Origin of the sequence: Bartonella sp. 11B (assembly GCF_002022625.1) — a bacterium.
Classification (GTDB): domain Bacteria; phylum Pseudomonadota; class Alphaproteobacteria; order Rhizobiales; family Rhizobiaceae; genus Bartonella; species Bartonella rochalimae.
On the sequence record NZ_CP019783.1, the window covers coordinates 137844 to 368529 of the forward strand.

The 230686-nt window shown below is 35.9% G+C and carries 177 protein-coding genes, 1 tRNA gene and 4 pseudogenes (1 of these 182 running past the window's edge); 69 read left to right on the forward strand and 113 right to left on the reverse strand.

The features are described from left to right. Positions 1 to 209 precede the first annotated feature (209 nt). The 4 genes from acs to Bho11B_RS00685 all read left to right on the forward strand — a co-directional run bounded on the left by acs (position 210) and on the right by Bho11B_RS00685 (position 4593). A complete protein-coding gene (gene acs / locus Bho11B_RS00670; protein WP_035006505.1) occupies positions 210 to 2165 on the forward strand; it encodes an acetate--CoA ligase in 1956 nt (651 codons plus the stop codon). Positions 2166 to 2266: 101 nt separating this feature from the next. After that, positions 2267 to 2926, forward strand: coding sequence for a cell division ATP-binding protein FtsE (gene ftsE, locus Bho11B_RS00675; protein WP_035006504.1), 660 nt, complete (start codon positions 2267 to 2269; stop codon positions 2924 to 2926). Beyond that, complete coding sequence (locus tag Bho11B_RS00680; RefSeq protein ID WP_078674023.1) at positions 2919 to 3893, forward strand: ABC transporter permease; 975 nt, start codon at positions 2919 to 2921, stop codon at positions 3891 to 3893. Before ftsE ends, Bho11B_RS00680 begins: the two co-directional genes overlap by 8 nt. Before the next feature lie 4 nt (positions 3894 to 3897). Beyond that, on the forward strand, positions 3898 to 4593 hold the full coding sequence (locus tag Bho11B_RS00685; protein ID WP_078674024.1) for a YdcF family protein: 696 nt from the start codon (positions 3898 to 3900) through the stop codon (positions 4591 to 4593). A gap of 175 nt (positions 4594 to 4768) precedes the next feature. On the opposite strand, the gene Bho11B_RS00690 is transcribed toward Bho11B_RS00685, so the two are convergent. The 6 genes from Bho11B_RS00690 to Bho11B_RS00715 form a co-directional block, all read right to left on the reverse strand. Then, positions 4769 to 6751, reverse strand: coding sequence for a MacB family efflux pump subunit (locus tag Bho11B_RS00690; protein WP_078674025.1), 1983 nt, complete (start codon positions 6749 to 6751; stop codon positions 4769 to 4771). 3 nt (positions 6752 to 6754) lie between these two features. Then, positions 6755 to 7975, reverse strand: a complete 1221-nt coding sequence (locus Bho11B_RS00695; RefSeq protein WP_371441555.1) for an efflux RND transporter periplasmic adaptor subunit — start codon at positions 7973 to 7975, stop codon at positions 6755 to 6757. Then, the gene (locus Bho11B_RS00700; RefSeq protein WP_078674027.1) at positions 7975 to 9459 is read right to left on the reverse strand and encodes an efflux transporter outer membrane subunit; all 1485 of its coding nucleotides are present in this window, start codon (positions 9457 to 9459) and stop codon (positions 7975 to 7977) included. Before Bho11B_RS00700 ends, Bho11B_RS00695 begins: the two co-directional genes overlap by 1 nt. Positions 9460 to 9512: 53 nt before the next feature. Next, complete coding sequence (locus tag Bho11B_RS00705; protein ID WP_078674028.1) at positions 9513 to 10331, reverse strand: exodeoxyribonuclease III; 819 nt, start codon at positions 10329 to 10331, stop codon at positions 9513 to 9515. After that, entirely contained in the window at positions 10331 to 10963 is a 633-nt protein-coding gene (locus Bho11B_RS00710) for an outer-membrane lipoprotein carrier protein LolA (RefSeq protein ID WP_078674029.1), read from the reverse strand. The genes Bho11B_RS00705 and Bho11B_RS00710 overlap by 1 nt, the downstream gene beginning before the upstream one ends. A gap of 100 nt (positions 10964 to 11063) precedes the next feature. Further along, entirely contained in the window at positions 11064 to 13481 is a 2418-nt protein-coding gene (locus tag Bho11B_RS00715; protein WP_078674030.1) for a DNA translocase FtsK, read from the reverse strand. 188 nt (positions 13482 to 13669) lie between these two features. On the opposite strand from Bho11B_RS00715, the gene Bho11B_RS00720 reads away from it, so the two are divergent. Beyond that, positions 13670 to 14914, forward strand: a complete 1245-nt coding sequence (locus Bho11B_RS00720) for a ubiquinone biosynthesis hydroxylase (RefSeq protein ID WP_051668857.1) — start codon at positions 13670 to 13672, stop codon at positions 14912 to 14914. Positions 14915 to 15130: 216 nt separating this feature from the next. Here the strand turns inward: Bho11B_RS00720 and Bho11B_RS00725 are convergent, their stop codons facing one another. From Bho11B_RS00725 to rimM, 7 genes are all read right to left on the reverse strand, one after another. Continuing rightward, positions 15131 to 15910, reverse strand: coding sequence for a succinate dehydrogenase iron-sulfur subunit (locus tag Bho11B_RS00725; RefSeq protein WP_035006496.1), 780 nt, complete (start codon positions 15908 to 15910; stop codon positions 15131 to 15133). 14 nt (positions 15911 to 15924) lie between these two features. Then, on the reverse strand, positions 15925 to 17769 hold the full coding sequence (sdhA, locus tag Bho11B_RS00730; RefSeq protein WP_078674031.1) for a succinate dehydrogenase flavoprotein subunit: 1845 nt from the start codon (positions 17767 to 17769) through the stop codon (positions 15925 to 15927). 4 nt (positions 17770 to 17773) lie between these two features. Next, positions 17774 to 18160 (reverse strand): succinate dehydrogenase, hydrophobic membrane anchor protein, encoded by a 387-nt coding sequence (gene sdhD, locus Bho11B_RS00735; protein WP_035006494.1) that lies wholly within the window; start codon positions 18158 to 18160, stop codon positions 17774 to 17776. A gap of 15 nt (positions 18161 to 18175) precedes the next feature. Then, on the reverse strand, positions 18176 to 18577 hold the full coding sequence (gene sdhC / locus Bho11B_RS00740) for a succinate dehydrogenase, cytochrome b556 subunit (RefSeq protein WP_035006763.1): 402 nt from the start codon (positions 18575 to 18577) through the stop codon (positions 18176 to 18178). 764 nt (positions 18578 to 19341) lie between these two features. After that, the gene (gene rplS, locus Bho11B_RS00745; protein ID WP_035006493.1) at positions 19342 to 19779 is read right to left on the reverse strand and encodes a 50S ribosomal protein L19; all 438 of its coding nucleotides are present in this window, start codon (positions 19777 to 19779) and stop codon (positions 19342 to 19344) included. A gap of 203 nt (positions 19780 to 19982) precedes the next feature. Beyond that, positions 19983 to 20681 carry a tRNA (guanosine(37)-N1)-methyltransferase TrmD gene (gene trmD / locus Bho11B_RS00750; protein ID WP_078674032.1) on the reverse strand — a complete coding sequence of 233 codons (699 nt, stop codon included), beginning with the start codon at positions 20679 to 20681 and terminating at the stop codon, positions 19983 to 19985. A 51-nt stretch (positions 20682 to 20732) separates the two neighbouring features. Beyond that, positions 20733 to 21248: a ribosome maturation factor RimM gene (gene rimM / locus Bho11B_RS00755; protein WP_035006490.1), complete on the reverse strand. Its 516-nt coding sequence runs from the start codon at positions 21246 to 21248 to the stop codon at positions 20733 to 20735. A gap of 178 nt (positions 21249 to 21426) precedes the next feature. On the opposite strand from rimM, the gene Bho11B_RS00760 reads away from it, so the two are divergent. Both Bho11B_RS00760 and Bho11B_RS00765 read left to right on the forward strand, forming a co-directional pair. Next, positions 21427 to 22245: a SapC family protein gene (locus Bho11B_RS00760; RefSeq protein WP_035006489.1), complete on the forward strand. Its 819-nt coding sequence runs from the start codon at positions 21427 to 21429 to the stop codon at positions 22243 to 22245. A gap of 2 nt (positions 22246 to 22247) precedes the next feature. Further along, complete coding sequence (locus tag Bho11B_RS00765; protein ID WP_035006488.1) at positions 22248 to 23213, forward strand: tyrosine recombinase XerC; 966 nt, start codon at positions 22248 to 22250, stop codon at positions 23211 to 23213. Between the two features lie 25 nt (positions 23214 to 23238). On the opposite strand, the gene Bho11B_RS00770 is transcribed toward Bho11B_RS00765, so the two are convergent. Continuing rightward, complete coding sequence (locus Bho11B_RS00770) at positions 23239 to 23517, reverse strand: BolA family transcriptional regulator (RefSeq protein ID WP_035006487.1); 279 nt, start codon at positions 23515 to 23517, stop codon at positions 23239 to 23241. 130 nt (positions 23518 to 23647) lie between these two features. On the opposite strand from Bho11B_RS00770, the gene Bho11B_RS00775 reads away from it, so the two are divergent. From Bho11B_RS00775 to cobT, 3 genes are all read left to right on the forward strand, one after another. Then, entirely contained in the window at positions 23648 to 24265 is a 618-nt protein-coding gene (locus tag Bho11B_RS00775; RefSeq protein ID WP_035006486.1) for a J domain-containing protein, read from the forward strand. Between the two features lie 189 nt (positions 24266 to 24454). Beyond that, positions 24455 to 25441, forward strand: coding sequence for a cobaltochelatase subunit CobS (gene cobS / locus Bho11B_RS00780; protein WP_035006761.1), 987 nt, complete (start codon positions 24455 to 24457; stop codon positions 25439 to 25441). Positions 25442 to 25455: 14 nt separating this feature from the next. Beyond that, positions 25456 to 27339 (forward strand): cobaltochelatase subunit CobT, encoded by a 1884-nt coding sequence (gene cobT / locus Bho11B_RS00785; RefSeq protein ID WP_078674033.1) that lies wholly within the window; start codon positions 25456 to 25458, stop codon positions 27337 to 27339. A 140-nt stretch (positions 27340 to 27479) separates the two neighbouring features. Here cobT and Bho11B_RS00790 read toward each other — a convergent pair whose 3' ends face one another. Continuing rightward, positions 27480 to 28133, reverse strand: a complete 654-nt coding sequence (locus tag Bho11B_RS00790; RefSeq protein ID WP_035006483.1) for a queuosine precursor transporter — start codon at positions 28131 to 28133, stop codon at positions 27480 to 27482. Positions 28134 to 28235: 102 nt separating this feature from the next. Continuing rightward, positions 28236 to 28529 (reverse strand): 50S ribosomal protein L28, encoded by a 294-nt coding sequence (gene rpmB / locus Bho11B_RS00795; RefSeq protein ID WP_078674120.1) that lies wholly within the window; start codon positions 28527 to 28529, stop codon positions 28236 to 28238. Between the two features lie 251 nt (positions 28530 to 28780). On the opposite strand from rpmB, the gene Bho11B_RS00800 reads away from it, so the two are divergent. Then, the gene (locus Bho11B_RS00800; protein WP_035006481.1) at positions 28781 to 29557 is read left to right on the forward strand and encodes an SURF1 family protein; all 777 of its coding nucleotides are present in this window, start codon (positions 28781 to 28783) and stop codon (positions 29555 to 29557) included. Between the two features lie 271 nt (positions 29558 to 29828). Here the strand turns inward: Bho11B_RS00800 and Bho11B_RS00805 are convergent, their stop codons facing one another. The 5 genes from Bho11B_RS00805 to htpX all read right to left on the reverse strand — a co-directional run bounded on the left by Bho11B_RS00805 (position 29829) and on the right by htpX (position 36137). Continuing rightward, positions 29829 to 29981 (reverse strand): DUF1127 domain-containing protein, encoded by a 153-nt coding sequence (locus Bho11B_RS00805; protein ID WP_078674034.1) that lies wholly within the window; start codon positions 29979 to 29981, stop codon positions 29829 to 29831. A gap of 158 nt (positions 29982 to 30139) precedes the next feature. Then, positions 30140 to 31756 (reverse strand): bifunctional phosphoribosylaminoimidazolecarboxamide formyltransferase/IMP cyclohydrolase, encoded by a 1617-nt coding sequence (gene purH, locus Bho11B_RS00810; RefSeq protein ID WP_035006480.1) that lies wholly within the window; start codon positions 31754 to 31756, stop codon positions 30140 to 30142. Positions 31757 to 31907: 151 nt separating this feature from the next. Beyond that, entirely contained in the window at positions 31908 to 33620 is a 1713-nt protein-coding gene (locus Bho11B_RS00815; protein ID WP_078674035.1) for a heparinase II/III family protein, read from the reverse strand. 57 nt (positions 33621 to 33677) lie between these two features. Further along, a complete protein-coding gene (locus Bho11B_RS00820) occupies positions 33678 to 35045 on the reverse strand; it encodes an RsmB/NOP family class I SAM-dependent RNA methyltransferase (protein ID WP_035006760.1) in 1368 nt (455 codons plus the stop codon). Between the two features lie 42 nt (positions 35046 to 35087). Continuing rightward, a complete protein-coding gene (gene htpX, locus Bho11B_RS00825; RefSeq protein ID WP_078674036.1) occupies positions 35088 to 36137 on the reverse strand; it encodes a zinc metalloprotease HtpX in 1050 nt (349 codons plus the stop codon). 75 nt (positions 36138 to 36212) lie between these two features. On the opposite strand from htpX, the gene Bho11B_RS00830 reads away from it, so the two are divergent. Further along, a complete protein-coding gene (locus tag Bho11B_RS00830) occupies positions 36213 to 36428 on the forward strand; it encodes a DUF1674 domain-containing protein (protein WP_035006759.1) in 216 nt (71 codons plus the stop codon). Between the two features lie 128 nt (positions 36429 to 36556). Here the strand turns inward: Bho11B_RS00830 and rpsP are convergent, their stop codons facing one another. The 4 genes from rpsP to Bho11B_RS00850 all read right to left on the reverse strand — a co-directional run bounded on the left by rpsP (position 36557) and on the right by Bho11B_RS00850 (position 39737). Further along, entirely contained in the window at positions 36557 to 36925 is a 369-nt protein-coding gene (gene rpsP / locus Bho11B_RS00835) for a 30S ribosomal protein S16 (protein WP_035006476.1), read from the reverse strand. Between the two features lie 79 nt (positions 36926 to 37004). Continuing rightward, positions 37005 to 37265 carry a hypothetical protein gene (locus tag Bho11B_RS00840; RefSeq protein WP_078674037.1) on the reverse strand — a complete coding sequence of 87 codons (261 nt, stop codon included), beginning with the start codon at positions 37263 to 37265 and terminating at the stop codon, positions 37005 to 37007. A gap of 25 nt (positions 37266 to 37290) precedes the next feature. Further along, entirely contained in the window at positions 37291 to 38838 is a 1548-nt protein-coding gene (gene ffh, locus Bho11B_RS00845; protein ID WP_035006474.1) for a signal recognition particle protein, read from the reverse strand. A gap of 227 nt (positions 38839 to 39065) precedes the next feature. After that, entirely contained in the window at positions 39066 to 39737 is a 672-nt protein-coding gene (locus tag Bho11B_RS00850) for a carbonic anhydrase (protein ID WP_078674038.1), read from the reverse strand. Between the two features lie 253 nt (positions 39738 to 39990). Between Bho11B_RS00850 and Bho11B_RS00855 the strand changes: the two genes are divergently transcribed. Further along, complete coding sequence (locus tag Bho11B_RS00855; RefSeq protein WP_078674039.1) at positions 39991 to 44706, forward strand: NAD-glutamate dehydrogenase; 4716 nt, start codon at positions 39991 to 39993, stop codon at positions 44704 to 44706. Between the two features lie 345 nt (positions 44707 to 45051). Here Bho11B_RS00855 and Bho11B_RS00860 read toward each other — a convergent pair whose 3' ends face one another. The 3 genes from Bho11B_RS00860 to Bho11B_RS00870 form a co-directional block, all read right to left on the reverse strand. Further along, positions 45052 to 45807, reverse strand: coding sequence for a glutamine amidotransferase (locus Bho11B_RS00860; RefSeq protein ID WP_035006470.1), 756 nt, complete (start codon positions 45805 to 45807; stop codon positions 45052 to 45054). 87 nt (positions 45808 to 45894) lie between these two features. Continuing rightward, on the reverse strand, positions 45895 to 47439 hold the full coding sequence (locus Bho11B_RS00865) for a heme biosynthesis protein HemY (protein ID WP_078674040.1): 1545 nt from the start codon (positions 47437 to 47439) through the stop codon (positions 45895 to 45897). A 12-nt stretch (positions 47440 to 47451) separates the two neighbouring features. Beyond that, positions 47452 to 48627, reverse strand: coding sequence for a COG4223 family protein (locus Bho11B_RS00870; RefSeq protein WP_078674041.1), 1176 nt, complete (start codon positions 48625 to 48627; stop codon positions 47452 to 47454). A gap of 670 nt (positions 48628 to 49297) precedes the next feature. Between Bho11B_RS00870 and Bho11B_RS00875 the strand changes: the two genes are divergently transcribed. Continuing rightward, positions 49298 to 50173, forward strand: coding sequence for a YihY/virulence factor BrkB family protein (locus tag Bho11B_RS00875; protein ID WP_078674042.1), 876 nt, complete (start codon positions 49298 to 49300; stop codon positions 50171 to 50173). Positions 50174 to 50642: 469 nt separating this feature from the next. On the opposite strand, the gene Bho11B_RS00880 is transcribed toward Bho11B_RS00875, so the two are convergent. Next, on the reverse strand, positions 50643 to 51341 hold the full coding sequence (locus Bho11B_RS00880) for a TlpA disulfide reductase family protein (protein ID WP_078674043.1): 699 nt from the start codon (positions 51339 to 51341) through the stop codon (positions 50643 to 50645). Between the two features lie 33 nt (positions 51342 to 51374). Here Bho11B_RS00880 and argH point away from each other — a divergent pair, with 33 nt between their 5' ends. The 5 genes from argH (at position 51375) to Bho11B_RS00905 (ending at position 57836) form a co-directional block, all read left to right on the forward strand. Then, the gene (argH, locus tag Bho11B_RS00885) at positions 51375 to 52775 is read left to right on the forward strand and encodes an argininosuccinate lyase (protein WP_078674044.1); all 1401 of its coding nucleotides are present in this window, start codon (positions 51375 to 51377) and stop codon (positions 52773 to 52775) included. A gap of 64 nt (positions 52776 to 52839) precedes the next feature. After that, positions 52840 to 53019, forward strand: coding sequence for a hypothetical protein (locus Bho11B_RS00890; protein ID WP_035006462.1), 180 nt, complete (start codon positions 52840 to 52842; stop codon positions 53017 to 53019). Between the two features lie 7 nt (positions 53020 to 53026). Then, entirely contained in the window at positions 53027 to 54301 is a 1275-nt protein-coding gene (lysA, locus tag Bho11B_RS00895) for a diaminopimelate decarboxylase (RefSeq protein WP_078674045.1), read from the forward strand. Positions 54302 to 54416: 115 nt separating this feature from the next. Further along, on the forward strand, positions 54417 to 56834 hold the full coding sequence (locus Bho11B_RS00900) for a TIGR02302 family protein (protein WP_078674046.1): 2418 nt from the start codon (positions 54417 to 54419) through the stop codon (positions 56832 to 56834). Positions 56835 to 57065: 231 nt separating this feature from the next. Continuing rightward, positions 57066 to 57836 carry a class I SAM-dependent methyltransferase gene (locus Bho11B_RS00905; RefSeq protein WP_235692220.1) on the forward strand — a complete coding sequence of 257 codons (771 nt, stop codon included), beginning with the start codon at positions 57066 to 57068 and terminating at the stop codon, positions 57834 to 57836. A gap of 60 nt (positions 57837 to 57896) precedes the next feature. Here Bho11B_RS00905 and Bho11B_RS00910 read toward each other — a convergent pair whose 3' ends face one another. Then, positions 57897 to 58577 (reverse strand): response regulator transcription factor, encoded by a 681-nt coding sequence (locus Bho11B_RS00910; RefSeq protein WP_035006457.1) that lies wholly within the window; start codon positions 58575 to 58577, stop codon positions 57897 to 57899. A 67-nt stretch (positions 58578 to 58644) separates the two neighbouring features. Here Bho11B_RS00910 and Bho11B_RS00915 point away from each other — a divergent pair, with 67 nt between their 5' ends. Further along, positions 58645 to 59208: a L,D-transpeptidase gene (locus Bho11B_RS00915; RefSeq protein WP_035006456.1), complete on the forward strand. Its 564-nt coding sequence runs from the start codon at positions 58645 to 58647 to the stop codon at positions 59206 to 59208. A gap of 2 nt (positions 59209 to 59210) precedes the next feature. Here the strand turns inward: Bho11B_RS00915 and Bho11B_RS00920 are convergent, their stop codons facing one another. Both Bho11B_RS00920 and tsaD read right to left on the reverse strand, forming a co-directional pair. Then, a complete protein-coding gene (locus tag Bho11B_RS00920) occupies positions 59211 to 59633 on the reverse strand; it encodes an EVE domain-containing protein (protein ID WP_078674047.1) in 423 nt (140 codons plus the stop codon). 36 nt (positions 59634 to 59669) lie between these two features. Beyond that, entirely contained in the window at positions 59670 to 60764 is a 1095-nt protein-coding gene (gene tsaD / locus Bho11B_RS00925) for a tRNA (adenosine(37)-N6)-threonylcarbamoyltransferase complex transferase subunit TsaD (protein WP_035006453.1), read from the reverse strand. Between the two features lie 1443 nt (positions 60765 to 62207). Here tsaD and Bho11B_RS00930 point away from each other — a divergent pair. Then, the gene (locus Bho11B_RS00930) at positions 62208 to 64235 is read left to right on the forward strand and encodes a hypothetical protein (RefSeq protein WP_078674126.1); all 2028 of its coding nucleotides are present in this window, start codon (positions 62208 to 62210) and stop codon (positions 64233 to 64235) included. Between the two features lie 1015 nt (positions 64236 to 65250). Here the strand turns inward: Bho11B_RS00930 and holA are convergent. Further along, positions 65251 to 66294, reverse strand: a complete 1044-nt coding sequence (holA, locus tag Bho11B_RS00935; RefSeq protein WP_035006452.1) for a DNA polymerase III subunit delta — start codon at positions 66292 to 66294, stop codon at positions 65251 to 65253. 1209 nt (positions 66295 to 67503) lie between these two features. On the opposite strand from holA, the gene Bho11B_RS06835 reads away from it, so the two are divergent. Together Bho11B_RS06835 and Bho11B_RS00940 are read left to right on the forward strand one after the other, a co-directional pair. Then, entirely contained in the window at positions 67504 to 67662 is a 159-nt protein-coding gene (locus Bho11B_RS06835) for a hypothetical protein (RefSeq protein ID WP_153300834.1), read from the forward strand. A 427-nt stretch (positions 67663 to 68089) separates the two neighbouring features. Next, a tRNA-Gly gene (locus Bho11B_RS00940) sits at positions 68090 to 68164 on the forward strand. Between the two features lie 51 nt (positions 68165 to 68215). On the opposite strand, the gene thiD is transcribed toward Bho11B_RS00940, so the two are convergent. Then, positions 68216 to 69076 (reverse strand): bifunctional hydroxymethylpyrimidine kinase/phosphomethylpyrimidine kinase, encoded by an 861-nt coding sequence (gene thiD, locus Bho11B_RS00945; RefSeq protein WP_078674049.1) that lies wholly within the window; start codon positions 69074 to 69076, stop codon positions 68216 to 68218. 115 nt (positions 69077 to 69191) lie between these two features. Here thiD and Bho11B_RS00950 point away from each other — a divergent pair, with 115 nt between their 5' ends. From Bho11B_RS00950 to Bho11B_RS00960, 3 genes are all read left to right on the forward strand, one after another. Beyond that, positions 69192 to 70007: a 1-acyl-sn-glycerol-3-phosphate acyltransferase gene (locus Bho11B_RS00950; protein ID WP_078674050.1), complete on the forward strand. Its 816-nt coding sequence runs from the start codon at positions 69192 to 69194 to the stop codon at positions 70005 to 70007. 97 nt (positions 70008 to 70104) lie between these two features. Beyond that, entirely contained in the window at positions 70105 to 71211 is a 1107-nt protein-coding gene (locus Bho11B_RS00955; RefSeq protein WP_035006448.1) for a D-alanyl-D-alanine carboxypeptidase family protein, read from the forward strand. 8 nt (positions 71212 to 71219) lie between these two features. Then, entirely contained in the window at positions 71220 to 72281 is a 1062-nt protein-coding gene (locus Bho11B_RS00960; RefSeq protein ID WP_078674051.1) for a GTP-binding protein, read from the forward strand. A 96-nt stretch (positions 72282 to 72377) separates the two neighbouring features. On the opposite strand, the gene Bho11B_RS00965 is transcribed toward Bho11B_RS00960, so the two are convergent. From Bho11B_RS00965 to Bho11B_RS00975, 3 genes are all read right to left on the reverse strand, one after another. Further along, positions 72378 to 73127: a murein L,D-transpeptidase family protein gene (locus tag Bho11B_RS00965; protein WP_078674052.1), complete on the reverse strand. Its 750-nt coding sequence runs from the start codon at positions 73125 to 73127 to the stop codon at positions 72378 to 72380. 28 nt (positions 73128 to 73155) lie between these two features. Beyond that, the gene (locus Bho11B_RS00970) at positions 73156 to 74112 is read right to left on the reverse strand and encodes an acetyl-CoA carboxylase carboxyltransferase subunit alpha (RefSeq protein ID WP_035006447.1); all 957 of its coding nucleotides are present in this window, start codon (positions 74110 to 74112) and stop codon (positions 73156 to 73158) included. Between the two features lie 92 nt (positions 74113 to 74204). After that, on the reverse strand, positions 74205 to 75128 hold the full coding sequence (locus Bho11B_RS00975; RefSeq protein WP_078674053.1) for a site-specific tyrosine recombinase XerD: 924 nt from the start codon (positions 75126 to 75128) through the stop codon (positions 74205 to 74207). A gap of 805 nt (positions 75129 to 75933) precedes the next feature. Here Bho11B_RS00975 and Bho11B_RS00980 point away from each other — a divergent pair. Both Bho11B_RS00980 and Bho11B_RS00985 read left to right on the forward strand, forming a co-directional pair. Further along, positions 75934 to 76187 (forward strand): annotated as a pseudogene (locus Bho11B_RS00980) (3-dehydroquinate synthase); the annotation flags it as partial. 550 nt (positions 76188 to 76737) lie between these two features. After that, entirely contained in the window at positions 76738 to 77103 is a 366-nt protein-coding gene (locus Bho11B_RS00985; RefSeq protein ID WP_035006445.1) for an MliC family protein, read from the forward strand. A gap of 37 nt (positions 77104 to 77140) precedes the next feature. On the opposite strand, the gene mnhG is transcribed toward Bho11B_RS00985, so the two are convergent. The 7 genes from mnhG to Bho11B_RS01020 all read right to left on the reverse strand — a co-directional run bounded on the left by mnhG (position 77141) and on the right by Bho11B_RS01020 (position 83828). Then, the gene (mnhG, locus tag Bho11B_RS00990; RefSeq protein ID WP_078674054.1) at positions 77141 to 77509 is read right to left on the reverse strand and encodes a monovalent cation/H(+) antiporter subunit G; all 369 of its coding nucleotides are present in this window, start codon (positions 77507 to 77509) and stop codon (positions 77141 to 77143) included. Then, a complete protein-coding gene (locus tag Bho11B_RS00995; protein WP_078674055.1) occupies positions 77506 to 77787 on the reverse strand; it encodes a K+/H+ antiporter subunit F in 282 nt (93 codons plus the stop codon). Before Bho11B_RS00995 ends, mnhG begins: the two co-directional genes overlap by 4 nt. Next, positions 77784 to 78269: a Na+/H+ antiporter subunit E gene (locus Bho11B_RS01000; RefSeq protein ID WP_078674056.1), complete on the reverse strand. Its 486-nt coding sequence runs from the start codon at positions 78267 to 78269 to the stop codon at positions 77784 to 77786. The genes Bho11B_RS00995 and Bho11B_RS01000 overlap by 4 nt, the downstream gene beginning before the upstream one ends. Then, the gene (locus Bho11B_RS01005) at positions 78269 to 79888 is read right to left on the reverse strand and encodes a monovalent cation/H+ antiporter subunit D (protein ID WP_078674127.1); all 1620 of its coding nucleotides are present in this window, start codon (positions 79886 to 79888) and stop codon (positions 78269 to 78271) included. Before Bho11B_RS01005 ends, Bho11B_RS01000 begins: the two co-directional genes overlap by 1 nt. Continuing rightward, positions 79888 to 80229 carry a Na+/H+ antiporter subunit C gene (locus Bho11B_RS01010; protein WP_035006440.1) on the reverse strand — a complete coding sequence of 114 codons (342 nt, stop codon included), beginning with the start codon at positions 80227 to 80229 and terminating at the stop codon, positions 79888 to 79890. Before Bho11B_RS01010 ends, Bho11B_RS01005 begins: the two co-directional genes overlap by 1 nt. Then, complete coding sequence (locus Bho11B_RS01015) at positions 80229 to 83150, reverse strand: monovalent cation/H+ antiporter subunit A (protein WP_035006439.1); 2922 nt, start codon at positions 83148 to 83150, stop codon at positions 80229 to 80231. The genes Bho11B_RS01010 and Bho11B_RS01015 overlap by 1 nt, the downstream gene beginning before the upstream one ends. Before the next feature lie 189 nt (positions 83151 to 83339). Next, entirely contained in the window at positions 83340 to 83828 is a 489-nt protein-coding gene (locus Bho11B_RS01020; protein ID WP_078674121.1) for a BA14K family protein, read from the reverse strand. A 171-nt stretch (positions 83829 to 83999) separates the two neighbouring features. On the opposite strand from Bho11B_RS01020, the gene Bho11B_RS01025 reads away from it, so the two are divergent. Next, complete coding sequence (locus tag Bho11B_RS01025; RefSeq protein WP_078674058.1) at positions 84000 to 85097, forward strand: carboxynorspermidine decarboxylase; 1098 nt, start codon at positions 84000 to 84002, stop codon at positions 85095 to 85097. Between the two features lie 56 nt (positions 85098 to 85153). Then, complete coding sequence (locus Bho11B_RS01030) at positions 85154 to 86392, forward strand: saccharopine dehydrogenase family protein (protein WP_078674059.1); 1239 nt, start codon at positions 85154 to 85156, stop codon at positions 86390 to 86392. 133 nt (positions 86393 to 86525) lie between these two features. On the opposite strand, the gene lpdA is transcribed toward Bho11B_RS01030, so the two are convergent. From lpdA to Bho11B_RS01070, 8 genes are all read right to left on the reverse strand, one after another. Beyond that, complete coding sequence (gene lpdA, locus Bho11B_RS01035; RefSeq protein WP_078674060.1) at positions 86526 to 87932, reverse strand: dihydrolipoyl dehydrogenase; 1407 nt, start codon at positions 87930 to 87932, stop codon at positions 86526 to 86528. 33 nt (positions 87933 to 87965) lie between these two features. Beyond that, complete coding sequence (gene odhB / locus Bho11B_RS01040) at positions 87966 to 89183, reverse strand: 2-oxoglutarate dehydrogenase complex dihydrolipoyllysine-residue succinyltransferase (protein ID WP_035006435.1); 1218 nt, start codon at positions 89181 to 89183, stop codon at positions 87966 to 87968. A gap of 32 nt (positions 89184 to 89215) precedes the next feature. After that, on the reverse strand, positions 89216 to 92215 hold the full coding sequence (locus Bho11B_RS01045; RefSeq protein WP_078674061.1) for a 2-oxoglutarate dehydrogenase E1 component: 3000 nt from the start codon (positions 92213 to 92215) through the stop codon (positions 89216 to 89218). A gap of 144 nt (positions 92216 to 92359) precedes the next feature. Then, a complete protein-coding gene (gene sucD, locus Bho11B_RS01050; protein ID WP_078674062.1) occupies positions 92360 to 93262 on the reverse strand; it encodes a succinate--CoA ligase subunit alpha in 903 nt (300 codons plus the stop codon). A gap of 3 nt (positions 93263 to 93265) precedes the next feature. Then, on the reverse strand, positions 93266 to 94462 hold the full coding sequence (sucC, locus tag Bho11B_RS01055) for an ADP-forming succinate--CoA ligase subunit beta (RefSeq protein ID WP_078674063.1): 1197 nt from the start codon (positions 94460 to 94462) through the stop codon (positions 93266 to 93268). An 86-nt stretch (positions 94463 to 94548) separates the two neighbouring features. Then, entirely contained in the window at positions 94549 to 95511 is a 963-nt protein-coding gene (mdh, locus tag Bho11B_RS01060) for a malate dehydrogenase (RefSeq protein WP_078674064.1), read from the reverse strand. A 283-nt stretch (positions 95512 to 95794) separates the two neighbouring features. Next, positions 95795 to 96961, reverse strand: coding sequence for a cell division protein ZapE (zapE, locus tag Bho11B_RS01065; RefSeq protein ID WP_078674065.1), 1167 nt, complete (start codon positions 96959 to 96961; stop codon positions 95795 to 95797). A gap of 137 nt (positions 96962 to 97098) precedes the next feature. After that, positions 97099 to 97629, reverse strand: a complete 531-nt coding sequence (locus Bho11B_RS01070) for an AprI/Inh family metalloprotease inhibitor (RefSeq protein ID WP_078674066.1) — start codon at positions 97627 to 97629, stop codon at positions 97099 to 97101. Positions 97630 to 97892: 263 nt separating this feature from the next. Here Bho11B_RS01070 and dapF point away from each other — a divergent pair, with 263 nt between their 5' ends. The 5 genes from dapF to gloB all read left to right on the forward strand — a co-directional run bounded on the left by dapF (position 97893) and on the right by gloB (position 102799). Next, the gene (dapF, locus tag Bho11B_RS01075) at positions 97893 to 98744 is read left to right on the forward strand and encodes a diaminopimelate epimerase (protein ID WP_078674067.1); all 852 of its coding nucleotides are present in this window, start codon (positions 97893 to 97895) and stop codon (positions 98742 to 98744) included. After that, the gene (gene mtaB / locus Bho11B_RS01080) at positions 98744 to 100027 is read left to right on the forward strand and encodes a tRNA (N(6)-L-threonylcarbamoyladenosine(37)-C(2))-methylthiotransferase MtaB (protein WP_078674068.1); all 1284 of its coding nucleotides are present in this window, start codon (positions 98744 to 98746) and stop codon (positions 100025 to 100027) included. Before dapF ends, mtaB begins: the two co-directional genes overlap by 1 nt. Positions 100028 to 100041: 14 nt before the next feature. After that, positions 100042 to 101283, forward strand: a complete 1242-nt coding sequence (gene ftsY / locus Bho11B_RS01085) for a signal recognition particle-docking protein FtsY (protein ID WP_051668852.1) — start codon at positions 100042 to 100044, stop codon at positions 101281 to 101283. Next, positions 101280 to 101954, forward strand: coding sequence for a septation protein A (locus Bho11B_RS01090; protein WP_035006422.1), 675 nt, complete (start codon positions 101280 to 101282; stop codon positions 101952 to 101954). Before ftsY ends, Bho11B_RS01090 begins: the two co-directional genes overlap by 4 nt. 83 nt (positions 101955 to 102037) lie before the next feature. Then, positions 102038 to 102799 carry a hydroxyacylglutathione hydrolase gene (gene gloB / locus Bho11B_RS01095; protein WP_078674069.1) on the forward strand — a complete coding sequence of 254 codons (762 nt, stop codon included), beginning with the start codon at positions 102038 to 102040 and terminating at the stop codon, positions 102797 to 102799. An 84-nt stretch (positions 102800 to 102883) separates the two neighbouring features. Here the strand turns inward: gloB and Bho11B_RS01100 are convergent, their stop codons facing one another. From Bho11B_RS01100 to rho, 6 genes are all read right to left on the reverse strand, one after another. Then, the gene (locus Bho11B_RS01100; RefSeq protein ID WP_078674128.1) at positions 102884 to 103792 is read right to left on the reverse strand and encodes a ParB/RepB/Spo0J family partition protein; all 909 of its coding nucleotides are present in this window, start codon (positions 103790 to 103792) and stop codon (positions 102884 to 102886) included. A 43-nt stretch (positions 103793 to 103835) separates the two neighbouring features. Further along, positions 103836 to 104633 (reverse strand): ParA family protein, encoded by a 798-nt coding sequence (locus Bho11B_RS01105; RefSeq protein ID WP_035006416.1) that lies wholly within the window; start codon positions 104631 to 104633, stop codon positions 103836 to 103838. Further along, on the reverse strand, positions 104630 to 105289 hold the full coding sequence (gene rsmG / locus Bho11B_RS01110; protein WP_078674071.1) for a 16S rRNA (guanine(527)-N(7))-methyltransferase RsmG: 660 nt from the start codon (positions 105287 to 105289) through the stop codon (positions 104630 to 104632). The genes Bho11B_RS01105 and rsmG overlap by 4 nt, the downstream gene beginning before the upstream one ends. Then, positions 105289 to 107157: a tRNA uridine-5-carboxymethylaminomethyl(34) synthesis enzyme MnmG gene (gene mnmG / locus Bho11B_RS01115; protein WP_078674072.1), complete on the reverse strand. Its 1869-nt coding sequence runs from the start codon at positions 107155 to 107157 to the stop codon at positions 105289 to 105291. Before mnmG ends, rsmG begins: the two co-directional genes overlap by 1 nt. A 121-nt stretch (positions 107158 to 107278) precedes the next feature. Next, positions 107279 to 108586: a tRNA uridine-5-carboxymethylaminomethyl(34) synthesis GTPase MnmE gene (mnmE, locus tag Bho11B_RS01120; RefSeq protein WP_035006412.1), complete on the reverse strand. Its 1308-nt coding sequence runs from the start codon at positions 108584 to 108586 to the stop codon at positions 107279 to 107281. A 25-nt stretch (positions 108587 to 108611) separates the two neighbouring features. Continuing rightward, complete coding sequence (gene rho / locus Bho11B_RS01125) at positions 108612 to 109877, reverse strand: transcription termination factor Rho (protein WP_078674073.1); 1266 nt, start codon at positions 109875 to 109877, stop codon at positions 108612 to 108614. Positions 109878 to 110475: 598 nt separating this feature from the next. Here rho and Bho11B_RS01130 point away from each other — a divergent pair. The 5 genes and pseudogenes from Bho11B_RS01130 to polA all read left to right on the forward strand — a co-directional run bounded on the left by Bho11B_RS01130 (position 110476) and on the right by polA (position 117205). Further along, positions 110476 to 111306: a pyruvate, water dikinase regulatory protein gene (locus Bho11B_RS01130; protein WP_078673435.1), complete on the forward strand. Its 831-nt coding sequence runs from the start codon at positions 110476 to 110478 to the stop codon at positions 111304 to 111306. Continuing rightward, positions 111303 to 111898: pseudogene (locus Bho11B_RS01135) on the forward strand (Maf family nucleotide pyrophosphatase). The gene Bho11B_RS01130 and the pseudogene Bho11B_RS01135 overlap by 4 nt, the downstream one beginning before the upstream one ends. 781 nt (positions 111899 to 112679) lie before the next feature. Next, positions 112680 to 113273 carry a dephospho-CoA kinase gene (gene coaE, locus Bho11B_RS01140; RefSeq protein ID WP_078673436.1) on the forward strand — a complete coding sequence of 198 codons (594 nt, stop codon included), beginning with the start codon at positions 112680 to 112682 and terminating at the stop codon, positions 113271 to 113273. A 13-nt stretch (positions 113274 to 113286) separates the two neighbouring features. After that, entirely contained in the window at positions 113287 to 113994 is a 708-nt protein-coding gene (dnaQ, locus tag Bho11B_RS01145; protein ID WP_035006406.1) for a DNA polymerase III subunit epsilon, read from the forward strand. A gap of 304 nt (positions 113995 to 114298) precedes the next feature. Further along, the gene (polA, locus tag Bho11B_RS01150; protein ID WP_078673437.1) at positions 114299 to 117205 is read left to right on the forward strand and encodes a DNA polymerase I; all 2907 of its coding nucleotides are present in this window, start codon (positions 114299 to 114301) and stop codon (positions 117203 to 117205) included. Here the strand turns inward: polA and Bho11B_RS01155 are convergent. The 7 genes from Bho11B_RS01155 to Bho11B_RS01185 all read right to left on the reverse strand — a co-directional run bounded on the left by Bho11B_RS01155 (position 117202) and on the right by Bho11B_RS01185 (position 122703). Then, positions 117202 to 118035 carry an endonuclease/exonuclease/phosphatase family protein gene (locus Bho11B_RS01155; RefSeq protein WP_371441540.1) on the reverse strand — a complete coding sequence of 278 codons (834 nt, stop codon included), beginning with the start codon at positions 118033 to 118035 and terminating at the stop codon, positions 117202 to 117204. The two genes, polA and Bho11B_RS01155, sit on opposite strands and share 4 nt — an antisense overlap. Positions 118036 to 118177: 142 nt before the next feature. Then, the gene (locus Bho11B_RS01160; RefSeq protein ID WP_035006403.1) at positions 118178 to 118951 is read right to left on the reverse strand and encodes a Bax inhibitor-1/YccA family protein; all 774 of its coding nucleotides are present in this window, start codon (positions 118949 to 118951) and stop codon (positions 118178 to 118180) included. 709 nt (positions 118952 to 119660) lie between these two features. After that, positions 119661 to 120164, reverse strand: a complete 504-nt coding sequence (lspA, locus tag Bho11B_RS01165; RefSeq protein ID WP_078673439.1) for a signal peptidase II — start codon at positions 120162 to 120164, stop codon at positions 119661 to 119663. 3 nt (positions 120165 to 120167) lie between these two features. After that, entirely contained in the window at positions 120168 to 121010 is an 843-nt protein-coding gene (locus Bho11B_RS01170) for an RNA methyltransferase (RefSeq protein WP_078673440.1), read from the reverse strand. 2 nt (positions 121011 to 121012) lie between these two features. Continuing rightward, a complete protein-coding gene (locus Bho11B_RS01175) occupies positions 121013 to 121945 on the reverse strand; it encodes a class I SAM-dependent methyltransferase (protein WP_078673441.1) in 933 nt (310 codons plus the stop codon). A gap of 159 nt (positions 121946 to 122104) precedes the next feature. After that, a complete protein-coding gene (locus Bho11B_RS01180; RefSeq protein ID WP_035006399.1) occupies positions 122105 to 122416 on the reverse strand; it encodes a LapA family protein in 312 nt (103 codons plus the stop codon). A gap of 8 nt (positions 122417 to 122424) precedes the next feature. Beyond that, on the reverse strand, positions 122425 to 122703 hold the full coding sequence (locus tag Bho11B_RS01185) for an integration host factor subunit beta (RefSeq protein ID WP_078673442.1): 279 nt from the start codon (positions 122701 to 122703) through the stop codon (positions 122425 to 122427). A 212-nt stretch (positions 122704 to 122915) separates the two neighbouring features. Here Bho11B_RS01185 and lptC point away from each other — a divergent pair, with 212 nt between their 5' ends. The 3 genes from lptC (at position 122916) to lptB (ending at position 125033) form a co-directional block, all read left to right on the forward strand. After that, positions 122916 to 123566 (forward strand): LPS export ABC transporter periplasmic protein LptC, encoded by a 651-nt coding sequence (lptC, locus tag Bho11B_RS01190; protein ID WP_078673443.1) that lies wholly within the window; start codon positions 122916 to 122918, stop codon positions 123564 to 123566. Between the two features lie 66 nt (positions 123567 to 123632). Further along, entirely contained in the window at positions 123633 to 124232 is a 600-nt protein-coding gene (locus tag Bho11B_RS01195) for an LptA/OstA family protein (protein ID WP_078673444.1), read from the forward strand. Between the two features lie 6 nt (positions 124233 to 124238). After that, positions 124239 to 125033, forward strand: coding sequence for an LPS export ABC transporter ATP-binding protein (gene lptB / locus Bho11B_RS01200; protein WP_035006396.1), 795 nt, complete (start codon positions 124239 to 124241; stop codon positions 125031 to 125033). Positions 125034 to 125220: 187 nt separating this feature from the next. Here the strand turns inward: lptB and Bho11B_RS01205 are convergent, their stop codons facing one another. From Bho11B_RS01205 to gyrB, 19 genes are all read right to left on the reverse strand, one after another. Then, the gene (locus tag Bho11B_RS01205) at positions 125221 to 126798 is read right to left on the reverse strand and encodes a peptide chain release factor 3 (RefSeq protein WP_078673445.1); all 1578 of its coding nucleotides are present in this window, start codon (positions 126796 to 126798) and stop codon (positions 125221 to 125223) included. Continuing rightward, positions 126798 to 128456 (reverse strand): lysine--tRNA ligase, encoded by a 1659-nt coding sequence (locus Bho11B_RS01210; RefSeq protein ID WP_371441554.1) that lies wholly within the window; start codon positions 128454 to 128456, stop codon positions 126798 to 126800. Before Bho11B_RS01210 ends, Bho11B_RS01205 begins: the two co-directional genes overlap by 1 nt. Positions 128457 to 128838: 382 nt before the next feature. Then, positions 128839 to 130062, reverse strand: coding sequence for an argininosuccinate synthase (locus Bho11B_RS01215; protein WP_078673446.1), 1224 nt, complete (start codon positions 130060 to 130062; stop codon positions 128839 to 128841). Between the two features lie 739 nt (positions 130063 to 130801). Further along, the gene (gene rlmN, locus Bho11B_RS01220; protein ID WP_078673447.1) at positions 130802 to 132031 is read right to left on the reverse strand and encodes a 23S rRNA (adenine(2503)-C(2))-methyltransferase RlmN; all 1230 of its coding nucleotides are present in this window, start codon (positions 132029 to 132031) and stop codon (positions 130802 to 130804) included. A gap of 39 nt (positions 132032 to 132070) precedes the next feature. Further along, positions 132071 to 132574, reverse strand: coding sequence for an invasion associated locus B family protein (locus Bho11B_RS01225; RefSeq protein WP_078673448.1), 504 nt, complete (start codon positions 132572 to 132574; stop codon positions 132071 to 132073). A gap of 1006 nt (positions 132575 to 133580) precedes the next feature. Further along, the gene (gene trxA, locus Bho11B_RS01230) at positions 133581 to 133904 is read right to left on the reverse strand and encodes a thioredoxin (protein ID WP_078673449.1); all 324 of its coding nucleotides are present in this window, start codon (positions 133902 to 133904) and stop codon (positions 133581 to 133583) included. 106 nt (positions 133905 to 134010) lie between these two features. Continuing rightward, positions 134011 to 137469, reverse strand: coding sequence for a double-strand break repair helicase AddA (gene addA, locus Bho11B_RS01235; RefSeq protein ID WP_078673450.1), 3459 nt, complete (start codon positions 137467 to 137469; stop codon positions 134011 to 134013). Beyond that, positions 137466 to 140588: a double-strand break repair protein AddB gene (gene addB, locus Bho11B_RS01240; protein ID WP_078673451.1), complete on the reverse strand. Its 3123-nt coding sequence runs from the start codon at positions 140586 to 140588 to the stop codon at positions 137466 to 137468. Before addB ends, addA begins: the two co-directional genes overlap by 4 nt. A gap of 192 nt (positions 140589 to 140780) precedes the next feature. Then, positions 140781 to 142301, reverse strand: coding sequence for a tRNA (adenosine(37)-N6)-threonylcarbamoyltransferase complex ATPase subunit type 1 TsaE (tsaE, locus tag Bho11B_RS01245; protein WP_078673452.1), 1521 nt, complete (start codon positions 142299 to 142301; stop codon positions 140781 to 140783). Between the two features lie 55 nt (positions 142302 to 142356). Beyond that, a complete protein-coding gene (locus tag Bho11B_RS01250; RefSeq protein ID WP_078673453.1) occupies positions 142357 to 144819 on the reverse strand; it encodes a PAS-domain containing protein in 2463 nt (820 codons plus the stop codon). 34 nt (positions 144820 to 144853) lie between these two features. Continuing rightward, on the reverse strand, positions 144854 to 146251 hold the full coding sequence (ahcY, locus tag Bho11B_RS01255) for an adenosylhomocysteinase (protein WP_035006382.1): 1398 nt from the start codon (positions 146249 to 146251) through the stop codon (positions 144854 to 144856). Between the two features lie 306 nt (positions 146252 to 146557). Then, positions 146558 to 147556 (reverse strand): complex I NDUFA9 subunit family protein, encoded by a 999-nt coding sequence (locus Bho11B_RS01260; RefSeq protein WP_078674074.1) that lies wholly within the window; start codon positions 147554 to 147556, stop codon positions 146558 to 146560. 45 nt (positions 147557 to 147601) lie between these two features. Next, complete coding sequence (locus Bho11B_RS01265; RefSeq protein WP_078673454.1) at positions 147602 to 148921, reverse strand: folylpolyglutamate synthase/dihydrofolate synthase family protein; 1320 nt, start codon at positions 148919 to 148921, stop codon at positions 147602 to 147604. 18 nt (positions 148922 to 148939) lie between these two features. Continuing rightward, positions 148940 to 149845, reverse strand: a complete 906-nt coding sequence (gene accD / locus Bho11B_RS01270; RefSeq protein WP_035006380.1) for an acetyl-CoA carboxylase, carboxyltransferase subunit beta — start codon at positions 149843 to 149845, stop codon at positions 148940 to 148942. 420 nt (positions 149846 to 150265) lie between these two features. Beyond that, the gene (locus tag Bho11B_RS01275) at positions 150266 to 150988 is read right to left on the reverse strand and encodes a sulfate transporter family protein (protein ID WP_035006378.1); all 723 of its coding nucleotides are present in this window, start codon (positions 150986 to 150988) and stop codon (positions 150266 to 150268) included. A gap of 128 nt (positions 150989 to 151116) precedes the next feature. Beyond that, the gene (coaBC, locus tag Bho11B_RS01280) at positions 151117 to 152517 is read right to left on the reverse strand and encodes a bifunctional phosphopantothenoylcysteine decarboxylase/phosphopantothenate--cysteine ligase CoaBC (RefSeq protein ID WP_035006377.1); all 1401 of its coding nucleotides are present in this window, start codon (positions 152515 to 152517) and stop codon (positions 151117 to 151119) included. Between the two features lie 80 nt (positions 152518 to 152597). Then, positions 152598 to 154184: a 2-polyprenylphenol 6-hydroxylase gene (gene ubiB / locus Bho11B_RS01285; protein ID WP_078674129.1), complete on the reverse strand. Its 1587-nt coding sequence runs from the start codon at positions 154182 to 154184 to the stop codon at positions 152598 to 152600. 3 nt (positions 154185 to 154187) lie between these two features. Beyond that, complete coding sequence (gene ubiE / locus Bho11B_RS01290) at positions 154188 to 154970, reverse strand: bifunctional demethylmenaquinone methyltransferase/2-methoxy-6-polyprenyl-1,4-benzoquinol methylase UbiE (protein WP_078673456.1); 783 nt, start codon at positions 154968 to 154970, stop codon at positions 154188 to 154190. Between the two features lie 121 nt (positions 154971 to 155091). Then, a complete protein-coding gene (gyrB, locus tag Bho11B_RS01295) occupies positions 155092 to 157521 on the reverse strand; it encodes a DNA topoisomerase (ATP-hydrolyzing) subunit B (RefSeq protein WP_078673457.1) in 2430 nt (809 codons plus the stop codon). A 692-nt stretch (positions 157522 to 158213) separates the two neighbouring features. Here gyrB and Bho11B_RS01300 point away from each other — a divergent pair. Then, complete coding sequence (locus Bho11B_RS01300; protein ID WP_078673458.1) at positions 158214 to 159077, forward strand: transporter substrate-binding domain-containing protein; 864 nt, start codon at positions 158214 to 158216, stop codon at positions 159075 to 159077. Positions 159078 to 159088: 11 nt separating this feature from the next. Here the strand turns inward: Bho11B_RS01300 and Bho11B_RS01305 are convergent, their stop codons facing one another. After that, a complete protein-coding gene (locus tag Bho11B_RS01305) occupies positions 159089 to 160621 on the reverse strand; it encodes a YifB family Mg chelatase-like AAA ATPase (protein WP_078673459.1) in 1533 nt (510 codons plus the stop codon). Between the two features lie 432 nt (positions 160622 to 161053). Between Bho11B_RS01305 and Bho11B_RS01310 the strand changes: the two genes are divergently transcribed. Further along, the gene (locus tag Bho11B_RS01310; protein ID WP_078674075.1) at positions 161054 to 163015 is read left to right on the forward strand and encodes an autotransporter assembly complex family protein; all 1962 of its coding nucleotides are present in this window, start codon (positions 161054 to 161056) and stop codon (positions 163013 to 163015) included. Then, the gene (locus Bho11B_RS01315; protein ID WP_078673460.1) at positions 163015 to 167667 is read left to right on the forward strand and encodes a translocation/assembly module TamB domain-containing protein; all 4653 of its coding nucleotides are present in this window, start codon (positions 163015 to 163017) and stop codon (positions 167665 to 167667) included. The genes Bho11B_RS01310 and Bho11B_RS01315 overlap by 1 nt, the downstream gene beginning before the upstream one ends. 28 nt (positions 167668 to 167695) lie before the next feature. Here Bho11B_RS01315 and Bho11B_RS01320 read toward each other — a convergent pair whose 3' ends face one another. After that, on the reverse strand, positions 167696 to 169462 hold the full coding sequence (locus Bho11B_RS01320) for an ABC transporter ATP-binding protein (RefSeq protein ID WP_078673461.1): 1767 nt from the start codon (positions 169460 to 169462) through the stop codon (positions 167696 to 167698). Positions 169463 to 169660: 198 nt separating this feature from the next. Then, positions 169661 to 170179 carry a translation initiation factor IF-3 gene (infC, locus tag Bho11B_RS01325; protein WP_078674130.1) on the reverse strand — a complete coding sequence of 173 codons (519 nt, stop codon included), beginning with the start codon at positions 170177 to 170179 and terminating at the stop codon, positions 169661 to 169663. Between the two features lie 194 nt (positions 170180 to 170373). Between infC and Bho11B_RS01330 the strand changes: the two genes are divergently transcribed. The 3 genes from Bho11B_RS01330 (at position 170374) to dapE (ending at position 173288) form a co-directional block, all read left to right on the forward strand. Beyond that, on the forward strand, positions 170374 to 171153 hold the full coding sequence (locus tag Bho11B_RS01330; protein WP_078673463.1) for a carboxylesterase: 780 nt from the start codon (positions 170374 to 170376) through the stop codon (positions 171151 to 171153). A gap of 34 nt (positions 171154 to 171187) precedes the next feature. Continuing rightward, on the forward strand, positions 171188 to 171919 hold the full coding sequence (locus Bho11B_RS01335; protein ID WP_078673464.1) for a M48 family metallopeptidase: 732 nt from the start codon (positions 171188 to 171190) through the stop codon (positions 171917 to 171919). Positions 171920 to 172121: 202 nt separating this feature from the next. Continuing rightward, positions 172122 to 173288 carry a succinyl-diaminopimelate desuccinylase gene (gene dapE / locus Bho11B_RS01340; RefSeq protein ID WP_078673465.1) on the forward strand — a complete coding sequence of 389 codons (1167 nt, stop codon included), beginning with the start codon at positions 172122 to 172124 and terminating at the stop codon, positions 173286 to 173288. A gap of 50 nt (positions 173289 to 173338) precedes the next feature. Here the strand turns inward: dapE and hemW are convergent, their stop codons facing one another. Together hemW and rdgB are read right to left on the reverse strand one after the other, a co-directional pair. After that, positions 173339 to 174538 (reverse strand): radical SAM family heme chaperone HemW, encoded by a 1200-nt coding sequence (gene hemW / locus Bho11B_RS01345; RefSeq protein WP_078673466.1) that lies wholly within the window; start codon positions 174536 to 174538, stop codon positions 173339 to 173341. Further along, a complete protein-coding gene (gene rdgB / locus Bho11B_RS01350; RefSeq protein ID WP_035006363.1) occupies positions 174535 to 175182 on the reverse strand; it encodes an RdgB/HAM1 family non-canonical purine NTP pyrophosphatase in 648 nt (215 codons plus the stop codon). The genes hemW and rdgB overlap by 4 nt, the downstream gene beginning before the upstream one ends. Before the next feature lie 527 nt (positions 175183 to 175709). On the opposite strand from rdgB, the gene hrcA reads away from it, so the two are divergent. Together hrcA and grpE are read left to right on the forward strand one after the other, a co-directional pair. After that, positions 175710 to 176780 carry a heat-inducible transcriptional repressor HrcA gene (hrcA, locus tag Bho11B_RS01355; RefSeq protein WP_035006361.1) on the forward strand — a complete coding sequence of 357 codons (1071 nt, stop codon included), beginning with the start codon at positions 175710 to 175712 and terminating at the stop codon, positions 176778 to 176780. Positions 176781 to 176900: 120 nt separating this feature from the next. Beyond that, positions 176901 to 177563, forward strand: a complete 663-nt coding sequence (gene grpE / locus Bho11B_RS01360; RefSeq protein ID WP_035006359.1) for a nucleotide exchange factor GrpE — start codon at positions 176901 to 176903, stop codon at positions 177561 to 177563. A 395-nt stretch (positions 177564 to 177958) separates the two neighbouring features. Here the strand turns inward: grpE and Bho11B_RS01365 are convergent, their stop codons facing one another. From Bho11B_RS01365 to Bho11B_RS01375, 3 genes are all read right to left on the reverse strand, one after another. Then, positions 177959 to 179731: a sensor histidine kinase gene (locus Bho11B_RS01365; RefSeq protein WP_035006358.1), complete on the reverse strand. Its 1773-nt coding sequence runs from the start codon at positions 179729 to 179731 to the stop codon at positions 177959 to 177961. 39 nt (positions 179732 to 179770) lie between these two features. Further along, positions 179771 to 180493, reverse strand: coding sequence for a response regulator transcription factor (locus tag Bho11B_RS01370; RefSeq protein WP_035006357.1), 723 nt, complete (start codon positions 180491 to 180493; stop codon positions 179771 to 179773). Positions 180494 to 181043: 550 nt separating this feature from the next. Then, the gene (locus tag Bho11B_RS01375; protein ID WP_035006355.1) at positions 181044 to 181580 is read right to left on the reverse strand and encodes a copper chaperone PCu(A)C; all 537 of its coding nucleotides are present in this window, start codon (positions 181578 to 181580) and stop codon (positions 181044 to 181046) included. Between the two features lie 768 nt (positions 181581 to 182348). Between Bho11B_RS01375 and dnaK the strand changes: the two are divergent. The 4 genes and pseudogenes from dnaK (at position 182349) to Bho11B_RS01400 (ending at position 187554) form a co-directional block, all read left to right on the forward strand. Next, positions 182349 to 184183, forward strand: a pseudogene (dnaK, locus tag Bho11B_RS01385) (molecular chaperone DnaK). Between the two features lie 155 nt (positions 184184 to 184338). Next, on the forward strand, positions 184339 to 185466 hold the full coding sequence (dnaJ, locus tag Bho11B_RS01390) for a molecular chaperone DnaJ (RefSeq protein WP_035006747.1): 1128 nt from the start codon (positions 184339 to 184341) through the stop codon (positions 185464 to 185466). 235 nt (positions 185467 to 185701) lie between these two features. Next, positions 185702 to 186607, forward strand: a complete 906-nt coding sequence (argB, locus tag Bho11B_RS01395; RefSeq protein ID WP_035006352.1) for an acetylglutamate kinase — start codon at positions 185702 to 185704, stop codon at positions 186605 to 186607. Positions 186608 to 186651: 44 nt separating this feature from the next. Beyond that, positions 186652 to 187554: a DMT family transporter gene (locus Bho11B_RS01400; RefSeq protein ID WP_035006745.1), complete on the forward strand. Its 903-nt coding sequence runs from the start codon at positions 186652 to 186654 to the stop codon at positions 187552 to 187554. Between the two features lie 186 nt (positions 187555 to 187740). On the opposite strand, the gene Bho11B_RS01405 is transcribed toward Bho11B_RS01400, so the two are convergent. The 11 genes and pseudogenes from Bho11B_RS01405 to Bho11B_RS01460 form a co-directional block, all read right to left on the reverse strand. Beyond that, positions 187741 to 189402 carry a BID domain-containing T4SS effector gene (locus Bho11B_RS01405; RefSeq protein WP_078673468.1) on the reverse strand — a complete coding sequence of 554 codons (1662 nt, stop codon included), beginning with the start codon at positions 189400 to 189402 and terminating at the stop codon, positions 187741 to 187743. Between the two features lie 48 nt (positions 189403 to 189450). Then, positions 189451 to 189768, reverse strand: a pseudogene (locus Bho11B_RS01410) (ATPase, T2SS/T4P/T4SS family); the annotation flags it as partial. Next, complete coding sequence (gene virB10 / locus Bho11B_RS01415; protein ID WP_078673469.1) at positions 189765 to 190964, reverse strand: type IV secretion system protein VirB10; 1200 nt, start codon at positions 190962 to 190964, stop codon at positions 189765 to 189767. The pseudogene Bho11B_RS01410 and the gene virB10, both read right to left, overlap by 4 nt. A gap of 2 nt (positions 190965 to 190966) precedes the next feature. Further along, positions 190967 to 191824 (reverse strand): P-type conjugative transfer protein VirB9, encoded by an 858-nt coding sequence (virB9, locus tag Bho11B_RS01420; RefSeq protein ID WP_035006348.1) that lies wholly within the window; start codon positions 191822 to 191824, stop codon positions 190967 to 190969. Then, the gene (locus tag Bho11B_RS01425; protein ID WP_078673470.1) at positions 191821 to 192489 is read right to left on the reverse strand and encodes a virB8 family protein; all 669 of its coding nucleotides are present in this window, start codon (positions 192487 to 192489) and stop codon (positions 191821 to 191823) included. Before Bho11B_RS01425 ends, virB9 begins: the two co-directional genes overlap by 4 nt. Beyond that, positions 192479 to 192796, reverse strand: a complete 318-nt coding sequence (locus Bho11B_RS01430) for a conjugal transfer protein TraJ (protein WP_235692210.1) — start codon at positions 192794 to 192796, stop codon at positions 192479 to 192481. Before Bho11B_RS01430 ends, Bho11B_RS01425 begins: the two co-directional genes overlap by 11 nt. A 177-nt stretch (positions 192797 to 192973) precedes the next feature. After that, positions 192974 to 193993, reverse strand: coding sequence for a type IV secretion system protein (locus Bho11B_RS01440; protein ID WP_305764384.1), 1020 nt, complete (start codon positions 193991 to 193993; stop codon positions 192974 to 192976). A 203-nt stretch (positions 193994 to 194196) separates the two neighbouring features. Continuing rightward, complete coding sequence (locus tag Bho11B_RS01445) at positions 194197 to 194646, reverse strand: type IV secretion system protein VirB5 (RefSeq protein WP_172802076.1); 450 nt, start codon at positions 194644 to 194646, stop codon at positions 194197 to 194199. Further along, on the reverse strand, positions 194643 to 196997 hold the full coding sequence (locus Bho11B_RS01450) for a VirB4 family type IV secretion/conjugal transfer ATPase (RefSeq protein ID WP_172802090.1): 2355 nt from the start codon (positions 196995 to 196997) through the stop codon (positions 194643 to 194645). Before Bho11B_RS01450 ends, Bho11B_RS01445 begins: the two co-directional genes overlap by 4 nt. A 9-nt stretch (positions 196998 to 197006) precedes the next feature. Beyond that, the gene (locus tag Bho11B_RS01455; RefSeq protein WP_035006340.1) at positions 197007 to 197315 is read right to left on the reverse strand and encodes a type IV secretion system protein VirB3; all 309 of its coding nucleotides are present in this window, start codon (positions 197313 to 197315) and stop codon (positions 197007 to 197009) included. Then, positions 197316 to 197633, reverse strand: coding sequence for a TrbC/VirB2 family protein (locus Bho11B_RS01460; RefSeq protein ID WP_078673474.1), 318 nt, complete (start codon positions 197631 to 197633; stop codon positions 197316 to 197318). Positions 197634 to 198486: 853 nt separating this feature from the next. Here Bho11B_RS01460 and dapD point away from each other — a divergent pair. Continuing rightward, positions 198487 to 199335, forward strand: a complete 849-nt coding sequence (gene dapD, locus Bho11B_RS01465; RefSeq protein WP_035005468.1) for a 2,3,4,5-tetrahydropyridine-2,6-dicarboxylate N-succinyltransferase — start codon at positions 198487 to 198489, stop codon at positions 199333 to 199335. Positions 199336 to 199392: 57 nt separating this feature from the next. On the opposite strand, the gene lepA is transcribed toward dapD, so the two are convergent. The 4 genes from lepA to def all read right to left on the reverse strand — a co-directional run bounded on the left by lepA (position 199393) and on the right by def (position 203653). After that, positions 199393 to 201198 carry a translation elongation factor 4 gene (gene lepA / locus Bho11B_RS01470; protein WP_035006626.1) on the reverse strand — a complete coding sequence of 602 codons (1806 nt, stop codon included), beginning with the start codon at positions 201196 to 201198 and terminating at the stop codon, positions 199393 to 199395. Positions 201199 to 201448: 250 nt separating this feature from the next. Next, positions 201449 to 202192, reverse strand: a complete 744-nt coding sequence (truA, locus tag Bho11B_RS01475) for a tRNA pseudouridine(38-40) synthase TruA (RefSeq protein WP_035005470.1) — start codon at positions 202190 to 202192, stop codon at positions 201449 to 201451. Between the two features lies 1 nt (position 202193). Further along, positions 202194 to 203123: a methionyl-tRNA formyltransferase gene (gene fmt / locus Bho11B_RS01480; protein WP_078673475.1), complete on the reverse strand. Its 930-nt coding sequence runs from the start codon at positions 203121 to 203123 to the stop codon at positions 202194 to 202196. Next, positions 203123 to 203653 carry a peptide deformylase gene (def, locus tag Bho11B_RS01485; protein WP_078673476.1) on the reverse strand — a complete coding sequence of 177 codons (531 nt, stop codon included), beginning with the start codon at positions 203651 to 203653 and terminating at the stop codon, positions 203123 to 203125. Before def ends, fmt begins: the two co-directional genes overlap by 1 nt. A gap of 101 nt (positions 203654 to 203754) precedes the next feature. On the opposite strand from def, the gene Bho11B_RS01490 reads away from it, so the two are divergent. Continuing rightward, complete coding sequence (locus tag Bho11B_RS01490; protein WP_035005474.1) at positions 203755 to 204933, forward strand: DNA recombination protein RmuC; 1179 nt, start codon at positions 203755 to 203757, stop codon at positions 204931 to 204933. A 102-nt stretch (positions 204934 to 205035) separates the two neighbouring features. Beyond that, complete coding sequence (locus Bho11B_RS01495; protein WP_035006628.1) at positions 205036 to 205623, forward strand: membrane protein; 588 nt, start codon at positions 205036 to 205038, stop codon at positions 205621 to 205623. Between the two features lie 188 nt (positions 205624 to 205811). On the opposite strand, the gene Bho11B_RS01500 is transcribed toward Bho11B_RS01495, so the two are convergent. Beyond that, positions 205812 to 206063 (reverse strand): DUF1150 family protein, encoded by a 252-nt coding sequence (locus Bho11B_RS01500; protein ID WP_035005475.1) that lies wholly within the window; start codon positions 206061 to 206063, stop codon positions 205812 to 205814. Positions 206064 to 206521: 458 nt separating this feature from the next. Here Bho11B_RS01500 and nth point away from each other — a divergent pair, with 458 nt between their 5' ends. The 10 genes from nth (at position 206522) to Bho11B_RS01550 (ending at position 216117) form a co-directional block, all read left to right on the forward strand. After that, the gene (gene nth, locus Bho11B_RS01505) at positions 206522 to 207262 is read left to right on the forward strand and encodes an endonuclease III (protein WP_078673478.1); all 741 of its coding nucleotides are present in this window, start codon (positions 206522 to 206524) and stop codon (positions 207260 to 207262) included. A 142-nt stretch (positions 207263 to 207404) separates the two neighbouring features. Further along, positions 207405 to 207608, forward strand: coding sequence for a 50S ribosomal protein L35 (gene rpmI, locus Bho11B_RS01510; protein ID WP_035005477.1), 204 nt, complete (start codon positions 207405 to 207407; stop codon positions 207606 to 207608). Positions 207609 to 207638: 30 nt separating this feature from the next. Then, complete coding sequence (gene rplT, locus Bho11B_RS01515) at positions 207639 to 208040, forward strand: 50S ribosomal protein L20 (RefSeq protein WP_035005479.1); 402 nt, start codon at positions 207639 to 207641, stop codon at positions 208038 to 208040. 92 nt (positions 208041 to 208132) lie between these two features. After that, entirely contained in the window at positions 208133 to 209224 is a 1092-nt protein-coding gene (gene pheS / locus Bho11B_RS01520) for a phenylalanine--tRNA ligase subunit alpha (protein WP_078673479.1), read from the forward strand. A gap of 31 nt (positions 209225 to 209255) precedes the next feature. Beyond that, the gene (pheT, locus tag Bho11B_RS01525) at positions 209256 to 211670 is read left to right on the forward strand and encodes a phenylalanine--tRNA ligase subunit beta (protein WP_078673480.1); all 2415 of its coding nucleotides are present in this window, start codon (positions 209256 to 209258) and stop codon (positions 211668 to 211670) included. Between the two features lie 172 nt (positions 211671 to 211842). After that, complete coding sequence (locus tag Bho11B_RS01530; RefSeq protein ID WP_078673481.1) at positions 211843 to 212751, forward strand: metal ABC transporter substrate-binding protein; 909 nt, start codon at positions 211843 to 211845, stop codon at positions 212749 to 212751. Next, entirely contained in the window at positions 212748 to 213575 is an 828-nt protein-coding gene (locus tag Bho11B_RS01535; RefSeq protein ID WP_035005486.1) for a manganese/iron ABC transporter ATP-binding protein, read from the forward strand. The genes Bho11B_RS01530 and Bho11B_RS01535 overlap by 4 nt, the downstream gene beginning before the upstream one ends. After that, positions 213572 to 214435 (forward strand): metal ABC transporter permease, encoded by an 864-nt coding sequence (locus Bho11B_RS01540; protein ID WP_035005488.1) that lies wholly within the window; start codon positions 213572 to 213574, stop codon positions 214433 to 214435. The genes Bho11B_RS01535 and Bho11B_RS01540 overlap by 4 nt, the downstream gene beginning before the upstream one ends. Further along, complete coding sequence (locus Bho11B_RS01545) at positions 214432 to 215337, forward strand: metal ABC transporter permease (protein ID WP_035005494.1); 906 nt, start codon at positions 214432 to 214434, stop codon at positions 215335 to 215337. The genes Bho11B_RS01540 and Bho11B_RS01545 overlap by 4 nt, the downstream gene beginning before the upstream one ends. A 393-nt stretch (positions 215338 to 215730) precedes the next feature. Beyond that, positions 215731 to 216117: a YbaN family protein gene (locus tag Bho11B_RS01550; protein WP_078673482.1), complete on the forward strand. Its 387-nt coding sequence runs from the start codon at positions 215731 to 215733 to the stop codon at positions 216115 to 216117. Positions 216118 to 216401: 284 nt separating this feature from the next. Here Bho11B_RS01550 and pncB read toward each other — a convergent pair whose 3' ends face one another. The 5 genes from pncB to aroA form a co-directional block, all read right to left on the reverse strand. Then, the gene (pncB, locus tag Bho11B_RS01555) at positions 216402 to 217706 is read right to left on the reverse strand and encodes a nicotinate phosphoribosyltransferase (protein ID WP_078673483.1); all 1305 of its coding nucleotides are present in this window, start codon (positions 217704 to 217706) and stop codon (positions 216402 to 216404) included. 118 nt (positions 217707 to 217824) lie between these two features. After that, complete coding sequence (locus Bho11B_RS01560) at positions 217825 to 226398, reverse strand: GH36-type glycosyl hydrolase domain-containing protein (RefSeq protein ID WP_078673484.1); 8574 nt, start codon at positions 226396 to 226398, stop codon at positions 217825 to 217827. 182 nt (positions 226399 to 226580) lie between these two features. After that, positions 226581 to 228281, reverse strand: coding sequence for a 30S ribosomal protein S1 (gene rpsA / locus Bho11B_RS01565; protein ID WP_078673485.1), 1701 nt, complete (start codon positions 228279 to 228281; stop codon positions 226581 to 226583). Between the two features lie 133 nt (positions 228282 to 228414). Then, complete coding sequence (gene cmk / locus Bho11B_RS01570) at positions 228415 to 229062, reverse strand: (d)CMP kinase (RefSeq protein ID WP_078673486.1); 648 nt, start codon at positions 229060 to 229062, stop codon at positions 228415 to 228417. Next, positions 229059 to 230387 carry a 3-phosphoshikimate 1-carboxyvinyltransferase gene (aroA, locus tag Bho11B_RS01575; protein ID WP_078673487.1) on the reverse strand — a complete coding sequence of 443 codons (1329 nt, stop codon included), beginning with the start codon at positions 230385 to 230387 and terminating at the stop codon, positions 229059 to 229061. The genes cmk and aroA overlap by 4 nt, the downstream gene beginning before the upstream one ends. Positions 230388 to 230571: 184 nt before the next feature. Between aroA and Bho11B_RS01580 the strand changes: the two genes are divergently transcribed. Next, positions 230572 to 230686: the 5' portion of a TIGR02300 family protein gene (locus Bho11B_RS01580; RefSeq protein WP_035005508.1), read on the forward strand. The gene runs 263 nt beyond the window's last position; only the first 115 of its 378 coding nucleotides appear in the window; its start codon is at positions 230572 to 230574; its stop codon lies beyond the right edge, outside the window.

Below are 230686 nucleotides of genomic sequence, written 5' to 3' on the forward strand. Positions count from 1 at the left end.
ATAAAATTTTCATTCTTATCAAAGTACTCATGAAAAAGTTGTCCCCAAAATAGAATAACAAGATAGCCATAGAGCAATCTTTTTGATATCAATAAAATAGGAGGGAAACAATGTCTGAAAAAACTTACCAGATCCAATGTATCTCAAAAATAGCATAACAAGAGAGCAACAGAGCAATCTTTTTGACATCAATAAAATAGGGGGAAACAATGTCTGAAAAAACTTATCCAGTACCAATGCATCTCAAAAAAAATGCTTTCATTCACTACGAAACCTACCAACAACAGTATCAAGAAAGCATTAACAATCCAGAAGCTTTCTGGGCAAAACATGGTCGCCGTATTGAATGGTTTAAACCCTACACAAAGGCAAAAAACGCTTCATTTAATGACTCTGTATCGATTAAATGGTATGAAGACGGAATTACTAATGTAGCTTATAATTGCATTGATCGTCATTTAAAAAATCACGGTGATCAAATCGCACTTATTTGGGAAAGTGATGATCCCAATATTGATCAAAAAATAACTTATAATTCTCTGTATGAAAAAGTCTGTCGTTTTGCAAACATCTTAAAAAAATACGGTATTAAAAAAGGAGACAGAGTCACCATCTATCTACCAATGATTCCTGAAGCAGCTTACGCTATGCTCGCATGTGCCCGTATTGGAGCTATTCATTCAGTTATCTTTGCTGGTTTTTCTGCTGAAGCGATTGCAGGGCGTCTCATTGATTGTGAATCAACTTTTATCATTACTGCTGATCAAGGTTTACGTGGAGGAAAAACAATTAATTTAAAAGAGAATATTGATCAAGCTATTCATATAGCAGCACGCCACAATGTGCATGTCAACCACGTCATGGTCATACAACGCACAAATGAAAAAATTAACTGGGTTGCAGAACGTGACTTCTGGTACCATGAAGAAGCACTTCAAGCTCCAACTGATTGTCCCCCTGAAAAAATGAATGCAGAAGATCCTCTTTTTATACTCTATACCTCAGGATCAACAGGCAAACCAAAAGGTGTTCTGCATACAACAGGTGGATATCTTGTCTATGTATCGATGACACATCAATATGTTTTTGATTACCATCCCCATGAAATTTATTGGTGTACAGCTGACATTGGCTGGATCACTGGCCACTCTTATTTGGTCTATGGACCTTTATGTAATGGTGCGACTACCTTAATGTTCGAAGGCACACCAACTTTCCCTGATAAAGGGAGATTCTGGGATATTGTCGATAAACATAAAGTCAATACACTCTACACCGCACCAACGGCTATTCGTGCTTTAATGGGCGCAGGAGACTCATATGTCACCCGCTCTCAAAGAACCTCTCTTCGCCTCTTAGGAACAGTAGGCGAACCGATCAATCCAGAAGCATGGGAATGGTTTTATCATACCATTGGAGACAGCCGTTGTCCCATTCTTGACACATGGTGGCAAACAGAAACAGGAGGACATATCATCACTCCTCTCCCCGGAGTAACAACACTCAAACCGGGATCAGCTACACATCCATTCTTTGGCATCCGTTTACAAATCATTGATGCGCAAGGAAATGTTTTGGAAGGAGAAGCAGAAGGAAGCCTTTGTATCGCTGATTCATGGCCTGGTCAAATGCGCACCCTTTATAATAACCATGAGCGCTTTATCCAAACATATTTTTCCACATATAAAGGAAAATATTTTACAGGCGATGGATGTAAACGGGATAGCGATGGCTATTATTGGATTACAGGACGAATTGATGATATACTTAATGTTTCTGGTCACAGACTAGGAACTGCTGAACTTGAATCAGCCCTTGTTTCACACCCTTCTGTTTCAGAAGCAGCTATTGTAGGATATCCTCACTCTATTAAAGGACAAGGAATTTATAGTTTTGTAACCTTAATGGAAGGGATAACATCAAGTGAGGAGTTACACCAAAATCTTATTCAACATGTAAAAAAAGAAATTGGGGCTATTGCAATAATAGATAAACTTCAATTTACTGCTCAATTGCCCAAAACACGATCAGGAAAAATCATGAGACGTATTTTGCGAAAAATTGCTGAAAATGATCTTGATACCCTAGGAGATATTTCAACCCTTGCCGAACCACAAGTCATCGATGATCTTATTGCAAACCGGCAAAATATAGAAAATAATTGAGGTTACCAATAGAACAATAACATTGGAAAAAGAAAGTAAATTAAGTACTTAAGAGAGCATTGTCATCATATTCACTCCAAAAACAGAAGTGGTATTTAAAAGTGATTCGTTTTGAAAATGTTGGTTTGCGCTATGGAATGGGACCCGAAATCCTCCGGGATATTAGCTTTCACATTCCCGAAGGGTCGTTTCAATTTATAACCGGAGCTTCTGGATCAGGAAAAACATCGTTGATGCGTCTTATGTTTCTTGCAATCAAACCAAATCGTGGTCACATTGATTTATTTGGCAATGATACAGCATTACTTAAACGACGAGAGCTTCCTGCTCTACGACGACGTATTGGGGTTGTTTTTCAAGATTTTCGATTGCTTGATCATATGACAACTTATGAAAATGTTGCTCTGCCTTTACGCATCAAAGGACAAGAAGAAGCAACCTATCGCAGTGAAGTGGAAGATCTTTTGCGATGGGTTGGTCTTGGAAATTATATTCATGTTTTACCACCCGTCCTTTCAGGTGGAGAAAAACAAAGAGTAGCGATTGCACGTGCTCTTATTGATCAACCCGAAATTCTTCTCGCAGATGAGCCCACAGGAAACGTTGATCCATCTTTAGCATCGCGCTTACTTCGCTTATTTATTGAATTAAATCGTTTTGGCACAGCTGTCGTCATTGCTACCCACGATATCTCATTGATGGAGCAAGTTTCAGCGCGGCGTTTAATTCTTCACCAGGGACGGATGACAATTTATGAATAAATCTTCCTCCATTTTCTACATTCTAAAACGCATCTTTACAGCTGATAAAGGAAAAAGAACACCTCTTATTCCTAGTAATAATATCTCTGGGCAAGCATTAGTTGCAGTCATTGCTATTATGACATTTCTTTCAAGCTTAACATTAATCAGCGTTGATTTAATACAACGCGCTGCCAATAACTGGAGCAGTCAAATAAGCTATGAAGCAACGATTCAAATCCGTCCAATTGAAAATATTGATATTGAAAAATCTCTCCATGATGCTGTTAAATTAGTGAAAACATTTCAAGGTGTACAAAACGCCAAAATTATTGATCAAAGAGCCACTGAACAATTACTCGAACCATGGCTTGGAACAGGTATATCCCTCAAAGAATTTCCCATTCCCCGACTTATCATTGTCACTTTGAAAGAAAATGAAAAAATTGATTTTCAAGCAATCAGTCACGCTATTAAAACACAAATTCCAGGTGGTCAATTCGATGATCACCGCTTTTGGATGAATCGATTTAGCACTATGACACAAACAACTGTTTTTATTGGTTTTGCAATTCTAGCTCTCATTCTTGGCTCATTAATCCTTACAATTATTTTCGCTACATGTAACGCGCTAGCAGAAAATGCACATATCATTAATGTCTTATATTTTCTGGGTACTGAAACCGTCTTCATTGCCCAACAGTTTGATTGGCATTTTTTTAAAACTGCATTCCGCGGTGCATTATATGGCGGTGTGATCAGTATACTACTCTTTAATGTTTTTCTTTTTTGGACAAATTACAATTTAGGTTTAGAAAAAACGCGTCAAATTATCGCTTTATTTGGGCACTTTTCCATTAGTTTGACCACCTATGGAAAAATTTTCATTCTTATTCTTTGTATTGCTATCATCACAGCGCTTACCAATCGAATTACGATTCTCGCACAACTTAAAAAAATCGATCAATGCGACAACGGCTTATTTTAATTTTATGACCCACAATACTCCTGATCCCAATTTTTCGCATAACAATTTTGCCCATGATAGACCGCAAAATTCTCTTCTTAAATACAGAATAGATGTTACGAGAAAACGTAAACGATTTTTTTACTATTTGCCACCAACAGCATTCTTTATTTTGATCATCATTCTCATTTTTTGTTTTACTTTTGTTGCCTTTACTGAAAAAGTTGGGCAGCTTACTCCTCCACAGCCTTTACCGAAAGCTGATGCTATTATTGTCCTTACAGGAGGAAAAAACAGAATAGAAACAGGATTAAAGCTTTTACAAAAAAAGCTTGGTTCGCGACTCTTAATCAGCGGAGTGAACACAACAACACATCCCAACAGACTAATCCGTATCATGAACATCAATCCTCGACTCTTTTCCTGTTGTGTTGACATTGATCATCAAGCAGTCAACACTCAAGGAAACGCTAAAGAAAGTGCTCATTGGATCAAAAAGCATCGCTATAAAACACTTTATATCGTTACTCACGATTATCATATGATCCGTTCTTTACTTGAGTTTAAATATTTAATGCCTGACGTCAATTTTATTGCCTATCCGATAAAACAAAATGTTGCGGATAACTGGATAAAACAAGCCAATCAAATACGTCTTCTTGCCCTTGAATATATCAAAAGCATCAGTGTAAAAATAAGAATCATATTGTCTTCTTTGTAAAAAAATTTTCAACTGTCTTTTCACTTTAGACAATCAATCCTTTTTTCATATTTCCCTGCATCATAGATATTTTTAACTCTTAACATTCCAAAAACAACTCAACAATCTTATAAACAAGACCATCCTTTGCTCTTACAATTACGAAAAGAGTCATCATCCTCTTGAATGAAGTTTCTCAATCCCGTGCAAGAGCAACGACAGGATCAAGCCGTGAAGCTTTTCGTGCAGGAAAAAAACCAAAGCCTACCCCAATAAAGGCTGCAAAGAGAACAGCTATTATGATTGAACGAACAGTATAAATCAATTGTATAGGAGAATTTCCCAACATAAATATCCCCCCAATAGCAAGTCCAAAGAGAACCCCTAAACTTCCACCAATCAGACAAACCAAAATTGATTCAATTAAAAATTGTTGCAAAATATCACTCTGACGTGCACCAATCGCCATACGTACCCCAATTTCATTAATCCGCTCAGAAACAGTAACAAGCATAATATTCATGACTCCAATTCCGCCCACAATGAGTGAAATTGCTGCAATTGAAGTCACTAAAAGCGTTAAAATATCTGTACTATTCACAATTTTTTTGCGAAACTCTTCCGAATTTTTAATAAAAAAATCTTCTTGCCCATGCCGCATAATTAACAAACGCCGAATCATAGTTTCTGCTAAATGTGAATCAACGTTATCAGCAATTTTAAGAATAATAGCACGAACATCTGTTCTACCAAGAAAGCGCATTTGTACTGCCGTATAAGGCAAATAAATCTGTATTGTATCTGAAACACCGCTATTGTTTTGTGAATCCACAACACCAATGATACGAGCTGGCACATTCCCCACACGTATAATTTTTCCAATAGGATTTTCTTGACTATGGGGAAAAAGAACAGAAAGCGCCTCTTTTTCTATGATCAAATCAACAGCCCGATCACGCACACTTGATTGATCAAATAACCTTCCTTGAATGACTTTCAGCCCCTGTATTTCAAAAAATTGTTCTCCTACACCAACAACAATAGCCTTTGTTTCAATTGCATTATAATACACCATCGAGCTTACCGAAATCTGAGACGTAACACCAGCAACATAAGGCAATTCAGACAGTGCTTCTGCATCTGCCTCTACTAAACTGGTTATTTTTCCCGATTGTGGATCAGAAAAGCTTTTACCTGGCATAATTGTCAAAGTATTGGTCCCGAAACTCTTTAAATTTTCAAGAATCTTTTTCTGGGTACCATTTCCCAAAGCAATCATCGCAACAACTGAAGAAATACCGATAATCATCCCAAGCATTGTTAAAAAAGTCCGCATTCGATGGGCATTCATGGCCAATAAAGCCATAACAAACGCTTCACCAAAACGTCCCATAAAAGCGCGGAAAATTCCCAACTGTTGAGTACTTTTGAAATCACCTTCTTTTTGAAAAGAGTGTTCCTTATTAGGTGTTTTGTTAATTTTTGAAACAGTATCAGAAATAATCTCCCCATCACTGATCTCAATAATACGATCTGCCCTTTCGGCGACCTGCATATCATGCGTTACAATGATAATAGTCCGTCCCTCTTGATGAAGCTCATCTAAAATATGCAAAACTTCTTGACCACTTTTTTTGTCTAAAGCACCGGTTGGTTCATCTGCAAGAATAATATCAGCATCATTCATTAAAGCACGAGCAATTGAAACACGTTGCTGCTGCCCTCCTGAGAGCTGATTGGGATAATGGCCCATCCGATCACGCATTCCTAAACGTGTTAAAAGGCTCTGTGCACGTTGTTTTCTTATTTCTGCTGAACATCCTGCATAAATAGCCGGAATTTCAACATTTCCAAGAGCCGTTAATTCTTTGAGCAAATGATAACGCTGGAAAATAAAACCAAAATGATTGCGTCGCAAAGCTGATAAATCATCTGCTGAAAGCAAAGCCGTATCTTTACCAGCAATCCAATAGCGCCCTGAACTTTGTCGATCCAGACAGCCTAAGATATTCATGAGCGTAGATTTTCCTGAACCTGATGCTCCTACAATTGCAACCATCTCGCCACGCTTAATGGTTAAATTAATGTTTTTTAAAACACGGATCAATGTCTCACCTGCACGAAATTCGCGGACGACATCTTCCAAGACAAGAACAGTATCCTTCGATTCTGTTATCATGTTTTAAGCCCTATTTTCACTCTGTAAATTAGAAGATACGAGCAACCCATCTCGTGCACCAACCACCACCACATCCCCCTCATTAAGCCCAGAAACAATCTCAGCCATCACTTTATTATTGAGTCCGACTGTTACTTGTTTTGTAATCACTTTATCGCGACCAACCAAAAGCTGCACCCATGCTTTACGCTCTTTTGTCTCATTGCGCAAAGCATCACTTGGAACCAACAAGACATTTCGAGCACGCCCTAATATAATATGCACTTGAGCGGTCATATAAGTGCGCAAAAAACGATCTTTATTGTTAACATGCACAAGCCCATTATAATAGATAGCTGATGACGCTAAAGAGCTCGATCCCGACATGTTAGGATTAATACTAATATCGCTACGAATATCTTCAGGAGCAGGTTCTATTGTCTCTAATGATCCCTCATAACGACGTTTTGCGTCTCCTAAAATGGTGAAATAAAGATCTTGTCCTGCATGAACTTTTAAAATATCCGCTTCTGAAATTTGCGCCTTAATTGTCATTTTCGTCAAATCTCCTAAAATAACAATTGTCGGTGCTGACTGAGTTGCATTAATATTTTGTCCTTCTTCGACAACGGTTGCTAAAACTGTTCCTGAAGAAGGCGCTGTTATCTTCGTATAGCTTAAATTCACTTCTGCACTTCTCACATCAATTTGTGCTTGCACAATCTGTTCCTGAAGTTGAGCAATTTGAGCTTCACGTATTTTGACTTGCGTGACTGCATCATCAAAATTAGCACGTGAAACTGCTCGTGCTTCAATCAGTTTATTTTGACGCTCTAAATTTTGTTTTGCCAAAGTGAGATAAGCTTCATGCTCTTTTAAACTCGCATAATAATAGGACAAGACTGCTTTTTTTCTTTTCAGATCATTTTCCTGATCCGTAGGGTCAATCTCTGCTATAAGATCTCCTTCTTCTACAAAATCTCCTGATGAAACACGGACAGAAACCACACGCCCTGTTGCACGCGCACCAATAGCCACCAATCGATAAGGACGCACAATTCCAGAAGCTAAAACCGTTTCTTCAATATCACCACGCGTAACCACTGCTGTCATATAATTTGGTGTATTTTTACTCCCAAATAAAACAAAGAGCATCTTAAAGGCAAAGATGATAATAACCACACTGCAAAATAAAAAAAGCTTTTTGCGTTTTATGGTTGCATATTTTTCCATAAGATATTTCATCATTGTTTCGCCCTCACATGTGAACTGGTAATCTTATCAACGACCTCTGGACGAGATACATCAACGACACCATTCCATCCTCCTCCTAATGCCTTCATCAATACGATATAATGCTTTGCCAAAGTGATAGAGCTATCACTCAATGACATTTGCGAAGAATAGTAGGAACGATAAGCATTGAGTAACTCGAGAAAGCTGGTATTACCACTTTCAAAAAGGTCTTGCGAAAGCTTCAATGAATGTGAATAAGCTGCATTTGCAGCCAATAACTTTTTTAAACGCTGTTGTTCTTTGTACAATCGCACCAATGCATTCTCTACTTCTTCTAAAGCTCCTAACACTGCCGCTCGATAAGCAATAAAAGCTTGATCACGCTGAGCACGCGCTACAGCAATCGAGGCAACCACTTGTCCTCCATTAAAAAAAGGAAAGCGAATATTTGGTCCAAAGGACCAACCAATCGTCGAACCTTTTGCTAATTGACCCACGGATTCTGCTGTTGTAGAAATATTACCTGTTAAGCTTAATGAAGGGTAACGTTCTGCTTCGCGTTGACCAATTCGCGCTGTCGCTTGAGCATATTGACGCTCAGCACGTCGTAAATCTGGACGTGTCAACAAAATATCAGCAGGAATTCCCACAGAGATTGGCCATTTTGGTTTTGGAATCTGTTTCTTTTTAGCGCTTTTTTGCAAAAAATCCTGTAATGCTATAGGCACACGCCCAGTTAAAACAGAAAGACGATGAATACTCATCGATAAATTCACTTCCATCTGTAAAATATCGGCCTCTGTATTGATCATTTGTGCTCGTGCATTTGAATTATCCAGCTCTGAGATGTCCCCAGCTTTCAATTTAGCCTCTATTAATTGCGCTGTTTTTCGCTGCAACGCAGCAATAGAGCGCGCAATCGACAGTTTTTGTTGCCAACCACGCATTTCAACATAATTCGTTGCGATATCTCCTAAAAGAGTAACCATTGTAGCCCGCAGATCCTCTACCGCCGCATCAAGGCCATAACGTGCTGCTTCAACTGCTCTTTTATGTCCCCCAAACAGATCAAGCTCCCAACTTGCATCAAAACCACCACGATATTGACTCAAAGAAGTATCAGACTGACTAGAACCATGAGTGCCGACAATGGAACTTGAAATACTTGGCGAAAGATGTCCAATCGATTGCCCTAAACTAGCCCGCGCTTCACGAACCCGCGCTTTCGCAACCGCAATACTATTATTTGCAGCGATTGCATCATGAATCAACGCATCTAAAATCGGATCATTAAAATTTCGCCACCAACCCGCAAGTGTAGCGGAATGTTCAAGAGTTTGTACAGAAGAATGTTGCCCCCAAATTGCTGGAACAGAAAAAGATGTTTTACGATAATCGGGGCCAACAACACACCCTGGCAGAACAAAAAAAAACAGACAAAAAGGATGCAAAAACCCTTTTGATAGAATCTGTTTTAAATGACTGATCCTCATCCATTCCTCTGCATTCTTCGAGAATTAATCCATTCCTTTTCTTCATTCAATGCTTATTTTAAATTGCCTGAAAAATCAAATAAAGTTTGTACTGGGACATGATCTGAAGGCTGAGGCCATCCCCGTGTATCACGAAAAATTGCAAGTTCTTTAACGAAAGGCACTAAATTTGGTGAAGACCAAATATGGTCAAGCCGTCGACCGCGATCAGAAAGTGCCCAATCACGTGCACGATAACTCCACCAGGTATAAAGTTTAGTAGGAATTGGAAATTTCATCCGCATCAAATCAACCCATCCACCTTCACAACATAAAGCTTGTAAACGCTCTGTCTCAATCGGCGTATGGCTAACAACCTTCAATAATTGCTTATGAGACCAAACATCCTCTGGCAAAGGAGCAATATTAAGATCACCTAACAAAAGAGACTCTAAACCATCTCCCTGATCCGCACGGATAGAAGACATTTCTTCTAAAAAATCGAGTTTATGACGAAATTTTTCATTTTTGTTTACATCAGGTTCATCACCACCAGCAGGAACATAAAAATTATGAATCCGAATTTTTCTCCCATGAAGTTCAATAACAACTGAAAGGTGACGACGATCTTCTTTTTGACAAAAGAAACGCCTTTCAACACTAATAAAAGGCAAACGAGAAATAATCGCCACGCCATGATAAGATTTTTGACCACTCAATGCGATATGCTGATAACCTGCTGCTTCAAAAAATTGACGTGGAAATAAATCATCTGGACATTTTATTTCTTGTAAGCATAACATATCTACAGAAAAAATATCTAAATACTGAAGAACCTGGGAAAGGCGCAAACGAATAGAATTAATATTCCAAGTAGCAATATGAAAAAGCATTAATTGTTATTCCGACTTTGTAGCGTCACAGTATTTTTATGGGGAATGACGAACATATCATCAGAAAATCTAACGTTTGTACGCACATTCATGATTTTAACAGTTGTTTCTAAATTTTGTTGATCAAGAATTGCCCATTGTCGCAACGCATAACTTTGAGAATCAAAGATCATCTTTATTTGCCCTTTTCCAATTGTTTTATCCCGTAAAACAATCATGATTGTTGTCGGATCCTCTCGAAATGCTAACAAATTTTCTGACGATAAATGAATCACATTCCCTAATAAAAATTTCATTGGTGTTTGAGACAACTGGTAAAAGCTCCATGTATTTAAAGCCCGATTGTTAACCCCTACAGATTTACCATCTGAAATAACCTGCAATGGCACGCCTTTGTAACTAAAACGAATTTTCCCTGGACGCTCTAAATAAAATGTTCCTTTTGTCATTTTTCCCTTTGGATTAAATTGAATAAAATCCCCTGTCATCACTTTGATCGCCGCAAAATGATTAATAATATTCTGAGCCCGAGCAAACTGCTTTGCTGACTGCGAAAAAGCAGGACTACTCAACAGAAAAAATAACAAAATAAGACTAAACGTTCTTCTTAACGTAAAAAAATACACCCTCATACATCATGCTCCTCATGTGCTCACCATACATACTCTATTGATTTTTATATAAGCAATAGATGATAAGAACTTTCTAAAAATATGTTTTAAAAAACTTTATTTAAAAGGGTTCTTCTGAAGCAGGCACCAAAATTTCTCGTTTTCCTGCATGGTTAGCTGGGCTAATAATTCCTTCTTCTTCCATCCTCTCAATTAATGAAGCAGCACGATTATAGCCAATACCCAAACGGCGCTGAATATAAGAAGTTGAAGCTTTACGATCACGCAGAACCACCATCACAGCCTTTCTATAAGGCTCATCTTCTAAGGAAGAAACAGATGAAACACCACTTTCACGATCTGCAACTTCTTGTGTAATAGTCTCCAAATAATCAGGCATTGCTTGGTCTTTCAGGTGCGCAACAACCTGTTCAACTTCATCATCTGCAACAAAAGCTCCATGAATACGTTGAATACGTCCTCCTCCCATCATGAACAGCATATCCCCTTGCCCTAATAATTGTTCAGCTCCTTGTTCCCCCAAAATTGTCCGACTATCAATTTTTGAACTTACAGCAAAAGAAATGCGTGTAGGAAAATTTGCTTTAATTGTTCCTGTAATAACATCGACTGAAGGACGTTGTGTTGCCATAATAACATGAATACCAGCAGCACGTGCCATTTGCGCTAAACGTTGAACAGCGCCTTCAATCTCCTTACCAGCAACCATCATGAGATCTGCCATTTCATCAATAATAACAACAATATAAGGTAAAGGATTTAAATCGAGGGTCTCTGTTTCATATAAGGGCTCACCGGTCTTATGATCAAATCCAACTTGAACCGTCCGTGTTAATACTTCACCCTGTTTTTTTGCTTCTTTTAAGCGAGCATTAAATCCATCAATATTGCGAACATTGACTTTTGACATTTTGCTGTAGCGCTCTTCCATTTCACGAACAGCCCATTTAAGAGCAATGACTGCTTTTTTAGGATCTGTCACCACGGGCGTCAATAAATGAGGAATGCCGTCATAAATCGAAAGCTCGAGCATTTTAGGATCAACCATGATTAAGCGACATTGTTCAGGTGTTAAACGATAAAGAAGAGACAAAATCATTGTATTAATAGCAACAGATTTACCTGATCCTGTCGTGCCTGCCACTAAAAGATGAGGCATCTTCGTTAAATCTGCAACAATTGTTTCACCGCCTATGGTTTTACCCAAAGCAAGCCCTAATTTTGCTTCAGTCCCAAAAAATTCCCGCGCCTGTAAAATTTCTCGCAAATAGACTATTTCACGAGATGCATTGGGTAATTCTATTCCAATAACATTCCGTCCTGGAACAACAGCAACACGCGCTGAAATAGAACGCATAGAGCGAGCAATATCATCTGCTAGCCCAATAATACGAGAAGATTTAATACCAGCAGCCGGCTCAAATTCATACAAGGTTACAACTGGACCAGGACGTGCATCAATAATTTCTCCCTTAACCCCAAAATCTAATAAAATATTTTTCAGTTCCTGAGAATTGGCTCTTAAAGTAGCAGGGGAAAGACGCATATTTTTTACTGCTGATGAAGGAATAGCAAGATAATCTAGCCGTGGAAGAGTAAAACGATATTTTGAACGCGCTTTTGAAGTCTTTACCACGAAGTTATCAGAAGCAGAAAGAGCTGTATTTTGGAAATCCTGAAATTCTGTTTTTTCATCAAAAAAAACCGGCTCAATTCGATCAAATGAATTTTCTATTTTTCTAAACCACCTCATAAACGAAAAAAAACGCTCAAAACGGGCTTGTAAAAAATAAAGAAAATGCAAAACTGCTCCAAAAGCTGTAGAGAAGAAACCACTATGGAGTTCATTATGAGAATATTCTTCATTTTCTAATGTCTCAAAAACTGGATCCACACGAACTGATTCGCTTTCACTTGTATCGGTCTGACGTCGCCACACTACATTGCCAGCAAAAGTAGCCACTACAAAACTGGCAAATGCCAAAGCAATACCCCACAACACACTCTCTATAGATGAAGAAAAAGAAAATAAAAAAGAAATAACATTTAAAATCTTATCTCCCCAAACTCCTCCAAAACCAATCGGCAATGGCCAATTTGTAAAAGATGCAAAAGGGGTCATTAAAGCAAATGCAGTTGTAAACGAAATTATTGAAACCAACCATAAAAAAAGACGAAACAGAAAATTATGAATTCTTTTTTGTGCAAGTAACAAAAGTGACCAAAAGAATGGAGGCAACAAAATACCAAGACTTGCCAAACCAAAAAGTTGCATAGCAAGATCTGAAAAAACTGCACCAGGCCATCCCATAAGATTTGTGATCTCATTAGAACTAGCATAAGTCAATGATGGATCTACAAAATTCCATGTTGCTAAAGCTAAGATACAAAAAATCAAAAGCCCTAGAAGACCAAACCCAATCAAAACCCCTATTTGTTGCAAAAACATTTCAATAAAATGCGAATTTTGATATTCTGGTTTTTTTGGCAAATCATAAAGAGAGGAACCCCGATGCATTCATCAATCCCGAACGTAAGATTCTTAAAGCAAGAATTATATCTAAAATTTGTAACATAAAAAATATTAATACAGTTTTAACCAATATAATAACAACAATTTCTCTTTAAGACTGCACAAAAAATGATAATAAGATCAATATCCATATCATTTAAGATGAAATAACTGCCAAAAGTGAAAGAAACAACGTGACTTCTTACACCGATCAAACAATAAAACAATGTGACCTTCTTATTGCAGGCGGTGGAGTTGTTGGCTTGACTCTTGCTGTAGCTCTCAAACAGGCTGCCCCTGAACTGAAAATAAATGTTGTGGATGCCACTTCCCAAAGCAGCACATCTCCCAAAAATACACAAGCATTTGCTCTTTCTGCCGCTTCTATTCGTATGCTTGAACAACTACAGTGCTGGAAACATATCAAACCTTACGCTCAACCTATCCATTCAATAACCATCACTGACGCACGTCTCAATGATCCAATCAAACCAATTTTTTTAACCTTTGAAAGAGATATAACACCCAAAGAACCCTTTGCAAGTATGGTTGAAAATAAAAGGCTCATCAGTGCATTAAAAAAACGTGCAAAAGATTTGCATATCTCTTTTATCGAAAAAACCACTGTCGTTCATTTTCATCAAGAGAAGCAACATACAACCGTTACCTTAAGTAATAAAGAAACTTGGCAAACAAAATTGCTGGTTGCAGCGAATGGAGCACACTCTATATTACGAGAAAAAGCCGATCTTAAAAGCTTTGCTCATTTTTATCCACAAACAGCAATCACATGCATTATCGAACATGAAAAAGCCCATCATGGCCGAGCAATTCAACATTTCTTCCCTGCTGGACCTTTTGCTCTCCTGCCTCTCAAAGGCAACCGATTAGCTATCGTATGGAATGAAAAACATCACACCGCCCAATCTTATCTTAAAGCAGACGCTTTAATTTTTGAAGCAGAGATAGAAAAACGTATTGGTCATCAATTTGGAAAACTTTCTTGGAATGGTGAACGCCAAGCATTTCCCCTCGTTCTTTCCTTAACAAATCAATGCATCAAACCTCGTTTTGCTCTCATAGGAGATGCCGCCCACACAGTCCACCCTATTGCAGGACAAGGCCTTAATCTAGGACTCCGTGATAGTGCCGCTTTAGCTGAAGTCATCATCGAAACAGCACGATTGGGCCTCGATATCGGATCAATGACAGCTCTCGAACGCTATCAAAGTTGGCGACGTTTTGAAACTGTACGAATGTCTCTTAGTAATGACTGGCTCAACAGACTTTTTTCGAATGATATCTTACTCCTACGCCTCTTTCGCGATGTTGGCCTTGGACTTATTAATCAAATGCCAAAAATAAAAAAATATCTTATGCAAGAAGCTTCTGGACTCACCTCCAACGCACCACGCCTTCTCCGTGGACTTCCACTCTAACAACGAAAATAAACGCCTTCAATCTCCTGTATATCAACAACAAATAAGGAGTGATATAATAACACTCTCCTGCAAGCAACTATAACCACTCTGCAAAAAGTAAACATACAGAAAAGACTTTATACTTAAGCCGCGTCTACTTCATTTACCTTCAAAATACACATATACGAACCGGCAATGAGTCTGTACTTATTTTCTATTTTAGCTGGTAAATTTTCAAAGACGTCGTTCAACCATAAGCTTTTTAATTTCAGCAATCGCCTTAGCTGGATTTAAACCTTTCGGACAAGTTTGCGCACAATTCATAATCGTGTGGCACCGATAAAGCCGAAAAGGATCTTCTAAATTATCAAGGCGCTCACCGCTCATTTCATCACGAGAATCAACAATCCAGCGATAAGCCTGGAGTAAAACAGCAGGCCCCAAATAACGATCACCATTCCACCAATAACTTGGGCACGACGTTTGACAGCATGCACAAAGGATACACTCATAAAGACCATCAATTTTCTGACGATCAGAATAGCTTTGTAACCATTCTTTTGCAGGCTTAGGAGAAACAGTTTTCAGCCAAGGCTCAATAGCGCGATGTTGCGCATAAAAACGCTTTAAATCAGGAACCAAATCTTTTACAATAGGCATAGAAGGAAGTGGATACACTTTAATTGGATGTTTTACATCATCCATTCCTTTAGTACAAGCCAATGTATTGGTGCCATCAATATTCATCGCACATGAACCACAAATGCCCTCACGGCATGACCGACGAAGTGTTAAAGTTGGATCAATATGATTTTTAATAAATAAAAGCCCATCAAGAATCATCGGGCCACACAGTGAACGATCCACGTAATAAGTATCAAGATGCGGATTCTTCTCATCATCAGGTGACCAACGATAAATATGAAATTCTGTTAAATGCGTAGCACCTTCAGGTTTAGGCCAAACTTTTCCAGCTTTAACTTGAGAATTTTTGGGAAGCCTAATTTGTACCATAACTCACTTTCCCCTTAATAAACACGCTTTTTAGGCATAATACGCTTTAAATCTATACCACCATCCTCTTCAAACGTTAATGGATCAACATGAACAGGACGATACGATAATGTCACCTTTCCATCTTGAGACAGATGCGAAAGTGTATGACGACGCCAATTTTTATCATCACGCTCTGGATAATCTTCTCGTGCATGAGCACCACGACTTTCCAAACGAGCAGCTGCAGAATAAACAGTCGTAATTGCATTCGCCATCAAATTTTCAAGCTCTAATGTTTCTACCAAATCAGAATTCCAAATAAGTGAGCGATCTGTTACTTTAAGGTCAGAAAGTTCATCCCAAATTTTACTGATCCGTTGACATCCTTGTTCTAAAGAATCTGCTGTACGGAATACCGCAGCATCCTCTTGCATCGCACGCTGCATTTTTTCACGCAGCATAGCTGTTGGAACCTGCCCTTGAGCAAAACGTAAACGGTCAAAACGTGCCATAATTGCATCAACTGCGGCTTCATTAAGCGCTGGGATTTCTGCATCGCGATCTATGACTTCTCCTGCACGAATTGCAGCAGCACGTCCAAAAACGACTAAATCAATCAATGAATTTGATCCCAAACGATTAGCCCCATGAACAGATGCACATCCTGCCTCACCCACAGCCATCAAACCTGGTTGAACACGATCAGGAGAATCAAGGGTTGGATTTAAAACTTCTCCATAATAATTGGTAGGAATACCACCCATATTATAATGAACTGTTGGCAAAACAGGAATTGGCTCTTTGGTCAAATCAACCCCTGCAAAAATTCGAGCTGATTCAGAAATCCCGGGTAAACGCTCATGCAATATAGCTGGATCGATATGATTAAGGACTAAATGAATATGATCTTTTTTCGCACCAACACCACGCCCTTCCCGAATTTCAAGTGTGATACAACGTGAAACCAAATCGCGCGACGCCAAATCCTTAAAAGATGGTGCATAACGTTCCATAAAGCGCTCACCTTCAGAATTCACTAAATAGCCACCTTCACCACGTGCACCTTCTGTAATTAAGCAACCAGAACCATAAATCCCCGTAGGATGAAATTGAACAAATTCCATATCCTGAAGCGGTAACCCAGCCCGAGCAATCATCCCGCCACCATCACCTGTACATGTATGCGCTGATGTTGCTGAAAAATAAGCCCGCCCATAACCGCCAGTGGCAAGAACAACCATCTTCGCAGAAAAACGATGAATTGTACCATCATCAAGATTCCAAGCGACAACACCTGTACACACACCATCTGTCATGATCAAATCAAGGGCAAAATATTCAACAAAAAACTGTGCATTATGCTTAAGGCTTTGCCCATAAAGCGTATGCAAAATTGCATGTCCAGTACGATCAGCTGCAGCACAAGTACGTTGAACTGGTGGGCCTTCACCAAACTCTGTGGTATGACCACCAAAAGGACGTTGATAAATTTTCCCTTCTTGTGTACGCGAAAAAGGAACCCCATAATGTTCTAATTCATAAACAGCTGCCGGTGCATTTCGCACTAAATATTCCATAGCATCGGTATCGCCAAGCCAATCAGATCCTTTCACCGTATCATATAAATGCCATTGCCAATTATCAGGCCCCATATTCGACAAGGATGCCGCAATGCCGCCTTGCGCTGCAACTGTATGTGATCGCGTTGGAAAAACTTTTGTAATACATGCTGTTCTTAATCCTTGCTCAGCCATACCAAGGGTCGCACGTAAACCAGCTCCCCCAGCACCAACAACCACAACATCAAATTTATGATCGACATAGTTATAGGCAGCACGCCCCACTCTAGCACCTAGAGATGATATTGCTCTCACCATATTTTCAAGCCCCTAATGCGATTTTCAAAAGAGCAAACATCATTATACTGCCCAGAATAAAACAAAATAAAATATTCAATACAAAAAAGAATATTCGCATACCTTCATGTGGAATATAATCTTCAATAACGACCTGCATCCCCAATTTCATGTAATAAAGACTTGAAAAAATCATCAACCCCATCCAAACTGTAACCATAGGATGGGAAAGTCTCGCATGAACAACACTGTAATCTTTTCCCACGCATGACATAACGAGAATAATAAAAAGTGTCCAAAGAAGCACATTAGCAAAACTGACCAGATTCTCTAACCAAAAATGCTCTGTTCCTGTATGCGCACTGCCGAAGCCACGTACTTTTCCAAGTTCTGTTCGCAAATCTTTTTTCATTTTTTCTACCCCTGACTAAACAACGCCGTACCCAATGACCCAAAGTGCAATCGTGACAATAAGAGAAATAAAAACTGTAGCCCAAGCAGTTGAGGTCGCTTTTTCTTTTGCTAAATAACGAGGATTCAGATTCCAAACAATATGGCGAACACATCCAACGATATGATGAACTCCAGCTAATGTATAAAAAAACAAAAAACAAAGCCCAGGAAAAGATCCATAAATCTTGTTAACCATTTTAAATGTATCAGCACCACAAGCAATTGAAACTAACCAAAGAGCCAAAAAACACATTCCAAAATAAAGCACTATACCAGTAATACGATGTGCTATCGAAATTGCCATAGTAATTGACCAGCGATAAACGCTTAAGTGAGGAGAACGAGGGCGATCTTTTGTTGTGGTTGTCTCTATCATAAAACATCCTGACCTGGCTTTCACTGCAACCTTATCATTACGAGAAAATCCACGCAAAGTGATTCAGTGCACAATCATTTCAACTTGTTCAGTCCTAAGGGACTAACATTACAGGCCGGTTATTAAAATGACGGATTAAAGGTCGCGCATAAAAAAACCGATTTGTTATATAGCCATAGACCATAAAACTTCCTCTGTTTAGTACAATTTTATCTTCACGTCAAAGGTTTAACATTATTTCTTAAATATAAACATATTTTTTACATATCTTTCACTCTACTTTTCCTTAAGATCAGCGGATCTATTCTATAATGATTATGATTGTGACTCTTTATAAAAAAGATAGTGTTAATTTTTTAAGTTTTATGACAAATCAGCCGTTCTTTATAATTCAATCTTGAACATTTACACCTCTACCAACTTCATTGCGTGAAAACTTATAAGATCCTTCACTTACTATATGCATCATACACTCTTCTAAAGAGCTTAAGTTTAAATAACCGTCGCCGAAAATATCAAAATTTTTCCTATCCTAAGATACTCTCTCATCAAAAATTCTATTCTCACAAAATATATTCTTCTGTAAATGTTCTTTATTTATGAGAAAAATTAATAATAAAAAACAAAAGAGACATTAAAAATTTTATTATAATTCTTTTAAAAATGGATATTTTATTCCTTTTTTGTTTTAATTATTACAATAAAAAAGCAGCCTTAAAGCTGCATTTTTTAATAAATCTCATTCATATAATTTATTGAGTAATTCATTCTGAGACATTTGTAACATTGTCTACAACAGCGCTCTCTTCTGTTTCTTTTGCACTTTTTGCATCTTTTTTATGGTACTCTCTCTTTTCAGCAATACGTGCTGCTTTTCCTCTGAGACCACGTAGGTAGTAAAGCTTCGCACGACGAACTTTACCCCGACGAACAAGCTCAACCCCTTCAATTAGAGGGGAATAAACTGGAAACACACGCTCAACCCCTTCGCCATAAGAAATTTTACGGACTGTAAAAGTTTCATTTACACCACCCCCTGAACGAGCGATACAAATCCCTTCATAGGCCTGAATACGCGTTCGTGTACCTTCTGTCACACGAACCATCACACGCACTGTATCACCAACCTGAAATACAGGCAGTTGACGTTTTGCTTCAATTTTTGCGCACTGTTCAGCCTCAAGCTGTGCTATAATGTTCATCTTTTTATCCTTCGCGTTCTTTTCGAACAGTTAGAGCGCTTAAAACTCTCACCAAAAAAATTTTAAATACTCTTTAGGCTACGTTGAATATAGAAAGCGAATAAACCATCTTTTAATTTTGGGATACACACTTAAAATTTAGAATATACAGAAAATTTCTTTGAAGAAAACTACGCTAACAGTATATTATTTTTTGAGATGAATCAAGCTTTCTGATGTTTTTTCTTATAAAGAGCATAAAGATCAGGTCGACGTTGATGCGTGAGCAATTCAGCTTGTTCTCGCCGCCAATTAGCAATAGCTTTATGATGACCCGATGTTAAAACCGATGGAATGCTTCGTCCTTCAAAAACAAGAGGGCGTGTATATTGTGGATATTCAAGTAAACCATTTTCAAAACTTTCACACTCTACAGAAATCTTATTCCCTATCACACCGGGTAAAAGCCGTATAATTGCATCCAACACAACAAGGGAAGCAACTTCTCCTCCTGAAAGAATATAATCACCAATAGAAATTTCTTTTAATTGCCGTGCTTCAATGATACGCTCATCCACCCCCTCAAAACGCCCACAAATCAGTGTCACCCCTGACCCAACTGCTAAAGAACGTGCATAAGCTTGATCAAAAGATTGCCCACGTGGACTGAGTAATAATCTTGGTGTATCCAATGGACAACTATCAATTGCCGCTGCTAATACATCAGCACGCATGACCATACCTGCACCACCACCAGCTGGTGTATCATCAACACTATGGTGTTTATCTAAAGTAAAATCTCGAATTTGCACTGTTTCCAGCGACCATATTCCTTGCTTTAAAGCCCGTCCTGCTAAAGAATATCCTAAAATTCCTGGAAACATTTCAGGATAAAGTGTTAAAATACGCGCATGAAATCCCATATTGATAACTCTTCATCCCTTCATTTAATTTACGCACATTACTTATGCATATTACTCTTGATCATGAAACAAACCAGCAGCTATTGGATCCACAATAAGAAAACCAGAAGCAACACAAATTTCGGGGACAGCAGCTTTGCTAAAGGAAATAAGAACCTTTTTACCAGAAACCAACTGTATTTCAATTAAATCACCAGCGCCAAAATTAAAGAAACCACTTACCTTACCTAGAAATTGTTTGGCACAATTATAAACACAAAGGCCAATCAAATCTATTTGATAAAATTCATCTTCATCCAAATCATCAGCCAATTGATTTCTTTCAACATAAAGTTTGATTCCCCTTAAAGATTCTGCAGCACTCCGTTCTTCTATTCCTTTAAAATGTATAATTGCATTATTCTTTTGCATACGAAAGCTAACAACTTCATAAGAACGTTCTGTTTCATCATAAAAAACACTATAGCTCTTTAAACTCTCAGGGTTAGAACTCAATACTTTAACAACAACATCCCCCTTAATTCCATGCGCCGCACCAATAATGGCAAGATATACTTTCTTTTTCATACTTTTTCCATTACACTTCCTATAATTAAATTTTTTTATTTAAAAAAGAAAGAATCATTATAAACTTAAAGTACTTAATTCATCCTGTAACTCGCATTCGATATTGTTGCCACATAAAATCTTCTAAAAAGGCTCATTTTGGTAACAAAATAGAAATTAATCATAAGGAGAAAATATTATGGCAAATGTCATGCTCTTTTACAAAAATGTGACTCCACTGAACAAAATCACTCATAAAAATCTTAAATTCAGCCCATTAAACGATATGTCTTTTGCACAGGATACCCATTGGATTCCTTTAGCCAGTGCTGAATATTTTCAAGCCGCTATAGATTATCCCATCCTATTTATGAGTGCGGAAGATGAGCAGAAAAAACGCCATTATACGTCCGTTGCACTCGTAGGCCTTTCTAATAACGATAATGATTACATTACTTCTGATAAACAGTGGAAAAAAGATACTTATATTCCTGCTTTTGTCCGTCGCTATCCTTTTGTTCTTGCAAAAATGCAAAATGAAAAAGAATTTTCTGTTTGCTTTGATCAACAATCAGGTATGTTTAATGAAGTTTCAGGGAAAGATCTTTTCAATTCAGATGGATCTATTTCGCCCTTTATGGAAGAATGTATTAATTTTCTTGAAAGTTTTAAAATCAGTATGGAAAAAACCGCTGAATTTATCGAGACCCTTGTAGAAATGGACCTTTTATGTCAAAAATCAATCAATGTGAAAAATGACAGAGGTGTATCAGCGCAATTAGAAGATTTCTGGATGGTTGATGAAGAAAAATTCAATAAATTATTTGCTCATCAACTTGCTAAATTGCATAAAAATGGTTTTCTTGGATGGATTTTTGCGCATCTTATGTCAATGAATAACCTTTTAAAGATTCTTTCTGTAAAAAGTGAAAATCAACTCACTCATGAAGAGTTAAAAAAACAAAACAGTCAAGAAAATGAAACAAAAACTAAGAAAAAGAAAAGCGCTCTTAACTAAAAATGCTCTTCGAATATGACAGTATAAATGAAAAAATTCCTCTAGTTCCAGCTGATCATACCCTCCTCATTGCGAGAAAGAATTGGCTGGATCATCTCACACAAACACGTCGAATGGCTCTTCATACGGCCGTTGCTTATGAGCGTGATACAAGGCAGTTTTTATTTTTTCTTTGTCAACATTTAGGATATCAACCAACTCTCGACGATCTTGCTGATTTGCGTGTAGCTGATTTGCGTGCTTATTTAGCTTATCGTCGAACACAAAACATAAGTGCTCGCTCCTTAAGCCGAAACATGGCAAGTTTACGCTCTTTTTTTAACTATTTATCCCGGGAAAAACTTGTTAATGTTCCTGCCGCAAAACTTGTACGAACACCAAAACATCCAAAATCATTACCAAAACCTTTGACCATAGAATCAGCACTCCGTATAGTCAAAGAAGAAAATCAACAAGAAACTGAACCCTGGATTATTGCTCGTAATACCGCTATTTTGATTCTTCTTTATGGTTGTGGAATGCGGATATCAGAAGCCTTAGCACTCACTCCAGAGCAATTTGCTGATCCCAGTATAAAAAGCTTATCTGTCAATGGAAAAGGAGGAAAAACACGTCTTATCCCACTGATTCCAATTGTCCATAAAGCGATAGAGAATTACCTAAAATGCTGTCCTTATCCTTTAGTAAACACTCAGCCAATATTCCTTGGTGTCCGGGGAAAACCTTTACAACCCGCTATTATTCAACGAACTGTCCAAAACCTACGAGCGCGTCTTGGCTTACCAGAAACAACCACACCACACGCATTACGCCATTCTTTTGCTACCCATCTTTTATCACGGGGAGGAGATTTGCGCACTATCCAAGAACTTCTCGGCCATGCCTGCCTATCCACAACACAAATCTATACCCATATTGATACAAATCATTTATTAGAAATCTATCAAAAAGCACATCCCCGTGCCTAAAAACTTTTGAATTGAGAAAAACATGTTAAACACTTTCAATCTCAAGCGCTAAAGCATGAATGTTTGTTGCCAACTCTTGCTCCAAAACTTTATAAATAGCCCGATGTATTTCTACCCGTTTCATACCAGAAAAAGAAGAAGAAAGCATTTTCACACGGAAATGTGTTTCCCCCTTACCATCAAAAGCATGTTCTTCGTGAGGATGACCTACATGAAGATGGCTTTCATTAATTATTTCAAGCTTTTGCGGCAAAAAAGCATCACGCAGTTTTGTTTCAATTGTTGTATAAACCGTACAAGACATTTTTTTTCCTTCACAAAAACGGATATTGTAACTAATTTTTTAAGACAATATTTAATAAAATTAAATGTGGAAAGAAATTTTTTACAAGTCAATTCTTATCAAAAAGATCGATCTTGCATAAGGCAAAAATATGACAACAACATCTAAATTATTCGACTCAATTCGTATTAGCTCAAACAAAAAAAAACAGAGTCAATTACAAATACAACAATGCCAATGGGAAGGGTGCGAAAAAGCAGGATCGCACAAAGCACCAGCAGGACGCAATCACGAAGGTCAATATCTCTATTTTTGTATTGAACACATCCGTGCTTATAATAAAAATTTTAATTATTTCTCAGGTCTCAGCGATGAAGACATTGCGAAGTTTCAAAAAGATGCTCTTACAGGGCATCGTCCAACATGGTCTGCAGGTAATAATAGCACGGTTAAAAAAACAGCTTCCGATTACGCAAAAATTCGATCTGGAACCGCTGCTTACCAAAATCGTGTGCGTAATCCATTTAAACTTTTTACCCAACGACACTCAAAGACTACGGATACACGAAAACTAAAACCTTTGGAAGCTAAAGCTTTTGATACTTTGGGCTTACAAGAAAATGCTTCAGCCGAAGATATCAAAACAAAATATAAGGAGCTTGTTAAAAAACATCACCCTGATGCTAATGGTGGGAATCGTTCTTCAGAAGAACGCTTTCGTAACGTGCTCCATGCCTATAATTTACTGAAAAAATCTGGTAGATGTTAAAATCTATATTCAAATACTCCATTCTATTGTTCAATGATTAAACATTTAAGATTTTTGAAAAACGATCATGCAACACAGCATCTCCTTCACAGCCAATCTCTTTTGCCATTAGAGCATTTGCATAAGTGGTCCATGTTCTATAGTGTTTGACAACAAAATAATAAACAGCGGATATCTTCCTCAAAAATGATGACAAAAACAAATCTTACAGTCTCAAATATGCCTGACACAACAGTCTGGGCAAAGGATGTATTCAATATTGATACTGAAATGAAAGTGCCTGCTTTTAGCACAAAAAGCTCTCATGTTCCTGATTTAGATCCCGATTATCTTTTTGATCAACAAACAACTTTAGCACTTTTAGCAGGTTTTGCTTTTAACCGACGTGTTATGATATCTGGCTATCATGGTACAGGAAAATCAACGCATATTGAACAAGTTGCTGCACGTCTTAATTGGCCTTGTATTCGAATTAATCTTGATGGACATATTAGTCGCATTGACTTAATCGGAAAAGATGCCATTGTCTTGAAAGATGGCTTGCAAATCACCGAATTTAAAGATGGTATTCTGCCATGGGCTTATCAAAATAATATTGCCCTTATTTTCGATGAATATGACGCAGGACGGCCAGATGTTATGTTTGTCATCCAGCGAGTACTTGAATCCTCTGGGCGCCTCAGTTTGCTTGATCAAAACCGTGTTATTACTCCTCATCCAGCATTTCGACTTTTTGCAACAGCAAATACTATTGGTCTTGGCGATACAACGGGACTGTATCATGGCACCCAACAAATCAATCAAGCGCAAATGGATCGTTGGTCAATTGTAACAATATTAAATTATTTACCCCACGATAAAGAAGTTGATATCATTTGTTCGAAAGTCAAACATTTCCAAACCACTGAGGGTAAAAAAACCATCTCACAAATGGTACATGTTGCTGATATGGTGCGCAAAGCTTTCATGAATGGAGATATTTCTACAGTTATGAGCCCGCGTACCGTTATAACTTGGGCAGAAAATACCACAATTTTTCAAAATATTGGTTTTGCTTTCCGTTTAACTTTTCTCAATAAATGTGATGAACTTGAACGAACAACTGTTGCAGAATTTTACCAACGTGCCTTTGGAAATGAGCTTCCTGAATCACTGATTCATCATGTCTTGCCTTAAGGAATGCGTCAATTATGGCTGCAAAAGAAGGTGATAATAGCAAAAATTCAGCAAAACATTCTTCTAAGAGCCACTTTGATATTGAAACTTTTAAAAGAGCTACATCTACTTGTATTCGCGCCATTGCTAACACACGCGAACTTAACGTTATGTTTAGTCATAACAAGCCATCCCTAAGCAAGAATTGTGCACGTTTACCAGAATTACCTCAACAAATAACCGATAAAGATATAGCTGTTACTCGTGGATTAAGCGATTCTATAGCACTCCGCAAAGCATGGCATGATAGCCATATTCACACCCAATTTGCCCCGATAGAACCAGAAGCACGAGCGATCTTTGATGCACTTGAACAAACACGTATTGAAGCAATTGGCACTTTAACAATGAAAGGAATCGCACAAAATCTTGATATAATGCTTGCTGATAAATATCAAAAAGCCTGTTATCAGAGGATAAGGAATCAAAATGAAGCTCCTTTTCAAGAAGCGATTGCGCTTTTATTGCGTGAAAAAATAACAAAACGCTCTCCCCCAAAAGAAGCCGGACTTGTCTTGGAACTATGGCGTCAATCCATAGAAAAAAAAGTCGCAACAGAATTACATGAGCTAACACTTCATGTTTATAACCAAAATGTTTTCGCACAAATAGCACGTCAAATGCTCGTAGCCCTTGAAATGGCGAATCCATTAAAAATAAACCCTAAGAATCGCACTTCTAAAAAACAGAGACAGAACCACGATACACAAAATCAAACAGAAGAAGAAACTATAAACGAAAAAAAATCTCAAAGTGAAAAACAAAAAACAACCGAACAAAGTAATGATGCACAAAATAAAGGCAAAGAAAAAACTATTCAGTCAAATGATAATGATACACCTCAAAATGAACAAGAAAATTCTCAACAAAATAAATTCAGCAAATCAAAATACTTTCTTCATGCTTCTCAGAAAATGGAAAATTTGGCTGATTATAAAATTTTTACCCATGAATTTGATGCTATTTTGGATGCGACTCATTTTTGTTCTGTAACAGAATTAGATCATTTACGTCATTATCTTGATCAACAATTAAATCATCTCCAAAACATTGTTGGACGCTTAGCAAACCGACTCCAACGCCGCCTCATGGCACAACAAAATCGTTTTTGGAACTTTGACCTAGAAGAAGGTTATCTTGATACAACACGCCTTCCACGCCTTATTATTGATCCAATGCAACCGCCTTCTTTTAAAATGGAATGTGAAACACAATTTCGTGATACTGTTGTTTCACTGCTTATTGATAATTCAGGTTCCATGCGAGAACGCCCCATTACTGTTGCAGCAACTTGTGCTGATATTTTAGCACAAACTCTTGAACGTTGTGGAGTTAAAGTAGAAATTCTAGGCTTTACCACAAAAGCATGGAAAGGAGGACAATCGCGCGAAAAATGGATTCATCAAAATAAACCCTCTCATCCAGGGCGTCTAAATGACTTGTGTCATATCATTTATAAAAGCGCTGATACACCATGGCGCCGTGCTCGACGCAATTTAGGATTAATGCTGCAAGAAGGATTACTGAAAGAAAATATTGATGGAGAAGCCCTTATTTGGGCGCATCAGCGCTTGATCTCACGCCATGAACATCGTCGAATATTGATCGTTATTTCTGATGGTGCTCCTGTTGACGATTCAACTCTTTCTGTTAACCCCAGTAATTATCTAGATAAACATTTGCGCGCTGTGATACAAGAAATCCAAGCAAATTCCCCTATAGAACTTATCGCTATCGGTATCGGCCATGATGTAACACGTTATTACCAACGCGCTGTAACAATCATCAACGCTGAAGAGTTAGCAAATGCCATAACAAAACAGCTTACAGCACTCTTTAAAGAAAATCTGAAGAGATAAAGACCCAATCAACCACCGATCTTATATAAATATTGTTACACATCATCTTGTGCCAAGAATAGAATAAAAATCTTTCTATTTCAGCAGTATAATATAATAAATATCGTTATTGTTGAATAAACAAAAGACATCGTCTCTTCTCAACGCCCTTGATAAAAAGGAGTCCGAAAACTCTTTAAAATTACCCCATAAGGGACAAGCATAAATAGGCTCATAATAATTTTTATTAAAAAATCACCAAAAGCAAGTGAAAACCAAACAGGAATTTCAATACTCATAACACTGATACTGTCAATAATAGAACCATCAGAATAATCAACCAATTGATCGATAAAAGAAAAACTGCTTGCAAAAGCAAGAGAAAAAAACAAAATTGTATCTAAAGCTGAACTCACTAATGCTGCTATTAAAGGAGCTTTCCACCATGTTTTACGCCGCAAAGGTGTGAAAACTATTATATCAAGTAATTGCCCAAATAAAAACGCTGTACTAGAAGCAATTGCGAGACGCGGTGTAGCTAATATCCAAGAAATAAAAGCAGCAGAAATAAAACCAACATACACAACACGCCTTGCTGCACCGGGACCATAAAAGCGGTTGGTCAAATCATTAATTAAAAAAGCAAAGGGATATGTGAAAGCTCCATAGGTTAATAGCTCATCCAAACTAAAGAAATTAACAGGATATTGAACCAAAATATTGGAAGCAACTACAGCAATACACATTGCAAAGCTTGCAAAAAAAAGACGACTTTTCTCTTTTTGCGCAGCTAAAGATTTATATGCTGAAGACATTCCTTTAACCTAGAGAATAGAATCAAAATAAAATATTGGGCCTAAATAATTAAACGCTTCCCTCAATGAAAAAACTTTTTATTCTGCAGGAAAATAAAAGAATTAAGCTACTCTTTCAGCTTTTTTTTTCATAATTTGGCGCTTCAATAAACGCCCACGCTGCGACAATTCCTTATCATCAGCTTTAATCAAAAAGTTATCAAGACCACCGCGGTGCTCAACCGAACGCAAAGCATTTGCAGAAATACGCAAACGATAACTCTGTTGAAGCAATTCCGAGATCAATGTCACATTGCAAAGATTTGGTAAAAAACGACGACGGGTTTTATTGTTTGCATGGCTGACATTATTGCCATACTGGACCGCTTTTCCTGTCAATTCGCAGGCACGAGACATAGATTTCACCTTTAAATTTAAGAAATTCCAAACTCCAACGCCAGAAAAATAAATGGATGCAAACAAAAAATCCACTCATAACCTTGAACGGGCATTATTGGAAAACTGAGTTTTTATAAGTCGTTGGCTATAAAAGGTCAAGTCTTTTAGAAACTTTTTCATTCCTCTATCGGTTATTTTATTATTTTTTTGGTAAAACCCTATAAAATACTTTCTTTTAGCTCTTTTCATATTAAAAGATATTCATTATCATGATGAAAATGGGCCATTCTAAAATAAATCTCCAACGCAAAAACATCCGTCTTTTTTCTGTTCTATTGAGTATTTTATGGGTATTTCTGTTTACTGTCTTTAGTGCATTAGGTGTATGGCAAATACAACGACTAAAATGGAAAACAAATCTTATTACCAGTGCTAATCAACGTGTCCATCTCACACCTATCCAAGCGCCACCTTACAAACAATGGCCAGATATTACTTTTAACAAAGATGAATATCGTCCTGTTACAATCACCGGAAAGCTTCTTACAAACAAAAATATTCTCGTAACCGCTGTTGCACAAAATACCACGGGTTATTGGGTTTTAACTCCTTTAAAAACAACCGATAACACAGTGACCTTTATCAACCGTGGTTTTATTCCTATGGAAGCACGTCATCAATTTGAACAAGAGGAAAAAAACGCTTCGTTTAATAATAATTCTGCACATACTCTAAATCAGATTACGATTACAGGCCTTTTAAGGATGAGTGAAAAAAATGGGGTGTTTCCACGCAAAAACAAACCTGATCAAAATGTATGGCATACGCGCGAACTCCCTGCTATGGCCCAAAAATTAGACCTTTCTCCTGTTGCTCCCTATTTTATTGATGCGCAATCAGAAACAGTGTCACAAGAAAATCTTCCCATTCCTGGCCTTACTGTTGTGCAATTTCACAATAACCACTTAATATATGCAATAACGTGGTTTATTTTAGCCGCTGGTGTTTTAGGGACATCTCTTCTTCTAATACGATATAAAAACTGAAAAAGACACAAAAACTATCCTCCCTTACACACTTAAATGTAAAGACTTCATTCTTATGCTCAAAACCATACCAACACTTCTCGAAAGCAGAACAAATGACAGCTTATTTTTCTGTTTTTCCGTTCTTTCTCCTTACTAAAGAAGAACATAGTACACCCTCTAAACCAGCAGACAATACCGTCTTTACTTTAAAATTGACTGACAACATTATAAATAAAAACAGCGCTCCTTAGAACGCTGAATAATTTCTAAATTTTTATCAAAAATAATATTACAATGATTTACGTGAAGAACGCCATGCAACCAAACTAATATCAGCACGATTAATGCCAAGATCACTAAGCTCATATGTTGAAAGACGACTTAACGCATTAACTGTCCGACGATAACGACGCCATTGGCTGTAAGAACGTAAAATATTCATATTTTTTACCAAACTATTATAGTTAAATTCCTAAACAAGGAAGATAAAACAAATTACAAAAATGAGGAGTGTTATAATTGCATAACTGATTTGCATTTATAACACAGAAGCCTACTCTTCTTATTTTTGAGAATAAAAAATGAAAAAAGACCATAAATTTAGTGGCGAAAATGTCTCACTCCTGTAAAAACCATTGCTAAACCATGCGCATTAGCTGCTGCAATAACTTCTTCATCACGGATCGATCCACCTGGTTGAATAACCGCTGTTGCACCAGCTTCAATCAAAGATAACAAGCCATCTGCAAAAGGGAAAAATGCATCTGATGCGACCACAGATCCCTTCGTTAAAGATTCCGTTAAGCCCATTTTTTGTGCGCTTTCCTCAGCCTTCCGTGCTGCGATTCTTGCTGAATCGATACGACTCATTTGGCCAGCCCCAATCCCAACCGTTGTATTATTTTTTGCATAAACAATAGCATTTGATTTGACGTGTTTAACAACACGACAAGCAAATTTAAGATCACGCATTTCGTCTTGGCTTGGTGCGCGTTTTGTGACTACTTGCAATTCAAAATCATCAACAACTGCATTATCACGTGTTTGCACTAAAAGCCCTCCTGAAAGTGTTTTAGCAACGAGCCCGTTATCACGCGGATCAGGCATTCCTCCTGTTATCAACAAACGAAGATTTTTTTTCTGAGCAATGATTTCGCGTGCAGACATTGTAGCATCAGGAGCAATAATCACTTCAGTGAAAATTTTAACAATCTCTTCTGCACAGGCTTCATCAAGAGGACGATTTAAAGCAATAATACCACCAAATGCTGAGGTATTATCACACGCCAAAGCTTTCAAATAAGCCTCTTTTAAATTCTGCCCTTCTGCAACACCGCAGGGATTAGCATGTTTAATAATAGCAACGGCCGCGCTTTTTTGAGAATCAAATTCTGAGACAAGTTCAAATGCTGCATCGGTATCATTCATATTATTATAAGAAAGTTTTTTGCCTTGCAAAAGTGTCGCAGTAGCAACGCCAAAGCGTTTATCACCAGAGAGATAAAATGCCGCTTGTTGATGTGGATTTTCTCCATAGCGCATCACATTTTCAAGATGACCAGAAAAACTCTGCCAAGACGGAGCTTGAATTTTTAAATCTTTCGCAAACCAAGCCGCTATCGCAGCATCGTAAGCAGCTGTACGCTCATAAGCACGTGTTGCTAATTGACGCCGCAATGAAAAACTTAAACACCCATCCTGTTGTTTTAATTCATCCACAATCAATGCATAATCACAAACTGCTGTTACAACACCAATATAAGCGTGATTTTTAGCAGCTGCACGAATCATCGCCGGTCCACCAATATCAATATTTTCAAGAATTATCTGCGCATCTCCCTCTAACCGAGCAGTTTCTTCAAAGGGATAAAGATTAACCACGAGAAGATCAATTCCGTTGATACCATGTTGTTCCATAGCCGCCTTATGGTCTGGATCGTCTCTTATTCCTAATAAAGCACCATGAACCAAAGGGTGAAGTGTCTTGACGCGTCCATCCATTATTTCTGGAAACCCTGTAATATCAGAAACATCAGTAACAGGTAAACCAGCAGCACTTAACGCTTTGGATGTCCCTCCCGTTGAAATTAATTCAATTCCATAAGCATGCAGCGTTTGCGCAAACTCAATCAAACCAGTTTTATCAGAAACAGAAAGAAGAGCACGACGAACGTGACGAAGATCCACCGTAGAAAATTGTTTTGCAATAACAACCATAATAGAAATCCTAAAATAAAATGGCTAAAATTCAAAAAAAGCCACTATGGACATAGCATAAGCTTTTGCCAAAACATACCCACAGGACATGCAGACAATGCTCCAATCCACAAATAATAGAATTATCTTGGTTGATCTTTCCAAGCGAAGATTATGCTAATCTATGACGTATAAAACGCCAATGAATTTTTCTCTGCAATGCAGTACGAAAATATAAAACAATCTGTTGTGTGCGTTGTGGACCTTTTAAATGAGCAAAATCAATTGAATCTTCGAGAAAAATGTCCGCATCGGGTGACATAAAATGCCACTCCTGCCCACTTTCTACAACTAAGGAAACGCGATTGCCATCATAATAAGCCTCAACCTGCGGATTAAGATGAAACCGAACAGCAACACTATCGTCTTCATTTTGATTGGCTTTATATTTATACCATTGATTTTTCTGCGGTGTAAAAAAATGATCGAAACCTTCAATCATTTCTCCATTTCTAGTTAAAATAAGGCCACGCTCATGCATAAGATTAAAAGGCTTCACATAGCCATCATGGCACGCAATAAAGCCAATTTTTTCTAAATCTTCTATGCGTTGTACTTGAATATTTGTCGGTCCTTTAAGTAAAAGAGAAGCATCATTGTTCCTTTTTTTACGAAAAGCACCCACTGAACAATCATTCACTGTTGCCGTTGAATGTGCTGCTGTCAAACGCCCAAAATGTCGATATTCTGCAGAACCATAAGGATTAACTCCTGTATTAATAATAAAGCGTTTTCCCTGCGAGGACATCTCAAATGACAAACAACCTGAACAGGCATATTCTGCAAAAGAAGCGGGTGGAAATTTTCCCGTATCTGCAAGAACTGTCGTTTGATTAGCCTGTAAACGCTGAAAACCAGAATAACGGGCATAACTAAAAGGGTGCCCAACGGTTTCATCACAATTTAAAATAGTCGATAAACACGCTGGTATAATAGGTCCAACGCCATTAAAACGAGCTACTGTTTGATCTTCATGAATAAAAAATCTCAAAGCAGGCAGCATACGCTCAATAGAATCAATTAAAATACGCGGAGCCGTTTCATTACTGTGCATATACAGATGGCGCAAAGATAATAAATCCGATAATAAATCGAGCAAAATAGCAGGGCTACGGGAAATATGTCCTCCATCAATAAGAACCTGATGCGAAAGTTCATAAACAAGATAAGTTTGTACTTTTTTCTTTGCTGCTGCAGAAACGGGCAAAGCTAAAGATGCAAGTGCTAAAGAAATTGCGGCTTGTAAACGCTGTTCATTTGCTTCCATACAACAAATCAAGATGCGCAAATAGCGAAACTGAAAACCAAGTGAACGTAAAAAACGCTTTTCAAAGCTTTTATTCGCCCCCTCTAATAACATTTGCGAATGGCAAATCCATGAAATGAGGCGCCTTGCCACAACGGCTCCACTCCAAGCAGGCCCTTTTATCTTCTTACTATGATGCTCCAACCAATCTTCTACCAAGGAACGCGCATAAGCTTTTGCCAACTCACTTTGTGCAGCAGTCATATGACGTAACCAATGAAAATCATGCAATGCTTTTTCCCATTGCAATATTGGCGGTACCAATGAAAAAGGAGAAAGAGCACCCGCTTGAACCGTACAACCAGAAAAAGCAAAACGACCATGGTAAAACTCACGCGCTATCATTGGATCAGCGAGATGCAAATCAATTGGATACGCTAAAATCTTTTGTGGACGAAAACCAGAAAATCGCCAACGAAAGAGTGGTCCTGCCCGTAAACGTCGTAGAAAGTGTTGTATGCCATATACAACGGTTGATGTTTTTATCTGAGGAGCAATCTCTGTAATTACCACAACCATATCTCCGTCTACATTTATCCAATACAGCTTCAACTATTTGAGTAAATGAAACGTTAATTAATGTACCTTTCGGAAACGTGCGGCAAAAAAACCATCCATTCCTAAGAATAATTTTTCTTCTGTATTAAAATTTTCATAACAACAATCAGAAGGGATTGTGCGCAAGAAACCCTCCATTGATATCAAATGTGCCATAGCACCCATTTCCTCGGCTAAAATAGGCTCTAAAACAATATCATGACGTATTGCTAAAATTTTCTTAACAAGATCTTCACCCTCTTCTCTTGCTAATGAACAATTAGAAAAAACAATGCATCCATTTTTTTTCACTAAATCAATCGCAGCTAAAAGCAAATCATATTGCACCTCTGCTAATTTGGTGACATCGTCCATTGTTTTTGTCCATAAAATATCTGGATGACGACGTATTGTCCCCGTAGAAGAACAAGGTGTATCAAGAAGAACAGCATCAAAAAGTTGATCAGGATGAAATTGTCTTAAATCACCAAGCCAATAGTGCACTGAAAAATTGAGTCGGTCCATATTTTCCCTTAAACGCTTTAATCGATTGGCTGAAATATCAAGAGCCGTTACATCTGCTCCCTGCAAAGCCAATTGCGCGGTTTTTCCTCCAGGACTCGCGCAAAGATCTGCTACCTTTTTGCCGCACACATTTCCCAACAAACGAGCAGGTAAAGCTGCTGCAACATCTTGAACCCACCAAGCTCCCTCTGCATAACCTGGTAAATCAGCAACAGAATAAGCCGAAGAAATAAGGCGAACTGAACCATTAGGCAAAACAATGCCTCCCAACCGCTTTGCCCAACCAGCACTATCAGATTTCACCGTCAAATCAAGAGGAGGTGTTATACTTTGAATGGCTAAAATTTGATCAGCTTTCTCTGCTCCATATGTCGATACTAAAAGTTGCCCGAACCACATTGGAATAGCTTTAATTGTAGGCGTTTGCATCCGCAAAATAGGCGCCTCACGTGCAAAATTACGTAAGATAGCATTCACTAATCCCGAGAAACGGGGCATCCGCGGATCAATCTTTGCCACACGTACCGCTAAATCAATCGCTGCATGATCGGGAATATCAAGATAAAGAATTTGCGTTATACTAATATGTAAAAGATGATGCAGGGAAAATGCTTGTGCTGGCAAAGGGCGCACTAAAAAGCGTGATAAAGCCACTGTAATCTGGCTTCGATGACGTAATGCCGCTCCCAAAATAGCGCGACACAATAAACGATCACGATATGAAAGCTTTAAATATTGTGGATGACCATACTCATTATCTGTCAAACCAGCAAGAGATGTACGCTTATCAAGTACTGCACCTAACAAACGAACGCACACTTGCCGAACAGCTAACCCAGGCACATCTCTCTCAAACATATGCCCCGCTTTTTTATCTTTCAACACAATGCCTTTATTCTACCTTGTTTCTTTTAATCTTTATGATTAAAACTTCTTCGGATTTTTACGACGAAGCCAAGCAGGACGAGTTTTCGCCTGTAGTAAAACATTTGTCTCTTCATCGCTTAACGGATTATTCTTATCCTTAAAATTGAGATTTTCATAGTCTAAGATATTATTTAACCCTTTCAGATTATTCTCCTCATAGTGCTTGATAATGCCTTGATCAATTGTTGATATATTCATTTCTATGGCTTGTTGTTGCAATGCTGCAATCCGATTTGCCGTCGCTGGGTGTGTAGAAAAAAGGCTATCCGCACCTTCACCACTCAAAGGATTAATAATAAACATATGAGCTGTCGCTGGATGATGTTCCGCCTTTTCATTATAAATCGTATATCCACCCCCTGCAATCTTTCTCAAAGCCGAAGCTAACCATAAAGGATTACCACATATTTCAGCACCTCTCCGATCAGCAGCATATTCACGCGTACGACTAATAGCCATTTGCACCAACATAGCCGCGAAAGGGGCTATCAACATAGCAATAATACCCACAAATGTCCCGGTACCTTGAGAAGACCTTGAAGAATTACGCTGTCCTCCCGTTAATAAAGCAAAATTACCAAGCATTGAAATAGCTCCTGCAATTGTTGCTGTAAGAGTCATCGTTAATGTATCACGATGTTCAATATGCGCGAGTTCATGAGCCATAACTCCAGAAATTTCTTCTGCACTTAACTTTTCCAACAACCCTGTACTAGCAGAAACAGCAGCATTTTGGGGATTACGCCCCGTAGCAAAAGCATTCGGTTGTGCACTATCAATGACATAGACCTTCGGTTGAGGGAGAGAAGCTTTCTGAGCTAATTCACGCACAATATTAAAATAAACTGGTGCAGAATACTGATCAACCTCACGCGCTCCATACATACGCAAAACTATTTTATCTGAATTCCAATAAGAAAAAAAGTTTAAGCCTCCTGCCATTAAAAGCGCAATAAGCATACCCTTACTTCCTCCAATGAGATAACCAAATCCCATAAAAAGGGCAGTCATAAAAGCTAAAAGCATTGCTGTACGCACTCTATTCATAATTAAAACTCCATGATAGAATATTATTATATGATGGGGCTCTCTTGTTATTTCTTCAATGAAATTGAGGTACAAATGAACAAAAAAGACAAAAAAATGAGAACACAAAATACCACTATTCCCCAACACACACCAATTCCCCCTGAAGCACAACGTGCCCTTCAAGAAGCTGAAGAAAGACGTAAATGTGCAACAAATGAAAATCAGCCATTAGAAAACGGCGGACGGGGTGGAAAAGATCCCGCACGTTATGGAGATTGGGAAATAAATGGGCGCGCCATTGACTTTTAAAGCCTTTATTGACTTTAAAAAAACCAAACCATCTTCTAAAGAAAACAAATCTTTTTAAAATAAAACTAACAGTGAAATTTTACATTGTATAAGCTTTTAAGGCTCACATTGTTGATTTACTTCATTCATTATGCTTCTTCTTTTGAAATTGTTTCTGACGCTTCTTCAGCAGCTTGTTTTGCTGCAGCTATACGTTCTTGTGCTTTTTTACCAGGTTCACCTTTATGAGGATTATTACGTGCCGGACGCTTTTTTAAACCAGCGGCATCTAAAAACCGTAGAACACGATCTGTCGGTTGAGCTCCTTGACCAAGCCAATATTGGATACGCTCTTCATTAAGTTTTACACGTTCTCCATCTTTAGGCAACATTGGATTCCAAGCACCAACACGTTCAAGAAAACGTCCATCACGCGGACTCCGTACATCCGCAACAACGATATGATAATAAGGACGCTTTTTTGAACCACCACGGGACAAACGAATTTTTAATGCCATATTTTTCTCCTGTTGTCATCTTGACTTGTCGTTTAAACTAATTTGTTTTCTGTGTTCTTTAAAAATTATTTTTTGATTATCAATCACTTCTTGAATAATGACCTGTAAATTTCTTAGCAAGATTCGGATTAAGATAACTGTCTCGCGTTAATCGCTGCAAATGCACCACCTGACACTGCTCATACGCACAATCAACTTCAAGCAAACCATGACGCACTTTATCCCCTTCTGTCCCTTGCATACAATAAAATCTTTTTGCTAAAAAATGACCCAGCGCTGCATTAAAATGATCAAACGATGTCCACAAATGCCCTAAATCATTGGGTGCTTTTCCCTGCATTACACTTCCTTCTCTTTTTGTCTTTTTACTTTTTCTTAGAAAAAGGAGAATTTTTCTCCGTCCCCTTTAAAAGACCAGGAAATGTTAATTCGCGCCCCAGAAGTCCAGGTAATCCACCCCCTAAATGACCCTTTCCAATCTGATTTTGCAGTTTTGAGAATTGAATTGAATCAAGTTCTGATAAATCGGGTATAGTATCAGGAGCTTTCATATCACCAAATCCCGTTTTGGAACCGAACTTCCCTAACATTTTCTCCATAAAACCGCCTGTATTTTTCCCTCTCATAGCTTTTACCATATCAGCCATTTGGCGGTGTATTTTTAAAAGCTTATTAATATCTGCTGCACTTGTCCCCGACCCCTTAGCAATTCTTTGTTTACGACTATGTTTTAAAATCTCAGGACTAGCGCGCTCTGCATGTGTCATAGATGAAATAATTGCTAATTGCCGATTAAAAAGACAATCATCAAAACCTGCCGCTGCAATTTGATTCTTCACCTTACTTAACCCTGGCATCATACCCATAATACCCCCCATTCCACCCAGTTTTTTCATTTTATGCAACTGTTCGGCAAAATCATTCAGGTCAAATTTTCCGGCTTGCATTTTTTTCGCAAAAGCCGCCACTTTTTCACGATCAATTGTTTCAGCAGCCTTTTCAACCAAAGAAACAATATCACCCATACCGAGGATACGATCTGCAATACGACCGGGATGAAACTCTTCTAGAGCATCCATCTTTTCACCAGTTCCGATTGCTTTAATCGGCTTGCCTGTCACTGCACGCATTGAAAGAGCAGCTCCACCACGCCCATCACTTTCCATACGTGTTAAAATAATTCCTGTAATTCCTATACGCTCATCAAAAGAACGGGCAAGATTAACCGCATCTTGACCAGTAAGACTATCGGCCACCAACATAATTTCATAAGGTTGCGAAGCTGCTTTAATTTCTTTTAATTCAAGCATAAGTGCTTCATCAATATGGTTACGTCCTGCTGCATCAAGAAGCACAACATCATATCCCCCTAATTTAGCAGCTTGCACTGCACGCGCAGAAATATCGACAGGAGATTGATCAGGAATAATCGGTAAACTCGGAACTTGCACTTGCTCTCCTAATTGACGGAGCTGCTCTTGCGCCGCAGGACGACGTGTGTCCAATGATGCTATTAAAACTTTTTTATTATGTTTGTCTCTTAAACGCTTTGCAAGTTTTGCTGTTGTTGTTGTTTTCCCTGATCCTTGTAGACCAACCAGCATAATAACAACGGGTGCCGGCGCATTGAGATCACTTAAAACACCTTCTCCCCCAAGCATATGAACCAGTTCATCATGAACAATTTTCACAACCATTTGACCGGGTTTAATGGACTTAACAATTGTAGTCCCAACGGCTTTCTCACGAACTCTATCGGTAAAAGAACGAACAACATCTAAAGCAACATCAGCCTCTAACAGAGCACGACGAATTTCGCGCAGCGCTGTTGTTATATCCTTATCTGATAAAACGCCACGTCCCGTTAAATTAGATAAAATGGAACCAAGACGTTCTTGCAAAGTTTCAAACATCATTTACCTCATTGCTTCATAACAAACAAATCAACATAGCACCCGAGGACGCAACGCGTTGTCGGATGTTGACCTCTGGGATCTTTTTATACCATAACAGGGTCCCAGGCGGTGGCTCCAAATTAATCTTGTCATTGAATGCTGTTTCTTTCAAACAACAAAAACCTTTCTTTGTCAAGATATATCACACAGCACCTTATTTATATGAAAACTAAAATAAAAATCACTTATATCTGCGCAGATATCTGCGCAGAAGTTCCACGCTCAACACGCACAAAATTACCCGTTTCTTGTTCCATACTCCATAATTCACCATTTGCAATGTCAAACCAAGCACCGTGTATTGTCAAAAGTCCTTGATCTTTACGAGCCTTTAACCATGGAAATGTTTCCAAATTCTGCAATGAATAATGAATAGAAAGTCGTTCTAATGCAGTCTGTCGCTCTAAAGGAGTGATCAATTTATTCTCGGTTACTTCTTCTGCAGCAGGAGCCAAAAGACTCATCCATCGACCAATAAAATCATTTGATGATAAAGATGTGCATTTTCCATTAAGGACATTATTAATTCCCCCGCAATGCGCATGCCCCAAAATAACAACATGCTTAACTTTCAGCACTTGCACTGCAAATTCAATAGCCGCTGATGTTGCATGATATTGATAATCAGGCGAAAAAGGAGGAACTAAATTGGCGACATTACGCACCACAAAAATTTCACCAGGATTCGCATCAAAAATAATTTCTGGTATCGCGCGCGAATCACAACACGCAATCAATAAAGTTTCAGGTTTCTGTCCTTCCACTGCTAATTGCCAATAACGTTCCACTTTATGCGTAAAATGATTCGTTATAAAAGATTGATAACCGCTTAAAAATTTTTCTGGTAAACATGTCATAATATATTTACTTTCATTATACACTTTTAAAATATGCTCTTACCCTGCAATAAAATTAATGAAAATATTCTTGTTACGCACAAGATGTACTTTCTTAAAACAACCAAACACTTCTTACGAAGTAGAAAATAATTTTATTCTAGCAACAACAAATAACTATTCACTTCAAAAAGAAGATGTTACAGTATAAAAATGGCATAAGGACCTGCTCTTAGGATTTAAAGAAAAGGTTGCCACAATAAATAAAGGGAGGATGATTGTGTCAACACAAACAGCACTAAATCTAAAGAGCACTGAAAATAAAATAGAACAAATTCTTTTTTCTCATACTGATAAAGAAGATATTGCTTTCTATAAGCAAGATGAACTTCACAAAGCTACAAATGTAGCCATCGAAGCATTTAAGTCCCACCAGCCTGGTAAAAGTACAATTTGTTTTGAGCACGCTTTAACGCGTCATGATAAATCTATAACTGTTATTACACTTGTTAATGATAACAAACCTTTTCTTCTTGATTCTATATTGCATGTTTTTAAACAGCAAATAAATCACATTTATTTAATCGCACATCCTGTTCTTGAATGTGACTCTGGACAACGTATCAGCTTGATGCAAATCCACATTGAATCATTAAACAAAGAAAAGACAAAAAAGCTTAAAGATGAAATCACTCTCGTTCTTGAACAAGCCAATGCGGCTGTACAAGACTGGAAACCGATGCTTGAAGAAGTCAAGAAGCATATTCATACCTATCAAACAAATCTTCCATCGAACTACCAAAATGAAGGGGTAAAAGCCATTGAATTTCTTGAATGGCTTATGGACAATAATTTCATCTTCCTTGGAATGCGGACCTATGACTTTACCAAAGGCCAAGAACCCAAAAAAGCCTTTAAAACCGGTAGTATTGAGCTAGGTATTCTCACTGATGCTTCTATTCGCATTATTGGTGATGCGAGCGTAGAAGAACGCCCCAAAGAAGTCTTATCTTTTATGGAAAGTGACAATTTGCTTATTGTTACAAAAGCCAACAGCCGCTCAAAAATCCACCGTCCTGTTTGGTTGGATTATATCGGTCTTAAGATTTTTGATAAAGAAGGGTATCTATGTGGAGAATTACGTATTGTTGGGTTGTTTACATCCTCAGCCTATACGCACTCTATTCTGCAAATTCCGTTTTTAAAAGAAAAAGCGAAGACAATTATTCAACGCCTTGGATATAATCAGACCGACTATTCTGGAAAAGCATTGATGAGTGTCTTAGAAACCTACCCAAGAGATGAAATGTTTCGCTCTGATGTCGATACATTGACAAAAAATGCAGAGCTTATCATGCAATTGGATGAACGTCCGCGCTTACGGGTCCTTGCTCACACTGATCCTTTTGGACGTTTTGTTTCGATTCTTGTCTATGTACCGCGTGATCAATATAGTAGTAATATCCGCGAAAAAATTGGACTATATCTTGTTGAAACCTATAAAGGTGATTTCTTTGAATCTTATCCACTTTTCTTAGAAAGTACGCTTATCCGCGTTCACTACATTATCCATCGTAAAGGAAGTCACAGTGCTCCTGTCATTGAGCGTACCACACTTGAACATCATATTCGCTCTATAACCCAAAATTGGGAAGATAGCATCCAAGCCATAGCTCTTATTCATAAAGCAACAGACCAACAAATATCTTTAGCCAGTGACTTTCCTAATAGCTATCGTGATTTATTTTCAGCTGAAGATGCTATTAAAGATGCTGACCATATCTTAAGCCTTAATAGCGAAAAACCTCTTTTCGTTACTTTTTACCGCGCCCACAATAAAGAGAAACACAATATTTCTCTGCGACTTTTTCATCGTAACGAAGCCCTTGCCCTTTCCAAACGTGTACCCCTTCTTGAAAATATGGGCTTTCGGGTTATTGCTGAACAGACGTTGGAGCTCCCAGACGGCTATGGGCATTCTGTATATCTTCATGATATGCAATTGGAAAGTGATTTCCAACTCGATATTGATCTCGATAAAAATGCACAAAAGCATGCTGAAACATTTGAAGCCGTTTGGGAACAAAATGCGGACAATGATGCTTTTAATGCCTTAACACAAACAGCTCAACTCGACTGGCGCGAAATTGTTATTTTGCGTCATTATGGACGCTATCTCCAACAAACTGGAATTCCTTATTCACAAAAACGCGTTGCTCAAACTTTAAACGCTTATCCTGAAATTACTAAAGATCTTTATGCTTTATTTCATTTGAAATTTCATCAAAGCCATAAAGAAAAAGAACGACTCAACAATGAAGAAATCATTCAGCAACGCATTGAAGAAAAATTGCAGAAAGTGCCAAGTTTGGATGATGATCTTATTTTGCGTCGTTATCGTAATCTCATTGTTGCAAGCTTACGAACGAATGCCTATTCTCCTCTTCCTGATGGAAGCCCACGACGTATCATAGCAACAAAATTAAATCCACGCCAAATTGAAGGCTTACCTGAACCACGTCCTTATCGAGAAATTTTTGTTTATGGACCTGAAGTTGAGGGTGTCCATTTACGCTTTGGTCCTATCGCCCGTGGTGGTATTCGTTGGTCTGACCGTGCATTAGACTATCGTACTGAAATATTAGATCTCGTTAAAGCTCAACAAATCAAAAACGCCGTTATTGTTCCTGTGGGTGCGAAAGGTGGATTTTTCCCTCATCGCCTTCCTCAAACCAATGATCGTGCCGTTATAACAGAAGCAGCACGGCAAGCTTACACAAACTACATTACAGCACTCCTTTCGATTACTGATAACCTGATCGATGGTAAGATACACCCGCCTCAAAATGTCATTTGTCACGATGGCGATGATCCTTATTTTGTCGTTGCTGCCGATAAAGGTACTGCAACCTTTTCTGATACCGCTAATGCTATTAGCCAAGCAAATAATTTTTGGCTTGACGATGCTTTTGCATCCGGAGGATCCGCAGGATATGATCATAAAGCAATTGGTATTACAGCTAAAGGTGCATGGGAAGCTGTAAAAAGACATTTTCGAGAATCATTTAATCACGATATTCAAACAACTCCCTTCACCTGTATTGGAGTTGGTGATATGTCGGGAGATGTTTTTGGGAATGGAATGTTACTGTCTCAACAAACAAAGCTTATTGCTGCCTTTGATCATCGCGATATTTTCATCGATCCCGAACCAGACATAGCAGCAAGTTATGCAGAGCGTATGCGCCTCTTCCAACTTCCTCGTTCAAGCTGGCAAGACTATAATCAAACAAAACTCTCAAAAGGGGGCGGTATTTTCTCACGAACTGCCAAAACAATCACTCTTTCTCCTGAAGCAGCACAAGCTATTGGTTTTGAAAAGCAAACAGGAACACCCTTTGAAATTATTTCAGCCATTTTAAAAGCCCCTGTAGATCTTTTATGGTTTGGTGGTATTGGAACCTATATTCGTGCAACAACCGAAACGGATACTCAAGTCGGCGATCGCACCAACGATTCCATTCGCATCACCGGTGAACAAGTGCGCGCAAAAGTTATCGGTGAAGGAGCAAACCTCGGTCTTACACAACGCGGTCGGATTGAATATGTTTTAAACGGCGGACGCTGTAATACCGACGCCATTGATAATTCTGCAGGTGTTAATTGTTCTGATCTTGAAGTTAATATTAAAATTGTTCTTGCCTCAGCTCTACGCACAAAAAAACTGACTCGTGAAGCCCGTAATGAGTTGTTGAAACAAATGACCCCACAAGTTGAGCAATTGGTTTTGCGTAATAATTATTTGCAACCGCTTTCGCTTTCCTTAGCTGAAAAACGAAGTGTTATTGATTTACCTTATCAAATACGTTTTATGCATGATTTAGAACAGAAAAAACTTCTAGATCGTAGAGTTGAAATTCTCCCCAATGAGCAAATTTTACGTCAAAGAATGAGCCAAAATCAAGGACTTATCCGCCAAGAGCTTGCAGTTATTTTAGCTTATGCTAAATTAACTCTACAAGAAGAAATTGCAAACAATCCAATTGTTGACAATTGTTATTTCGATACAACCTTGTTGAATTATTTTCCAACTCAACTTCAACAAAATTTTAAAAAGGAAATCATTGAACACCAATTACGTCGTGATATTATTGCAACTCTTATTGCTAATGATATTGTGAACCGCGGTGGACCTACTTTTGTTAATCACTTGCAAGATATAACAGGTCAAAAAACTGAAAACATTATTCGTGTGTTTATTATCATCCGAGATAGTTTTGAAATTCCTCAGCTTTCGAGCCAAATTGATAATCTTGATAATAAAATACCAGGATTGAATCAAAATAAATTCTATGCAGCAATCACTTCAATGCTTTTTGAAGCAACCAATTGGGGCTTGCGCAATATGGATCTCTCAGTGCCATTAGAAGAGCTTGTGCAAACAATTAAAACAGCGCGTAGCCTGATTGAAAAAAAGCTTCTGCACGCCAATGATCAAGATATCAGTCAAAAAATTGAAGAAAAAGCAACACAATACAATGAAGAAGGAGCTCCAAAAGCTTTAGCAAGACAATTAGCTCTTTTAGATGTTGCTCCAATGATCTGTGATATTTCTTTGATTGCAGAACAAAGCAAAAGTGATCTTATGAAAACTGCAGAAATCTATTTTTCACTTGCTCAGGTTATTCGTATAAATCGTATCAATGAAGCAAGCCAAACAATTCCTATTGTCGATTATTACGATGGTATGGCCTTAAGTGAAGCTAAAGAAAACATCGCTGATAGCTTGCGACAAATCGTTATAAAAATCTTAAAAAATTATAATGAAAAAAATGATTCTCTAGCAGCTTGGATAAAATCTGATGAAGATCAAATTCACAATATCATCAACCGCGTTCATGCACTCATTGAAGGTGATCTCAATGTTTCTCGCTTTACTTTTACAGCAAGTATGATTGCCCAACTTAAAAATACTGCTTTTCAAACTTAAAACATTCACGATCAACCTTAGAAAAGATTTTATTGATCTCCTTGTAGATTAAGTGCAAGGAGATATATGCGCTGTTGTTTGCTTTTGAAAAAAGAGAACAAAAATAAAATACGGAAATGATGAGCATTATCGTCACTCATCCTAAAAATATGACGCATATCAACAAGCCATACTCATAGTGATGAAGCAAGCAGAAAAAGGACTGTGCTCATCTCATTTCTTGATTGTTCCTTTTTTCCATAAAAATGATCATACTTTTTTGGATGTTTTGTTATCGTATTGTTTGATATAATTTCTTTAATTCAAATTTCTCTTTTTAAGAATGATTTTCAGAATCCATACAATTCACAATTTCGTATTGCAGGCAGTAGGAACACCAAAAATATGTTGTAACATATTGTCAAACCATTCGCACAAAACGTGACCATAAAGTGAATAACCTTCTAAATGTGCAAAAGCAGATTGGGCGCCTTTTTTAGTCAATTCTTGAGCTGAATGTTTCAACCAATGTTGTATCATTACACGCGTTAATTCAGGATGAAATTGTAAACCCCATGCATTTTTTCCATAATGAAAAGCTTGTGTCGGATAAGTTTGACCTGTTGCCAAAAGAACAGCTTCTTTAGGCAAATCATAGATGCCCTCATTATGTAAATGATAGACCATTTTTGGCCAATTCATAAGGGTCTTTCCCTGCAAAGTCCCCTCTAACGGATACCAACCAATTTCTACACTTTTATCACTTTTTGCAGCAACACGCCCGCCTAAATTTTTTGCGAGCATCTGTGCTCCAAGACAAATCCCTAAAAAAGGTTTATTGTCTTTCAAAGATAATGAAATCCAATCAATTTCCTCATGAATATATGCATCCTTATCATTCACACTCATCGGACCACCTAAAATGACAACACCAGCGTGATGTTTCAATGTTTTAGGAAGTTTCTGTCCTAAAATAGGATAATAAAAATCAAGAGCAAAACCATTTCTTTGTAAAAATTGCCCTAAAAAACCAGTCTGTGAAGATTGGCGATGCAAAACAACTGCAATTTTTAGTTTACCGTTTCTTTGTTTTCTATCAAGATATGTTTTCGCTAAAAACATATTTTAACCAATCATTTTTATAATCAGATTTCATTCATTTGAGAATAAATAAGAACCTTATTTTTATCAAAAATGTCTACAACACCTCTAAAATAATTGAAATTTCTCTCTTGGCAAAGAACTCTCTTCTTCTGCTTCTTTATTCTCTAAATCTTCAACATTTAAAGGTATCTGATCGACTTTTTTTCTATTCTGTTTTTTTGTGCGCGACTTTAATAAAAAATCAGGCCCTATCGATGATTTTTCTTCAAAGGATTTATTTTTAATAACTTCTTTTTCATCCACAACGCCTTTTTTGCATTCTCTTTTCAGCATCACGTTATCGACTTCTAATGTTATAGGAGAACAACGGGGAGGTACTTTCCATTCACAACGGCCTAATCGACCACTGATTGGAGAAACGATCAACCAAGAAGAAAAGAAAGAACCATCACACGCCCATGCTGGATCAGGTTCTGCTCGTAATGCTAAAGACAACCATTGACGACTCCCTTGACCATTACCTTTTGCTTCTTCAATATCTGCTAATAATAAATAAACGCTTTCACGCGGATGATAAGTGAGTGCTTTTTGTGCGTACTCTCTTGCTAATTCCAATTCGCCTGCATCCAAAGCAGCTTTTGCAACAATAAAAGCTGATTCAAATATTTCTTTATTATAAGAAGCAAGTGTTTTAGCTCTTTTCAAACGGCCAACTGCGCTTTCTTCTCTCCTAAGATAAAGTGCTCCCAAATCAGGATGAGGATTTTCCTGCCAAGCTTTAATAATTATTTTATCAGCTTTACGAACTTCTTTTAATTGATAAAGGATATCAACCATAAGCACCGTTATTGGTACAAAATCAGGCATCAACTTATGGGCCTTTAAAATAGCTTTACGTGCTCCTGCGAGCTGAGTCTCCGTAAGGTGAAGTGCTAACCCACTTAATAAAAGAGCATGGGTATACTTACGCTCTGAAGTACAATGCTCAGAACGTGGCAAAGCTCTTTGCGCTCGATAAAAAACATCAAGCGCTTTATTCCACTGACCCTCAGCACTTAATCGATCAAGGACAAATTGTTGAGCCCATAAAAGCGCTGGTGACAAATCGAGTGCCTCTTCTGCATAGTGCTGTGCGACATCATAAGCTTTTGTATTCATAGCTTCACGAAACAAACCATAAAGCCCAGCAAGCTTTGTCGATTCATCTTTTTGCATCTCTTCATAAAGCGCAATAGCCTTCATAGAGTTTTTTTGCAAAGATAAGATTTGAGCCCTTAAAAGCTTTATCAATGGTTCATAATCTTTTATAAGATATTTTAATGCACGTCTTTCCATTTTTTGTGCAGCCGCGTAATCACCTGCAAAAGCAGCAAGCAGACCTTGCGTAAGGGCTTTGCGACCACATTCTTGGTAACGTCCTGAAAAAAAGCTGTATAAAGTTCTAGGAATGGAAAAAATAATTCTAAAAAACTTCCATAAAAACACTAATACCATCAACAGGATAACAATCCCACTAATAATCGTAAGCAATGAGACAGTAAATCGCATCTGCAAAAATGTTATGACCAAGAAACTATTATTATTGGCACCCCAGCTAAAAACTGCACCGATCACACAAACGACAAAAATATAAATAAAAATACGTATCATTTTTGATCCTATTTACATTTTTGCAGCTTCGGAAGTTTCTTTTGGCATTCCAATCAACAACTGTTGAAGAACGTGCTGGACAGCAAGATGTCGTTTAAGTTGATCAATAAAATCTACCGAAATATGTTTAGCATTTTGAGGTAAAGTTTGCCATTCAGCTAAAGCTTTTTCATAATCCCCAGCCTGAATAGAAACTTCCATCCGTGCCACAATTGCAGGCACTGTTGTCCCTTCAACATATCCAATTGGACGCGAAACAATAAAACTTTTTATCCATATCTCAATCTTCTTTAAAAAATCAGCATCCGATGCAAGACTATTTTGCGTCCCAACAATTTTATCTGCAACATAAGCAAAATCAGCTGAAAGCTTTGCAGAGCTTGGAAGACCAGTATGCGCTGTTTTCTGTAACAAATCCAATCCTTCAACAGAAGATGAAAAATGTTGTACTGTTTCCAATTCACGCACATAAGATCCACCACGATCTATAGCGTTTTTTAATGCATTGACTGCAACAAACCGTGCAGTATTTATCCCATTTTTTTCGCTATTTTGAGTGAATATTTCTTTTTGGACAGTATCTAACTGTTGTTTTAAAGTAATAATATCGTTTTTATTACTTTCTCCAACAAATAAAGCTGTCTTTACATCTTCTGATATTCTCATTAAAGTCTGTATATTCTTTTCGAAAGCATCTACTTTTTTTTCTAAGAGTGCAAGAGATTTGCTTCTCTCTTTTTGAAAAGATTCATCTTCTTGAAAAGCTTCAACCTGTTGTGATGAAAAAGAAGAAAACTCTCTCTTCAATACATCAAACTGTTGAAGCATATGATTCAACTGTTTCTCTGTTTCTTCTGCTTTTTCTTTTGCATGCCTAGTAATCTGAAGATTTTTTTCTTCTTCCAAATGATCAACCACTAAAAAAGATGGAAGAAAACCTGCTCTTTGCAGACCTACCCAAAGACTGATAGTTATAAGACCACAAATAATCCCTGAAACCATTAAAGAAGTAAAAGCAACACCACTTACAGTCTTGCGCTCAACATCGCTTTTCTTTGTTATTATCGGCTCTTTTGAGTGTTGTGTTTCTTGTTCTGAGTCATGAGCTATAATTTCAGATTTAACAACAGATGCCTTAGATGCCTTAGAACTTTTTAATTTTTCTTTTGATCTTGAAGAATTTACCATAATGATCACTTTTTTTACCACATGCTTTTTTACAATACGATATCAAAATGAAAAAAACTTTAAAAATTAGATGTTTTTCGAATAACATCCTTTTTTGCAGAGGGCTTCTTATGAACAGTGTATGATAAGGACAAATAAAATCTTTTCAAATTTCTCTTACTCAAGATCCTTTTTTAAAATAAAAATAATGAATATGTTTAGTCTTATAATATTTTACAAACAATAATGAAATAATTGAGAATTGAGAATGGAAATTCTTAAAAGACACAAAAATATAAACACCCAAATTGAAAAAATGCTTCTCATAGTATATACGAGAAAATCCTCTAGAAGCATACTATATGATATTTTCATGAGTATAATCAAACGCTATGCACTCTTTAAAACGCCCTCCGTAACTTCATTATTTTTAAAATAATTCAGCTTCATTTACGAACGTTCCTTCCTATAAATTTATCCAGTACAATCTTAAAACGCTCTAAAATCGTTTTTCCCCTTTTATTTCCGATATATTCTTCACAATGTTAAAATATAAGGTAGACAATATTTACCTCTACCATAGATGAACATTCTGATAAACAGTTCCTATTGTGCAAATGTTTTTATTTTTATATATTCCCAATGAAAAAACTATGCTAAGCGTGAAGCTATTATCCAAAGGTATTTAAATGTGATAAAAAGGGCATTTTGGTATAGCTACCGTATTTTTTTTAACGCAGTGAGTCATTATTTTCGTGATAATGGGAATGCCTTTGCGAGTCATGTTGCACTTTCGGGACTTTTAGCGTTTTTTCCTTTTTTTATTTTCGGGACATCTCTTGCTAGTTTTCTTGGAGCATTTACATATACACCGCAAAAAATTGAAGCACTTGTACAATTGTTGCCGGATGCAATTGCAGAACCTCTTTCTAAAGAAATCATTACTGTCCTCACCACACAACGGGGAGATTTATTAACACTTTCAGTTATTGGAGCCGCTTATTTTGCTTCAAATGGTGTGGGTGCTTTGCGTACAGCATTAAATAAAGCTTACCGTGTTATTGATCGACGCAGCTTGTTTTTTTGTCGTTTTCAAAGTTTATTTTTCGTCATTATTGGGACAGTAGGTCTTGTTGTTATTAGCTTTTTATTGGTTTTAGCACCTTTACTGATTAAAATTATGCAAAACCACTCTTCTCAGATTACTGAATATATTGGCATAATTCGTTTATGGCGTTATATAATTGCGATAGTTGTTCTTTTTACGAGTCTTTTAATTGTTCACAAATGGTTGCCAGCGGGACAGCGAAAAGTAAGAGATATTTTACCAGGTATTTTAGTGACAATATTTGTTTGGTTTTTAACCTCTATTGCCTTTGCCCAATATTTAACAATGTTTAATTATGCTTCTACTTACGCAGGATTAACTTCTATTATGGTTGCAATTATTTTTCTGTATATCTTAAGTGCAATTTTTATTTTAGGAGGAGAAATAAATGCAGCAATTATATTTTATCGTGATCATGCACAACGCACAGATCCATTAAAGTCATTCTCTATTGATTGAATGCAAAAGACAAACACAAAAAACGCCTATCATTTTCGGAAATGGAATTGATACTCATTTTCTAAAATCCGGAATTGATCATAATATAAAACTTTTATCAGCTTGAAATATTGATTGTAACCAACTGTTTGTTTTCTCCTAAAAATCCCTTATCGTGAGAGCGATTTTCACTGTAAACCTCATTCTATAGATAACAAAATTTAAATGATAATCATAAACGAAGTTCATTTGTACAAATATAACTTCTTTGAGCGCGTGAAATACAAATTCTGCAGCCTAAATGAATGTGCTTCATCAATGAGGTATTTTCTTATCGAAAGTGTGATTGGTCAAACTGTTAAGAATAAACAATCTTTAGAAATAAAGCTATCTAACAGGTGAACCTTGCCTTTTTTATTGCAAAAATATACCTGCTTTATGCATGAGTTCTAGATTTAATCGCACTCCATTTAAAATTTAATTATGAAAGTTATAAATTCTCTTCAATAACGGCTTTTATAAGCGCTTTTGCATCATCATCAGCCCATGGAGCAGCGCCATTAAACGAAGCAATAAGATAACCATCTTTATTTATGAGAAATGTGATAGGCAAACCTAAAGCGAGTCCTTTTTTTCTAATATCCTGAAAAATATTCATTGTATTATCCCGATAATAAACTAAATTATCAGCATGAGCATCATTTAAAAACTTTTGAATTTTTTCAGCAGAAGTATTTTTATCAATATTAATAGCTATAACATCAAAATTATTTCCCCCCATATCACGTTTTAATCGTGCTAATTCTGGCATTTCTGCACGACAAGGTGCGCACCAAACAGCCCATAAATTGACGAGTATTGGTTTTCCCCTAAATTCGGACAAATTATGATCTTTTCCCTCAATATCTTTAAAAGACAATTGGTTCATATCATAAAGAGTATCGGCAAATCGTATATGTGTAAAAAAGCCCTTTGCTGCTTTTTTAATTGCTCCTATTTTTTCCGTCTGTTGCTTATTGATATCTGTTTCTTGAGCTCTTGCCTCTGAAATAAAATTTGGAAAGAATGCTCTTCTGTTGTTATTTTGATTAATTGTTGTGTATAAACTTAAAACAATCATAAAAAACATAAGAAAATATTGTGTTTTTTTATTCTTATTTTTTCGGCTGATAAAAATTTTATGAATCATAATTTTTGTCCTTTTCAATAGGTATTTTAAGATATGGCAGATGAAGAATTAAAAAACCAGATGTGGGGCGGTCGATTTAAAGCAGGACCTGCCGCAATTATGGAAGAAATTAACGCTTCAATTGATTTTGATCAAAAACTTTATAAACAAGATATTGAAGGTTCACTTTGTCATGTAGCCATGCTAGCGCAAACAAAAATCATTTCACAATCCGACTATGAAAAAATTACCCATGGCTTAAAGAAGATTCATCAAGAAATTGAAATGGGTACATTCACATTTTCACGAAAACTTGAAGATATTCATATGAATATTGAAGCACGGCTGAGTGAATTAATTGGCCCTGTTGCAGGACGTTTACATATAGCACGTTCACGAAATGATCAAATTGCTGTTGATTTTCGTTTGTGGGTACGAGAAGAAATGCAAAAAATGACACAAGCTTTAAAAGAGCTGATAAAACAACTCCTGATTCGAGCAGAACAGCATGTCGATACTTTTATGCCAGGTTTTACGCATTTACAAATCGCACAACCTGTTACATTTGGTCACTATATGATGGCCTACGTTGAAATGTTTAGTCGAGATTTATCGCGTATGCATGATGCCATTGAACGAATGAATGAATCCCCCTTAGGGGCTGCTGCTCTAGCAGGTACAAGTTTTCCGATTGATCGTTTTATGACAGCAGAAGCATTAGGTTTTCGTGAGCCAACGCGTAACTCGATTGATAGTGTTTCAGATCGTGATTTTGCATTAGAATTTTTAAGCGTTGGGACTCTTTGTGCTATGCATCTTTCCCGTTTAGCAGAAGAAATTGTTCTTTGGTCGAGTGCACAATTTCATTTTATTCGTTTATCAGATGCTTTTTCAACGGGTTCATCTATTATGCCACAAAAGAGAAATCCTGATGCTGCCGAGCTTATACGCGCTAAAGCAGGGCGATTAAATGCTGCTTTGATTGGACTCTTAACAGTGATGAAGGGTTTACCCCTTGCTTATTCAAAAGATATGCAGGAAGATAAAGAATATGTATTTGATGGAGCTTTGAGTTTGGAATTATCGCTAGCAGCTATGACAGGAATTATTGGTGATCTTGAAGTTAATAAAGAAGCCATGAAACAAGCAGCTCATTTTGGATATGCAACAGCAACTGATTTAGCTGATTGGCTTGTTCGTGAATTAGGGCTTCCTTTTCGTGAGGCGCACCATATTACTGGATCTATTGTAGCATTAGCAGAAAAAAAACAGTGCACTCTTAATGAGCTAACATTAGTTGAACTTCAAACGATACATCCCAATATCAATGCAACCATTTTTGATATTTTGACAGTTGAGAAATCCGTTAAAAGCCGGAAAAGTTTTGGTGGAACAGCACCTTCAGAAGTTCTGCGTCAAATTGCTTATTGGAAAAAGCGCCTTATAGCCGCTTAAGTGATTTTATTTTTTAATACAAAAAATAAGACAGAAACAATATCAACATAATAGGAAAAGATATATGATAACCATTGTGAAAAATTTAATAATTATTCTTTTCTGCAATGTTATCATATTTGGATGTGGACGGAGAGAAATATTAGATTTACCATCTTCAACAATCATGAATCCTTCACAAGAAGCATTTATTTCTGAAAGAAAAGCAGATAAACCTTTTTTTCTTGATCAGCTGATACAATAGGTTTTTTGTGCATTTCTTTTCTTATTATCAAGGCGAACTTCACGCTGAAGACCTTTCACTTTCTATTCTTGCGCAAAAGGTAGGGACTCCTTTTTATTGCTATTCAGCGCGTACACTTATTACAAATTTTGAAAACTATCAGCAAGCATTTCAAGATATGCCTTATCTGATTGCTTATGCAGTCAAAGCGAATTCTAATCAAGCAATTTTACGACTCTTAGCACGGAGTGGAGCAGGAGCTGATGTGGTATCAGAAGGTGAACTCCGACGTGCACTTGCTGCCGGTATTCCTGCTCATCGAATTGTTTATTCTGGTGTTGGTAAAACAATGAAAGAGATTGATTTTGCTCTTACGCAAAATATTCATTGTTTTAATGTTGAGTCAGAACCAGAACTTGAACAATTATCAGCACGTGCTGTTGCACTTTCGACAACAGCACGCATTTCACTGCGAATTAACCCAGATGTGGATGCAAAAACTCATAAAAAAATCACAACAGGGAAATCTGAAAATAAATTCGGTATTCCACTCTCATCAGCACGAGAAGTATATAAAAAAGCCGCTCAATTGCCTGGTTTATACATCTGTGGTGTAGATATACATATTGGCAGTCAGATTTGTAATTTAAAACCCTTTGAAGATGCTTTTCTTATTACGGCAGATTTTATCCGTCAGTTGTGGAATGATGGTTATACTATAACCCATGTTGATATTGGAGGAGGACTTGGAATTCCTTATGGTTCTGAACATCACTCCGTACCTTCTCCTTTTGAGTATGCGGCTCTTGTTAGAAAACATATTGCCCCTTTAGGGATCAATATTATCCTAGAGCCTGGACGTAGTATTGTTGGTGAAGCTGGCATACTCGTCACATCTGTAATACATTTAAAAAGGGGAAAAGAGCGAAATTTTGTTATTGTTGATGCAGCAATGAATGATTTCATTCGCCCAACGCTGTATGAAGCTTGGCAAAATGTGCTCCTGGTAAAAGAAAAACCAATAGATACTCCGCTGATCAATGCAGATATTGTTGGCCCTGTCTGTGAAACGGGTGATTATTTAGGTTTGAATCGTTCTTTAGCGCTCTTGTCGCAAGGAGATCTTTTGGTTGTTACAGGAGCAGGGGCTTACGGTGCGGTTATGTCAAATACTTATAATAGCCGACTTTTAATACCAGAGGTTTTAGTTCAAGATATGCGGTATGCAGTTATTCGTCCACGTCTTGATTATGAACAATTGATCGGACTCGATCAAATTCCAGATTGGATTGAAAATTTTTAAATATCTTAGTCTTATTTTCACTCAACTCTCATGAAACAATTTATTTTCTCATAATTATTTTGTATGAATCTTATGATTTCAATGCACCGCTATAAAAAAGGGTAACTATTTATCTATGAACAATAAAAACATCAAAAGTTTTTCAGAACTAAAGCTTTTGTTTGTGCGCATTCTTGTTTGGTGTATCCTATTTTGTGAGCGAATATGGCCACGATTATTACCCTTTTTTCTTGCTCTGAGCCTTTTATATTCGCTGAGTTGGTTTGGCATTTTCAATGCTCTTGGTTATTGGGCGCATTTATTTCTTCTATGGCTCGTGCTTTTTATAGCAACGGGGAGTCTTTTTCTGCTTTTCGGTTTCCGTTTGCCCACAATCAAAGATATTAATGACCATATCGAAAAAACAAATAATCTCAAACACCAACCTCTCAATGTTCAAAAAGATCGTTTACACTTTGAAGATGAAGAAGATACAACTACAAATATTTGGCGTGAACATCAGCGCCGTATGGCAGAACAATTGCATCATTTGCGAATTGGATTAATTTATCTCAGGAGTGCTTCCTACGATCCCATGGCTCTTAGAGCTTTATTTATTCTATTTTGTGTTTGTGCTTTTAGTTTTTCTTTTGGTTCATCAGGTGGACGTTTAGCAGATGCATTTGATTTTCGTCCTACCGTTGATGAAACATTAATGCGCGTTGATGCTTGGGTTACACCACCTGCTTATACAGGAGTTGCACCCATTTATTTAACGCAAAATGAAACAACACAATTTACAATTCCTGAAGGTAGTGAGGTTGTTGTACGTATTGTCAATGGTGCTGGTGTTACAGTAACAGCAATCTCTGAAGAAGATGGCCAGAAAATTTCACTTACTAAGAAGAACGAACAACCGGCTTTAAATAATTCAATTATTCGTTTTGAAACACACTTAGAGCGTTCAATTTATTTATCTTTAGCGTCGCGCCATAAGCAACAACAATGGCATTTACGCATGATTAAAGATCAATTACCAACGATTCATTGGTTAGAAAAACCAGGAAGAATTTTATCTGGATCATTAGAATTGCAGTATGAAATGGATGATGATTATGGAGCTACAAATGCTTTTGTTGAAATAGAACCTTTTTTTGATCAAGAAAAAAATAGTTCTCCCCTTTATAAAGCACCTGAAATAAAACTTCTTTTAGCACGTGGTGGAAAAGGTAAAATGCGGACAGTGCAAGATTTATCAAGCCATCCGTGGGCTGGTTCAGAAGTAAAAATTACTTTGATAGTACAAGATGGTGCTGACCAACAGGGACGCAGTAAAACTTTTATCATGACGTTACCAGAGCGCATTTTTGCAAATCCTGTTGCACGTGCAATCAATGAACAACGTCGTTTATTGGCTCTTAACGCATCTAAACGCGAGCATGTACTTGATATGATTTCTGCTTTGCTTTTACGTCCAGAAAATGGTCTTCAAAATACAACTCATTTTCTTCTTTTACAGAGTGCATGGACAAGGCTTTCTATGGCACAAACAGAGGATCAATTGCGAGATGTCGTTGATTATTTATGGACAATTGCTTTAGGTATTGAAGATAATCAGCTCGAGTCTGCTCAACAGAGATTAAAACAAGCACAAGCTGCTCTCCGTGATGCATTGCAGCATGGTGCTTCTGCTGCTGAAATCGAGCGACTTATGGCAGATTTACGACAAGCTGTAAATGATTATATCCATGCTTTAGCTGAAAAAGCACCAGAAGATAAAGATTCAAGAGAGGCTAATCTCTCTATAGATACATTACAAAATAAACTGAATTCAATGGAAGAAATGGCTAAAATGGGTTCTTCTTCTGCAGCGGAACAACTTTTAGCTGAAATTGAACAAACACTTGATCATTTGCAAATACGGAAAAGTCATCAAACAAACGGGCAAAACAAAAATCAAACGACACAAATGAAAGAAAAAATAGATCAACTTGGTGATTTAATGCGTCGTCAGCAAGAAATTCTTAATGATACACACAATTTAAAAACAGATCAGCAACATGGAAACAGTACGCCCAAAGTACAGAGTGAATCCTTAAAAGAACGCCAAAATGAGTTGCAATCTGAATTATCAATATTGAAAAAAGAATTGACAGCAGAAGGATTTGAATCAAGTGATGACCTGAAAGAAGCAGAAGAGAAAATGAATTCTGCAAGAGATGCTTTTGATAAGCAAGACTATGAATTGTCAATACAAAATCAATCAGATGCTTTAGAAGCTTTACGACAAGGCGCACAAAATGTATTAAAAAAGATGCGTAACATGCTCAATAAAGAAAAAAATAATCAGAATGCCATTCATAACCGTAAAGATCCATTAGGGCGTCCACTCTCCTCAGAAATTGACCAAAAACAAGAAGGTGTAATTGAACCAAAAGCAAATGATAGAATGCGCGCACGGCAAATTTTGGATGAAATTCGCAAACGCCTTAGCAATGAGTATATTTCAGAAGAAGAAAAGAATTATCTTGAAAGATTACTTCATTTTAATTGAAGAAAAAATTTTTGCGACTATTTTGAAAATATAGTGCAAATTATTATGCAATAAAAAAGCACTACAGATAATAATAAAGTTAATTACTTATAATAAAGGAGACGATAAAATAACTTTTTCCCCATGCTTTTAAAATCATTCGGATGAAGGAAATTAAAGATTAAGATTTTTCTTCTTGAGACAAAAAAGCAGAATTCCATATAAATTTAAGTGTGTGAAAACTTGCGATACTTGAAATTTGCTTCTAAACGGTATTTTAAATTGGATATAATTACATTAAAAGATTTTTATACTTCTACGCTTGGTATGCGTATGCAAATGACAGTTTATGATCAGTTAAATGTCTGTTGGCCTGATCTTATAGATAAACGAGTTATGGGCCTTGGCTATACACTTCCTTATCTTTCTGCATTGCGTAAACGTGCAAAGCAGTGTTGTGCTTTTATGCCTGCTAGTCAAGGAGCATCACCTTGGCCTTATCCCGATAAAGTTGCTACAGCACTTGTTTTTGAAGAAGATTTGCCTCTTCCGGATGCTTCGATTGATTGCATTTTATTAATACATGCACTTGAATATACAGAAAATTCATACGAAACACTAAACGAAATATGGCGTGTTTTGATTCCTAATGGTCGCCTTATTGTTATTGTTCCTAATCGTTATGGATTATGGGCACGTAATGATCGTACACCTTTTGGTTATGGCAAATCTTATAGCCGACAACAAATAGTTCGTTTATTGAAAGAAACCAATTTTATTACTGAATCAGTACAAGAAATTGTCCATTATATGCCCTCTTTAAACTGTATATCGCGGTTATGTTCATTTTTTTATGAATCATTAGCAAGTCATATTTTTCCTTATTTTGGTGGACTTTTAATGTGTTCAGCAGAAAAACATGTCTATCAAGGTTCTTTTGTGCAACGTCATCAGTCGCGACGCATTTTTATTCCTACACTAACACCACAAACATGTACAAAGAGACAGACCACTTTAATCTAAATTTTTATCTTAGAACAATGTTATCTGAATTGTATTTCAAACAGCGCGCCTCCAGCACAATTAAAGATTCAAACGATATCCATTATGATCGGTAACAAGAATTTTTGCTTTAGAAGGATCTTTTTCGATTTTTTTACGCAAACGATAAATATGGGTTTCCAATGTATGCGTGATAATATTTGCGTTGTAGCCCCAAACGTGTTCCAATAATGTTTCACGACTTACAATTTTATCTCTAGTCTCATAAAGATATTTAAGAATTGCTGTTTCTTTTTCTGTAAGGTTAATTATATTGTTCTGCTGATCAATAAGGAATTTTTCTCTAGGTTTAAAAATATAAGGACCAAGATCAAAAGAATCTTCATTGTGTTCATATTGGCGCAATTGGGCGCGAATACGAGCTAAAAGCACTGAAAAACGAAAAGGTTTTGTCACATAATCATTAACACCCATTTTAAAACCTAAAATAGTATCGCAATCTGTATCACAATGAGTCATCATAATAATGGGAGCACGAAATCCTTGGGAGCGTAATTTTTTTACAGCTTCACGACCATCGAGATCGGGAAGTTCTACATCAAAAATAGCGAGATCAACATTGTCTTTTTGAGCCACTATAATCCCTATTTCAGTAGTTTTTGCTTGAAGCACTTCAAACTCTTTATGAATTTGCAATTGTTCTACAAGAATAGAACGAAGATCGTTATCATCCACAACGATTAAAAGGGTATAGTCCTTCATTTTTTTTCCTATAAGATGTATTTTCACTAAGATTGAAGAAAGAATAATTTCATGAAAATAGGATTGCTTGCAAGTGACATTAAAAAAGAAAATATATAAAAAACAAGCTTTTGTTTCTTCTATTGTTATCCGTCGACAAACAGGTATGCAGACACGGGGTATTCTGTGTATTGGTCAGCATCGCTTTTTTTGTGCTTTAGGGCGAGCTGGTATCTCTGCTTTTAAACGTGAAGGTGATGGTGCTACTCCTTTAGCCAATATGCGTTGTTTAGGGGGATTTCGCAATAATTTTTACCGTTATTTCCCACGTTCAATTTTAGCAATCCGGCATATTCAAGCACACGACGGTTGGTGTGATGCAAGTGGAGATGCCAATTATAATCGTTTGGTACGTCTTCCTTATCCAAAAAGTGCTGAAAAGATGCAACGTGAAGATGGCCTCTATGATATGGGCCTTATTCTAGATTGGAATATTACAGAACGAAAGATGGCAAAAGGAAGTGCTATTTTCATACATTTAGCACAAAATAATTATACGCCAACAGAAGGATGTATCGCACTTTCATATCGTGATATGCAACGTATTTTACCTTATATTAATCGGCAAACAAAAATTATTATTTTAGGTTAAAGCTATGCTACTTTTAATCCTCCCATAGAACAGATTTCTTTCCATTCATCTTCTGTAACTGATTGTACCGATAAGCGCATAGCTTTAACCAGCATCATATTTTTTAATTTTGGATTAGATTTAATTTGTTTTAATGAAACGGGATTTGGTATATCACAAATAGCACGAATATCTACACACTCCCAGCGTGGATCTGAACTAGTAGAATCAGGATGTGCTTCAGCGCATACTTCCACAATACCAACTATTTCTAGTCCTTGATTTGAGTGATAAAAAAAACCCTTATCGCCATATTTCATAGCGCGCATATTATTGCGTGCTTGATAATTGCGCACACCATCCCATTGTTCACCATCAAACCCTTTTTGTTTTTGCATGTCCCACGACCACTTAGAAGGTTCAGATTTGAAAAGCCAATAAGCCATAAAATTTCCTTTATAAACTTTAATAAGTTTCCAGATTTATACTTTTACTCCACGACGCCCTGTCCCGACTAAAGGAAGAGATTTTTCATCTAATGGCCAGCGTGATCGAGGTCCGATATCAAGAGAACTTACTTGTCCCCGTGCTAAACGTTCAGCACCAGCAAAAGCAATCATTGCAGCATTATCCGTACATAAAGAAAGAGGTGGAGCAATAAATTCAAAACCGTGTTGATGAGCAAGCTTTTGCAAACTAGAACGAATAGCTTGATTAGCTGCGACTCCTCCAGCAACAACTAAAGCAGGGAGAGGAGATGCCTCATGACGAGAAAACGGATAATGGTTGATAAATTGTTGTAACGATAGACCAACGCGATCCTGCAATATATCGATAACAGCTGCTTGAAAACTTGCAGCAATATCGGAAACATCACTTTCTGTTAAAGGTGCCATAGCTGTTGCAACTTGCCGAACAGCCGTTTTAAGACCAGAGAAGGAGAAATCTAACCGCTTATCACCCTTCAAAGGTCGTGGAAGAGAAATACGATTTTTATCCCCCAATAAAGCAGCTTTTTCAAGTGCTGGACCACCAGGATAGGAAAGACCTAAGAGTTTTGCGGTTTTGTCAAAAGCTTCTCCTAATGCATCATCAATAGTGGTTCCTAAACGCTGGTAATTCCCCACCTCATGAACAAGGATTGTTTGAGTATGCCCCCCTGAAACTAAGAGCAATAAATAAGGAAAATTAACATTATGCGTTAAAACAGCTGTCAAAGCGTGTCCTTCTAGATGATTGACGCCAATAAAAGGCTTTCTGGTAGCAAAAGCTAGTGCTTTTGCACTCATGAGCCCAACTAAAAGTCCTCCTATCAAACCAGGACCACTTGTTGCTGCAATGGCATCAATATCTTTGAGTTTCAGATCAGCGTCTGTAAGCGCTTGAAGAATTAAACCATCAAGAATTTCAATGTGAGCGCGTGCAGCAATTTCAGGAACAACACCACCATAAGGCGCGTGGTGGTCAATTTGGCTCCAAACAATATTGGAAAGAATACGGCTTTTTCCCTTATTGTTGTGCTCAATAACAGCGACTGCTGTTTCATCACAACTTGTTTCTATTCCCAACAAACGCATTTTAGGTCAAATCTCATATTATGAAATATCTTTAAAGCATACACGTATCATGAATAAATAAAGATGCAAAGAATTTCACCTTTAAATTAATCGATCTGAAAATAAATAGATTTCACTCTATACCTTATAAGAACTATGGGAGCAATTTTTGCACTCATCAAAAAAATGATTAGACCTAATGCTTTTTGCATATATTTATAAAGTTTTGTACAATCTCTATACTCTTATAAAATACTTTATGACAATGATTCAGTCGCATAAAATGTGACGCTTTAATTTGATTTATTTCACCATCAAGTAAATCATTTATTTGATTTTCTGGAAAAGTAAAATATACACATTATACTGACTTAATAATATTTGTAGGATGGGCTATAAATGTTATATGTTTCCTAAATTGAACCAATTTCAAAAAATTCTGCCCTCAGATTACTAATTATTTGGTTACAATTGCTTCTTCATACTTAAAAATAATCATAAATCATCGTCATACTCATAGGAAAAGAATAATTGCATCAATTACGCCGTATATTACATACTTTTTAGAGAGTACAGATTTATGAAGAGCTCTTACATAATAGAATAATCAATACTTCTCACTTTATTTATATGAATATGAGAACGCTAATGTCTGAGTTAATACACATAAGAAACACCGTCATCTTCTTATAAATTCTACAAAGAAATGGCTCACGACAGCGTGATAATTACCAATGACAAATGAGCACATTTTAATTGCTTTTCCTGAGATAATAAGTCAAAAAATCATTCTAAACAGATCTATAAGCTTTTGCATTTAGAAAATTATATGTCCTTATTATGACGATCATACCAACAACTTTTCTTAAAGAATTATATCGTATCTCCTATATTAAATAAGGTATTGAAGATTTTTTAACATTTATTACAGTTAAACGAAAATAAGCAATTTACAAAAGAATTATGCAAATATAAACGATCGAGTAATCTTTGCAAAAGAAGATCCTAAATTTACAAATATTTCTAATCTGCAAGCATTTTACTGCATTACAGAAAGGAAACTCATTATAATTTAGAAATACAGAGAGCAGTCTGTTAACACTTATAATAAAAAATATTTTTCTTTAATCCTATAAGAATATTGCAAATAATCGGTCTCTCTTCAAATGAGTAATGCAGCGACAATTTTAAAACTTCACAAAACAAAAAAGATCACTAATAATGCTACTTATTATCCTGTTGAAGCAGTTAGCAATATAACTTACCCATTAAAACCACTTCAATGAATTATTTGTAATTTAGCAACAACCAAAAATAAATAATTGATAAAACATATTTTCAACTTGATTGTAAATTATCTTTAAGGTAACTTCTTATCTTAAATAAAATAATTTCTACTGAAAATTTATTATATTGTTATATTTAATTAATTGGGTGGGGATTAAGTATGTTAAAGGATTTAATATGCCCTCACAAAAGAAAATTGCTTCAGCAGAAAAACTGTTACAAAAATCAAAAGACAGCATTCCTTCACTCAAAGAGCTTTCATCAAAGTTAAAAGATAGCATTCCTTCACCCAAAGAGCTTTCATCAAAGTTAAAAGATAGCATTCCTTCACCCAAAGAGCTTTCATCAAAGTTAAAAGATAGCATTCCTGCACCCAAAGAGCTTTCATCAAAATTAAAAAAAGAGCTTGCAATAGAAATCGAAAAAACAAAATATCGCTGTATATTAACAGGAGAGAATCCTGCACCTTATCGTATTATAGCCGTTAGATCTTTTGGAAATGTAACAGAGGGCGATCTTGGCGGTTTTATTGAAAATGAATCAAATTTATCACAACAGGGTGATTGTTGGATTTACGGCAACGCTAAGGTTTTTGGAAACGCTAGAGTTTACGAAGATGCTAAAGTGTATGATAATGCCAAAGTTTATGGAAATGCCCAAATTCATAATAAAGCTCGTATTTCTCAATCTGCCAAAATTTACGGTAATGCTCGAATTTATGGCAACTCTAACATTATTGGCGATGCTAAAATTCATGGTCAGGCAAGCGTTTATGGACACGCTCAAGTTTGTGGATATACCGACGTTTATGATAATGCAAAAATTCACGGTAGAGCTAAGATTAATGACTATGTAAAGATTTTTGACCATGCCGAGATTTATGAGAATGCTCTTGTTACTGACAAAAGTAGAGTTCACGGCAAAGCTGAAGTTTATGGTAATGCTCAGATTAAGGAGCAAAGCGAAGTTTTTGGCAACAGTAAAGTTTATGGTAATACCATAATTTCTGGTAATTCCAGGATTTTTAAACATAGCAAGATTTATGGAAATGCTGCTATTTACCACAATGCTTTGGTTAGTGGTGGAAAGATTTACGACAATGCAATAATTGCGAATAATGCACAAGTTTCTGGTCACGCTAAGATTTATGGAAATACCAAAATTTATGAAAATGCCACAGTTAATGGCCATGCTAACATTTATGGTAATGCACAGATTTATGGAAGTGCTGTAGTTAATGAAAATGTAAAGATTTTTCACAATGCTCAGATTAAGAGCAATGCCGAAGTTCGGGGAAATGCCAAAGTTTATGGTAGTAGTATAATCTCAGATACTGCCAAGGTTTGTGGTAATGCTGAAGTTTATAACGAAGCTATGATTTATGAAAATGCTCAAGTTTTTGAGAAATCCATAATTGCGGGAAAAGCTAAGGTGTATGGTAATGCACAGATTTATGGAAATGCTGTGATTAGTGAAGCGGTCGAATGTTTCGAAAATGCTAAAATTTTTGGTCAAGTCAAAATTTCTGGTCAAGTCAAAATTTCTGGTCAAGCCAGAGTTTACGAATTTGCAGAAGTTTGGGAGTCTGCCAATATTTTTGGCAATGCTTGCGTTTTCGGAAAATCTCAGATTTTCGGTAATAGTAAAATATTTGATGAAGCAAAAATTTATGACTTTGCTGCAATTACCGAAAATGCTGAAGTTTATGGTTGTGCTAAAATTTATGGACATGCTAGAATTTTCGGTGAAGTAAAAATTTTAGGAGAAACCTTAATTGCAGGCCAAATGAAAGTTTTTGGTCAGGCTGAGATTGTTGATAAACGTTTTTTTAATAATGAAGCAATTGACGGCAGTCAATTTCTTCATGATGAGAACCAGATGAAAATTCTCCATGAAAAAGAAGAAAAAGTTTTTGATGCAAGCAAAATACAAGCTTTTAATGAGAACATAACTAACGTTCTTAATGAGAGAGAGATTATAAATCTTAGTGCTCAAAAAGCTTATATGATTAATGAAATTAATATAGTTCAAAAGGCTGAGGTTCAAAAGGTTGAGGTCCAAAAGGCTGAGGTCCAAAAGGCTGAGGTCCAAAAGGCTGAGGTCCAAAAGGCTGAGGTCCAAAAGGCTGAGAATATCATAATAAAGAACGGCTTTGCCAAAACTTCTAATGTTTTTATTAAAAATACACAAAATCTTACTGTGTAAATATATCAGTATGCAAATATGAAAGTGAATGTTATATAAAGCTTTTTATATTAAGAAATAAAATATATACTAGAAACTATAAAAGCTAAATTAAAAAAGAAAAAATTGTTAAGTCTAGTTACGGAACTATGAAAAAGTATAAAAAATAAGTATCAGAAAATACTCTATCTTTACGTCCGATAGGTTAATTTTTACAGTATTTTAGTTTTTATCCAATTACTGCTTAAAAGCAGTTAATAAATTAGACAATAAATAATACTGTTTTTGATAGGGGGTATATTATTATAACAATAATAAATACAAAGAGTCTCAAACAAGTGGTTTTAAGCTACAGTGCTATTTTGTACAAAATTAAATCAGAAGGAGCTCTTCAAATCAGTGATAGCTCATACAAGCGTAGTATTTGAACTGAGTGAAGTTTTAGCTGATATGTTTTTAAATTTTAGATATATCACAACAAATTATAGCTTGTTTATGAGAGAAATTCTTCTCCTAAAAACTCTGATAAAAATATGGACCTAGAAGATTTGATAACAAAAAATCTCTATTTTTGAAAATCTGATATGAGAAGGCAATTACATAAATATTCTTAACGATATTACCAACAAAGCGTTCGTATGATGTATAAAATAATTTATGCAATTATTTTTCGGATATTAGGGGAGTTAAGTAATTTATCATTAGTTCTTAATATAGACAAGCAAACGGTAGCTAATATTTTTTATATCATACTAATAAACAAGCAATAATTATCAATCTAAAGGCAGCATCAGCTAATGAACGTCATTAAGTAGCACATAATATCTGTCATTAACTTCCTAAATATCATATGATTGAACAGTATTCATAGCCTTCTAAAAATTAGCAAAGTGGTTTGTTGTATGATGGAATATAACAAACTAACGGCGCCGTATTATATATAATAATTGAGAAAGCAAAACTTCCCCTATAAAATTTCTACTATACATGCTCATATAAATACCACCAAAATCTGATGTAAATACAGTCAGATATCCTAAAAATTATTCTGATGCTTTGCAATAATCGTCAGTTTCAGTAAGGCTTGATGAATGATTACTTCACTTAAAAGTGGATTTTTACGACTTTCTAAAATAGCTGATTGTATTTTTTTCATTGCATACAAAATTTTCTCTAAGTTCCAATATTTTAAGGCTTGTTCAACTATTTTTTTCCTTTGAAAAAAAATCGGTGGTTGCGCCTGAGAAATGACTATAAAAGGAGTTTTACCTTCAATTTCTACTTGATAACGTAAAAGCTGTAATTGTTGAAAATGCCTTTGAGCCGTATTTAAAACAAAAAAAGATGTATTGTTTACAGCACAACAACGGCTAAAATAAATTTCAAAACTCGCTAAATCTCCTAGTAAAACAGCATCAATTACTTCATCTTGAGAAAGAGCACTCACATCGCTAACAATAGCTTTTACATCTTCAAAAGCAATATGAGCCTTCTTTAAGGTATAAAGACACAACTTTTCCAATTCACTCCGTGATGCAAGACGATCTTCTCCGATATTTTGGTGCAAATATTGACGCGCTTCCAAAGAAAGAGTTGCATTGAATTCATCTAAAATCTCATCAATCAAGATATCAAGAGAATGGGCATTATCTGCATAACAAGGCAAAGCAATTGCTGTTGATGCTGTTTCAATAATATTGCGTAATCCTACTCCTTTTTTTAAATCACCCGCTTCAATTAAAATAAAACTGGCTTCTGGTGGTTCTGTTATTAAAAGTTTAAGCGCCTTAAGAAAGCCTTTTTGGTTAGCACCATTAGATATCCATATCAAACGATCACCACCAAAGAGCGATAAAGTGCGTGCTTCATCGCCTAATCGCGCAGGATCTTTATCGATTTCAGCTGCATCTAAGCGAACAGTGGAAAAAGGATTTTCTATTGCCACCTGAGAGAGCTTGGCAAAACGTTGTGCACGCTCACAAACAAGACCACGATCCGGTCCATAAATTAAAACGATAGGAAAAGAACGCGAAAAATGTTTTAAAAACTGATCAACTTCATGTGCTTTTTTCTGAGCCAAAATATTAATCCATTAAAAATACATCATCAAAAACTTTATCACAAATCTTCTGAAATAGTCCAATTTCACTACCTCTATCTTACATTTTTTACACTCTTTCTTCACTAACTGTCCAAAATGACCTTACGCTAAGCAAAAGCAAAATCTGATTTCTATAATCAAAAATCTAATGTACGGAATTCACCACTCTAATAACAATTTCCTCTTAATATTTATTTAGTTAGTTAAAAATATCACAAAATCAGCTATTTCTGAACGAATACTCAAGAAATCACATAAAATAATAAAACCTTATCTAAAAAGGAGAAATCTACAATTTTCTTGATAGTGCCTCTTAAAGGCATTGTGTAGTGATTCTGAAGATATATTAGATTCCATTCAATACTTTTATAGCGCAAAATGACTGTTTCTAGTGATTTACAATCCTTTATCAGAGAACAACGCTCATTTGATTTTTTACTTTTATCAAATTTCCATGCCAAAAGGCAAAATCAATATCTTATTTAAAGGGAAAGGATTTTATAATTATTGATTTTATTATGTTTTTTATCCTACTTTTCACCTTTTAGATACTTTTCTACCGTTTTGATAGCAAGCCTTTTGCAATCAGTGCTTTTTATATAAAGAGCAATTATATTACCACCTATCCAGCAAAAAAATACTTTGAAGTGTAATAAAAACTGTCTTATCTAAGTTTGCAGCTCTTGCTACCACTAATTTTTTCAAACCACGAGCTGATTTTTTAATACTGGCTTCATTACAAAACTTTTTAAATAAATTACCAAAACTCTCTTTAATGAATTTTCCCCCTTTGCCACAAATAAATATTGCATCTCAAATAGAGCTAATTTTAAAAGTCTTTGCTCGTTTAGTTCAAATAGACAAAAAGGTACCTATTTGATGAATATTTTTACGGCAGAAAATGAGCTTTTGTCGATTTTAATCACTGAAACAGGAACAAGAAATAAAAACAAATATCACCCCATTAGGAAACAATCATGCTCAAACGTCGTGATAAAAAAATCACAGATTTAAAAAAGCGTTTAATGAATACGATTGTTATTGGGAAAATCAGTCATGCTGACCATAAAAATGCGTACTATCACAATCTAAAGTAGAAATTTAACCAACGACTGGATTGTTGATTGCCAAACACAGACAGATAGAGCACATATCTATGGAAGAGGTGGTATAGGAGAGCAAGTTATTATGAATTCTGTTCATACAGATGCTAATCAAACCGACGACTTACGAAATGTAGAAAAGAAGGAAAAGTATTTCTTGTATCAGTTGGTTTCCAATGTATTTGGATCAGAAAGATTTCAATATGGTCAGTATCAATTGAGCAAAACAAATCTTAAAATATAATAAATATGATAAACACTTCTATGATTTGATAACATATTTAATAAATCAAGTCATAAAGATTAAAGAGTTTATAAAAATGAAAAAAGAACTATTCATTCATGAGACGATGTAGAAGCACATTTAAGATCTTATTTCACATCTTAAAAAATAAATTGAAATCAACAAATTATGCAAAAGAAAAAGCACTGATATCCAAAATAATAATGACAACATCAGACTATCTCACCATTCTCAATACGATCATATTACTGTTGCGTATAAAATAATTGTAGAGCTTAATGAGCTTAAGCATTTTCAAAATCAATTTTTACTCTTATTTTTAAAAAACAAAAAAATAAATCTACTGAAACGTTATTTTTTTGTTGCAATTCGGAAAAGCCTACGCCATACAGAGACTGTTTAGGTAAAAAGTGGTTCAAATTTTTAAGCGGGTGTAGCTCAGGGGTAGAGCACAACCTTGCCAAGGTTGGGGTCGTGGGTTCGAATCCCATCGCCCGCTCCATTAGTGAATGTAAACTTATTTTTAAACTATAAACTTTTTGAAGAGTCTTTCTTATCTATGATCCCAAAGTTCACAAAAATGATGAAGTGGACCACGTCCTTTTCCTACGTTTAAAGTACTTGAAGCAAATAAAGCGCTATTTAAATAATTTTTAGCTCTTTTGATTGCATCAAATAAAGGTTCCTTAGGTAAGAGTGCTGCAATCGCAGCCGAAAGAGTACAACCTGTGCCGTGATTATTGGTTGTACCGAAACGGAAAGCCTCCAGCATTACAACACCCTTGGAATCACAATAAATATCAGGACTAGAAAGATCGTAATAATTTGTAGTCTTGCAAGCAAGAACATCTAAATGCCCTCCTTTCAATAAAACAGCACCACACCCCAATGCCAAAAGTTGTGGACTTTGCTGATACATAGCATCTAATGACCATTGCACTTCATGATTCAACAATATTGCTGCCTCAGGTAAATTTGGTGTAATCAACGTTGACATGGGAATAAGAACACTACGAATAACTTCAATCGCATCAGGCTTCAACAGAACATCTCCACTCTTTGCCACCATAACCGGATCAAAAACAATGAAACGAGCTTTATAATGAGCCAAACGTTCTGCAATAATCTGTGCAATCTGAGCATTCGCCACCATTCCAATTTTGACGGCGTCTACATGAATATCTTCAAAAACCGAATCAATTTGATCAGCAACAAAAGAAGCATCCAATGCCTGAAAAGCACGCACACCCTGTGTATTCTGTGCAACAACAGCTGTAACTACGCTCATACCATAAGCTTTCATTGCCGAAAAAACCTTTAAATCGGCTTGCATTCCAGCACCACCAGAAGGATCAGTACCCGCAATGGATAAAATCCGTGGAATAAACTTACTTTTATTACTCTGTAATGTCATATGGTTCTTTCCTTATAATTTTAAATATTTTAAAAGGAGTATTTGAAAAAGTTTTAATTAAAGATGTTTTCTCATATAAATTGCATTATAAATAGAATTTTTTGATGGACATGAAATGGGAAATGTAGTGCTTATCTTTCGCTCTCTTCTTTTTACATTTGTTTTTTACATAACAACTTTTGTACAGATGATTTTTTACGCGCCTTTCTATTTTTTAATGCCGCGTAAACAAGCATGGATTGTGCCTAAAATGTGGGCACGTATTACATTGTTTTTACAAAAACATATTGCTGGAACAGACTATGAAATTGAAGGTATAGAAAATCTTCCCAGTGGGTCTTACATCATTGCTCCAAAACATCAATCCGCATGGGAAACTTTTAGCCTTTTTCCCTATTTTGATGATCCCGCCCTTATTATCAAACGTGAATTAATGTGGATCCCTCTTTTCGGTTGGTACATGGCAAAAACACAAGTTATTCCGATTAACCGGACAAGTCCTATTAAAGCCCTCAAAATCATTTTACACAATGCAAAACAAAAAGCGAAGCAGGGGCGCGAAATTCTCATTTTTCCTGAAGGAACGCGTAAACAACCTGGTCAAGATCCAGATTATAAACCAGGAATTACTGCTCTTTACAATGAGCTTAAACTTCAAGTTGTTCCTATTGCCCACAATGCTGGCTTATATTGGCCACGTAATAATTTTCGTCGCTATCCAGGAACAATCCGTGTTCGTATTCTTCCTCCTATCAAAGCTGGTTTAAATAAACGTGATTTTCTAGATCAACTCATTCAAAAAACAGAAAAAGCTTGCGATGAATTACTCCTATTAGCTGCTCAAGACCCTAATCCTCCTCCTATGCCACCCTCTGCTGTTCAAAGACTTCAAATGCTTGGCCATCATTGGAAAGGACCTGTACGTAATTAAAGATTCATCCTCTTTATGAATAAACAAAAATCTTTACAATAAAACTCCAACAATGCCAAACCACTTATAATGTCAAAATAATGGGGGAATTTATTTTATGCATCAACTCTTCTACACACTTTTTTTCTTTTTTATTCTGAGTATAATGAGCTCTCTAAGTTTAGCCCATCCTTTCATCTCTGTTGATGCCACAACTGGACGCATATTAAAGCATAATCAAGCTTTTGAACGTTGGTATCCTGCTTCTTTAACAAAACTAATGATGACTTATATTATTTTCCGAGCCATGAGCACAGGAAAAATTTCACCCCACAAGCATATCACCATCAGCAAAAATGCAGCGCAAGCGCCTGCTATTAATTCAGGTTATAAAGCTGGTTCTGTTCTTACACTTGATACGGCCTTAAAAATTACTTTGGTTAAATCCACAAATGATTTAGCTATTGCTATAAGTGAAGCTATTTCGGGTTCACAAGAAGCTTTTGTAAAACAAATGAATGCAGAAGCTCGACGTCTAGGTATGTTTGGAACCAATTTTACAAATACAAGTGGATTACCAAATCCAAATAATTACTCCACAGCACGGGATATGGCTCTTTTAGCGGTTCAAATCCGCCGAGAATTTCCGCAATATACTCATTATTTCTCTATTCCAGCCATTGATTTTGGCAATGGAAAAAAAATTCAATCTAATTCAAATAATCTTATTGGTCGTTTTGATGGCATAGATGGCATGAAAACGGGATTTATTTGTGCTTCCGGTTTCAATCTTGTCGCTTCAGCAACCAGAAATAAGCGAACAATTATCGTTGTTATTTTAGGATCGGAGAGCATCAATAAAAGAGAAGAAAAAGCAGCACAATTGCTCAATGCAGGATTTTCGGACAAAGGATCTCCTCAATCAACATTAGCAACATTAGAACCTTATGGTACGAAAATATCACAAATAACCGATATGAGACAACAAATATGTACACCTGAAGCTATAAAAATGCGTCTAAATTCTTATGATGAAGAAGGAAATATTATTCTCACCTCGCCTTTCATTACCGCTTTACCTTCCTCCATTCTTCCTTTGCAAGTAAAGCTCATCAGCGCACCGAAGATATTGAAAATCAATGGAAAAATAGTACGAGAAATTCCCATCCCATATAAACGACCTCCCTATTCACCTCCTATGATAAAAGCAGTCAACCACATTTAATATTTCAAATGCAAACAACACGTATTCCTGTCACTCTCATCACCGGTTTTTTAGGTTCTGGTAAAACAACTTTGCTTAATTATTTGCTTCGAGATCCTCTCTTAGCTAACAGTGCTGTTATCGTTAACGAATTCGGTGAAATAAACATTGACCATCTTTTTGTTGAAAAAGCAACAGAAGGAATTATTGAATTAACAAACGGCTGTTTATGCTGTAATTTGCGCAGTGATTTAGTCGATACATTAGTTGATTTAATTGATCATACTCAAAAAAAATATCTCAAAAAATTCAATCGCATTATAATTGAAACAACAGGTTTAGCTGATCCTGCTTCTATTTTACAAGTTCTTTTAAACCATCCTATTTTAACTCAAGCATTAGAGATTGATGCTGTTATTACAACATTTGATGTATTAAACTCTCCTCCTATTCTTGAATCTCATCCTGAAATACAAAAACAACTCGCTTTTGCTGACAAAATTATCCTTACAAAAACTGATCTTATTGATCATATAATTCCCCTAGATTTTCTCACCAACAAACTCAAAGCTCTTAATCCCACGGCACAAATCATCATTTCCCATTCTGATCAATGCAACTCACATGAATTAATAAATAAAATAATTCGGAATAAAAAAGAAGGTAACATAGAGCTAAAAAAATGGCTTCCCACTGTTCCACATGATCATTCTCATTATCAAAATTTTCGCGCTTTTTCATTAGATTGTAATGAACCGATTCACTTTGCTACGTTAAAAGTTTTTCTCAACCTCTTAAAAGATCTTTATGGTGAAAAATTACTCCGTATAAAAGCCATTATCGCATTGCACGATAATCCACATAGTCCACTTATTCTTCATGGTGTACAAACATTTTTTCATCCACCAATAAGGCTTCCAAAGTGGCCAAAAGGCATTACAAAAACTCGCTTTGTCATCATTACTCATAGTGTTGAAAAAAAGGCAATACAAAAACTCTTTGATGCTTGTTTAAATAAACCAGCACTAGATACTCCAGACAAAACTGCTATTTTAGATAATCCTTTACTCATTCCAGGAGTAAAATTTTAATCTCCTTTGCACAGTAACAAATCAACTGCTTACATACAATTCACGTTATATTATTCTTATAACTGAAAAATTGTATATTCTTAATATAGCTCATCCTTAGAAAGCCATAGCAACTGAATCTTCATCAATAAAATGTTCAAAAACATAACGTTTATCATAAACAGTAATTTTGGGAGGTTTACGATTTGTTTCAAAAAAATCATAGCCTTCTTTGAGCATCATCCAAAATTCATAATGAGGGCTTGTATAATGACGTTGCATATTAGCATCAGTCATACGAAAAGGAAAAGCATGTAACTGAAACTCTTTTTGCCCGCCTTTAAAAGCATCCCGTGCAAAGGCATAGATTTGTGCCATATTCCTGTCATTCATTGAATAGCAGCCTACAGAAGAACAAGCTCCATGAACCATAAGATAGCTCCCTGTACGGCCATGAATCTGATCATAAAGATTAGGAAAACCTATATTAAAAGAAAGATAATATTTCGAATAAGGGTTCATTTGGTTTTCCTGAACGGTATAAAAACCTTCTGGAGCTTGAAAATCGCCTTCTCGATATTTAGGCCCAAGCTGACCTGACCATTTGCAAATGTCATAACTTACAACAAGAACAAATACTCCTGAACGATTTTGTTTCCAAATTTCAGCAATATTATCTTCCTTAAAAAATCGCATCATAATTGGTGCATACTGATCAATATCGTTCATAGCCATTTTATTGAGGATTTCTCGAGGCAATGATTGTTCAATTTTAGCTTTGAAAGAAGTAGGTAACCTCTCCTGACATGCCATTAACATTCCAGTTAGAATAAAAAGCACTGCTGAAAACAATCTCTTTAATTTCATTTAAAAAAGGTCCTTGACAGTAAATATATTAATTCAAAGAACGACCAATCTGAAGATATTTTTCCCAACGCTCTTGTTTAATAATTTCACCATCTTTACCAGCCATAGACTTTAAAGCGTCTGAAATAATATTACCTGTTGCTTCAATTACAATTTCTTTTCCTCTATGTGCTCCTCCCAAAGGCTCAGGAATAATACCATCAATAATCTGTAACTTATAAAGATCTTGAGCAGTAATGCGCATATTCGTCGCAGCATCCTTTGCACGAGTTGAATCGCGCCATAAAATAGAAGCTGCACCTTCTGGTGAAATAACCGAATAAATCGAGTGCTCCAACATATAAACTTTATTAGCTGCCGCAATTGCTATCGCTCCCCCAGAACCTCCTTCTCCAATAATAACGGAAACAACAGGGACCTTTAAGCGTAAAGTTGCAGCTGTTGATTGTGCAATTGCCTCTGCCTGCCCACGTTCTTCAGCACTCACACCAGGATAAGCGCCCGCCGTATCAACAAAAGTCAGTAATGGTAATTGAAAACGATCAGCCAATTCCATAATACGAACAGCTTTGCGATATCCTTCTGGACGTGCAGAACCAAAATTATGGTGCAAGCGGGTTTGGGTATCATGCCCTTTTTCTTGACCTATATAAGCAATTGCTTCACCTCTAAAGCGTGCAAAACCAGCTTGAATAGCTGCATCTTCAGCGAATTTACGATCACCTGCCAAAGGTGTAACATCAGTCAACAATTGCGCTGAATAATCCATAAAATGAGGTCTATCAGGATGACGAGCTACTTGTGTTTTTTGCCATGGTGATAATTTTTTATAGAGATCTCTCAAAGCTGTTTGAGAACGCGTTTCAAGACGTGCAATCTCATCACTCATATTAAGGCTATCCTTTTCCTGAGCGATTTTTTTTAATTCAAGAATTTGCAGATCAAGATCAGCAACTGGTTTTTCAAAATCAAGATAATTATACATTGCATCCAACTTGTTTTGTATAATTTATACACTTATAATTTATTTTATAAAGTATTTTTCAAAAGATCATCTTTTCTTTACCTGACCTTACACTAATCAACAAGCGGATGATGCTCATTAACCAAACGATGCAACCTAGCTTCCAATACATGTGTATAAATTTGAGTTGTAGAAATATCACGGTGACCTAACAAATGTTGAACCGCACGCAAATCAGCACCATTTTGCAACAGGTGGCTTGCAAAAGCATGGCGCAATACATGAGGAGAAAAGTTTTCACTTTGTATTCCTGCTCTTTTAGCGAGATCTTTTAATCCGCGAGCAACAAATTGGCGTGCAATATATCCAGTAGATGAACGAGCAGGAAAAAGGTAAATGCTTGTTGCATCTTTTCTCTGATCACGCACACTCAACCACTGCAACAGAATTTGACGTGCTTTCTCTGATAAAAGTACCACTCGCTCTTTTTCACCCTTCCCGCGAACCAAAATAAATTGCTCTTTTCCTTGCACAGCTTGAACTGGAAGACTAACTAACTCACTGATACGTAATCCCGTCGCATAAAGCATTTCAAGCAACACCTGAAAACGCAAAGCACGGTAATAATTCTGGGTTCCAGACTCTGCTTGCTCTGTTTCCAATTGCGCAAAATCTAATAATTTTGTTATCGCATCTTCACTGATAATTTTCGGCAAAGGACGTCCTTGACGTGGTGAATCAATATCACTAGAAGGGTCATCTTCTCTTAATCCTTCAGCATAAAGAAATTGAAAAAATTGACGTAAAGTTGATAACCGACGCGCTTGTGAAGTTGCTGCGCAACCAGCTTTCTGCATGAGAGATAAAAGATTGATTAAATCTTCTCTTTGCGCCGAAAAAAACGAAATAGAGTGCGAAGATAATTTATTTTGTGCCCATTGTAAATCATGTTGATAAGCTAAAAGTGTACAAACAGAAGCCCCTCGCTCCGCACTCATCATTTCAAGAAAACGATCTATGACAGCATCATTTTTCATGTATTTTCTTTCGAAGATTCCTTTAATAAATCTAAAGGCACATCAACATTTATATCCACGGTCACTGGTTCAACATAAACCACAAGTGCAACCATAATGCTAAAAAAAATAATAATTAAAATGAAAAATATTATTAAAAATCGAGTTAATGTTGGCATGAAAATAAACTATTCCAAAAAAATCTTAATTTTCTATCGTATCTGATAAAGATTAACAGGTCTTGACTTTAAGATAGATAAATATCGAAATAAAATCATGAATAATAATTATTTTAAAATATCCCCACAACATAAATAAAAAATCAACTGTTACTGTATCTTAATTGTTAAACACTCATACTGGCCGGTCTCATGAGTGCAGAAAAATCAATGATTAAAAAACATGTCGTTATTATGTATAATTTACTTTATTTATGATACTGATCAAGAAATCGAAAAAGCAGCACAAACAACAATTTCTGAATTCTTTTAAACTTATGAAAAATAAAGTTTCACACTTTTGAACAAAATATCATTTAAATATCCTTAAAAAATCTCCCTCATTTTAGCAACAAGCAAAGCAGCTTATATACTGAAAAACCATACCTCAAATTAAATATAGCACAAAATAGATCTTAATATTCTCATTGAACGTGTTTTAAAGTATCCTGGCTATTGCTTTAAAAAAGACTTAAAAATCACCAAAACTCATAGAATAATGCTACTCTAGCTATGCAAAAGCAAACTTAACGATTAGTAATCATAGCAAACATTAAGAAGCATAAAATATTACACGATCCACACAATGCTAATTGCACAACAAAATATATGAAACTGAAGCACACACATTCCTTAATCTTGGCCACACATTTGGACACATGCTTGAAAGAACAATTACCTACAATTCAAACTGCTTAATCCATGGTGAAAGTGTAGCGATTGAAATAATTTAGCTCACCAATTTTCTACTCAACTGAATTTAATAAGTCCCACACTAACACAACCTATTCAAATACATTTTAAAGCTGTTGGTTTACCTACAAAATTACAGGATATTCCAAAACTTGAAATGTTAATGACTTTAACAGTATAAGATTAAGAAAATAGTCTCACTCTCGCCCTAACATGTAAGCTCAGTTAATCATTCATTGCAAAACATCTTGATCGCATTGAATATCATTTTAAATTTTCTAAAATAAATTAATGAAAACGGGCTCATAAATATTTATAATGATTGATTAAACTCAACGTTTTCGCTATAAAATTAAATATGATTGGGTCTGCGTAGCTCAGTAGGATAGAGCACAGGATTCCTAAGAAATTGGGCACTTTCAGAAGAAATTCTAAAAGTGAATCTGCTCAAACTCGGGGAAAACTTCACAGGAATTTGTATGTCAATCCCGAGCCAAGTCTCTTTTTAAATTAAAGAGAAAGGTGTAGAGACTGAACGGGCAGCACCTAAAAAGCATAAGTTTTAAGGTGAAGAGACAGTCCAGACCACAAACAGTTTTGCTGATAAAGCTGGCGGTGAAAATCGAAGTGGTATGAATCCTGGGGTCGTAGGTTCGAATCCTACCGTAGACACCACTATATAAGTTACGATTGTTACTTTGAATCATTAAGGAAACGTTATGAAAAAACTCTACTTAAGTTTATTATCCTTCAATCCGATTACTGCCTTCGCTGGATCTTTGGTAATCAATGTACCAGATGTCCCGGAGCCTATGATAAAACAGGTTGTTTATCAATGTGATACTGGAACAAATAAAGAAAAAGTCGAAGCAACTTATCTCAATGCTGATAATATTTCGTTAATCGATTTTAAATGGAAAGGTGAACGCATTGTCGGTGCAAATGTCATCGCTGCGTCAGGATCAAAATACGCAGGAGCCCAGTATATTTGGTGGGAATCTAAAAACGAAGTTACACTTTTTGACCTTATTAATGATCCAGAAGAAAAGAAACCTATTTTTTGTAAAATAGAAGATAAGCAATAATAAGTTTTTATCCATTAGGTTTACATTCGTTTAAATTTCACGATTTCTTCTTTTTATGATTATGAAATAAAAGAGAAAATGGTTCTTTTAAAAAATCCTTTGATTGATCTCGATGAACTGCTGTTTGTGACAACAACATAGAGGTTATTGGTGTTGTCATAAACAAAAAAATCATCAACAATATCTCATGAATAACAAATACATGATCCACATGTATTGAATAAAAAAAGGAAGCAATAATAATACTGCTTCCTCCCCAACTTGTACTCAATGAAGATGTATGCAAACGTTCATAAAAATTAGAAAAACGTACAAGCCCTATTGTTCCAATGAGAGTAAGACTAGATCCCAGTATTAAAAAAAAGCTAATTATAAGAGCACTCCAAAGTGAAATATCATCTTTCATTCAATAATTTCTCCACGCATTAAAAATTTTGCCAAAGCAATACTCGATATAGGACCTAAAAGACTAATAATGAGAACAGCTTCAAAATAAATAGTTGTTCCTGAACGAATATCAAACGTCAGAAATAAAAGGATAGCAGTCATATAAAGAGCATCCAAACCAACAATGCGATCTTGTGCTCTTGGACCACGAACCAGTCGAAACAATGCTAGAATCATCGCCAAACTTAAAAAAAACTGTGAAAGATAAAGTCCCCAATAAAGAATAACCATACTCATGAAAAAATCTCCAAAAGCAATTGTTCATATCGCTGCTTGATCAACTGTTCATAATCATTTCCATCTATTAAATTTAAAACATGAATTAAAAGTTGATTATTTTTGCTATTATAAGCAACCCAAACAGTACCTGGAGTAACTGCCAAGATACATGCTAAAATAGCTAAGGCAACTTGACTTTCAAGCGCTAGAAAAATAACAACAAAACCAGATTTTTGTTTTTTACGCCTTTTTGTTAAAATAAACCAAGCTACTGAAATATTTGAAGAGATAGAATCTATAAATACCCGGAATAATAATAGAAAAACCGCTTTCCAACTCTTAATGGTGGCTGTTTTCATCTCAATAAGCTGCATCATTAAACTACTGAACAAAGCAATAACAATGCCTAAAAGAAATTGGCCTAAATTAAAACCGTTTAAAATCACCCACATTAAAACAATCGCACAACTAAAAAAAGGATATGCAAAGAAGTGATTCATCAATTTTTCTCCATCTTTTTTAGAGAAAAATCAGTTAAAATACTACTGATATAATTTTTAGGAGAGTGTAAAACTTTAGCAGTTTCATACATATAATGACTAACAGGTCCAGCCATCATTGTTGCAACAAAACACAAAACTAAAAGAGCAGCAATAGGTGTAAATTCGATTACTTGCGCACGTGGAATTTTACCTTCAAGAGAAAACCAAAAAATTCGAATACCGGCTCTTGTCATTGAAATTAAAGTTGCAAAACCGGAAATAATAATAAAAATTACAAAAAGCCAATCCTGTAAAACTGGCATATATGCGGCAGAATTCCCTTCTTTGGGATTTAAAATTGCCATAATTATCATAAATTTTGCAATAAAACCAGATAAAGGAGGTAATCCAATAATTAAAATAGCACAAATAGCAAAACAAGCACCAAGAATTGTCAAAGTTACCGGTAAATAAGTACCTACTTCATCTTCTTCTTCCTCTTCTTCATCATTATACACTTCCGTTGTAACATCTAAAACATCAGTGGTGACGTCCTGATCACGCTCAACTAATTCTACCAAAAGAAAAAAAGCTCCCAAGGCTAAAGTTGAAGAAACAATATAAAAAAGCGCACCCGCTGTTAACAGTATATTTCCAGTCCCAATTGCTGTTAACACTGTTCCAGAAGATACAAGAACACTATAAGCCGCTAAACGACCCAAAACTTGACTAGCCAACACTCCAATAAAACCAAAAGTTAAAGTCGCAAGCCCACCATAAAATAAAATCGTAGAACCAAAATGGGTAAAATATCCACTTTCAGGACCAAACCATAACAATGTTAAACGTAAAATAACATAAATACCCACCTTGCTCAAAATCGCAAAAGAAGCACTCACGGGAGCCGCTGCTGCACAATAAGTTGGTACCAACCAAAAATTAAGTGGCCACAGACCAACTTTAAGCAATAAAGCAACACTTAAAAGGGCTACACCTATTTCAAATAAAACAATATCCGCAGAAGCGATATATCTTATTTTAACCGCCAAATCAGCCATATTAAGCGTACCCACTATTCCATAAATTAGAGCCGTACCAGTTAAAAACAAAAATGAAGCAAAAAGATTAATCACTATATAATGCATACCAGCACGAACGCGTGATTGACCTGATCCATGTAAAGCAAGCCCATAAGAAGCAGTTAACATAACTTCAAAAAATACAAATAAATTGAATAAGTCACCTGTCAAAAAAGCACCATTAATGCCTACTATCAAAAATTGCATCAATGACTGAAAATGGGGACCTACCTTATACCAATAAGCTTGTGAGAAAATAAACGTAGCAGCAGTCAATACACTTGAAAGTAAAAGCATCAAAGCACTTAAGCGATCAAGAACCAAAATGATAGCGAAAGGAGAGGGCCAATTACCAAGTTGATAAACATCTGAAGCCGGCGCTATTTCAAGAGTACGTAGACACAATAAAATAGAAATAACAATCAATAAACCCGCAGAAGAGAGACTAATAAGTGACTTAAGCTGTGAATTACGTTCATCATAGAAAAGAAGAAGTGCTCCAGTACTTAATGGCAAAAGAATAGGCAAAATAAGTAGATGCTGTAACCAAATTTCCATCACTTTGCCTCATGTCCATCAACATGATCCGAACCTGTTAAGCCACGTGACACCAAGAGAATAACCAGAAATAAAGCTGTCGTTGCAAAACCAATTACAATCGCTGTCAAAACCAAAGATTGCGGAAGAGGGTCAGCATAGTTTTCTGGATTGATCGCACGAGATGGATCAACAATAGGGGCTGCATTGCTACGAGGCCTGCTCATTGAAAAAATAAAAAGATTTATGCCATAAGAAATTAACGACAAACCAAGAATAACCTGAAAAGTTCGTGGACGTAAAAGCAACCAAATACCGGATCCAACGAGAACACCAATACCTAAAGAAAGAACAACTTCCACTAACTTTCTCCTTTTTTCAAATTAGGTTTTTTACTAATTCGATAAACGCGAATGGATTGATGTGCAATTGCAATTAAAATAAGGATAGTTGCGCCCATCACGAGAGAAAACACCCCTAAATCAAATAAAAAAGCAGATGCAATAGGAATTTTTCCAACCCAAGGAAGATTCATATATTGAAAAAAAGATGTTAAAAAAGGATATTTAAAAAACCAAGAACCTACCCCCCCTGTTGCTACCGATAATAACAAACCGAAACCCATCCAACGCAAAGGCAAAACCCTTAAATGACTTTCCACCCAACGAATATTAGTAGCAAGATATTGTAAAATAAATCCTATTGCCAAAGTAATACCTCCAGCAAATCCACCTCCTGGAAGATTATGGCCACGTATAAATAGATAAATTGCAAAAGTAATAATAAGAGGAAAAAGCCAATGCATAATAACAGAAGGAATAAATAAATAATCTAATAAAGTATCCCTCTCTTGATAATTAATCCGTTCTTTATCAAAAACCGTCTGCATATGATGTTGAAAAGGAGCTATGCTTTCAGGTGCAGGACGAAAACGCCGTAAAAGAGCAAAAACAGTCAGTGCAACAACACCTAAAACCACTATTTCTCCCATTGTATCAAAACCACGGAAATCAACTAACAAAACATTCACAACATTGCGCCCACCAGTATCAAAATAAGCCCGTGTAAGAAAAAAGTCAGAAATTGTCATTCTTTGTGGACGCGTCATTACCGCAAATGATAGCCACGCTACACCTGCACCACTGACAAATGCTATGATAAAATCACGAACACGACGTAAATACACTAAAGATCCAACAGATACAGAGGAAGAAGAATGCAAACGCTTAGGTAACCAACGTAAACCAAGAAGTAACAATACTGTCGTCACCACTTCAACAACCAATTGTGTTACCGCTAAATCAGGAGCAGAAAGCCACAAAAAGGTCGCACAAGTCATTAAACCAGCGCCTCCCAACAGCATTAATGATACAAAACGATGAAACTTGGCCTGCCAAGCAACTAAAAATGCACAAAATCCGCCAATCAACCAAATAACAATAAAAGAAAAATCAAGAGGAAAAAGTGGCAATGGACCTGCTGAAATTAACCCATCACACCACAGTAAAAGACCAACAAATGCAAAACACACGAAAAGGACCCAACATAACTGAAATTGTAAACGACGTGTTGATAAAAAAGATTCTGCTACACATGGCCATTTCCAAAAAATAATCATAAAAATACGCTCAAAAATACGTAATCTTTTTAAAGAACGAAAAAGAGGCACTCCCTCATTACATGATAAAAAATAATGATGCCCTAAAATATAAAGCAATGCACCCCCTGATAAAGCAACAAAACTCATAATTAAGGGAGTATTAAAACCATGCCAAACAGCTAAATTATAAGAAAATGTTGTCGGTCCTAAAACAGCTACTATGGCATTATCTAAAATAGATCCGATTGTTAAATTAGGAAAAATACCCACTGCCAAACAGATAAAAACCAATAATTCTATTGGAAAACGCATAAAACGTGGTGGCTCATGTGGTTTTTTGAGTAAATGAACAGGTTCAGGTCCGAAAAAAACACTGTAAATAAAGCGTATAGAATAGGTTACGCTGAACAAACTGGCTAATGTTGCTATATAAGGTGTAATCCGATTCAACCAAGATTCCATATGGATTTCAACTGTTTCAGCAAAAAACATTTCTTTTGATAAAAAACCATTAAGCAAAGGCACACCAGCCATTGCAGCACTCGCAACTAAGGCAAGAGTTCCTGTAATAGGCATATAACGAAAAAGGCCTGTCAATTTACGCATATCACGCGTACCTGTCTCATGATCAATGATACCAGCTGCCATAAATAATGACGCTTTAAAAGTAGCATGATTAGCCATATGAAAGATCGCGGCAACACAGGCAAGGGAACTGTCAAGACTCAAAAGCGTAGTAATCAAACCAAGATGGCTAAGCGTCGAGTAAGCAAGCAGACCTTTCAAATCTTGCTGAAACATTGAAAAATAAGCACCAAGAAGTAATGTTATTAATCCTGAAATACCAATAAGCCAAAACCAAACGTCTGTTCCAGATAAAACAGGCCACAGTCGAACAAGCAAAAATAAACCTGCTTTTACCATTGTTGCCGAATGTAAATAAGACGATGCAGGTGTTGGAGCAGCCATTGCGTTGGGTAACCAAAAATGAAATGGAAACTGTGCACTTTTTGTTAATGCTCCTAATAAAATACAAATAAGAATCGGAATATAAAGAGAACTGGACCGAATGAGATTTCCAGATTCTAGGACCTTATCCAGATCAAAACTACCAACAATATGGCCAATCAATAAAACTCCGATCAGCAGTGCAAAACCGCCTAAACCAGTAACTGTTAAAGCTATACGCGCACCATCACGCGCACTGGTATTATGGTGCCAATAACCAATCAATAAAAAAGAAAAAATACTAGTAAGTTCCCAAAAAATCACCAAAAATACGAGATTTCCTGATAAAATTATTCCCGTCATTGACCCCATAAAGGCTAGAAAAAAGGAAAAAAATCGTGGAACTGGATCTGCTGGATTCATATAATAACGTGCATAAACAACAACAAGAAACCCTATCCCTGTAATTAAAAGGCAAAAAAGCCATGATAAACCATCTATGCGGAGGGTTAGATTAACCCCCCATTCTGGAAGCCAAGAAAGATCTAAACGTACGACACCGTTTCTACAAACCGCTGGATACAGCATAATTGTCAAAAGAAGGCTAAAAAGTGCAATAGCTCCAGCAAACCAAGCTTCATTATTTCTAGCAGTTGAACGAAAAAAACCAATGATAAAACTACCACTAAAAGGAAGCAAAACAAGCAATATTAACATTGCTTCCCGTGTTGTCATTAGCTGAACTCCATTTTATTTTTAATATTCTATCATTGGCAAAATAAAAAATGTAAAATCATTCTTCCTTTCACACTTATAACAATAGATTTAAATAAAACTTAAAAATGTAAAGAATTCTCACAAAATGATCACTTCATACACAAAATCTACATAAAATATTTCAAAGTTTTTTACCTCTTATATCCTTTACCCTTTGAAAAAACTGGAAAAACATTGCTTACGAGGTCCATGGAAAGGTTGATAACTATTATCACTTTGAGTATAAGAACGATAATGAGCTTTACAATACGCAATATGTTGCTTCATATTCCATAGCTTCTTTTCCTCTAGAACAAAAGAAGTCGTCGATTTGTCGTTTTGGGCTGGTATAATCTTTCGAGGCATATTTTTCACATCTGAAGATGTATACGCAACAAATGCTTTTTCAGGATACCACCAACCGTCATTATATTTACGATAACCATGCCGATAATGACGATAACCTTTAAAACCATTCAGTTCCTTACGCCCAGTAACTTTCAAAAAAGCTGAATCATTTTGAACAGAAAGCTGATCAACTGCTTTTGCCTTAACACCACTCTTATGCACCATATTAGAAATATTGGTTGTTATAATAAAAATACTGGCAATCGTTACAATAGACAAAATGGAATATAAGTTTTTAATAATGAACATAACATACATCTCAAAACAATTGAATAAAAACCAAATTACAGAAAGTCTTCTTACTGCCACCAAATGAAAATAGATTTTCTCACTGCTATTTTTTCCTTGAGACATTCTGTTGCTATATGTACTAAACGCTAATATGAACAATAAGATCCTTCAAACGAGAACGAATAGCCAATGATTGGGACTCCTTATTATCTTATCGATAAATCTAAACTCATAAAAAATATGAAGACTATTGCTCACTTACGAGCAATATCAAGAGTAAAAGTTTTACTTGCTTTAAAATGTTTTGCGACATGGAGTCTCTTTGATGTTATGTCCCAGTATATGGATGGCACCACATCATCATCCCTTTATGAACTCCGCTTAGGAAAAGAAAAATTTGGAAAAGAAACCCATGCTTATTCAGTTGCATGGGCCGATGATGAAATTGACGAAGCCTGTGGTTATGCAGATAAAATCATTTTTAACTCAATTCAACAATTGAAACGCTTTGCTAACACAACAAAAACAATTCAACGAGGCTTAAGATTAAACCCAGGCATCAGTGCATCAAATTTTGATCTTGCAAATCCCTCCCGTCCTTTTAGCCGTTTAGGAGAAACGAATCAGGATGCTATTAAAGAAGTCTTACCTCTCATTAACGGTTTAATGATCCATAACAATTGCGAAAATAGTGATTTTAATCTTTTTAATCGAATGCTTAACCACATTGAAGAAAAATTTAAAGAACTCTTTGTTGCAATTGATTGGATCAGTCTCGGTGGAGGAATTCACTTTACCGCTGAAAATTATCCTTTAGAAGATTTAGCAAAACGCTTAAAACATTTTTCTCAAACCTATGGTGTAACTGTTTTTCTGGAACCAGGAGAAGCCGCCATTACCAAAAGTACTACCTTAGAAGTTAGCGTTCTTGACACATTATATAATAAAAAAAATCTTGCCATTGTTGACAGTTCAATTGAAGCGCATATGCTTGATCTTTTAATCTACCGTGAAAATGCCAAATTAGAACCAAATCATGGTCCTTATGAGATTATGGTTTGCGGCAAATCTTGTCTTGCTGGAGATATTTTTGGAACATTTCAATTTCCTGAACCCCTGAAGATAGGTGACAAATTATCCTTTCAAGACGCTGCAGGATACACAATGGTTAAAAAAAATTGGTTTAATGGCGTTGCAATGCCGGCTATTGTCATTAAAGAATGTAATGGGACCTTAACACTTCAACGTCAATTTAGCTATAATGATTATAAAAATAGCCTTTCATAACAAACACAACAAATAAAAATCATCATGCAGCAGTATTAAAAGGAGATGAACCCACAATGAAAAAAAACGTTCTTATTATTGGTGCTGGCGGTGTTGCACAAGTTGTTGCTCATAAATGTGCCCAAAACAATGATCTTCTCGGTGAAATTCATATCGCTTCACGAACACAAAAAAAATGTGACGCAATCATTGCTTCCATTCAAGAAAAAAAAGCCACAAAAGTAGAAGACATTATCAAAAGTCATACACTCAACGCAATGGATGTTGAAGAAACTGTCAAACTTATTCAAAAGACAAAATGCGAAATCGTTATCAATGTTGGCTCCTCTTTTCTTAATATGTCTGTTCTTTCAGCTTGTATTGAAACAAAATGCGCTTATATCGATACAGCGATTCATGAAGATCCTTTAAAAATTTGTGAAACACCCCCTTGGTATGGCAATTATGAATGGCCCAGACGTCAAGAATGCGAAAAAGCAGGTATCACTGCTATTTTAGGCGCAGGTTTTGATCCTGGTGTTGTAAATGCTTATGCAGCATTAGCACGCGATAGCTATTTCGATACAATTACCGATATTGATATTATTGATATCAATGCCGGAAACCATGGACGTTGGTTTGCTACAAATTTTGACCCAGAAATTAACTTTCGGGAATTTACAGGACAAGTATGGTCATGGCAAAATAAAAAATGGACTTCTAATCAAATGTTTGAAATCCGTCATGAATGGGATTTACCCGTTGTTGGAAAACAAACGGCTTATATGACAGGACACGACGAAATCCATTCATTATCTAAAAATCTTGATGTTCCCAATATTCGTTTTTGGATGGGTTTCAGCGAACGTTATATTACTGTCTTTACCGTTCTTAAAAATCTTGGACTCTTATCCGAACAACCTATCAAAACAGCAGAAGGTCAAGAGGTTGTTCCTTTAAAAGTTGTGAAAGCTGTTTTACCTGATCCTGCCTCTTTAGCACCAAATTATACAGGAAAAACTTGTATTGGAGACCTTGTTAAAGGCACAAAAAATGGAAATCCAAGAGAAGTATTCATCTATAATATAGCTGATCACAAACAAGCTTTTAATGAAACTGGTGCACAAGGAATTTCTTATACAGCTGGAGTTCCTGCAGCAGCAACAGCTATGCTTATCGCTACCGGTGAATGGGATGTTAAAACTATGGTGAATATAGAAGAACTACCGCCACATCCTTTTCTAAAATATCTTGATCATATGGGACTGCCAACTTATGTAAGAGAACAACAAGACGATAAGAAATTACAATTTTAATTTATTTACGGAATGAAAATACAATAAAACCGCCTTTAAAAAAGCGGTTTTATCAAAACATAAAGATATTAAGGGAAAAAACTCTCCCATTCTGCTTTCAAAAAGAACTATGGAATCTTGTTAGAAAGTAACTTTAGGTATGAAGAGGTTTAGAAAATGTCGCTAAAGCTGCTTCTCGCACAGCTTCCGATAAAGTAGGATGTGCATGACAACAACGCCCTAAATCCTCTGATGAACCACCAAATTCCATCAGAACTGCAATTTCATGGATCATTTCACCTGCACCAAATCCAAGAATATGCCCACCCAAAACTTGATCTGTCTTTTTATCAGCAAGAATTTTAACAAATCCATCATTCTTTTGCATTGCACGTGCACGCCCATTTGCCATAAAAGGAAATTTTCCAATGTTATAACTAATACCTGCCGCTTTAAGCTCTTCTTCTGTTTTACCTACACTAGCGATTTCTGGTTGTGTGTAAACAACACTGGGAATAACATCAAAATTAACATGGCCTTTTTGACCAGCTAAAATTTCAGCCACGGCAACACCTTCTTCTTCAGCTTTATGGGCCAACATTGGACCTTTAACAACATCACCAATCGCATAAATTCCTGGAACATTAGTTTGCCACTGTGCATCTATCTTAATAAAACCGCGTTCATCCATCTGAACACCTGCTTCAGCCAAACCCAGCCCCTCTGTATAAGGAGAGCGTCCTGTAGCAATCAAAACAACATCAGCTTCTAAAGTCTCTTCAACACCACCTCGAACAGCTTCAAAAGTTACCTTAGCAACTGAATTAGATTGAGTCACAGCTGTTACCTTCGCACCAAGCTTATATTCAATCCCTTGTTTTTCCATTAACTTCTGAAATTGTCGTGAAACTTCACCGTCCATCGATCCTAAAACTTTATCAAGAAACTCTACAATAGTAACTTTAGCACCCAAACGACTCCACACGGAACCAAGCTCTGAGCCAATAACACCCGCACCAATAACTACCATGCGTGCAGGAACTTTTTCAAGTGCAAGTGCTCCTGTCGAAGACACAATCACTTTTTCATCGATTTCCACATTCACACCTGGAATACCTGATACATCTGAACCTGTAGCAATAATAATATTCTTTGTTTCAATCTTGTGTTGATTGCCATCTTTGGTAAGAACTTCAATCTGACCTGCACTTAAAATTTTTGCAGTGCCATGAAAAGTATCAATTTTATTTTTTTTCATCAAAAAAGAAATGCCACTTGTATTAGCTGTTACAACAGCCTTTTTATGCGCCATCATCTTATCAAGATCAAGCTTAGCCTGAGAAATAGAAATACCTAGCGTTTCAAAACCATGTTGCGCTTCAGCAAATAATTCCGAAGCATGTAACAATGCTTTAGAAGGTATACAGCCAATATTAAGACACGTACCACCTAATGTTGCACGTTTTTCGATAATCGCAGTTTTGAGACCCAATTGAGTAGCTTTTATTGATGCCACATAACCACCTGGACCAGCTCCAATTACAACAACATCATAAGACATCTGTCTCCCCTTTCATCCTCAAAAACTGTGTTTTTATAAATCAAGAACAAGACGTTCCGGATCTTCCAAACTTTCTTTAACACGCACAAGGAAAGTAACAGCTTCTTGCCCATCTACAATACGGTGATCATAAGAAAGCGCTAAGTACATCATTGGACGAATGACAATTTGTCCTCCGACCACCATTGCACGTTCTTTAATTGCATGCATTCCCAAAATACCAGATTGTGGTGCATTCAAAATCGGTGTTGACATTAATGACCCATAAACGCCGCCATTAGTAATAGTGAATGTTCCACCCAACATATCCGCGACCGCCAATTTTCCATCGCGAGCAAGGCGCCCTAAACGACCAATTTCTTTTTCAATTTCTGCAATTGACATTTGATCTGCATTGCGAACAACCGGAACCACAAGTCCTTTATCCGTTCCAACAGCAATCCCAGCATTAACATAGTTTTTATAAACAATATCTGTTCCATCAATTTCCGCATTAACAGCAGGAAGTTCTTTTAATGCATGACAAACAGCTTTGGTAAAAAAGCCCATAAAGCCAAGCTTAACACCATGCTTTTTTTCAAAAAGATCTTTGTAACGTTTACGCAAATCCATAACAGTAGACATATCAACTTCATTAAATGTGGTTAACATTGCTGCTGTATTTTGCGCATCTTTAAGACGGCGTGCAATTGTCTGACGCAACTTTGTCATACGAACACGCTCTTCGTGCACTGTATCCACAAATATAGCAGAAGAAACAGAAGCTGATGTTTTTGTCCCCTGCGCTAAAACATTAAGAACATCTCCCTTGAGAATCTGTCCACGCTTTCCAGAACCTGAAAGATCACTTTTCTCTATGTTATTTTCAGCCATTAATTTTGCTGCTGAAGGAGCAGGAGGCATCGTTCCTCCTAAAGAGGAAGTCGATACAGACGCTGCCATAGGAGAAGATGTCGGCGTAGATATCACAGAAGGTGATGCAGGTGGTGCGGATGATACAGAAACACCATCAGCTCCTGCTTCAACCATTCCTAAAAGAGCATTCACTTCAACTGTATCACCTTCTTTTGCAATGATTTCAGATAACTTTCCAGCAACAGGAGAAGGAACTTCAACAGTTACCTTATCAGTTTCTAACTCGACCAAAGGCTCATCCATAGCTACGGCTTCACCAATTTTTTTAAACCATTTGCCAATTGTTGCCTCAGTAACTGATTCGCCCAAAGTAGGAACACGGATTTCAGTAGCCATAATATTTTTCCATACGTCAGAGTAGTAATAAATTAAGAACCTAACGCGTCTTCAAGAAACGCGGCAAGCTGTTCAAGATGTTTCGACATTAAGCCAGTCGCAGGCGATGCACTTGCAGAACGCCCAGCATAACGTGCACGCGAATAACGTGCACGAATATGAGTCAGAACCCATTCTAAATAAGGCTCAATAAATGACCAAGCTCCCATATTTTTGGGTTCTTCTTGACACCAAACAATTTCTGCCTTTAGAAAGCGCGACAATACGTCCACCAGAGCCTTTGCCGGGAAAGGATAAAGCTGTTCAACACGTAACAAATAAACATTATCAATTCCCCTCTTTTCACGTTCTTCATAAAGGTCATAATAAGCTTTACCTGTACAAAGAACAACACGGCGAATCTTGCTGTCTTTTTGTAATTTAATCACAGAACTTTTAAGGCATTCTGCATCATCAAGTAACAAGCGATGAAAATTTGTTCCAGGCCCCATTTCACTTAAAAAAGAAACCGCTCGTTTATGACGCAGAAGTGATTTTGGTGTCATCAAAATCAATGGTTTACGAAAATCACGTCTAATTTGGCGACGCAAAATATGAAAATAATTTGCAGGAGTTGTACAATTTGCAACCTGCATATTATCCTCTGCACACAATTGCAGAAAACGCTCTAAACGGGCTGAAGAATGCTCTGGCCCTTGTCCTTCAAAACCATGAGGTAATAAACACACAAGACCAGACATACGAAGCCATTTACGCTCAGCGGATGAAATAAACTGATCGAAAATAACCTGAGCACCATTAGAAAAGTCACCAAATTGTGCTTCCCAAAGTGTTAAACCACGTGGCTCAGCAAGTGAATATCCATATTCAAAACCAAGAACAGCTTCTTCAGAAAGCATAGAATTTACAACCTCATAAATAGCTTGTCCCTGTTGTAAATTATTTAAAGGAATATAACGGGCTTCATTTTCTTGATCATAAAGAACTGCATGACGTTGCGAAAAAGTTCCACGTTCAACATCTTCACCAGAAAGGCGAACCGGTGATCCTTCTAAACACAAAGAACCAAAAGCTAAAGCTTCAGCTGTTGCCCAATCAATACCCTCACCAGATTCAAACATTTGAACACGATTATTTAAAAAACGCTGAATCGTTTTATGTATATGAAAATCTGATGGAACTTCGACAAGTTTTCGTCCAATCTCCTTTAAGGTTTTTAATTCAACACCTGTCATTCCATAGCGCTGTTCATCACTACTACTAGCAGCTTTAATACCTGTCCAACTCCCATCAAGCCAATCAGCCTTATCAGGTTTATAAGAAGCACTCGCTTCAAATTCACTTTCAAGCTTATCGCGCCACATTTGTTTCTTTTGTTCAACTTCTTGAGGATCAATGACTCCTTCAGCTATTAGTTGATTACTATAAAGTTGAACTGTCGTTTTATGATTACGAATCGCTTTATACATAAGGGGCTGTGTAAAGGAAGGTTCATCACCTTCATTGTGTCCGTAACGGCGATAACAAAACATATCGATGACCACCGGTTTATGGAAGATTTGACGGAATTCCGTTGCTACTTTTGCTACAAAAACAACAGCTTCTGGATCGTCTCCATTTACATGAAAAATTGGTGCATCGATCATTTTCGCAACATCTGATGGATAAGGTGACGAACGTGAAAAGCGTGGATTAGTTGTGAATCCAATTTGATTATTGATAATCACATGAATCGAACCAGCAACACGGTAACCCCTCAAATCTGAAAGACCAAACGTTTCCTGAATAACACCTTGCCCTGAAAAAGCTGCATCACCGTGAATAAGAAGCGGCAAAACTTTTGAGCGTTCACTTAACGGTACAACCTCCGTGCGATTATAACCAATAAGTTGATCTTGCTTAGCACGTGCCTTTCCAATCACAACTGGATCAACAATCTCAAGATGAGATGGATTAGGCAAAAGTGATAAATGAACTTTTTTACCATCAAATTCACGATCAGCAGAAGTCCCCAAATGATATTTTACATCACCTGATCCCTCAACATCATCAGGTTTATAAGAACCACCTTTAAACTCATGAAAAATAGCTCGATGCGGTTTTTCAAGAACTTGAGAAAGAACATTTAAACGACCCCGGTGAGCCATCCCAAAAACTATTTCTTGTACCCCCAAAGCACCACTGCGCTTAATAATCTGCTCAAGAGCTGGAATAAGCGCTTCACTCCCATCAAGACCAAAACGTTTTGTGCCCTTATATTTTACATCCAAAAACTGCTCAAAACCTTCAGCTTCTATAAGCTTATTAAGAATAGCTTTTTTACCCTTTTGTGTGAAGGCAATTTGTTTATCTGGCCCCTCAATACGTTCCTGAATCCAAGCTTTTTGAGCAGGATCTGAAATATGCATATATTCTACACCAATCGTCGAACAATACGTACGATTAAGAATTTCAAGCATCTGCGGGATGGTTGCGTACTCTAATCCCAAAACATTATCAATAAAAATCGGACGTTCGTAATCAGCAGGACTAAAACCATAAGCTTCTGGTGATAACTCTTTATAGTCTTCCCGATTTCCAGCCAGTTTAAGTGGATCAAGTTGTGCATGAAGATGCCCCCGAGCTCGGAAAGCACGAATCATCATAAGCGCATGAACAGAATCACGTGTTGCTTGAATAATATATTCTTCACGAGACATTTTTCCATTTTGTACAGGATTAACAGCTGCTTTCTCTTTTAATTTATCTCCAAAATGCTTCTCAAGTGCAGACCAATCACTATCCAAAGCAGAAACTAGCTCTCCACTTTCTTTTAATGGCCAATGATCCCGTTGCCATGTCGCTCCTTCAGCATTCTTGAGCACATCTTCTTTACTCTCTTGAAAAGTTTCAAAAAAATCACACCATTGTCGATCAACATTGGTAGGATTCTTTTTATATTCGGCATAAAGTTGATTTATATAATCGGCATTTCCACCATATAAAAATGATGTTTGTGTAAAAAGATCATTCTTCTCATCCTGCCTTGCCATATACTTTTCCGGAACACTCGTTCCGTCTCCTTAATGTACCCGCTTTTCTTTTTAAAATAAGAATCGGAAAATTGTAAAAAAGTTTTTATTTTTATATCCATATTTTATCTGAATGGATGACATCCACTCAGATAAATTCTTCTTTTAACCCTTCAACACTTCAACTAAAGTCTTGCCTATTTGTGATGGTGAAGGAGAAACTCGAATTCCAGCTGCTTCCATTGCCGCAATTTTATCTTCTGCCCCACCTTTACCACCAGAAATCACTGCACCAGCATGTCCCATTGTCCGTCCCGGAGGAGCTGTACGACCAGCAATAAAACCAACCATTGGTTTTTTACGACCTTTTTTTGCTTCATCCTTTAGAAATTGTGCTGCTTCTTCTTCAGCAGAACCACCAATTTCACCAATCATAACAATAGATTCGGTTTCATTATCAGCTAAAAACATTTCCAACACATCAATAAATTCAGTCCCCTTAACGGGATCTCCCCCAATACCAATAGCTGTTGTCTGCCCAAGTCCTTCATGACTCGTTTGAAAAACTGCTTCATACGTTAGAGTTCCCGATCTTGACACAACTCCAACAGAACCTTTTCTGAAAATAGAACCTGGCATAATACCAATTTTACATTCATCAGGAGTGAGAATACCCGGACAATTAGGACCAATTAAACGCGACTTTGATTGCTCTAATTTAGCCTTAACCTTGACCATATCCATAACCGGTATACCTTCTGTAATACAGATAATTAAACCGATTTCAGCTTCAATAGCTTCTATAATAGCATCAGCAGCCCCCGCAGGAGGAACATAAATAACAGAAGCATCAGCTCCAGTCTTTTCTTTACCTTCCACAACACTGGCAAAAATAGGAAGAGTTTCACCCTTTGATCCCTTCCATGTTTCTCCGCCTTTTTTGGGATTAATACCGCCAACCATTTGCGTACCATGGTAAGCAAGTGCTTGTTCTGTATGAAATGTCCCCGTTTTCCCCGTAAGCCCTTGAACAAGAACTTTTGTATCCTTATTAATAAGAATTGACATGGTTTAAGCTCCCTTCACTGCTGCAACAATTTTTTGAGCAGCATCATCTAAGTCATCAGCAGAAATAACATTTAAACCACTTTCACTGATAATTGCCTTACCCTGTTCAACATTAGTACCTTCAAGACGAACAACTAAAGGAACTTTTAAACCAACTTCCTTAACAGCAGCAATCACGCCTTCAGCGATAACATCGCAACGCATAATCCCACCAAAAATATTGACTAAAATGCCTTTGACATTCGGATCAGCTGTAATAATTTTAAAAGCAGCAGTTACTTTTTCTTTTGAAGCACCACCACCAACATCAAGAAAATTTGCTGGTTCAGCCCCATAGAGTTTGATGATATCCATTGTTGCCATAGCAAGACCAGCGCCATTCACCATACAACCAATCGTCCCATCAAGAGCAACATAAGCAAGATCATGCTTTGATGCTTCAATTTCTTTTGAATCTTCTTCTGAAAGATCGCGTAATTCCAAAATATCTGGATGACGATATAACGCATTATTATCGAAAGAAACTTTTGCATCAAGAACACGTAAACGGCCATTATCCATTACAATCAGCGGATTGATTTCAAGAAGGCTCATATCTTTTTCACAAAAAGCCTTATAGAGTATTGGAAACAACCTTTCACCATCTTCACGTGCACTATCGCATAATTTTAACGAGTCACAAAGTTTCATGCAATCAGAAGGAGTAACGCCCTTTGTAGGATCAATAGGAAGAGTAAATATTTTTTCCGGTGTCTCTTCAGCAACCATTTCAATGTCCATTCCTCCTTCCGTCGACACAACGAAAGAAACTTGACCAATTGTACGATCAACTAAAAGTGAAAGATACAGCTCCCGCTCAATATCAGCTCCATCTTCAATATAAAGACGATTAACCTGTTTACCTTCCGGACCCGTTTGCTTAGTTATCAAAGTTTTACCAAGCATTTCTTTTACATTCGTAATAACTTCTTCAACTGATTTTGCAAGTCGAACACCACCTTTTGAATCAGAGCTAAGTTCTTTAAACTTCCCTTTTCCACGTCCTCCAGCATGAATTTGACTTTTAACCACATAAAGCGGTCCTGGTAATTTTTTCACCCATTTTTCAGCTTGTTCTACAGAATAAATAGCAACACCATTCGCTATTGGCGCACCATATTCATGAAGCAGACGTTTGGCCTGATATTCATGGATATTCATATATTTGTCCTTTTCTTCTATGAAACACTAAATTGATTCTTAAAACACTTAAGGTACCTTACTTTACCTAACAAAACTATTTTGAATCATCCGAGATTAGGTGCGATAGCAGCACATGTTTTACAAAGCTCGTGCACTGCATTTACTGATTTTTCAAAAGCAGATTTTTCAGTGTCATTCAAATCAATTTCAATGACTCGTTCAACACCACCAGCACCAATAACAACAGGAACACCAACATACGTATCCCTAACTCCATATTCACCTGAAAGATAAGCAGCAACAGGAAGAACGCGCTTAGTATCTTTTAAATAAGTCTCGGCCATTGCAACAGCAGAAGAGGCCGGCGCATAAAAAGCAGAGCCTGTTTTTAACAAATTCACAACTTCTGCCCCTCCATTCCTTGTACGTTGGATAATTTGATCAAGTTTCTCCTGCGTTGTCCAGCCCATCTTCACAAGATCAGGCAAAGAAATACCAGCAACAGTGGAATAACGGATCAGGGGGACCATCGAATCACCATGACCTCCCAAAACAAATGCTGTTACATCTTTAACAGAAACTTTAAATTCCTCAGATAAGAAATAACGAAAACGTGCTGAATCAAGAACACCAGCCATACCAATGACTTTTTGCGTTGGAAGACCAGAAAACTTTTGCAATGCCCACACCATTACATCGAGAGGATTGGTAACACAAATTACAAATGCTGAAGGCGCATATTTCTTAATTCCCGTGCCAACTTGTTCCATAACTTTTAAATTAGTAGCTAAAAGATCATCACGACTCATACCAGGTTTACGTGCAATACCTGCCGTTACGATAACAACATCAGCATCTGCAATAGCTTCATAAGTATTCGTTCCTGCTAAATTGACATCAAAGTTTTCAACTGGTGATGATTCTGCAATATCCAAAGCCTTACCCTGCGGTATTCCCTCTGCAATATCAAACAAAACAACATTTCCAAGTTCCTTAAGTCCTATTAAATGCGCTAAAGTACCACCAATCATACCTGAACCGATTAAAGCTATCTTCTTTCGTGCCATTTTTATTTCCTTTTACTAAGCGCAAAATCCCCCACGCTAACAGATTAAATATTTTCCCTTAATCTAATCCTCTTTTTAACAAGACCACTTAGACATAAGATGATCAAAATTCATCAAACTTTCTTTTTACGACTAAAAACTGCTTCCTAAAATATTAAAGCAATCAATTACAATTGTATCGATAAAATGAATTTAAAAAAAATACAACAGAATTATTACAACATTTGTCAATTCAATAAGTTATTATTGAAGCAGTTTACGTAAAGGTAAAGTAAAGATTCGCTTATTTCTTTAACAATTGTTCTGCCCAAATATTGAGATAATCTTGGCTTTGCATTTCAAAAAGGCGCGACTGTGTTCTTTGAAACTCAAATGTTTCTATTGTCTGCGCCCGTCCTTTATATAATTGCCCAAGCTCTGCTTCTGCCGACATAAAGAGTCTTATGTTACGTTCATAAAGAACATCAATAAGCAAAATAAATCGTTTAGCTTCATTGCGATGTGCATCATCCATAACAGGAACATGATCAATAAAAATCGTATGAAAATGCTCTGCTAACGCCAAATAATCTGCTGCAGCTAAAGGCTTTATGCAAAGATCTCGATAATCAAAGCGTGCACATCCATCTCTAAAACGTGGAATATGAATAGAACGTCCCTTTACAGATAAATCATCTGATGTTTCCTTTTGACCTCGTAAAACGAATGTCCATGCTTGATCCATATTTTCATCTGCTGCTTGTCCCAATGGGGTGATATACACATGTTGTGGATTTGATTTTTCAAGACGATAATCCGTCTTTGCATCGAGATTAATAACACATACATGTTTTTTTAAAATTTGAATAAAAGGCATAAAAAGCTCTCGATTCAAACCATTGTAATAAAGATTATCAGGAGCGACATTTGACGTAGCAACAAAAATAACGCCTTGATTAAATAATGCAGTAATAAGACGACCAAGAACCATTGCATCCGCAATATCTGTCACCGTAAATTCATCAAAACAAAGCACATGTGCTTCTCGTGCCAAATCTTCTGCAACTGCTAAAATAGGATCATTTTGTTTGGATTTTGCATGTTTAAACGCTTGCCGATGTGCATCAATATGCTCATGTACATCAGCCATAAAATCGTTAAAATGAGCACGTTTTTTATTCCCTTCTGGCAAACAAGAGAAAAACAAATCCATGAGCATAGTCTTGCCACGCCCAACCTCGCCATAAATGTACAATCCCTGAACGAAATTATCAGTACCACATCGGTTTGAAGCATGAGAATGCGTTTGTTTCTTAAAAAAACGCCAAAACGTCCAAGGTCGAGAAATCTTTTGTGCTGAAATTTCTTGTAATAAATAATCAAAATGTTTTGTTAAATCCCGTTGAGCTGAATCGAAACTAATGTCTCCTTTGGAAACAAGCTCTTCATAGCGCGCTGAAACTAAAACCATCCCAAAATCCTTTTTTCAAATCATTCTGAACAAATGTAAATTTCATAGACATAAATGCTTTTTTGCATCATTTTGTGATTAAATAATGCAAATTCGTGCACGTAATATTTGCCTTTTTATAAGGAGTTTAAAATGATTTAACGGTCTAAAACAACGGGTTGATTATCCAACGTCCGTCCTTCCAAATAATCTTTCCCAAAAGAATAAAGAACCGCGACAACACTTCCAGATCGATCATAAAAATATAATTTCTTTTCTTTAACAGCCCACGAATTCACTTTAGCAAATATTCTTGGACAATTTAAAGGACCAGCTCGATATCCTGAACCAAACTTTGTTTGTGGAGTTGCAATTCGACAAGACTTATTACCAATAGAGAGATTCCATACGCCAACAATATTTGTAGGAAACAAATCAACTGCATTGTCTGGTACTTCAAAGCGAGTTAACTGTGTGTCATCTTGAGCATATTCCTTTTCATAATTTGAGGAAGTTAACACTTCAGAATTTAATGTATCAGATGTTTCAGGCTCTAACAGTTGCTGAACAGGATAAAAAACTTCTGCTATGTTGTTTCCATCACTGTTACCAAACTGCGAACTTGCACAACCACTTAAGATCGCTATAATAAATAGTACAATGAAAAATGAGATTTTTGGGAATGTCATATCTTCACTCTTTCTCATGACAATAATAAACTTACTTAAAAAACAAGCGAGCGTATTTTATGAAAATACGCTATTTTACAAAAATAAATTAATAAATAAGAAAAACCTAATAAAAAACATGTGATCATAACAAAAATTATTCATTTTGAAGAAAAACATTCACGTCCTTTCATTTTATTTCTGTCAATGCTGGTAATTTGTAAAATTTTCAGTCATTATATTCTTTGCTAGACTTACTATTGCACAAAAAATAGAGAAATCTTATGGAAACACCATTCAGCAAAATGAACGGTCTTGGAAACAAAATTATTGTTGCTGATATGCGTGAAAGCACACATAATATTACACAGCAAGCAATTCTTGCTCTAGCTAAAAATCCACAAACATATTTTGATCAACTTATGACGATTCACCCCTCAATTAAAAATGAAATTAATTTTCGCATTGAGATATGGAATTCGGATGGTTCAAAAGCACAAGCTTGTGGTAATGGTACGCGTTGCGTTATCGAATGGCTGACGAAACATAATCTTGGTGAAAGCTTTCAATTAGAAACACCTGCTGGTATTGTTGAAGGGAAACGTCAAGCTAATGGTCTAATCTCTGTTAATATGGGACGCCCAAATTTTGATGCAAAAAATATGCCTATTGCTCGTGAAGTCGCTGATACCAATCACGTAGAAATAACAGCCGGACCTTTAAAAGATGCTTCTCTTGTTTCTATTGGAAATCTTCATGCTATTTTTTTTGTTGAAAATAATATTGAGCATATTCCTTTAGAAAAATATGGACCAAAACTTGAAAATGACCCACTTTTTCCGGAACGGTGTAATATCTCCATTGCTTCTGTAACATCACGAAACAGTTTAATTTTACGAACATGGGAACGTGGAGCAGGTTTAACAAAAGCCTGTGGCAGTGCAGCTTGCGCCAGTGCAGTAACAGCTTACCGCCGCGGATTAACAGAACGTTGTATTGATGTTAATTTACTGGGAGGAAATCTTTCTATTCTTTACCAAGAAGATGATCACGTCATTATGACCGGTCCTGTAGAATATGAATTTAGCGGTCTTTTAAACCCTTTAACAGGAGACTACAAAAAGGATTCTTTTTAATGACAATAGAAATTGTGACTTTTGGTTGTCGACTCAATAGTTATGAATCAGAAATCATACGCAAAGAAAGTACTTCTGCTGGTCTTAATGAACTTAAAGGTGGTGCTATTATTTTTAATACCTGTGCCGTCACCGCTGAAGCTGTACGACAAGCAAAACAAGCAATTCGAAAAGCGAAGCGCAAAAATCCTCATGCGTGTATTATCGTCACGGGATGTGCAGCACAAACAGAAGCAAAAAATTTTTCTCTGATGAAAGAAGTCGACCTCATTTTAGGCAATGAAGAAAAACTCCATGCTCATTCCTACCGTCAACTTCCTGATTTCGGCATTAATCATGATGAAAAACTGCGTGTTAATGATATTATGGAAGTTCATAAAATTGCACCACATATGATTAATGCATTAGAAGGACGCACACGTGCTTTTGTCCAAGTACAAAATGGATGCGATCATCGTTGTACATTTTGCATCATTCCTTATAGCCGCGGACGATCACGTTCAGTCCCTATGGGCATCATTATTGAACAAATTAAACAACTTGTAGGCAATGGTATTCAAGAGATTGTTTTAACAGGTGTTGATCTCACAAGTTATGGTCCTGACTTACCTGGAAAAATCACTTTAGGAAAATTAGTTTCAACTATTTTACACCATGTTCCTGATTTGCCACGATTGCGTCTTTCATCCATTGATTCTATCGAAGCAGATCAAGAGTTGATTAATCTTTTAGCATATGAAAAAAGAATCATGCCACACTTGCATTTATCCTTACAAGCAGGTGATAATATGATTTTAAAAAGGATGAAACGACGACACTTGCGTGAAAATGCAATTCAGTTTTGCCAAGATTTACGAGCTAAACGCCCTACAATAGTTTATGGTGCTGATCTAATTGCTGGCTTTCCTACGGAAACAGAAGAAATGTTTCAAAATAGTCTGGCTTTAATTCATGAGTGTGGTTTGACACATCTCCATGTTTTTCCCTTCAGCCCAAGAGAAGGAACACCAGCTGCGCGTATGCCACAAATTAGTCGTGAAATAATTAAAATTCGCGCTGAAAAATTACGTAAAGAAGGGGAAAAAGCTTACCAAAAACATCTTATTTATTTAAAAAATAGCCAACAAACAATTCTTGTCGAAAGAGATGGAATTGGACGAACAGAAGATTATACACTTACACAAATTAAAGATGTTAAAGCTGGAGCAATCGTTAAAGCTCTCATTGTTGATCACGATGGAAATAAATTAATTGCCACACTTCCTGAATCGAATGCAGCCTAAGCAGGAAAGCCCTCATGAAAAAGTCTTTTATCAAAAAAATACTCTCTTTTAATACATCTAAAGAAAAAATAATAAAAAAAGAGCAGCCTCTTATCTCCCATGAAATCAGTGAAGAAGAGCAAAATGAATATAAAAGTGAAAAGATAAACAGCAAATATTCTTCCATAGATGCACAAAAAGAAGAATGCGAGCAAAAGAAAATACAAAAGACAACACTTATCGAATCTAGTGAAAAAATTGCTCTTCCTGAAAAATCTTCTCGTAAAGTGATTGTTACTGATACAATTATAGAAAAAAATGAAAAGCCTTTATCCGCCTTAACCGTTGAACAAAAAAAAGCAGCATGGTTTGAGCGCCTAAAAAAAGGATTATCTCGTTCTTCACAACAATTAAGTGATTCAATTGGTACGCTTTTTGTCAAGAAAAAACTCGATGAAAACACATTACAAGAATTAGAAGATATTCTCATTCAAGCAGATCTCGGTATAGAAACAACCACACGCATTATTGATATCTTATCAACGCGTTATTATGAAAAAAATTTGTCACCAAAAGATATTTATACTATTGTAACTAACGAAATTAAAAAGGTACTTGAGCCAATTGCATTTCCATTAGAAATTGATCTTAATCACAAACCCCATGTTATCTTACTCGTCGGTGTAAATGGAACCGGAAAAACCACAACCATTGGAAAATTAGCGGCTAAACTAACTATGGGAGGTCTAAAAGTTATGCTTGTTGCTGGAGACACGTTTCGCGCTGCAGCTGTTGAACAATTACATATTTGGGGGGAACGTGCTAAAGCTCCTGTTTTTTCAACAAAACTTGGTGCTGATGCTGCAAGCTTAGCTTTTGATGCTTATGAAAAAGCTAAAAAAGAAAACTATGATGTTTTGCTTATTGACACAGCGGGACGTTTACAAAATAAAATTGAATTAATGGATGAATTAGCAAAAATTATTCGTGTTTTGGGTAAACATAATCCTCAAGCACCTCATACTGTTCTTCAAACACTTGACGCGAGCACTGGGCAAAATGCTCTCAACCAAGTGAATGTTTTTCGTGATATAGCTGGTGTAAATGGTTTAGTTATGACAAAACTTGATGGTACTGCGCGCGGAGGAATTCTTGTTGCCATTGCATCTAAACATAAAATTCCCGTTCATTTTATTGGTGTAGGCGAAAATGTTGAAGATCTTGAACCTTTTTCTGCCTCTGATTTTGCTGAAGCTATTATAGGAAAATACACATGAAATTTTCTCTTTTCAAACCAAATGCAGATAATGACTCTAATTTGAAAAAAAACAATAATATGCAAAAAAAACCGTCTTTGCCAATTCTTAAATTTCTTTTAGAAATGGGTCCGTTAGTTGTTTTTTTCCTTGCTAATTATAAAGGTGAGTGGTTGATAAAGAATATCGCGCTTTTTAAAGACTTTGATAAACCTATCTTTCCCGCAACAGCTCTTTTTATGATAGCAATTACTCTTGCCTTAAGCTTATCGTGGTTTCTTACACGTGTAATTCCTGTAATCCCACTTATTTCAGGAATATTCATCCTTGTTTTTGGTTTTCTAACTCTTTGGCTTCACGATGACACTTTTATTAAGATGAAACCTACAATCATTAATGGCCTATTTTCTTTTATTTTATTTGGTGGTTTATTCTTTAAAAAACCCCTTTTGCGTTATGTTTTTGATTCTGGTCTGAAAATTGACGAGTCTGGATGGAACAAACTCACCTATAATTGGGCATATTTTTTTATTTTTCTTGCTGTTCTAAATGAAATCATCTGGCGAAATTTTAGCGATAATTTTTGGACCAATTTTAAAGTCTTTGGCGTTATGCCTCTAACATTTCTCTTTATGCTGACACAAATGCCTCTTATCATAAAACATTCAAAAAATTTAACAAAAGAAGATTAATAATCCTATTCTTACATCGCGCATCGAGAATTTATCACTATGAATTGCTTCATAAATTTAACATTATACCGTAGAGAAGATAGATGTTAATTGAACAATTTATCTGTCGAGAAGATAATTTTGGCATTCTCATTCACGATGAAAAAAGTGGGTGTACTGCTGCAATCGATGCGCCTGAAGGCAAAGCAATTTATAATATGTTGAAGAAGCGTAACTGGACACTTCAATTTATTTTTGTCACTCATCATCATTATGATCATGTAGAAGCACTGGCAGAATTAAAACAAGCTTATAATGCTATGATTATTGGACCAGCAGCAGAAAGCAAAAAAATTACTCCTCTTGATCATACACTACAACCTGATGAAACATTTTGTTTTGGTACACAAACTTTTATGGCCCCCTCAACACCTGGCCATACATTAGGAGCATTATCCTATTATTTTCCTCAAGCTAAATTACTCTTTGCTGGAGATACACTTTTTTCACTCGGTTGTGGACGTCTTTTTGAAGGAACTCCTTTAAAAATGTTAACATCTTTAAAAAAACTCCGTCAACTTCCTGATGAAACAATCCTTTATTGTGGACATGAATATACCGAAAAAAATGCTCTTTTTGCATTGACGATTGATCCACAAAATAGAAAACTTCATCAAAGAGCAGAAGAAGTTTTTTCGTTACGTGCCCAAAATGCTATGACCTTGCCAACAACTTTAGGAAAAGAAAAAGAAACAAATCCTTTTCTTCGTTGGGATGATCCTATTTTACGAAAAAACCTCGCAATGGAAAAAGCAACAGATGAAGAAGTTTTTGCTGAAATCCGTAAAAGAAAAGATCATTTTTAACTTTATTTACGATAATGTCCTTTTTTAAAATAGAAAAATTCGAGATTCAATTTTAAATATATCAATTGGATTTATATCTTTAAATTAGTTTTGTAAACGCCGACAAATATCATCTAATTGTTCTAATGATGAGTAATGAATCTTCAAATTACCACCTTTTTTACCATGTCTAATGATGACTTTCATTCCAATCACATCAGTAAGCAATTTTTCTAAAGATTGTGTTTCCATATCTTTTCTTACTAAAGTCTGTTTTTTAATCTTAGAATTTCCATATTCTTGTGCAAGTATTTCTGTTTGGCGTACAGAGAGTCCTTCATGGATAATCTTTTCTGCTAACTCTTGTGGATTTTCAACTGTAATAAGGCAACGTGCATGACCCGCTGAAATATGACCATCTATCAAAAATTGTTGCACTTTTTGTGGGAGTTTCAACAAGCGAAGAGTGTTTGTGACATGGCTACGACTTTTTCCAATGATTTCTGCTAAATCTGCTTGAGTATATCCGTGTTCATTTAATAAAAGCTCATATCCTATCCCTTCTTCAATAGGATTAAGGTCAGTTCGTTGAACATTTTCGATAATTGCTAATTCCAAAGCAGTCTTATCATCTACATCGCGAATAATAACTGGTACTTGATTTAAATTGGCTCGTTGTGCAGCTCGCCATCTCCGTTCACCAGCAATTAATTGAAATTGATTAGGATGAGTACGTGAAGGTCTAACAATAATAGGTTGAACAATACCATGTTGACGAATTGATTGTACTAAGTCATCAAGTTCCGAATCAGTAAACTGACGTCTTGGATTATTTGGATTACGGGAAATAAATTCAATAGGAACAAACTTTTCAGAAGCTATAGGAGCAACACTCGGTTTCGACGTGAACTTATCAAAACTCGCCGAATACGCAGGATTACCGTTTAAGTTGATCTCCCCAATCAATGCTGCTAGCCCGCGTCCCAGTCTTTTTTTTGATTGATCATCACTCATAATTTTTCTCTTTAAATTTTTTACAATTATTTCTTTACACTTTCTAAGCTGCAGCTTGCGCTTGTTTTTCACGTTGAATAACTTCCGACGCCAACCGCAGATAGGCTTGGCTACCAGCACATTTGAGGTCATAAAGCAGTACTGGTTTTCCAAAAGAAGGAGCTTCAGAAACACGTACATTACGAGGAATAACAGTACGATAAACTTTTTCTCCCATAAAAGAGCGAACATCCTCGACAACTTGATTTGAAAGATTATTTCGCCCATCATACATTGTTAAAACAATACCCTGAATTTCTAAAGATGTGTTTAAAATAGACCTTACTTGTTTCACAGTTTCAAGTAATTGGCTTAAGCCTTCAAGAGCTAAAAATTCACACTGCATTGGAACGAGAACAGAGTTTGCAGCCCCCATAGCATTTAATGTCAAAAGATTGAGAGAAGGAGGACAATCAATTAAAATATAATTAAATTTTTTGGCTATTTTGGAATCATGACAAAGAGCCTTACGCAATCTTTGAATACGATCTTGTGAAGAAGCAATTTCCATTTCAATGCCTAATAAATCAAGTGTAGATGGAACAATGTGGAGATTAGGCACCGCTGTTTCTAAAGCAGCATCTGCAACTGAGATTCCAGAAACCAAAACATCATAAGATGATAAAGGACGACTATTCCGATCAATTCCCAATCCTGTACTTGCATTTCCTTGTGGATCAATATCCATAATAAGAATGTTTTTACCAATAGCAGCCAAAGCTGTTGCAAGATTAATTGTCGTTGTTGTTTTACCTACCCCACCTTTTTGGTTTGCAATAGCGATAATTCGTGTTTCGCTCATTTTGCTTTACCCTTTTTACATGATCGAACATGAGAAATTTCTAAGATAACAGAATTTTTATCAATTTTACTTTCATGTTTTAGCAGATCAAAGCGCCAATTGGCAGTAGCATTTTTTATTTCTTTAACGTAATCCCTACCTTTTTGCAAAAGAGCAACTGTTTTTTGTGTTAACCAAGGTGACATAAAATGTAAAAGAGTGTCTAATGAAGCTAAACCTCTTGCTGTTAAAATATCTGGTGTTTTTATTTTTTTATAGACATCTTCGATTCTACAATGATGAACTGTTGCTGGAAGATTAAGTTTTGCTATAACATTTTGTAAAAAAGCTGCTTTTTTCCCATTGCTTTCTACTAAATCAATATGCCCACCTTTTTTCTCTTTGAGAAAAATAGCAAGAACAATGGCGGGAAAACCTCCTCCTGATCCAAGATCACACCAGTGTAGAAATTGACTTTTCAAAGGATAAATTTGTGCAGAATCTAAAATATGACGTTTCCATAAAACTGGTATTGTTGTGGCAGAAATCAAATTAATATGTATATTCCATTGAATTACGAGAGATTCAAATTCTATTAAATGCTTCATCGTTTCACGTGAAACAGAGGGTATTATTTCTAAAATATCTTGATATTTTTGTTCTGTAGAAATAACCATTAAGCTAATTTCGCTTTTTCACGTCGTTGACGTTGAATATATGTAAGGATTAGAGATAATGCTGCTGGTGTCATACCATCAATTTTTTGTGCATCAGCAATTGAACGCGGCGATATTTGTTGAATTTTTGTTTTTAACTCATTCGAAAGACCAGAAATTTCTTGAAAATTAAGAGAAGAAGGTATTTCTAAATGCTCATCGCGTTGAAGAGCTATAATATCTTGTGTTTGTCTTTTTAAATAGACCGCATACTGAGCTTCAATTTCCAAAGCTTCAACTATTTTGGCATCGATTGAATGCAATTGTGGCCAAAAATGTGCAAGACGTGCTACATTCATATGAGGGTAAGCTAAAAGATCATAAGCAGAACGTCTAACTCCATCACGATTTATTTGCAAGCCATGAACAAATGCTTCATTAGGCGTTAAAAAAAGTTTTTGACACATTAAACGTGCTTGATCAAGATGGTGTTGTTTTTGTTGATAGCAACTCCAACGAGTCTGACTCACAATACCCCATTCTTGTGCTAAAGGTGTTAAGCGGGTATCTGCATTATCAGCTCGAAGTGATAAGCGAAATTCAGCTCGCGATGTAAACATTCGATAAGGTTCACAAACCCCACGTAAAATTAAATCATCTACCATAACACCAATATAAGCTGTAGAACGACTTAAAATAATTTCTTCCAAACCACCAACCTTACGAGCGGCATTTAATCCAGCTAAAAGACCTTGAGCTGCAGCTTCTTCATAGCCTGTTGTACCATTTATCTGTCCTGCTAAGAATAAACCTGGCAAAGATCGTAATTCTAAAGTTTTGAACAGTTGTCTAGGATCAACAAAATCATATTCGATTGCGTAACCAGGTTGTAAAATCTCAACATTTTCCAAACCTTCAATTGTTCTCAAAAAAGAGAGTTGTATCTCTTCAGGAAGAGATGTGGAAAGACCATTTGGATAAATCGTATTATTCTCTAATCCTTCTGGCTCTAGAAAAATTTGATGTCCATCACGATCACCAAATTTGATAATTTTATCTTCAATTGAAGGACAATATCGCGGTCCTAATCCTTCAATGGCTCCAGAATATAAAGCTGATTTATGAATATTTTCACGAATAATTTGATGTGTTTTTTCATTTGTTCGTGTTATGGCGCATTCAATTTGAGGTTGTTCAATTTTTTCTGTCAAAAAAGAAAATGGAACAGGGTCTTCATCAGCCTGTTGTTTAGAAAGTTTATTCCAAAAAATTGTTTTTTTATTAAGCCGAGCAGGTGTTCCTGTTTTTAATCGTCCAAGATTTATACTATAATTCTTTAAGCGTTCGGCGAGTTGTATACTTGATTTTTCGCCCATACGACCAGCAGGCCATGTTTTATTGCCAATATGGACTAATCCACGCAAAAATGTACCTGTTGTTAAAACAACGGCATTCGAAAAAATACTTCCTTGTTTTTTTAAAACAACACCTGATACGCGATTATCTTTAACAATTAGATCAATAACTTCATCTTCAATAAGAATTAAATTATCTTGTTCCTGCAAAAGTTGTTGAATTTTATTTTTATATAATTGTCTATCTGCTTGTGTCCGTGGACCTCTTACTGCTGGTCCTTTTTTTCTATTAAGAAGTCTAAATTGAATTCCAGCAGCATCTGCTGCTTGCCCCATTAAACCGTCTAAAGCATCTATTTCACGAACCAAATGCCCTTTTCCAAGTCCGCCAATAGCGGGATTGCATGACATTGTTCCAATTGTTGATATTTGATATGTAATAAGTGCTGTTTGAGCTCCAACACGCGCTGAAGCCGAAGCTGCTTCACAACCAGCGTGTCCACCTCCTATAACAATGACATCATATGATTGCATTTAATTCATTCCATACAGAATTGATTTTAAATTTTATATAAACAAAACTTATAAAATACATAATCTTGTTAATCTGTCTATAAAATAATTACAGAAGAACTGGAATGTTTCACGTGAATCATCATTTACCAACACAAAATTCTGAAAAAATAACGTCAAGTAAATCTTCAACATCAATATCACCTACAATTCGCCCAAGTATATGACTTGCACGACGAAGATGTTCTGCACATAAACTTAAATCAAGAGAAGTAGAATTCATAGATGCATTAATTTCTTCAGCAGCTTCCTTCAATAATTGAAGCTGCCTTTTTCTTGCTGGAATAGCATCTCCAATTTCAGTAGCACGACGTAAACAAAATAATTCTATCTCTTTTATAAAATAATCAAAATTTAAACCACTTAATGTCGAAAATTGTATTGGCCAACGTGCTTTATTTCCTTCACAAAGATCAAGTTTATTACCTACATGCCAAATTTCAGCTGATGTTTTTGGTAAATTAATCTCTTGAGGATTATTCATATCATAAACAAAAATAACTAAGTCAGCTTCCACAATATGCTGTTTTGCTTTTTCAATTCCCAAAAGTTCAATCGTATTTTCTGTTTTCCTTAAACCAGCCGTATCTGTAAAAAGAACAAGTAAACCACTCAATACCAATCTAACTTCTAAAGCATCACGTGTTGTTCCTTCTTCTTCTGATACAATAGCAACAGATCTCCCAGAAAGACGATTAAGAATACTCGATTTTCCAGAATTTGGAGCACCTACTATAACAATTTTAATTCCATCACGCAAAATACTTGCACGTTCTCCTGCAGAAATATGTTCACACAACGAATGATAAAGTTTTTTTATGTCTTTCCAAACTTTATCAGATACTGAATTAGGAATATCATTCTCATCAGAAAAGTCGAGTTCTGCTTCTATTAAAGCACGTGCTGTTATAAGTATGTGGCGCCAATCACGATAAAGTTTTGTTAAAGTACCACTCGTACCCATAACAGCTAAACGTCGCTGACTTTCTGTTTCTGCTTGAATTAAATCAGCAAGGCTTTCTGCTTGAATTAAATCTAATTTACCCTCAATAAATGCTCGACGCGAAAATTCTCCTGCCTCTGCAAGACGACATTCTTCAAATGTAGTTAATTCATCAAGAAAGCGATTAACAACTGCTTTACTTCCATGTAAATGAAACTCGGCACAATCCTCTCCTGTAAAACTATGAGGAGCAGGAAAAAAAACAGTTAAGGCAGAATCTAAAAAACTTCCGTCACGAGCAGTAAGGTTACCATAATGCATTAAGCGCGCTTTAGGTAAACAACCACAAAGTGTTTTTACAATATATTTCACACGAGGGCCAGAAAGGCGAACAATTGCAACCCCTGAAGGCAACAATCCACTTGAAATAGCAAAGATTGTATCCACAGGATTAATCCTAATCCAAAAAAAATTACGTGTTCATTGAATCAAAAAATTCGCTATTATTTTTTGTTTGTTTTAATTTATCAATTAAAAATTCAAGAGCATCTGTTACACTCATAGGTGCTAATATACGACGAAGAACAAAAATCTTATGTAAATCTTGACGAGCTACTAAAAGATCTTCTTTACGTGTTCCTGATTTAATAATATCCATAGCTGGAAAAGTACGCTTATCAGCAACTTTACGGTCAAGAACAATTTCTGAGTTACCAGTCCCCTTAAACTCTTCAAAAATAACTTCATCCATGCGACTTCCCGTATCTATTAAAGCTGTTGCTATAATAGTTAAAGATCCTCCTTCTTCAATATTACGAGCTGCACCAAAAAAACGCTTAGGACGTTGTAAGGCATTTGCATCCACACCACCTGTTAAAACCTTTCCTGATGAAGGAACAACAGTATTATATGCGCGTCCAAGACGTGTAATTGAATCAAGAAGAATAACAACATCACGTCCATATTCAACTAATCTTTTAGCTTTCTCAATAACCATTTCAGCGACTTGTACGTGACGTATTGCTGGTTCATCAAAAGTAGAAGAAACAACTTCCCCTTTTACAGAACGTTGCATATCAGTAACTTCTTCTGGACGTTCATCTATTAATAAAACAATAAGATAACATTCAGGATGATTTGTTGTAATAGAATGAGCAATATTCTGTAATAAAACTGTTTTTCCTGTTCGTGGTGGTGCAACAATCAATCCCCTTTGCCCTTTTCCTAGAGGAGATATCAAATCAATTACTCGTGATGACATATCTTTATCCGTAGGATTTTGCACTTCCATTTGAAAACGCTCATTTGAATAAAGAGGAGTAAGATTATCAAAATGAATTTTGTAACGAATTTTTTCAGGATCTTCAAAATTAATTTTATTAACTTTAAGGAGGGCAAAATATCTTTCTCCTTCCTTTGGTCCTCGTATTGGTCCCTCGACGGTATCTCCTGTTTTTAATGAAAAATTTTGTATCTGTGTTGGTGAAAGGTAAATATCATCTGGTCCTGGAAGATAATTAGCATCAGCAGATCGAAGAAATCCAAATCCGTCTTGTAAAACTTCAACAACACCTTCGCCTATAATTTCTACATTTTGTAAAGTAAGTTTTTTTAAAATAGCAAACATTAATTCCTGTTTGCGCATTAAAGAAGCATTTTCAACTTCCAATGTTTCAGCAAAAGAAACAAGTTCAACTGGATTTTTACTTTTTAGCTCTTGTAATTTCATTTCCTGCATAAAATATGCTCTTTGATTAATGGGGGAACTGTTTCTAGAGTTTTTAAAAGGATAAAGAATATTCCTCTAGATAAGGACGTTATATACTCAACTCTTTTAAACTGCAAGCATTACTCAATCACGAATATTAAAGAAAAAACAAATTTGTTCTGTAAGAAGGTATTTTTTCATAAGCTATTTTAGGAAAATTATATTGTTTTATTTTTTTATAAAATGAATATGGAATTTTATTTAAGTTCGTTAGGGTTTAAGAGCTGATATATCTAATCACTTAGATATCACTTGGAATATATTAAATTTTTTTGAGATATAATTTAATAAAGTTAAAATTTTGAAGGGATTATTCTTATTAAAACCTGTGTTTAATGTGGATTATTATTTATCCTTCATTTATCCTCAATTTTATCAACAAGGAAAAAGAAAAAAAACAATAATAAATAACTGTTTAAAGATATTATCCTTGTTTTTTCCAATAAGATAAATTTATTTATTATTGTTTTTAAATTTGTGCATAATAATAATAATAAATTTCTAAATTTTAGCTTTTTAAAATTTATAAAATTTTATACACACTGATTAACAAAGGATTAAATTTTCTGTGGGTGAAAAAAAATTTCATTTGTATATGATTTCTGATGCGACGGGAGAAACATTAATTTCTGCTGGAAGAGCTGTAGCATCGCAGTATAAAATAAGAAAAGTTATAGAACATGTTTATCCAATGATTCGCAGTAAAATGCAGTTGCAGCGAGTCATTAATGAGATAGAAAAAGAACCAGGAATTGTTCTTTACACGATTATTGATAAAGAAATTAAACAATTGATTGATGAAGCCTGCGCAAAAATATCTGTCCCTTGTGTTGATATATTAGACCCTATTTTAAATGTCTTTCAATCTTATATTGGAAAACCTAAAAATTTACGTGTAAGTGCACAACATGAACTTAATGCAGATTATTTTCGTCGTATTAAAGCTTTAGATTTTACAATAGAACATGATGATGGGCAATCTCCAGATAGTTTATTAGATGCGGATGTAATTCTTATAGGTATTTCAAGGACCTCTAAAACACCAACCAGTATTTACTTAGCAAATCGTGGAATTAAAACTGCTAATGTTCCTCTTGTTCAGGGAATTAATTTACCTCAAACTATTTTTGAAGCAAAGAACGCCTTAATTGTTGGTTTTATTGCTTCAGCTGAAAGAATTTCACATATTCGTGAAAATAGAGATTTGGGAGATGGTTTTTCTTTTGAAAGCTACACTGATCGCATTAGCATAGCTGAAGAACTTATTTACACAAAACGTATTTGTGAACGTTTTGGTTGGCCTATTATTGATGTTACAAGACGTTCTATTGAAGAAACAGCTGCAGCAGTTTTTGAGCTTTTATCGCAATTTCGTGAAGGAAAGGAGAATAAAATATGATGAAAAAAATATTAATATTAGCATCTCTTAGTCCTTATCGCGCTCAGTTGTTAAAGAGAGCTGGTTTAAGTTTTTCTGTTGAAGGAGCTTCTTTTGATGAGAGAGAAATAGAAAAAACAGCAAAAATAAAAACTCCTCAAGAACTCTGTTGTTTTCTTGCTAATATGAAGGCAAAAAATGTTTCCGGTCGTTTTCCCGATGCATTCGTTATTGGTTGTGATCAAGTTTTCGATTTTGAAGGTCAAATTTTTCATAAGGTAAAAAATGATGAGGAAGCACGTCAACGTTTACATATGTTATCAGGAAAAAAACATTCTCTTCATAGTGCCATTGCTTTAGTTCAAAATGGTAAAAAAATTTGGTCTGAGGTTTTTAGCGCTCATATGACAGTGCGTCCTCTCTCACTAAAATTTATCGAAAATTATTTAAAGTGTGTAAAAAAGATGTTTTAAGAAGCGCAGGAATCTATCAGATTGAAGGAGAAGGAATCCATCTTTTTGAAAAAATCGAAGGGGATTTCTTTACTATTATTGGTTTACCTTTATTACCTTTATTAATCAAATTACGTCATTTAGGAATTATTGATAGCTAATTTGATAAAAAACGGTAAAAAGAAAATATGTTTGTGCATTTTTATTGTTAGTTGTTCGATTTATCATTCAAAATCGCCAAAAATCCACGATTTTTAGCTCAAACAATAAGCTTACTATAATTTTCTTGCAAAAAAAGTAACATTTGGAAAATTAAAAAATTTGCTTATATTTGCTATTTGCAAAAATGAGAAATTTTTGTGAAAGTAATGCTTTATTATATAAGAAAAATATTTTCCATTTAGTAATCTATAAAGATCAGATGATTACAATTGTTGGTATTGTTAATATACTATGATTTAAGAAAAAGATTACGTTATAAATCATGGTAATTATAGTTTTTATGCTAATTTGACGGCTTTTATCATAGACGACTTGCGGAAACAGTGTTCATTTTTACAGATAGTGATTGCAAATATTCTTTTGTATGCTTTCAAAAACATAAATTTGAATGAATTTTTTACTTAATAGTATAAAACAACATGCAGAAAATTTAGCTGAGTACTTCGGAAATTTTATAAATATGGCAAGCATCAGCATTTATGAAAATTAAAACAAAAATTTTTTGCGATTTTTATAAAATTAAGCGAATAACATTTGTGAAAAATACTCTTTATATTCTATTAATGACATTTCTATTACAGCAAGCAAATAAAAATAATCGATGGACAGGATGTCTTTATACTAAGTTGTTCCTAGTTTTGAACAATGATTTGCAGTGAAATCATTGGTAACAAAACAATTGCGAAAAGCAATCTTAGAAGGCACAGGTGAAGATAAATTATGAAGATTATAGGATTGACTGGATCAATAGCAATGGGAAAATCAACAACTGCTTATTTTTTTAAACAAGCCGGTATTCCTGTTTTTAGTGCAGATGAGGTTGTACACCAACTTTATAGCAGTGAACCAACAGTGTCTCTTATAGAACGTGCTTTTCCTGGTGTTACTGAAAATGGTCAAGTCAATCGTCTAAAACTTTCTGAAATTTTAGTCAATAACAGTAAAAAATTAAAGATTTTAGAAAAAATAATTCATCCTTTGGTACGAGAAAAAGAAAGGGAATTTATTAACATAGCACGTCAGCAGAAAAAAAAATTAGTTGTTCTTGATATTCCTCTTCTTTTTGAAACAAAAAGTGAGAGTCGTGTTAATAATATAGTTGTTGTGTCTTCTCCACCAGAAATACAAAAGGCACGTGCAATGAGTCGGCCGAATATGAGCGAAGAAAAATTTTCAATCATTAATGCTAAACAATTATCCGATAAACAAAAACGAAAATACGCTGATTTTGTTATTGATACGGGAAAAGATTTGGAAAATACACGTCAACAAGTTTTACGGGTGATAAAAAATCTATTAAAAGATGGTTCTTAAAAGAGTTAGGACAATGCGTGAAATTATTTTTGATACTGAAACAACGGGATTAAATAAAGAAAGTGACCGCATAATTGAGATCGGTTGTATAGAAATGATCAACCGTTATCTTACAGGACGTCGATTTCATGTTTATTTAAATCCACAAGATGTTATTATTCCTGATGAAGTTGTTGCTATTCATGGATTGACGAATGAACGCTTAAAAGATGAAAAAAAATTTGATGATATTGTCGATGCGCTTTTAGATTTTATTGATGACGCAACAATTGTTGCTCATAATGCAAATTTTGATATCGGTTTTCTTAATGCGGAATTAGAGCGAGTTAATAAGCCTCTTATTAATAGTGATAATGTCATCGATACATTATCTATAGCACGGCGCAGATTTCCTATGGGGCCTAACTCTCTTGATGTTTTATGTAAACGCTTTGGAATTGATAACAGTCATCGTGTTCTTCACGGGGCTCTACTTGATGCAGAGATTCTCGCTGATGTGTATATTGAGTTAATTGGTGGAAAACAGGGAATATTTAGTTTTGATAATTATGAAAGTTGTGATGTTATGAATGTTCAAGATAATAAAAATGCTTTCTATACGATAAAAACACGCTCCCAAGCTTTGCCTCAAAGATTAAGTAAACAGGAAAAAGATATGCATGCCGATTTAATCAAAAAGATAGGTGACAAAGCTTTATGGAATCACTTCAAGATTATTTAAAATAAAAATTGTTCTGGGTTTTTATCAACTCTTAAAAAAATACGGTCGTTGTGGGGAGGGGAACACCACAACGACCTTATCGCTACATTGCACCCCAGCTATCATAGGAGGAACAAAATAAAGCTATTATATCCCGTAACAGCAAAGAAAAGCTTTAGGTACTGAACACAAAATGCAACGATATTCCAAACCTATGACAATAAAAAATGGCTTTTTAGAGGCAAAACCAACAGATTTTAAAATAGGATCAATAAAAATATAAAAGTGTATTTTCTTTTTATGAAAAGGGAGAAATAAAATCGTTATGAAAGAAAATGATCATCTTTTTTTGGTTGATGGATCAGGCTATATTTTTCGTGCTTATCACGCTCTACCACCTTTAAAACGCAAAAAGGATGGACTTCCTGTAGGAGCCGTAGCTGGTTTTTGTAACATGCTATGGAAATTACTCTGTGACGCCCGTAATACCGCTATTGGTGTTGTTCCAACCCATATTGCTATTATTTTTGACTATTCATCTAATACTTTTCGCAAGGAGATTTATCCTCAATATAAAGCCAATCGAGCAGCTCCTCCAGAAGATCTTATTCCTCAGTTTGCACTCATACGACAAGCAACAAAAGCTTTTAATTTGCCTTGTATCGAAAAAGAAGGATTTGAAGCAGATGATTTAATTGCTACCTATGCGCAATTAGCGACACAGGTTGGAGCAAAAACAACGATTATTTCTTCTGATAAAGATTTGATGCAATTAGTAAACAAACATGTGTCTTTATATGATAGCATGAAAGATAAGCATATAGGTATCTCTGAGGTCATAGAAAAATGGGGTGTAACGCCTGAAAAAATGATTGATTTGCAGGCTTTAACTGGAGACCCAACAGATAATATACCAGGTATTCCAGGTATTGGCCCCAAAATTGCAGCACAATTATTAGATCAGTTTGGTTCTCTTGATCTTTTACTGCAACGCGTGACAGAAGTTAAGCAAATAAAGCGACGTGAAAATATTCAAACTTATAGTGAACAAGCAAAAATTTCTCGTGAACTCGTTAAACTTAAAACAGATGTTCCTGTAGATAAAAACTTAGATCATTTCATTTTGAAACCACAAGACGGTCCGCGTTTGATCGCTTTTTTGAAAGCTATGGAGTTTACAGCACTAACACGTCGTGTCGCAAAAGAGACGGCATGTGATGCTGCGGTTATTGATGCGTTAGAGCTAGATATTGAATGGAAAGAAACTACGTACAAGACTGATTTGAGTAGCAAAGAAAATAATACAGTTTTATTTCATGATTTTTTTGAGAATTCTCCACAAATTTTAGCACAAAAACGCAAGGATCAAGCTCTTATTCAAAAAATTGCAAGAGATGCCTATAAAACTATTCTTGATGAGGAAATTCTAAAAGAATGGCTGTTAGAAGCGCAAGAGCAAGGTTATTTTTCCTTTGATACAAAAACAACTTCTCTTGATCCTATGCAAGCAAAGCTTGTTGGTTTTTCATTGGCGTTACAACCTGGGAAAGCAGCCTATGTTCCACTTGAACATGTTGCAGAAGAAGAAAATCTTTTGGGAGGTGGGCGTATTGTTCCACAAATTGAAACACAAAAAGCTTTAGCACTTTTAAAACCTATATTGGAAAATCAAGCCGTATTAAAAATTGGCCAGAATATAAAATATGACTGGTTAGTCATGAAACAATACAATATTGTAATGTGCTCTTTTGACGATACAATGCTTTTATCTTATGCTTTAGAGGCTGGAATTTCGACACATGGTATGGATGTTTTATCTAAACGTTGGCTTGGGCATAAGCCAATTAGTTACAAAGATTTGACTCATAGTGGAAGAAAAATAGTCTCTTTTGCACAAGTAGATTTGAAACAAGCTACACTATATGCGGCAGAAGACGCTGATATAACACTTCGTCTATGGCAAGTATTAAAGCCACAGCTTGTTGCACAAAAGATGACAAAAATTTATGAACGTCTTGATCGTCCATTGATAGAAATTCTCGCAAGAATGGAAGAACGTGGAATTCTTGTCGATCGACAGATTTTATCACGCCTTTCAGGAGAATTGGCACAGGCTGCTTTAAATTTGGAAGAGGAAATTTATCAGCTTGTTGGTGAAAAATTTAATATTGCTTCACCCAAACAACTAGGGGATATCCTTTTTGGTAAAATGGGCTTACTTGGTGGTGCTAAGACGAAAAGTGGCCAATGGTCAACATCTGCACAAACTTTAGAAGAGTTAGCTGCTGAAGGCCATATTTTACCAAGAAAAATTATTGATTGGCGCCAACTTACAAAACTAAAGTCTACCTATACAGATGCTTTACCTTCTTATATCTTGCCTACAACTGGTCGTGTTCATACAAATTATTCCCTAGCAACAACATTAACGGGACGATTATCATCATCAGAACCTAATCTGCAGAATATTCCAGTACGAACTGCTGAGGGACGAAAAATCCGAAAAGCTTTTGTTGCTTCAAAAGGGTATTTATTATTATCAGCTGATTATAGTCAGATTGAATTACGTATTCTTGCTCATGTTGCTGATATAACGGCATTAAAAGAAGCATTTACAAAAGGTCAGGATATTCATGCTATGACTGCATCCCAAATGTTTGGAGTTGCAGTTGAAGGAATGACATCAGAAATACGTCGACGTGCAAAAGCTATTAATTTTGGTATTATTTATGGCATTTCGCCCTTTGGATTAGCGAGCCAATTGGGAATTTCACGTAAGGAAGCTAGCGATTATATTCAACTCTATTTTGAAAGATTTCCAGGAATAGAGGATTATATGGAAAGAACAAAAATATTTGCACGTCATCATGGTTATGTAGAGACCATTTTTGGACGTCGTATTCACTATCCTGAAATAAAAACCCCTAAACCACAAATTCGTGCTTTTAATGAACGAGCTGCTATCAATGCACCAATCCAGGGGTCAGCAGCAGACATTATTCGCCGTGCTATGATTCAAATGGAAAATGCTTTAGAAAAAGAACGATTGTCGGCTAAAATGTTATTGCAAGTCCATGATGAACTTATTTTCGAAGTCCCCAAATCTGAAAGTACAAAAACAGCGATTCTCATTAAAAAAGTTATGGAAAATGCTACAATGCCAGCATTATCTTTATCTGTACCGCTTGAAGTGAAAGTTATAGCTGCTCAAAATTGGGATGAGGCACATTAATTTGTTTTATTCATTTTATGTTTAAGAGTAGACATTGCTTTTGAAAGGTTAAGGTATGCTTTAATAGGCAAGTGATCAGAGGCAATACGTGCGAGTGGTGAATAATGGTTTTCAACATTTATCAATAATTGATGAGGAAAAGCAAAAATTCTATCAAGAGCTAAAAAAGGAAAACGAGAAGGAAAACTTGGTACGCTACCAAGTGTGATATCAAAGTAAGGGGAAAAAAAATTTAATGATGAGCCTTTACCTTTGCGCCATTCATTTAAGTCACCAATGAGAAGTGTAGGCATAACAGAATATTTTTTAAGAAGCGCAAGAAGCATTTTAACTTGCTGATTACGAGAATGACGTAACAAACCAAAGTGAGTTGCTATAACACGAATAAAACCTGACTTCATTTTTAATTCTACAATTATAGCGCCACGGGGTTCAAAACCAGGTAAAGTAATTTGTGAAATATTATGTACACATCCTTGACGCAAAAAAAGAGCATTGCCATGCCAGCCATGGCCATTCGGTGACATAGTTTTTAAAGGCACTGGAATTAATCCTGTTTCAGCTTTTAAGAGTTGAAGATCAATCAAACCCGTGCGTTCACCAAAACGCTTATCCGCTTCTTGAAGGGCGAGAATGTCTGTTTGTAATTCAGCGATAACACGTACAATACGAGAAGGATTAAAAGTTTTATCAACACCAACACATTTGTGGACATTATAAGAGGCTATAGTAAGATCATAGTTATCATTATAGTTGATTACATTTTTATGATAACCAGAGTGATTATAGATTGCTCTTAATAAAGAATTATGAATTTTTTTCTGGATCAATGTAATAAGCCAACAAAATTTTAGTTTTTTGTTATTTTTAGTGTTTAATCATGTCAATAGATTTAAAGACAGCACTTATATAAAAGATAAAAAAGCCTTGTTTTTAAGAAAACAAGGCTTTTAAATTAAATAATAATTTTTATTAATCGCGATTAGAACCAAGAAATTGCAATAAAAAAACAAACATATTAATGAAATCAAGATATAGATTCAATGCACCCATAATAATTTTACGGCTGCGAGTATCATATCCATCTCCTTCATAATACATCAACTTTATGTTTTGTGTATTGTAAGCTGTTAAACCAGCAAAAACGAGAACACCAATCACAGAGATTGCAAATTGTAAAGCACTTGACCCAAGAAAAATGTTCACAATTGTAGCAAGCATTAAACCAATTAAGCCCATAAACAAAAATGAACCTACAGCTGTAAGATCTCGTTTTGTAGTATAACCGTATAGTGATAAAGAACCAAAAGCAGCAGAAGTAATAACAAATGTTTGTACAATACTTTCTGGCGTATAACGTAGAATAATAGACGATAGCGAGAGCCCTACAAGAGTAGCGTAACCAAAAAAGAGGCTGCGCGCAACACTAGTACTGAGCGTATTAATTTTAAAACTGAGAAATAATACAGCTACAAGCGGTGCAAACATAATAACATAAGAAAACGGTGACATATAAAATGTCACACCAAATGATGTTAAATAAACACTTCCATTGATTTGGGCTACAGCTTGACTCATATCTGTTGTTGTAGCCAATGACGCGATTGCATAAGCGGCAGCAGCTGTAATAAGCAAACCAATGGCCATTGTGTTATAAACGCCCAGCATATAACTGCGCAACCCTTGATCAATTGATGCATCGGCATGAGAAATAGATGCCGAACGTAAATTTTTAAAATCAGCCATAATATAAGTCCTTTAGCATATGTTTCCTTAAGGTACTCGAGTTAAAAGAAGCTTATACTCCTTTATGCTCTTAAAATATAAGCCTTTTTTGTTAGGCGAATACAAAGGTTCTCAAAGCCTTAATGGAATTCTAGCACACTTCCCTCTATTATGGGGATTTATTTGGAAATTACAAGAGTTTTTTATTAAAAGAAAAGTTTAAAAATTAGTAATAAAGGGTTATTTTTCTCTAGAGTATTAAGAGAAGTGTAATGTGATTGATGTAAAAACAGTATTATGATGATAGTACAAATTTTGTTAATTTTAGTGGTTAAAGAAAAATAAAATGGATAAGCAAAAAAATTCAATATGATTAATGTTTTCTAAGTCGCTTGTAAAATAAAAAAGTGAATATACGATCCTTCAAAAGGAAAGAACGCTTCTAATATTCTCTTTCTTTTGAGTGAGCTCTATTGTTTTAATTAATTATAATAACGATTTCTGTGAGAATTAATCTTTAGTGTTTGTAAGAAGGTTTTAAAAATTTTTATCTATACCCTATAATCATGAGAACCTTAACAGATCTAAGAAAAAGTGTATTTTTTTATTTATATATTAATATATACTAACACAGAAAAGCGAGCTTTTCTATGCTAATGTAGCTCTATAGAGCCTTTGAAAGAGGTCAGAAACTGTTAATGTAAAATCTAAAAAAAATCACAGAATTTCTTTATTCAAGAGATGTGTTATTAGAATAACGTTTTTTTTTAGCGCATATACAAAATTCATCAATTAAAACAGCAACAGCACCGAGTGTGATAAAAGTATCAGCAAGGTTGAAAACGGCAAAAGAAAAAACATCACGAATATGAAATAACAGGTAATCTATGACATAATGAAAACGAACACGATCAATGAGATTACCAATTGCCCCGCCAATAATAAGGGTAATACCAAAATGCGATAAAAATTTGTCTTTTGCAGTATTTTTCAACAACCATAAAAGAAAAACAATGATAATGAGTGTAAGAGCAATAATTCCCCAATGAGGATAGGAAGAAAGGAATGAAAATGCAATGCCAGTATTGCGGACATGATAAAGAGAAATAAAAGAAAAAATCGGTATTTCTGCTCCTAATTGTAAGCTATGCATAATCCAATATTTGATTGCTTGATCAAGTCCCACTGTAAAGATTAAAGTGAAAAAAAGAAAGAGCAATGATTTCCTTGTCATTTTTTATCCCTGCATGACTTCAAGAGTTAAGTAAGAACGACGAATTTCATAGAGCATAATAGCTGTTGCTACTGCTAAATTAAGTGAATCGGCATGCCCACATTGTGGGATGCGCGCCAGCTTATGGCAGTGATTTACGAGAACATCTGATAAACCTTGTTGTTCATTTCCCATTAAAAGTATAATCGGACCATTTTTAAAATCAATTGTGCGGTAATCTACAGATCCTTTAAGGTGCGTACCAACGATCATCCCTTTAAAATGTGTAGACCAATTTAAAAAAGTACTTTCATTACAACGATAAAGTGGTACGGAAAATATAGATCCCATTGTTGCACGTACTGTTTCTGGTGAAAAGGGATCTGTTGTCTCTCCAATTAAAATAATTCCTTTGGCTCCTGCTGCATCAACAGTACGGATGATAGTTCCAAGATTTCCAGGATCACGCACACGATCAAGGGCGATATAGACATCACCGATTTGTCTTATTATTTTTTCAATAGAGTGCCATTGTTGCTTAAAAATACCAATAACCGTTTGTGGATTATCGCGGTGGGTAATGGATTCCAGAACCTTTTGTGAGGCTTTAATTACAAAACCACCATTAGCTATAGTATTTGCAGCGGTATTTTCAATGGTGGAATTACTTAGTGAATTTTTAGAAACGATAAGTGTGTGAATTGTCCAACCAAGATTTAAAGCATCAATGACTAATTTTAACCCTTCTGCCATGAAGATATTTTCTCGATTACGATTTTTCTTTTTGTCTAGTGCTTTAAAATATTTAATAATAGGATTGCTAAGGGATGTAATTTCTTTCACTTTGCCGGTTTTTTGTTTACACATGTTCAAGCAATCCAACGGCTAAAAAGTGAAGTAGAAAGAGCTCGTCCAGCGGATTCTTCACGCAAAATCAATTCTCCTGACTCTATCGTACCACCAAGATTTATAAATGCATCACGCATTAAAGTATGAAACGTATAAAAGGAAGCACGAATAGAATAAGCTGTGAGAACAACAGCAAGTGGTTTATTCGATAAGAGTTTGCGGCAGTTTTTAATCATGGCTGGTAAGTGATCAAACAATTGCCAAATTTCATTATGAGGTCCGCGTCCATAAGCAGGAGGATCAAGAAGAATCAAATCGTAGCTTTTTTGACGGCGTAATTCACGTTCAACAAATTTTATTGCATCGTCGCATATCCAGCGAATGGGACGATCTAATAATCCTGCTTTTTCTTGATTAGCTTTTGCCCAACTGATAGCTTTTTTAGAAGCATCAACATGGGTAACAATCGCACCTGAACGTGCACCAATGAGAGAAGCAATGCCTGTATAGCCAAAAAGATTTAATAATTTAACAGGACGATTGGTTTTAATAATTTGTTCTTCTAGTGAACGCCAATGAGCATCTTGTTCGGGAAAAACACCCACATGGCGAAAGGAAGTAAAACGTCCCAGAAAAGATAAGCCATTCCAAGAAAGTGGCCATGTTTCACCAAGAGGCTTTTTAGGAAAATACCAACGACCAACTCCTTCTTCATCTCGGTTACCTGTAAAAATTGCATCAACATTAGCCCAATTTTTCTGTGATAAAGCTGGTTGCCATAGCGCTTGACTTTCTGGCCGAATAATACGGTAGGAACCATAACGCTCCAATTTTTTTCCATTCCCAGAATCAATTAAAGCATAATCTGTGCTTGCACCTGTTTCTAAAATGAAAGGCAATTTCTCTTGTGGGTATACTTTATGAGAGTGTGGTTGGAAACATTGTACAGGCATATTGAGTGTCGTAATATATTGTCCTAAAAAGGGATTATTTTAAATATTCGTTGAAGTCCTTATGATGTTAAGAGCCGTAAGGTAATTAAACTATGTACAGGAAACAAGAGAAAACATCTGTAGATTTGTTATCTTTTGAGCACTATAGAAAAGATTTTGTTAGAGTGCTACCGTATTAGATTTATTAGCAATTGATATTTTTAATTTCTCTATTTGAGCTTTGCTTTCTTTTAAGGCTTTACGGTTTTTGTATTGTGCAAACCAATTGATTATACTGCTTAACAAAAGACCAAAACAAAAAAAAGTAAAAAGCCAAACAAAAAGAGGAGCTTGATAAGTAAAATGTTCAGAATTGTTTTGAAAAGGATTAAGCGTTAATATAACAACTTGGCGATTAGCAACGATAAAGCCAATCAAAAAAGCTGTAATAGGCGCCAAAATAACCGCTAAGAGAAAGCGTTTAATGATCATGGATTTACTCATTTATTAAGCCGGTCACGTAGATCTTTACCTGTTTTGAAAAAGGGAACCCATTTTTCTTCGACCATAACAGTTTCACCTGTTCGTGGATTGCGACCATTATGAGCTGAACGTGTTTTTATAGAAAAAGCACCGAAACCACGGAGTTCAACACGTTGACCATTAGCAAGAGCAGCTGAAATTTTTTCAAAAATAGCACTCACAACATTTTCTGCATCGCGCTGCATAAGATGCGGATTATGACGAGCAATAATTTGTACAAGTTCTGATTTAACCAAAATAGCCTCTCTTTCATACGAAAAAAGATTTTTGTTATAATTGTGTGTTTCATATATGCACGTTACATATATAAGATATGCATATTCCAATATATAAATCATTAAAAGTAAAATAAAGCCAGTAAAAGAAAGATTGCAATAAATAAGATTTAAAACATGCCTTATAAAAACTCTATAAATAAAAAAAGCGAAATATCTGGGAAATTAACAATATGACTGTGCGTAACCAACATGAATTTTTTTCTATAGAATCATCTTTTACCAATATTTTAAAAAAAACCTATTTTCATTCCCGTAAAGTTCGCTTGTTAAAAATTTGTTTACCATTTCTTGCATTGATTATAGCATTAATTTTTTGTTGGTTCACATTTTTTTCTATTTCTTTTTCCTTTGATAAGGTGCTTTCGAGTCATGAAGAAGAGGAAATAGCACAATTAACAATGCTTAATCCAAGATTAGAAGGTTATACAAATTTTCATAAGCCTTACTGGATTAAAGCAGAAAAGGCGTTTCAAGATCGTAAGTCTTCTGGAATTATTGGGTTAAAGAATATTACAGCTGAAGTCCCTACAAAGGGACAGGGGCAAATTTTTATTGATGCACAAGGAGGAGTTTATGATAATATTAAAAGTCATTTACAATTCAATGAACCTTTTACGGTTACAACGAAAGATGGAATAATTGCAAAATTTATAGCTGCAAATATTGATTTATCTAAAAGCCAATTTAATACAGATCAGCCTGTGAATATTCAAAGCGCCAATTTTCATCTTATAGCAAATGCTCTGCAAGTTTGTGAGAAAGAGCAAGTTATGTATTTCCAAAAGGGGGTACGTATTGTTCTTGATAAGAAGGAAAAATAATAGAAGGAACTTGGAGTAGTGTTTATAGAAGGCGTATGTACATTTATACGAGAAAAAAAATTAAGAATGAAGACAAAAAAATCGTGTAAAGAACAGGTAAGTCTCTTAACTTTAAGTCTAGCGATATTGGGATCAATTAATGGATATGCTGCAGTCACTCATTTTGGAATCGATGGGTTAAATGGGCAAGAGCCAATGGAACTTCACGCAGATTCTTTAGAAATACGTGATAAGGAAGGCATTGCTGTTTTTAATGGCGATGTTTCAGTGATGCAGGGCGAACGACTTTTACGAACGTCAAAATTAGTTATTTATTATAATAAAGCACATATAACAGGTGGTATAAATCAGTTGAGGAAACAATTGATTTTTCCTGAAAAGATTGGTTCGACAGATATTCAAAAAGTAGAAGCCTTAGGTGAGGTTTATATAAAAACGGCAAAACAAACTGCTACGGGTGATAAAGCTATTTTTGATGGACAATCGAATATGATAATCTTAACAGGTAATAATGTTGTGTTGACTGATGGCGATAATGTCGCTCAAGGATGCATATTAACAGCGAATATGAAAACTGGAAAAGCTTCTCTTGAAGGATGTAAGACTCCTGGAAAAAAGAATCGTGTTTCGATTATTTTAAAATCAAGCTCAAAGAATGGTCGTTAAGATTTCATGTTTGGAATCAAAAGAGAAAAAAAGACGATTGAACACAACCTTACGAGTAGGGTTTTAAAAAAAACCTCAAATAGGACTTTAGTTGCTCATAATTTAGTTAAAGTTTATCGAGGAAGACAGGTTGTTGATCGTGTTTCTTTTAATATTCATGCTGGAGAAACTGTCGGTATTTTGGGTCCTAATGGTGCTGGCAAAACGACCTGCTTTTATATGGTTACAGGTTTAGTAAAATCCGATGGTGGTTCAATAGAGATTGATGGGTTTGATATTACCCATTTGCCAATGTATCGGCGTGCTCGTTTAGGGATTGGATATTTACCGCAAGAAGCTTCAATTTTTCGTGGTCTCTCAGTAGAAGATAATATTAAGGCTGTTTTGGAAGTAATTCAAAAAGATCGCTTTAAACGCCATGAAGAGTTGGATGCCCTTTTGCACGAATTCAAAATTGATCATTTACGAAAAATGCCCGCTCTTTCTTTATCGGGAGGTGAACGTAGGCGTCTTGAAATTGCACGCGCTTTAGCTTCTCGCCCCAACTTTATGTTGCTTGATGAACCTTTTGCAGGAATTGATCCCATCGCTATTTCTGATATTAAACAGCTTGTTCGTCATTTAACTCAACGTGGTATTGGCGTTTTAGTAACGGATCATAATGTGCGTGAAACATTGGAGCTTGTTGATCGTGCTTATATTATTCACGCAGGAAAAGTGCTAGTTCATGGTTGTCCGAACGACATTATCAATAATGCTGATGTTCGTGAAATTTATTTGGGAGAGCAGTTTTCTCTTTAGTTTTTCCATTTCTATAGAATATTCAAGTTTAAAAATTATTGTCATATGATATATATAAGTATTTCGTGACGATTAGAAAAAGAATAGTCTAATTCACTATAAAATTTTTAAACTTACAAAAGAATCATAGTTCATTTTAATGTTTTTATTTATAATAATTTCTTTTTTTAAAATTAAAGATCCTTTTTTATTTAGAGCGTATCTGATAATCTTTAAAAGCGACAAATTTTATTTTCGGAGCTCTTTCTGCTTCATAATTTAACGAAAAATGATTTTCTGCTAAAAAAACTGGATCACTGTCTAAATCATGCGCAATAGCGGATCGATGATGAGTAAGAAAATTTTGAAGTTCTTCTTTACTTTCTGCAGAAATCCAACGACATACGTTAAAACGCGATGATTCAAAACTCACAGGTAGAGAATATTCTACTTTAAGTCGTTCTGTTAAAACATCAATTTGCAAAGCACCAATAACACCAATAAGAGCTGGGGAACCATCATAAGGGATAAATAACTGTACGACTCCCTCTTCAGCCATTTGATGCAAAGCCTCTTTTAGTTTTTTTGCTTTCATCGGGTCACCTAAGTGAACGCGACGTAAAATTTCTGGTGCAAAATTTGGTAGGCCTTTAAAGAGAATATCTTCTCCTTCAGTCAAGGTATCTCCAATACGCAAAGTTCCGTGGTTCGGAATACCTACTATATCACCAGCATACACTTGATCAGCAATTTGACGTGAACGCGCAAAGAAAAACTGCGGTGCTGAGAGTGTCATTGATTTTCCTGTTCGTACTAACTTCGTTTTCATACCGCGTTCAAGTGTTCCTGAACACACCCGCAAAAATGCAATACGATCACGATGATTAGGATCCATATTAGCTTGAATTTTAAAGACAAAACCGGTCATTTTGGGTTCAGTAGCCACTACATTTCGTTGATCGGCTACCTGATCACGAGGGCTTGGACCAAAATCAATCAGGGCATTAATCAAATCACGGACACCAAAATTTCGTAAAGCTGAACCGAAATAAACAGGTGTCATATACCCTTCATAGAAAGCTTTAAGATTAAATTTCTTGCAAGCACTGCGAGCAAGCTCTACTCCTTCAATAAAGAGTGTTTGTTGATTTTCAGGAAGCAAATTTGCAATTTCGCGAAGATCAGAAATCGTTTGTGAAATAACTTCATGGTCTTGCTGGCGAAAACAATTATTATGAAGATCAAAAGTGCCAGTAAAATTCTTTCCTATACCAATAGGCCAAGTGATTGGAGCAGTATCAAGCGCAAGTTTTTCTTCAATTTCGTCTAAAATTTCTAAGGGATCACGGGCTTCACGGTCCATTTTGTTAACAAAAGTGACAATAGGGATATCACGCATTCGGCATACTTCAAACAGTTTGAGTGTTCTTGGCTCAATTCCGCGTGCTCCATCGAGTACCATAATTGCACTATCAACGGCTGTTAAAGTACGATATGTGTCATCCGAAAAATCCTCATGACCTGGGGTATCTAACAAATTAAAAATATGATTTTCATATTCAAATGTCATTACAGATGTAACAACAGAAATACCACGGTCGCGTTCAATATTCATCCAATCAGAACGGGTTTGAATACGGTCTTTTTTTGCTTTCACCTCACCAGCCAACTGAATAGCACCACCAAATAATAACAACTTTTCTGTTAAGGTTGTCTTTCCGGCATCAGGATGCGCGATGATTGCAAATGTACGCCGTCGTTTTACTTCTTGTGCTCTACGTTCCATTATTTTTCTACCGATCGGGCAAGTGCTGTAGCAATGAGTGCACGTGTCTCATCAATTCCATACAGTGCTATAAATGATCCAAACCGTGGTCCTCGTTCTTGTCCTAAGAGTACTTCATAAAGCATTTGAAAAAAAACACTTGAAACACCAGGCCCCCCTTCTGGATTTTTTTTGCTATGGTCTTGATAGCATTCGGTTAAGCGTGCAACATCAAGAAGTGCATTTTGAAGAGTATTTCCATCAACAGTTTTCGGCAAACTCGCTAATTTTGTATCAATTTGAATCAATACTGAGCGTTCATTTTCATCAGCTGTACGAAATTTTTTATTTGGTTTTACGAATGTCTCAAAATATTTAAGAGCAAACTGTACTAACTGGTCAAGCATCGGATATATTTGCGCATTAGCTCCTTTAGCATAACGAGAAATAAATCCCCAAAGAACGTCTTTATTTTCAGCATTAGAAGCACTGACCAAATTCAACAGCATAGCAAAAGAAACAGGCAAATTGACCTGAGGAGGACATCCATGATGAATATGCCATACGGGATTATTAAGACGCTCTTTCCATTGCTGATGCTCATATGCTGAAAGATGTGCGTAATACTCATCAACAGTTTTTGGAATAACATCAAAATAAAGCCGTTTTGCTGTTCTTGGTTTTAAGAACATATAGAGTCCTAAACTTTCTGTTGGTGCATAAGTTAACCACTCATCAATAGTCAAACCATTTCCTTTAGATTTGGAAATTTTTTGTCCCTTATCATCCAAAAAAAGCTCATAATTAAATCCCTCAGGAGGCTGGCCACCAAGAATTTTGCAAATTTTAGAAGAAAGATTTGTTGAATCGATAAGATCTTTTCCCGCCATTTCGTAATCAATTCCGAGTGCAGTCCAGCGCATTGCCCAATCCACTTTCCACTGACACTTAACTTTTCCACCTGTAATTTCTGTTTCAATGGGCTCACCTGTTTCAGGTTCGATATAGGTTACAGTTCCTTTCTCAACATTTCGAGCAATCATTGGGACCTGTAATACTTTTCCAGAAAGTGGAGAAATAGGCAGAAAAAGTGAATAAGTTTCTTGTCGTTCTTTACCCAATGTTGGTAGAATGAGCTCCATAACCTTATCATAACAGGACAGTATTCTTAGAAGTGTTTCATCAAAACGACCAGAATGATAATAATCGGTAGCACTAGCAAATTCATAGTTGAAACCAAAACGGTCAAGGAAAGTACGCAAACGTGCATTATTAGCAGCTCCAAAAGAAGGATAATCATCTCCAAAAGGATCGGGGATACGGCTAAGCGGTTGACCAAGATAGTCTTCCATTTTTTTTCGATTAGGCACATTATCAGGAACTTTGCGCAAACCATCCATATCATCAGAAAAACAAAGAAGTTTTGTTTTAATTTTGTTTTCGGTAAGAATATGAAATGCATGACGTACCATAGTTGTACGTGCAACTTCCCCAAAAGTTCCAATATGTGGCAAGCCAGACGGTCCATAACCTGTTTCAAATAAGATATGCTCTGGGTAGCCAATTTTTTCATAGCGTTTGATAATTTTACGGGCTTCTTCAAACGGCCAAGCTTTTGATTGAGCAGCTGAATCTCTTAGTTCAGGTGAAAAGTTATAGGTACCATACGGATTGTGCATCATCCTTATCCCAAAAATAAATTACTTAATGACAAGATGTATGATTGTTAAACTTTTTCGTCAATAATAGTCATCTAAAAGCAGAAAAAATCTTCTCATTTTTCCTTTATCATGATCAATACATACCTTATTTTCAGTTATAGCTTTCTTATCTTATGTAACTTAAAGTATTATAAACATGATTTATTCATTTGAATTATTGATGTTTTAGTTACCATTATCTTAGTTTTCTATTATATTAAAGATCATGAATCCTTTGGCATCAAACTAAAAATTGGATAATGACACATTTACTAAAAAATAAGATAAAGAAAATACGGAATTAAAGGTTTTTATATAAAAACCTTTTTTATGAATTTTATCAAGATGGGTTTATGGAGTTTTATAATTTCGAGGAACGGGCTGCTAATGTTCGTAAACGCAATGCATTCAATTTAATAAAACCTGCTGCATCTTTTTGATCATAAGCACCTTGGTCATTCTCAAAAGTCACCAACTTATCAGAATAAAGTGATTTTTCACTTTGACGTCCTTCAACAATTACATTTCCTTTATAAAGTTTTAGTGTTACTTCCCCTTCAACATTTTCTTGAGATAAATCAATCGCTGCTTGTAACATTTTACGCTCAGGTGAAAACCAAAAACCGTAATAAATAAGTTCTGCATAACGTGGCATTAATTCATCTTTCAGGTGAGCTGCACCACGATCCAGTGTTAAGGATTCCATTGCTCGGTGAGCAGTTAAAAGAATAGTTCCTCCTGGTGTTTCATAAATACCACGCGATTTCATACCCACAAAGCGATTTTCTACCAAATCTAATCGGCCAATACCATTTTTACACCCATAGCTATTTAATTGAGTTAACAAATCTGCGGGAGATAAAACTTTTCCATTAATTGAAATAGCATCTCCTTTTTTAAAACCAATTGTAATTATAGTTGCTTGATCTGGAGCAGCTTCTGGAGAAAGAGTACGCATATGCACATATTCAGGAGCAGAAACTGCTGGATCTTCTAAAATCTTTCCTTCTGATGAAGAATGCAATAAATTTGCATCTACTGAAAAAGGTGCTTCACCTTGTTTATCTTTCTCTACAGGAATTTGATGCGCATGCGCAAATTCAATCAAATCTGTTCGACTTTTAAAATTCCAATCACGCCAAGGAGCAATAATTTTAATATCAGGATTAAGAGCATAAGCAGAAAGTTCGAAGCGTACTTGATCATTGCCTTTTCCCGTTGCTCCATGAGCGATAGCATCTGCATTGGTTTTTTGGGCAATTTCAACGAGACGTTTTGAAATAAGTGGGCGAGCAATCGATGTTCCTAAAAGATAAGCTCCTTCATAAACCGCATTTGCTCGAAACATCGGGAATACAAAATCACGCACAAATTCTTCCCGTAAATCTTCAATATAAATTTCTTTAACGCCAAGCATTTCAGCTTTACGACGTGCAAGCTCCAGTTCTTCTCCTTGACCTAAATCTGCTGTAAAGGTTACAACTTCAGCTCCTAGTTCACTTTGCAACCATTTGAGAATGATTGATGTGTCCAGTCCCCCTGAATAAGCTAAAACAACTTTTTTAATCTCTTTCCATTTTTTCATTTTTAAGCTCTTATTATTATTTTCTCCCTTTATCTTTTACTCAGAAATCAAAGCCATGCAAGGAATGAAAATAAATTTTTAAAAACAACATAAAAAAGATGCAAAAAAATAAAAAACTATAAAGAGAAAATCGATAAAAGATATAAGTTACGCTCCTTATTTCTAAGCATAAAAGAAATTAGTATGTCATTTTTATCCAAATGGTCTATTGTTTTTAACGCATTCTAGCAACGTTATTTTTTCTTTCACTTTACGATTTAATATTATACTCTCATTAGAATGTACCATTACATAAAGTAAATAAGCTGCAATTATATGCGCTTTCGTCTGTGCAACAGGTTTTATTCTCTAAGCTATGGCTATAGCCATTGATCTATCGGCATTTATTTTATATTATCACGCACTTTTATGATTTGCTTTTCAGACTTTGCGTCAACACTTAATATTTTCAGAACGCCATAGTCTTAAATGCAACTATTTAACCAGTAGTCCTAAAGTACTCTTTTTAACATAATGTTCTTACAATGATTGATTAATGCTCATGATCGTATGACTACATAAATGGCCAGTTTTAAGGATTTTTAAATATTTCTTTGTTCATTATAATTTCTATAGTTTTATGATAAGCAAATATTTAAAAATTTTCTGATCACTCTTTTTGCGATCGTTTTCTTGATTGATTCATTGCAGAAATTTTATTAGTTTTGCTCTACTCTCAACTTATCTTAAAAGACCTAGTTTATTCATTACCAATTATATTTTCAAGTCTTATCCGTTCAGATTTAGCTAAACGCTTTGAAGCTGATTTAAGCTGCCCACATGCGGCCAAAATATCACGTCCACGTGGCATGCGAATAGGTGAGGCATAACCTGCTTTATTAATGATATCAGCGAAACGTTCGATTTGTTCCCAATCAGAACATTGATAATTACTTCCAGGCCATGGATTAAAAGGAATCAAATTGATTTTAGCAGGAATACCTTTAAGCAATTGAATTAATTTTCTCGCATCGTCTAAACTATCATTTACATTTTTCAGCATAACATATTCAAATGTAATTCTCTTAGCATTTGAAAGGCCAGGATAATTACGGCAAGTTTCCATTAACAAAGCAAGGGGGTATTTTTTATTAATTGGAACAAGAATATCTCGCAATGTATCATGTACTGCGTGGAGCGAAATTGCTAACATAACGCCAATTTCTTTTCCTGTTCGTATAATTCCAGGAATTACTCCACTCGTTGAAAGAGTAATACGACGTTTCGATAAAGAAAGCCCATTTCCATCGGAAGCAATTAATAAAGCTTTTTTAACTGCTTCAAAATTATAAAGCGGTTCACCCATACCCATCATAACAACATTAGTAATTTTACGTCCTTCAATTGGGATAATTGCGCCATCAGGTGTCTTCTTATCAGGAAAATCACCTAAACAATCACGGGCAACCAATAATTGCACTAAAATTTCTTCAACTGTTAGATTACGAACAAGTTTTTGTGTTCCCGTATGACAAAAAGAACACGTTAATGTGCATCCTACCTGAGATGAAATACACAAAGTACCACGCCCTTCTTCAGGGATATAAACCGTTTCAATTTCAACAGGTTTCCCAGCTCCAGAAGCTGGAAATCGTAAAAGCCATTTACGAGTACCATCTTGTGATATTTGTTCTGCAACAATTTCTGGACGCGCAATAGAAAAATGCTCTTTGAGCATCTCCCGCATTGGCTTAGAAATATTTAACATTTCATCAAAATGAGAAACTCCACGCACATAAAGCCAATGCCAAATTTGACGTACACGCATTTGCGTTTGATGTTCTGGAACACCAATTGCCTGTAAAGCCTGTGCTATTTCATCGTGTGATAAGCCAATTAAAGGTAATTTAGATTGTTTCGTTACTATAGTATTCTTTGCTTTTAATATTTGATATGTTTCAATAGATTTAAGGTCATGTGAAATGGCCATGGTTTTCCATTTTATCAGCTATTTTAGAATTATAAATATTTAGTGACATTTTTGTGCCATATTTAACGCAGCTTTCACTCCCTTTAAAGAGTAAGTATAGGTAGTGTGAGTTCCTCGTTTTGAGGTAGCTCTCACTGTCATGTTCGCTCCTGAACGCATAGCAGCAACAAGCTGTTTTTCCATTCCTGATGATGTTAGCCAAGCAGATGAATCTTTTGTAAAAAAGTCAAAATTTTTATCTTTAATAGTGACAGTAACTTTTGATCCCTCTTTAAGTGGATAACCAGCCATAAATTGTGGTTCAAACGAAACAGGAGAATTAGAACGTTTGGTTACCAAAAAGAAATTATCACCGTGTTTAACAGTTGTTGGATCTGCCTTTAAAGGAACTGATAATATATAACAAATCATATTATCTGGTGCTTTATAAGAATAAGCTCCCCAGGCTTCAAATTGTTGTAAACGATTTGGTGTTTGTGCCCAAGCCGAACCAACAACAGTCATAATCATAGTGCATACAACAGTAAAAATTTTTTTCAACATCTTAATCTCGCTTACTTTTTTATTTTTTAAAAAATTTCTTTACATTAGCAAAGTTTAATAAAGGCCGAAGTAATATATAAGGTAATTTTTTTAATTGTTTACAAAAGAAATATTATTTTAGTCAAAATAAGTCTTTCTTTCAATTGTGATCTTTTAGTCATTACTAAAGCATGAATTTTTTATTCAACAGCTAGATTTTTTAAAATATTCTCAATTAATCTGATAAAATTTTATATAAAAGTTTGATATTTTTTTAATATGACTTCAGATTAAAACAAAAAAAATATTGAGTTTTTTCTATAAAATTCTTAGCTGGACTTATTTTTTCTCAAATATATCTAGCCATTTTTCCTGAAGAATCGCAGTATCATTTCCTATATTTGTTGATTCCAATTTCTCATAGTGTAAAATAATCTTAATAAATAGCTGTTCATCAAGATTTATTGGCATAGTAGCTTTTTAGCTGAAATTTGTAAATTTTTTAAATATCTACATACTTACTTAATCAAGAGTAATTTTAAAGATTTTTGACATTTACGTATATATTTATTTTTTAATTTATAATAGATAAAAAACAATTACGATGTGAGCAGCTTAAAAGTTAATTTAAGTAAAAATTGAAAAAACAAAGAAACATTAACTATTGTAGTTATATCAAAAATAACAACTATTATCCAATGTATTTATCATTTTTAAAGTTTAATAAACAACTCAATATCTTTTAAATGATTTTTTTCTTAAATTGTTTTTATACAGCCGATATAGAGTAAAATAAAACAAAAGTGTATTTTCAAAATTCGTATTTTTCAGAAAATATAAGCTCATAATCTTATCTACTATTTATTATAAATTATGATCAATAATACAGGAAACAGTTGGATAAATAAAACAATTAACAGACTTATTGTGAAGAATTTTAGTAGTTTAAGCTTACAATCGTAGAGAATTTTAAATGAAAAGGAGCACTTTGAGCTCCTTTCTTTTAGAAAAAGAGTCACGAGGAAATTCAACCAAGACTATTTTTAATCCATTCAACAAGATGTCCTTTAGACGTAGCACCAACTTTATTGGATGATACTTTTCCATTTGTAAACATTAATAAAGTAGGAATCGATCTTATTCCATATTGCGTAGCTAAGTCTGGATTTTCATCAATGTTAATTTTAGCGACTTTAATCTGGCTTTGCATTTCTGTTGCAATTTCATCAAGGATTGGTGCAATGCTTTTGCAAGGACCACACCACTCTGCCCAAAAATCAACAACAACAGGAAGAGGAGAAGTAAGAACTTCATTTTCAAAATTGCTACTATCAATTTTTATACATGTCATTGATTTATCCTTTACTGCTTTTATAAATGAGTATGAATTATTTATGTTAAGTTATTGTAAAAATAAATTATAATAGATTTTTTAGAAAACATTTCCTTTTTTATTTTTATACGATAATTTCATCAAGAAGTGCGTCAAGTTTTTCAGGAAGCAATTTAAAGATCTTGGCTTTTTTTATATAAATGAGAAGAGCATGCATATTTTTATCAGGATAGATAGTTTGCAACAATTTCTGATAAAGTGCCATTTGTAATAAATGATGTTGCTTAATATCGGTATCATTTTCTGGTGAAAGACCAGTTTTGAAATCGGCAAAAAAAACACTATTATGGGTGATACATAAACGGTCAATTTGACCAGAAACCATTTGTTCTTTACCATTAATTTTTACGATACCCATGAGCGCAACTTCAGCATGTGAAAGGTTAGAAAAAAATGGCTTAAGGTCTGGATTATCTAAGATTGTCCAAATATGATGAAGGGCTTTTTCTCTTTGGGTTTTATGCCAATGAGAAGCTTTTGTATTTAAATAGAATTGCGCGTAATCTTGGCGTTTTGTAGGGGGGTAATTGGGCAAATGTTGCAGTAATTGGTGAATAAAATTACCATATTCAATAGAAAAAGTTTTCTTGGTATTTTTTTCTCCTAAGACAGGTGAGATGCTAAAGCGTTCCTTCTGAGGGAAAAATTCAGTTTTGGTATCATTGATTCCCACAACAGAGGGCCTTAGAGGTTTTGATAAGGTTGATTCTGTAGGCACTTTATTATGAAAAAACGCAGGTAAAGGTGGAAAAATTTGGTGAGTTTCACAAGATATTTCTTGATACATTGGTGCTGGACAGGAAGAGGTGATGCAATAACGCCAAGCTGTGATATCTTCTGCAGGACCTTTTATAGGAACAGCATGAGGTTTAAGAGCTTTCTTTACTAATTGCAGCCATGTATTCGGGGTTTCTTTTTGATTCGTATAACCACAAATAATGAGTCGATCTTCGGCGCGTGTCATACCCACATAAAGAAGACGTTTATATTCTTCTTCGGCACGTTCTTTTAAACGTGAAAGCACTTTGTCAAAATGTTTTGTATGATGTTGTGCATTTGGGCGCCAGATGAAAACTTGCTTATCTCCTAAGGAGCATTTAAGAAAGTGTGGTGCATATTGCGGATGCCATATTGCACTCCCTGGATCGACCAAAAAGACAACTGCTCCTTCAAGCCCTTTTGCAGCGTGAACCGTCATAATTCTTACTTCTTCACAATTTTGATCAAGTTCACGCTTGATTTCTGGTTCATTGATACTCAATATTTCCAAAAAGGCTTGTAATCCTGGTAATCCAGTTTTTTGAATAGTGAGTGTGTGATCTATAAAAGCATCGAGGACTTCATTTGCTTCAGTTCCTAAACGAGCAATGATTTTCTGTCGTCCTTTATCGTTGTTGAGAATATAACTATAAAATTCAAAAACGGGCATTTTATCAACTAAAGTTCGATATGTGTTAAGACGCTCAAAAATAATTTTAAAAACGGCATGCGATGAAGAATGAGTTGAAAGGCTTTCCCAAAGAGAGCCTGTACGTTGAACGGCAAGTTGATAAAGTTCGTTTTCACTAAGCGAAAAAAGTGGACTTTTTAAAACACAGGCCAGGGAAAGATCATCTTGCGGTTGCAAAACAAAACGGGCAAGCGCCATTAAATCACGCACACTAATATGGGTTGTTAATTGTAAACGATCAGCACCAGCGACAGGGACATGACGGAGTTTGAGTGCACGAGAAAGGGCAGGAACAAATTGATCACGTTTACGAACCAAAACCATAATATCACCAGCACGCAGTAAACGTTTTTTTGCTGGGAGCATTTCACCATTTTTCAACCAATTAGAAATGGTTTCGGCAATTTTTTCTGCTAAACATATTTGGGGTGTATCGAGATGATCAACAGTTGAGAGCCAATCATCAGGAAATTCGTTTGTTTTTTTGGAGATGGCATCCCATATAATAACATCGCCTGGACTATGAACACGGATAGGTTCATGGACTGTCTTTACGTGTTCTGCTGAAAGTCCTTTGTAATTTTCGGGTGATTCAAAGACAAGATCAACGCTTTTAAGGACATCGGCTGTAGAGCGAAAAGAATAATTGAGTTGTATTTTTTCAAATTTTTGTTCAACTTGTTCAACTTTTTTTTGAATTATTCGGCCATTTTCAGCAAAATTTTCTAGTACAGCTCCTTGAAAAGAATAAATAGATTGTTTTTCATCACCAACAGCAAAAACAGTACGTGTATTTGTACGTTGACTGTGACCTGTAAAAAACTCTTGCGCTAAAAGTTGAATAATTTGCCATTGCTTAGGATTGGTATCTTGTGCTTCATCTAGTAAAATATGATCAATTCCACGGTCGAGTTTATATTGTACCCACTGGCTTGCACCTTTATGCTGCAATAAATAGAGAGTACGTTCAATGAGGTCGTCAAAATCTAAGAGGTTATTGGCTTTTTTTAAATCCGTATAGATTTTGAGATAAATATCACAAAGCTGAAAAGCTGCTATGTTAAGTGTAACAAGTTTGACACATTGATATTTGTCTAAAAGAAGAGGAAGCTGATTTTGTTTGTCTTCGATTTCTTTTTCAATAAAAGGCCAGACTTCGTCTGATTTTTTAGAAAATAAGCGCGAAAAATCACGTGGTTTTCCTGATTTTTCAAAATAAATATTTGAAACAAGGTTGATGATATTTGTTTCATCAGATGATGTTGCTAACTGTAAAAATTTCTCGATTATATCTTTGTTTTTTGGGGTGCTATGGGTTTGATAATATTTTATTGCGTAAGAAGGAAGTGCCGCAATTTGTTGAATTTTATCGAGCAGTCGTTGGTTTGTGTCATCCGGTGCTAAATTAAAAAATGCACGGAATTGTTCTGTTCCATTTTCAGAGAAGATGAAAGGTAAGAACTCAGATAATTCATGTTGTTTTTGAGTTGCTTCATAGAGCAATTGATTGAGTGTATTTTCACTGATAATTTTAAATAATTCTTTTAACGCTAATTGTGCATCACGATGGATTAAAAGTTTGCGACGGGCTTGCTGTAATAATTTTTTCCGATTTATATCATCTAACAGTTCAAAATGGCCAGCAATATTCGCTTCTAGTGGAAATTGATGTAATAAAGATTCACAAAATGCATGAAAAGTTTGAATTTTTAGGCCGCCTGGTGTTTCAAGAGCGCGGGCAAATAATTGACGGGCATTGGCAAGTTTTTGTGTATTAACGGGTTTATTTTCAAGCTTTGATAAAATTGTTTGAAGCTGTTTGTCATCAAGCCCACTCCAATTGGATAGTGTACGAAAAATACGCGATTGCATAACAGAAGCGGCTGCGTTGGTATAGGTAAGACATAAAATACGTGCTGGAGGTGTTCCATTTAAAAGTAAGCGGATGACACGTTCAGTTAAAACATGGGTTTTTCCAGATCCTGCATTCGCAGAAACCCATACACTTGTTGTCGGATCTGTGGCTTTTGCTTGTGTATCAAGAGTTGTTTGAGGAATAGAAAAAAGAGTCATGATTGATCCGCTTTATCGAAACCAATAGACCATTCCAATAATCGAGCTAGATGGTCATAGTCACCTTCATAAGATTTTTTTAAGGGAACTGCATGTGAAAGATAACCTTGTTGTGGATTCTGATAATAATTGATCAATGAAATAAGATACTTCCATGCTTTTTTACCAAGAGAGATTGCGTTTTCTTGATCTTTTGTTTTTTTATTTATAATGGCTATAGGTTTAATTGTCCCTTTTCCTTTTAAGGAAATGTAAAATAAATTAGAGGGAGTAAGACCCTTAAAATCTACAAAGGCTCCTTGCATTAATAAAGCTGTTTCTAATGCTAATTGTGGAGAAAATAAGTTAATAACCTGTGTCGATGAAGGGGGAGTGCTGGTTTTAAAATCAATGATTTCAACTGTTTTATCTGGCAAAATATCAAGACGATCTGCACGTCCTGAAAGAGTTACTCCTGTTTCTCCTATGAGGGTGTTTTGAGCAATAACTTCAGCATATCGTTCTCGTGATCCAAGGCTTTGTTCCCATTGAATCAGAAAGGGAGCAAGATTTTCAAAATTTAGCCACCAAATTATTTCAGTATCAGGAGGTAAATTTAATTTATCAAATTCTTTACGTCCAATGGTGAGTAATATCTCGAGCATATTAGTAGCATTTTGATTTTTTATTTGTGTGCAAAAGGCAGCAAGAATAGCATGATAAAGTGTTCCACGCTCAGCTGAACAAGGATCATGGATGAGTGGTTTAAGTGGTTTGAGTCGTAAGATTTTTTTTGCATAAATGGCATAAGGATCATGCCGTAATGTTTCTATTTCTGTGACTGAAAAATGGCGTGGACGCATATCAAGTGGTGGTACAGGGCAAGGCCGTTCCGCAGGGATGATGCTCTTTGTATTATCCAGCATTTTTGCCCAATGAAGGAAGAGTTCTCCTCGTGTGCAGATTTGCTTCCAAACTTGTTTGCCTATAACGGTTTCTAAACGTTGTAGCCAGCGTGATGGAACAGAAGGAGTATGATTGACGCGTGTAGCTCGACTCATAATCACTTGATCCATTCCCATCGCCCACTGGAAATCATGAGCCGAAAAGCCAATACGTTGTTCTGGTGGTTCAAGAGTTAAAGTCATTTTCATTGGCCGTGATAAAAAAGCGTCATTGTGGGTTTTTATCGGCCATGATCCCTCATTTAAACTACCTATGACCACTGTATTAACGGTTTGCAAACGCGATTCCAAAGTTCCCCAGATGAACAAACGTGGATGTCCTCCAGGGGAAGGACTCACAGAACGGGTGGCCATCAGAGCTGAAAACAGAGCAGGCCATTCATAAAGATGAAATTTTAATCCTGATTGATCACTAACCAATTCACGCAAAAAAGTTGCTAAGGCTTTGCCTGCTTCATTTTGATAAAGATGTGCAAGAGAATTATCAGCATCACGACCAAAATTTTCAAAAACTTCAACAGTTGCTATAGCAGCTTCATTGATGCTGCATTCTCTCTCTTGTTTTATTAATGTCACTAAAGGGTCAACTGCTTTGACTAAAAGATGGCAAAGAAACTTTGCTTCTTCAATCTTTTGTAAATCAGGCATATAATTCTTAGAAACCTTATGAAAATGTGTTTGCATCCATGTTTTAAAAAATTGGTCACATTCACAAAGATTAATCCGGCAAGCATTTCCTCGAAGGACAAGTAATTCAAAATTCTCAGCCATCTCACGCAAATAATTATGATTATATTCTAATGTTGTGAGTGGATGTTTGAGAAGAGAAAGAAAAGCAACGGGATCACCAGGTTTAAAAATGTTTTCTAAAAGAAGCCGTAATAGGGTCGCAGGTAATGTTTGTGCAAGTGGCATTTCACCTGAGTCATTGGCTTCAATTCCAAATCTTTGTAATTCAGCTGCTACACGACGTGCTAAATTGCGGTCATTTGTAACAAGTGCTGCAGTTTTTTTAGGATCTTCAATAGCATTGCGTAAGGCAAGAGAAATAGCTAAAGCTTCTTCACGCTCATTGGGAGCTTCAATCAATGACCAATCTGCACAAATATTTTCATAATCATCACGTGTGATTTGAGCCCATAAATCTGTCGTGGAAGCTGGTCGTAATGCTTCCGATAAAAGAGCAGCACGTTGGATTTTTATAGCGCTTTGCTGACCGATTTCGCGGACATGAATGCGTTGACATTTCATGAGAGATAAAAGTTTTTTTAAATGATATTGAGGATGACTAAAAGCAGCAATATGGTCAGAAGGGTTAAAAGTTGTTTTTTCTTTATTGAATGCACCTAAGGTATTCCATTGTATTTCATCCATTTGAAGGTCAAGGCCTGGAAGAATCACAGCTCCTTTTGGTAAACAGGCAATTACTTTTAAAAGATTTGCAATTGTAGGAATAGAGCTTGCTACACCAGCAGCGATAATAGTTTTATGAGGTTGTGTACGGTATAAAATATCTGCATGCATTTTGAATGCTTGATTACGCCATTCAGCAGGATTGCATTGTTGTCTTTCTTTTAAAATTTGTGGCCAGCTTTGTGTTACAATAGTGAGGAAATCTAAGGTTATTTGCCACCATTCGGCAACCATATCGGGTACAATTTCTTTAAGTCTTGACCAATCTACGGATTCTGTTTCTATTTCATCCATCAAGTGTGCTAAATCTTGGGCAAGCCAAATTGCATCAGCAGTCGTGGCAGGAATAAAAACATCTTCTGTGCCAAACATAGACCGTAGATGAGTTGGTAAATTTTCACGCCAAAGGCGAATAAGGCGGGCTAAAAGAAGGAGACGTTCACTTTCTCCAATAGGGGGAGTATTGAGCAAAGTATTTTCATTATTTTCAACAAAAAGAAAACTTTTTTCATTTATATCTCCCAAGGGACATATGGTAGGCAAAAAGCTAGATTTTGTATGGCTTTTTTCGAAAAAAGCTGTTCGTAATGCACGAGCAGCGCGGCGCGTTGGTACATAAATAAGAGTATCAGCAAGAGCGGTTTGGATATCCCCATTTGATGCAAAGTTATCAATAAGAGTTCCGGAGAGAAGTGCATCAACAAAATGAGGCAGAAAAGGAGTTCCGGGGGAAATAGAAAATATACGGGGGGTACGGGTCATTTGACTTCATTGTGATCCATATTATTATATTAATTCTTTTTCACTGTATATTAATTTTTATTCAAGGGGAAACCAAAAAGCTCTGTTTATTTTCATAAAAAGTTGAGCGAAAGTGAATGTGAAGAATGCATAATGACTTCGCATTGTCATGAATGATTGTTGCAGAGAGGATGTTTTTCAGGAATAAAATAATTAAGCGTTTAAAATATCTCTGTTAAGAGCTTCACTTTCTGATAAAAGTCCCATTTCTTGATAAAGGCTTTGTAAGGGAGAAAGAATTGGATGTGAAAGATTACGGATGAGATAATTTTGAAGATGAGGGAGATATTTGAGATAAAATGATTTTCCATCTCGTTGGTGAAGGCGTACAAAAATTCCTAAAATTTTAGAGACCCGCTGAGTTCCTGCAAGCACGTAAAGTTTGCGGAATTCATCTTCATCAAAAGGGCGAGGTGCTTGGTGACGTACACTGCAATAGGTATTAAAAATTTTATTTTCAAGTTCTGGTGGAATAAAAAGACGGGCATCTTGTGCTAAAGAAACAAGATCATAAACTGTTGGTCCACTTACACCATCTTGAAAATCAATGAGACCAATGCGATCAATACCCTTTTTATGTTCACGCCAAAGAATATTAGGTGAGTGATAATCGCGCATAACAAAGGTATTTTCTCCTTGAGTTAAAAGATCAAGATAAGGTTGCCAGCAGGTAAAAAAAGTTTCACGCTGTTTTATGTTTAAAGTTTTTTTCTGTTGAAAAGGAAGATACCAGTCCAATAATAAGGAAAGTTCTGCTCGCATAGCTTGGCAATCATAGAAGGGTATCTGAAGCTGGAATGTTGCAAATTTCTTTTTTAAAGGCCATGACTTTTGATGAAAAGTAGCAAGCAATTCACTACAAGCAATATAACGCTCTTCTATAGGATTACCTGATTGGTCTAAAAGTCCTTCACATCCAAAATCTTCTAAAATCAAAATACCATTTTCAAGATCTTTGGCAAAAATACGAGGAGCTGAGAAGCCATTCTCTAAAATAATTTGACTAATTCCTACAAATTGGCTGATATCTTTTGCAAGATGTGTTGTTTCTACATAGGAAGAGTCTACATTTTGCGCCATTTGCATAGTTGGTGCATTCATGAGAACTTCTTGATGATTTCCATCATCTAACAGTTCATAAGAACGTGCTGAGGCATCACCAGCTAAAAAGCGACGTTGAATGTGACGACGTCTATGTGTGATTAAAAAGGTACGAATTGCAAAAGATCGTTGCAGGCGTTCAGTAGCATGTTCTGCAGAGTCAAGAGTGATATGACGTCCACATCCTTTGTATTGTAAAGTGATAGCGAAAGTAACCGGTCCTAAAACTTCTGCTCCTTTTTCTGGCCATTCAATGAGTAAAATATTGTCTTTACGTGATTCATGAAGTCCTAACTCATCCATTTCTTCAATGCTCGAAATTCGGTAAAGATCAGCGTGAAGCACTTCAAATTGTGGAAGTTGATAGCTTTGGACAAGAGTGAAAGTAGGACTTGGAATGTCCATAGTACAATTATTGGCAAGTGTACGGATGAGTGCCCGTATAAGAGTTGATTTGCCTGCTCCAAGGTCACCTTGAAAGGTGACAAGATCACCGGATTTTAGAGCAAGAGCTAAATCTTGTGCAAAAAGTATAGTTGCTTCTTCGTTTTCAAGAAAAAAACTAAAATTCATTCGAATGTCCATAAAAGTAATGGGAAAAATTTTACAAAGACACAAAAAAACACAGTTATACAACTCCTGTATCTTTTTGATGAGGGAAAAAACACTTAACTGTTGTCCCTTGACCCATACCAGTCAAAATTTCAACGCGTCCATCATGGAGTTCAACAAAGCTTTTAACAAGAGAAAGACCAAGACCTGCTCCTGCACGTCCACCATGATGGGAATGAGAAGTAAAACGTTTGAAAATCCGATCAAGAATATCGGTTGGTATATCAGATCCCTCATTATGAACACTGAAGATTATATAATCGTCTTGTGTATTCGCACAAAATTCAATGATGCTTTTTTCCGTTGCAAAATTAATAGCATTATTCAGAACATTCACAAAAATCTGATGTAACCGTGTTGCATCTGCAGACATAAATTTCAAGGAAGGAAAAATGTTTTGTGAAAGTGTGATGTGACGTCCATGGAGACGTTCCTCTACTCGTGCGACTGCTTGTGCCATTGCCTCAGCAATGTGAACTGGTTTTATATCCAATATCATAATACCTGCATCAAGAGTTGCCAAATCAAGGATATCATTAACAATATTCAAAAGAACACCTGATTCTGAATGAATATAACCAAGATATTCTTGTTGACGCTCATTGGTAGGGCCAAAAATTTGATCACGTAAAATATCAGAAAATCCGATAATATTAGTAAGAGGTGTGCGTAATTCATAAGAAACATGCTGGACAAATTCATTGCGCAGACGATCAGCTTTTTCTAAGGCCTCATTCTTTTCTTGTAGGGCTCGTGCGATATGGACAGTGTCAGTGACATTAACAAATGTAAGCATTGTTTGTCCATTAGGTAAAGGTGCAAGTGTATAATCAATTATTATTCCACTTTTTAAATCTATGCGGCCTGAATAGGTATCACGTTTTTCAGCAAAACCAGTAATGAATTGTGTAAATTGTTTCCATTCTTCTCCTATTGTTAAAGCAGAACAGTGGTTTTGTAATTCGGTAATATGCGTTCCTTCTACAGGCAAATTATGAGGGAGCGACCACAATTTCGATAAAGCTGGGTTTGATAAACGCAAACGTCCATCAGTACCGAAAACAACAACTCCTTCAGATAGTTTGTCAAGTGTTTCACCTTGTATTTTAATGAGTGTATTATAACGTCGTTCAAGATCAATTTTTTCTGTAAGATTTTCATAAAGCCAGGTAATACCTCCTTGAGGATGAGGACTAGAAATGACACGTACTGTACGTCCATCAGGAAGATTCCAAATTTGTTGATTCGATTCTGTTTGTTGATAAGCTTTAAAAAGCTCTTCTTTCCACGCATGCCAATCAGGATGTTCACCGATAAAACCTTTCTCACGCAAACGTTCTAGAAGCAATGAATGACTTGGTTCACTTTCTAGAAAAGAGATTTCCAATGGCCATAAAATTTTAAAAGCATGATTGCAAAATTTTAATTTTTGGTTGGCATCAAAAATTGCTACAGCCGTTGAAATTTGATCGAGTGTTTCACAATGATTTTGAAGAATTCTCTTCATTTCTTTGGCAAGATTTTCATACGCGCTATCATCACGCGCAAAGGCTGCCATTCCTTCTTTTGTTGTGATACGTGTGAGATGAAAATGGTGTCGTTCTCCTTTAACTACTGTATAAATATGCTTTTGAAAAATTGCTTCTATTTCATCTGTTTTGCATTGCGTTGTTTCATTGAAAGGATCAACAATATTATTCTTTTCTTGAAAATTCGTCATTTCCCGAAAAGCGCGGTTGGTAAAGCAAATTTTCCCTTCACAATCTCGAATCCACACCGGTTCTTGAATATGATCAAGAAGATTACGTTGTATTTTCAATTCCGTGAGGATTTGGGTTGCTTCTTTCTGTAATCGGATATTTTCACTCTGCTGTGCTGAAATATCTTGAAACCGCACAATAGCGGCTGTTCCAGCGATAATTCCTGTAACTTGCAAGAATATTTTAGTTATAGTCGTGACGGAAAATTCAAAAGAGCAACCGTTACAACGTAGCTGGGTGAGTGCTTGATCAAGTTGCTGCAAAGAGCTTTTTTCAAGCCATTTTTCAAAATGCTGAAAATCTTTTTTATGAATACCTGCTTTTTGCAATGTGGGAATATTACCAATTATACGGGGTAAGGCTGTTGGATTGTCCCAAATAAAGAGGCACTGACCTGTTTCTTCAAGAAGCCATTCATAATGTTTGAGTTTTTCAGAAAAATGAGCCTGGATCATTATCCAAGATTTCCGTAAAGCTCTTTTTGTATTTATAATAACTATGATACAGATCAGAAATGACGCGCAAGCAATACTGCCAAAGATCAGTATAATAAGCCATGGTTCATTTGGCCAAGCGAAAAAAGTAAACAAATGAAATACTGAGGTTTGAGTGACAGCATATACTAGAAATAAAAGAAATAAGAGAAAAAAAACACCAACACAAATTTGAGTAATTTTTTTTATTTTTTCTTTGAATGTATAGTCACCAAAGCTATGCATAATGCGTCTTTTTTCTTTGTACTAAGACAATATCCTAATAACGATAATGTTCTGGCTTATAAGGTCCCTGTAAGGGAACCCCAATATAAGCGGCTTGTTCTTCCGATAAAACGCTTAATTTTATTTTTAGCCGATCAAGATGAAGACGCGCAACTTTTTCATCAAGATGTTTAGGTAAACACGTTACTTCATTTTTATAATTTTTTGCATTAATAAACAGCTCAATCTGCGCTAATACTTGATTAGTAAATGAAGCGGACATGATAAAAGAAGGATGGCCTGTGGCATTACCAAGATTTAACAAACGTCCTTCAGATAATAAAATTATGCGTTTGCCATCAGGAAAAGTAATCATATCAACTTGTGGTTTAATATTTGTCCATGGTAGATTTCTGAGAGCTGATACTTGTATTTCATTGTCAAAATGACCAATATTTCCTAGAATACACATATCTTTAACTTGTCGCATATGTTCTAAGCGGACAACATCTTTATTTCCAGTAGTTGTTATAATAATATCAGCGCTAGAAGCTGCATCTTCCAAAGTAACAACTTCATAGCCATCCATAGCGGCTTGAAGAGCGCAAATTGGATCAATTTCTGTTATTTTTACACGTGCTCCAGCGCCTGAAAGAGAAGCTGCTGAACCTTTACCAACGTCACCATAACCACAGATAATAGCTATTTTACCTGCTATCATCACATCCGTTCCACGCCTGATACCATCGACTAATGATTCCTTACATCCGTATCTATTATCAAATTTTGATTTTGTAACGCTATCATTGACATTAATAGCAGGAAAAAACAAAAGTCCTTTTTTCTGTAATTGATAAAGGCGGTGTATTCCCGTTGTAGTCTCTTCGCTTACACCTTTGATTGCTGCGCGCTGACGCGTAAAAAATCCCGGTGTGAGAGCTATACGTTTTTGAATTTGTTTGAAAAATAATTCTTCCTCTTCTGTTTTAGGATTCGATAGGATGTTTTTGTTTTCCTCTGCACAGCTACCTATTAAAATATAGTTAGTAGCATCGCCTCCATCATCTAATATAAGATTAGAAAGTTTACCATCAGGCCATTGAAAAATTGCATCAATATAGGTCCAATATTCTTCAAGTGTTTCTCCCTTGATTGCGAAGACTGGGATTCCCGTAGCTGCAATAGCTGCTGCTGCATGATCTTGTGTAGAAAAAATATTACTAGAGCTCCATCGTATATCAGCACCAATTGCTTTTAATGTTTCAATCAAGACGCCTGTTTGAATGGTCATGTGTAATGAACCAGAAATACGTGCTCCACGTAAAGGTTGACTGGAAGAAAATTCTTTACGGCAAGCCATTAAACCAGGCATTTCCGTTTCTGCAATATCAAGTTCTTTACGACCATAAGCAGCTAGTGCGATATCTTTGATAACATAATCTTGAGCCGTCATTTTTGTTCTTTCAAAATTATTTTTCCAGAACGGTAGGAGAAATTAAAAAGAAATGCAAGCAAATACAAATATTTGTCTAAATGAAAAAAATTTTAAATGTTCATCAGTTTACGGAACAAATGTGTATTAACATTTTAAATGGTGATGTGAGAAGCGAACCAGAAAATTTTAAAGTTCTTTAGATGCAAGAAAAAATCATTATAAAATTTTATTTTGAGAAAAATGTAAAACTTACAGATATTTCAAGATCTTTAAATTTTTTTCTTTTTTATAGGAAAATAAATGAGCTCACAAAATCGAAGTGTATTAAATTGATAAATTATGAGAAAACTGTCCTTGCGGACGGAATCGCCACAGATAACTTGGTAAAATAGCTGCCATTGATTTAGGCGTAATTCCTACTCCCTCTAAAGTATATCCATTATCTTTAGCCTCTTGAGAAACAATATGATCCTTTTGTAAAAAGCGTATTTGATTAGCTGTTACGAGTTTTGGAAAGAGGGGTACTTTGCCAAGAGTTCCGAAGAAACCTCCGATAAAAAGTCCCATAGCCAGAGGTAGAGGAAGTGTTCTTTTTTTGCGGTGAATAACTTTTAATATCTCTTCAAGAGTATTTTGGAATGTAAGAACTTTGGGCCCACCAAGGTCATAATTTTTGCCTAAAACAACACGCTTTTCTAAAGCATATACAACAAATTTAGCAATATCACCAACATAAACAGGTTGCAATTTACTTTGCCCCCCACCAAAAAGTGGCATAATTGGCATAAAACGAGAGAAATTTGCTAAAAAATTAAAAAAACAATCTTCTGGTCCGAAAATAACAGATGAACGCATAATAACTGCTTGAGAATGCGTATTACGAACAATCTGTTCACTTATAGCTTTAGTGCGTGCATAAGAAAATGAGGCATTTTCATCGGAAATAAGTGTTGACATATAGATGAGAGGAATACCAGCTTTAGCTGTTAATTCAGAAACATGTTTCGCACCATCAACTTGTATATTTTGAAAATTCGGCTTGTTTGTTTGGGCTAAGCTTCCAGGAAGAAAAACTGCACCATCTGTTCCCAATAATGCATGCTCAACTGAAGTATAATTTCTGACGTCAGTTTTAAGCATCTGTGTTTGTCCTACTTCGCCCATTTGTAACATATAATAAGCTTTTTGTGGACAACGTACAGCAATACGTACTCGATAACCTCGCTTTGTTAAGGCTTCTACAACATGCCGTCCTACAAAACCGGATCCGCCAAAAACAGTGATAAGTTTAGGTTTTTGATAAAGGGCGTAATCAAGTTTCATGATCAAAAATCCTGTCATTAAGGCGCTAAAAACACCTGGTTGTTACTAACATGGGGGCGTTTGATTGTCACGCAAAATATCACCAGCAAGGTACAAAGAACCACCAATGAGGACAATTGCTTTTTTATATTCTGAGCTAATTTTGTGAAATGCAGCTTGTAGATTAGCCTGTGGACTAGCGATAAGCCCTGCTTTTTGAGCTAATTCTGCTAAAATTTTGGGACAAATACCTGCATTACTGGAAATTAAAGGAACTGTATACACTTTCTTGACAAGATTGACCAAAGGGCGAAAATAACCAACGCTGTCTTTAGTATTAAGCATGCCAGCAATCATTACAATGGGGCAATTTGATTTTTCTTTCCACTGGGTTAATATTTTTGCGATGGCTTTTCCAGCGGCAGAGTTATGACCACCATCTAGCCATAAATCAAAATCGGGAGGAAGTTGATCGACCAATTTCCCGTGAGTCAGATGTTGCATCCGTGCTGGCCAATAAAGATTTTGTAAAGCGTTGCTTATGACTTGTTCTGAGAGTTGAAAACCTGCTTGGTAAATTGCCTCAATAGCAGCACCGGCGTTGTCAATTTGATGAGCACCAATAAGCTTAGGGAGCGGGAGATCCATTAGGCCTTGATTATTTTGAAATACCATACGTCCGTATTCTTCATAGCTTTGATAATCTTGGTTAAAAAGGTAGTAGGGTGCTTTATTTTTGACAGCAAGATCACTAAGAAAAGAATAAGTTATTTCATGATCTTGTTTACCAATGACTACAGGAACTTCTGGTTTAATAATTCCTCCTTTTTGAAAAGCAATTTGTTCAATTGTGTTACCAAGAAAAGATTCATGATCATAATCAATAGGCATGATAAGCGATACAGCTGGCTTGTTAATGATATTTGTGGCATCAAAACGTCCTCCTAATCCAACTTCTAAAATAATGACATCAGCTGGGTGCGTGCTAAACAACATAAAAGCAGCAGCCGTAAAAACTTCAAAAATAGTGATAGGTTCGTTGCAATTTACTTCTATAATTTGATGAATTGTTTTGCTTAATAGGCTATCTGTGACAAATTGGCTGCCTCCTTTGTGATTGAGTCGAAAACGCTCATTCCAATTAACTAAGTGAGGAGAGCTGTATACATGAACACGATAGCCTGCACTCTCTAAAAGAGCACGACAAATAGCTGAAGCAGATCCTTTACCATTTGTTCCAGCAATATGAATAATAGGAGCAAGATTTAAATGTGGGTTATCAAGACATTTTAAAAGACGTGAAATACGCTCTAAAGAAAGATCACACTTTCGCGGATAGATTTTTAGTAAATCATCTATCACTTTTTGCATGCAGCTTTTTTTCATAATTTAATAGATTTGGCTTCAGAAATCAGTTTTTGCAGATTGAATGGATGATGGATTAGAAGATTTAGAAATTGCAGGACTTTTTGTCATTAAACGTAAAAGCCGCGCAATAGTAGTTTTCATTTCCAAACGAGAAACAACCATATCAATCATACCATGTTCAAAGAGATATTCACTACTTTGGAAACCTTCAGGCAATGTTTCACGAATTGTTTGTTGAATAACACGTGGTCCTGCAAAGCCAATCATAGCACCAGGTTCAGCAATATGGATATCACCTAGCATAGCATAAGAAGCAGTAACACCACCAGTGGTAGGATTGGTAAGAACCACAATATAAGGTAGTTTTTCTTCTTTTATCATTTCAATTGCTACTGTTGTGCGTGGCATTTGCATCAATGATAATGTTCCTTCTTGCATTCTTGCTCCACCTGAAGCTGCGAAAAGAACTAAAGGGCACTTCTCTTGAATGGCAGTATGAAAAGCTTTTATAATAGCTTCTCCTGCAGCCATGCCAAGTGATCCACCCATAAACGCGAAATCTTGAACAGTAGCAATAATTGGTAAACCTTCAATAGTTCCTCGTGCATTTAGAATATTATCATCAACACCAAGCTTAGAACGATAATCTTTTAACCGGTCAATATAACGTTTTTCATCGCGAAATTTTAATGGATCTATGACAACTTTTGGATTTTCAATCAGTGTATAAATGCCATCATCAAAGAAATGCATGAGGCGATTTTTAGCACTAATACGCATATGATAGCCAGAATTAGGAATCACATATTGATTAGCTTCCAGATCTTTATGGAAAACCATTTGACCATTGGTGGGATCTTTGACCCATAGATTATCCGGAATTTCACGATGTCCTAATATGGAATTGATTTTAGGACGAACATAATTTGTAATCCAGTTCATCTTTGTCGCCTCTCTATGAAATGTTATACACCTTATGTGTGGGTTGAGGGAATGTAGGACCGAATAGTGAAGCTTATCTTTGCTCCAAATAAACAATAAATTACTTCATTTAATGCGATGATAATAGCTCAAATAAAAATTTTTCTATAATTAAGATAATTTATTTTGTTAGTTTTTTATTTTAATGTCAAATTGCATTGCGGTACGATTATGCGAGAAATTGGCAATAATGACTTTATTATAAGGAATTTTTGAGAAAATATAATAGGTCAATCTTTTATTCTGAAATTTATTATTTCAATAATTTTAAGATGGCATATTCTAAATTTAAGCCTATTTTTTCTCAGCTTATAAAATTGTTTGAAGTCGTGTTGGTTTTATAAAAATATATTTCTTTTCCTTATTTTAATGAATCAAGTGTTATTGTTTCAGTGTAATGGATGTAGATTTTTGGCGTGAAAGCATTTTGTGTAAATGTGTCATAAAGGCAGCTGCAAAAAGCGGCGTGACCAAATTAAGGATAGGAATAGAAACAAAAAACGCTATCAATAAACCTGCACAAAAAACAGTGGTATGATGAGTCCGTAAAAAAGCATGAGCTTCTTGTTTAGATCGAAAACGATAAGCAGCAAAGGCGAAATATTGACGGCCAAAAAGATAGCCATTAATTATATAAAAGGCAAGTAAATTAATATTCGGTATAAAAAACAAGAAAAAAGCAATTACATTTCCGAAAAGACTTAAGATAATAAATTTCAAAGCAAAAATAACAGAATATCCAAATGACATAGCTTGTCCAGTAGGCTCATTTGGATAATCTTCTTTTTCAATAATTTCAGCAGCGTTATCAATAAAAAAACTGCCAATCATTGCTGTGATTGGAGCAATAAAAAAGGCGATTAATAAAGACAAACCAAGATTAAAAATAATCAGTATGCTTAACTCTATCCATTCTGCCCAATTGGTTAATCTAGGAACAAAATGAGCAATCCAAAGCCAAAAGTAGGACATAAAAAACTGACGTGTACATGACCATATAATAACAAAGACGATAAAAGTAAGTCCTAACACTTTCCATATCATTGAGCGATATTTCTGACTAAAAAGGCGTTGTAGAGCGTAATAAGCAGCAGTAAAAATCATGAGCAATAAGTGAGAAATGAAGAATAAAAAACGAGAGATAGAATAAAGAGTATTTTATATTATAATATTTATCGTGTAAATTATATTTTTAGGATTAATTGTTTTCATTGAGAATAGGATTCTATTCGTTATTCATGAGTGGTAGCAAGAGAAGAAAAAAATGATACAATAATATTTACCAATTTTTCAGCTACTTTTTGTTTACTCATACGTGGCCAATGTTCGATATTGTTTTTGCTTACGAAAAAAATTTCATTTGTATCAGAACCCATGACGTTTTTACCATCTGCGTTAAAAGAAACATTATTAGCAAGAATGAAGTCTGCTCCTTTTTGAATACATTTTTTTTGTGCATTAGCAATGATATTGCACGTTTCAGCAGCAAAGCCAATCACAAGTGGAGGACGATTTGGAGCATGACCGATTGTAGCTAAAATGTCAGGATTTTCAACCATGTGCAAAGAAAATGGTGTTTGATTGGATTCCTTTTTTATTTTCTGCAAAGATTGTGTTTGACTGCGCCAATCACAAACAGCAGCAACAAAAATAGCACCATCAGCGGGGAGTGATTCTTGTACGGCTTGTAACATTTGGCAAGCTGTTTTCACATGAATAGTTTTTACTCCTCCTGGATCCATAAGATCAACAGGACCACAAATAAGTGTCACAGTTGCACCTAAGTTAGCTAAGGCTATTGCAATGGCATGTCCTTGTTTACCTGATGAGCTATTAGCTAGATAACGCACTGGGTCAATTGGTTCATGAGTAGGTCCAGAAGTTACAATAAAGTGACGACCACAAAGTGATTTTTTTTGTGCACCCAAAAGTGCTTCTGTTGAAGCTACAATGGTTAGAGGCTCACTCATACGTCCACAACCTCTTTCGTTTTGTTCAGCCATTTCGCCTACTTCTGGTCCTACCATGTGGACTCCATCTGCACACAATTTTGCAATGTTACGAATAGTCGCTGGGTGTGTCCACATAGCTGGATTCATTGCAGGAGCAATTAAAAGTGGACAATGTGCTGCTAAGATGGCGCAATTAGCTAAATCATCCGCTATTCCAGTGGCTATTTTTGCAATACGATTTGCAGTGGCTGGAGCTACAATAATTAAATCAGCCTGACGCGCTAATCGGATATGAGCAACATCTTGTTCTTCTTCACGTGAAAATAAATCGTTATATACATGACCACCATTGAGAACTTCAGCAGCTAGAGAGGTGATAAATTTTTGAGCTGCTTTTGTCATAATAATGTTTAAATGGGCTCCACGTTCTCGCAAACGGCGAATTAAATCAAGTGCTTTATAGGCTGCAATACTGCCACCAATAATAAGAAGAATTGATTTTGATTTTAATGATTGTTGTTCAACAGTGCTTACTTTTTGTTGTGATATAATGGATGTTTTTGCGAGATTATTTAATATGTGAAGAGTTTCTTCTTCTATAGAAATACCATTTTGCGCAGCGCGTACACGCAGAAATTCTTGAATCTCAAGTGATACATTTCGAAGGGTAATATTCGCCATAATATATCTCCGAAATATTAAAATGATAGAAATAGTTTCATTAATTGTGTCTCCTTTAATATTTTAATATATTGCGTAAGTTAGAAAGAAGGAAAAAGAAAAAAAGTGATAAAAAGCAAACAAAAAGCAATAATGAATAAGCTATAGCGACCATAACGGTTATTGCGTCTTTGTTCAAAAGCAAGTTGTTTAAGCGTAGCAGGAGAAAGATAAAGTCCTGTCTTTGTCATTTTACTTAACCCTTCTTCTATCTGTTGGAAATTTTGTATCAATTGTGGAGTTTGACGTACAAGTGAAAGCAATGCTTGTGTTCCTTCACTCATATCTTTTACAAGTCCGATCGGTCCTAAGTTTTTGCTAATCCATTCTTTGACAATTGGTTCAGAGGCTTTCCACATGTTAAAATCTTGATCTAATGAGCGTGCTACTCCTTCAACAACCACCATGGTTTTTTGCAGTAATAAGAGTTCAGGCCGCGTTTTCATATCAAATAGTTCAGTAACTTCAAATAAGAGTGTAAGCAATTTGGCCATAGAAATACTTTGTGCGGATTGTCCATGAATAGGTTCACCAATAGCTCGGTTGGCTTGAGCAAAACTCTCAATATTATGATGTGATGGGACATAACCTGCTTCAAAATGAGCGTATGCTACACGATGATAATCGCGAGTAATAAAACCGTAAAGAATTTCAGCAAGAAAATGCTTTTCTTTTTTTCCAAGCCGTCCTGTGATTCCTAAATCAACCGCAACAATACATCCTTGTGGATCAACAAATAAATTACCAGGATGCATATCAGCATGAAAAAAGCCATCACGTAAAGTATGACGGAGAAAAGATTGAATGAGTGTAATGGCTAAAGCTTTTAAATCAAAACCAGCTTTTTTAAGTTCTGGAATATCAGACATTTTTATGCCATCAATCCATTCCATTGTTAAAACATTCCGCCCCGTTCGTTCCCAATCAATTTTGGGTACCCGAAAACCTGCATCATGTTGAGTATTTTCAGCCATTTCTGATATAGCAGCTGCTTCTAAGCGCAAATCCATTTCAATTTGCGTTGTTTGTGCCAAAGTATCAACAACACGAACGGGACGTAAACGTCGAGAGGCAGGTATATAACGTTCTTGTAAATGGGCAATGAGATAAAAACCTTTAAGGTCTTTTGCAAAACGATTTCTAATATTAGGACGGATAACTTTAACGGCGCATTTTTTTTTGTTGCCTGTTTTATCATAGTATTCAGCTGGGTGAACTTGGGCAATAGAAGCTGCTGCAATAGGCGGGTGAAAATCTGTGAATAAATCATTAATAGATTGGCCGAGAGAGTTTTCAATTTGAATAATTGCATCGGCACAAGGAAAAGTTTGAACACGATCTTGGAGTTGAGCTAAGTCTGCTGCAATATCGCGCCCAACAATATCTGGCCGAGTAGCAAGAAATTGACCAAGTTTGACGTAAGATGGGCCAAGTTTATTGATAGCATGTGATATATTTTCAGATCGATGTTTTTTTTTCGTTTTACGTCGTGCTAATACGCTCGCTATACGGTGATATACTGCTGGAAATCCTTGAAGGCCATCACAAGGGAGAGCGCTAATAACACCCTCTCGCGTAAAAACAAATAATGCACGTAAAAGTTGAAAATAGGTAGAAATTTGTACCATTTTTTAAATTTTCCAACCTGAATATAATGTTGCAATAGCACCTGTAAGAGTGCGATATGATACCGAGGAAAAGCCTGCGCTTTTGATGATATGGGCAAAGTCATTTTGTTTAGGAAATTTACGAATCGATTCAATCAAATAATGATATGCATCATGATCACCTGCAATGAATTGACCCAGTTTGGGAATAGCATGGAAAGACCAAAGGTCATAAATTTTATCAAGTAGAGGCATTTCAACATTTGAAAATTCTAAGCACAAAAAACGTCCACCTGGTTTTAAAACACGAAAAGCTTCTTTAAGAGCTTTATCAATATGTGGTACATTACGAATTCCAAAGGCAATAGTATAAGCATCAAAACTTTGATCTTCAAAAGGCAAAAGTTCTGCATTGGCTTCAATAAAGTCAATAAGAGAGGCAAGATTATTTTTTTGTGCACGTTTTTTACCAACGTTTAGCATTGAGTCATTAATATCAAGGACTGTAACATGAGCTTTTTTGCGTGAGGCGTTGAGAATACGAAAAGCAATGTCGCCAGTACCACCGGCTACATCAAGAGCTTTCCAGTTAGAAATAGCAGGGGGAGATAGCCACGCCACCATAGAATTTTTCCATATACGATGAAGTCCAAGAGATAAGATATCATTCATTTTGTCGTAGTTTTCAGCAACAGAATGAAATACATTATCAACCATAGATTGTTTTTGCATTTCATCAACTTTTTTGAAACCAAAAAAATGTTCCATACCTCCTTCAATTCCTACGCGTTCTGTTTCCGCCGCCATAATACATGACCTTTCTTATTTTTCTTTTATCGTAAACGACATGTGAAAAAAATGCTCAAATACGAAAAAACAACGGATAAAATCATAATGTTTATATACAGCTTAAGATAAAAAAGCGCTTTTAGATATCCAGATTAGCAACACTTAAGGCATTATCTTGAATAAAAGATCGCCGTGGTTCAACTTCATCACCCATTAAGCGAGAAAAGAGTGAGTCTGCATCCGTTGCGTCATTAATTTTAACCTGTAAAAGAGTACGTGCGTCAGGATTAAGGGTTGTTTCCCACAATTGGTCGGCGTTCATTTCTCCAAGACCTTTATAACGCTGTAAAGTCAAACCTTTTTTGCCATTTTTAAAAATACTTTCTAATAAACTAATAGGTCCAAAGATACGCTCTGATTTATCCTTGCGATGCAAGAGAGGAGGGGGACTATAGACTTCTATGAGATTTTGAGCAATACGATCAATTTGGCGCGCATCCGCTGAATTTATAAGCCCTGCATCAAGTGTAATAACTTCTTTAACGCCACGCAAAATACGCTCAAAATACAACCCTCCTTCTGGTGCACAGATACCCGTCCAACCGCGTTCCATATCATCAGCAATTAAATCCAATCGATTTGCCACATTGTCTGCTGTTTGTTGAGCTTTTTCTGGTGTTGTAAAAGCTTTAGAGCCAAAAATACCAGCAATTGCGGCTTGCTCAACGATATTACGATCATAGCGTGTGTGAAGACCATTGAGAAGTTGGCGTAACATACGGGCATCTTCAGCAAGCTTACGCAAATCAGCACCGGCAAGAACCTCACCTGTTGCAAGTTCTAATGTCGTTTCTTCCAATCCCGCATCAATTAAAAATTCTTCGAATGCTGCTTCATTTTTTATATATTGAAAAGATTTACCACAGGATACTTTATAAAGAGGTGGTTGAGCAATATACAGATGTCCACGTTCAATCAATTCAGGCATTTGTCTAAAAAAGAAGGTGAGAAGTAGGGTGCGGATATGTGCTCCGTCAACGTCCGCATCTGTCATAATAATAATTTTATGATAACGTACCTTATCTGGCGAAAATTCGTCTTTCCCGATGGAGGTACCAAGAGCAGTGATGAGTGTTCCGATCATTTCAGATGAAAGCATTCGGTCAAAGCGTGCTCGTTCGACGTTAAGAATTTTACCACGCAAGGGCAAAATTGCTTGATTTTGACGTGAACGTCCACTTTTAGCGGATCCACCAGCTGAATCTCCCTCGACAATAAAGATTTCTGATTTTGTAGGATCACGTTCCTGACAATCAGCAAGTTTTCCTGGTAAAGAAGTGATATCAAGGGCTCCTTTACGTCGTGTGAGTTCCCGTGCTTTACGAGCTGCTTCACGGGCAGCTGCAGCTTCTACTACTTTACTGATAAGGATTTTTGCTTCATTAGGGTGTTCTTCTAGCCATGATGAAAGACCTTCATTGACCAAATTTTCAACAATAGGACGCACCTCTGAAGAAACCAATTTATCTTTTGTTTGAGAGGAAAATTTTGGGTCAGGCACTTTGACAGAAAGAATAGCTGTTAAGCCTTCACGACAATCATCACCAGTTAAATTAACTTTTTCTTTTTTGGCAATCCCTGAGGATTCTGCATAACCATTAATTTGACGTGTTAAAGCGCTACGAAAACCTGCTAAATGAGTTCCTCCATCTCGTTGCGGAATATTATTAGTAAAACACAATACTTTTTCATGGTAGGAATCATTCCACCATAAAGCAACATCTACGCTTATGCCATCTTTTTCGTTTGTGATATAAATAGGATTATCAATGAGAGCTTTTTTTGATTGATCGATATGTTTGACAAATTCAATTAATCCACCTTCATAATGCAATTCTACTGATTGAACATCAGCATGACGTTGATCTGTAAGGATGATGTGTATACCCGAATTTAAAAAAGCTAATTCTCGTAGACGACGCTCTAAAGTTTCGAAATCAAATTCAACCATCGTAAAGGTTTCAGAACTTGGTAAAAAAGTTATTTCTGTTCCGCTTTCTGAATCACAATCATCAACAATTTTTAATGGGGAATCAGCGACTCCATGTGTAAACGACATTTCATGAATTTTTCCATTACGCTTAATACGTAACCGTAGCCAAACAGAAAGTGCATTAACAACAGAAACTCCAACACCATGCAATCCTCCGGAAACTTTGTAAGAATTTTGATCAAATTTTCCACCAGCATGGAGTTGTGTCATGATAACTTCAGCGGCCGAAATACCCTCGGTTGGATGAATATCTGTTGGAATTCCACGTCCATTATCACGAACAGAGCAGGATCCATCAGCATGAAGTGTGACATTTACAAGAGTAGCGTAACCAGCTAAAGCTTCATCAATAGCGTTATCTACAACTTCATAAACCATATGGTGCAGACCTGAACCATCATCGGTATCACCAATATACATGCCAGGACGTTTGCGCACAGCATCAAGACCTTTAAGGACTTTAATGGAAGATGCACCATAGTCACCACACGCTGGCGAAGTTGTTTCATCACTCATAGGTCAATCCATTTCTGTATTTAATTTCAATATTTCGTCATTTTTTTGTGGGCTTAATATTTTAGCCCGTTATTTATAGAATAACAACATTAGATGTTTACCGTATATCAGATCTATATTCAACATGTGTCCTGTCTAGAATAGATATAGAGGTTTTTCATATTCAAATGATGATGTTTTGTCGATACGTGTTGCACGATTATTCCTTTATAATAAAAGGATGATAAAGAGGTTCCTATTTTAAAAATGAAGGATGATTTTGGTTATATTTTATAGCTTTAAAATAAGATTTATGTTCCTTGGAAGGAAAGTTATTGCTTCATTGTTTTGAATTGATTGTGTCTAGAATAGTATTTACAAAATTAAGATATCATTCTTGCATATCTGCAGAATAGAAGAAAGTCACAATCATTACAAGGAAAACAGGAATAAAGCCAATATTCCTATAGAAATTTATTTTAAACTAAGAAAATTATTGTTTTTTATATTTTTATCTACAAAAGCACACTATAAAATCCATATTATAGATCTAAAAATATATAGAAACTCTTAAATTTTTTAACAATTGTGAGGAATATTAAAGACTTTAACCTATTTAAAATATCAACTCTTTTTAGTTGAGCTTTTAACACTGTGACAAAGAAAAAAGAGTAGTTTAGCTATAAATAATTTATTGGGGGGAGATTTTAAAAATGAATATATTCATCAATATATTAAATTCTTTTATTGGAATTTTATTTATAGCGTCGGTCCTTTTTTTTTCATCTTTTGTAAAGGTTGGGATGGGAGGCAGGCTTCCTTCTTTTTTTAATGCGCACGAACATTTGATACAGCCTGATATAGCGAATATAAAGCGTTTACGTTTTGTTACAACGTTTGATTTTCCTCCTTTTAACTTTCTTGATAAAACAGGTCATCTTGCAGGCTATAATGCTGATTTATTACGTGCCATTTGCGTAAAACTAACACTTGAAAAATTATGTGAAGTAGAAGTTGTGCCTCGGGAAGAATTGGTAAATCATCTCAATAGCGATGAAGCAGAAGCAATGATTGCTGGTTTAGAAGAAACAACGGAAATGCATCAATATCTTGCTTTTACCGGAACTTATTTGCGTTTTCCTGCGCGTTTTGTATCGGATAAATCTTTGAATCTTAATGAACTGATAAGCAATAAACTTGAGTATTTAAAGAGTGGATTTTTAATTAATAGTGCATATGAAAAACTGTTTCATAGTTATTTTCCTCAAGCTGAATGGCATGGGTTTGATAATAGAAAAATGCTCTATAAAGCATTACAGGATCATGAAATTGATCTTATTTTTGATGACGGATTGGCTTTGTCCTTATGGGTAAATGATCCGCAATCAATGGATTGTTGTCATTTTGTTGGAGGAGCTTATATAGCTCCACAATTTTTAGGAGCAGGAATGCGAATCGCTGTTGCAAAAAAGAATACACATTTAGTTGATATTCTAAATTATGCTCTAAAATCTTTAGAGCGTGATGGTAAGCTGACAGAGCTTTATTTACGTTATTTTCCAATTAGTTTTTATTAATTTAAAACTCATTAAGTAATAGTTACAAGTCTTTCGTTGTTTAACCGATAGGAAATAGCTTCTGCAAGGTGATGGCGTGCAAGATGCTGTGCTTGATCAAGATCAGCAATAGTGCGTGCGACTTTGAGAATACGATGATAAGCACGTGCGGAAAGGTGCATCTTTTCGCTAACATCACGGAGTAATGTAGCGGCATTTTGATCGGGAATAGCAATTTGTTCAATGATTTTTGCAGGACAGTCGCTATTGGTTCGGATGTGGGGAAGATCCAGTGCTGCAAAACGCTTAGCTTGAATAGAACGCGCTTGTGCAACGCGTTTTGCGACATTAGAGCTTTTTTCTGACTGTTTTTGTTGCATGAGATCCATTGCTGTTAAAGCAGGGACTTCGATACGTAAATCAATGCGATCAAGTAAAGGACCAGAAATACGGGATTGATAATCAATTTGGCACCGTATACCTTTGGAACAAACATGACCTTTTTCACCAGCCATACCGCATCGACAGGGGTTCATTGCAGCGATGAGTTGAATACGAGCGGGATAGCTTATATGGTGATTTGCACGGGCAATAATGCATTCTCCGCTCTCTAAAGGTTGACGAAGAGAATCAAGAACTTGAGGAGAAAATTCAGGAAATTCATCTAGAAATAAAACACCATTATGAGCAAGTGATACTTCTCCTGGCCGTCCTTTGAGGCCACCACCAATCATTGCAGCCATAGAGGCAGAATGATGTGGAGAACGAAAGGGACAATGGCGTGATATAGTATTATGTGTTGTTTCTCCTGTAATAGAAGAAATAAGAGCAACATCTAAAAGCTCGCGGCTATCAAGAGGTGGTAAAATAGAAGGTAAGCATTGGGCTAGCATAGATTTTCCTGCACCAGGAGGACCCACAAATAGAAGATTATGTCGTCCTGCTGCACAAACTTCTAATGCTCGTTTTGCAGATTGTTGTCCTTTAATCTCACAGAGATCTGGTAATTCGGTTGATGTGGTATATTGACGTGGTTGTGGTCTTTTTTGAATTTGTGTTCCTTTAAAATGGTTGATTATCATAAGAAGATTTTCAGGGGCAAGAATATCCATTTCTGCGTTTGCCCATGCTGCTTCTGGGCCGCATTTGTGAGGGCAAATTAATCCTTTATCAAGCGATAATGCTGTCATTGCAGTTGGTAAAACACCATTAACAGAGTTAATAGATCCATCAAGTGATAATTCACCTAAAATGATATATTTTTGAGCTATATCGGAAGGAAGAAGATTCATAGCGAGCATTAAGCCTAAGGCAATGGGAAGGTCATAATGTGAACCTTCTTTGGGCAAATCAGCTGGTGCAAGATTAACGGTAACTCGTTTGTTTGGCATAGAAAGCCCGCAGGCATGAAGAGCTGCTTGTATTCGTTCACGACTTTCTGCGACTGCTTTATCGGCTAATCCAACAATAGCCATTCCTATTTTGCCGGAGGAAATCATAACCTGTACATCAACAGGAATTGCTTCTAGACCACGAAAAGCAACCGTTGTAACATGTGCGACCATTATTTTATTTCCCCCCTTCTTTTATTTGAAAGACACAATCATATCTATGTATAAAAATCAAGAAGTGCCTCTACACGCTTTTTGATGAAGATATATATTCAGGATTTGAGAGCACTGTGATGGAGGGGCATTCGTATAAATTTAACTATAATAATATATGCCTCAATAAAGTATTTAAAAGAGATTAAATGAATGTGTTAAAAACATAAAAATATAATATTTTAGTTTTGTCTCACAGTTCTTCACAATCTGTGAATATGGAAAAAACGGAAAAGAAATATGAAATCGCATATTTTAAAAAAAATGTATGATTTAATGTAATTAAAGAGGGTGAAGAACTTAATAATAGAAAACAATGTTTATCGTTCTTTAGTTGATTTTATTTATAAGAAAAAAACATCAAAATATTTATTAAGAGTATCTGATTTGGGAATGTGTCCGACAAGAATTTCTTTGAAATCAATAACCGCATACAGCGTAGTGATAGCCTTATGCCTAATTTTTGTTTTTACACGGTCAGTTTTCGCATTTGAGCTCTTTGGTTTTCATTTATTTGGAAAAAAAACCTCAGCTTCTTTTCCATCTGGAGTAAATAGTACAGAAAAATCTTATACCGTCGAAGTGGTTGCTCCACCAGGGGCTCCACAAGAAGGGATTAAAATAGCTAAAGCTGCATCTTCTCTTGTTTCTGATCAAGGTAAAACAGTAGCAAATTCATCTGGTTTGTTAGCTAAAGCCCGTTCAAATTATCGGACAATACTTGCAGCCCTTTATGCTGATGGCCGTTATGGTGGTATCATCAGTATTAAAATTAATGGTTTGGAGGTTTCTGATTTAAGCCCTTTGTCTCAGTTACCAACTCATTCGAATATTATCATTACAATTGATGCTGGACCACAATATGTTTTTAATGTTGCGAATTTCAATAAAGCTTTTTTTCTTGAAAGGTATAAAACAGGTGAAATTCTTTCAGTGGAAAATTTAGGTTATAAAGTTGGTGCTGTTGCAAAATCTGAGACTATTCTTAAAGCAGAACGGTGGTTAATAGAAAGATGGCGTCAACAAGGTTATGCTAAAGCCAATATTGTGAATCGTGATGTTGTTGCTGATCATGCAGCACGCTTTATTGATGCGCAGATTACAGTTAATCCTGGGAAAAAGGCTTATTACGGCTCTTTAAATGTGCGTAATGTGAGCCAAAAACCACGTATAGATTCAGCTTATATTGCATGGATGACGGGATTAAAACCAAATCAACAATATAATCCTGATGCGTTGATTAAGGCAAATAAACGGCTTGCACGACTTGACGTTTTTCGTGCAGTGATTGTGCGTGAGGCTGAAACAATTAGCTCTGATGGTCATTTACCACTTACACTTGTTTTAGAAGAACGTAAGCCACGACGTTTTGGTATTGGTGGTAGCTATTCAACATTAGATGGCGTAGGACTTGAAGCTTATTGGATGCACAATAACATTTTTGGCCATGCAGAGCACCTTAAAATTGAAACTAAAATAAGCGATATCGGTAGTAGAAAAGAAGAGTCTTATCATCCGAAAAATTTTAATTATCTTTTGGGAGCGACATTTATTAAGCCTGGCATCATTACTCCTGATACTGATTTTGCAGCAGAACTGAAAGGAGAACAAGATGTTTTAGATAATTATACTACAAAAGCTTTCAAAGGACAGTTGGGGATTAGGCATATTTTTAATGATCAGTTATCAGGGCGAGTTGCTGTAGCTACTTTTAATGGTTATTCTCGTGATGATTATTTTGGAAGCCGTCATTTCACCACAATTGGATTATTGAGTGGTTTGATTTATGATGGTCGTAATAATCCAGTTAATGCGACAAAGGGTTTGTATGGTGAAGCAGTTCTTGAACCGCTTTATGAAATGCGTTTTGATAATTTTGTGACAAAAATGACAATAGAAGGTCGGTCTTATTGGGCGTTTGATGTAAAAGAGCATTTTATTTTTTCAACACGCGTAAAGCTTGGTACAATTATTGGAGGTAATACAGCTGAATTGCCTTCAGATACACTTTTTTTTGCTGGTGGCGGTGGATCTGTTAGAGGATATGCTTATCGTAATATTGGTATCAAAACAAAAAATGATACTATTATTGGTGGGCGTTCTCTTATTGAAGGATCAGCTGAATTACGCCTTTCCTTTAATAATAAAATAGGATTTGTGAGTTTTATTGATGGCGGCTTTGTAGGGGAAAAAACGCATTTTAATTTTTCACAACAAATGAAATGGGGCGCGGGCATTGGAGGCCGTTATATGACTAGTTTTGGCCCTTTTCGGTTTGATGTAGCTTTTCCTTTTAAGCGAGAGAAAAGTGATCCTCGTGTTGGTTTTTATGTCGGTATAGGACAAGCATTCTAATGAAAAAAATGTGGTATTTGAGGTTTTTTTTATTTGGATTTTCTCTTTTGATGATGCTCTCTTTTGTCTTTGTTCAAAGAGGAAATTCATTCGCCGGAGAGGAAATAGAAAATGATCGTTCATGGCTTGTTTCTTTTATTGAACGTAAACTTTCCACACCTAATCGACAAATTCGTTTGCATAATGTCCAGGGGGCATTATCTTCACAGGCGTCTATTGATACAATTACTATAAGTGATAACAAAGGTATTTGGCTTAAAATTAACAATGCTAAGATCGATTGGAATCGTTTAGCTTTACTGCGAGGACATGTTAAAATTAATCAGCTTTCAGCAGAAAAAATTATATTTTTACGTAAACCACAAAATTCCTCCTCAATTTCCTTTTTTGAAGCTGATCAGTTTTCCATACCTAAATTGTCTATGGCAATTTTTGTGAATACATTGATGGTTGAGTATCTGACCTTTGAAAAAGACATTTTTGGCTTTGTTTCTGATGTATCATTAAAAGGGCATTTAACCTTAAGTAATGATGAGCTGGATACTAATATAGAATTTCAACGTTTAGATGAATTAGGTTATTTTTCTATCTTAACAAAAATATCCAAAAACGATCGTACAGCTAAAATTGATATTATTGCTGATGAACCACAAAATGGTATTATAGCTAATATTCTTGAGCTTGAAAAGCGTCCTGCATTAAACCTCTCCATTAAAGGTAATGGAACTTTTGATGATTTGGTTATTATGCTTAATTTAAAAGCTAATCAGCAACCTATTTTGGGGGGAAATTTTACTCTCGTAGAGGCTGCAGAAGGTCATAGTCTCATAACAAATTTAGATGGAACAATTGGTCGTTTAATGCCTGTTCAATCTCAATATCGTAGTTTCTTTGAATCTAATTTTGCTTTAAAAGCAAAAGTAACGATGACGAACGAAGGTGCAATGCATCTTAATCATATGACTCTTCAAGGCGATACAATTGATGTTGTAGCTAATGCTGAAATAGCGAATGATGGATTTTTACGACGTCTTTTTGTTGATGGCAAAATAGCTTTTGATAAAGAAAAAGCATCAACTCGTTTACCACGGCTAAAGACACAAACACACATAGATAATCTTGCTTTAACAGTTGATTATGGCCGTAAAGGACAACAAACTTGGAAAGGGCGGCTTGCTGTACATCATTTGAGCAATGACAATATTCATATTCGTGATGCTGTTTTTGATATGGGGGGTGTGAGTGAAAATCTTGATAATTTAGTTTCTCGTCATGTAGGTATTCAGATTAATGGTATGCTTCAGGGAATTACAAGGATTAAGGATGGTTTTGCAGAAGATTTAAATCAACCAGTTTATATACATCTTGATACGGATATTCTTTCTGGAAAACCAATGTCAATCCATGATTTTAGTGTTAAAGCTCAGGATTTTTCTATTTGGTTAAAAGGACAAATGGATCGTTTTATTTTTAAAGGAGATCTTGGTGTAAAAGCACAAACATTAGCACCTTTGGGTTTGTTGAATGGACAGTCATTTTCTGGTGGTGCGGATATTAAAGCAAAAGGAAATTTTAATTTAATTAAAGGGACTTTTGATCTTAAATTTTTAGGCACAACTGACAATGCTAAAATAGGAAGGGCAGCAGTTGATCATTTATTAAAGGGAGAACTTTTTCTTTCAGGTGATATTGCGCGGAATAGAATAGGTTTAATCGTTAATGATTTCCATTTAAAAAATCAGTTTGCCAATCTAAAAGCTGATGGCTATTTTGGCAGAGAAAGCGCTGAAATGGATTTTTCTGCTCAAATATCTAATCTTTCTCTGTTAGATCCAAGAATGGATGGATCTGCTACAATTAAAGGCGCTGCTAGAGGACATAATAGTCTTATAACAATCAGTACAAAGGCTCAAATTGTTGAAGCCTTTTTGGTTGGTAAAAAACTTCAAAATACAATATTCAATATGAATGTGCTTATGGATAATACATCACCAGTTTCCCCCTATTTAACGGGTTTTATAGAAGGAGAAGGGACTTTTTCTGAGAAACCATTACAGCTATCTGCTGTTTTTAACAATACCGATCATATCTGGAAGCTTCAGGGTATCAATATTAAAGGAGGTAATGCACGTATAACCGGTGATATTACTCAAACTTTTGAACGTTTTTTGAAAGGAAATTTGCATATTGATGCGGACGATATTTCAACTCTTTCTGCATTATTTTTGCAAAAAGGAAGTGGGAAGGTAAAGGGCGACTTTATTTTTGATGAAAGAAATAACCAACAGATAGCAAATTTAAAAGCTAATGTTAATAATTTTATACTTGCAAAAAATGAAATAAAAAAATTGGCTATACAAGCTGATATATTCAACCCTTTTGGCGCGATACAATTTAAAGGTTCTGTTAATGCAGAACATATTCGGACACCCTTTATGATGGTCAATCATTTGAATGCTCAAGCTTTGAATAACGATGGACAAACTGTTTTTAATGTTCAAGCAGTGCTACATAATGATACAGATGCAAAGCTTTCTGGACGCGTTATAACAGAGGGATTATTTGAAGATGTGAAACAAAAAGTGGAGCTTGAAACTATAGATGTGAAACAAGTTGGTCTGCATGCAGCATTACTTAAACCAGTGACCATCCTCTTTGATAAAAATGGAATAACGATGAATAAGTTAGGAATTTCTGTCAATGAAGGTGAAATCGTGCTTTCAGGCAATATTCAAGATACTCTTAATTTGCATCTTAAAATGAGTGCTGTGCCTGCTACATTAGCGAATCTTTGGAAGTCAGATCTTGATGCTGCCGGGACTTTAACAGGAGATATTATGGTCCATGGAAGTTTTACAAAGCCTGAGATAATCTATGATGTAAGGGGCCAAGAGTTAATGATTGCTCCTTTGCAAGAAAAGAAAATAAAGCCTTTTACTTTTTCTGCTAAGGGTAAAGCAGTCAATCAAGCTCTTCTTTTATCTGCTGAGCTAAGCGGAGATGGATTGCAAGTGCAAGCACAAGGAAAAGTCCCTCTAGATAAGAGCAATTTTGATTTACATGTTAGTCTAAAAAATTTTCCTGCACATTTGGTCAATGGTTTTATCAAGGGAGAGCCTTTTGGGGGAGAAGTGGTTGGTAAGGTTGATGTTGGCGGAGATTGGAAGAGTTTGTCTACCCATTTTGACCTCACTAGTCAAAATTTGACAGTCATGACTCATAAAGGACCAGAGTCGATGAATATGAATATCCGTGGTTTTTATAAAAAATCAATATTTCATATTGAGCATATGGTAGCATCGGGCGCCAAGGATTTGGATCTTTCTGTTAATGGACAAATTTCTTTGAATAATTCAAAAGTTGAATTGCATGTTAGAGGCATGATGCCTCTTAGTTTTATGAATCAATTTGTAGCTGAGCGTGGTGCGCATGTAGCGGGAATAGTAAAAATAGAGAGCACTATCAGTGGTGCATTGCCTCAGCCACAATTAAAAGGACATTTTTCTGTATCTAATGGTCACTTTTTAGATACACAAACAAATTTAGAATTGGATAATATAAGGTTTGAAGGCAAACTAAATGGCGATCATGTGATTTTAGAGAATGCTTATGCTTCTTCTTATGGAGGGTCTCTTTCTGCTTCAGGTCGCATTTCTAATGATTTGCAGACTGATCTAGTGATTCATCTCGATCATGCCCATTATAATGACGGGTCTATGATTTTTGCGACATTAACAGGCGAAATGACAGTAACTGGTTATTTTTTGCGTGATCTTGTTGTTGGTGGTGATGTCACAATTGAAAAAGCAGAGCTTCTTATTCCTGATAATTTTAAAAATGCAGCATTTTTAAATCTTAAACATAAGAACTTAATCGCACCGATTCAAAAAACACTTGAACGAGCTAATGTTAAAACTTATGGTCATAATCAAGATGTTTCTGAAGAGTCTTCTTCTGTTATCCGGTTAGATGTAAAAATTAATGCACACAACAAATTTTTTGTGCGTGGTCGAGGGGTTGATGCTGAATTAGGAGGAAGCATTAATTTAAAAGGCCCTTTGCAGGGTATGCGTCCAGTTGGTGAATTACAAATGATTCGCGGAAGGTTTGATATTCTTTCACAACGTCTCAATTTCGATAAAGGACAGGTAAGTTTTAACGGTAATCTTAATCCTACTGTTTATTTTATTACCAACAATAATAATGGTGATATTCGTGTTAATGTAATAGTAAAAGGAACAATTGATAATCTTGATATTCAGTTTTCTTCACAACCTGTTTTACCACAGGATGAGGTATTGGCGCGTTTGATTTTCAATCGCTCTCTTAACGAATTATCGCCATTTCAAATTGTTCAGCTTACAGCAGCAGCTGCTGAGCTTGCTGGTGCTTCTAACACATCTTTATTGAATACTTTACGATCCCATATTGGTCTCGATGATCTTGATGTTGTTGTTGATAAAAAAGGCAACACAGGTTTACGTGTTGGACGCTATATACATTCTAATATTTACTTGGGTTTTGAGGCGGGATCGAATGGAACAACGAAAGGAACAATTAATTTGGATATTTCACGTCATCTTAAAGCTAAAGGGGCTATAGGAAGTGAAGAAAATACGAGTTTTGGTTTGTTCTATGAAAAAGATTATTAACTTAAAAATTAGTGATAAAATCTATTATTTAAAGGTTCTGTTCTTCAAATTGGATATGGTGAAGTTTTTTATAAACACCTTCTTTTTTTGCTAGTAACTCTTGTTGGGTTCCTTGTTCAATAAGACGCCCATTTTGGATCACAATAATTTTATGAGCACGGGCAATCGTTGAAAGACGATGAGCAATAACAATAGTGGTACGTCCTTGTGTAAGGTGATCAAGAGCTTCATTGATTTGTGCTTCAGTGTGTGAATCTAACGCACTTGTTGCTTCATCAAGAAGCAAGATTTCACTGTCATGAAGCATGGCACGGGCAATGGCGATACGTTGTTTTTGTCCACCTGACAGATTATTGCCATTATCCCCAACTTGGGTGTCATAACCGTTAGGTAAATCCATAATAAAGTCATGAGCATTGGCTGCTTTTGCTGCTTTAATAATATCGTTATCACTTGCTCCTTCTTTTCCAAGTCCGATATTATATTTAACGCTTCCTTGGAATAGAAAAGTATCTTGTCCTACATAGGCCATAAGATTTCTAAGGGAACGAAATGTGATGTAGCGAATATCTTGATCATTGATCAATATACGTCCTTGAGTAGGATCATAAAGGCGCATAAGAAGGCTAATAAAAGTCGATTTTCCTGAACCGGATGGTCCTACTAATGCTGTCATTTTACCTGCTTCAATTTCTAGATTAATGTCGTTTAACACCATCTGATCATCAGTATAAGCAAAAGAAACATGTTCAAAACGTATTGAATTTTGTTTTTTATTAAGATCCTTAGCTTCTTTATGCTCCATAACTGTGAGAGGATGATCGAGTATTTCAAACATTGTACGGATACTAACCAGACCAGATTCAATTTTAACACGTACATTTGCTAATCTTTTGGCTGGTTCATAGGCTAAAAGTAAAGCAACAATAAAGGACATTAATTCACCTTGAACGCCTGTCCGTTGACTTGCAAGGTAGCCGGAAAAGCAGATAACACCTGCAATCGCAATGCCAGCGAGTGTTTCCATAATTGGATTTGTAGCAGCTTCAAGCATTGCGATACTATTTGCTTGTTGTTCAACATCATAAATGGCTTTATTCATGCGTTTTTGCATCAATTTTTCGAGTGAAAAAGCTTTTATTACATGAATACCAATCGTTGTTTCTTGTACGATTTTTATAATTTCTCCAAGTGAAAGAAGCTCTTTTTCCATAAGAGTGCGAACATGTTTTAAGGCTATTCGAATTCCTAAAAATGCTAATGGACCCACTATTAAGGTAATGGCAATTAATGTAAAATTTTGAATAAGCATAACAAACAAAAGGCCAATAACGGAAAGTAAATCACGCACAAATGTTGTGATAATAATATCAATAATATTGCGTGCTGCTGTTGCACTGTGGGTTACGCGGACAAGAAGATCCGATGAAGTATTATTGTGATAAAAAGAGACACCTTGTTTTATGAGGCGTGTATAAATTTTACGTTGTTGTTCAGCAACAATACTATTGCCTGCTTTGCTTAAAAAATAAGTTTGAGTAAAAATTGCGATCCCCTTAAGAATGAAAATAAAAGCAATAATACTGGAAATAAAAACAATCATATTAAAATTTTGTCCATCAATAATATGATTGACAACATCGCGCATAATCCATGCACTGATGATAGTGGTAAAGGAAATAATGATCATTGAAACAATGGCGACACTATACCAGCACACATGTTTATGAAAATTTTCTTTTAAAAGCCGAATGATGAGATGTTTATCAGAAGAGGATATTTGTGTTTTGGCCATGCAGCATTTCTATCATTTTTTTATGCAAGATCAAATCATCCTTTATAGGATGAGTTGGAGAGCTTCTGATAAATAATCTTTTGTCTACAGAAATCATTAATTTCTTATTAAAAAGTATAATACAATATCTCAGCAACATAAAAAATTGCATTTACACACTTTAAATAAGCTTTATAGGATCGAAATTGTTATTAAAAATTATTTAGGCGCCATTACCATCATAATTTGACGACCTTCAAACTTTGGTTCAGATTCGATTTTGGCAATTTCGCTTGTATTTTCTTTAACCCGCTGAAGAAGTTTTATCCCAAGATCTTTGTGCGCCATTTCGCGACCACGAAAACGCAAAGTAATTTTCACTTTGTCTCCATTATCAATAAAACGACGGATTGCTTTTAATTTGACCTCATAATCATGAATATCGACATTAGGTCTCATTTTAATTTCTTTAATTTCGATAATTTTTTGCTTTTTACGCGTTTCTGCAGCCTTTTTTTGATTTTGATATTTTAGTTTACCTAAATCAATAATTTTACAGACAGGTGGCTCTGCATTTGGCACAATCTCAACTAAATCAAGCCCCGCCTCTGCTGCCATAGAGAGTGCTTCTTGTGTTGTAACAATCCCTTGATGTTGTCCTTCATCATTAATTAATTGGACACGAGGCACGCGAATATCATGATTTGAACGCAACCCATCTTTTGGGGTAGGGGTTATTTTAAATGGTCGACGAATGGTCTATGCTCCTTAATATCAATTAATTCTTAACATGACAGTATACAATATATAGAGAGAAAAACAATAAAAATTCGTGCTTTTTTCATTATCATTGTAAGGATTATTTGTTATATTATTTTAAAATACAGTGATTTTCTTTTGTAAAAAGAAAACTTTCTGGAGAAAGGATGATAATGGATCAAAATATTCCTTGTCAATTTTTTTCATTTGAAAATACGATTCTTGCTGTGCGTCATCACAAAGGCAAGCGCTCTCCTGGTTTGATTTGGTTGCCTGGTTACCGATCTAATATGTTAGGGAGTAAGGCGACGGTAGTTGATAGTTTTGCTAAAAAAAATGATTTTTCTTGTTTACGTTTTGATTATTCTGGTCATGGAGAGTCGGAAGGAGATTTTTTTCAAGGAACGATTTCGCAATGGGTTAAAGAGAGTTTAGCTATTATTGAAGCTTATTGTGAAAGTCCACAAATTTTGATTGGGTCTTCTATGGGAGGATGGATTGCTATAAGGCTTGCTATGATACTTGCTCAAAAAAACAAAGCGCCTGTTGGGATGATCTTAATTGCACCTGCTCCTGATTTTACACAGACTTTTGTGGAACCTTCTTTAAGCGCAGAAGAATGGAAAATGCTTGAGGAAAAAGGTTATTGTGAGCGACCTTTGGCCGATGGTTTTGAACCATTACTTTTTACAAAGGCATTCATTGAAGATGGGCGAAACAACAGTATTATGAAAGAATGCATAGATGTTGGGTGTCCAATTCATATTCTGCAGGGGATGGAAGATGTTAAGATACCTTATCAACATACGTTAACTTTACTTGATTATTTGCCTTTGCATGATGTAGCATTAACACTTGTGCGTGATGCGGATCACCAATTTTCACGTCCCCAAGATTTGAAGTGTCTTGAAAAGGTGTTGGTATGTTTGATTGATCGAATCAATGCTGAATAAAGGTTATGTTCATTGATTATAAGAGACATGATATATGGCTATGTATGAACAAGACTTTATTCTCTCTAATCGTCGTATACCTTTGTGGGTAAAAGAACGCAAGAATGCACGTCGCTTTACCTTGCGTGTTGATATAGCCAGGCAAGGAATTTATTTGACCACTCCGCTTGCAGTAGAGCGAAGAATGATTGAATGGTTTATTGAAAGTCATCGATCTTGGATTGAAAAACGTTTTGCTCATCATGGAGGAATGATCAATGAAGGCTTTCATCTCAAAGAAGGTTCACGAATTCCTATATTGGGGGTTTTACATATTATATTGCGTAAAGAGGAACGTGGAGTAGCTGAAATTATTACAGGGAATGCTGAACAAGAATCACAAATCGTTATTTATAGTCGATTAGAGCATCTTCCAAGACACGTTGCTGATGTTTTGAAGAAACAAGCTAAAATTATTATAGCACCGTTAGTGGTTCATTATGCACGCAAGGTAGGGCGCAAGGTTAAATCAATTAGTTATAAGGACACTAGAAGTCGTTGGGGATCATGTTCAACAGATGGTCGTCTTTCTTTTTCATGGCGTCTTATTATGGCGCCAAAAGAAGTTGTTGAGTATGTTGTTGCCCATGAAGTAGCTCACCTTGTTGAGATGAATCATGGAAAACGATTTTGGTCTCTTTGTGAAAAACTTTGTCCTGAAAGGAAAACCTATCAAGCTTGGTTAAAGAAAAATGGCCATACACTTCAAGGGATTAATTTTCACTAATGTAAAAATGCGCTTCTTTATCTATATTTATCTATATTTGTATTGTTTTTGTCTACTGGATAGTGTTCTGTTATATATTCTGAACTATAGGGGGATGAAATAACGAAGTTTTATTTTTATAGATTCAAGGTTTTCACTTTATCTTTTGTATAATTAAGTTTAGCTTTTTTAAAATTGTTCTTTTTAGATTGGAATAGCTTTTATGCTTGTTCTTACAGATCCTGTTCAGATTTTACAGACACTTATTCGTTGCCCTTCTGTTACACCGCATGAAGCGGGTGCTTTATCGACTTTGGAGCACTTTTTGAGAAAAATGGGATTTTGTGTTGAGCGTCCTATTTTTGTTGATAAAAATACAGAAGATGTTGAAAATCTTTATGCAAAGATAGGCAGTGAAGGTCCACATCTTATGTTTGCTGGCCATAGTGATGTAGTACCACCCGGTGAATTAGAAAACTGGACTTATCCTCCTTTTGAGGGAGTAATAAGCCAGGGAAAATTATATGGGCGAGGTGCTGTTGATATGAAGGGTGGGATTGCTTGTTTTATAGCGGCGATGGCTCGGTTTCTGAAGAAAAAAACACTCAAGGGAATGGTAAGTTTTTTAATAACCGGTGATGAAGAAGGTCCCGCGATAAACGGTACAGTCAAGCTTTTAGAATGGGCAGTACAAAAAGGTGAAAAATGGAATGCGGCTATTGTGGGTGAGCCAACAAGCGTCAATATTGTTGGTGATATGATCAAAATTGGACGGCGAGGATCGATTTCTGGTATTATTACGATTAAAGGTTGCCAAGGTCATGTTGCTTTTCCCGAGCGAGCAGCAAATCCATTGCCTTTAGCAAGTAAGCTTATTCAAGCGTTGACACAAACTGCTTTGGATCAAGGAACAAAGGATTTTCAAGCAAGTCATTTAGAATTGACAAGTATTGATACAGGAAATTTGTCTGTAAATATTATACCAGCACAAACAGTTATTCGCTTTAATATACGTTATAATGATCTTTGGACAAAAGAAACACTCGTTGCTGAAATTGAGAAGCGCCTTGCTTCTGTACACTCTGAAAATGATCAAGTACCATATTATCAGCTTGAATGGATATATAGTTTAGGGGGTGTTTTCTTGACCAAAAATGATAAATTAATTGGAATTTTGTCGAATGCTATTAAAAGTGTAACAGGAAATATTCCAGAGTGTTCGACTTCTGGTGGCACATCGGATGCGCGCTTTATTAAAGACTATTGTCCGGTTGTTGAATTTGGTTTGCCAGGGCAAACTATGCATATGGTCGATGAATGTGTGACTCTTGATGCTATAGAAAATCTAACTTCTATTTATGAACGTTTTATCACCGATTTTTTTGCGTAAATGGAGTGGTGATTATTTTAGTGACATGATAAGATGAGACTTTAAAGATTTTAGTTTGCTAATTGACCAATAATATGATCAAGAAGAATGCGTCCGGTTGTTGTGGCTTTTAAATGTTGTTTGTCCGTTATTTCAATTAATCCTTGTTGTTGTAAACGGATCAGTTTTTTTCGCGATAAACTTTGGCAACTTAAAGTTTCATAGCGTGCTAGATCAAGTCCTTCTGAAAGACGCATACCCATGAGTAGCATTTCATTGGCTTGTTGTTCTTGAGACAAGTGTTCTGTGTCAATACAACCGTGACCTTTGGTTTCTACTAACTCAAGCCAATTTTCGGGATGTTTTTCGTTTATTGTGACATACCGGCTATGATTTTCAATTTTGGATGGAAATGTTTCTGAAAAAAAAGAGGAATTTTTTAGTGACTGCTTAATAAAACGTCCATGGGCACCTGGACCAAAACCTGCATATTCATGATAACGCCAATAAAGGAGATTATGGCACGATTCAGCACCAGGAATCGCATGATTTGATATTTCATAGGCTGGAAGACCATACATAGTGGTTATTTCTTGGGTAAGAGTATAAAGATTTGCTGCTTGCTCTGAGACTGGTAGGATCAGTTTTCCTGCTGCATGAAGCTTTTTAAAGGTTGTTCCATCTTCTATGGTGAGTTGGTATAAAGAGAGATGGTCTGCGGCCAAATTAATGGCTTGCAAAAGTTCAGTTTCCCATTGTTTAAGTGTTTGTTTGGGGCGTGCGTAAATTAAGTCAAAAGATAAACGTGGGAAAATTTCACGTGCTAAATTAATAGCATGAAGAGCTTGCTTAACGTTATGAAGACGACCAAGTTGTTGTAATGCTTTATCATTGAGTGCTTGTACACCTAAAGATAAACGGTTAACACCTGCTAACTGATAACCACGGAAGCGATTTGCTTCTACACTAGAAGGATTAGCTTCAAGTGTGATTTCAGCTTTGTCATCGATTGTCCAGTTTTTTGCGACAGCTTGTAATAAACGATCAACAGTTTGAGGTGCCATAAGGGAAGGTGTTCCTCCTCCAATAAAAATGCTTGTAATGTGGCGAGGGCCTATTTCCTTAGCTTGTGTTGTTATTTCACGTTCAAAAGCGTTTGCAAAACGGGGTTGATCTACTCCATTTATACGGACATATGAATTAAAATCACAATAAGGACATTTGCTCGTACAAAATGGCCAATGAATGTAAATGCCAAAGGGTTTCGTCATGAGAGAACTAAAAGATTTTCCGCAAAGAGTTTAAAGGCCCGTGCGCGATGCGAAAGAGGAGTTTGACCATGAAGTTTCCAACTGTGTTTTTGTTCTGTTGACATTTCACCAAAGGTATTTTCGTATCCATCAGGTAAAAAAATAGGATCAAAGCCAAAACCTTTATTTCCTCGTGGTGGCCAAATGAATGTACCTTCAACACTACCGCGAAAATAATCCGCATGTCCATCGGGATATGCAAGGCAAATAACCGATATAAATCGACCTTTACGTTGATTTTTTTTCAGAGGGTCAACTTTTTGTAATTCATTTTCTACTTTTTGCATAGCCTTTACAAAATCACGTGTACCATCGGGTTGGAGAGCCCAATCAGCTGTATAAACACCGGGTGCACCATTTAAGGCGTCTATTTCCATGCCAGAATCATCAGATAAAGCAGGAAAATTTGTGGCTTTTGCGGCTGCAAAAGCTTTGATATAAGCATTTTCTTCGAATGTTGTTCCTGTTTCTTTTGGTTCGGGCAAGCCAAGTTCTTTTACCGATTGTGTTGTTATACCAAAAGGAGCAATCAATGTGGTAATTTCATGGAGTTTACCAGTGTTATGCGTAGCAATAATAAGTTTTTTGATTGTGATATTTCTCATGTGTATATTTCCTGAAATAAGGCAATAATCTCGGTTTAACTCAGCGTTTATTTATAGAATAAAAATTGGTAACAGTGATTTTGACAATTCGCATACAACGAAACAATGCAACATCATTAAAATTTTTTAGTAGTTGCTTAAATTTTTTATATCAATGTATTGATTCATTAAATAATAAAATTGATATCAATTTTAATTTGTGAGTTTTTATAGCATGGATTAATATTTTATATATCGTAAAGAATAAATTTCAAATGATTTTTAAAAATTTATTGCAGAGTACAATGAGCTGTATTTGTCATCAGTTCGATAATTATAAAAAGAATTATTTTTTATTTTCATGAGACATAATTCTGCATATTTTTATATTTATTTTTAGGTGATTATTCATATTTAATAATGGTATTATTGTAATAGATATTCGATATATTTTTTGCACTGTATTTAGATTATTTGACCATATCTTTGAAAAACTTATATAATCTTATATAATAAAGAAGGATTTTTAAAATAGTGAAACAGTTGTGATGAAGAAAATATCCCTTGATGACTCCTTAAAAAATCTTGATAAGCGTTCACGTGATATTTTTTGTCATATTGTTGAGGCTTATCTTAATGATGGTGAACCGGTGGGCTCACGTAATCTTTCGCGCCTTTTACAACAAACGTTATCACCTGCAACAATTCGCAATGTAATGAGTGATCTTGAGCATCTTGGTTTAATTTATGCGCCGCATGTGTCTGCAGGGAGAATGCCAACACAATCAGGTTTGCGATTTTTTGTTGATGCATTTATGGAAGTAGGTGATTTACCAACCGAGGAACGTGAAAACATTGAAAATAAAGTTAAAGAAGTTGGTAATGCACAATCAGTTGAACATTTTTTAATTCAAGCAAGTCAAATTCTTTCGGATCTTTCACGAGGAGCAGGATTGGTTCTCGCAACGAAACAGGAAGGTACACTGAAACATATCGAGTTTGTACGTCTTGATAGAGAACACGCTCTTGCAATTTTAGTGACACAAAAAGGCGATGTTGAGAATCGTATTATTCAGTTACCAGAAGGTGTGACTCATGCACAATTGACAGAAGCAACAAATTTTCTCAATGCTCATATACAGGGATGTACACTTAATGAAGCAAAAGCAGAAGTTGCACGTTTATGCTCAGAGACACGAGCTGCTCTTCATCAATTGTCTCAACATCTTGTTGAAACTGGTTTAGCTCTCTGGGGAGGAGAAGATTCAGATAATAAAATACATCTTATTGTTCGGGGGCGGGGCAACTTACTTGAAGATGTGAAGGCAGGAGAAGATTTAGGGCGGCTGAGATATTTGTTTGATGACCTTGAAACACGTGAAAGCATGGCGCAGTTACTTGATTTAGCAGATGAAGGATCAGGAGTGCGTATTTTTATTGGTTCAGAAAATAAATTATTTTCACTTTCTGGTTCTTCTTTAGTGGTAGCCCCTTATTGTGATACACAGAAAAGAGTCATTGGTGCTGTAGGTGTTATTGGACCAACACGTCTTAATTATGCAAGGATTGTCCCTATGGTTGATTATACAGCTCAACTTGTATCACAATTATTACGTTAGCATAGTTGAATGTTGTCTTAGGAGCGATCATTGTGCTAACCGATAAATAAAAAGCTCTTGATTTTTGTTTGAAAAATTTCGATATCAGGAGTATAAATTATATGAAGGAATAGAATTTTTATGTTTGATGAAAAGAATAAATTTGCTGATGCTTCATTTGAAAATTGCGATTTGAAGAATCCAATTGATTGTGATGTACTTAAACAAGATTCTGATGAGTTTTTAAAGATACATGAGGGAGAAAGTGACCCAAATGCTGAGGTAGAGGAAATTCAGTCTGCTGACCCTTTGGTTATTTTGCAGGATGAAAATAAGCAGCTAAAAGATCAAATTTTACGTCTTGCAGCAGATATGGAAAATCTTCGACGTCGAACAGCTCGTGATGTAGCTGATGCTAAAGCATATTCAATTGCTAATTTTGCTCGTGATATGTTGTCTGTTTCTGACGATTTGCATCGCGCATTGGCAGCAATTCCAAAAGATGCAGGTGAGAATAATTCCGGTTTGAAAACATTAGTGGAAGGTGTTGAAATGACCGAGCGTGCAATGATGACAGCTTTAGAGCGTCATGGGGTCAAAAAAATTGATCCAGAAGGACAAAAATTTGATCCTCATTTTCATCAAGCAATGTTTGAAATTCCCAATGCTGATGTGCCAGAAAATACTGTTCAACAAGTTGTTCAAGCAGGTTATATTATTGGTGAACGTGTCTTACGCCCGGCAATAGTTGGCGTAACTAAGGGGGCAGTAAAAGAAGTTTCTGTTGAATCTGAAACGGTGTAAATATATTGGAAAAAAATTTTATCGTGAAATGCCAATTTTAAAATCTACATTCGTACAAAGTATTGCATTGAATGGTTTAAAACTATTCCGATTTTGAAGATATAAAACAATTCAATTATTTTGTAGAGCCTTTTATGCAAAAAATTATACTTGAGATTCAAGATATAAAAACGATGAGATTATTTGAGAAAGTTCTTAGGTTTTCAATTAATTGAGATCTGCAGCTATTAGTTGTATTATAAAGAATTTAAACTCTTTCACTTATTTCTTAATTTTCAATTTAAAAATATCTTTGCATATTATTTGATTTTATGAGGATTTATAATTAATTATTCTTGTTTTGTACCTAAATGAGTATAGAAAATTATTATTTTCTTTTTCATTTGAAAGGGAAATTATTTGGTAAGTGGAAGGGTGATAATAAATCGAGCACCAATTTTTTCTTTTTTAGATTTGGGATCAATAATATTTTCAGCCATGAGAGTTCCATTATGAGCTTCAATGATTTGCTGACTAATTGCAAGGCCAAGACCTGAATGTTTCCCAAAAGCATCTTTGCCTGACCGATCAGTATAGAAACGTTCAAAAATACGTTCAATATTTTCTGAACAAATACCTGGTCCATTGTCTTCGACAGTTAAAATGAGATTTGAAGCATTATTTTTCATTGTAATACAAATTTTACCATTTTTACGAGGTACAAAAGAACGTGCATTTTCAATGAGATTGGAAATCACCTGCCCTAAACGTAATTCATGCCCTACAATTAGGTAAGGTTTGCCATTAATTCGTGGAATAATATTCAAATTAATATCAATATTTTGTTTATTACAATGGATTTCACGAATAGCTTGAATAAGGCTTTTTAACAATGAGCCCATATCAACTATTTTAGCAGTTTCGCGAACAAGTTCTGCATCTAATCGCGATGCGTCAGAAATATCGGTAATTAAACGATCAAGACGATGCACGTCATGTTGGATGATTTCAAGTAATTGTGTCTGTTGTGCTTTATTTTTAGCCAGTGGTAATGTTTCAACGGCACTGCGCAGCGAGGTAAGAGGATTCTTTAATTCATGACTTACATCGGCTGCAAAACGTTCAATGGCTTCAATGCGTGTATAAAGAGCGTTGGTCATATCACGAATAGAGGTAGAAAGACGACCAATTTCATCTTCACGTTTTGAAAAATCAGGAATTGTTATTCTCTTACTGCGACCATGACGCACGCGATTAGCGGAGGAAGATAATTTACTTAGTGGATGCGCAATAGTATGAGCTAAAAATAGAGAAAGAACCAAGAAAACACTTCCAACAACGGCAAAGATTTTAAAAATTCCTAATCTTTCACTTTCCACAATATCATCAATGTCTGTACCAATAGTTGAAAGCAAAAGAGCACCAACGACTGCACGATAACGTTGAACAGGTACAGCAACTGAAACAATTAATTGACCTTGCCTGTTACGTCGTTTAGCAGTGGCAGAAGAGCCATTTAATGCTAGATAAACTTCAGGATGAAGAGCTTCATTATCTTTTGCTTGTCTTCTATCAACAGCAATACCGTTGCCATAGAGTGTATTAAAAAACAATGATTTTAAGTGCTCCCATAAATTTTGTTTTGTTTGGATAGGAGGTAAATCATAAGTAAAAACCTCACCACTCGAATAAAGAACACGTGAATCAAGAAGCAAAGTTGCGTCACGGTCATATATCCGTGCTCTTGTTGTTTTTGGTGTAATAAGACGTCGTAAAAGTGGAGCAACTTGTTCGGAATTAATGGGAAAATCCCAAGTATCAGTGGATTGAAGCATTGGTGTAACACTTTCTCCAGCTTGTAATTCCAACAGTTTTTGAGGGTCAATTAAAATAGAGTTTGTGTCTATTGTTGCAGAAGCAGCAATAGCTCCAGCAATAATTTTTCCTTGGGTGCGTAAACTTTCAATTTTTGCTTCAATCAAACCATTACGAAATTGGTTAAGATACAAAATACTTATAACTAGAATACCAAGGGCAGCAAGATTTAAAATCACAATACGGCGTGTGAGACTGGAAAAGAACAATTGTCTCAAAAGTCGCTGTATCTGAAAATACAAATGAAAAAACATAGAAAGCTGTATCGGAGAAGTATTATTTGATGATTTATTTAGTAAAGTATTTTTTCTCATCGAGTTCTTCGGCGTTTAACCTATTGTGGCAAAATGGTTTCATACTTCATGAAAACGGTAACCTACACCATAAAGCGTTTCAATCATTGCAAAATCATTATCTACTTGTTTAAATTTTTTACGCAAACGCTTAATGTGGCTGTCAATGGTACGATCATCTACATAAATTTGATCGTTATAGACAGCATCCATTAAAGCATCACGACTTTTAACAACTCCTGGCCGTTGCGCTAAAGTTTGCAGAATTAAAAACTCTGTAACTGTTAATATAACAGGTTTGTTTTTCCATGTACATATATGGCGTTCTTGGTCCATAACAAGATCACCACGTTTGAGAGAAGAAGCTGGTGTTGTGCCTATCGGAAGTGGTTGGTTGCGAGCATTAGAACGACGCAAAACAGCTTTTACTCGCTCAATAAGAAGACGTTGAGAAAAAGGTTTTGTAATGAAATCATCAGCTCCCATCTTGAGACCAAAAAGTTCATCAATTTCATCGTCTTTAGAGGTTAGAAAAATAACTGGAAGATCAGATTTTTGACGCAAACGGCGCAAAAGCTCCATACCATCCATTCGCGGCATTTTAATATCAAAAATAGCTAAATGTGGAGGGTGAAGTGTTAAGTTTTTAAGTGCAGCTGATCCATCTGTATAACTTTCAACCCGATAACCTTCTGTTTCAAGGGCAAAAGATAAAGATGTTAAAATATTACAATCATCGTCAACCAGTACAATCGTTTGGGTGACGGTTGGAGTATCTTTCATGGTTTCTTAAACCTTTCTCACTATAGAAGCGAACCTTTCATATTATATATATGGGAGTTCACATTTTATTTGCAAAACAAATATGGAACAAATTGTAGCAAAGACAAGAACCTTTTGTTTTGTAGCAAAGGTTATTTTTCTTTACAATTTTGTAATGCTTGTGTGCGTATTAAGATCCCTTTTTTCGATATAAAATTTTTATTAAGATGTTTTTTATCAAATTTTACTCTGTTTCTGCCTAAAAAAACAGAGTAAGTTTATTCAATTTATCTATCTGTTATTTAAAATAATAGTTTATAATAATATCAAAAAAGTGCACTTTTTGCGAAAAAGGAAACAATTTTGAAGGTACATTTGATAAATTTCAACTTGAGATAGAAAAAGGAATATTAAGATTAAAAGAGAGATAATGAATGATTATTTGCAAAGTGTTGTTTTGTTTACAGTGATAAATGAAAGATAATAGGACTTTTTACAAAACTATACATCTTATAAGAAAGTGAAATATTGGAAATTTTAACATAATCAAATTAAATAATTACGAAAAAACTTATTTAGAAGGAAATGTTGCTCCTGTTGTTTTGGCCAAAAAGTCAACTTCGATTATTCCTGCTTTTTCAAAAATTAATTTTGCATTAATTTTTTCATTGTGTTGAAATGGTTTTGAAAGCCCTATAAACATAATATGATTACCGCCAGGTTTAAGGATGATTTCACCCTTTCCTGGAATTTCAATGCCATTTGGTATCTTTTTCATTTGCATAATATTATTAGTTACTGACATAGAATGAATTTCTGTTTCTTTTGCTCTATTTGTCGAAATGGCAATCAACCGGTCAGGAGTATCGCTATGATTAATAATGTAAAGATAACCATTACCCACTTTTGCATTTTTAGCTGTTGTACGTGTCCAAGGGTCAATGATTTCCAAATTACCGAGTTTATATTGGTGGGCGTTTGTAGCTGAGGGACAAGCTATAAAAATAAAAACACACAAGAGATTCAGAATATTATTTTTGTTTAAGTATTTTACAGTGGTGTTATATATAAAGAAATCTTTTATTCTTTTGGTAATAAGAGTCATGATTATTTGGTCCTCTTTTTTATCTTTCTTTTATATAAATGCTTTTTTATTTAGAGCAAGAACTTTATTCAAAATAAAGGAGAGTGTTGTTTGCATTATATTGATTTATGAGAGAGTGAAAAGTATGTACATATTGGTTAAACAACTAAAAATAATTATAAGAGATTATAAAGACAAACGATTTAATTTTATGTTTCTGCAAATTTTAAAAAATGTCTTTAACAATATAATTAAAATAAAAAACGCTTTGTCTCAATATAGATCACATTATAATTAAATATGATTATATATAATAATTTGCGATGAACTATTTTTTGTAACGAATATTTACTTGATATTTTTTATAGCTATGAGAAGAAAAAGAAAAAGCTAAAAACTAATTCTATCCTTGATAATTTTATTATAAATTCATGTTTTTATAAGAGTTGTAAGAGGAATACAGTATTCTATTTAATTTTATGCTGTAAAAATGGTTTTGAAATGAAGGTATTAAGGGTAAATTTTTATTTTAGTGATGTTTCTTTCGTTATTCTCTTGTAGGGATCAAGAGATATTCTTATATACCAAGAAACAAGCTTGTTATGATTCTCAATTTATTATTTGTTTAATTTAAAATTAATGTAAGATATAAAATGTGATAAGGAGCTGTCAAAGAAAAATGCTTGATAAAGATTGCTTGATAAAGATTTAGACAGCTTGCTGAGTGGAGATTAAAATATGGCAAAAGTAATTGGTATTGATTTGGGAACAACTAACTCCTGTGTTTCTGTTATGGATGGCACGAATTCAAAGGTTATTGAAAACTCAGAAGGAGCGCGGACAACACCTTCAGTTGTTGCTTTCACTGATAGTGGAGAACGGCTTGTTGGACAACCTGCTAAACGGCAAGCGGTTACAAATCCTGAAGGGACAGTTTTTGCAGTTAAACGTTTGATTGGGCGTCGTTTTGATGATCCTATGGTTGAAAAAGATAAAGCGCTTGTACCTTACAAAATTGTTAAAGGTGACAATGGCGATGCATGGGTTGAGGAAGCAGGTAAAAAATATTCTCCATCACAAATTTCAGCAATGATTTTGCAAAAGATGAAAGAAACTGCCGAGTCTTATTTGGGTGAAAAGGTTGAGCAAGCTGTCATTACTGTCCCTGCTTACTTTAATGATGCACAGCGCCAAGCTACTAAAGATGCTGGTAAAATTGCTGGGCTTGAGGTTTTACGGATTATCAATGAGCCTACAGCAGCAGCTTTAGCTTATGGTTTAGATAAGAAAGATGGAAAAACAATAGCTGTTTATGATCTTGGTGGTGGTACATTTGATATTTCTGTTCTTGAAATTGGAGATGGTGTTTTTGAAGTTAAATCAACCAACGGAGATACATTCTTAGGTGGTGAAGACTTTGATATGCGCCTAGTTAGTTATTTTGCAGAGGAATTCAAGAAAGAGCAAGGGATTGATCTGAAAAATGATAAACTAGCGTTGCAGCGTTTGAAGGAAGCTGCAGAAAAAGCGAAGATAGAGCTTTCTTCTTCACAACAAACTGAAGTTAATTTACCGTTTATTACAGCTGATCAGTCTGGTCCTAAGCATTTAACGATGAAATTGACACGAGCGAAGTTTGAATCTTTAGTTGAAGATTTAGTCCAGCGAACTATTGAGCCCTGTAAAGCAGCATTAAAAGATGCAGGATTGAGTGCGAGTGAGATTGATGAAGTTGTTTTAGTGGGTGGTATGACCCGTATGCCTAAGATACAGGAAGTTGTACAAAATTTCTTTGGTAAAGATCCACATAAAGGTGTTAATCCTGATGAAGTTGTTGCTATGGGTGCGGCTATTCAAGGGGGGTGTTGCAAGGTGATGTAAAAGATGTATTGCTTCTAGACGTAACACCTTTGTCTTTAGGTATTGAAACATTGGGTGGAGTATTTACGCGTTTAATTGAACGTAATACCACTATTCCTACTAAAAAGTCGCAAACTTTTTCAACGGCTGATGATAATCAGAATGCTGTGACTATTCGTGTGTTTCAGGGTGAACGTGAAATGGCTAATGATAATAAGTTATTAGCTCAATTTGATCTCGTTGGTATTCCGCCAGCACCACGTGGCGTTCCTCAGATTGAAGTTACTTTTGATATTGATGCGAATGGTATTGTGAATGTTTCTGCTAAGGATAAAGGAACTGGTAAGGAACATCAGATTCGTATTCAAGCATCGGGTGGTTTAAGTGATGCTGATATAGAAAAGATGGTTCAGGATGCAGAAGCACACGCTGCTGAAGATAAAAAACGTCGTGAAAATGTTGAAACTAGAAATCAAGCAGAGTCTCTTGTCCATTCAACTGAGAAGTCATTGAATGAGTATGGTGATAAGTTGTCAGCTGAAGATAAAGGTCAGATTGAAACCGCGATAGCTGATCTGAAAACAGCTCTTGAGAGTAATGATGCTGAAGAAGTCACCACAAAAATGCAAAAATTAGCAGAAGTTAGTATGAAACTTGGGCAGGCTATGTATGAAGATTCGTCAGCTAAGACTAATGCTGAAACAGATACGAAAAATGATGATGTTGTTGATGCTGATTTTGAAGAAATTAATGATAAGAAGAAATAGTTAAAGCAAATGCATTGGTGAATTAATAACCCGGCTTGTGAGATATAAGGCTGGGCTTTATTGTTTAGTTGCAGTTTTTTCTATGTTTTTCAAAAAACTAAATTAAAACAAGTGTTATCTAGAATGGGTAACAAAAAATTTATCGGGAATACATGATGAAGGTTGATTATTATGAAATTCTTGGCGTAACCCGTGGGTGTGATGATAAAAAGCTGAAATCTGCTTTTCGTAAGCTAGCGATGCAGTATCATCCGGATCGTAATGCAGGGGATAAAGAAGCGGAACAGAAATTTAAAGAAATTGTTGAAGCCTATGAAATTCTTAAAGATCCTCAAAAACGAGCGGCTTATGATCGATTTGGTCATGCAGCTTTTGAAAATAATAGCCGCGAAGGATCTCATCCATTTGGTGGTGGATTCGCTGATATTTTCGAAGACTTTTTTGGCGAAATTATGGGAGGTGGGAATCGTAAACGTAGTGATGGCCGTGAACGTGGAGCTGATTTAAGCTATAATATGGAAGTGACATTGGAAGAGGCTTTTACGGGAAAAACTGCGCAGATTAATATTCCAAGTTCTATTGTTTGTGATGCTTGTGAAGGATTAGGTACAAAAAAAGGTTCTAAACCAACAACTTGTGGGACTTGTCATGGAGCTGGGCGCGTACGTGCTGCACAAGGGTTTTTTTCTATTGAACGGACATGTCCAGTTTGTCATGGTCGTGGCGAAATTATTACGGATCCATGTTTAAAGTGTCATGGGACAAGAAGAGTTGAAGAAAATCGTTCATTGCATGTCAATATTCCAGCAGGTATTGAAGATGGTACGCGTATTCGTCTTTCTGGTGAAGGAGATGCAGGTATTGGTGGTGGTTCTGCAGGTGATCTTTATATTTTTCTTTCTATTAAAGCGCATGAATTTTTTCAGAGAGATGGCGCCGATCTTCATTGTCGTGTGCCTATTTCAATGGTTACAGCTGCTTTGGGGGGTGAATTTGAGGTTTCCAGCCTTGATGGTGTTAAAGCGCGGGTTAAAGTTCCTGAGGGTACACAAAATGGGCGTCAATTCCGCTTAAAAGGTAAGGGAATGCCTATGTTACGTCAACAAGCCAAGGGTGATCTTTATATTCACATCACTATTGAAACACCACAAAAATTGACTCAAGAACAACGCGCATTATTACAAGAATTTGATAAGCTTTCAAATCATGAAAATTCACCCCAATCACATGGTTTTTTTGCACGTATGAAGGAGTTTTTTGATAATATTGCTAATCAAAATTAAATAAATTTAGTGTAAAGAAAACCTAAAAAGCTAATGTATAATTTTTAATAACAACTCAAAATTATTAATTATATATTTGATCATTTTAAGTAAGTTATGCTTATTTGTTTTTCATTATTATTTAAGGTGGTTTTGATAAAAATTATTGATTTTCAATGGATTGCATAGTTAAAACTTGTTTTTACTTTTCCGAAACTCCCTTAATAAAAGGTAGAAATGATGCGGAGACTCTTTGATGAGTAATATCAAGAAAAATGATGAAAAAGTTTTTGAAAAACAGGCAGCATTTTTATCATCTGCTTTACCTTATATGCAAAAGTATGAAAATGAAACAATTGTTGTGAAGTATGGTGGGAATGCTATGGGCGATCCTGCTTTAGGACAAGCTTTTGCTCGTGATATTGCTTTGTTAAAACAGTCCGGCATTAATCCTATTGTTGTTCATGGTGGAGGTCCTCAAATTGCTGAAATCTTAACTAAAATGGGGGTTGAATCACGATTTGAAGATGGTTTACGTGTAACCGATGAAAAAATTGTTGAAGTCGTTGAAATGGTTTTAGCAGGCTCAATAAATAAGAAAATTGTAGCCCTTATCAATGCTGAGGGTGAATGGGCAATTGGACTTTGTGGTAAAGATGGTAATATGGTTTTTGCTGAAAAGTCTTATAAGACTGTAATTGATCCTGATTCACATATTGAACGTATTGTAGATTTAGGATTTGTTGGTGAACCTGTTGAAGTTGATCGAACATTGCTTGATCTTTTAGCATGTTCTGAAATGATTCCGGTTATTGCTCCTGTTGCTCCAGGACGAGATGGTAAAACTTATAATATTAATGCTGATATTTTTGCTGGAGCAATTGCTGGTGCTGTAAAAGCAAAACGTCTTTTATTTTTAACGGATGTTTCTGGTGTTTTGGATAAAGAAAAGAAACTCTTAAAGGAATTGACCATTTCTAAAGCTAAAAAACTTATCAAAGATGGAACAATTTCAGGAGGTATGATTCCAAAAGTAGAAACTTGTATTAAAGCTATTCAAGAAGGTGTAGAGGGTGTAGTGATTTTGAATGGAAAAACGCCTCATTCTATTTTGCTTGAACTTTTTACTGAACATGGAGCGGGAACGCTCATTGTTTCTTAAGTAATATAGGATGAATTTGAAAGATGAAGCCTTTTATAGCTAGAATGAAACAATCGAGATATCTCCTATTTAGTAAGCAAGAATTGGCATTGTTTTTTGCGACAGTATTGTGGGGTATTACGTTTCTCATTATTCATATTGCGGTACGTTATAGTGGGCCTCTGTTTTTTGTAGGATTTCGTTTTATTGTTGCAACACTTATAACTACAGTGATTTTTTGGCGATCTATAAAAGATATAACTGTTTATGAAATTTTTGCTGGAATGGCTATAGGTTTTGGAATATTTCTTGGTTATACTTTTCAAACGGCAGGGCTTCAGACTGTTATTAGTAGTCAGGCAGCTTTTATTACTGCGATGTATGTTCCGATAGTTCCAATTTTACAATGGATTTTTTTTAGAAAGCTACCCCATTTATGTAGTTGGATTGGTATTGTGTTTGCTTTTGTTGGACTCATACTAATTTCTGGACAAAATTTCAAAGATATTCATTTTTCAAAAGGTGAAATTTTTATTCTGCTGGGAGCTTTGGCAATTGCTGGAGAAATTATACTGATCGGATTTTTTGCAAATAAGGTTGATAGCCGACGTATAACAATTATACAGTTATTTTTTTGTAGCCTCTTTGCGTTTTGCTTTATGCCTTTAATGGGTGAAAGTATTCCTGAATTTTCGTGGGTTTGGTTTAATGTAGGTTTGGGATTGGCATTAATGAGTGCGGTTATCCAATTGACTATGAATTGGGCGCAGAAATCTATTTCACCCACTCGGGCAACAGTTATTTATGCTGGTGAGCCTGTATGGGCTGGTATTATTGGGCGTTTGGCTGGGGAGTATTTATCTCCCTCAGCTTTATTGGGTGGTTTGTTTATTATAATAGGGATTGTAGTGGCTGAGTTACGACCTTCACAATGGCGTAAAAAAAATAAAATAACTGAAAAAAAGTAATTAGTCTGTTTTTTTTGTAATATTTAATCTTACCGTGATTATTCTTTAAACATCATACTAAGATTCTGTAGAGTTTACACACCTGAATGTAGCATTAACAATGCTCTATATGGATTAAGATAATTTCAAAATATTTCTATTTATATATATTCACATAAAGAGCATATTTTTAGCTTGGTACAATAACTATTTTTCAAGATTCAATACTGGTGTTTTTATTTGTTGGAATATTTCTTTAGATTTTTGAGCAATTTTTATGATTGCTGCTGCTTTATCTTCTGAGATGCCAACACTTTTAGCAAATTGTTGATGATTACTTTCATGGATATTTTTATGCTCGCTTGGTGAAAGACGAGCATTGAGTGTTTTCATAAATTCCTTGAGTTCTTTGCCAATCGAAGAAGATAACTTTTTATCTGATAAAAATTCCTTCCGCTTTTCTTCTGATAAGTTAAGAATGTCTCGTAATGCTGCACTAGGTAGTTTTACCGTTGTTTGACGGCGTTTTTGTTCTAATTGGTGCTCTTGAATTATTGTTGTCTCAACATTTTTTACAGCAGACGCGTAACTGTCAATTGAATTAGCGAGTTTGATAATATGACTTCCAGCTTTTTTACGTGCCAAGTTTTTCATACCAAATATTTCTATACCAGCAAGATTAGCAATAGAATTAGGAGAAGACATAATTTGTGTGGAAAGCTGTTTGCTTACCTTTGGATTATTAGTAATCATCTTGATCTGTTCATTTAATATTTTGGGGTTGCCATAAACAATTTTTGATAAATGCATAATTTGCCTTAGTTTAGCTTGGATACGGGTATCTTTTATAATACTTTTAGTTATTTCACTCTTTGTTAAAGAGGGAAATTTTTCTTTTGGAATGAGAGTGTTTTTAAGATTTTGTTGCATTAGAATTGTAAAGGTGTATTCATCATTAAGCTTTAATGTTTTTAGTTGTTCTGGTGCTAAATAATCTTTGCTACAGATTGTGTAGATATTGTCCGTTTTGATTACAATGCTATTTGGGCTTTCACCTTTATAAATTCCTGTATAAGTTGCACCTTCATCTGCTGTTACAATAATACAGTTATTAATATCCTTTTGATCAAGATTTTGTGTATTACTTATGAATTCTTTTAAAATAGCCGTTTTTTGGTGATCAGAGATATCATCAAAAAGCTTTTTCATAGGTTCTAGATTGCCATCTTGCGCTGCTGCAATACTAACCTCAGATATACGCTCTTTTGTTACAATTGAAAAATCAAGATTATAATTTGCAGCTTGAGCAAGTTTTTCGCAAAATATCCGTTGTGTACGTCCATTGCCTTCTCTGAAAGGATGCGTGTAGTTGAGAGAAGCAAATATTTCTGCTAGATGATGAATAAATTCTTGACGTGGTAAGTTTTGTAAATTGTTTTTTTCGACAAGTATTCTATCTATATTTTTTAAACCATCTTGAACTTTATTGCCAGTTGCAAAAATAATTGGTTGGTCTGTTTTCCAATTTGATCTCATCATTTCTGGCATAACCGCGACTGTACCATCTTTAAATGAAAAAGGGATATCGCGGGTACACCCAGCCCACTCGAATGTATTCTCAAATAAGCATTTGTGAAGATATTTTAAATAGGAAGAATTAAATTCTTTTGGCAGTGCTTCTTGACGCAAATTAATAGTTGCTTTTGCTGAATCATGGGCACATTTATCCGTAAACTCTTTATGATCTATTATACCATATTTATTCTTTAGTGTAAGACTATTGGGATAAGTATAATGCTTAGGTAAAGGCAGGTTGGATGATGATTCTGTTTCTGTTGCTATTGCTTCATTTGAGAGTATCTCTTTCATTATTCTCTCCTTATAGTGTAATTTTTTCTATAGAATGTTTAATCAATGTTTTTTTACAGCTGGTGGTATAACAATTTGAATACGCTCATTATTTGGCAAAGTAGCGGATAATATTGGGTTTTTATCGGAAATACTTTGCTTAGAATAGGCCGCGATCACTTTAGCCATACCCATGAGTTCATTAAAGGAGAATTCTGGTACTTCTATTGTTTTCCATCCTGAAATTCCTTCAATCATGACTTGATAGGGACGATTAATAACGATCTCAAAAAGACTTTCATCTTTGAGAAAGTTATCAATTGGTTTAAGTTTTGTTAAAACGATAGCAGTGGTTTCATCGCTTAAATTTTGGAAGTTTTGTTTCATTTTAATGTCACTGTAGAATTTTTATGAAAGTCTCCTGAAAAGGCACGACGAATGACCTGTTTATTATTTTCAACAATTTTCAATTTATATACAGTTGAGAAATCCAGGTCGCGGGCAACAAAAACATTAACCATTTCACCCTGATTTTTGGTCAAGGTTGGAGGGATATTAGCGTAATTGTCCGCGATAATCTTTGCCATATATGTTCCTACAGAAAGGGTATATTTTTCTGAAGACACGGTATCTGTTGTTTGTTCTTGTGTTGTTGGCATTTTTAGTGAATCTAGCCGGTTATTTAAATAATTTGTTCCATCTCTGACGATTGAGACAAGAAGTGCAGAACCAAGTCGTTCAAACCAATGATTGTCAATATCGCCATCAACACCTGATCGACCTAAGAAATCTGTTGCGGGTGAGGATAATGTTATAATAATACCGTCTGGTGTTTTGGCTCTATTCCATAATATAAAGAGACGCGATTGGCCTTTTTTTAAACCCGCACGATATTCACCAATGATTTGCGTTCCTTTATCGAGCAAGACGATACGACCATTGTCTGATAAGATATCTCTAGAAACGATACAGCTCACAAACCCTTGTTGTTCACTACTGATTGCTGTTTCTAAGATACATGGGATGGAAGCTCCCATTGCAATGATGTAATTTCGGTTACCAAGCGTTGATGCACGAACACCATCTAACTTTGTTGGTTCGAGAAGTTGATTAAAGGATTGTGTTGTTTTATTCGAGTTATCATTGCTTTGGTTAGAAGGCACGCTATTATTTTCCGGAATACCCTGTTGCTGATTTGGATTAAAATAGGCTAAAACGGGAGCACGTTGCGCTGCTTCTAATAGTTTATGATCAGATTTTGGCTGATTGATTGTTGGCGCTGGTATTTCAACCTTAGGCAGCAGGGGGGTATTTTTATCAGCTAGCTCTAGAGGAGCTATTGTTGGTTTTATCGATTGGAAAAGCTCTGTTTGTCTGCTTCTTTCTTCTTTCGGCAATTCTATGGGCTGTTTTTTTGTGTCTTTTGAAGTTGAAAGGATTGCATATATTAAATAAATACAGACACCAAAGAGAATAAGAAGAGCAATGGCTTTTCCTAAATTAAAGCCCTCTTTTTTTTCTTGACCATCCTTTATTGTATCGCGGTCATTAAGATTTATTTCGTCCAATTCATCATTATTCATGGCTATTTCTCTACGTTTATTTCACGTTGGACAGAAGGTGATGTTGTACCGGTTTCTGGGTTAATTCCTCTTGGTATGAACCCTTTATTAAAGATACACAGGACTTCGTTACCACGTCGCAAAGTGAATTGCATGGCTATGGCGTGAACAATGACCTGGTTTCTTTTAATTGATTTTGGCACGATAGTTTCTTGTCCATCAAGTGTGACAAGATAAATGGCGGGGATTTCATTATTGTCTAAAAAGGTAAATGTTGTAGTTTTACCATTATCATAGACTGAACTTGGTTCAATGAGGGGTGAACCTTGAGCGATATAAGCCCAATTGCGTGGTCCAAAATGTTCATGCATATTGAGGATATTATCGACAAATTCTTCTTCATTTTTTTGTGCTTTGGCTTGTTCAGCTAATTGTTTACGCAATGCTTCATCTTCTGGATAACGAAACTTTACAAGGAAATATGTGTCATTACCGACGGAAACATCACCTTCACGCACTTGAAGTTCAAATTGATAAGATCGTTTTGTTCCATCTTGACGAGTTGTGACGATTTGTAGATTGGTAATCGGCTGAACTTCACGCGGTTTGAGAAAGACAAAGTGACCAGCTGGTGCTACTTGCCAAGCAACTGAATTGCCAATTCCAATATAGGCAATATTTTCATCATTAGCGAATTCAATCTGTACTGAAGAGCGAATAGATCCAATGATTTTTGTCACATTGTGTGGATCATAATTAATAAATCTAATTCGGTTGTCTTTATGTGCGCTTACGGGAGAAATTTCTGCCCATAAGAAAGACGCATGACAGTTTATTGCAACGAGGAGAGTTAAAAAAAATATTTTTATGACTCTAGTCATTGGACCACCTCTGGATCAGATCTATATGCTGATACTTGAAAGCCAAGCGGGTTAATTAAGCGATCTTCTACTGAAATGCGTGCATTAACGTAAGAAAAATTTAAGACTGAAACCCAATGGAAAATATCTTCTTTTCCATTGGAGTCTCTAATTGTTTTATAGTAACGTACTTGAACGAGATCTTTACTTAAAAAAGAGATCGATTTTATTGTGATTGTCACGGACATATTTTTATAGATATTTTGCGGACTGTCTGGATTATTTCCAGAATACCATTTGGCAAAGCGATTTTGTTCTTCTAGGGAAGATAAAAGAGAAACGATACGAAAGTTATTTTCTGTCTCTGATAATTGGAAACCTTCGCGTGCACGAATATATTTGCTGGCGAAGTAGCGCGTTATTACTTCATCGTAGTTTTGGGGTTCTTCTTTTAGAACACTGACAACATCGACAATACCTGTAGAATTATCCACACGAATAACGAAAGGCTCTACGGTTTTTAAGGGTGTTAATGCCACTACAGCTAAGGCTAAAGCGATTGTCATCAACCCAAAAAGCACAGTCAAGGCTACAGCAATTTTCATTTGTAGTCGCGTACTACGCATACGGTCAATATCAAATGACCGCGCTTCTCTTATATATTCTTTAAATTCATCACTTTTCATGTGTGATCTCCGCATTTTTATAAGAGGGCATTTGATGGTTTATTGTGTCTACAGAAGATGCGGGGAGTCCAATATGAGCTTTTGGTGCCTCATTTTCTTGTGTATTTAGGATAATAGGAGTTGTGATAGGTTTGATCGCCGTATTGTGAATGATGTTATGATGATTCCAGTTCCACTTACCATGATTGAGCATACGAGCATTCTGTCCATTACAGCGTGGAAGTTTTTGGGCTCCACTTTTTAAAGAAGCACAACCAGTAAGTGTTATCAAAAGGATCAAAATGATAGTGATTTTTAGTTGCATCATTTGGACTCGCAAACATTTTGAAAAATAAAACATTGGTGTTTTTCAGTCCATGATTTTACGAAAACATGAACACTAATCTTTTGAAAAAGCTGGGAGAGCTTTGCATGGATTGTGCATACAGTTAATATCTTGTGTGTGAAGGTATTGACTATAGCTACATTGAAGAGACGTTTGAGATTAAAATGAGCCACGTCCACCTCCTTGCATCATTTGCGCAGCTTGTGCAGCGTGTTGTGCAGCCGTAGAACCTCTCGTTACTGCTGCTGCACTTGCTGCACTTCTACCGGCACCAAAGCTTCTTCCAACAAAACCCAAAGTATTAGAAGCCATTGAGATCATTTGTGATCCTGTTGATACTCCAGCATGATGATATGGTCCTCCACTAGAAAGTGCAGAAGCAATGGTGGGAAGTGATTGGAAGAGATCTACGCCCACTATTGAGACGACAAGAACAGGGGGGAGCAAGAAATAGATTGAAGTATATGAACTATCGAAAACATAAAGCATAATTTTGCACATCATTGTTCCAAGCATCATTACGAGAACTTGCAAAATTGTAAAATTAACTAATGTTGTAATCCATGCATCAGAATATCTGCGGGTTACATTGAACAAATATAAACTAATAAAAAGAGGTCCAAGACCTATCACCATGATTAATGTAATTTTTGCAAACATTTGAATAATAAAACCGACTGTACAAAAAAAGATAACTGCCAAAAACATTAAACCACCAATCAGTGCAACCGTAATTTTATTGAAAAATGAAGCATTATTTAGAAACTCTTGATAACGCATATTTGTAACTAATAAGAGATAATCAAAAACATCAGAGTCAACCGGACTGCTATTAAACGCATTCCCAATAGCATTGGCTAAATTACCGAAAAATATATCTTTGATATAAATATTAAATACGTCTGCATTAGTTGCCATTGTTGTCACAACAACGATTTTAATAACATTATTAAGAAGACTATGCATCGAAAGGGCGACGTGGCCAGTCATAACATTGTAACCATATAAAAAGATAAAAATAATGGCTGCAAGATTTAATGGTGCTGCAATAGCAGAAGATAAGCTACTGACTGTTGTATCTACGACATCATTGAGTGGTGTCAAAATATACGAAGAAACAGTTTCGAATGGAGTAAATTTAAAATCTGACTCCTGAGTTGTCGCATTCATCAATTTCATCAGTTTTATCTCATTCCAATTTTATTTTTAATGTTTGATAAATATGAATTTATGATCTTTTGTTGCATTTTCTCCATGCTCTTTCTGTGATTGATGATTTCCATTTAATAATAGAAAGAGCTTGAATGAGAGTATTCATTTGAAAATTAGCCAACTACATTTGAAGAGCTTCCTTTTCTTCTTTTTGACTAACTGGAGTCAATTTAATACTTGACCTTAGCTTTAGCTTGATCCAATTTGTCTTGCAGTGTTTTTTGAAGAGCTTCCTGATTTTTCTGTTCTTCTTTTTCACGTTCTTGTTCTTTTGATTGAGCATTTTCCGATTTCATAATAGAAGAAGCCTGAAGTTTTAGAGTATCTACTTGAAGATTAGCTTGAAGAATAGCCAACTCCCTTTGAAGAGCTTCTTTTTCTTCTGGTTTAAGAGTCTGTGATGAAAATTTGTTATTGATTTCTTGAATCTTTTTCTGATTTTCAACTGCTGAAGTATAAATAGATTCAGCTATTTCTGATGTGGGCCGACTACCTTCTGATAGGGATGTTCCTTGTTGTGTGACACTTTGATAATATGAATCAACTTCTGTGTTTCCCGATTGCGATATTGCATGAGAGATAAAGCATAATGATAAAAACATAATCAGATATTTTTTCATTGGGATTGTTTCCTTTTGTAAAATATAGGTAGCCATATATCCGGATTTTCCCCATATTCACTTATAATTTGGTTGACGAGTTCAACATTTCTACTTGTTCCGCTTAAGACAGCAATTTCGTTATCCATTCCACGTAAATTAAGTTCTGCAACAATAGAACTTTGGCCTTGTTTAATGAGAAAACGACGAGATTCCCTGCTTAATTCTGATTGGATTAGCTCAAATTCACGTTCAGTGAGTTTAAAGTTTTCAACATAATCATTGTAATTGGCTTTTTGATTTGGAAAAAACAGTTGGGTAGGACATTGCTCAATGATTGTGTGAGCGATTGTTGAATTCAAAGCATCTCTAGGGCTTTGTGTGGCAAAGAGCATCATGCCATTTTGTTTACGAATCGTTTTGAGACGATCTTGAGTAAAAGCTTTAAATGAATCATCTTCAAGGGCTTTCCAGAATTCATCGATAACAATAATGATACGTCGACCATCAATAAGATCGAGAATGCGGTTAAACAAATACATCATCAAAGGGCGACGAATTTCTTCATTATCTAAGAAATCCGTCATGTCATAACCTATAAATTGAGCATCTAAATTGAGATCATCGTGATCATTATCAAAGACCCACCCTAAAGCATTACCTTTGATCCAACGTTGTAAACGTATGGCAATACCTTCTGTGGAAGTATTATCAAAAAACAGTTGAAGCGCACTGAAGGAGCGTTGTGATAGAGGAAGACTTTCTAAGGAATTAATCGCTCTAGCAATATCCTGCCGCTCTTGTTCTGTTACTGTTTGGCCATCCGCGGTAACTAATTTTAAGACCCAGTGCTGAAGAAAGAGTTTGTTTTTTTCAGTGTATTCCATCCCTTTTAATGGAGCAATACCAGTAGGTTGACCATTTTTCAGAGGCTTATATTTGCCTCCTCCAGCACGAACAAAGATCTCTGCTCCTTGATCTTTATCAAAAAAGACTATTGTTGGGTTGTGTTTTTGCAATTGTGCAAGAAGAAAATTAACAATGACTGTTTTTCCAGACCCTGATGGACCACATACAAAGGTATTACCAACATCACCAAAATGAAAATTAAAATAATAAGGAGAGCCAGCCTGTGTTTGTAATAAGGCGACGGCAGAACCCCAAACATTACCTTTGAGTTTGCCAATAGGAAAGGAATGGAAGGGGGATAATGCTGCAAAATTCCTGCTGCTAATAGCTCCAGAACGTGCTCGATAGTTAAAGTTCCCAGGAAGTTGTGCCCACCATGCTGCTTCTAACCCTAAATCTTCTCTGGCTATAACGGCCCCACCATTAGTAAGATATGAACGGGCTTTCGACAGATATTCTGTCAATTCTTGTAGACGATCAGAAAAAACAGCTAAAGAGAGATGATGTTCTCCCAAAACAAAACGATTCGATTCTAAATCATCAAGGGCCTCATCAAGGCCATCAATTTGTGAGCTGGCACGATCAGCTACATTAATCATTTGATTTTGTTTACGGCTCATAATAGCGCTTGCAACTGCTTTACTTTTAAAAACAAAGGATTGCGTTAAGATGAATTCAAAGGGCGCCGTCAATAAGCCATCTGTCATACCAGGACGTGTTTTAGAAGGATATTCTTTCCATCCAAACATACCAACAAAGCGTTCATTGCTTTCATGACGAATTTCAATAATTTCTTTGCCGAAAATAACACGATCTGAATAAATCGTTGAGGCAATAGTACCAAATGTAAGGGGTATGCGCTCACGTCTTCCTCCCACCAATTGATGAAGAAATTCACTTTGCTCAGAAAATACAATGTCATTGTATTCGTAAGTAGATAAAAGCCGTGCTCCATAACACTCCAGACCTTGTATAAGATCTTGACTTAACTCTTCAATTTTCCGAATAGCTTCAGAATCTGGTTCCGATTGCATCTTCTTTGCTTGCGTTAAGCGGTGAAAAAAAGAAGCTAACTGTTCAGTTTTATCTGCTGCAGGATTCCAGATAACCGAAAGGAATAGATCATTTCGATAAAGATCTTGCAAAATCATTTTTTGTTTGTATTGCCGATCTAAAGCTGTTGCAAAAGATGAAGAAAATTGACTCTCTGGGTAAATTTTTTCGCGTCGGCGAATGATGTGAGAATATAAAGCGACACGTTCATCTGCTATATTTTTCAAAAGCGTATTTAATTGGGTATGTAAAGAATTTAATTGGCTGATATCTGCAGTATCAAAATTGATTCCTTCGATAGAAATCACTGTCATCAAGCAACGGGAGTCTAATGCAATCACATGCTGATTGACATGACGAACATAAGGGATAAATTCCTCAGGTAGAGATTCCCGTTTCATCACTGACAGTTGTCTCACTTATTTTAGCTCCTTGTATGTACGGACAAGACGGAGAGGAGACGTAGATCCTCCACCCCATCTTGTCAGGTTTTTTTGTTTCCCTCGAGTATTGAGCCACGCGAATAAAACACGAAATTGGTTATGATCGCGTTTTGTGATTTCGCGTAAAATAAAATGCAAACCAACTCCAAGACCGATCATTGAAAAGCTGCTTGTTATGATAAAAAGAGTAGATGTTGCCATGACATTTAAGGCCATTGCTTCTACGGTAACACCTGCAAACATCGCTGGTCGTGTGCAAGCAAGAAAAAGAGTATCTTCATTCATTTATGATGAACTCCCCATTAATAACGTAACAAGAGCCGAAGCACCAAAAACAATACCAATACCAAGAACACAATATGCTGCTTTGCGTAAATCAATAACACCATACATCCAACCAATACCCACAGCGGCAACACAGATCGTTGCAATGAGCTTCGCTGTTGTCCCTGTCATCATTGTAACAATATTCCGCAAAACCGTATCAAGATTTCCCATACTGGCAGTAGCAGAATTAGCATACGCAGGGGTTAACACTGCAAACATTGATAAAAGTAGCGCAAAAGCGATATAATAAATATGCTTAGATATAATGTTTGGCATTTAATCTCCTCTTCAGAAAGAATATTGATTACAAACTGACATCATATTGCCTCTAAGTTTAGAAATTTCTACTGTCTTAGATTCACAGCTTAACTCTTAATGAATGGTCTTCATTCTGTTAAAAAATTTTGATATTAAATTTTCTTCCCTCTCAAAATACCTAAGAAATAGGATATTTTTCATTCTATTATTTAATATAGACAATTTTAAGTTATGCTTTTTTATCAAAACGACAATATCAAGAGTGCAAGATAATGTTTTTCTTTGCAAAATGTGTTTAATTTGCAACAAATGCTGTTGAGATGCTTTCTTTAAGATCTAGGAAAAAAGCAGAGATGCATAAAAAATTATAGGATATAGAAACAATAAGGATTGAGCAAATGCGATTTAAATTAATTATTATTGTCTACATTATCTGTTCTGTATTATGAAATATTGATCACAATAAAGATAAAATTGCTTTAAACATTTTTCAGATATTAAAGAGCAAAAGTATAATTGATATCAATTTGGAACACAATTAGCAAAAAGATCATTTAAATTTAGCAAAAAGATCATTTAAATTATAAGCATTGGCTTATGTAATAAATTCGATGTTTGGTATTATTGGTTGCAGTTTGAAAAATATGTACATCAAGAAACTAAGGTGATTTATTTTCATCGTTACAGATTGAAGTAATACAGAATTCAAAATATTGAGACCTAGAAAAATAATGTGAGTATAAAAAATTTAGTGTTTTTCTCTTAGAGAGCTATCTTGTACTCTTTTTATTGACTGCATGTATTTCTTCATGTAACATAAATCGTCAAGAATAAATCTTGGTATTTTTGACTGTTTAATGGGTTTTTGGTAATGACTAGTCTCATACAACTTGAAGAAATTATTGAAAGAGCTTTTAATAATAGAGATTCTATCAATTCTGCTACAAAAGGCGAAATTCGTGAGAGTGTTGAGCACATATTGAATCTTCTCGATAAAGGTGAGATTCGTGTAGCTCAACGTCAAGATAATGGTCAATGGCGCGTTCATCAATGGTTAAAAAAGGCTGTTCTTTTGTCCTTTCGACTTCATTCTATGTGTATCATTGCTGGTGGTGCAAATGAATCATATTGGTGGGATAAAATACCTTCAAAATTCTCTGGTTGGCGAGAAGTTGATTTTAAAAAAGCCAATTTTCGTTCAGTTCCAGGAGCAATTGTACGTCATTCCGCTTATATTGCTCCTCATGTGATATTAATGCCTTCTTTTGTTAATGTTGGTGCCTATGTTGGAGAAGGGACGATGGTTGATACATGGGCATCTGTTGGTTCATGCGCACAAATTGGTCAGTATGTTCATTTGTCTGGTGGTGTAGGTATTGGAGGTGTTTTAGAACCGCTACAGGAAGGTCCAACAATTATTGAAGATCATTGTTTTATTGGTGCACGCTCTGAAATTGTTGAGGGCTGTATTATTCGTGAAGGTGCTGTTTTAGGCATGGGAGTTTTTATTGGAAAGTCCACTAAAATTATTGATCGTACAACAGGTGAAGTTTTTCTCGGTGAAGTTCCTGCTTACTCAGTTGTTGTTCCAGGTTCGTGCTGTGGGAAACCACTGCCAAATGGTGAAATGGGTCCAAATCTTTATTGTGCTGTTATTGTTAAGCGCGTTGATAAAAAAACACGAGAAAAAACATCAATTAATGATTTATTGCGTGATTAAAAGCATTTCCTAAAAATTATTCATTGATAATAAAATTGAAAAAAGAAAAAAACAGAGTTATTTACTCATCTTAAGTGCTTCAATAAAAGCCGATTGGGGAATTTCTACTTTCCCAAATTGGCGCATCCGTTTTTTACCTGCTTTTTGCTTTTCAAGCAGTTTACGTTTACGGGTAATATCACCACCATAACACTTCGCTGTGACGTCTTTTCGTAAAGCGCGAATTGTCTCACGAGCAATAATTTTACCACCAATTGCTGCTTGAATTGGGATCTGAAACATGTGTTGAGGAATAAGATCTTTAAGTTTTTCACACATAGAACGGCCACGTTTTTCGGCTATGCTACGGTGCACAAGCATTGATAATGCGTCAATAGATTCTCCATTGACCAAAATGGACATTTTAACCAAATCGCCTTCAGAATAATCAGTTACTTGATAATCAAAAGAAGCATATCCTTTTGAGATGGACTTTAAACGATCATAAAAATCAAAAATTACTTCATTCAAAGGTAAATCATAGGTCACCATAGACCGTGTACCAACATAGGATAAACCCGTTTGTAACCCACGCCGTTCTTGACAAAGTTCTAAAATAGCTCCGAGATAATTATCAGGCGTCATAATCGTTGCCCGAATCCATGGTTCTTCAATAGAAATAACTTTAACAATATCAGGCATATCCGCTGGATTATGTAATTCCTTAACAGAACCGTCATTCATATTCATGCGATAAATAACAGAAGGTGCAGTTGCAATTAAATCTAAATTAAATTCGCGTTCTAGCCGTTCTTGAATAATTTCAAGATGTAAAAGACCTAAGAAGCCACAACGAAAGCCGAAACCTAAAGCAGCTGATGTTTCCATCTCAAAAGAAAAGCTTGCGTCATTTAAACGTAATTTACCCATAGCTGTACGTAAATTTTCAAAATCGGCTGCATCAACTGGAAAAATACCACAAAAAACAACGGGTTGAGCAGGCTTAAAACCAGGCAATACGTCTTCACAAGGGCGGCGATCTTCAGTAATAGTATCCCCTACTCGTGTGTCAGCAACCTCTTTTATAGAGGCTGTTATAAAGCCAATCTCCCCTGGGCCTAATTCATCAACTGAGATCATTTTGGGAGTGAACACTCCAACTCGTTCAACAGGATATTTTGCTCCTGTCCCCATCATACGAATGGTCTGACCTTTTTTTAAAACACCATCAATCACTCGGACCAGAACGATAACACCGAGATAAGCATCGTACCAACTGTCAACCAGCATCACCTTTAAAGGATCTGTAGTATTGCCAGTATGTGGAGGTGGCAATTGTGTAATAATTTCTTCCAAAACATCAGAAATACCTAAACCCGTTTTCGCTGATATTTCTACTGCCCTAGACGTATCAATACCGATTACATCTTCAATTTGCTCTTTCACACGCTCTGGTTCTGCAGCTGGAAGGTCTATTTTATTAAGCACTACAACTAATTCATGAGAATTATCAATAGCTTGGTAAACATTCGCTAATGTTTGTGCTTCTACTCCTTGACTTGCATCCACTACTAAGAGTGATCCTTCACAAGCTGCCAATGAGCGCGATACTTCGTAAGCAAAATCAACATGGCCAGGTGTATCAATAAGATTTAAGATATAAGTTTCACCATTTTTTGCTTTATAGTTTAGACGTACTGTTTGAGCTTTAATAGTGATTCCGCGTTCGCGCTCAATATCCATAGAATCGAGCACTTGCTCTTTCATTTCCCTTGTTTCAAGACCGCCTGTCATTTGAATTAAACGATCAGCCAAAGTCGACTTTCCGTGGTCGATATGAGCTACAATGGAGAAATTACGAATATAATTGCGATCTATTGTCATACAAGGCGATTTAGCAAAGAATAGTACAAAACGCAAAGACCAATTACAGACTTTCAAAAACCTTTTAAAAAGATCAATAAAAATGTGACTGGAGAAAAATGTTAGTTTTTAAAAGTGTGAATTTTCTTTCTATTGTAATATAGTGGTTTCTCAATTCGATACTTGATCTTCATTGATGACAATCTCTAAATTTTTTTATAAAGTTCTTGGCTATTATTAATAGCTCGTGAAAACAATTTTAATAAAGCAGTTAATAGTCAACTTTCATCAGATAAAGTCCTGAGGGAGGAGCTACGACACCACAGCGGGCCCGATTTCTCGCGTGAAGAGCTGCTTCGAGATCTTCAGCTGTCCAACGTCCAATACCAACTTCCATCAAGCTTCCTGCAAATGAACGAATTTGATGATGAAGAAAAGAACGAGCCTGTGCATAAAGGAAAATTTCATCTCCTTCTCTTTGAATGTCTAAGCGTTCAAGAGTACGGACAGGACTTTTTGCTTGGCAATAAGCTGATCGGAAAGTGGTAAAATCATGCTGCCCTACAAGTTTTTGAGCTGCTTTATGCATAGCATCGGCATCTAGTGGTTTTGGTAACCACCAAACACGTTTAGTATTGAGAGCTGGTGGTGAGCGGCGATTGAGAATTTTAAAAAGATAGTGGCGTTTAGTCGCACAAAATCGCGCGTCAAAGTTATCAGGAACATTCTGAACATTGAGAACAGCAATATCTTCGCCTTGTTTCTGCAAATGAGCATTGAGAGCATCACGTACAGTATTCGTATTCCAATTTTTCTCAAAATCAATGTGAGCAACTTGTCCCATAGCGTGGACTCCAGCATCGGTTCTTCCAGCTGTAGTGATAGTTAGTTTTTGTCCGCTAAAGTGAAAAATAGCGTTTTCAATGGAACCTTGTATAGTACGAAGATTCTTCTGGCGTTGCCAGCCAGCATAATTGGAGCCATCATATTCAAGAGTGAGTTTAAAGCGTACCATATTAGAAAACTGCAGAAATATTAGCTCCTCGCAAAAATGTTGCGCGATCAAGAAGTTTTCCACCGGATCTTTGTAGATGAGTTATTTCTATACATCCTTGTCCACAGTGAATAATCAATTGCTCTGGTTCTATTTTTCCAATTTCGATAGATCTTTTCTCTATTAAGCGACTTCCGAGAATTTTCACTCGTTCTTGTTTTCCATTGATATTCATGTTGCACCAACAACCAGGAGTGGGAGAAAGAGCGCAGATGTGTTTATGAATGAATTTGGCAGACTGCGTCCAATCAATTTGAGTTTCTTCTTTTTTGATTTTAACAGCATAGGTTACTCCTTTTGATGATTGTGGAGTAAGTTTCAGTTGATTTTTTTCGAGAGCTGATAAAGTGTCTATGATAAGTTTTGCTCCTATATGTGATAGTTTCTCTGAAAGTTCATAAGCTGTCATGTTATCAGTGATAGCAATTGAATGCGATAAAGCAATAGGTCCTGTATCTAATCCTTCATCCATTTTCATAATCATCATTCCTGTTTCCTGGTCGTTAGCCATAATTGCACGTTGAATAGGTGCAGCGCCACGCCAGCGGGGTAATAGGGAAGCGTGAGCATTAAAACAACCAAAGCGTGGTGCTTCAAGAATGGATTTGGGCAATAATAATCCATAAGCGACAACAACAGCAACATCAACAGAAAGTTCTGCAAATTTGATTTGTTCTTCAGTTGTTTTGAGAGTTTGAGGCGTAAAAACAGGAATCGATTTCTCCTGTGCTGCAATTTGAACAGGAGAGGGAAATAATTTGAGACCACGCCGTCCTGCTGGACGAGGAGGTTGACTATAAACTGCTACAATATCATGACCAGCTTCTAATAAAGCATGGAGAATGGGTACAGAGAAATTCGGTGTTCCCATAAAGCTTAATCGTAATGCCATTATAAAGCTGCTTTCGATGTATTTTGCATTTTTGCACGTTTTTTGAATTTTCGTATTACCATATCACGTTTGGTTTTTGAAATGTGGTCAATAAAAAGACACCCATTTAAATGATCAATTTCGTGTTGTAAGCAAGTAGCTAAAAGATCATTTGCTTCAATTTCTACTTGTTTTCCTTCACGATCTCTATAGCACATGCGGAGGCATTTGGGACGTTCAACTTCTGCAAAATAGTCAGGAATAGAAAGGCAACCTTCTTTATAAACGCTCCGTTCATCTGATACCCATAAAATTTCTGGATTAATAATAACAAGCGGATTTTTAGGAGCATCTTTTGAGTGGATATCTACAACTAACATCCGTAATGGTACACCAACTTGAACAGCTGCAAGTCCGATACCTTGGGCGTTATACATAGTTTCTAGCATATCATCAGCTAATTTTTGAATAATTGGATCAATACGCTCAACTGGCTTTGAAACTTCACGTAAAATAGGATCAGGTAAAATAACTAAAGACTTTATTGACATAATAAATAGTTTTACAAATCGATGTTTAATTTATTAAAAGTAAGTATTGAAATTGAATAAGCGCATGTATTTTTTTGCGATAAAACCACTATATTATTCTTATGTTTGATTCGCTTTTTTTAATAATGCCCTTTGGTAAGCACTATAGTCAACTGGTCGTTTTCTTTGTTCTAGTTTGTGGAGTGCTTTTAATTATCATACATAATAACCGGAAAAGAACCATTTGGGAACGTGACGTGGCTGAACGTGCTCGTGAGGCGCAAACACAGATGGCTGCACTGTTGCGAACACAAGTTGAAATGCAAGGGCGTATGCAAACAATGGCAGAGATTTTTAGTCAAAGGCAGTTTGAATTGAATCAATCGATTTGTGAACAACTTAATGGAATGAGAACTAATTTAGGGCAGACTCTTCAGGTGCAAACTAAGTCTACTTATGAGAACTTGACTCGTTTACAAGAACGTTTGGCAGTGATAGATGCAGCACAGAATAATATTCAATCGCTTACTGGACAGGTTGTTCAATTACAAGCTATTTTAAATAATAAGCAAACACGAGGTGCTTTTGGACAGGGACGGATGGAGGCAATTATTTCTGATGCTTTACCATCTAGTGCTTACGTTTTTCAAACTACTCTTTCAAATGGAAAACGACCAGATTGTCTTATTTATATGCCTAATAAGGCACCAGCTCTTGTTATTGATGCTAAATTTCCTTTGGAGGCTTGGAATGCAATGCGTGAGGCATCATCATCTCAAGAACGTCAGGAAGCTGAACGCCAATTTCGTAATGATATGGATGTTCATATTCGCGATATTACGAAAAAATATTTAATTCCTGGGGAAACACATGATACAGCCTTTCTTTTTGTGCCATCAGAATCGATTTTTGCCACAATCTATGAGGATTTTGAGTCATTAGTGCAAAAGGCTAATCGAGCACATGTGATTATTGTATCGCCTTCTTTATTAATGTTATCTGTTCAAGTTGTACAAACTATTATGAAAGATGCAAGGATGCGTGAACAAGCGCATTTAATCCAGTCAGAAGTAGTAAGATTAATGGAAGATTTTGAACGAATGAATATACGTGTTCGCTCTTTACAGAAACATTTTTATAAAACGAGTGAAGATATTGAAGCAATTTTAACATCATCCTCTAAAATTATGAAGCGAGCTAATCGCATTGAAGCTTTTGAATTAAAAGAAAATGATTCTATATCAAAATCAACAGCAGTACATTCTCAGTCACAAACCCTACACTTAGATGATAAGGAATAAAAGAAAGGTATCAAAATATCATATTGATTTTTTTTATTTGTAAATTTAATTAAAGTTTTTAATAATGTTTCATTTAGTTTTTAGGATTAAGGAAAACAGTTGATAGGGCGCTTTTTTTTATTAGGCGGGTGTTTGTTTCTGTTGGGAAGTTGTTCTATAAAACCTCCTGTACAGATTAACAACGCTTGCGCTATTTTAGCTCAAAAAGATAGTTTTTTTAATAATTGGAGAAAAGCCGCTAAAAATGCGGAGTTACTTCATGGAATTCCTATGCCTATTATTCTTGCAACTATTCGTATAGAATCAAATTTTCGGCATAATGCACGTCCTCCACGTAAAAAACTTCTCGGTTTTATTCCATGGAAGCGCCCTTCAACCGCTTACGGTTATGCTCAAGCGCTTGATGAAACATGGGATCATTATGTTCGTTCTACAGGAAAAGTTTTTGCGTGGCGTACTAATTTCGCGGATACAGCAGATTTTATTGCTTGGTATCATCGTCAAAGTGTTCGACGTAATAACATTAGCCCAAATGATGCCTATAATCTCTATTTAAATTATCATATGGGACATGGTGCTTATGCACGTTACAGGGGTCCTTCATCTGCTAATATTGCAAAAAAAGCAAAATATGTGGAATCACTTTCTAGACTTTATAATCAGCAATTAAAAGCATGTGGACGGCGCTAAAAGCACTATGAGATTTTTTTATCATACCTATTGTAGTGATTGCTGAGAATATGGATATAAATCGTCTCTAATCCCTATTTTTAAGTTTTAGAATAATATTTCTTTTGCTGTGTTTACTTCTATTATAGAGCAATTTTTATCGAATTCTGGTTTGTTATTGAGGAATAATCCAGAATTTTAAAACGAGTCTATTGAAGCGTTACAATTTGTAGTTCATGCTCATTAGCACCTGCAAGAGCTATGGAACGCTCATCAGATAAAATAATTGGGTGACCCGTTTCTCCGAAGAGAGCCCATATCGTAATGCCTGGAATCATTGGTGGAAGATCTGGAAAATTTTTGGCTAGATCATCTGTACAAACTTCTTTTAAGTAAGCAATTTGTCGCGCATCAGGAAAGATCGTATTTTGTAACGGTAAAATTTGTTTACGCTCTTTCATTGTATTGATCCTTTATGCATTACCTTCTATTACTTTGATTGCTACTGGTTTTGATTTTAATTATGATTATAAAGATTAATAGATAAAAGACAATTTTTCAACTCAGCATTTGTAATATGTATTATTCCTAGTAAGAAAAGATACATTGAAATTGGATTGACCAAATTATAAAATAAATACTGATATTTTTAGTTTTTTTGTGCTTCACTAAATAATCAGTTGAGTGCTTTTATTAAGATCACTGATCTTAAATTTAATAACAGATAAAAGACATGTATATAATTTTATAATTATTTTAACGAAAACAATTAACTTTACAGATATATTGTCATGTTTTTTGATTATCTACAATTTAAAAAAGTAAATACGATAGATATATATCGTTGTGGTAATTTTATAAGGCAGCCATTGAGCAAAATGAAACAAAAACGTTGGAAAAGAAGATCTAATAGAGTGTAATGACTGAAAAAGTGATCAAATCATTAGAGGTATACAAAAATACTAAGACAATTTATGGAGAGGATGAAATTGCAGAAATATTTCGTCGTTTTTCTGTTCAGCGTCCTACACCTAGGAGTGATCTTAATTATACCAATGTTTTCACTCTTTTGGTTGCGGTTGTTCTGTCTGCTCAAACTACGGATGCGAGTGTTAACAAAGTTACAAAAAAATTGTTTTGCTTTGCTGATCGACCAGAAAAAATGATTACATTAGGAAAAGAAGGAATTGCACAGCATATTCGTTCGATTGGTCTTTGGCGTGCAAAAGCGCATAATGTTTATGCACTTTGTTGTCGTTTGATTGATCAATATGGTGGACAAGTTCCTGATAATCGTGAAGCACTTATGACACTCCCTGGTGTAGGACGTAAAACTGCGAATGTTGTTTTGAACATTGCTTTTGGACAGCCTACTATGGCAGTGGATACGCATATTTTGCGTCTTGGAAATCGTCTTGGTTTAGCATCAGGAAAAACACCGGAAGAGGTCGAAGAAAAATTAGTAAAAATTATTCCAGATTGTTATCTACAGTATGCGCATCATTGGCTCATTTTACATGGACGTTATATTTGCAAGGCGCGTAAAGTAGAATGTGTACAGTGCATCATTGCAGATCTCTGCAAAGCGGCGATTAAAACGAATGCGGTTCCAGCACCTTTAGTTGAAGTTAAAGGCAATGGAGCTCCAGTTTTTTTTTAACACGGACTTGCTATTTTATGTATACTGGCTTATGAAAATGCAATCAGAACTGCCCGGCAGGGCATGCCGTGGCTGTTCAAATGTTTACTCGAGCTTTGATCAGCTTGATCGAATTTAAACGTATAACGTATGGAGTAACGAAATGCCCAAAATGAAAACAAAATCATCTGCTAAAAAGCGATTTAAAGTTACTGCGACAGGCAAAGTTAAAGCAGCTGCTGCAGGTAAACGGCATGGTATGATTAAACGTTCTAATAAGTTTATTCGTGATGCACGTGGAATGATGGTATTGGCTGAACCAGATGCTAAAAAAGTTATTCAGTGTTATTTACCAAATGGCCTTTAAGCCTTGCTTTGATTTTGTAGGAGATTATTTATGGCACGTGTAAAAAGAGGTGTTGTAGCTCACGCTAAGCACAAGAAGGTTCTCAAACAGGCTAAAGGTTTTTATGGTCGTCGTAAAAACACCATTCGTGCAGCTAAAGCAGCAGTTGACCGTTCAAAGCAATATGCTTATCGTGATCGTAAAAACAGAAAACGTACTTTTCGTGCTTTGTGGATTCAAAGAATCAATGCTGCTGTTCGTGTAGAGGGCTTGACTTATGGGCGTTTTATTGATGGTTTAACAAAGGCTGGTATTGAGATAGATCGTAAGATTCTCTCTGATATAGCTATTTATGATCCAACAGTATTTATTGCTTTGGTGGATTCTGCAAAGAAAGCTTTAGAGTATTTAAAAGACACAACGCCCAATGCTTTTGAAAGCGCTGTCAAGTAGCCAGCTGCGTTCTCTTTAGGCATTCATTTATTCGAGATTCCGCGCTGGTTATTACTGGTGCGGTTTTTTTATTGAAAAAATAGGCAGAAATTATGAACGATAACGATATTGAGCATTTGGAACAAAAAATTTGTTGTGCTTTAGAAGCAGCGAATGATGAACAAACACTTGAAGCAGTGCGTATTGGAGCTTTAGGGAAGAAGGGGAGCATTTCTGAAAAATTAAAGACATTAGGCAATATGAGTGCTGATGAGCGGCATAAACTAGGCCCGGCACTTAATGGATTAAAAAAACGCGTGTTAGAATTATGGATGCAAAAGCGTGATGCTCTCAAAAATCAAGCAATGGCTATACGTCTTTCTAATGAAACCGTTGATGTCACTTTACCTGTTCGTTCATCACCTATAGAGCGGGGCCGTATTCATCCTATTTCACAGGTGATTGATGAAATTGTAACCATTTATAAGGATCTGGGTTTCTCTATTGCAGAAGGGCCAGATATTGAAACGGATTATTATAATTTTACTGTGTTAAATTTTCCTGAAGGTCATCCCGCACGTGAGATGCATGATACCTTCTTTTTTGATGTTGATGAAATGGGAAATCGAAAATTGTTGCGTACACATACATCACCGGTGCAAATTCGTGTGATGGAAAAAAAACAGACACCGATACGTATTATTATTCCTGGAAAAACATATCGTATGGATTCTGATGCAACTCATTCACCAATGTTTCACCAGGTAGAAGGATTAGTGATTGATAAAGTTTCTAACATTGCACATATGATGTGGCTTCATGAAACTTTTTGTAAATCCTTTTTTGAAGTACCTGCGGTAAAGATGCGTTTTCGCCCTTCTTTCTTTCCTTTTACTGAGCCTTCTATGGAAGTGGACATTCAATGTGATCGTTCTGGTTTGGAAGTAAAATTTGGCGAAGGTCGTGATTGGTTAGAAATTTTAGGATGTGGAATGGTGCATCCTCATGTTTTGGGGAATGCTGGTTTTGATCCGGATGAATATCAAGGCTTTGCATGGGGAATGGGTATTGATCGTATTGCTATGTTAAAATATGGTATGCCTGATTTACGAGCTTTTTTTGATGCTGATGTTCGTTGGTTAAATCATTATGGTTTTCGCTGTTTTGACATCTCTCTTTTATTTTCTGGTTTAAATAGTGTGTGATCTTATAGCCGTTGTCGTGTGAGGTTTGAAAATGAAGTTTACATTATCTTGGTTGAAAGATCACTTAGAGACAAGTGCGTCTTTGGATGAAATTTGCGATAAACTGGTAGCAATTGGCCTTGAGGTTGATCATATTGAAGATCGTTCTTCTTTAGCCGGTTTTGTAATTGCAAAAGTTTTAACTGCTATTAAACATCCTGATGCGGATAAATTACAGGTTTTATCAGTAGATATAGGGTCTGATTCGCCTATCCAAGTTGTATGTGGTGCGTCAAATGCACGTCCTGGACTTGTTGGTGTTCTTGCGTTGCCAGGCACTTATGTTCCTGGACTTGATGTGACATTATCTGTAGGGAAAATTCGTGGTGTTGAAAGTTTTGGTATGATGTGCTCACAAGCAGAGCTTGGTTTATTCGATGAGGATTGTGGGATTATTGAACTTTCGAAAGATGCACCTATTGGGATGTCATTTGTAACTTATGCAGGATTAGATGACCCAGTGATTGATATTGGTTTAACACCTAATCGCTCTGATTGTACAGGTGTTAGAGGAATTGCGCGTGATTTGGCTGCAACTGGAATTGGAAGATTAAAAAAATTATCTTTACCACAACTGTCTTCGTTTTTTGAAACATCAGTTCAAGTATCTTTGAATTATCCGCAGGACTTATCATTATGCTCAGGTTTTTCTTGGTGTGAGATTCGCAATGTACAAAATGGCAGGTCGCCGCAATGGATGCAACAGCGTTTGAATGCTATTGGTTTGCGATCAATAAATGCCTTGATTGATATAACAAATTATATCAGTTTTGATTTCGGTCGTCCCCTTCATGTTTTTGATGCGGATAAGCTTAAGGGGAAATTGAGCGTCCGTCTTGGTCGTGAGGGTGAACAATTTCAAGCATTAAATGGTAAAGTTTACAATTTAGGTCTTGAAAATTGTGTTATTGCGGATGAAGAGGGTGTTATTGCCATTGCCGGTATTATGGGTGGTGAAAGAACTGGTTGTGATGACAAAACACGTCGTGTCATTATTGAATCAGCGCTTTGGGATTCAAAGAATATTGCACGCACAGGTCGTTCATTAGGACTTATTAGTGATGCGCGTTACCGATTTGAACGGGGTGTTGACCCGGCTTTTATGGAATCGGGTCTTGAGATTGCTGCGGAATTAGTTTTGCGTTTTTGTGGTGGTGAAGCATCAACAACACAAGTCATTGGGTATAAAAAGCCAGAAATTAAAAAGATAGTTTTTCCATTTTCTGAAATTAAGCGTTTAACCAATTTAGAGATAGAACCAGAGCAAGCTTTTACTCTTTTGACACAACTTGGATTTGGCCTTGAAGGAAAAGGGGATGTGGTTACGGTTACAGTACCAACCTGGCGTCTTGATATTGTTGGTAAGGCTGATTTAGTAGAAGAAATCATGCGAATTTATGGATTAGATAAGATACAGCCTATACCGTTGGAAAGTTTAGCTGAAGTTAAGCAGAAAACGTTTACATTTTTGCAGATTTGTTCACATACTGCTCGTCGGATTTTAGCGTATCGAGGTATGATGGAAGCCATAACATGGTCATTTATTTCTGAAAATCAGGCATTAGCTTTTGGGGGCGGTCAGGCACAGCTTAAATTAGTGAATCCTATTGCTTCTGATATGTCTGTAATGCGTCCTTCTCTTTTACCTGGCTTACTTGTTGCTGCACAGCGAAATATTGATCGTGGTTTTTCAGATTTTGCTTTGTTTGAAGTTTCCAACATTTATGAAGGTGATACACCGGATAAGCAACGGAATGTTGCTAGTGGTATTCGTTGTGGTACGGAAAAGTTTGAAGGAGGTGGACGCTTTTGGACTGGAAATGCAAAGGCAGTGGATGTTTTTGATGCTAAAGCGGATGCATTTGCTGTTTTAGAAGCATGTGGTATGGATAGCAATAAAGTGCAAATTGAAATTGGAGCACCTCATTGGTATCACCCTGGTTGTTCGGGTGTTATCAAACTTGGACCAAAGGTTATTCTTGGTTTTTTTGGTATTTTTCATCCTACTACTCTGGAAAAGTTAGGTGTAAGTGGTCCTATATGCGGTTTTGAAATTTTCCTTGATCGAATTCCAGAGCCCAAAAAAAAGGTTACTAAAATTCATCCTTCTTTAAGTTTATCACCTTTTCAAAGGGTACGACGTGATTTCGCATTTGTTGTTGATAAAGAAGTTGCAGCCTCTCTTATTATTCGTGCTGTGAGTGGAGCGGATAAAAAACTTATTCATTCAGTACAGGTTTTTGATCTTTTTGAAGATCCAAGTCTTGGTCATGATAAAAAATCTGTTGCAATTGAAGTGACTATTCAGCCTATGGAACGGACTTTAACTGATGAAGATCTTGAAAGATTGACTTTAAAAATAATTGAGAATGTCGCGAAAACAACAGGCGCATATTTGCGTCATTAATTATTATATTGTGCAGACATAGTTTTGTTTTCTTGAATATGAAACAAATATTTCACTATTCTCTTTTTTAAAATAGCTAGAAAAGACATTATTTTTAAAATTATTGCAAAGTTAGAAATTAACTGTTATTTGTATATGATAATGCAAATCATTAGCAATAGAAAGAAAATCAATGCAACTGAAAGCTTTTTTTATCGCATGTTTTTGGGGTGTAATTCTTTTAACCCCCAGTACAGTTTTGAGCGCTGGTAAATTTAAAGCTGTTACAACTTTTACTATTATTGCCGATATGGCTCGTAATGTTGCAGGTGATGTTGCTGATGTTGAGTCAATTACCAAACCAGGTGCTGAAATTCATGAATATCAACCTACGCCACGCGATCTTATGCGAGCTCAAGGAGCTAACCTTATCTTATGGAATGGTTTAGAATTAGAACTTTGGTTTGAGAGATTTTTTCAAAATATCAAGGATGTTCCAAGTGTAGTTGTTTCAGAAGGTATTGCGACTATCAAAATTGGAGATGGGCCTTTTAGCGGTAAACCCAATCCTCATGCGTGGATGTCACCAATCTCTGCCTTGATTTATGTTGATAATATTCGTGATGCTTTTATAAAATATGATCCTAAGCATGCTGCTATTTATAATAAGAATGCTGAAGTTTATAAACAAAAAATTCGCTTGAGCATTGACCCAATTAAAGCTGAGTTGCAAACAATACCAGAAGATAAGCGTTGGCTTGTAACAAGTGAAGGTGCGTTTAGTTATTTGGCTCGTGATTTTGGTTTGAAAGAACTCTATTTATGGCCTATTAATGCTGATCAGCAAGGGACACCGCAGCAAATTAAGCGTGTCATTGACACAGTTCGGAAATATAATATTCCGGTTGTTTTTTCTGAAAGCACTGTTTCTGCTGCGCCTGCCAAACAGGTGGCAAGGGAAACAGGGGCTAAGTATGGGGGTGTTCTTTATGTTGATTCACTGAGTAGTAAGGATGGTGAGGTTCCTACTTATATTGATTTATTACGTGTTACGAGTGCACGTATTACTAAGGCTTTGTCAGATGAGGTAAGAAGCCGATGACTGAGTCTGGAATATCTGTCCAAGATGTATCTGTGACTTATCGTAACGGGCATACAGCTTTGCGAGAAGTGAGTTTTGAAAGTCCTATGGGTTCTATTTCTGCATTGATTGGGGTTAATGGATCAGGGAAGTCTACATTATTTAAAGCTATTATGGGATTTGTAAAACCTTCAAAGGGGAAGATTTGCATTTTAGGTTTGTCAGTTAAAAAGGCTTTGAAACAAAATCTTATTGCATATGTTCCCCAAAGTGAGGATATTGATTGGGACTTTCCTGTTCTCGTTGAAGATGTTGTTCTGATGGGACGATATGGTCATATGAATTTTTTTCGCTATGCTCGAAAACAAGATCATGAAGCTGTTCGTATTGCGTTAGAACGTGTCGATATGTTGCCATTTGCTAAACGTCAGATTGGTGAGCTGTCTGGTGGACAAAAGAAACGCGTTTTTTTGGCACGTGCTCTTGCGCAACAAGCAAAAGCGATTTTACTCGATGAACCCTTTACAGGAGTTGATATCAAAACAGAGGATAAAATTATCACTTTGTTACAAGATTTGCGTAAAGAAGGTGCTGTTATATTAGTCTCGACTCACAATTTAGATTCCGTTACTGAATTTTGTGATCGAACGATTTTAATCAAGGGAACGGTTGTCGCTTCTGGAATAACAGAAGTGGTTTTTACACAAAAAAATCTTGAAAAATTTTTTGGTGGTTCTCTGCGTCATCATTATGCTGGTTCCCAAAATGCACAAAAAAATGATATTGCCACAGATGATAAGTCTTTATTTCATGATTGCAATCAAAAGCTGGAGCATATTTTATGATTCCTTGGTTGCTTGAACCTTTTGCCTATCAATATATGATTAATGCAATGTGGGTTTCAGGGTTAGTTGGCTGTGTTTGTGCCTTTCTTTCTGCTTTTTTAATGTTAAAAGGTTGGTCATTGATTGGTGATGCGCTTTCCCATTCGATTGTTCCTGGAGTTGCTGGTGCTTATCTTTTGGGACTCCCTTTTTCATTTGGAGCTTTTTTTTCTGGTGGGCTTGCTGCTGCGGCAATGTTATTTTTAAATTATCGAACAAAGCTAAAAGAAGATACAATTATTGGTTTAATTTTTTCTTCCTTTTTTGCATTTGGATTGTTCCTGAAATCATTAAGACCAATGTCTGTTAATATTGATACAATTGTTCTTGGAAATGTTTTAGCAGTTAGTTCATCAGATATTATGCAGTTAGCTTGTATTGGGTTCTTTTCTCTTTTTATATTGTGTATGAAATGGAAAGACTTGTTGGTTTTTTTATTTGATGAGAGTCATGCGCGCGCTATTGGACTAAATGTTACGCTATTAAAAATTCTCTTTTTTACACTTCTTGCTGCTTGTACTGTTGCGGCTATGCAAACAGTAGGAGCTTTTTTAGTGATTTGTCTTGTAATTACACCGGGGGCAACGGCTTATTTTTTAAGTGATCGTTTTGTAAATCTTTTGATCATTGCAGTTATGATTGGAACCTTTACAAGTATCTTGGGTGTTTATATGAGTTATTTTTTGAATGCGCAAACTGGTGGTGTTGTTGTACTTTTTCAAACGTTTTTATTTATAGTCGCCTTTATTTTTGCTCCTAAACACGGTTACATTGCTGCACGCTTACGTGTGAGAGCAGCAAAAAGGTGTGGTGACATATGATTGATCAATTGCTACTTCCTTTTCAGTTCTCTTTTATGATTAAAGGGATGATGATTACCATTATTTTGGCTATTCCAATGGCTCTACTTTCTTGTTTCCTTATTTTAAAGGGATGGGCTCTTTTAGGAGATGCAATTTCTCACGCAGTCTTTCCTGGAGTAGTTGTTGGATATATGGCAACGCCATGGGCTATGACATTTTTGTCTTCTATGCCGTTTCTTTGGTTTCATGATGTACGTCCTGCTAATGTCACAATGACTTTGATTGCTTGTGGTGCTTTTTTAGCAGGTATGATTTGTGCCATTGTAACAGGTTTCTTAGGGAATAACAGTCGGATTAAACAGGACACTGTTATGGGCGTTGTGTTTTCATCCATGTTTGGTTTAGGGCTTGTTTTAACAACAGCAATATATAGCGATTTAGATTTAAATCATATTTTATTTGGTAATCTTTTAGGTGTTAATTGGCTTGATATTACGCAAACAACAATAATTTCTGTTATTGTTACGATGGTTTTAGGTATAAAATGGCGTGATTTTATGTTGTACGTTTTTGATTCAGTTCAAGGACGTGCAATAGGGTTATCAATATCGGTGCTTCATTATACTTTTTTAACAATGATTTCTCTGACAATTGTTTCTGCGTTGCAGGCAGTTGGAATTATTTTAGTTATTTCTTTATTAATTGCACCAGGTGCTATTGCTTATCTCCTTACTAAGCATTTTTTTTCTATGCTTTTAATTGCTGTATTTATTGCAGTGTGTTCCAGTTTTCTAGGAATTTATCTCAGCTTATTTATTGGTTCTGATTCTGCTGCTACAATTGTATTGATTTTAACAATTATTTTTATTGTTATTTTTATATCCACTTCCTTTCGTCAGAGTACAGTTCAAAAAATTTAAATGTAATGGAAATTACGCATAGCAGCTATGCATTTTTGTATGTTGTTTCTAGCATATGTTTTCACTAAATAAAGGAGAGCTAGGTCATTTTCCTCCTAATGTCTAGTGGATGAATGCAGTATTACTCCTCCCAACGCTGCATTCGTAATTACAAGGCTGCATTGATTTATCATGCAGCCTTTTTTTGGGAATTCTCTAAAAGAGTTAATTTTTATTGTTTGAAAACTTTAAAATTATTATCATATTGTATAGATTGTTCTTTGTTTTGGAAAACAATTATTCCTGAGAGTGCATTAGGTTAATGTATTATTTAGAGAGATGATGATCTATTAAATTTCGTAATAACAATATTTTGCATAATAGTATCTGAGTAAGAAAAAACAGCTATAAATAATGAAGAAAGATTTTAAGATATCTCGCCCTCTCCGTATTTGCTATTCTATATTAGGATGGGCAATGATTGTATTAGGTTTTATCGGTATCGTTTTACCTATTATGCCTACAGTACCCTTTTTATTAGTCGCTTCATGGTGTTTTGCTCGTTCATCGCCACGTTTTCATCATTGGTTGTGTAATCACAGAATTTTTGGTTCTCCTATTAAAAAATGGGAGGAAAAGAAAGCTATTCCGTCATCTATCAAGATTTTTGCAGTGATAAGTATGCTAGGGGGTTTTTTATCGTTTTTGGTGATAATCCATCCAGCTTTATGGCTTATTTTATTGGTTGCAGTTATTTTATTGATGATAGCTCTTTATATTATAACGCGTCCATCTTCTTAAATATGGTCGAAATGGAAAATTTTACTAAAAGAAGTATTTTTACTTTGATTTATTTTATAAAAGTTTAGCATTTATAAATACCGAAACGGTATTTCACTTTATAAGATTTTTCAAAATATTATAAGACTGCTGCATGCATTAAAGAGAATTGTTGTTCTTGGTATTAGGAAGCGCGATTGCAACGAGGCAAGATTGGATTATAATCTTATTTTATATTTAAAAAGGAATATTTTGTCGGTTAAATTTATTGTTCAGAAGTTATTTTTATACAAATTAATTAATGGTTAAATTTTTACAGGTTTAGCAGTGCGTTGTTCATTCCCAAAAAAATTTAAGTAACGCTGTATTTCTTGTGGATCACCAATAGCTTTTTCAGGATTATCTGAAAGTTTTACAGCTGGTCGGCCATTTGCATGGGTGACTTTACAGACAAGAGAGATGGCTTCAAGATTTGGAACATTTTTAGGTGCACAATTTTCAAAATCATTAGTGAGATTAGTTCCCCATCCAAAATACATACGGACTTTGCCATGAAAGTGGTGATAAGTTTTCTCAATGGTATCTATATCTAGAGCATCGGAAAAAATTAATAATTTTTCACGTGGGTTTTTTCCTTTTTCTTGCCACCATTTGATGATTCGCTCACCTCCTTCGATCGGGGGAGCGCTGTCGGGCCTGAAGCCTGTCCAGTCTGCTACCCATTCCGGAGCATTTCGTAAAAAAGCTTCTGTGCCAAAAGCATCAGGCAATACAATTAAAAGATTACCACCATAATAACGATTCCAATCTTGTAAGACTTTATAAGATGCTTTACGTAAATCATCGTCATTGTTGGTAAGAGCAGAAATAACCATTGGTAATTCATGGGCATTTGTACCAAGAGCTTCTACATCTGTATCCATGGCGAGAAGGACATTAGAAGTGCCTGTAAAAGAATTACCAATTCCTTCTTTTAAAGCTTCAACACACCAGCGTTGCCATAAAAAGGAGTGTCGACGTCTTGTACCAAAGTCAGATATTTTAATGTCAGGCAGTTTTTTAAGTCGTTCAATTTTGCTCCACATTTTTGTTTTGGCACGAGCATAAAGTACATCAAGTGCAAAAAGACCAAGATCTTTCATAGCAGCACGTGAACGTAATTCGCTAATGATAGCGAGAGCAGGAATTTCCCACATAGAACTGTAAGCCCATGGTCCATCAAAACGAAGAATATATTGACCATCTTTGCGGGTTAGTTCATATTCTGGAAGCTGAAATTTTTCAAGCCACTGTAGAAAATCTGGTTCAAAAATTCGTTTACGTCCATAAAATGTATTACCGGCAAGCCAGATCATTTCTTTCTTAGTAAAGCGCAAGCTAAGGGCATGATCAAGTTGAGCGCGCAATTCACTTTCATCAATATCATTGGCAAGACGAATTGTTTTTGTGCGGTTTATGAGAGAAAAAGTAGCATTAACATCTGGATACAATCCCCAGATCATCTGCACCATAAGAAGTTTATAAAAATCTGTATCAAGAAGAGAACGGATGATTGGATCAAGTTTCCACGTATGGTTATAGACACGTCTAGCAATATCTATACAATTCATGAATTTTGTTCTTTTTCGTGAAGTAAAATTTAAAACTGTTTTGCATCCTGCATCATTACAAGGAATGAGTAAACTATAACAATTTTAGAGCTTTGAGCAATATAAAAAGCTTTTTTATTTATGATTCTAGAGTATATACAATTTCATGGTTGCCTGTTTTTTTTAATTTTATGCCTTGATCGATTTTGTTGTATTCTTTTCCGTCAATACTGAGCATGTTTTTATTTGCTCGTCTAATTGTAATTTTATAAACAGCGCTGTGAAATTTCATTTTTGCTTCATATGCAGGCCAGAAGGAGGGTAAATGTGGGCGTAAAAATAATTTTCCAGCTTGCAGATGAAGTCCAAGAATCGTTTGTGTTGCTGCATGATAAAGCCATCCTGCTGAGCCTGTATACCATGTCCAGCCACCTTGTCCACAATGTGGTTCAACTGTGTAAATATCTGCGGCCATGACATAAGGCTCAACGCGATAGATTTCTGGATTTTGACCATGATTGATAGGATTTATTTTTGAAAACAGTGTGTAAGCTTTATTTTCTTCTCCTATTTCAGCAAGTGCTAAAATGCTCCAAATAGCACCATGAGTATATTGCCCACCATTTTCTCGAATGCCAGGAGGATAACCCTTAATATAACCTGGCTCGAGGGAACTTTTGTTGAAAGGTGGCCAGAAAAGACGTATGAGACCAGTTTTTTCATCATAGAGGTGATCAAGCAGGGATGCCATTGCTTGTTTTTGACGGCTAGAATCTGCCATTTTGGAAATTACAGCCCATGATTGAGCAAGAGCATCAATTTGGCACTCATCATTTATTTTAGATCCCAAAGGAGTTGCATCATCGAAATAACCACGTCGGTACCAAGCACCATCCCATCCTTTTTCTTCTAAGGCTTTAGTGAGACGTTTTAAATATGCACTCCAAGCTTGTACGCGGCTATGATCATTACGATTTTTAGCGAGAGGAATGAATGCTTGTAAAGCAGTACCTAGAAACCATCCCAGCCAGATACTTTCACCTTTGCCTTCAATACCCACTAAGTTCATACCATCATTCCAATCACCACCTAGAATAAGGGGTAAATTATTGGGGCCACAGCGCTTAATAGCGAGATCTAAGGCTAAAGCACAATGTTCATACAGTGTTGTAATGTTGGAGGATTGTATAGGCTGGAAATAAGCATCTTGTTGCCCTGTGGCTAGGGGAGGGCCTTCGATGAAAGGAACAGGGGTATCAAGAAATGCATCCTCACCAGTGGTGCGAACATATAGAGCTGTTCCGTAAGCAAGCCAAACGATATCATCAGAAATAAGTGTCCGGACGCCAGCATTCGTATCAGGAAGCCACCAATGTTGCACATCTCCTTCAGGAAATTGGTGTGCTGCTGCATTTAGTAAGTGCTCACGCGCTAATTGTGGTTTAAGCAATAATAAAGATAAACTGTCTTGCAGTTGGTCACGGAAACCGAATGCTCCACTGGCTTGATAAAAAGCTGAGCGCGCCATTAAGCGGCATGCATAAATTTGATAAGGCAGCCAATGATTGACCATAATATCAAAAGAGGGATCAGGAGTTTTTACTTGTAGTGGAGAAACAAAATCATTCCATTGTTGTTTTTGTTGTGCAAAGACAATTTGAAAATCATCTTTACGAGCTTGATCAAGCAGTTTTTTAGCTTGTTGTATGCTTTCAGTATTGCCAAGATAGAAGATGATTTCTTTTGTTTGTCCTGGTTGTAAATCGATATCATAGGCGAGGGCTGAACAAGGATCACAACCGGGTTCTACTATATTTGAAAGTGGTTCAGCTTTACGAATAGCTTGTGGGTGCTGAATTGTTCCTGTTGTACCGATAAATTCAGTACGATTAGTCGTAAAACTGGTTGGCATTTCGGATGCTGATAAAAAAGTAACCTGTTGAGATTTTTCAATGTGATAAGGATTCTGAATAAAATGTGCACCACGTTTAGAATCATAATGGGGAATAATAAAGGGCGCGTATTGTGTACGGATATTTCCTAAAACCCATTCGGCATAATTATAAAGGCGTAAGCTACGTGGTGTTTCTCCTTCATTTTTAATGATAAGACGAGAAAAACGAATTGGCTTTTCTCCATTAAGTGTATGGGTCAGTTCTAATGCAATGTCTGAATGTTTAGATTTAAAAGTTGAAAACCCAAAACCATGGCAAGCTTCATAAATGACTTTATTATCACATTCGACGGCAGAAACTGGAGAAAAGCATTTTAAAGATAGGCGATCGACAAGATAAAGCGCTTCCCCTGGACGATTGGTAACGGGATCATTACTCCAGGGCGTTAATTGATAGTCACGGCTATTATGAGCCCATGTGAAGAGTGATCCTTCGGCGGATACATGAAAGCCAAAACTATTGTTTGCAATTATGTTAATCCATGGATGTGGCGTTGTTTGACATCCATTCAGACGGACTACGTAATGGTTATGGTGATTAAAACCACCATAACCATTCCAGTAGCGCAAATCTTCACTCGGTACGGGGAAAGAAGAAGTGTTTTGTTGATCAATGAGAGCAATGGAAGAAAATAGGGTCTGTTTGATTTGTGGGGCTTTTTGTATTTTTTTATTAGATTTTTTGTAGTTTAATTTATTATTAGATTCTTGACTATGACTGCTAATAATTAAATCGGAATCAATATTTTCTATACGTTTCAATTGTTCAGATAAAGATCCATTCTGAGCATGCAGGATAATGCGAGCTGACGCGAGAAGTGTTTGAAAATTTTGTTCATTCATTTTATCGCGCTGGAGGGTAAAAATATGATGTTGTCCGTCCATTTCTTTTGTACGGTGACGGTAAGACTCACATGCCCATTCAATGGCGCGTTGTGTATTTTGTAGATAAGAAAATGTCTGTTCATTTAAAATGACTAGATCAACAATGAGACCTCGCATACGCCAATATTCATATGCTTTAAGCAGTTCACGAAGTACAGTGATATCTGTTTCATTATCAAGTCTGAGAAGGCAAATAGGATAGTCTCCTGAAATAGACATTGGCCATAAATCAGATTGTTTTCCAAGAGTTTTTGCTAATATTTCCGGAGGAAGACGCCACGTTCGATCAGGGTAAATAAGTGGCGTTATATATTTTTGGTAAGTAATAGCTTCTCTAGGATTGATATTTTTTTGATACAGTGAAACTTGTGAATGCATCCATGCTTTTGATAAAGCTTGCTGGAACATATCAGGTTGTCGATAGGATTCAATATAGTTTTGTAATGTTTCTTTTGAATCGGCAGCAAAAGTCCAAAAAATAAGTTCTGCTTTTTCATGTGCTGGAACTTTTATACGACAACGGATTGAGATAATCGGATCAAGAACACACCCTTGATTACCTTTGAAACGAGTCTTTTGGTCAAAGATAATTGGGTGATGAATAGATCGACCACGGCCAATAAAAATGCGACGATCGGTTTCTGCTTCTGCTTCTGGGATAATTCCTGATGGATCAGTAACAAAGTGAGCAACGTGAATATTAGGATCATGAGGAGAGCGTTTGCGTCTTTTAGCTAAAATTGTTCCACCTGAATCAAGAATTTCTGTTTCTATGAACATTCGCGAAAAAACAGGATGAGTAAAGTAATCTTTCATTGTTGCGAGTGCTAATTCACCATAAGAAGTTATTTCAATTATTCGGTCTTTGTTTGTTGTATTCATTAACTGTATACGTCGACCTTCACCGTCACCTTCAGAAGTAACAAGACATTCAAGTGTTGATTTCAGTCCATCAACTGTTTTTATATATTCAGCTTTTTCATCTGTAAAAATACTGACCACTTCTTCTTCAGCTATACGTGTTGGTTCACTAGTGACAGACCACCAGCGTTTATTATGCGTATCTTGGACAAAGAACAGAGTTCCTTGTTGATCTTCGGATGCATCAGGAATAAAACGCGTGATAGCATAGTTATGCCAACGGCTATAACCAGAACCATTTGCTGTTGTCATTATGGAATAACAACCATTAGATAGAAGCAAAGTTGCTCGAGGTTGAAGAAGAGGACTTGTAATAATGCGTGCAGGGATATCATCAAAACCTTTAGAGTTTTTATGTATAGAATTGTTGATTTTAGTATGAATAACAGGAATTTGTCGTGGGGCTCTTTCCTGTAATAAGAGTTGTACAGCTTTTATAATTGGATCACGATGAAAGCGATTGCGCATACGTCCTTCAAAAACAACATTATCAATGGCAAGAATTGACATGCCATGATGATGTGCATAATAGTTACGTACGATAGCGTATTTTTTTCCTTTTTGTACACGCGAAGGAGTAAAATCAATAGCATCGTAATAACCGTATGTTCCTAAAGCACCAAGATTACGCAGGTATTTTAGATTAGCGATAGATTGAGTTGGCATATATTGTGCGGCTAAAAGACTAGCATAAGGAGCAATAACAGCGTTGCGTGATAAGCCACGTTGAAGCCCTAGTCTTGGAACACCAAAATTGGAATATTGGTAATTCATTAAATGGTCACGGCTATTAAATGCAGCTTCTGAAATACCCCATGGCAATCCTCGTTTGCGCGCATATTGTATTTGATGGCGAATAATGAGGCGATTTGTTTGATCGAGTATGGACCCTAAGGGTTCATGCATAATGAGAGAAGGCATAAGATATTCAAACATGGATCCTGACCATGATAATAGAGCACTTTTCCAACCAATTGGGATAAGTAATCGGCCAAGACGAAACCAATGTTTAAATTTAATGTCGCCCTTAGCGATAGCAAAGAGGCTTGAGAGACGCGCTTCTGAAGCTAAAAGATCATAGCAGCTTTCATCAAGTTTATTTTCCTGTACGCGATAACCAATAGATAAAAGTTGACGTTCAGTCTGTTCTAAAAAATCAAATTTCATATCTAAAGCTATTTGTCGGGCTTTTTCAGATAAAGTATTTAATTCTTTGCATAATTCTTTAATATCATAGTTATTGGTAATATCATGGTTATAAGCTTCACAGTTTTCTACCAGGCATTTAGCCCAGGATAACATATGAGCAGATTCTTTTGTTTGGATTATTTTATCCAGTTCATTGATTAAATGTACAATGTTACGAGCAGTAATCGAAAGATGAGAGATATTCATAACAGTTGCTGATTTTGCTTTGAGTTCACTAACAGAGTGGTGAAAATGAGCAATATGCTCTTTGATCTGTTGAGGGAATGGATGAAGAAACTTAAGGTTATCAGGAATTTCTTTTAAGATTTCTTCAAGAATATTACTAATATCGAATAAGCCATCTAGATCGCTTTGTAAAAAAGCATCAGGTACTTCAGCCCATTCGTTTAAAGCGGAAGATAGCGTTATTAAATGGCCAGCAAGATTACCTGAATCAACTGTTGAAACATAAGTTGGTAGAAGAGGTTTAAGTGTATCTGTTTCATACCAATTATAAAGATGACCTCGAAATTTTTCCATTTTTTCGAGAGTATTTAATGTGCACTTAATTCGCGTAATGGTATCTTCAAAGCTAATCCAACCGAAATCACGTGCGGCAATAATAGAAAGTAGGTAAACGCCAATATTGGTAGGTGATGTGCGTCGTGCAACAAGAGGTTCAGGATCTTCTTGAAAATTATCAGGTGGCAAATAATTATTTTCTGCATCAACAAAGGTTGCATAATAAAGCCATGTCCGTCGTGCAATGCTCCGCAGTATTTTTTTATCTGCAGAAGATATATCAAGAACATCTTGAAATGTTATTGGTTTACTAACAATCCATGCAATCAGCGGTGAGAAAAACCATAAAAGCCCAAAAGGTAAAGCAATCAATATTGTTGAATTATGAAAGAAGAGAGGTAATCCTATAGCTATAATACCAATAAATACTGCTGGCCACATAGTGATGATATAGAAGCTTAAACTATTGGGAATGGCTTTCATTGTGGCTGAAGTTTTCCATTCAAGAAGATATTGTTTGGAAATCATCATGCGATAGAGTGCACGAATGATTGCATCAGTCATAAAATAAGCTGAGTGGGCTATAAATGTGATTTTAAGCAATATTTCTAAGACCATGGAGGAAATATTATTTAAAATTAATTGTAACTGTCCGCGTAAAGAATAATCGCTATTGGAGGAAATGAATGTACGAAGCAAACCTAAAATTGATGCAATAAAGGGGCTAAAAAGCAGAAATATTTGCCAAACAATTGCTATCTTTGACGGTAAAAAAGACCATCCTGCTGTTGCTGCAACAAGCCACATGAGTGGTGTAAGAGAACGGCGCAAATTATCCTGCATTTTCCAGCGCGTAGTGAGACTCACGCTATGGTGGTTTAAAAGATAAGGCAATAACTGCCAGTCACCACGGATCCAACGGTGATGACGAGCGACATCCACGTTATAGGCTGTTGGATAATCTTCAATGATTTCTACATCACTGACAAGTGCAGCACGTGCATAACTTCCTTCTAAAAGATCATGACTAAGAACAGTGTTTTCTTTGATTTTGTTCTTCAGTGCTTGTTCAAAGGCATCGATATTATAAAGACCTTTTCCGGTAAAAGTTCCTTCTCCCAAAAGATCTTGATAAATGTCAGATACACTAAAGACATAAGGATCAATTCCACGATTGGTAGAGAAAATCTGTTGCAAAATTGATGTTTCTTCTTCTGCTGTGAGAGGAGGTGTAATACGGGGTTGTAAAATGCTGTAGCCTTTTACAACCCTTCCATTTTTTTCAGAAAAAACGGGACAATTAAGTGGATGGTTGAGCTTACCAACGAGTTTAGTGACACTTTCAGGAGTTAGACGTGTATCTGAGTCTAAGGTCATAACAAAACGACAATCCATGGGAAGATGTGGATCTGGAGCATAAAAACTCGTATTTTTATTTCCTTGGAGTAAGAGATTAAGCTCATGAAGTTTTCCCCGTTTACGCTCCCATCCCATCCAGCATTTTTCATGAGCGTTATAAAGACGTCGACGGTGGAGAAGAAAAAATAAAGGAATGTTATTACGCTGATAGCGCTGGTTTAGTTGAGCAATACCCTTTTTTGCATAGTGCAATAGATCAAGGTCGTTTTGTGTTTCTTCAAATGGAGAATCTGCCCAGTCTGTGATGAGAGCAAAATGAATGGCTCCCTGGGGATTAGAAAGGTAGTGTACTTCAAGATTATTTATTTGTTCATCAATATCATGACGTGATGTGATTAAAGTGGGGACAACAACCATAGTGCGCGCATCTTCAGGAATACCTTCTTTATATTCATAACCAATGAGCCGTTTTGGTGAAACAAACCATGAAACAACAGTGTTAAAAAAAGCAAAAGTAGCATCCATAGTAGGAAAAAGTGCTAGTGCAGTGAAAAGGAGTGTCATTAATGGTGTGAGACCAGATGTTCGTAATGAAATATAGATCGTGGACAAAAGAACCAGCATTAAAAGAGAAACAGGGATGGCAATAATTCCTATTTTTAAACGATGATAAGTTTGAATCCATTTTGTTAGAAATGATGGATTATATTGACAGGCTTCTTCAAAAATAGGGCGTCCGTCATCAACCAGGTACCACCCAACAGAGAAATTATTCTTACAGGCAACATCTTGAGAACAAGTTTTTGCCATTTCTACAGCTTTACATGCAATTTCTAACTCACTAAGAGGGGAGCGATGGGCGATTTTTTCGATGACTTGTCGATACGCATTACGTGAATGAGAATCAATTTCAGAAAAATCACTATTTTTACGCAGGATAAAGTCTACACAACTTACTGTTTCAAACCATGCCGTCCAATCAATATCATCCATAGTTTTGAGAGTACGAATAATATTGCCCATGGTGATACCATCTGTTGTTTGACGAGTATATTCATCAGCTGTTATCATTTCTGGACTACTGCCATGAAGATGCAACTGTTTTTCAAGCCAGGTTAACGCTATTGTTGCATCAAAAGATGCACCTCGCAGACGGTAAAATAAATGAGCTGAAAAAATCGAATGAGAGGTTAGTGTTTCATAAAGGGTGAGAATATTTAATTGAGTTTCATTTTTTGTAAGGGCGATTTTATCGGCTGCTTGATTAGCAAGAAAGCGCATATAGCGTGCTTGTTCAATACGCAATGAAAGACGGCGGACATTTTCAATTAAGATTATACGAACAACAAAAGGAAGAGCCCATAATTCACTAATTTTTAGAGTACAAATTTTTTGAAAACCATTAACCATTGCTGTTAGCGTTTCTTGTGAAAATCTGCTATCTGTATGGGCAACATAAAGCCAAGCTAAAACAAAAATACGTGGAATTTCTTTTTTTTGTTCATAAAAGGGGAGTTGCTTGATGAACGATTTAGAAAAATTGCAGCGTAATTCCTGTATAGTTTTGTCAATGGTGTAATGATTATCAATAAGCCACTGGGCGGATGGTGCAATTGTTTCGTTATTTCGTGCAGCAACGTCATTGATGTGAAAGACATGGAGAATAAGTTTAGAATTTTCAATTAATCGTTTGCGAAAATTACTTTCTTCTTCTTTATATTCAGGAAGAAAGATTTTTTGGTCAGAGGCTATAGTGTAGCCTAACTTATAAAGCTCTTCTTCTGATTTGTTAGTTGAACGGATAGGCAAACTAATTTCATCGAGAGAGTGAATTTTTGTCTTTTGGGAAGAAAACCACTTCATGCGATGTAATTTGGGGACCATAATATTCTATTACTATTCGATGATGTGTTATTTATTCAATAGACTATTGGTATTTTCTCTCAATAAGTGAACACTTCATTTTTTAAGCTTTGAATTTTCTTGTCAAAAATTAAGGGATTAAAAGAGATTCTCTAATGAAGAATAAAAGGCCACTATATAATTAGTGGCCTTTTATTTCATGATTAATCTTGTTCTTGCTTTTTTAAAGCTGCGCCGAGAATCTCACCAAGAGAAGCTCCTGAATCTGTAGAGCCATACTGAGCTACAGCTTCTTTTTCTTCTGCGATTTCTAAGGCTTTGATTGAGACTGAAAGCTTACGGTTTTTTTTGTCAAATGCAGTGATTTGAGCGTCAACTTTTTGTCCAATAGCAAAACGCTCAGGACGTTGCTCATCACGATCTCGTGCCAAATCAGTACGGCGGATGGTGACTTCAAGATCGTGTTCAATAAGCTTCACATCAACACCATTTTCATTAATGTCTATTACTTCACATGTAACAGTGGCACCTTTCCGTAATTCTCCAGACGCTGCTGCTTCTCTCATTTTGTCACTGGATAGTTGTTTAATTCCTAAAGAAATACGTTCTTTTTCAACATCAACATCAAGAACAACAGCTTGAACAGTATCACCTTTATTGTAAATATCAATAACTTGTTCACCAGGACGATTCCAATCAAGATCAGAAAGATGAACCATACCATCGACATCACCTTCAAGACCAATGAAAAGACCAAATTCTGTTTTGTTTTTAATTTCGCCTGTAATTTGTGAATTCACTGGGTATTTATTCGCAAAAGCTACCCAAGGATTTTCAGATGTTTGCTTTAAACCAAGCGAAATACGGCGTTTAGAAGAATCAATTTCAAGAATAACAACTTCTACTTCTTGTGATATAGAAAGGAGTTTTCCAGGATGTATATTCTTTTTTGTCCAACTCATTTCAGAGACATGGATTAATCCTTCGATTCCTGGTTCGATTTCAACAAAACCACCATAATCAGTGATGTTTGTAACAGCACCAGTAATTTTTTTACCGACTGGATATTTAGTGTTAATATTATCCCATGGATCGTTTTCAAGTTGTTTCATTCCAAGCGAAATACGATGCGTGTCTTGATTGATACGAATGATCTGAACTTTAATAGTTTGGCCAATTGTTAAAACTTCAGATGGATGGTTGATACGCCGCCATGCCATATCTGTAACATGCAAAAGTCCATCAATACCACCGAGATCAACAAAGGCTCCATAATCTGTTATATTTTTGACAATACCTTCAACAATTTGGTTTTCTTCAAGATTTTGAACAATTTCTGAGCGCTGTTCAGCACGACTTTCTTCTAAGACAGCGCGACGTGAGACAACAATATTACCACGACGACGATCCATTTTTAAAATTTCAAAAAGTTGTGCATTATGCATTAAAGGTGCAACATCACGAATAGGTCGAATATCGACTTGACTACGAGGCAAGAAAGCAACAGCACCGTCGAGATCGACCGTAAAACCGCCTTTAACTTGACTAAAGATAATGCCTTCTACGCGTGTCCCAGCATTGAATTTTTCTTCAAGACGAATCCAGCTTTCTTCACGACGTGCTTTTTCACGCGATAAGACAATTTCACCTAGCGCATTTTCAATACGTTCAATGTAAACTTCAACTTCATCACCGATTTGTAAAGAACCATCTTTACTTTTGCTACCAAATTCCTTAAGTGGAATACGTCCTTCTACTTTAAGACCAGCATCAATAATGGCCATATCTTTTTCGATTGCAATGATGCGGCCTTTAACAACAGATCCTTCATTAAGGTCATTCGTTTGAAATGATTCCATTAAAAGGGTTTCAAAATCTGCTGTTGTGGGATTGTATTGTGACATGAGAACTCCTGATACATACCTTATGTTGCAAAAGGTATAAGCGCTAGGTTAGTGTTAATATGAGGTAACTCCACACCTTCTCCCTTTTCGTAAAAGAAAGATAAGCGCTAGGCTGGAAATCACCTTGATGATTTTATTTAACGGCATGCTTTTTTATAAGAGGATCAATAAAGGCGCAAGCAGTTTTCAATACTTCTTTTATACTCAATTCTGATGTGTCAAGCAAGTAGGCATTCTTAGCTGGTTTTAGAGGATGATATTTTCGAGTCATATCACGTTTGTCACGTCGTTCAAGATTGGCCAAAATTTCATGATAGTTTGCTTTTCCTCCTTTTTTTAGAATTTCTTGGTATCGACGTTTTGCACGTATTTGAGCATTCGCTAGGATATAAAATTTTATATCTGCGTGAGGACAGACAACAGTACCGATATCACGGCCATCAAGTACGCTTCCCGGTAATTTTTGGGCAAAATCACGTTGTTTGGAAACAAGAATTTCACGCACAGCTGGTATAGTTGCTACTTGTGATGCGGCTTCGCTAATATCAAGAGAACCGAGAAGAATTGGATCTAAAGTGTTAAAATCAAGCTCTTTAGCATATGCAACAGCATTTATGTGATCATCTAGGGGTAAATTTCGTTTTAAAAGCGAATAGCCAACACTGCGGTAAGTGAGACCAGTATCCAAATGGTGAAGATGATAATAGGCAGCAATTTGTTTTGCTAAAGTTCCTTTTCCAGATGCTGAAAGGCCATCAATTGCAATAATAAAAGGTTTCAATAGATTCGACCTCCAAGTTGATGCATTAAAGGAATAAATTCTGGACAATTGGTAATAATCATCTGTTTATCATCAATCATAACAGGTTTTTCTGAGACGAGTCCAAAAATAAGAAAACACATTGCAATTTGATGATCAAAATGTGTAGTAACGCGCCCACCTCCTAAATCTTTGGTAGAATTTTTCCCATGGATAATAAGAAAATCTTTACCATTTTCACAATGAATATGATTGATTTTTAATCCTTCAGCAAGGGTAGAAAGTCGATCTGATATTTTACAAAATAACCCTTCAATTCCTGAGATAATTGTTTTCCCTTTCGCAAAGGCTGCTGCTATTGCTAAAGCAGGATATTCATCAATTATTAATGAGGCTCGTTCTTTTGGTACAGTTACACCTTTTAACTCTGATGATTTAACGCGTATATCGACAATATTTTCTATACCTGTTTTGCGTTGGTTCAAGAGTTCAATTTTAGCACCCATTTCCCATAATGTTTGGATGAATTCCATTTTCTCGTCGTTGACGAGAACATTTTTAAGTGTGATATCAGAATTTTCTACAAGAAGAGCTGCAATAATTGGAAAAGCTGCTAGGGATAGGTCACCTGGAACATTAATGATTTGTCCAATAAGATGCGGCTGACCCTTAAGAGAAGTGAAACGTGTGCCTGTTTTATCTATTTTTATATCAATTTCAGCACCAAATGCTTGTAGCATTTTTTCTGTATGATCTTGTGTAAGAGTTTGCTCAATAATGGTTGTAGTACCGGCGGTATTAAGACCGGCAAGAAGGATTGCTGATTTTACTGGGGCGGAAGCCATAGGTATAGGGTACCGAATCGGGTTAGCCATTTTGGGACCGTAAAGCGTTAAAGGCAAGTGGTTACCAAGAGTTGGCTCAGTTTCAACTCCCATTAAACGCAATGGATTAAGGATATGCTCCATTGGATATCTAGAGAGTGAGGCACTGCCGAGAAAAGTCGTTTTCATATGGTAAGAGCTAACCAGTCCCATGATCAGGTGAGCACTTGTTCCAGAATTGCCAAAATTTAAAGGTGTTTGTGCTTGTAGTAAACAACCATTACCGGTTCCATGAATAATCCAAAGGTTATTTTTTTTGTAACATTGTGCTCCCATAGCTTGCATGATGGTAGCTATACGCAAAACACTATCATTTTCGAGAAGCCCATGAATATGTGATTCTCCATGCGCCAATCCTCCTAATATAAGTGCTTTATGGGAGATTGATTTATCTCCTGGCATTTTGATTATGCCAGAAAGATTTGTTGATTTTTTAGCAGTTGCTGGTATTGCTTTATACATCGAATCTTTATTTAGTAAGATATAAATTTTAAAAAATTAGATGCCCTTTATCATATGTTTTGATAAGCGTCATGAGAAAATCCGTGTGGAACTATGTATTTGTCTTTGACAAGTGCATTGTTTTTTGTTTAAGCACCATGGAATTCGTTTTAATGCAATTTAACTAACCAAAGAGGCACGGTCTATGGCAAAGCCAGAACTTGGAACCAAACGTGTTGACCCGGAAACGGGAAAGAAATTTTATGATCTTAATCGTGATCCTATCGTGTCGCCTTATACAGGGCTTTCTTATCCGCGTT

Coding starts and splice junctions, on each gene's coding strand:
- acs (WP_035006505.1), top strand. CDS start 210: ATGTCTGAAAAAACTTATCCAGTACCAATGCATCTCAAAAAAAATGCT.
- Bho11B_RS00680 (WP_078674023.1), top strand. CDS start 2,919: ATGAATAAATCTTCCTCCATTTTCTACATTCTAAAACGCATCTTTACA.
- Bho11B_RS00685 (WP_078674024.1), top strand. CDS start 3,898: ATGACCCACAATACTCCTGATCCCAATTTTTCGCATAACAATTTTGCC.
- Bho11B_RS00690 (WP_078674025.1), bottom strand. CDS start 6,751: ATGATAACAGAATCGAAGGATACTGTTCTTGTCTTGGAAGATGTCGTC.
- Bho11B_RS00695 (WP_371441555.1), bottom strand. CDS start 7,975: ATGAAATATCTTATGGAAAAATATGCAACCATAAAACGCAAAAAGCTT.
- Bho11B_RS00700 (WP_078674027.1), bottom strand. CDS start 9,459: ATGAGGATCAGTCATTTAAAACAGATTCTATCAAAAGGGTTTTTGCAT.
- Bho11B_RS00705 (WP_078674028.1), bottom strand. CDS start 10,331: ATGCTTTTTCATATTGCTACTTGGAATATTAATTCTATTCGTTTGCGC.
- Bho11B_RS00710 (WP_078674029.1), bottom strand. CDS start 10,963: ATGAGGGTGTATTTTTTTACGTTAAGAAGAACGTTTAGTCTTATTTTG.
- Bho11B_RS00715 (WP_078674030.1), bottom strand. CDS start 13,481: ATGCATCGGGGTTCCTCTCTTTATGATTTGCCAAAAAAACCAGAATAT.
- Bho11B_RS00725 (WP_035006496.1), bottom strand. CDS start 15,910: ATGGTACAAATTAGGCTTCCCAAAAATTCTCAAGTTAAAGCTGGAAAA.
- sdhA (WP_078674031.1), bottom strand. CDS start 17,769: ATGGTGAGAGCAATATCATCTCTAGGTGCTAGAGTGGGGCGTGCTGCC.
- sdhD (WP_035006494.1), bottom strand. CDS start 18,160: ATGAAAAAAGATTTGCGAACAGAACTTGGAAAAGTACGTGGCTTCGGC.
- sdhC (WP_035006763.1), bottom strand. CDS start 18,577: ATGATAGAGACAACCACAACAAAAGATCGCCCTCGTTCTCCTCACTTA.
- rplS (WP_035006493.1), bottom strand. CDS start 19,779: ATGAACATTATAGCACAGCTTGAGGCTGAACAGTGCGCAAAAATTGAA.
- trmD (WP_078674032.1), bottom strand. CDS start 20,681: ATGGGATTTCATGCGCGTATTTTAACACTTTATCCTGAAATGTTTCCA.
- rimM (WP_035006490.1), bottom strand. CDS start 21,248: ATGAAAAAGAAAGTATATCTTGCCATTATTGGTGCGGCGCATGGAATT.
- Bho11B_RS00760 (WP_035006489.1), top strand. CDS start 21,427: ATGGCAAATGTCATGCTCTTTTACAAAAATGTGACTCCACTGAACAAA.
- Bho11B_RS00765 (WP_035006488.1), top strand. CDS start 22,248: ATGCTCTTCGAATATGACAGTATAAATGAAAAAATTCCTCTAGTTCCA.
- Bho11B_RS00770 (WP_035006487.1), bottom strand. CDS start 23,517: ATGTCTTGTACGGTTTATACAACAATTGAAACAAAACTGCGTGATGCT.
- Bho11B_RS00775 (WP_035006486.1), top strand. CDS start 23,648: ATGACAACAACATCTAAATTATTCGACTCAATTCGTATTAGCTCAAAC.
- cobS (WP_035006761.1), top strand. CDS start 24,455: ATGACAAAAACAAATCTTACAGTCTCAAATATGCCTGACACAACAGTC.
- cobT (WP_078674033.1), top strand. CDS start 25,456: ATGGCTGCAAAAGAAGGTGATAATAGCAAAAATTCAGCAAAACATTCT.
- Bho11B_RS00790 (WP_035006483.1), bottom strand. CDS start 28,133: ATGTCTTCAGCATATAAATCTTTAGCTGCGCAAAAAGAGAAAAGTCGT.
- rpmB (WP_078674120.1), bottom strand. CDS start 28,529: ATGTCTCGTGCCTGCGAATTGACAGGAAAAGCGGTCCAGTATGGCAAT.
- Bho11B_RS00800 (WP_035006481.1), top strand. CDS start 28,781: ATGATGAAAATGGGCCATTCTAAAATAAATCTCCAACGCAAAAACATC.
- Bho11B_RS00805 (WP_078674034.1), bottom strand. CDS start 29,981: ATGAATATTTTACGTTCTTACAGCCAATGGCGTCGTTATCGTCGGACA.
- purH (WP_035006480.1), bottom strand. CDS start 31,756: ATGGTTGTTATTGCAAAACAATTTTCTACGGTGGATCTTCGTCACGTT.
- Bho11B_RS00815 (WP_078674035.1), bottom strand. CDS start 33,620: ATGGTTGTGGTAATTACAGAGATTGCTCCTCAGATAAAAACATCAACC.
- htpX (WP_078674036.1), bottom strand. CDS start 36,137: ATGAATAGAGTGCGTACAGCAATGCTTTTAGCTTTTATGACTGCCCTT.
- Bho11B_RS00830 (WP_035006759.1), top strand. CDS start 36,213: ATGAACAAAAAAGACAAAAAAATGAGAACACAAAATACCACTATTCCC.
- rpsP (WP_035006476.1), bottom strand. CDS start 36,925: ATGGCATTAAAAATTCGTTTGTCCCGTGGTGGTTCAAAAAAGCGTCCT.
- Bho11B_RS00840 (WP_078674037.1), bottom strand. CDS start 37,265: ATGCAGGGAAAAGCACCCAATGATTTAGGGCATTTGTGGACATCGTTT.
- ffh (WP_035006474.1), bottom strand. CDS start 38,838: ATGTTTGAAACTTTGCAAGAACGTCTTGGTTCCATTTTATCTAATTTA.
- Bho11B_RS00850 (WP_078674038.1), bottom strand. CDS start 39,737: ATGACATGTTTACCAGAAAAATTTTTAAGCGGTTATCAATCTTTTATA.
- Bho11B_RS00855 (WP_078674039.1), top strand. CDS start 39,991: ATGATTGTGTCAACACAAACAGCACTAAATCTAAAGAGCACTGAAAAT.
- Bho11B_RS00860 (WP_035006470.1), bottom strand. CDS start 45,807: ATGTTTTTAGCGAAAACATATCTTGATAGAAAACAAAGAAACGGTAAA.
- Bho11B_RS00865 (WP_078674040.1), bottom strand. CDS start 47,439: ATGATACGTATTTTTATTTATATTTTTGTCGTTTGTGTGATCGGTGCA.
- Bho11B_RS00870 (WP_078674041.1), bottom strand. CDS start 48,627: ATGGTAAATTCTTCAAGATCAAAAGAAAAATTAAAAAGTTCTAAGGCA.
- Bho11B_RS00880 (WP_078674043.1), bottom strand. CDS start 51,341: ATGATTCATAAAATTTTTATCAGCCGAAAAAATAAGAATAAAAAAACA.
- argH (WP_078674044.1), top strand. CDS start 51,375: ATGGCAGATGAAGAATTAAAAAACCAGATGTGGGGCGGTCGATTTAAA.
- Bho11B_RS00890 (WP_035006462.1), top strand. CDS start 52,840: ATGATAACCATTGTGAAAAATTTAATAATTATTCTTTTCTGCAATGTT.
- Bho11B_RS00900 (WP_078674046.1), top strand. CDS start 54,417: ATGAACAATAAAAACATCAAAAGTTTTTCAGAACTAAAGCTTTTGTTT.
- Bho11B_RS00910 (WP_035006457.1), bottom strand. CDS start 58,577: ATGAAGGACTATACCCTTTTAATCGTTGTGGATGATAACGATCTTCGT.
- Bho11B_RS00920 (WP_078674047.1), bottom strand. CDS start 59,633: ATGGCTTATTGGCTTTTCAAATCTGAACCTTCTAAGTGGTCGTGGGAC.
- tsaD (WP_035006453.1), bottom strand. CDS start 60,764: ATGCGTTTGTTGGGAATAGAAACAAGTTGTGATGAAACAGCAGTCGCT.
- Bho11B_RS00930 (WP_078674126.1), top strand. CDS start 62,208: ATGCCCTCACAAAAGAAAATTGCTTCAGCAGAAAAACTGTTACAAAAA.
- Bho11B_RS06835 (WP_153300834.1), top strand. CDS start 67,504: ATGAATTCTGTTCATACAGATGCTAATCAAACCGACGACTTACGAAAT.
- thiD (WP_078674049.1), bottom strand. CDS start 69,076: ATGACATTACAGAGTAATAAAAGTAAGTTTATTCCACGGATTTTATCC.
- Bho11B_RS00950 (WP_078674050.1), top strand. CDS start 69,192: ATGGGAAATGTAGTGCTTATCTTTCGCTCTCTTCTTTTTACATTTGTT.
- Bho11B_RS00955 (WP_035006448.1), top strand. CDS start 70,105: ATGCATCAACTCTTCTACACACTTTTTTTCTTTTTTATTCTGAGTATA.
- Bho11B_RS00960 (WP_078674051.1), top strand. CDS start 71,220: ATGCAAACAACACGTATTCCTGTCACTCTCATCACCGGTTTTTTAGGT.
- Bho11B_RS00965 (WP_078674052.1), bottom strand. CDS start 73,127: ATGAAATTAAAGAGATTGTTTTCAGCAGTGCTTTTTATTCTAACTGGA.
- Bho11B_RS00970 (WP_035006447.1), bottom strand. CDS start 74,112: ATGTATAATTATCTTGATTTTGAAAAACCAGTTGCTGATCTTGATCTG.
- Bho11B_RS00975 (WP_078674053.1), bottom strand. CDS start 75,128: ATGAAAAATGATGCTGTCATAGATCGTTTTCTTGAAATGATGAGTGCG.
- Bho11B_RS00985 (WP_035006445.1), top strand. CDS start 76,738: ATGAAAAAACTCTACTTAAGTTTATTATCCTTCAATCCGATTACTGCC.
- mnhG (WP_078674054.1), bottom strand. CDS start 77,509: ATGAAAGATGATATTTCACTTTGGAGTGCTCTTATAATTAGCTTTTTT.
- Bho11B_RS00995 (WP_078674055.1), bottom strand. CDS start 77,787: ATGAGTATGGTTATTCTTTATTGGGGACTTTATCTTTCACAGTTTTTT.
- Bho11B_RS01000 (WP_078674056.1), bottom strand. CDS start 78,269: ATGAATCACTTCTTTGCATATCCTTTTTTTAGTTGTGCGATTGTTTTA.
- Bho11B_RS01005 (WP_078674127.1), bottom strand. CDS start 79,888: ATGGAAATTTGGTTACAGCATCTACTTATTTTGCCTATTCTTTTGCCA.
- Bho11B_RS01015 (WP_035006439.1), bottom strand. CDS start 83,150: ATGACAACACGGGAAGCAATGTTAATATTGCTTGTTTTGCTTCCTTTT.
- Bho11B_RS01020 (WP_078674121.1), bottom strand. CDS start 83,828: ATGTTCATTATTAAAAACTTATATTCCATTTTGTCTATTGTAACGATT.
- Bho11B_RS01025 (WP_078674058.1), top strand. CDS start 84,000: ATGATTGGGACTCCTTATTATCTTATCGATAAATCTAAACTCATAAAA.
- Bho11B_RS01030 (WP_078674059.1), top strand. CDS start 85,154: ATGAAAAAAAACGTTCTTATTATTGGTGCTGGCGGTGTTGCACAAGTT.
- lpdA (WP_078674060.1), bottom strand. CDS start 87,932: ATGTCTTATGATGTTGTTGTAATTGGAGCTGGTCCAGGTGGTTATGTG.
- odhB (WP_035006435.1), bottom strand. CDS start 89,183: ATGGCTACTGAAATCCGTGTTCCTACTTTGGGCGAATCAGTTACTGAG.
- Bho11B_RS01045 (WP_078674061.1), bottom strand. CDS start 92,215: ATGGCAAGGCAGGATGAGAAGAATGATCTTTTTACACAAACATCATTT.
- sucD (WP_078674062.1), bottom strand. CDS start 93,262: ATGTCAATTCTTATTAATAAGGATACAAAAGTTCTTGTTCAAGGGCTT.
- sucC (WP_078674063.1), bottom strand. CDS start 94,462: ATGAATATCCATGAATATCAGGCCAAACGTCTGCTTCATGAATATGGT.
- mdh (WP_078674064.1), bottom strand. CDS start 95,511: ATGGCACGAAAGAAGATAGCTTTAATCGGTTCAGGTATGATTGGTGGT.
- zapE (WP_078674065.1), bottom strand. CDS start 96,961: ATGGTTTTAGTTTCAGCGCGCTATGAAGAGCTTGTTTCCAAAGGAGAC.
- Bho11B_RS01070 (WP_078674066.1), bottom strand. CDS start 97,629: ATGACATTCCCAAAAATCTCATTTTTCATTGTACTATTTATTATAGCG.
- dapF (WP_078674067.1), top strand. CDS start 97,893: ATGGAAACACCATTCAGCAAAATGAACGGTCTTGGAAACAAAATTATT.
- mtaB (WP_078674068.1), top strand. CDS start 98,744: ATGACAATAGAAATTGTGACTTTTGGTTGTCGACTCAATAGTTATGAA.
- ftsY (WP_051668852.1), top strand. CDS start 100,042: ATGAAAAAGTCTTTTATCAAAAAAATACTCTCTTTTAATACATCTAAA.
- Bho11B_RS01090 (WP_035006422.1), top strand. CDS start 101,280: ATGAAATTTTCTCTTTTCAAACCAAATGCAGATAATGACTCTAATTTG.
- gloB (WP_078674069.1), top strand. CDS start 102,038: ATGTTAATTGAACAATTTATCTGTCGAGAAGATAATTTTGGCATTCTC.
- Bho11B_RS01100 (WP_078674128.1), bottom strand. CDS start 103,792: ATGAGTGATGATCAATCAAAAAAAAGACTGGGACGCGGGCTAGCAGCA.
- Bho11B_RS01105 (WP_035006416.1), bottom strand. CDS start 104,633: ATGAGCGAAACACGAATTATCGCTATTGCAAACCAAAAAGGTGGGGTA.
- rsmG (WP_078674071.1), bottom strand. CDS start 105,289: ATGGTTATTTCTACAGAACAAAAATATCAAGATATTTTAGAAATAATA.
- mnmG (WP_078674072.1), bottom strand. CDS start 107,157: ATGCAATCATATGATGTCATTGTTATAGGAGGTGGACACGCTGGTTGT.
- rho (WP_078674073.1), bottom strand. CDS start 109,877: ATGCAGGAAATGAAATTACAAGAGCTAAAAAGTAAAAATCCAGTTGAA.
- coaE (WP_078673436.1), top strand. CDS start 112,680: ATGAAGATTATAGGATTGACTGGATCAATAGCAATGGGAAAATCAACA.
- dnaQ (WP_035006406.1), top strand. CDS start 113,287: ATGCGTGAAATTATTTTTGATACTGAAACAACGGGATTAAATAAAGAA.
- polA (WP_078673437.1), top strand. CDS start 114,299: ATGAAAGAAAATGATCATCTTTTTTTGGTTGATGGATCAGGCTATATT.
- Bho11B_RS01160 (WP_035006403.1), bottom strand. CDS start 118,951: ATGGCTGATTTTAAAAATTTACGTTCGGCATCTATTTCTCATGCCGAT.
- lspA (WP_078673439.1), bottom strand. CDS start 120,164: ATGACAAGGAAATCATTGCTCTTTCTTTTTTTCACTTTAATCTTTACA.
- Bho11B_RS01170 (WP_078673440.1), bottom strand. CDS start 121,010: ATGTGTAAACAAAAAACCGGCAAAGTGAAAGAAATTACATCCCTTAGC.
- Bho11B_RS01175 (WP_078673441.1), bottom strand. CDS start 121,945: ATGCCTGTACAATGTTTCCAACCACACTCTCATAAAGTATACCCACAA.
- Bho11B_RS01180 (WP_035006399.1), bottom strand. CDS start 122,416: ATGATCATTAAACGCTTTCTCTTAGCGGTTATTTTGGCGCCTATTACA.
- lptC (WP_078673443.1), top strand. CDS start 122,916: ATGACTGTGCGTAACCAACATGAATTTTTTTCTATAGAATCATCTTTT.
- Bho11B_RS01195 (WP_078673444.1), top strand. CDS start 123,633: ATGAAGACAAAAAAATCGTGTAAAGAACAGGTAAGTCTCTTAACTTTA.
- lptB (WP_035006396.1), top strand. CDS start 124,239: ATGTTTGGAATCAAAAGAGAAAAAAAGACGATTGAACACAACCTTACG.
- Bho11B_RS01205 (WP_078673445.1), bottom strand. CDS start 126,798: ATGGAACGTAGAGCACAAGAAGTAAAACGACGGCGTACATTTGCAATC.
- Bho11B_RS01210 (WP_371441554.1), bottom strand. CDS start 128,456: ATGCACAATCCGTATGGTACCTATAACTTTTCACCTGAACTAAGAGAT.
- Bho11B_RS01215 (WP_078673446.1), bottom strand. CDS start 130,062: ATGAAAAAATGGAAAGAGATTAAAAAAGTTGTTTTAGCTTATTCAGGG.
- rlmN (WP_078673447.1), bottom strand. CDS start 132,031: ATGGCCATTTCACATGACCTTAAATCTATTGAAACATATCAAATATTA.
- Bho11B_RS01225 (WP_078673448.1), bottom strand. CDS start 132,574: ATGTTGAAAAAAATTTTTACTGTTGTATGCACTATGATTATGACTGTT.
- trxA (WP_078673449.1), bottom strand. CDS start 133,904: ATGACATGTATAAAAATTGATAGTAGCAATTTTGAAAATGAAGTTCTT.
- addA (WP_078673450.1), bottom strand. CDS start 137,469: ATGACTCTTTTTTCTATTCCTCAAACAACTCTTGATACACAAGCAAAA.
- addB (WP_078673451.1), bottom strand. CDS start 140,588: ATGACCCGTACCCCCCGTATATTTTCTATTTCCCCCGGAACTCCTTTT.
- tsaE (WP_078673452.1), bottom strand. CDS start 142,301: ATGAATTTTAGTTTTTTTCTTGAAAACGAAGAAGCAACTATACTTTTT.
- Bho11B_RS01250 (WP_078673453.1), bottom strand. CDS start 144,819: ATGCATAGCTTTGGTGACTATACATTCAAAGAAAAAATAAAAAAAATT.
- ahcY (WP_035006382.1), bottom strand. CDS start 146,251: ATGACGGCTCAAGATTATGTTATCAAAGATATCGCACTAGCTGCTTAT.
- Bho11B_RS01260 (WP_078674074.1), bottom strand. CDS start 147,556: ATGAAACTTGATTACGCCCTTTATCAAAAACCTAAACTTATCACTGTT.
- Bho11B_RS01265 (WP_078673454.1), bottom strand. CDS start 148,921: ATGAAAAAAAGCTGCATGCAAAAAGTGATAGATGATTTACTAAAAATC.
- accD (WP_035006380.1), bottom strand. CDS start 149,845: ATGAACTGGATTACAAATTATGTTCGTCCTAAAATCAATTCCATATTA.
- Bho11B_RS01275 (WP_035006378.1), bottom strand. CDS start 150,988: ATGATTTTTACTGCTGCTTATTACGCTCTACAACGCCTTTTTAGTCAG.
- coaBC (WP_035006377.1), bottom strand. CDS start 152,517: ATGGCGAATATTACCCTTCGAAATGTATCACTTGAGATTCAAGAATTT.
- ubiB (WP_078674129.1), bottom strand. CDS start 154,184: ATGGTACAAATTTCTACCTATTTTCAACTTTTACGTGCATTATTTGTT.
- ubiE (WP_078673456.1), bottom strand. CDS start 154,970: ATGGCGGCGGAAACAGAACGCGTAGGAATTGAAGGAGGTATGGAACAT.
- gyrB (WP_078673457.1), bottom strand. CDS start 157,521: ATGAGTGATGAAACAACTTCGCCAGCGTGTGGTGACTATGGTGCATCT.
- Bho11B_RS01300 (WP_078673458.1), top strand. CDS start 158,214: ATGAATATATTCATCAATATATTAAATTCTTTTATTGGAATTTTATTT.
- Bho11B_RS01305 (WP_078673459.1), bottom strand. CDS start 160,621: ATGGTCGCACATGTTACAACGGTTGCTTTTCGTGGTCTAGAAGCAATT.
- Bho11B_RS01310 (WP_078674075.1), top strand. CDS start 161,054: ATGTGTCCGACAAGAATTTCTTTGAAATCAATAACCGCATACAGCGTA.
- Bho11B_RS01315 (WP_078673460.1), top strand. CDS start 163,015: ATGAAAAAAATGTGGTATTTGAGGTTTTTTTTATTTGGATTTTCTCTT.
- Bho11B_RS01320 (WP_078673461.1), bottom strand. CDS start 169,462: ATGGCCAAAACACAAATATCCTCTTCTGATAAACATCTCATCATTCGG.
- Bho11B_RS01330 (WP_078673463.1), top strand. CDS start 170,374: ATGGATCAAAATATTCCTTGTCAATTTTTTTCATTTGAAAATACGATT.
- Bho11B_RS01335 (WP_078673464.1), top strand. CDS start 171,188: ATGGCTATGTATGAACAAGACTTTATTCTCTCTAATCGTCGTATACCT.
- dapE (WP_078673465.1), top strand. CDS start 172,122: ATGCTTGTTCTTACAGATCCTGTTCAGATTTTACAGACACTTATTCGT.
- hemW (WP_078673466.1), bottom strand. CDS start 174,538: ATGACGAAACCCTTTGGCATTTACATTCATTGGCCATTTTGTACGAGC.
- rdgB (WP_035006363.1), bottom strand. CDS start 175,182: ATGAGAAATATCACAATCAAAAAACTTATTATTGCTACGCATAACACT.
- hrcA (WP_035006361.1), top strand. CDS start 175,710: ATGAAGAAAATATCCCTTGATGACTCCTTAAAAAATCTTGATAAGCGT.
- grpE (WP_035006359.1), top strand. CDS start 176,901: ATGTTTGATGAAAAGAATAAATTTGCTGATGCTTCATTTGAAAATTGC.
- Bho11B_RS01365 (WP_035006358.1), bottom strand. CDS start 179,731: ATGAGAAAAAATACTTTACTAAATAAATCATCAAATAATACTTCTCCG.
- Bho11B_RS01370 (WP_035006357.1), bottom strand. CDS start 180,493: ATGAAAGATACTCCAACCGTCACCCAAACGATTGTACTGGTTGACGAT.
- dnaJ (WP_035006747.1), top strand. CDS start 184,339: ATGAAGGTTGATTATTATGAAATTCTTGGCGTAACCCGTGGGTGTGAT.
- argB (WP_035006352.1), top strand. CDS start 185,702: ATGAGTAATATCAAGAAAAATGATGAAAAAGTTTTTGAAAAACAGGCA.
- Bho11B_RS01400 (WP_035006745.1), top strand. CDS start 186,652: ATGAAACAATCGAGATATCTCCTATTTAGTAAGCAAGAATTGGCATTG.
- Bho11B_RS01405 (WP_078673468.1), bottom strand. CDS start 189,402: ATGAAAGAGATACTCTCAAATGAAGCAATAGCAACAGAAACAGAATCA.
- virB10 (WP_078673469.1), bottom strand. CDS start 190,964: ATGAATAATGATGAATTGGACGAAATAAATCTTAATGACCGCGATACA.
- virB9 (WP_035006348.1), bottom strand. CDS start 191,824: ATGACTAGAGTCATAAAAATATTTTTTTTAACTCTCCTCGTTGCAATA.
- Bho11B_RS01425 (WP_078673470.1), bottom strand. CDS start 192,489: ATGAAAAGTGATGAATTTAAAGAATATATAAGAGAAGCGCGGTCATTT.
- Bho11B_RS01430 (WP_235692210.1), bottom strand. CDS start 192,796: ATGATGCAACTAAAAATCACTATCATTTTGATCCTTTTGATAACACTT.
- Bho11B_RS01440 (WP_305764384.1), bottom strand. CDS start 193,993: ATGAAATTGATGAATGCGACAACTCAGGAGTCAGATTTTAAATTTACT.
- Bho11B_RS01445 (WP_172802076.1), bottom strand. CDS start 194,646: ATGAAAAAATATCTGATTATGTTTTTATCATTATGCTTTATCTCTCAT.
- Bho11B_RS01455 (WP_035006340.1), bottom strand. CDS start 197,315: ATGAATGAAGATACTCTTTTTCTTGCTTGCACACGACCAGCGATGTTT.
- Bho11B_RS01460 (WP_078673474.1), bottom strand. CDS start 197,633: ATGCCAAACATTATATCTAAGCATATTTATTATATCGCTTTTGCGCTA.
- dapD (WP_035005468.1), top strand. CDS start 198,487: ATGACTAGTCTCATACAACTTGAAGAAATTATTGAAAGAGCTTTTAAT.
- lepA (WP_035006626.1), bottom strand. CDS start 201,198: ATGACAATAGATCGCAATTATATTCGTAATTTCTCCATTGTAGCTCAT.
- truA (WP_035005470.1), bottom strand. CDS start 202,192: ATGGTACGCTTTAAACTCACTCTTGAATATGATGGCTCCAATTATGCT.
- fmt (WP_078673475.1), bottom strand. CDS start 203,123: ATGGCATTACGATTAAGCTTTATGGGAACACCGAATTTCTCTGTACCC.
- def (WP_078673476.1), bottom strand. CDS start 203,653: ATGTCAATAAAGTCTTTAGTTATTTTACCTGATCCTATTTTACGTGAA.
- Bho11B_RS01490 (WP_035005474.1), top strand. CDS start 203,755: ATGTTTGATTCGCTTTTTTTAATAATGCCCTTTGGTAAGCACTATAGT.
- Bho11B_RS01500 (WP_035005475.1), bottom strand. CDS start 206,063: ATGAAAGAGCGTAAACAAATTTTACCGTTACAAAATACGATCTTTCCT.
- nth (WP_078673478.1), top strand. CDS start 206,522: ATGACTGAAAAAGTGATCAAATCATTAGAGGTATACAAAAATACTAAG.
- rpmI (WP_035005477.1), top strand. CDS start 207,405: ATGCCCAAAATGAAAACAAAATCATCTGCTAAAAAGCGATTTAAAGTT.
- rplT (WP_035005479.1), top strand. CDS start 207,639: ATGGCACGTGTAAAAAGAGGTGTTGTAGCTCACGCTAAGCACAAGAAG.
- pheS (WP_078673479.1), top strand. CDS start 208,133: ATGAACGATAACGATATTGAGCATTTGGAACAAAAAATTTGTTGTGCT.
- pheT (WP_078673480.1), top strand. CDS start 209,256: ATGAAGTTTACATTATCTTGGTTGAAAGATCACTTAGAGACAAGTGCG.
- Bho11B_RS01530 (WP_078673481.1), top strand. CDS start 211,843: ATGCAACTGAAAGCTTTTTTTATCGCATGTTTTTGGGGTGTAATTCTT.
- Bho11B_RS01535 (WP_035005486.1), top strand. CDS start 212,748: ATGACTGAGTCTGGAATATCTGTCCAAGATGTATCTGTGACTTATCGT.
- Bho11B_RS01540 (WP_035005488.1), top strand. CDS start 213,572: ATGATTCCTTGGTTGCTTGAACCTTTTGCCTATCAATATATGATTAAT.
- Bho11B_RS01545 (WP_035005494.1), top strand. CDS start 214,432: ATGATTGATCAATTGCTACTTCCTTTTCAGTTCTCTTTTATGATTAAA.
- Bho11B_RS01550 (WP_078673482.1), top strand. CDS start 215,731: ATGAAGAAAGATTTTAAGATATCTCGCCCTCTCCGTATTTGCTATTCT.
- pncB (WP_078673483.1), bottom strand. CDS start 217,706: ATGAATTGTATAGATATTGCTAGACGTGTCTATAACCATACGTGGAAA.
- Bho11B_RS01560 (WP_078673484.1), bottom strand. CDS start 226,398: ATGGTCCCCAAATTACATCGCATGAAGTGGTTTTCTTCCCAAAAGACA.
- rpsA (WP_078673485.1), bottom strand. CDS start 228,281: ATGTCACAATACAATCCCACAACAGCAGATTTTGAAACCCTTTTAATG.
- aroA (WP_078673487.1), bottom strand. CDS start 230,387: ATGTATAAAGCAATACCAGCAACTGCTAAAAAATCAACAAATCTTTCT.